We start from the raw sequence: 230,686 nt of genomic DNA, 5'->3' as shown, positions 1-230,686 counted from the left end.
AAATCGACACTGCTCCAGCTTCTATCTGGTATGCAAGTTCCAACTCAAGGCGCAGTACATTTAGATGGTCTCGATCTTTCATTAATTGATCCGTCTGATGTACGTCGTGATATGGGCTTACTTAACCAGAATGCGCATCTTTTCTACGGTACGATTCGTGAAAACCTCACTTTAGGCGCGCCGCTTGCAACGGATGAAGAGATTCTTCGAGCTTTAGTGGTGACTGGTGCATTACCTTTTGTTCAAGAGAAAAAAGAAGGGTTAGATCATCTGATTTTAGAAGGTGGTGTTGGTTTCTCTGGTGGTCAGAAACAAGCATTGTTACTGGCTCGTTTGTTGATTCGTCAACCTAACATTTTATTGTTAGACGAACCGACAGCCGCAATTGATGACGTGGCAGAGAAACAACTGATTGATCATTTAAAAGGTTGGCTAGCACATCGTACTTTGGTCGTTGCGACCCACCGCCGTGCTGTTTTAGAACTGGTGGATCGTATTATTGTCGTTAACGAAGGCAAAATCGTGATGGACGGTCCAAGAGATCAGGTACTCAATCAATCAACAGCCCAACAAAAACAAGTGAGCCAAGGGGGTAATTCATGAGCGAACCACAACAAGAACAACAACTCACCCGTTCAATGAATGTCTCTTATAGTGAGCCACCCTTACCACGTGCGAGCTTAGTAATCTGGATTGTGGGCATTGGCTTAGTTATTTTCTTTATCTGGGCTTGGGTATTTAAGCTTGAAGAAGTTTCTACCGGTACAGGTAAAGTCATTCCATCATCTAAAGAGCAGGTCATCCAGTCTTTAGAAGGCGGTATTTTAACCAAGCTGAATGTACAAGAAGGCGATATTGTTCAAAAAGGCGAAATTCTTGCGCAGCTCGATCCAACCCGTTTTGCCTCTAATGTTGGTGAATCAAGATCTTTACTGATCTCTGCTCAAGCGACAGCAGCGCGTTTGCGTGCGGAAGTAAATGGCACACCTTTGGTTTTTCCTGAAATTGTGATGAAAGAACCAAAGCTGGTACAAGAAGAAACAGCACTATATCGCTCACGACGTGCTGATCTTGAACAAACGCTTGCAGGTTTAAGACAGGCGTTACAACTGGTGCAACAAGAACTAGCAATGACAGAGCCGCTAGTTGCTAAAGGTGCAGCTAGTGAGGTTGAGGTTTTACGTTTACGTCGTGAAGCAAATGATTTGCAAAATAAAATGAATGATGCACAGAACCAGTACTATGTGAAAGCCCGTGAAGAGTTATCTAAAGCGAATACGGATAGCGAAACGCAACAACAAATCGTACTGGGTCGTAGTGACAGTTTAGATCGTGCAGTGTTCAGAGCACCGGTACGTGGTGTTGTAAAAGAAATTGCAGTAACTACCCATGGTGGAGTTATTCCACAAAATGGTAAATTGATGACCATTGTACCGATTGATGAGCAATTGCTGATTGAAGCGCGTATTTTGCCACGTGACATTGCCTTTATTCGTCCAGGACAAGAAGCACTGGTTAAAATCACGGCCTATGACTACTCAATTTATGGTGGTTTAAAAGGTAAGGTTACGGTTATTTCACCAGATACCATTCGTGATGAAGTGAAACAGGACCAATTCTATTATCGTGTTTATATCCGCACTGATTCCGATAAGCTTTACAATAAAGAAGGTAAAGCGTTTGGTATTACACCGGGTATGGTGGCAACAGTAGATATTCGTACTGGTCAAAAAACAGTACTCGATTACTTACTTAAACCATTTAATAAAGCCAAAGAAGCGTTACGAGAAAGATAATAAAAAAGCCCCGAGATTCGGGGCTTTTTTTATAGGTTTGATTCTATTAAATTCACGTTATAATTTGATTTTTATTGTGCTTTATCTTATTTATGGCTTTTACGATTGCATCACAGATTACATTTGAAGAAGAAATTAAAAAAAGTAGATTTCAGGCCATTGCTGCGCCAGTAGAAAATGAACAGCAGGTTAAAGAATTTTTAGAATACAACAAGGATATCTCGACCACTCATCAATGTTGGGCGTGGAAAATTGGGCATAACGTACGCTTTAACGATGATGGTGAACCGTCAGGAACGGCAGGCCGTCCAATCTTGGCGACCATTGAAGGGAATGACCTGACGAATATTATTGTGATGGTTAACCGTTGGTATGGTGGAATAAAACTGGGGACAGGCGGCCTTGTGAGAGCATACGGTGGCTGTGCTGGACAATGTTTATTATTGGCTGAACGTATTGAACTCATTGCAAAGAAGACAATTCACTTTTCGTGTCATTTTAATGAATGGGCCATATTTCAATATGAGCTGACTCAACAACAGATTGAATATCAGGAAACCTACACGGCAACAGGTGTAGATATTGAAGCGAGACTACAAATACATCAAATTGAACCGCTTGCCTTAAAACTCAGAGACGTAACACGTGGTCGTGAAGAATTAAAAATTGAAGAGGAATTAACAGATGACTGATTCCTTACTGAAATATCGTGAGCAACATAAGCACCGCTTAAACTATATGCCATGGTTATATTGGACGTTGAAACCTAAAAACCGTGCTTGGGCTGAAGAGTGGCAAAAAGAATATCAAGCTTATTTAATGGATATGGAAACCGTTGAGATTGGTGAAAATTGTTTTATTTCGCCGCTAGCACATATTTTTGCTGAACCAGGCCGCAAAATTATTATTGGGGATAATAGTTTTATTGCGGCTGATTGCACATTGCATGGACCACTCGAAATCGGCAATGAAGTCGCGATTAACCATCATTGTATTTTAGATGGTGGGCGAGCAGGCATAAAGTTGCATGACCAAGTCCGTATCGCCGCGTATTGCCATTTATATGCATTTGACCATGGGATGCAACTCGACCGTCCACTTTACCAACAGCCAGTTACGTCCAAAGGAATTGAAATTGAGCAAGACGTTTGGTTGGGGGCGCATGTGGGAATCAAAGACGGTATAAAAATCGGTAAACATGCTGTGGTCGGGATGAATAGTATGGTGACCAAAGATGTTGAGCCGTACCATATTGTCGGCGGAAATCCTGCAAAATTTATTCGTTTAAGAGAATAATGCAGTCTTAAGAATGTAATAAAATGTTTGATCTTTAAACAAAAAAGTTGGTTTTTATACATAAACCTTAACATACCAATTTTTATCTATGTTAAGTTAAAGCTAAGTTTTAATAATAATCTCCAAGGCAATAGACCTGAAGAAGAGAGGCTAACATGAACCGTGTTATTGCGTGTATTGACTCATCACCGTGTATTAATGCTATTGCTGATGCAGCAGCATGGGTTGCTAAAGCGACCGGACGGGAACTTGTATTATTACAAATTCTGGACTATTACCCAGCCAGTTACCATCTTGGTGAAATTAGTGGGGTAATCGGCTTTGAAAGCAATGCAATGCTGCTAAAAGAGTTAGCTGAGCTAGAGCAAAAACAAAGTGAACTCGCGTTAGACTATAGTAATAATTTACTCCGCCATATTTCTGATCTTATTCAAGAAAAACATGGAATTACCAGTTCAAAAATTCAAGAAAAAGGTGATTTTTTAGAACAAAGTTTTAATCTCTTACATGAAAATGACATCGTTATTTTAGGTCGAGTCGGGGAAAGAGCAGCCGAGAAACATAAACCAATCGGTAGCAATGTTGAAAACTTCATTCGTGGTGCGAATTGTACTGTGTTGACCATTGGCGAAAACTTTAAAGTACCAACACGATTTATCTTTGCTTATGAATATTCGCCAACTTGCCAAAAAATGATGCGCCGTATTGCCCAAAGTGACTTATTGCGAACACTGCAATGTCATTTGGTGTATGTAGGCGATCATCCAGAAATATTAAATGAACCAGAACATTATCTTAAACAAGCGGGGCTCGATGTAGTCACCGTTTACCGTTATGGCGATGTTGCACAAAATATTTTAGAGTACCAACAAGAACACGGTATTCAAATTATTGTGTTAGGGGCATTTAGTCATAGCAAAATTCACCAATTCTTCTTGGGAAGTATTGCGACAACCATATTCCGAAACGCGACTGTGCCATTACTTGTGGCTAAATGATGAGATTTGCATATAGTTATCCGCAAATCTTGTGGATAACTATATGGAAAAGCAACAGTAATAAAAGTAATTAATTGATTATAAATAATAAAATAAAAAAGATGATTTTTTAACCATTATTTCACAATTGCAATTGCGAAGCCATCATGACCTTTTGAGCCAACTGTTTGTAAGGCTGTACAAGACAATATTTGCGGATGGTTTTCTAAGGTTTTAAACATTTCACGGATGCCTTCAATACTCGGTTTTTTATTGTCAGGATCTAAAATATCACCTGCACGAATTACATTGTCGAGCACGATAATCGTACCTGATCTTGAGAATTTCAGACTCAATTCTAAATATTCAGGATAACCCTGTTTATCTGCATCAATGAAAATAAAATCAAAAGGCTCGATTGATTGAGGATCAATTGCAGAAAGGATATCTGCAGCACGGCCAGCTCGAAGATCAACTTTTACAGGAAGATTGGCATGATCGATATTTTTCTGTGCCATTTCGGCATGAGTAGCACGGCCTTCTATTGTGAGTAAATAACCATCTTCAGGTAAGGCACGGCCTAACCAGATGGTACTATATGCAGCAAAGGTTCCGATTTCTAAAACTCGTTTGCATTTATTCATTTGAATAAGCATCTGCAAGAACATACCTTGGTTAGGAGCTACTGCAAGATGATTTGAAAAGCCGTGTTCGTCGGTATTCTTTAATGCATATTCGAGTCGCGGGTCTTCAGGAATTAAATGTGAATCGATATATTGGTCAATGTCTGTCCACATCTGCTGCATAATCAAATTTACCTATATGTTGATCGGGCTATTTTAAACGTTTATGCCTAGAGTGCAAAAATCTTCGTTTCAAGAAATTTTGGTTGATTGGGAAATGAACAATAAAAAAAACTCCTTTCAGTTGAAAGGAGTTTTTTATTAGAAATTACACATTGAACTATTTCGGGTGAGGTCAGGTCCCCAAGTACGATAGCCTTGAGTATCAATATGAATTTGACCTGAACTATATAGACCAATACCCATATTTAAGCTTTGACCATGCTGAGCCCAGAACTGACAAAGTTTAAACTTGGTGTTTTCGATAAATGCATAATCTTGAGCTTGTGGGAACTCAGGACCAATACGGAAATCGATTGCCGAGTTAAATAAATGTTTAGATGAGCTTGCGCCGCCTGCACATTCATTTAAAGGTAAGTCTCGGTAAACCGAGGTCACTTCAAAGTCGGTAAGAACTTTTGCTGCAACTAAATATTTAAATACGCGTAGGGTAGATAAAGAATTTCCCCATAGCTCGCGATTAGGTACAGCATATTCTGAGCGGCCACATTTTTGCCAATCACGTGCCGAACGTAATAACTCAAAGCTTGGCACAATGCCTGCAACGTTATTTCGGGTTAAGAATTTTTCGTATTCACGAACACGTTGGTAATTTTCACCAGAACTTAACCAACTTCGATAAGATGCAGGCTCAACTTTAGGGGGAATTGGGCGCTCGATAATAACGCGCTCTTGTGGAATAAAGATTCGTTTACCACTTGGAGAGGTTTTGCCTGTTGTTGTGTGTTGGGGAGAGCTGACACAACCTACCATAACCGCTGGGATTATGCATAAGGGCACCAGACTCTGCAAAAACTTCCGCATAAGAAAAATTAAGCACTTATAAATATTGCGGGTATTTTAATGCAAAACAGTGCACAAATTACGAGGAATTTGCAATGAAATGTTTGAATAGGGTATAAAAAAAGATCAGCGGTTGCTGATCTTTTTTGAAATTACTTTTCAAGATATTGTAATTTATCAGGTTTGCCGTTCCATTCTTCACGGTCAGCTGGTTGATCGCCAATTTGAGTAATGTTAGGCCATTTTTGAGAAAGTTCAGCATTTAATTCAATAAATACCTCTTGGCCTTCAGGTAACTCATCTTCAGAGAAAATTGCATTTGCCGGGCACTCTGGTTCACATAATGCACAGTCAATACATTCATCCGGATTAATCACTAGGAAATTCGGACCTTCGTAAAAACAGTCTACAGGACAAACTTCTACGCAATCTTGGTATTTACATTTAATACAATTTTCAGTGACAACAAAGGTCATGGCGACAGCTACCTAAAAAATATGGTTTCATTTCGAATAGCTTATTTTAGGCAAAAAAGGGGTAAACAAACAATTGCTTTTATTGATATTCTTTATTCATGCATATGAAGATAAGTTAATACGTTGATAATCAAACATATCTTGTAAACCCAGCAGAGCGTAGTCTATAAAATTAAAATAATAATATATTTTATAAAACAATAACTTAAAAAATATTTTATTTAATTATTTAGATGTCATTTAAGTCAAGGCATCTATTTTAATAAATACCTTAACTTTTCATTTTTTGTTTTACAAATTTTGATTTACGGCTTTTTTGCTTAGAAAATCTTAAATTTTTAGAGCTAAAGCTTACATAGTAAATGAATATCTTCAGGTTCGAGCTGCCAAAGTTGTTGATCTGGAGCATTTAAGGGTTGCGCGCCATGCTTCATATAGAAGTCTACAGTGCGTCGACTTGGGGTTGCTGAAATATACAGTTGGTCTGCACCGAGTTGCTTGGCTGACTCTTTTGCGGCTTGCATAAGCTTAGCACCAATGCCTTGACCTTGTTGGTCAGCATCCACATAGAAATAATGGAGTAATTTAGCGTGAGGATAGTCTGTTATCACTTGGTTTGAGACTACGCTCACGCCAACGAGCTTTTCAGAGGCGTCAAATGCACCTACAAATATTGAACCTTGTGCATAGAGTTGTTTGAGTTTAGGTGGGTCATTTTCTAGATGATATGAGTCCCAATTTTGTACATCAAAAAAACAATCAACCAATTCTAACTGTTGCTGTTTTTGTATGTAGTTTTGAGTGATTAATTCACGGCGGCTAATCTGCTGCCAAATAAGATCAATTTCTGAACTTTGCAAAGATCTTAAGATCATATAAATATTATTCTCCGATATGAATAAGCAGACCTAAGCCTGCTTATTCGGAAGTGCTTTATTAAGATTTGAGTGCAGCTTTTAACTCGTAGAGTTGTTCAAGCGCCTGACGAGGCGATAAGTTATCGACTTCAATTTGCTTAAGCAAATCTAGAGCAGGGGATGAAACTTCGATCTCGACAACTTTCTCTATGATTTGTGAACCAGAGTTTGCATCTGGTGGAGCAAACAAATCATTTTGAAAACTGGTTTGTAGATGTTGTTGCTGCTGTTTTTCTAAAATGCGCAAACGTTTCTGCGCTTCTTTAATAACATTGGCAGGAATACCCGCTAATTTTGCGACCTGTAAACCATGACTTTGGCTTGCAGGGCCTTGCTGAACTTTATGTAATAAAATCAGATTGCCGTTCAGCTCTTGCGCCGTGACATGATAGTTATCAATTCCTGCTTCACTACCAAGTTCGGTCAATTCAAAATAATGAGTCGCGAATAAACATAAACATTTTACGCGCTTGGTTAAGTCGACCACACATGCCCATGCTAAAGATAAACCGTCATAAGTACTGGTTCCGCGGCCAACCTCATCCATTAACACCAACGACTGGTTGGTGGCATGATGCAAAATTTGCGAAGTTTCAGTCATCTCAACCATAAAGGTAGATTTACCTGTAGATAAATCATCGGCTGAACCAATACGGGTAAAAATGCGGTCAATTGGACCAAGTTTGACGGCTTTAGCCGGAACATAGCTACCGCAATAAGCAAGTAAACTGATTAATGCCGTTTGGCGCATGAAGGTTGATTTACCGCCCATATTTGGACCGGTAATAATTGCCATGCGGTGCTGAGCATCAAGGAAAGTATCATTTGGGGTAAATGGTGCTTTATTTAATGCTTCAACGACAGGATGACGACCAGCCTGAATTTTAATGCCCGTTTCCGGAGTAAATTCAGGGCGCGCCCAATTGTTTAAACGTGCTTGATGAGCAAAGTTTGCAATGACATCAATTTGAGCAATTGCTGAACTCATCATTTGTAGATGAGCGATATTTTCGCGAAGGTTTTCAAGCAAAGCTTCGAATAATGCTTTTTCACGTGACAGCGCACGTGACTCACTCGACAGGACTTTATCTTCAAAACTCTTTAGCTCAGGGGTAATGTAGCGTTCAGCATTCTTTAAAGTTTGACGACGGATATAGTCGGCTGGCGCTTGTTCTGCTTGAGCACGAGTCAGTTCAATGTAGTAACCACTTACACGGTTATAACCGATTTTAAGGGTATTAATGCCGGTACGTTCACGCTCTTTAATTTCTAGATCAATTAAGAATTGACCTGCATGATCACGAATTTGGCGTAATTCATCAAGCTCAGCATCATATCCTTCTGCAATTACATTGCCATCACGAAGTAATACCGGTGGGTTTTCAACAATAGCTGCCATTAAATGCTGATGAAGCGCTTTGAAGTCTCCAAGTTCTTCATCTAGTTGAACTAATAATTTAGATTTCTTCGCTTGAATGACTGGGGTTAACGCCGTTCTTAAAGCTGGAATTTGTGCACATGCATGACGAAGTTGCACTAAATCACGTGGTCGCGCACTGCCTAGCGCAACGCGGCTAAGCACACGTTCAATATCACCAATTTCTTTAAGCACTAAACGAACTGGGTTTTCGTGATATCCCTGAATGAGTTGCTCAATCGCATCTAAACGAGCATCAAGCAATGCAGTATCACGTACTGGTTGCATGAGTGTGCGGCTTAATAGACGGCCACCCATTGCAGTTTGGCAATCATTTACCAGTTGAAATAATGATGTTCCGTGTTCAAATAATGGCTCGATAATTTCTAAGTTGCGACGTGTAATTGGGTCGAGCGCAATAAAGTCGGTACTTTGTTCAAGTTGGATTGAACGAATATGCGGTAATGCAGTTTTTTGGGTTTCTTTTGCATAGTGAATAAGCGCAGCGGCAGCAGCTTTGGCTAAAGGTAATGGGTCTAAACCAAAACCTGAAAGGGTTGATACCGTAAACTGGTCACATAAGGTTTTTTGTGCATTATTTAGGTTGAAGTCTACATTTGGACGTTTAGTAACAGGGCAATCTAAATGCTTTTTAATTTGTTCGATAATATTGGTGTCGACCAAGTCTTCATCAATCAAGATTTCACTTGGCATTAAACGTGCAAGTTCAATAGGTAATTGTTCTGGCTTGTAATCTTGTTGTTGAACTTTAAAAATGCCCGCACTCAAGTCGAGTAAAGCAAAACCGATCTGGTTTTGATGAATGCACAATGAAACGAGATTAGATGATTGATAACTGCTGAGTAATGCATCATCAGTTAATGTACCCGGGGTCAGAATACGAACAACTTTACGTTCAACAGGGCCTTTGCCTGTTACTTCTCCAACTTGTTCGCAAATAGCTACCGTGCGCCCGGCTTTAACAAGACGCGCCAAATAACCTTCGGCTGAATGATAGGGAACACCCGCCATTGGAATAGGTCGGCCACTGGCTTTACCACGATGGGTTAATGTGATGCCTAAAAGCTTGGCTGCTAAATGAGCATCTTCAAAGAAGAGTTCATAAAAGTCACCCATACGGTAGAACAGCAACGCATGTTGATAGTCCGTTTTAACTTTGAGATATTGCTGCATCATAGGTGTGTGAGAAGATAAGTCAGCCATGATTTCAGCGCTATTCATGCGTATTAAACCCTTAAAAAATCAATAATATTTTACGTTTGGTCATCTAACCAATTTCAAGTCTTTTAAAAATGAATGTCATTCAAGAAAAGAACACAACTGGATGAACTTTGAGAATTGGCATCCATAGTATAAAGCGATTTGGAGTCACTCCAGATGTGTAATGGTAACAAATTTGAGTTATTGAAAAAAAGAGTAGTGAAACCCTGAAATATAAGACCAATAAGTTGACTTCAAATTGTGGCTTGAGTGGTCTGAGGTCAAGTTTTTTTAAAGATACTTAAGCAATATGGTTTGCGTAACTTCAAACAAATACTGAAATATGTCGAATCAGAGTATGAATTGCCTACGTCAGTCATTGTCTCGCGCAAAAGTATGCTGAATATAATAGAGGAGTCATTCATGGGTACGCGTTCAACCATTATGGATACCAATAGCTTTCGTCCAGAACATGCTGCTGAGCTGGATCATGCTACCCGAAAACTGACCGATAAAAGAAATAAAATTTTAGGTGAATCCTATCGCTTGTTTTATCGTAATCCCGTGCATCTGGTGAAAGGACAGGGGCAATATTTATGGGATGCAGCAGGTCATCAATATCTGGATGTTTACAACAATGTTGCCAGTATTGGTCATTGTCATCCTGCGGTGATTGAAGCGGTAAATGAGCAAATGAAAATGCTCAATACGCATACGCGTTATTTACATGAAAATATTTTGGATTATACCGAAGAACTTTTACAAACTACTCCCGATGAAATTGACCGTGCCATGTATATGTGTACAGGTTCGGAAGCGAATGATTTAGCGATTCGTATTGCCCGTGAATATAGCGGCGGTACAGGAATTATTGTGTCTCAAGAGTCGTATCATGGGACCAGTAGTTTAACATCAGGATGTTCTCCAGCACTGGGAACTGAACAACCTTTAGATGATACAACTCGCCTAGTTCCAGCACCTGATTATTATCGGATTCAAACTGATGATTTAGGTGAATGGTTCGCGCAGCAGATTCAACAGCAAATTGATGATATGAATGCAAAAGGCATCAAGTTTGCAGGTTTTTTGGCGGACTCAATATTTTCTTCTGACGGTGTCATGCCTAATCCTGTTGGGTTCTTACAAAAAGCGGTTGATGTCGTGCATGCCAATGGGGGAATCTTTATTGCTGATGAAGTACAACCGGGTTTCGCACGCACTGGCGATTCTTTCTGGGGCTTTGGTCGCCACAATGTTGTGCCTGATATCATTACCACAGGTAAGCCAATGGGTAACGGAGTTCCAGTGTCAGGGCTTTTAGCCAAGAGTGAAGTTCTTGCTGCTTTTAGCGATAAAATTCCATATTTTAATACTTTTGGTGGTAATCCTGTTTCTATGGCAGCGGCACAGGCTGTACTTAAAGTCATTCAGGAAGAAGAATTGCAAACCCATAGTAAATATGTGGGAGGGCTACTTCTAAAAGAACTCACTAAACTTATGGAAAAACATGAAGTGGTTGGCGACGTACGTGGCGCTGGTTTATTTATAGGGTTTGAACTGGTTAAAGACAGAACCACTAAAGAGCCGAATAAAGCATTAGCTTTGAACCTTATTGAAGAGCTCAGAAATACTCATCGAGTTTTAACCTCAGTTGCAGGTCCTTATGGCAACGTATTAAAACTGCGCCCACCTTTGGCTTTCCAAATAAAAGATATTGATTGGTTAGTCGGTGCTTTAGATCAAGCCTTAACAAAATTAAAGTAAGACCTTTTATAAAAAATACCCTTCAAGTTGGATGTTAAATCTAATTTGAAGGGTATTTTCTTGTCTAATTTGCTCAGCTATTAAAATGAAGGCCTTTATTCAAGACCTGTATTTGGAATGTTTTAGTGTCTTAATTGACGTGGTGTAACACCAAACCAGCGCTTAAATGCACGAGATAAAGCGCTTACTTCTGAATAACCTAATAAGAATGCCATTTCTGAAATTGGAATATTTTTCTGCTTAATATAATGTTCGGCCAACTCACAACGGACTTGATCGACTAAATGGGTAAAGGTCAGTCCTTCATTTTTTAAACGGCGGGTAAGGGTGCAACTCGTTAAACCAATATCATGAGCGATTTTTTCAAGGTTTGGTTCACCTTCACTGAGTTCAAGTTGGATGTGAGAGCGAACCTGATCTGCGAGACATTGACTTGGTGAAGCGCGATTGAGTAGGTGCAATGTATCTAGAATCACTGTTAATAAAATAGAATCGCGTCCCGGCATAGTATGCTGGACGTCTTTTTTTGAAATGATGATGGAGTTAAAAGGCTGATCAAAATAAACAGGTGCGTTAAATAATTTGCTGTGTTCTTGCCAGAATTCAGGTCGAGTATGCTCAAAGTGAATGGCGCGTGGTGAATAATGAGGACCCATCACTTCACGGATCACATTCATAAACATGCCCATAGTCAGTTCTGCATCTTGGCGACGAGTTAAAATCGCGCCGTGTTGAACTTGATAATCTATGCGCCAGCTATCTCCTAAATCGACCATTCGATTGAGGGTATCTTTCTGATGTAAATAAAAGTTATTGGTCATGTTCATGAGTGCAGACTCTAATGTGTTTGAACAAAGACCAATGTACCCAATAAGCCCTAAGGATTTCGGTTGAAACTGTTGACCATAATGCAGACCAAAATTATCACAACCTGAAACCAAGGCTGCCTGTTCTAACACCTTGCAATAATTGGGTAGTTGTAAGCTCAGAGTTGGGCTGATGAGAAGTTCAGGATTAATACCACTAATTCCTAAAACACGATCAACATCTGCACCTTTTTGATGAATAAACTCGCTTAATCCAGAGGCGGCTGCAGACAATACACCTTGATTACACATATTTGAATCGACAAGATGAGCTGGATTGAGATGTAACATGTCAAGTCTCATGATATTTATTCCTAACTATTATTATATTAAGCAAAAGCCATACCAGTTTTTGCTTACGTCCATGATTTTGTGTGGTTAAAAGTATTTGTAAAACAATTGTTTATGTGTTGGTGTTTTAAGTTTCAGGTTTGATTCTTTAAGAAGATATCTTTAGGTTGGGTAGCGAACTAAAAGAAGGCAGAAAATGCATTAGAGATAGGCAAAAAGGGCAGAACTAAAACAAGAAATTAGGCGGCTTCCCATGCATACAACATGTATTGTAGGCATGAGAAAATAAGTGAAATACTAATTTTTTGTAGTTTTTGCCGTTTGCGCACCATAACTTAAACTGGCCATTGAAGGTCTAAATTGACCTGTATTGGCATCGCGGCCCTGTAGTAAAAACTTAGTATTGGCTTGACCATAGCTCTGCACAGCCTGCTGAGAAAATTTTCCAATATCTGAACTTGGACTGCGCAATCGATTGATAATTAGTACCTTCTGAGTCATTGCAAAATCTTGCATCATATTTTGATCGCCCTCACTGTCACCTGCGATAAAAATTGGCCCGTAACCATATTTAGAGACTAAAAAACGCTGGATGGTTGCAGTTTTGCCTTTACCTTGAGTTTGCGCATAGCCATGACGAAACTCGGGTAAAATTCGATTTTGTGCATCTCGTTCCAACTCCATCGCGTAGGCATTTTTTTCATTAATGTTATAGCCGATCTCTGGATTGGAAATAATTTCCTTAATCACATCAATAAAAGATGCCGAGCAGACATAGACATCAATTCCATTATCCTGAAAGGCCTTAAATAGATTTTGCATTTCACGGTATGGTCTTAAACCATTTTCCCAAGTGGTTTTCACAACGCCTGCTTGGCCCGAAAGCGCAGCGGGAGAGGTCCATGTCACAGGTCCAATCGGTTGCTGCATTTGCCAAGCCACCGTTGCTTTTACCAAATTACGGACTTGTTGTTCGGTAAGCCCAGTAAATAAATAAGTGACCCAGGGATATGCAACTTCATGATCAAAGGTGTCTCCAATCGCTGCATATAGATATCTCATTTTAGTAATGAAATCGAGATAATGTGGATCTTGTTTAATTTGATCCAGACTTTGCTTACCTTTTAGACCGCTATAGTGGTGATAAAGCCATGTGTAGCTCGCAATAATATCTGGGGCAATTTTATCAATATTGACGGCTTGGCCTTGCTGGTTATTGTAGGTCGCTTCAAAATTTTGTGAGCTAATTCCTTTACGAATAATCTGATTAAGCTGCTCTGGCGTGACATTAAACGCTAAGTGTTCAAGCTGATAAATTAACGTTGCTTCTTCGATGTCTAAAAATACCGAAGTATTGTCAAAGTCAGTGACAATATATGGGCGTTTTTCAGGATTATAGTTAGGGCTATCTTTTCCATAAGTAGCAATTAATTGGTTAAGTTGGTCAAAGTTAAAAGTGTCCCATTGACCTTTTTGTATATATTCCTTTTTGGGAATAGCGACTGCGGGAGATGTACTTTGTATAGGGTTGTAATTACATGCGCTTAGAGCAAGCATACTTGCCAGACTACTGGTGAGTAATAGTGCTTTGGCAACTTTGCTCAGTTGATGGGTAGCTTGCATAAACCCTTCCTTTAAATTCTATAAAATTTAAAAACTAAAAATTGAAAATGAAGAAAAGCGATCTAAATCACTTTTCAAATTCCTACAGGCATTTGACCGTTTAGATATTTTTTACAAAGACGTACAGTTTCATTGGACCATTGGTCTCCAAGACTTTGAGCCATTTCTGTTTGTGCGTGAGAACCATTCCAAGCCATCATTTGAATGCGGCGTTGCATGATAAAAGTCGGGATCATTTCATATTCTTCAGACTGAATATGACCTACGCGCTCATAGCCCTTTAACCAGTAATCAACCCAATGAGGCGCATTTGCATAATGTTCATTGAAGCTAATCGCGGCGGCGAGATCATGCATAAACCAGCTCATGCCGCAGTCATCAAAATCGATCACACCAATACGTTCTTGTTGTAGTAATAGATTGGTTAAACGCAAATCGGCATGAATCAGGCCATAGCGTTCTTGGGTTTTACCAAAAAAATTTAAATCTTTCGAAATTTGTGCAATGGCTTCTTCAATCACGCCGTGATCTTGAGGTCTTAAATGAGGTGCATTTTTCCAGTTTCCCCAGTGTCCATCCGCACCGATCATGGTTTCATGATTCCACACAATACGTTGAAAGTTTTCAGGCGCTTGCCATGTCTTACTATGTACGTGCAACTTTGCGGTAATTTGCCCTAATTGCTCAAATGCAGTGGGGTCAACTTCAACAGTCGGCATATCGCCCTCAACCCAGTTGAAAAGGACTGCATAACGATAAATATCATTCGATAGTTTTAAAGTAATGACACGCTCACCTGATTGATCTGCAATCGCAACAGGAACTTGAATACCACTCGCATTTAAAGCATCTAACCATTCAAGCTCGCTTTGTATATCGAGTTTGCTGTGGTAGTTGGGGCGGTGAATTCGAAGTGCATATCGGATAGAGCCAGTTGAAATCTGAAAGGTTGCATTTTCAGACTGACACAGCAGTTTGACCTGTCCTTGATATTCCGAGGGATATTGCTTAATTGCTTGTTCTGCCAGTATTTGTAATTGAACTTGGCTTAAAAATTCATTTTGTTCTACAGACATAACCCAACTCCTCAATTTAATTTTTAAACACGTTCTGTGTTGAGATGCCGTCGATCTTATAAAAGAAAAAATGAATCAACTTGACTTCAAGTGGTCTGGGAGATGTTTTGCTGTCAAGTTTTATGAATATCTTTTGCGCAACTATTGGTGGTGTAAATTTAGTCGATAAGGCATACGACAATGAAAGAATCTGAATTAAGCGTAGATGTTGGTGCTTTACAACAGGACGCAGAGTATTTTGCAAAACGTCAGTTAAAAAAGGGGGCAGTAGGTTGGTTACTTTTAGTGGGGCTAGGTGTCTCTTACGTCATTTCGGGTGACTTTGCGGGTTGGAATTTTGGGCTGGCACAAGGCGGCTGGGGTGGGCTCTTTATTGCAACAGTCATCGTTGCGTTTATGTATCTCTGCATGAGCTTTGTAATGTCTGAGATGTCAACGATGTTGCCCACCGCTGGTGGTGGCTATAGTTTTGCCCGCGTTGCATTTGGTCCTTTTGGAGGCTACCTCACAGGGACTGCGATTTTAATTGAATATGCAATTGCACCTGCTGCCATTGCCGTATTTATCGGTTCATATTGCCAATCACTCTTTGGAGTTGGCGGCTGGGCTGTTTATTTAATTTGCTATTTAGTTTTTATGGGCATTCATCTGAAAGGTGCAGGTGAAGCACTTAAAATCATGTTTGGAATTACCGCCGTTGCTTGTATTGCACTGGTCGTATTTATCGTTGCGATGCTTCCACATTTTGACAGTGCCCGTTTGTTTGATATTCCAGTCAGCACTAATGCAGGTGCAAGTAGCTTTTTACCGTTTGGCTATATGGGAATATGGGCCGCAGTACCTTATGCCATCTGGTTTTTTCTTGCGGTTGAAGGGGTACCATTGGCTGCCGAAGAAGCAAAAGATCCAGTACGTTCGTTACCACGAGGTTTGATTGGTTCAATGTTAATATTGGCATCGTTTGCACTTTTAATTTTATTTTTGGGTGCAGGCGCTGCGGGTTCAAATGCTTTAAAAAATTCAGGGGCACCTTTGGTTGACGCACTCATTGCGGTATATGGTCAGCACACATGGTTGGCAAGCTTTGTTAACTTTGTAGGTCTTGCTGGACTTGTCGCAAGTTTCTTCTCAATTATTTATGCCTATTCGCGTCAGATTTTTGCATTGTCACGTGCGGGATATTTGCCAAAAAACTTATCGCTTACCAATGAAAATAAGGCGCCATATTGGGCCATTATCATTCCGGGCATTATTGGGTTTTTACTTTCTTTAACAGGTGAGGGTGATTTACTCATTTTAATGGCGGTATTTGGCGCAACAATTTCTTATGTGTTGATGATGCTTTCACATATCAAATTACGTTTGTCTCGCCCTGAATTACCTCGTCCTTATAAAACGCCTGGAGGAATATGGACATCTTGTATTGCCTTAGTTCTTGCTGCCGTTGCTGTAGTTGCAGGGTTAATGGTGAACCCAAAAGTTTGGTTATTGGCCGCGCTGATTTATGTCGGATTTATACTCTATTACTTGTTATATAGCCGTCACCATTTAGTGAAAGGCACACCTGAGCAAGAGTTCGCGATGATTGATGACTGAGTTTGATTGCGATAAAAATAAAGAGGCTTCGGCCTCTTTTTTAAGCTTTATACTTCTGTACAAAAGAATATAAAAACAGTAAGTAACACTTACTCAAGTATCATTTTAATCTGATCGATATTTATACAATATAGTTACCAGATCACAAGGATATGAACTCATGAAATTTCTAAAATTTCTAACTTTTAGCACCATTCTTACCTTATCCGCACATAGTTATGCGACAGTGGGCGGTGGACAAAAAATTGAAGTATTGGGCTATCAGCAAAAAGAGAAGAAACTTTATGTATTAAGACACTATGAAGATGGTCGAGGACGTCTACCACAACTATATTATTATCTATTAAATAGTAAATCACCTGATAAACTGATTGAAGTTAAATCTCTCTATATCAATCCAAAAACACATAAGATTGATTATGATCAAGATAGTAGAGCATTTGATAAAGCTCTAAATAAAATTAAAAAGAATTTAACCCCATTAGTCGTAAGTAATAGTAAGACCGTAAAAATTCAAACATTAAAAACTCATCAGAATCAAGTATCGTCTTGGTTTGATCCTTCAGGAAAGATCACGCAATATAAAACAGAATATGTTGTAAAATCGCCGTCTTTACAAAGTAAGACCCATGTTGCGGTTCATTACACCAAAGCAATAAAAATTTCCCAAAATTATAGTGTGCCTAAACACAATAAAAGGTTGGTTGTCGTTAAATATCTGGGGGTTCCAGAAGAAACTGGTTACGATATTGAAGACCCTGTTTTACTACTTCCTGTGAAAAAATAAGTTTAAGAGCAAATTATTTTCTGGGTTCAATGCGGCAGCAGTAGGGCATTACTATCTAGATGTTTACAACAATATTGCCGGCATTGGTCATTGTCATTTTGCGGTCATTGAAGCGCTAAATAAGCATAAGGAAATATTCACTTGTTACTTAGATTGATTCATTCAAGGTCGAGTTGGTCGTCATCTTTGGTGACTTTAATTTTTAACTTCTTATATTTCCGTTTATTGGGGTCAATTGCAGAATTTATAACTTCATCTGAAAAAGCTGAACATAACATTAATTTTGCGTATGCTCGGTAACCTATCAAAATTCTTCGTAGTGGATAGTCTGTTCTGGTGGAGTAATAGTCGATTCTGGAGTTCAGTTCTTGTAGCAGAGTCTGCTGTGACATTAGAAAAATTTCTGTAAGAGGTACATGCAGCATATAGTGATTTATCTACTGTAAGAAGAATTATTTTGAAAATGTTATAAATTTTAGTTAAATCAATATTCATATTACATATCAAAGTATTTTAGATATGCAAAATATATATTTATTCTCTTTAAATTTAAGGAGATATGCTGCAAACATAAATTTTTTGATGGTGTAATAAAGATAATAGTAACAACTCTTTTTAAAGCCACAGTGCACTATGTGTTATAGTCAATTTCGATTAATTATTGGCATTAAAATGGATATCTGTATTGGCGGTATACTTGATGGGAAAAAAAGAAAAGACGATCAAAATCATTTCAGGGTAGATAGTCATTATTCTGATCATGGATCAGAATATAATAAAGAGCATTTTCATCTACATGGGCAGCTTCATACATTTTGGATAAGTGAAGAGATTGATTTTTGTGATGCACAAAGAAGAGTTGAATTAATATTAAATAAAAGATTAGAACTTGTTTAAATTAAAAATAAATATATGTATTAGCGTTTTTTAGGTTCACTGTGGGAAATGAATAAAACGTTTTAATTAATATGATGTTAAACAAAAGCTCTATTTAATATAGAGCTTTTGAGCTATCAATTATTTTATTCCTTTTTTTCTTCATTATTATTTTCTTTAGGATTATTTTCTTCTTCAGGCGATTGTACAGGTTTTTCAGTTTTATCCTCATTAGGTTGCACATTGGAATCATTTTGGTTTTGTGTGGTTTTTTTTGAAAATTCTTTGAAATCAGACATTTTAAACTTCTTAATAATAGTAAGGAAGCTTTATGGTAGGCCTTTAATTCGCTTACATTGCGGTGATTATGAGAACTCTATGTAGAGATATGTGCCTGAAAGTGCTTAATTCTCGACATAATGTTTCTTTGAATCAAATAGACTGTTGATATATAAGTGGAAGAAAATTTTAATCAAATACAAGAGTTAACATATAACGGAATATCTATTGTTTTTAAAAGTTTTTTAATAATTATGTCTTACTTAAACATATTATTTAACACGCTTAATTGAAAATAATATTTTATTAAATTAAAGGGCAGGTCTATAAATATATTTATACAACATAAAAATACAGTTTTACATGCATACTCAGTCAAATTAACAAAAAAATGAGGGAAATATGGATGATGAAATGAAAAAATATTTTGATGTGGCTGAAAGTGTTTACAATAATATTCACTTTAAAAATCAGTACTCTAAGGATTTAATTGACTGTCTGAATAGACTGTTAATTGAAATTAAAAAAGAAGCAGCTATAAACAATTTACAATTAAAATATCCTGTTATTGATTTTGAAAGTTGTTTAAATAGGCCAATGAAAGAGCGTATTGTTAAAATTGATTTAAGCCTTCTCCCTAATTTTGATAATGAACATGAATTTATTCTTTGGTTGGCGGGTTTTGTAAAAAGTATTTCTGTATCTAGGAGTTATTGTTTTTAAATAACGGTTGAAAATAAATATTTTTTAAATGTGTTGTATAAATATTTATTTGGCGTATACTCAATTTAACTAGAAAAAAGACTTATTAGTAAATCCTCTTTTAGTATCGTAGTTTTATTCATAATCCTTCGTTTTTTAAGATCTTAAACTCAATTTGTTATTATTTTTTCAAAGTTTAATGAGTCATGAAATATGGCTTTATATTATTAAAAATCAAAGGATATATTATGTCTAATACAGCAATCGGTACAGTGAAATGGTTTAATGAAACTAAAGGTTTTGGTTTTATTCAACAAGATACAGGCCCAGACGTTTTTGCACATTTTAAAGAAATCAGTAGCTCTGGGTTTAAAACCTTATATGAAGGTCAACGTGTTAGTTTTAATATAGCTCAAGGGCAAAAAGGTCTTACAGCTACTAATATTATTGCCCAATAATATTTTAAAAATAAAAAAAGCATCTTAGGTGCTTTTTTTGTTTTTAGTATATTAATCATAAAGATAATTTTAAATAAATTAAAAATATAAATTATTGTAATGATAAACAACAATATCATATTCAGATACACTTGCGTTGTATCTATATAAAGGTAAAAGGACTATGTTAACTAAGTGCTAGATAATCATCTACACAACATTAAATAGGAGAGACTCTAATGTCTCAACAAAACCAAGTTAAAAGCGATCAAGACAAATCAAAAGAGCAACAACAGCAACAGCAAGATGGTAAAGAGTTTGAGCCTAAAAGCCCTGATCAGAATGCTGTAGAAAAAGTGGATCAAAATGATAAAAATGAGAAAAAATAATATTATAATAAATTTATTTTTTCTTAAATGATGGGTTGGTAGAAAGAATAATGATTCTTTTTGCCAATTTATAAAATTAAGAGGAATGTTTTTAATATGTCTTTTATTATAATAATTTTTATTTTGTTTGTTTTTGCTTATATTTTGTTTAAATTTTTTTCTAAAGTTAGTCTAGAACTTCCCGAAAGTACCCTAAAAATAGCTGGTAAAATATTTACAGAGAACAAAAACTTTTTTGAGCATGAAATAATTGTAACTTTATACCAAGAAGAACTGATAACTTTAGTCGGTAACCAAAATGGTGGTAGGACTAAGGTTTTTAAAAATGCTGTAATATGCCTAGAAAAAGAAACAGATAAAATTGCTGTCTATATAGATACTTTAAGAGTTGGATATCTTAATAAAATAAATGCCTCAAGTTTTGTTAATTTTTTAGAAATAAAAGGTTTCAGTGATAAGGATGCTTTTGAGGTTGATGCAGTTATAATAAGTGAAAAATCAAGCAAATGGAGTGTGAAGCTAGATATACCGTATGATATGAAAAAGTTTAGATTTGATAAGTATTAATTTTTAATGACCATTTAATAAATGTTGCTATAAGATATATTTTGGAACACTTTTTTAGTATTTAAAATAGAAAAAGAGATCATAATAATTATATCAATAATAAGAAGGACAAATGAAATGGAACTTAGAGCCGTAAAAATGCATAAAATGTTTAGAGATTTTCATGAAGAAAAGGAACGTGGCTATATAGGGGAATATGATGAAAAACATAACCTTGTAGCAATATATAATACGTTTAAAGAAAAAATGCAGAAAATAGAAGGAACTTATCAATGGGTTTTACCCTCATCGGGTGAGGTTTTTTTTGTTGAGGAAGATCCGCTATATAGTCGTTAGTGAATTTTGCCTCCTACTTTAAGCAGGGAAAGGCCTGTTTATAAATCCCAATTTAACAATAAGTTGCTAATTATTTATCCTTACTTTTTAATGATCTATTTTAAAACAAATGTCATTTTGTGTGCTTGACTGTAAGAGGGTTGGACACTATCCTTTGCGTGCTGGCCTACATTGCCAGTCGGTTTTGACGGACCGCTTCTCAGAGCATTAAAAGAGCTTTCTTTTAGTGTTTAGCCCCTCGTGCCCCCCTCTAAGGTGGAACGGGAGGGGGGACACCCTCGGGTGTGCTGGCCTCTGAGACCAGTCCGTCAACCCCTCTTTCGTTCTGCCACCATAATTTTAATGTTTCGGCAGAACTCCCAATAAAAAGGAGTTGGCTTTGCACATCCATTATTTCTTGGCTCTCAATGCCAAAAGCTATAACAACACAGCTTAAAAATTTAAAGCAGCTTGATCACCCTAAGGTTCTCAGGCTTTAAGTCATTACGGCTCAAAAAACTTATTTGAACAATAAAGCTTGAGATGTGCCAAGCACAGTCTTTACGGCTTTGCTGTGCCTTTTTTTCTCCCAGAAAGGGCACACGTTTTTTATCTCATTTATATACAACAAGAATTTTTATAACGGTAAAACTATGCCAAAGTTAGTTCTCTCAACACGCGCTATTCAAGTTATTAATACGTCGATTGATTTATTTCAGCATCACGGCTTTCATACGGTTGGGGTCGACAGAATTGTTAAAGAGTCAAAAATTACCAAAGCGACCTTTTATAACTTTTTTCATTCAAAAGAGCGGTTTATTGAAATTTGTCTGATCGTACAAAAAGAACGTTTAAAAGAAAAAGTGGTTTCAATTGTTGAATACGACCAAGGTTCAAACGTGAAGGAAAAACTTAAGAAACTTTATTTCTTACATACCGATTTAGAGGGACTGTACTATTTATTGTTTAAAGCCATGTTTGAAACAAAACTGACCCATCCAAAAGCCTATCAAACCGCGTTGAGATATAGAACGTGGCTCATTAATGAAATCTATAGTCAGCTTAGAGCATTCAAGAAAGATGCGACTTTTCAAGACGCTAAGCTATTTCTATATATGATTGAAGGCATAATTATTCAGCTTTTAAGTTCAGATGGGGCAGTCGATCGGGAAAAGGTGTTGGATTGTTTTCTCATCTCTATGATCAATCATCATTAGTTAACGAGCTCGCTTTTAAAAAGATCACCTCTTCGGACTCTTTCGGTCAATGTCGGCGCTTCTAGTTTCTTCGTTCCCATGCTTTATTTATCTCCATTCAAATGTTAATAAGATGAATACTAACCCCGAGGTGCGTACCTTATATGATCGGGAAATAAATATTATATTAAGGCTTATCTCTATTGGATCCAGAACTTTCGAGATTTTATTTACTCAGCTAATTTTGAATTTGGTTCCATCAATGTAAGTAATACTCTTTTTACATGACCAAACTCTTTTTTAGGGATGCAGCCATACAATTTACACAGGATGAAGAATGAATAATTTGAATTTTAAAACTCTAAAGAAGTATTGGCTGCGATTCGTGGGTATTGCTGTAATCGCGGGCTCCTTAGTATTGGCATTTGCTTGGGTTGCTGGTCTATTTGGACATCGCACCACAAGCAAAACTTTTTTGGGAGACTCATTAAATAACTTTGATCCCGGATATCGACGTGCACACGGTAAGGGTATTTGTTTTGATGGTACTTACCACAGTAATGGTGCGGCGGCGGCACTCTCTAAAGCCACTGTATTTGCCAAGTCTGATATACCAGCAATTGGTCGATTTTCTATTGGAAGTGGTAACCCGCATGCAGCAGATAATTCTACAGCAACAGTGAGTATGGCTTTATTACTTTCCGCAGCTGATCATTCACAATGGCGCATGAAATTAAACAACTTTCCCTATTTCCCTACGCGAAATGCTGAAGGTTTTTTAGCGCAGCAAAAAGCATTTAAACCAGTTCCAGCTACTGGCAAACCCGATCCAGCCCTTGTTGAGGCTTTCTTAAAAGAATATCCAGAAGCGCGTAAGTCTATTGAGCAAAAGGCGAAGATGCCATTAACCGGTAGTTTCAGTGGCGCAGAATTTTATGTCGTAAATGCTTTTATATTGCGGGCCGCCAATGGACAAGAACAGCCAGTCCGTTGGTCTATGCGTCCTCATTCAAAATTTATTAGTCTGACGAAAGAACAACGTGATCAAGCCGGCCATGATTTCTTATTTAAAGACATCAAAAAACGTTTAGCTGAAGGGCCGCTATATTGGGATTTAGTTTTGCAACTTGCCGAGCCGGGAGACCCAGTGAATGACCCGTCTCAACCTTGGCCAAAAGAACGCAAAGAAGTGATAGCAGGAACATTGGAAGTCAAAAATGTAACTGAACAGGTAAATGGTGTTTGCCGTGACATTAACTTTGACCCAACACTAGTTCCACCAGGAATTGAGTTATCAGATGATCCCGTACTCGCCGCACGAGCAGGCATCTATTCACAATCTTACAATGCTCGCTTACGTGAAATTGGATTTGGCAAAGCAACGGATGCCGTGGGCAAATAGGAGAGATCAGCCATGCAAAACAAATCTAACAATAATGCTCCACGTCATTTTAATTTGACTGCTCGAATACTACATTGGCTTATGGCGGTAGCGATTTTGGCCATGCTATTTATTGGTGTGGGAATGACAACCTCAATCACTTGGCGTCCGTGGTTAATCGATATCCATCGTCCTTTAGGAATCGCAATCTTATTATTGGTCATCTTAAGATTAATAAATCGACTCTATTTTCCAATTCCACCTTTGCCGCCGACTGTACCACGCTGGCAGGCGTTTATTGCCCACGCATCACATTGGCTGCTCTATCTTTTGATGTTTAGTTTGCCATTGCTCGGATGGGCTACGCTATCAGCAGGTAATTGGCCTGTAACTTTATTTCCGGGTTGGGATCTTCCACCTATAGCACCCACTAACTCTACACTTTACGCTTGGTTCCGTACTCTACACGGAATTTTGGCTTGGCTACTATTTGCTGTGGTTATTGGTCATCTGTCTGCTGCGTTGTTACATGCATGGATTTATCGCGATGGCGTATTCTCAAGTATGGCTTTAGGTTCTTCTAAACCATCAAGTAATGGATCTTCTGCTGAAAAGAAGAATGCTGATTGAGAGGAATTATTTAGCTCAGATCAGGCGGTTGAGAGGGAAAAGATTCTCGATTGTTTTTTTAATCATCTGCTTGAATCTAAAAATAATTTAAATAATAGAATGTATGGTTTGCTTGTTTTTTGTTAGATGAGCAGACCATAGACCCCGTGCAATAAGGTGAGTTCATTACTCAGCTAGAATCAAATCATCCGATCTAACTTTTTGTTTATATTATAAAAAAATAATATTTTGACTTTATTGGCATATTATTGCTATTTTATTTTACGTTAATCGTAAATTGATTACGTATTGCATAATTAAAATGAATTAATTTAAAGCATGTCATGGAGAAGGGAATACCATGAAAGAAGTTGCATTAAGTGATTTGATCAATCAGCAGAAAGTTGGAAGCTATCAAAAATTTATTCTGATCACCTGTTTATTACTCATGATTATGGATGGCTATGACATTCAGTCTATGGCTTACGCAGCCCCAATGATTATAGAAGAATGGGGCGTTCAAAAATCCATGCTAGGGATTGTGTTTAGCGCCAGCTTATTTGGTTTGTTTGTTGGATCATTTTTATTAAGTTCACTCTCTGATCGGTTTGGCCGCCGTCCCATCTTACTGATCTCAACCTTTATGTTCTCGGTATTGATGCTGGTGACGCCACATGTGGGCAATATTGAGCAATTGACTGCAATCCGCTTTGTTACAGGAATTTTTTTAGGAGGTATCATGCCAAATGTTATGGCTTATAGCTCCGAAATTGTTCCATTCAAATCTCGTATTTTCACCATGATGGTCATTTCTTGTGGCTATACGGTAGGGGCAATGTTAGGGGGCGGTATATCCGCCTTATTAGTTCCTTGGGGAGGCTGGCAGGCAATTTTCTATTTTGGTGGTATTGTTCCTTTAATTATTTTCTTTATCACATACTTTAAGTTACCAGAATCTTTATATTTTTTGAGTGAAGATAATAAAAATACTCCTAAAATTTTATTTTGGTTAAAGAAGTTCTATCCGGCCTTAACATTTAATTCAGAAATAAAAATTATTAATAACACTGAAGTTGAGGTTAAAAAGTCGCCGCTTGAGTTGTTTAAAAATCAGCGCGCGTTTTTTACCTATTCCATCTGGATCATTAGTATCTTAAATATGATCAGTCTATATTTTCTGGCGAACTGGCTCCCGACTTTGGCCAAAGAGTCAGGACTTTCATTAAATCAGGCATTGATGATCGGCTCCACTCTACAATTAGGCGGTACGATTGGTAGTGTGGTGATGGGCCTTAAAATCGATAAGACAGGATTTTATAAAGTATTAATTCCTGTTTTTTTGGTTGCAGTGATAAGTGTTGCTTTAATTGGCTATGCTGTTAGCCATATTGTTTTACTATTTATTATCATTTTTATTGCTGGCTTTGCCATTGTTGGTGGGCAACCTGCCATTAATGCACTGTCTGCCAGTTATTACCCAGTTTCACTTCGTACTACAGGAGTGGGCTGGAGTATCGGAATTGCCCGTTTGGGTTCGGTCATTGGGCCGTTATTTGGTGGGTATCTTTCTCAATTTCTGGTCATTACCCATTTATTTGTGATTGCTGCAATACCTTCGCTACTCGTCATTATTATGCTGATGATTCAAGCTAAGTACCGATCATAAAAACTATTACATCCATCATGCACATATTGACTGTAATTATGATCGGTAAGTAGATATAAGAAGTTGATTACTGCTACTTCATGAGCTATTTAACTCGATACCACGTTTGGTTTCGACCAATTGCAGAGATACCAATATATCCACGCGCGGTAAGTTTTTCGCCATCTGGGGATACTGTTAAGCTAAAGCGATAGGTTTTATCAGACTGTGGGTCGAGGATAGATCCCTTGTCATATTTATTTTGACCGACACTTTTTAAATTTTTGACGATGGTTAAACCAATCAAAGATTTATTTTTATAAGTACCTTCACACATCGTACATTTGTTGGCTTCACTTGGAACAAGTATTTTTTCGATGTTTGCAGAGAGGTTGCCATTTTTATCTTGGTTAAATCTTACCAGCGCCCTAGGCTGATTGGTTGCATCATCAATGGTTTTCCAAACACTGCCATGTAATTTGTCCGATGCAAATGAATGAACCGAATAAAGGCTGAATAAAATTAATAATAAATATTTTTTCATATCAATGGTTTCTCGAATTAAAAATAAATGGTTTCAAAGGCCAGAATTATTCATTTTAAATTTAACTTCACAATTTTCTTAGTATTGAATCTATAAGCTAAATAATATGCAAAGTTATAATCTATTTGTTTGGATATTATTTTGATCGGTTTTTTTATGCAATTGCGAGAATGGACAGAATGATTAAGCAAGGTTTAAAAGCAGATTATAAATTACTGATAATTTTTAGAAGTAGTAGGGTGATTAAACTGCATACAGTTTGATAAATAATGACAAAATTTACGCTTAGGAGAAATAAAAAACATCCACTACTTTTTAAATTAATTAGATTGCGTGTAACTCATCACAAATTATAAAAATAATATGCAAATCATGTGATTAGTATAGATTGACACTGTGCAATATTAAGTCTTATAACTAAACAATCCTGAAAGCTGTTTCTTTAATAGGAACAGAAAAAACACAATATAAAGATGAATAGACATTAGAACAAAAAGTTAAGGAGAGAAGAAATGAAAGTCATTAGACATGCTTTATTTTCTCTGATGGGAATGTTGACAATAAATAGTGCAGATGCTGGAAATGCATCTACATCATTGAGGGTCAGTTTAACCATTCTAGAAACTTGTGAAGTTTCCACACAAGGAAACTTAGATTTTGGTTCGGTTGAACGTGCTCAGCCAGTTCCTACTGCAAGAACGGATGTAACTGTGCAATGCAGCAAAAATACACCTTATCAATTGGCAGTAACTTCAGACAATAATTTTGAACTTAAATCTACTGCCAGCCCAGCATCTGTTGCATATGTACTGTATCAAGATGCGGGCCACACTCAAATTTGGGGAGGAGCGGCAGGTAAAGTACCTTCACGAATTGCGACTGGAATGAAAGAAAATATTCCTATTCATGGAGCGATCATATCAAGTACGAATGTTCAGGCAACCAAGTATGAAGATTGGGTTCGTGTGAATGTTATATATTAATTGTGAAAACAAAAATAATCATAAATATCAAAAACTAATTTATAAAAAATCATTTTTTAGGGCAGAATAGAATATTTTAAAAAGCTACACCAAACTATGGTGTAGCCAGTTGTTTTGATAGAACTAAGCACCACGCATTAATGCTGTTACTGCTTTTTCTAGAAATTGTAGGGTCACTGGTTTGAGCCAAGTACCGTCAGCAAGGCTTGGTTCACTTTGCATTGCTGTACGGATTTTTTCTTGAGTAGTTGGATTTTTGCCAGCATAGCCTTGTAGCATAGAGAGCCATTGTTGTGCCAAACGCTTTGCTCCATCACTATCTGGCGTAACCTCGGCATCAATCAATTTTTCAATATCAACCAATAATTGAGGCCATTTTTTCATCTCACGAATGTAATTTTCTTTTAGAAAAATAAACTCATCGTCAGATAAATAACGCGCAAAAATACTCAGCTTACTCTCAGAAAAAGCTTTAAGTAAAAACTCAACAACTTCTGGCGTTACGCCTAATTTTTCCTGAAATTCAGGTTCGGCTGAGTTTATGGCATTTAGTTTAACTAACCATTCTGGGTTAGCTCGCGTATTGTGCTCAAGAGTTTTCATCCACTTTCGAGCTAGGTCTTGAGCTGCTTCACTGTTAGATGGTTCACCAGCATTAAATAGTGCATTTGCTGCTTGAGTTAACTCTTGCCATTCTTGGTGGCTTTTAGTGCCTGCTTGTAAGAAAGTCAGTTTTTCAAGCTCTTCTTTTGTAAAGTATTTGTCAAACATCGCTATAAGCTCCAGTGTTTTTAGCCAATCCTCCAAACCAAGCTCTTCACCACTTATGATCTGAGATTTAAGTTTGCTGAGCTGATTTCGCAATTTCTTTTGCTCTGTCAGCCTTTGATCAATTGCTTGAATCTGCTGATCAATAATCGGTAAAAGCGCAAGATTGGGGTCTTCAAGAACCGTATGGATTTCGGCTAACGACATTCCCAGTCCTCGTAATGCTTGAATCTGATGCAAACGAGTAATGTCTTTGCGGGTGTATAGTCGATAACCAGCATCGGAACGGACCGAAGGCTGAAGTAAACCGATATCGTCATAGTGATGAAGAGCACGGACAGTAAGTCCTGTTTGCTTAGCCAATTCACCAACTTTTAACAGCATCTTTTTTAGCTCCTTCTTCCTTAGGCGTGTTTTATGCTAGGGGCTTACGTTACGTGAGGGTCAACTACTTTAAATCATAATTTTCATTATTTTTGCTTTAGTAAATATTCGAATTTATCTCTTTATTTCAATAATTACCTGAGTTTCATTGCGAGATCTTAAAAAAGGTCTTTTAAAGTGAGTTGGTTTAATAATTCCTAATGAGCTCGGCTATCCAGTCAGAAAACACCTGTACTGCGGGTGAAAGAAACCGCTGATGTGGATAAAGTAAAGTCACGGCAACAGGTGGTGGACACCAGTCTTGTAATACTGCGATTAGTCGTTTTTCTTTTAAGTGATCTATCACAAGTCTTTCTGCAAGTTGAGCGAGGCCATATCCTTCAAGGCACATTTTGATATAAAGCTCAGTTTCATTAACGGCAACAGTACCATTCATTTGTACGGTTTTTTTCTCTTCATTTCGTACAAAGCGCATTTCACCAGCGTGTCTTTTGCTCCCTGAAAAATAATGAATAGCTCGGTGATGTTCCAAATCATTGGGAGTTTGTGGAAATCCATTTTCTTTTAAATATGCAGCTGAAGCGCATGTGACCCAGCGGAACTCACCAAGAGAGCGGGCTACCAGCGTGGAGTTCTCTAAATTTCCCATGCGGATTACACAGTCCACACCTTCCTTAATCAGGTCTACTTGTCTATCGCTGACACCTATCATGAGATAAATATCAGGGTAACGCTGTTGAAACTCTTGCAGATTGGGCATGATGACCGAATGAGCAATGCCCGCAGGCATATCAACTCGTAATCGGCCCTGTGGCTGTTTGATGGCGTTAGTGAGGTTGGATTCGGTGTGTTCAATGAGGTCGATTATTTCTCGGCACTGGATGAGATATTCTGCTCCCTCTGGAGTCAGGCTAACCCGTCTCGTTGTCCTATTTAACAGGCGTACCTGTAAATACTTTTCAAGATTTTTAACTGTGCTGGTGACTGTTGAAGCGGGTAGTGAAAGTGCTTCTGCCGCGTGGATAAAGCTCCCAGCTTCTGCCACCCGAACAAAAATCTGCATTGCCTGAATACGATCCAATCTCATACCTTTGTCCCAATACTATACTCACACTCTTAGATTATTCGTTTTTACTGAATAATAAAAACAGTTTAACCAGCTTTTTCAGCATTATCACTTCAGATAGATTTTCAGCATACATTTGAGAAGTTGGAATAATGATGACTGATTACAACAGAAACATAGTGCAGCTGACTGAGTCTTCGCCAAATAGAACACTGATTCGCGGGGCGACGATCCTAAGCATGGATAGCGTAATTGGGAACATGGTTCGCGGAGATATTCTTATCGAGAACGGTACGATTATCGCCGTTGGTGAAAATTTAGAAGCCGAAGGTGCAGCTATTATTGATGCATCCAATATGATCGCGATGCCGGGTATGGTTGATACTCATCGACATTCATGGGAAGGACAATTACGACGGATTAATCCGAATGCCGAAAGCTTAGAAGACTATTGCAACGCGACGCATTATTCTTTTGCCAAGTATTATCGCCCAGCAGATATGTACATCGGTAATTTGCTTACAGCTCTAGGTTGTATAGATGCGGGTATCACAACATTGATTGATAACTCACACAATAGTCGCAGTGCGGCCCACTCTGATGCGGCTGTTGAAGCTTTACTAGATGCTGGTATTCGGGCTGTACACGCTTCTGGTGCACCAGTAACAGGAGATTGGGATAGAGCGAACTGGCCTAGTAATCTCGAACGTCTTCAAGAAAAATATTTTAAAAATAGTAAAAACGGTTTGGTATCATTAGCTGCCATGGCTCAGTTAGAACCCGAATTATGGGCTGAGGCACGCAGATTAGGGCTACCAATCATTACTGAATTTTTTGGTGGGGAAATGGCTGCTGCACTAGAGGGTCTGCATCAACAAGGTCTGTTAGGGCCAGATAATATCTTTAACCACTGTACCTCGCTGCCAGATGCTGGATGGAAAATTTTGCGCGAAGCTGGAGTGCGAGTAAACGTATGCCCACGATCAGATGCTCACTATGGTATCGAAGACGGTATGTTTGCCATGCAATCGGCTCTACGTCATGGCATTAGACCTGGTTTGAGTGTAGATAATGAAACGTCTTATAGTGGCGATATGTTTATGGAAATGCGCGTAGCATTTTACTTACAGCGTGTAATGGGCATGCACCAAAACAAATGTTGTGGTTCGGCACATTCGCCAGTGACCTTTCAGGCGCAAAACCTTCTCAAAGCTGCAACGGCTGATGGTGCTACTTGTGCAGGTCTGCAAGAAAAAATCGGCAGCCTGACACCCGGTAAACAAGCTGACCTGATATTAATTCGAACGGATGACATTAACCTTTATCCGTCTGGTAATGCATTTGGCACGGTTGTTCATGCAACTGAACGCAGCAATATCGATACGGTGATGATTGGTGGAAGAATCGTTAAACGTGACGGTAAAGTGTTGGGTGTGGACAGTGAGCAACTTCGTGCAGCGATTGATGAATCTCGCCAGCATCTTTTCGTTGCGGCTGGTTATACTCCAGATATTTTTGCCGAGACGTTTCTACCTCTTGAATAAGTTGTCTAAGAGGGAGCAAACACTATGTCTATAAATGTTATCTATTACCTTATGGCCTTTGCTGCAGGGCTGGGGATTACTCTACAGACCACATTGAATGGCCAACTGGCAAAAGGTATAGGCGGAGATTCTGTTGTAGCGGCATTATTCTCGTTTACTGCTGGTGCCATATGCCTTGGGATTTATTCTCTAATGCGGGGAGGAATAGCTCCTTCGCTGATCGCTATTCCAACCCAGCCGTGGTGGACCCTTTTAGGAGGGGTTCTAGGTTCATGTGCACTGCTGAGCTATGTCGTCCTTGCACCTAGAATCGGATTATCGGCTTTGCTAGGGCTGGCAATTGCTGGGCAAATTATCTCGTCATTGTTGATTGATCATTTTGGATTACTAGGGGCGGCCGAACGACCAGTTTCCATGTTTAAACTATGTGGAACAGTAGTCATGCTGATAGGTCTAGGGATTGCTCTTTTCGGTGACAGGGGATGAGTTTTGAAACTAGTATTTTTGGTATAAAAGAATCATCTAGGATTTCACATTAGTAAGTAGTTAGAGAAATTAAAAAATACTGTTTAGAGGTTTCTCTAAACAGTATTAATCTTTAAGTAATAGGTATAATAATTATGTTTATAAATTAAACATAATACTATTTTGATAAGTCTCTTAAATTTCTGTTATGGGTACTATAAAGAGTCTCCCAAGTTTTACCTTTATCATTCGATATTTTAACCAATGCATATTGGCCAGAATAAAGGATGTTAAGAAGTGCTCCTGAATTTAAAGTAACGATAGAACTAGGAGCCATTATTTCATGCATTTGCCAAGTCTTACCTGCATCTTCTGAAATTGCTAATTTGTCCCAATTAAATTGTGCACCTGATATATATAAGTCTCCCTGTCTTGAAACTTGGGCAGGGAAAACATTAACTTTAAAAGGGCTATTAACTTTTTGCCATGTTATACCATGATCATTAGAGTTAAATAGATTTGAAAATATACCTGCAAAACCACGCTTTGAAGTAATTACGCTAATTGATTTATCTGGGTTAACTATTAATTGAGAGATATTCTCATTATCTGGTACTTTATTTTCAGACCATTTTTTTGTTATATAATCATAATGGTTAATTTTTCCATACATATCCGCATAGCTAAATCCTTGCTCATCCTCCCATAACCAAAATCCACGTAATCCCCAAAAATTATCAACAATTTCTTTTTGTACAATTGGTTGCCAATCACCATTTTCTAAGCGATTACTTTTATAAACTGTAGCTTTATAACCTACTATATGAGATAGAAACCATCCGTTTTGATCATCACCCACGATAGAGGAAATTACGCCGATTGGTAAATTACCACTGTCAACTGGGGTAAGAACATCACTTCCTTTTAAGTGTTTATAAAGAGTATTCATTTCACCATAAGCTAGAAAATCAAAGTTATAATTTTCTTTTACAGTTATACAATCAAAAGCTAAGTTATCATTACTTTGAAAAATTTTAGTTTTTTTATTAGTATCGTGTGAGGGTAAGAAAAAAACTGAGCCAATTTTGCTTGATGCTATAATAGTATTATCTTTTAGCTCTTTAAAACACTGCATACCAAAGGGGAGTATCTTGCTTTCATCACCTATATTTTTTTCTAAAGTTGTAACTGGTTGTGTCCATCCATTCAAAATTTTATCTTTATAAATTGCTTCTAGATAACTATTCTTTAATTTATTAATTAAATCCTTATTTGAAGAATGTTTTTCAGATCTTGCTATGAAGTAGGCATCGTTAGCATGTGTTAAGTTAATACGTCCTAAATCAGTTGTGGTATTTTCTAGTACTTTAAAAGTACCCATCGGGTGAGGTTTATCTTTATCATTTAAATTAATAAATTGGATTTTACCTGAAAGAAAAGGATTTGGAGATGGTTGATAGTTGCTCAATTCAACAATGCGATATTCACCAGCTGGTAGTTGTCCACTATAAATAAATGTAGAGCGAGAGACATCTGAATTTATCATTTTAATTTCATAAATTTTATTATTTTTCTGTATTGCCGTTTTTTCTGTAAGGCTTTCTATTTTTAAAGAAGGATAAATTATTCCACTATTAAAACTAATACTGAGTACAATAGGATTTAGTTTTTCATCCGATTTTATAGTTTCCAGCACTCCTTTTGCTTGTTTATTCGTTATTTTCGGTTGTGGCGTCGTTGCACATGCCTGTAAAAGTGCGATCGCTATTAAGGTAACCCCTAATCTTAAATTAAATTTACTCATTTGTTGTGGATTCCATTTTTAGAAAGTATTTTAAAATGAAGTATTTACAGTGTCTATTTGATCGAGCGTGATATTACTATAATTGCTAGTATTGATGGAATATTTATAGATAATTTATGACTAATAAATTTTTAAATAAACTGATTCGTTGAGCTTAAAAGTTATAAAAACTATTTTGAGTTCTTGTGTGCATTAAAAATTCTGTTTCAAAGGGCTAAAGTCTGTTTTAAATAACGGGATTGACTTAAAGTGAGTTAAATCAAAGTATTTAAGAAAAGAATAAAACTAAAACTTAAATTTTATAGAGGCCACATTCAATTAAGATATATGGAATAAACATTTAACAAATCAAAAGCAATCGATACTCGCCATCTTTTTCAACAGGTGCTCGATGAACACAAGGTAAAACCTTTTGAGTTGGATGATCTACTGCTAAACGCCAAATATGTCCCGTACCTAAATTTAAAGGTTGAGCATCGGGTTTAGGCTGATAATGCAAATCAAAAAAATACTCTGCCAAAAAAGCTTCAAAGTCAGCATCAGAACCGTCATGTAATTCTTTGAGCTTTTCTCTAATTTCTGGAATTAAAACTTTTTGTTCAACCTCATCGTTGGGCACAATATCGCTAGCAGCGCCGTGATAGGTACATAAGAATGTATCGGTTTCAATGGGCGAGCGATCAACATGAAATGAATATACATCTGTTGAAATGAAATCTAGCTCTTCATCACGTTCATAGTTTTTAAGCAAATTAAGTACAGGTGATGCGCCAAAATCAGTTAACAGCTCGATATCTTCTAAAATAGTTTTTCTTGCCAGATTGCCTTTTTCTGAAAGTTGTAGCGCTAAAAGGTCTTCAACAGAAACTTCTGTAATATTTTCTTTTAACTGAAGTTTATTCACAATTTCTTTAAAGTCGCCCACCAAATTTCTATGCCAACAAATCGCATTTGTCTCTCCTTGAAAATGTGTATTTACAAGTTCAGAGAAACTAGACACTTTTCTAATTTGATTGCTGTCAGAAAATGCGTTCTTCATATGAGAATTAGATAAACCAGAAGCCGAGTCGCATAATATACACTGAGCTATCTGTAGTCGCTAAATAGTATTTCTCATTAAATAAGTTAATTGCTGTTCGCACTCAAACCTTGTGTAGCCTAGTAGAGACATGTATCGTTAGGGGATAATACTTTAAAATAATAAGGTGATTGAAAAACAAAATTATTCAATTAAACAACCGGACTGTGCCACCACAATTAAAACAACACCCACCTCAAGATGAGTCATATAAAAATAAATAAAACATTAGGTTTTATTGGTGAAAATTGACAGGGTATATCACTGTTCAAGCTTGGGGTTTATGAAGAAATATTTTACGGTTGATTTATTTATGATAGCTTCGTCTTACTTTAAAAAACGCAAAAAAAATTACCGTACCGTAAAGGATCAGCAGCTTACAATCGCCGCAAAAGCAAATATCTTCATTTGTATTATTTTTTGTTTGTTTTGGACCACATATTTTATATTTGCAAAAATGTGGTTAATTGTGGGTATGGATATCATTTTTACACTGATCTCTATATTTAGCCTTTTTCTCATTTATATAAACCGCATTTCAGCGGGTATTCTTTTATCTCAAGTCGTTCTGCTTGTTTTTCCAGTCATTTTTTGCTTATTTTTTGATGTCGCTACAAGTGACCGTCCGCAAGTGGCTCAATTGTTTTTACCCGCTGGGGCGATATTGGGATATTTGAATTACCGTAGAAATCCAAGCTTTTTACAAGCTGCTTTAATTCTTTTGTCGATCGGATGCTTTATATTTTTTAGTGGCAGCTCTTTTAATCTTGAGAGCGCCATACCTTTGCCGGAAGATATTCGTGATCATGGGGGATGGATTGCAACTTGTGTCGCTACGCTTATGATCTGTATTTCAATTTACACCATGCAATTAGAGATACAAACCGAAAGCACTATGGTGCAAGACTTACGCTTAGCGCTTATTAAAGAACAGTTTGAGCTTTTTTATCAACCGCAAATTAATGCTTCTGAAACGCTAATTGGCGCAGAAGCTTTATTAAGATGGCATCATCCTGTTTTAGGATATATTCCCACAAAAGATTTTATTCCAGCAGCCGAAACTTTTGGGTTAATGCCAGAGATTGGAGAATGGGTATTGGCTCAAGCCTGCAAAGTTCTACAAGAGTGGAGTAAAAAAGCCGAGACCAAAGATCTTACACTTTCAATTAATATTAGTGCTGATCACTTCATGCAACCAAACTTTGAGCAAACTGTGATTGGGCTGATTCAGCAATATCAGGTCAATCCATCTCGGCTCATATTAGAAATTACTGAAAATATTGCTTTAACGAATTGTGTAAGCATGATCGAAAAAATGAACTTTTTATCTAAACAAGGAGTTCAGCTTTCTCTTGATGATTTTGGTACAGGTTATTCATCTTTAAGCTATCTACAAAAAATGCCCATCAGACAAATCAAAATTGACCGTAGCTTTGTACAGGCAGCATTGGATGATAAACGCAGTAATAAATTAGTGACTGGTATTATTAAAATTGGACTAGATTTGAACCTCCGCGTGTTAGTAGAAGGCATCGAAACTGCTGAACAATTTGGTGTTTTTAAAAATAATGGATGCACTGAGTTTCAAGGATATTTGTGGGGATGTCCGATGCCTTTAAATGATTTCTTAAAACAGATAGCCCATTTCAAAATGAAAAATTAATTTCAATAAGGACTCATGAGAACCGTTATTGATAGCCAAAATTTAATTGGGCCACTCCAAAAATGTAATTAAACAATTTTGAAGAGTGGCCCAACTAAGTAATATATTTGAATAATAAAAAGATCTACATTCGAATATTACGGTAGATAGATTTTACTTTGTCGGGACTAACCGTCAGCATGTGAATTGCGCCGTGAATCATTCCTTCTAATAAATAAAAGTTCACCTGAATACCCATATCCCATAGTTTTTGAGCATATCTTTCACCATCGTCACGAACGGGATCATATTCACACACAAAAATGGTTGCATCAGGCAGTCCCTCTAAAGACTGCGCGATTAACGGACTTACAAGCTCATTCTGTTTTTCACTTTCATGCTGTACATATTGATCCCAGCAATAAACCATGGTGGATGAGTCCAAACCATAACCTTCGGCGTATTGGTGATAAGAATTACTACTCATCGTGGCATCTAAAGCGGGGTAGAAAAGAAGTTGATGGCTCACCTTAATTTCTGGGTGTTGTTTTGCCATTAAACATGTGGCAGCAGCTATATTGGCGCCCGCACTATCTCCGCCTACAGCCACGCGGTTTTGATCAACTCCAAACCGTGACGCGTTCTCATAGATATAACGGAATGCTGTAAAAAAATCATTTAGAGGAGTTGGAAACTTAAACTCTGGCGCCAAACGATAGTCCACAGAAAATACAACCAGTTGAGTGGTTTCTGCTAATAAACGACAAGCGCGGTTCCATGCATCTAAACTTCCGAGGCACCAACCTCCACCATGAGCAAAAACCAATGCGGGCCGTTGCTCAGCGTTTTCGAGTGAATAGGGAACATAAACACGCACTTCAATTTCCGCGCCATCTGAAACAGCAATATGAAAACTTTGTTGATAGTTTGCATCTTGCTCAATGCCTTGCTGATCAATAATGTCTTTATTTACTTGCTCCCTTAGCGCTTGTAACGAGTTTACTCCTTGTGCGGTAGGTCTGGATTTAAGCCAGCTTTTAATTTCAGCAAGTAGAGACATGGCTTTTTTCCTGCTGCAAAAATTCTAAAATGAGTGAGCTAAATATTTTTGGCTGTTCCTCCATAATGAAATGACCGCAGTCTTTGACAATCGCACTGGTTAAATCGGGTGAAACCTTTTTCATGGTTTCATAAGGTGCATTATCTGTGGCATGTTCAGCACCAATGGCTAAAACTGGCATGTCTAAATTTTTAGTTTCTCTGATTTTATTTTGGCGTATGGTCTCTGGAATAGAGCGGTAATAATTAAAACCAGCCGCTAACCGACCCGGAATTTTATAGGCTTCAATATAAGTTTCAGTTGCAACTTTATCTTTGTGCCACGACCATTTATCAAACATATAATTTAAATAAGTATCTTCACGGCCCGCGATTAAAGCTTCGGGTAAATCTAAGGTCTGGTTAAACATGAAGTGCCAAAGAAAAATATTTTCACTCGGCTCAACAAAAATAGGAGGTGCGGGCGCTAAACCGGGAATCACAGCCTCTGTGACCGCAAGTCGAGTCACTGATTCAGGAAAGTCAGATGCAAGCGCATAGGCAACCCACATACCAATGTCGTGACCAACAACCGAATAAGTTGGATATTCAAGTTGATTCATGAGCATTGATAAAATTTTGGCAATACGCCCCGTATCGTAACTGCCATCCAGTGGAGCTGAATTTCCTGTTCCGGGTAAATCAACCGCGATTGCTTGATAACCCTGTTTTGCCAGTTCAAGCATGACTTTGTGCCACGCGTACCATGTTTGTGGCCAGCCCGGAATTAGCAATATCGCTGGGCCTTCACCTAAGGTGACGTAGTGTAATTTTTTACTCTCGATGTGAATGTAATGATGATCGAATTCGTGATGTGAGTTTTCATTGAATACTTGAGTTTTCATGTTGAGTTCTCTTACTGTTCCTTAAATACCCAATAGCTGATTAATTTGAGTCTGATTCACAGGGGCAGCAGCAAAGTCATCAAACACTTTATCGGTAACATGAATAATGTTTTGCTTAATGAACTCGGCACCTTCGCGTGCACCATCGTCTTTATTTTTGAGGCAGCATTCCCACTCTAATGTTGCCCAGCCTTCATAGTCGTAATGCGCTAACTTGGAAAAAATCGCTTTAAAGTCAACTTGACCATCACCCGTAGAACGGAATCGAGCCGCTCGATTTCCCCAGCTTTGATAGCCGCTGTACATCCCTTGGCGGCCTGTTGGATTAAATTCGGCATCTTTAACATGAAACATGCGAATGAAATCTTTATAGATATCGATATATTCCACATAGTTCAGTTGCTGCAAAACAAAATGGCTTGGGTCAAAAAGAATATTGCAACGTGGGTGGTTGTGAGTTCGCTCTAAAAACATTTCAAATGTAATGCCGTCATGCAAATCTTCACCGGGGTGAATTTCATAGCAAAGGTTGACGTCTTGTTCATCACAAGCATTCAAAATAGGAAGCCAACGACGTGCTAATTCATCAAACGCCGTTTCTATAAGCCCTGACGGTCTTTGAGGAAATGGAAATACATAAGGCCACGCCAAAGAGCCTGAAAATGTCCCCATGTCTTTAAGACCTAAACGGGCAGATGCTTGAATTGAAGCGAGCATTTGTTGTTTTGCCCACTCGGTTCTAGCTGCTGAATTGCCATGCAAATGAGATGGGGCAAAGTTATCGCACATTGAGTCATAAGCAGGGTGCACAGCCATTAACTGCCCAAAAATATGAGTCGTTAACTCACTAATTTTTAAGCCATGATTGTTTAAAGTACCTAATATTTCATCGCAATAATCTTGGCTTTCTGCTGCCAAATTGACATCAAATAAACGCTTATCCCAAGCAGGAAGTTGTACCGCTTCAAAGCCTTGGTTTGCTACCCAAGCAGCAATATCTTCTAGACGGTTAAAAGGGAAAACATCATCGCTAAATTGAGCAAGATGAATACTAGGGCCTTTGATGGTTTTCATAATAAAACCTAATTAGTTGTCGATCGACAAACAATAGGCTGAATTTTGGATAAAAACAACTTTTTATTTTAAAATCAAAACAAAACGGGACTATTTTGAATAAATCTCATTGATTTATTTGTGAAAATATTTTTTTCGAATAATAATGAAAACACGTACTGAATTTGATGAAGGGTCATTATGGCTGGCAGACCAAGAGAGTTTGATCGAGAAGAAGCCCTCGTAAAAGCGAGAGATTTTTTCTGGCTTCACGGCTATGAAGGCACATCAATGTCAGATTTAGTTGAAGTTTTGGGGATTGCCTCTGCTCGAATTTATAAAGCATTTGGCTCAAAAGAGGCTTTGTTTAGAGAGGCTGTAAATCACTACGAAAAAAATGAAGGAAATTTCGCCTTAAATGCTTTAAAGCAAAAAAATATTAAAGATGCAATTAACCAATTATTTCAAGATGCGCTAGCACTTTACACGCAAGCCAACCATTCCTATGGCTGCATGGTTGTGTCGGCAGCGAGTGTGCTAGGCGAAGAAAATCAAGCTGTTTTAGACTGGATGAAAGCACAGCGTATTGCACGGGGCCAAAGTCTAGTCGAACGATTTGTTCAAGCAAAATCAGATGGTCAATTGGTCGCAGATGCAGACCCTAAAACTTTAGGGCAATATTACGCGCTGGTTCTGCATGGATTATCTGTTCAAGCAAGAGATGGATATTCGCAAGAAGAGCTTTCTCAAGTGATTAATTTTGCATTAAAAAATCTAGAGCAATATGTTGTGAGTGTTTAATAAGCTGGTGTTTACTTTAATGAAAATAAGTCATCATGAAATGCTTAAAACATAAAGTTTATTATTTTTGAAATTAAAACGAAGATTGTGTCTAGAACCATCTTTCTAGCACATCACTTTCTTGATTTTTCAAACATACGTTCAGACAAGAAATTAACAAATGCTCGAACTTTCGGAGAGGGATGTTTACTTGCTGGCCAGAGTACATTAAATACGCCAGTTCTATCTATAAACTCCGGTAATACTTGAACTAATTGATTAGTATTCAATAATTCTTTGATAGAAAAGTCAGGCAAGCAAGCAATTCCTCGACCTTTCAGCGCAAAACAAAGGCGTGTCTCAATATTATTACAAATCATCGATATTGGCAGTTGTAAGTCCGGTTCGTTTTCGGTTGTTTTTAAGGGCCATTTTTCAAGCTTGCCGCTATGAGAAAATCGATAATGTAAACAAGAGTGTTCTAATAAATCAGCAGGTACTATCGGGGTTCCACGTTGAAGTAAATAGGCAGGAGAGGCTACAAGTAATTGTCTAAAAGTCCCCAATTTCAAGGCTTTTAAGCGTGAATCTGTTGGAACACCTGTCCGAACAACAGCATCAAATCCTTCTTCAATCACATCGACCAAGCGGTCTGTAAAATCAAGATCTAATTCTATTTCTGGATATTCCTGCATAAAGTCACCCAGTACAGGTAATACCAGTGAACTCACTAAGGGCAAACTTACACGTAACCGTCCTTTGGGAGACTTGATCGCTTGCGATAATTCCATTTCTGCTGCTTCAATTTCAGCCAGTATGCGTCGACTACGCTCTAAAAATAATATTCCTTCAGCAGTCAGATTAATACTACGTGTATTACGATGAAAAAGTCGTACACCAATCTTTTCTTCAAGGCGAATCAAGCTTTTACCAACAGCAGAAGCAGAGATTCCTAATGAACGCCCCGCTGCCACAATACTTCCAGTCTCAGCGATTTTAACGAATACGGTAAATCCATTCAGGCTATCCATTCTTTTCTCCTTATTACGGAACAAAACTTCCGTATAACAAGGAACTATAACCGACTTTTTCTTTAATAGGAGTCTTCCTACTATATAAATCTCGAATATGAAAAGAAGTTTTTAATATGAATTCCAAAGCGTTTGAATCAAATACTACTGTTCCATCGACCACTTTAAACTTAGTTCAAAATGTTGTTCAAAAAGCTATAAATAATAACCAGTTGGTAGGTGCTGCGGTTATTGTGGCTCAACATGGGAAAGTGATACACCGCGAAGCATTAGGACTATCTGACCGAGAACAATCAAGATCCATGACAACGGATACAGTCTTCCGTTTAGCGTCAGTGAGTAAGGTTATTGTTTCAACAGCTGCTTTAGTCTTGATTGCCCAAAATAAACTGAACTTAGATGAGTTCATTCATCATCAATTGCCATATTTTCAGCCTAAATTAGAAAATGGAAAGTTTGTACCAATTACTCTACGCCAACTCCTCAGTCATACAGCAGGCTTGGGCTATCGGTTTCTTGAACCAGATAACAGTGGTGCATATTCACAGGCAGATGTATCTGATGGCATGGATTCATCCGATATGAGTTTAGAAGAAAACGTACGTCGAATTGCTACCGTACCTTTACTCTATGAACCAGGAAAAGGGTGGGGATATTCTTTGGCAACCGATGTATTAGGTGCATTAATTGAAAAAGCGTATGGCAAGCCTTTAGATCAAGCAGTTAAGGAATTAGTCACTGATCGATTGAAAATGAACAATACTGGTTTTGCTGTACAAGATAACCAACATGTAGCAACTGCTTATGTGAGTGATAGTCCTGAACCTCATGTTTTATTAGAAGAAGAGGTTGTTTCACCATTTGAAGGATGTGTTGGAATTAGTTTTAGTCCACGCCGTATTTTTAATTCGCAAGCATTTTTCTCAGGTGGCGCAGGAATGGCCGGAACCGTTGAGGATTTTTTTAGCTTATTAGAAGCTCTTCGTCAGGAAGACTCATTATTTTTACCCACTGAATTAATCGCTGAAATGACAAAAGATCAAACGGGTGGTTATGAGTTACCTAATGCACCGGGCTTTGGTTTTGGTCTCGGATTTTCAGTACTCAGAAATGCTCAGCAAGCACTATCACCAGAGTCAGAGGGAACATGGCGTTGGGGAGGAGCCTACGGTCATTCATGGTTTGTCGATAAAAAACATAATCTGAGTGTCATCGCATTTACAAACACACTTTATGAAGGCATGTCTGGAAAGTTTGTCACGGATCTACGCGATGCAGTTTATAAAGCGATAGGAGTAGTCGAATGAACAGCTCACGTTCAAATGATCGGTTGCCTATCGTTCCTTTACTCATCCTCGCTATGGGAGCGTTTGTTACGATCTTGACAGAAGCGTTACCTGCGGGATTATTACCTCAATTAGCTTTGGGTTTAAATATATCTGAACCCTTAGCAGGACAAACAATCACGATATATGCGATTGGGTCTTTATTAACAGCCATTCCATTAACGAATGCTACCCAAAGTGTTCGACGTAAGCCTCTGTTATTAATTGCTCTAGCTGGTTTTGCTCTCACAAATCTAATTACAACGCTATCTACCAGTTATTTTTTAACAATGGTTGCCCGATTTTTGGCAGGTGTTTCAGCAGGGTTACTTTGGGCTTTGCTCGCTGGTTATGCAACACGAATGGCACCAGAGCACTTAAAAGGGCGTGCGATAGCAATAGCAATGTTAGGAACACCATTGGCTTTGTCTCTAGGTGTGCCAGCGGGTACTTACCTTGGTCAATTGTTCGGTTGGCGAATGGCTTTTGGTGTTATGAGTATTTTTGCGATTATTTTAGTGGTGTGGGGAAGCCTCACACTACCTGACTTTGAGGGGCAGGCTACTGATAAACACATCTCTTTAAAACAGGTATTCATTTTACCCGGTGTCAGACCTATATTATTTACTGTTCTAAGCTTTGTGCTTGCTCATAATCTTCTATATACCTATATCGCTCCGTTTTTAACAATTGCTGATTTAGCTAAAAATACGGACATTATTTTACTGATATTCGGCTGTTTATCATTATTCAGCATCTTCATTACAGGTGTGTTGATTGACCAACATTCACGCCTATTAACACTCACTAGCATCATATTATTTGGCTTTTCCGCTCTTTTACTTGCGGTCATTGGTAATTATGCGGTTATCGTTTATGTGGCAATCGGAATTTGGGGGATCGCGTTTGGTGGCGCTGCGACATTGTTTCAAACTGCATTAGCGAAGACTACAACCAATATGGCTGATATTGCTCAATCGATGTTAGTGACTGTTTGGAATATCGCTATTGCTGGTGGGGGAATTATTGGTGGCTTCTTACTCAGTAATTTCGGGGTGAGTTCTTTCCCTCTAGTACTTTTAATATTGTTATTTATTACATTCATTGTAGTTTGGAGAGCTAAACAATATGGGTTTACCTAAAAACGACATATTCCATTATGAAAGCAGAACTCCGAATATAAGAACTCTGCCTTATATTGAGTTTTTAATTAATCAAACTTAGTAACGTCTGGTACTGACTCTAAATAATCAAAAAATTGCTGTATTTGTTCTTCTGTTACCCGTGCTGTAGAAATAGGCGGCAACTCATCTCTACCAAAGAATCCAACTTCGGGTGTTTCAATGCTTGGTGTTAGTTCACCATCAATAATTTCGCACCAGAAGAAAGCCTTATACACATGTAAAAACATTGGAGGATGGGAGTGCTTGGTTCTATCTGTTAAAGCCAATAATTTAATGGCTTTAACTCGAAAACCTGTCTCTTCCAGAACTTCTTTTTCAGCATTTTCCGACGCTGAGTAACCCACATCAGCCCATCCACCCGGAACAGACCATCGCCCATCTCCAATTTCTTTTGCTAATAATAATTTATTTTCTTTAAAAACAACTGCTCTGACATCTAGTTTTGGAGTGGCATAACCCACATCTTGAAGAACATTATTAATAAAATTTTCTGTTTTGATTTCCTTTAGTTCTAACAAATATTCAATATGTCCTAAGAGTTGTTCATAACGTTCTTTGTCATAAACATCTTTTGAATAATGCAAACCTGTTTGAGCAATACTAGTAATTTTATTTAAAGTTTCTAACCACTTAACCGATTCATTCATTGCAACGGATGCCTTCAAGCTTATATCTTTTAGCTATGGTAAGGCATACTCAGGCGAAGCACTATTAAACAGTTGTTAACTGAAATTTCAAGCTAAGTCTTTTGAGATTTTTTTACGATTAATAGTTCTAATAAAAATTTACTCTTCATATAAATTTGACTTAATCATGAGTGGTAAACCAAGTTCAGATAATAAACCTGTCCGTGAATTTGGAACATTTTTTCTCTCTAAATCGATAAGCTCAATAAATTCTTTATTAAATTGTTTTCTAGGATATTTTTCTAAAATTTCATTTCTAAAAGATAGGGGGAGTCTATATAGACCATCACTAATCACATCACAGGATGCACCTTGCTGTAATAGCGTAATTTCTGCTGGGTCAGAATGATCTATATAACCGTTCATATGTAAGCAGATAGCATCTCTAATAACTTCACTTTTCTTCTCATCAAAGCTATGTTCTTTAGCCTTTAGCTCAAATTGTTTAGCACTCTCATAGGTAAAACAGTTACAACCTTTACTATGAATATGTTGCTCAGTTAAGCCAATATCATGAAAAAGTGAGGCTATTAAAAGTGATTCATGGTCATATTGCTGATTTTGTATATTGCCTAAGGCAGCTCCCCAGAAATAGGTCCGCCATGAATGATTGTAGATAGATATATTTGCTTTAGCTTTTAGTTCATCAAGCGCGACTTTAACCATTTGAGTATCTGGTATTACGATCTGATTGATATCAAAATTATGGGAAGTTTTGAACCGAAAGTAATTTACTTTTATAGAGGCCATAATACTTGGCAGCATAATTTTTTGAATTAACTTAATTTTCTCTTTGAAATTGAGCTGACCATTTGTAGTTTGCATCCAGTGATATGAACCAATTCTTATAGTTTTCATTAGTAGATCTCATTTTAGAGTAATTACTCTAAAATATTATCATAGATGTTTTTTTGCAAGTTGGATCTTTTAAAATACCGATAGAACTTTGATTGATAAGCTTTTTATAAACCCCAATTTAACAATAAATTTTAATTATTTATCCTTACTTTTTAATGATCTATTTTAATACGATTGTCATTTCGTGTGCTTGACTGCAAAAGGGTTGGGCACTATTCTTTGCCTGCTGGCCTACATTGCCAGTCGGTTGTCGCAGACCGAATCAAACGAGCATTAAAAGTTTCATACTTTTAGTGTTGAGCCCTCGTGCCCCCTCTATGGCGGAACGGAGGGGGACACCTTCGGGTGTGCTGGCCTCGTTTGACCAGTCTGCGAACCCCTTTCGTTCTGCCACCATAATTCTAATGTTTTGGCAGAACTCCAAATAAAAAGGAGTTGGCTTTGCACATCCATTATTTCTTGGCAGCCTTTGCCAAAAGCTATAACGACACAACTTAAACTTTTAAAGCAGTTTGATCGCCGTAAGGTTTTCAGGCTTTAAATTATTTCGTCTAAAAACTTAATCAACAATAAAACTTGAGATGTGCCAAGCACAGTCTTTATGGGCTTTGCTATGCCTTTTTTCTCCCAAAAAACGGCAGCGGTTTTTATATCTCTTTTATATACAACAATAATTTTTTATAACGGTAAAACTATGCCACATTCAGATCTTCCATTTCGTGCTTTAAGCGTGCTTCACACTTCAAGATTTCTCTTTAATAAATACGGCTTTCATAACGTCGGAGTAGACCGAATTATCGAGTCGGCAAAAGTGCCCAAAGCTACTTTTTATAACTACTTTCATTCAAAAGAACGTCTCATTGAAATGAGCCTAACCTTTCAAAAAGATGGACTTAAACAAGAAGTAATTTCAATCATCCATGTTCAAAAAGAATTAACTCTAGTTGAAAAACTGCGCAAGATTTACTTTTTACATGCCGATTTAGAAGGGCTTTATCATTTGCCATTTAAAGCCATTTTTGAAATTGCGAAAACCCATCCAAAGGCATATCAGGTGGTAGTTGAATATCGAAACTGGTTCATTAATGAAATCTATAAACTGCTTCTAAAAACTAATGAAAATGCTTCAAAACAAGATGCACACATGTTTTTGTTTGTGATTGATGGGGCAATGGTTCAGCTTCTAGACCCCAATAAACCAGATGAAAGAAAGCGGTTGCTTGAATATTTTTTGTTGGGGTTTGGGTGAGGGAAATTGGTCCAAAGCATATTCATGCGGGGCGATCATCTAATAGTATAAATAGAGATTTTTTAATATTTATATTTGCTTTATTAGATAGATCATTATTAATATTTGGGCTGTTAATATAGATCTATGAATTATGGAATACTCTACACAAGATGCGTTAGATTGGTTAAATCAAGGTATTGAAGGCATTAGAAATTCATCTAAAGAAGATAAAGTTAGTGATTATGCTTTGGGTTATGATATTGGCTTTCTTTATGGCACATTACGCACGTTATTAGTGACAGGTCATATCACCCGTGAAGAATATAATAAACTACATGCAGAATTAACAGAAACTCGTCAGGCTAGACTAGATGGATCTGAATGATAAGTAAAAAAAGGAGTAATGATGAAATCAATAATGATTAAAGTCATTGATATAAAAAGTAAAGATACCTGCGATCTGCTTGCGTAGTTAAACCATGTTGTCACGAAATTTTAACTTGATATTTAACAAAGGTAATTTTAGAATCCGCCCAACAAATTTTTAGGAGCTTCATTGTGAGTACTTGTTCGAGTGACGATAGTCGATCGGTAATAGTCTAAGTATCCACTGAAGTCCTTACAGACCTCTTTTTGTGGATGCAAGAAGAGGTTTTTATTTTTATCTTTTCATTTCTATTATTAGCCCATGATTTAATCATGACGGGTTGCAGTACTCGCATATGCTCCATAACTTATGGGAGTGATGCCAGTGGTATTTACTTTAAAGAAACGCTCACTTATTTCAGGTTTCTGTTTATTGGCTTTATCTAACACTAGCCATAGTGGACGACCTATGGTTGTTGACGATGCAGCTCTTGTTTCACCAAAAACCTGTCAACTCGAAACATGGATGCAGCATAATCCTGACAACAAAGAATATTGGGCAATGCCTGCCTGTAATTTTGGTGGCAATTTTGAATTTGCTGTAGGGCTGGGAAGAGTAAACGATGATACTGAGCACGTCAGCTATGCAACCTTACAAGGTAAAATCTTATTAAAGCCTTTAGAAACCAATGATTGGGGAGTTGGTTTTTCTTTTGGCACTCAAATGAATACCAAAGATTCTTCAAAGAAAGATTGGACGGTCAATGTTCCATTAAGTATTTCTACTTTCGATGATAAATTTTTAATCCATGCCAACCTTGGCTGGTTACGCGAAAATACCACGCATAAAAACCAAACCACGTGGGGAATTGGAACCGAAACACAACTTACTCATCCATTAACGCTCACTGCCGAAGTATATGGTAATGACCGAAATGATGCCTTTTACCAAACAGGTTTTCGATACATGGTCTATAAAGACTTTGTGCAATTAAACGCAAGTTATGGCAATCAAATTTCTCATCAGGATAATGCTTTTTTCTCTGTCGGATTTGTATTCCTAACAAATGCATTTTTACCTTGATGATTTAGAAATCTCTTTATCTATCAAAAAATCTGACACATTCTAACTCTTGATATCAGATAAATACATTTATCCTAACTGAACTTGAGCACAACCTTTTGAAGTGCTCCTCTTTATGGTTAGATTTTTAGGTATTTAAAAAATGAATAAAATGCACGTAACTTTAGCGGTAATTATTGGCTTAATTGTTGGTGGTGTAATCGGTGCTCTAGGCTACTCTAAAACTGCTGCACGTTATGACGCGATGACCACAGCATGTGTCATGGTAAATCAAGCGGTTGAACATGGCATCTTGCAACCAGAACAAGTCAAAGAGCTTGGTGAGCTCACAGGCCAAAGCCTTACAAAAGATTATGAGTCAGTTGCCTCTAAATTTAAATTCTCTGAAAAGCAATTAGGCAATGCCTCTGAAGGATCTCATTGTAGTCAGTTTATTGTTGGTGTGAATGCCGCAAAATAATTTAAAGGAAGCCCACAGTGTGTGGGCTTTTTTTATACTGTATAACTATATCAATTGACTATGTAATGGCTCAGACATTATTTATGAATAAGCTCCAACATATTTTTAAATAGCACACTATCTTTGTCGGCAAGGGTATTTACAATGTCAAAATGATTATGTCCTTCATCTTTTATTAATGAAACGGCTAAATCTTTTTCTTTGCAAATAGAGTAGAAAAAATTGGTTTGATTATGGAAACCTTGTGTCTCTAGCTCTCCTACACTAAGTAGAAGTGGTGCGGCATTTTCTGGCAATGGTAAATTTTCATAAGGGCTGAGTTCAGTTGCTTGTTCTGGACTGAGTTTAAGCCATTCATTAATGTTGGTATCACACAAGGGTAATAAATTATAAAGCCCACTTAAGCCAAGGACCCCCTTAATCACATTTTTTGGCAAATTAAATTCTTCTTGCCAACGATCACTCCAAAGCATAGCAACTAAATGCCCTCCAGCAGAACTTCCACCTACAAATATTTGTTCAGGGTCTATACCATAAGTTTTAGCATTTTGGTAAATCCAGGCAATCGCTGTTCTTACTTCTCGCACAATTTCAAAAAGCGATGCGTGAGGGCAAAGGCTATATTCAATTGTGGACACGGCTATACCATGTGCGACAAAATTTTCAGCCATAGAGCAAGCGTCATCTTTACTTTGTGCACGCCAATAACCACCATGAATATAGATGAAAATCGGAGAAGGTTGTTTCTTTGCTGGAAAAATATCTAAGGTTTCTCTTCTAGCTAAGCCGTACTGTAGATTATACAACCCTGTAATCGCATCTTTGGATTTCTGTGCAAGTCGTGCATATTCCTTCATACAAGAATCAAAATCATCCACTGAATTTCTGGCGTTATATTGAATTTCTCTTTCTTGAAGATTTGAAAAGAATAGATCAGTCATGTAAACCTCGATAACAATTTATTTAATTAAAGGATAATAATTAATCAGTACTGACGACTTTAAATTTTTGCTTAGAAATATTTAGTTCGCGATACCATTTAAGTGCTAAACAACTAAAAGCAATAAAGGTAGGTATGGCTAAACTTAAGAAAATTGAACTCAAATCTAGATTCAAAGTAAAAATTAAAGAACCTAATAGTGATCCTAAAATTGCTCCAATACGGCTTATTCCATGCATCCAAGAAACACCAGAGCCTCTACAGTTCGCAGGATAAAAGAGAGTAGCTAACGGAAACAATGCTGTTTGGGCACCTGCTAATAGGCCCCCAATCATAAAAATCAGAATTGAAAATAGGGCAATGTTTGTATGGGTAAAGCTAAGAAGAATGAATAATAAGAAGGCTGAAAAATATGAAGAAGTAATCACTTTGGTTGGATTTAATCTATCCATAAATCTACACATGATTATGGCTCCAATCACGCCCCCAAATGGGAATAAAGTAGACATAAGACTTAATTGTTGTAGATCAAAACCAACAGTTTTTAAAATTGTTGGCATCCAGCTCGTAAAAAGATAAAACACTAATAAACTCATAAAAGAGCAAAGCCATAACATTAATGAACCAAATAAGTATTTGCTAAAAATATCTTTAAGTGGATTATTCTGTTCAACAACTTCCTTTTCAGCTATAGATAAGACAAGCTCTTTATCAATTTTTTTACCATGTATTTTTTCTAAAATTAAAAGTGCTTTATTCTTTTGGTTATTAATAATAAGGAATTGTGTGGATTCAGGTAGGGTAAAAATGAGTACAAGGGTAAGTAATGCAGGTATCAAACCAATAATAATGAGTAATTCAGACCAACTAAAAATTTTTAATAGATAAGCCGAAAGGAATCCTCCAGAAGATACTCCCATTAGAAATCCACAACCAGCTAAACCCGTGAGAAAAGCTCGATGCTTTTTAGGCATATATTCTGAAACGATTGTACTTACATTAGGCATCGTCGCACCTAACCCAAGTCCAGTGATAAATCTATAGATAATGAGTTCTGTTGTATTGGTCGAGTAAGCAGAGATTATTGTAAATATAGATAAGATTAGCATGCTGATAATCATAATTTTCTTTCGGCCGAACTTATCTGCAAAAATACCTGATATTAAGGCGCCAATACTCATACCGATTAAAGCCGCACCAAATACAGGAGCTAGTTCGGCCTTTGAAATTTGCCACTCATCCAACAAAGGTGGTGCTATAAAACCTATGATTCCAGTATCAAGTCCATCGCAGTAAAATACTAAGAAACCTAAAACAAAGACCACCCATTGGAGGGGAGCTAATTTTTCTCTATCTACGATAGTGTTCACATCTATTTTATTCATATGTATCCTTGAAATTGGTTTTAAAATTCTTGTGAAACAAAGAAGAATTGCCGTACTCAATAAGTTTTAAACATTCCTAACTGCTCGAGATTTATTCTTATTTTTATCTATGATGAAAAATATCCATTTCATCCGTATCTATATCCACTAATTCCAAATGCATACATTCTGCTTATCTAATTATGATTACACGGGTTGGATATCAGTGGCTGAATAAACGCTACAAGAACAACTGAACATATTATCTACAAACTGCTATAATCATGATCATCACACAATCTAACTTAAGCTTGCTCCAAGAGCAGGCTTTTTGTATGCGCAAATAAACCTGCTAGGAAATATGAAACGTTATCTAAAACAAACCCAAACCACCACTTCTAACTGGACCACAGAGCAAGATTGTTTCTTGATAGAAAATAATTCTCTCTCAATATATGAACTTATAGAACATTTACCTTTTTCCGAAGAGGAAATACGAGTACGTAGAGCTGTGTTAGGGCTAGTTCGACGAGATAAGCAAATGAAAACATATTAGTTTTACCAAATGGTAAAAATTAATATGAAAGTAAATATTTCAAAGTATCTCTATTCAAGCATTTATTTTGTGGATGAATTATCAAAACCATAATTTTTTTCGGTGTTTTTTTGGTGCAAATTACACAAAGCTTTAATTACTTACAAAGCGAGCCAATAAGATTACCTTTAATTACACGCGTTTAAGCATAATCAAATACATAAGACATTCATAGATCAGAACTTTATAACAATAGGACGGAGAGAGGTTAATGCCAAAGTATCTAGCTGTAGCCGAAAAGGTTTATAAAAATATAAAAAAAGATGGCTTATTCACTGATGACATTACTCAGAACCTTAACTGTTTAATTAGTCAGATCCGAAAAGCCATCAAGGGAACTGAGTTTAAGCTCAAGTTCAACTATATAGACTTTGAAGAAAACTTAACGAAGCCATTAAGTGAATGCAAAGTTAAAATTGATTTGAGTGTCATGCCAAAGTTTGCAAACGAAGGTGAATATCTTCTTTGGTTAGCTGGTCTTATTGAGCGAATCACAGAAGGGGGAAAGCCTAAATTGCCACCAATTTCGCACTTTTTACCACCAGGTTTTAAAATGTCGAAAGATTCGTTTCCTGTAACTGTTGCTCCTCCAAAAGAAGAGCATGCAGACATGATTATCAATTATTTTAAATCTGAGGATTTTATGAAAACCAATAAAACTCCTTCATAAAAGAATATAGAAGCGAACGTCCACCTTGCTTCTATATACTGCTGGTTTAAACTCAGCGACCGCCTTCTGGGGCGGTTTTTTTTTGACTAAATATAATTGATAACTCAATTTTTTCTTATGTTTAAACTCAGATCATAGACAAGATTAATTGTATGTAAATATGCATGATTTTTATGTTTTATAATAAATAACAATAATTTAAGTTTATATCGCAATAAAGGAAAAGATACATTTTTCACATAACCAATGTGCCAAGTAACGCAATTAAACATTTAGCTGTTCATAATCTTTAAAAAAAGAGAATGTGAATGATATGAATGAAAATGCAGAGCTTATAAAATACATTGACGTTGCTGAAAACGTCTATGAACGTGTCTATGAAAATAATCAAGTTTCCAATAATTTGATTGTTAACCTTAACCGCATCATGACGGAAATCAAAAAACAGGCTCAAGAAAAAGATCTGAAGTTAAAATATAAGTCGATTGACTTTGAATATTGCTTGAGTTTGCCTTTGGCAGATAGAGATATAAAAATTGACCTTAGTTTGATGCCTCACTTTGAACATCGTGATGAATGCATTTTATGGCTAACCAACTTTATTGGAAAAATTAGTGTGCCTAAAAAGATGACGAGACAAAAACTAAGTTTTCATTAAAGTTTTTAGATTTAAAGCGATATATGAGTCATTACTAAAAAACTAATCGTATCTATGCTTAAATAGTTATGCTTTATTCCAGATCGATATTTTATAATTAGAAAATGACAGAGCGCTTTAAAATGGAAACGTTTGCATTAACCTTTGCTATTTTAGCTTCCTTATCCACCTATGGTCTAGCCAACGACTCTACGGGTTACGTGGGTACGGGTGGGATTCAATATCTCAAAAACTCGCAGATTGCCATGCAAAGCGAAGATCTATTCATCAGTAAAAAACTGATTAAGGTCGACTATCTTTATAAAAACTTAAGTAATAAAGACGTAACGGAAACCATCTTATTTCCGTTACCGCGCATTGATAATTTTTTTGAGTCTGATTTTGCTCACACCGAACAGCTTTTAAAAAGTTTTAAAATTGTGGTGGATGGTAAAAATATAAAGCCGGAGATGCATGTCAGAACCTTTATTCAAAAAGATGAAAAATCTCCCCTGATTGATGCTACGGATGAGTTTAAACAGTGCGGTTTTAATGAAAAAGAGATGCTAAATCCGTGGACTCGTACTAACTATGATTATGAATATTATGTAGATAAGCTAAAACAATGTAATAAGCCGCAAATACAGAAAATTTTAGCCAAATTTAAAAAAGATGATGTGATTCCGTGGTCATCTCAAGTGATCTATAGTTGGAAGCAGACTTTTAAAGCCAATGGTTTGACTAATATTCATCATGAATACAAACCTTTGGTCGGTGGCTCAGTAGCTCTCTATCCAGATGAATATAACCAGCAATTTTGTATGGATAAACAATTTAAGCAGGGCTTAAAAAAAGCCAGTGCAGAAAATTCGCCGTTTAGTGCTTTGGGTTATATTTTGACGACGGGCGCAAATTGGGCAAAACCAATTGAAAACTTTAAGTTAACCATTGAGCGCGATAAAGACGAACTGGTTTCATTTTGTTGGGATGGGCCAGTTAAAAAAATTAGTCCAACTCAATTTCAAATGACCAAGACTAGGTTTGTACCCAAAAAGGACCTAGATATTATTTTTGTGAAAGTTCGATAATTTCATACAAGCTTCTGGTTTGAGCAAATTGCCTCAATAATATTGATTGTGTGTCATGAGCTAAACATGGCACACAATAAGAAAAAGATGCTCTATGTTGCTGTCAGTAGGATTCTGAGCGTAATGATTAATTAGAGCAGCTTCTTTTTAATCCAATAATCTAAACTGAAATAACGGCCGCCTCCAAGAACAAGCAGTGCGAGTAGCATGACTAAATACGTAACGGCAAACTCAATTCCATTATTTAAAATTACAAACGAACCGCTAGACGTGAGCCAGTCATAATTGCCGTAGGTTTGTAATATTTCAAGAGCTTTTTCTAACTTTTCAGCCGAGGCCAAGACCTGCATGTTTGCAAAGGGGGCATTTGGATCAGCAATCGCTTGCCATCCATTCGGTAGATGGACCGTAAATATAGCAACTAACATCGTAATAATGAGGGGAATACTAATTAAACGCGTTAGCAAACCAAATGTTAATAATATTGCACCTACTAGTTCAGTCGTTGTTGCAAGCAGGGCCATTACATACGGAAAGGGAAGTCCTAAACCTCCATCTGAGTTGCCAAACCATTCTACAATATCATTGAAGTGCATTAATTTATTTGTGCCGGCCATCCAAAATATAGGAACTAAATATAATCGAAGAGCCAGAGCTGCGATGCCGTCTGCATGTTGTAGAGTTTTACCCAGTTTTTGATAATATTGAGATAAGCCATAAATAAAATTCTTCATGATAATTTCACATCCGGTGCGATTGAATATTAATTAGTCGGATAAAGACTGTATTTCTTACATAAAAAAATTTTTTATTTACGGTGTAATAAAAAAGGATTTGGTCCGTCTAACTATACGTACAAATGTACAAACCGAGAATTTATCTTTAAAGGAATACTAAAATGAACAAACTCAACTCAATGACTTCAGTGGCGGCATTATTAGCACTTTCAGTTGCTGGCGCTACACAAGTGGCGGTAGCAGCAACCCATACAACAACCGAAGCACATGCAACCAAAGCAGCAGATGGAAAATGCGGTGAAGCAAAATGCGGTGCTAGCAAAATGAAAAACCACGAAAAGTCTGCCGAAGCAAAATGTGGTGCAGATAAAAAAGCAGCTGACGGAAAATGTGGAGCAACCAAAAAAGCAGCGGATGGCAAGTGCGGTGCAGATAAAAAAGTCGCTGACGGTAAGTGCGGCGCTAAGTAAACGATCTGATCATGGATGATGTCGACCTTCTGGTAAGTGTCGGCATCGTTTCCAAAAGGAGAAATCACCATGATGGATTTGTCAGGCGTAGGGCTGGGTTTAAGGCGTGATTTTATAGATTCGTTTTTAGATGCAAAAACATGTCCCGATTTTATCGAAGTTGCTCCTGAAAACTGGCTAGGTTTTGGTGGACGACACGCGAAATTACTCGCACAGTGTGTTGAAAAAGCCCCACTAATTTGTCACGGCTTGTCATTGTCTATTGGCGGTCCTCATCCACTCAATCTTGAATTTATCGAAAAAATAAAAAGCTTTTTAGAACAATATGATGTCTCGATTTATTCTGAACATTTAAGTTATACAAATGATGGCGGCTATTTATATGATTTGTTGCCAATCCCCATGACTGAAGCGGCTGTTCAATATGTCGCTGAACGTATTTTACGTGTTCAAGATATTTTAGGAAGACGATTAGTCATAGAGAATGTTTCTACTTATTTAATGCCCAATGCTGAAATGAGTGAAGCGGAATTTATCCGTGAAGTCCTTCAATATGCAGACTGTGATTTGCTTTTGGATGTAAATAATGTCTATGTCAACAGTATTAACCATGGCAGTGATGCATTTGGATTTATTCGGGACATGCCAAAAGAAAGAATCCGTTATTTACATATTGCTGGACATGAACAAGTTCAGAAAAATTTATTAATTGATACGCATGGCTCAGAAGTTTGTGATCGCGTATGGGAACTATTGAGATATACCTATCAAGTGTGTGGTGTGAAAGCAACTTTACTTGAACGCGACTTTAATATTCCATCATGGCAAGAGCTAGAAGAGGAGCTAGCCAAAATTAAAATAATTCAACAACAGGAGAGTGGCTATGAAGGAAAATAAAATATCCTTCCAAACCATGCAACAACAGTTTTGTGACTGGATTAGAGATCCTGATTTGGAATTACCTCAAGCTCTTCCTGCCGAACGAATGCATATTTATCGAGACTTACTTTTTAATAATGTCTGTTCATTTATTGATTTAGTTTATCCCGTGGCTCGTGCGATCTTGCCAGAGTTAAAGTGGCAACAATTACTCTCGGAATTTTTTCAAAAAGCCCAGTGTCGCTCACCTTTGTATAATGATATTTCTCTTGAGTTTAGAGAGTATTTGACAGATCAGCAGCACCCGATATTGCAAGAATATCCTTGGTTAGCTGAGTTGTTGCAGTTTGAATGGCTTGAGTTGTATTTAGACACTGTTGAAATTGAAAAAATAGCTTTGCAGGAAAACTGTGATTGGCAGTTAACCACAAAGGTATGGGTATTGGTTTATCAATATCCCGTTTATACGTGGACAACTTTAATGACTCCAGAACAGGTCGAGTCTATGCCTGGAGCAATTATGGTCTGGCGAGATGAACAAGACAAAGTATGTATTGAACAGCTTTCGCCTTTGTTTGCTATGGTAATTGAACAGTTGACTCAAAATGTAAAGTTAACTGACCAAGATATTCATACACTCATTCAATCTGTACTCACTGATTTATCTGAACATGATATTTATCTGCAGATTCAAGAACTAAAAGCACTTTTAACTCGAATGCGATTGATTCAAGTTCCCCATGATTTTAAAGAGGTATAAGGATGACTTCAGCCGTGGCATCAGATCATGAAGAAATAGGGGATCAGCTGCATAATCCAGCCTTTTTACAAAACTTAAGACAGCAAATGATAAAATTTGCCTTTTTACAGCTTTCTTCGCTTCCTCAAGCTGAAGATGTGGTGCAAGAGGCATTAACGAGTGCTTTCCAGCATTTAGATTCATTTAAAGGGCGGGCTGCATTCAAAACGTGGGTATTTGCCATTTTAAAAAATAAAATTATTGATGTGATTCGGCAAAAGTCACGCTTGGTCGCAATGACTGAATTATTTAAAGATGAGGAAAGTGAACTGAGTATTGATGCACTGTTTGATGCTTCTGGACATTGGCATAAATATGAAGCGCCTCAAGCATGGCAAAGCCCTGAAGAAATGATGGAGCAGGCAGATTTTTGGATGATTTTTGAAGCTTGTTTAAATCATTTACCTGCCAAATATGCTCAAGTTTTTATGATGAGAGAGGTGATAGAGCTGAGTTCTAATGAGATTTGTAGCAAGTTGGAATTGTCTATCTCAAACTTTAATGTGTTGATGTATCGGAGTCGTACCCGACTACGTGAATGTTTAGAAAATAAATGGTTATTGAAGGAGGATTGTTCATGCTGACATGTCGACAAGCCACTCAACTGTTGTCTGAAAAGCAAGATAGACCATTGTTATTACGTGAGCAAAGTGGTTTACAACTGCATTTATTGGCGTGCCGCTCATGCCGCCGTTATTCAAAACAGATCAAAACAATTAGTCAGCTTTCTAAAGCATTTAAAAATTTGGATGGCTAATTTTATTTAAAAATTTATTTATTGCTAGCCTAATCACGCTAACAACTCCCATACTATAAAAGTAAAGGAGTTTTTTAAGACAGGATGAAACGTGAATTTAAAGAATCTTGAAGCATTTTATTGGGTTGTGACTTTAAAGAGCTTCAATAAGGCCGCGACTAAATTACAAACCACACAGCCTGCGGTCTCTCAAAAAATCACATCTCTTGAAAATGAATTAGGCTTTAAAGTTTTAGATCGAAGTTATCGGCAGCTTAAACCAACACACAAAGGTTTAACTTTATTTAAGTACGCCGAAAAATTTATGCGACTAGAGACAGATCTGGTGGCTGAACTGACTGAAAACCAGCACCTGACTGGTACCATTCGTTTAGGCGTTTCCGAAACTATTGTTTATACATGGTTAGTTAAATATATCGAAAAGGTTCAGCAAGAGTTCCCCAAAATTTCAGTAGAAATTGTGGTAGACCTTACCCCTAACTTACAAGAAGGTGTTCGGACAGGTGACTTAGACATGGCTTTTTTACTGGGGCCAACTTTAGCTTTTGAGTGTATTGAACAAGCCTTGTGCGACTTTGAACTAAGTTTCTTGGCTTCACCGTCGTTTAAAGGTGGAGTTGCTCAAATGTCTTTTAAAACATTAATGTCGCATACCATTTTAACTTATCCAAAAATTACCTATCCCTATAAAGAATTGAAAGCACGAATGAAAGAGCAAGGGATTGATGAACCACTTTCAATTACCAGTTATTCATTGGCAACGCTGTTGCGTTTAGCCGAGCAGGGCTTGGGTATTGCTGTGGTGCCGACCTTAACAGCACTAAAAGAAATTACTGATGGGCGATTAGAAATATTAAATACGCCTATTCAGTTAAAGACGTTTCATTTCACCTCGATCTACATTCAAGGAAACGATGTTGCCTTAAAAGAGAAATTAACCGAAGTTGCGGTTAAGGTCTCTGAATGCGCTATGAAAAGACTCAATGAGCAAATTAAAAAATAAGCTATTTTTGTGTGTCTTTTATGCCTATTTTTTCTTATTTAAAAAAGCTGTTTTGTATGTAAAACCATAAAAGCAGCTTATTAACTTCAATAAGTAAAGCTTATCCTGATTTTTCAATAATTTATAAATTATTAAAAATCAATAACTTGAAATTTTCATTTTATGTAAAAAGTCTTATTGTCCGTAGGGATTAGCTATGTTTTTATTTTAGACACAAGATTTGATCACCGATTGTGTTGATTGGGGAACAGGGAATCTTTGTCATTTTAAAGGATTAAAGAATATCGTTTGGGACGAAAAATGGTGTTCTTGGTTCAACTTGAAAATAGCGTTGTTAAGCTCAAATGGATGAGGAACGCATTAATATGTCTTTACTGAAATCTTCTTTTTTATCAGATCGCCAATGGGCCATTGTGGCCTCGATCTTTATGATGGCGACCTCTGCAATGGGGCCCGGATTTTTAACCCAAACTGCTGTATTTACAGTCAAGTTAGGCGCGGCATTTGGCTTTGCCATTTTAGTTTCCATTCTGATTGATTATGTGGTTCAACAAAACATTTGGCGAGTGGTCACACTTACCCAAATGCGTGCATCAGACATTGCCAATAAAGCATTGCCGGGTAGTGGTTATTTACTGGCATTTCTGGTGATTTTGGGCGGGTTTTTCTTTAGTGTCGGTAACATTGCCGGTGCAGCTTTAGGTTTAAATGCGCTTTTTGGCCTAGACACAAAGTGGGGTGGTATTTTAAGTGGTGCTTTAGCCATTTTGATTTTTGCCTCAAGAAAAGCAACGCTTGCCATGGATAAAAGCATGATCGTGTTGGGATTACTTAAAATCCTCCTGATTATTATCGTTGCTGTCATTGTGATGCCTCCAGTTGGGCAAGCTGTACATCAAACCTTTGCTCCAGATCAGATCGACTTTGCCATTATTACCACCATTGTTGGCGGTACAGTTGGTGGCTATATCTGTTATGCGGGTGCACATCGTTTACTCGATAAAGGTGCTGTTGGCCCTGAAAATATTGATGAAGTTGCTAAAGCTGCGACCAAGGGCATTGTTGTGGTCGGCATCATGCGCTATGTGTTGTTCTTGGCTTTTTTAGGTGTGGTGGTGAGCGGTGCAACGATTGATTTAGCCAGCCATGACGCCAATCCAGCAGCTCAAGCATTCCAATATGCAGCGGGTACATTTGGTTTTAAATTATTCGGCTTAATTTTCTGGGCAGCAGGGATTAGTAGCACCATTGGCGCAGCATATACTTCGGTGTCATTCTTTACTGCGTTTAAAAAGAATTTAACACCAAAACAAACCAACTATACGACCATTACCTTTATCGCATTGGCTTTATTGCTTTATGTATTATTGGGTGCAACTCCGGCAGGCCTACTCATTTTCGTAGGTGGTTTTAACGGATTGGTGTTGCCAATTGGCCTTACAATTTTTGTGTATGTTGCCGCGTGCCGTAAAGATTTAATGGGTAATTATAACTATCCAAAATGGTTGCTTATTTTAGGTGGATTAACATGTCTGTTAACGTGGTGGATGGGCTACATGTCGTTTACGACTGTGTTTAACTATTTGACCAAGCTTTAAGCCAGACGTTGTTAAGTAATAAAGGAATAATGCCATGTTTGTAGATTTAAATAGTGATTTGGGTGAAAGCTTTGGCTCATGGAAAATGGGTAATGATGACCAGATTTTACCTGTCGTGACCAGTGCCAATATTGCTTGTGGCTTTCATGCTGGCGACCCACTCGGCATTTTAAAAACGGTTCGTAAAGCCGTTGAGCTTGGTGTGACTATTGGGGCCCATGTGTCTTACCCAGACCTTGTGGGCTTTGGCCGCCGTAATATGGATTTGTCACGTGACGAATTGATTGCCGATGTGCTTTACCAAATTTCTGCACTCGATGGTTTGGCGAAAGTAGCAGGCTCAAAAGTGCAATACGTTAAACCACATGGCGCGCTCTACAACACCATTGCCCATGACCAATCTCAAGCAGCAGCCGTGATTGATGCCATTAAAATGTATAACCCTGAACTGGTTTTAGTGGCTTTGGCTGGGTCGAACTTAGTCGAGCAAGCACGTGCGGCTGGTTTAAAAGTTGTATCAGAAGCATTTGCAGACCGTGCGTATAACAGTGATGGTTCATTAGTTTCTCGCCGTCTAGAAGGTGCGGTTTTACATGACTCGGCATTTGTTGCGAGCCGTGTGGTGTCTATGCTTAAAAATGGTGGAGTTGAGTCAATTGACGGCGTATTTACCCCAATTCAAGCCGACACCATTTGCTTACATGGTGATACCGATGGTGCGCTAGAGATGTCGGCTGCCATTAAAGCCGAGCTTTTAAAAAACAATATTGAAATTCGCCCATTTGTAAATAAAGCATAAGGATTAGCACCATGTATAAGGATATTAAAGTCGACCCAGCTCAGCTTGAAGCCGCATTAGATGCGCGTTTAAAAATCCGTGCAGGTTTTGATAAACCGACAGCAGGCATGGCCGCAGGTATGACGCAGGTCAACATGATTTCGGTGCCAAAAGAGTGGGCCTATGACTTTTTACTCTACGCACACCGTAATCCGCAAAGCTGCCCAGTGCTTGATGTGCTCGAAGAAGGCATCTATGCAACTAAGCTTGCAGCAGACTCAGACATTCGAACCGACTTTCCGCGTTATCGCATTTGGAAAGATGGCGAAATGGTCGATGAAGTGACCGATGCAAGAGAGATTTATAACGCTCGTCCTGATTTGGTGACTTTCTTAATTGGCTGTAGTTTTTCGTTTGAAACAGCTTTGCAAGAAGCGGGCATTGAAGTTCGTCATATTCATGACGACACCAATGTGCCGATGTATTTGAGCAATATCAAGTGTGAACCAGCAGGCCGTATTTCAGGAAATATGGTGGTTTCCATGCGACCAATTCCATCGCATCAAATTAGTGAAGCGGTAAAAATTACAGCACGTATGCCGAGTGTACATGGCGCGCCTGTACATATTGGTCACCCTGAAAGCTTAGGCATTAAGGATGTAAATAAGCCAGACTTTGGCGATGCTTCTCGTATTGAAGCGGGTGAAATTCCAGTGTTTTGGGCGTGTGGAGTAACGCCGCAAGCGGCGGTCATGAACTCGAAAATTCCTTTTGCGATTAGTCATGCGCCGGGTTACATGTTTATTACCGACATTCCTGACCGTGCTTGGATTGGCTAATTGGACTAAAGAAAAATTAAAAGGATAAACAAATGCGTTTTTTATCGGTAAACGCCGATTGTTTTCTAATTGAGCTTGCAAGCCTAGAAGAAACATTGGCGTTGTACAATAAATTGCAAAATACGCAATTGAATGGAATTAAAGACTTAGTCCCTGCTGCAAAAACAATTTTGGTTTTCTTTAATGAGATCGAAACCAACTTTAAAACGCTGGTTGCTTCAATTCAGAGCCTCAAAATTGATTCTGGATTTGAGCGTAGCGGCCAAGAAGTGCTTGTGCCGATTCGTTACGATGGTGAAGACCTTGCGCAGGTTGCCGAGTCGCAAGGTTTATCTGTTGCCGATGTGATTAGAAAACATCACCAAAGCGTATGGAATGTGGCTTTTATTGGTTTTGCACCGGGTTTTGCGTATATGAGCAGTCCCGATAAGCCTTTTACTGATATTCCGCGCTTAACGGTTCCGCGTAAAAAAATACCGTCAGGTTCTTTGGGCTTGGCTGGAAAATACTCTGGTATTTACCCAAAAGACAGTCCGGGCGGCTGGCAGCTGATTGGTACAACATCGGAAAAAATGTGGGATTTAGACCGTAAAAATCCTGCATTGCTGTTACCGGGCATGACCGTTCATTTTGAAGATGTCACGCATAGCCCAACCACTGTAAGTGTACCGAAGCAAATCACGCGTACAGTTGAGCCGAAACAATCTCTGCCACTATTTACGGTCACTGCGCCAAGTTTACAAATGCTTATTCAAGATGAAGGACGCTTAAATCAAACCAATATTGGTGTTGGGGTTGCAGGTGCAATGGATTTGTCTGCCATGCATAGTGCTAACCGTGTTGTCGGGAACCCAACCGATACACCTGTCATTGAAGTTTTAAATGGCGGTCTAAAAGCCAAAATGCAGCATGCGAGCGTTATTGCGGTGGCAGGTGCGATTTCAAACATTCGGGTGAAATTTGCCGATGGTCAAACCGCAGACTTTGCAAGCTATCAACCGATTGGTTTGGATGAAGGCGATGAATTTCAAATTCAGCCACCAACAGCAGGCTTAAGAAACTATTTGGCAGTTCGTGGTGGTATAGACGTTGAACCAGTACTGAATAGTGCTTCGTTTGACAGCTTGGCAGTGTTAGGGCCAGAGCCTTTAAAACTTGGAGATACCATTTATCAAGGGCAAGTAAAGGCAACCAATATTAGCGTAAATGAAGTTGGTAAAACCGATTTGCCACAAGCTGGCGAAGTCGTTGAGCTAGATATTGTGATGGGCCCACGTACCGATTGGTTCGAACAAGACAGTATTGAACTGCTATGTCAGCAAGAATGGCTGGTGACCAATGAAAGCAACCGAGTCGGGCTAAGACTTTCAGGTGCACAGTCTTTAACTCGCAAAATTACCCATGAACTGGAAAGTGAAGGCACATGTATTGGTGCTTTGCAGATTCCACCGAGTGGTCAGCCCGTTTTGTTTATGAATGATCACCCTTTAACGGGCGGATATCCGGTCATTGCCTCTGTAGCTAAACACCATTGGGATTTGGTGGCACAGATTCCGGCAGGTTGCCGCATCAAATTTAAAAAAATTGCCGAATTTACAGATTTTGAGAATGAAAGATGAATACAGAAAAATTATTGATTGCTAACCGTGGTGAAATTGCCGTTCGTATTATCCATGCTTGCCGTGATATGGGCATTTCATCGGTCGCATTATATGCAGATGACGATATTGGCAGCATGCATGTCGAACTTGCAGATGAAGCATGGGGTTTGGCTGGTGCGACTGCTAGCGAGACTTACCTAAATATTCCAGCCATTATCGAAGTTGCAAAGAAATCGAAAGCAACCATGGTCCATCCGGGTTATGGTTTTTTATCTGAACGTGCTGAATTTGCCCAAGCCGTGATTGATGCGGGCTTAAAATGGGTAGGGCCATCACCAAGTGCCATTGAAAAACTAGGCGATAAAATCGAAGCACGTAAAATTGCAGCTTCCGTTGGTGCGCCTTTGGTTCAGGGTACGCAAGATCCACTTAATAATGCAGATGAAGCTTTAGCGTTTGCCAAACAATATGGTTTACCGATTGCTATTAAAGCCGCATTTGGTGGCGGTGGCCGTGGCTTAAAAGTCGCGTGGAAACTCGAAGAAGTCAAAGAGCTTTATGAGTCGGCAGTACGTGAAGCAAAAGCTGCCTTTGGCCGTGGTGAGTGTTTTGTCGAGCAATATCTTGATAAACCGCGCCATGTAGAAGCGCAGGTGATAGCAGACCAACATGGAAACATTGTGGTGCTTGGCACACGTGATTGTTCGTTGCAACGCCGTAATCAAAAGTTAGTTGAAGAAGCGCCCGCGCCATTTATTAGCGATGAGATTTATCAGCAAATTTTAAGCTCGGCAAAAAATATTTGTCAGGCTGCAAACTATGTGGGTGCGGGAACAGTTGAATATTTACTGAGTCGTGACGGCAAGCTTTCATTTTTAGAAGTAAACACTCGTTTGCAAGTCGAGCACCCTGTGACTGAAGAAATCTCAAAAGTCGATTTGGTGGTTGAGCAAATTCGCGTGGCACAGGGTCATGAGCTTTCTATTCAAGAAACCCCGAAAGCACAAGGCCATGCTATTGAGTTTCGTATTAATGCCGAAGACCCAGCACGTGGTTTCATTCCAGCCTTTGGTGTGTTGAATTTATTTGAAGCACCGTTTGGTCATGGTGTACGCGTGGACACAGGTGTTCGCACTGGGTCATTAGTGTCTAGCCATTTTGACTCACTCATGGCAAAACTGATTGTGACCGGCCCAACTCGTGAAGTTGCAATTGCTCGCGCTAAACGTGCTTTAAAACAATTTAAAATTGAAGGTGTAGCTTCAGTTTTAGACTTTCACCGTGCGGTACTTAATGAACCTGACTTTACAGATGAATTTAATGTACATACGCGCTGGATTGAAAATGACTTCAAACAGGAATTAAAGCCAACTAAACGTGGCATTCCAAATCATCAAACGCCAATGCTGCTTAGCTACATTGAAATTGATGGCAAGTTACACCGGTTAGGTTTACCTGCGGGCATGTTTGCACAAGGCCCAGCAACCGCAGTTCAAGTGCAGACTGCCGAGCCAGAAGTGAGCGCTGAGCATTTACTTGCTCCAATTAATGGTGTGATTAGCACTTGGAAAGTCGAAAATGGTGAGCAAGTCACAGAAGGCCAAGTGGTTGCCATTATGGAAGCCATGAAAATGGAAGTGCAGGTACTGGCACATCGTAGTGGTGTTATTCAGATTGGCGCAGAGAAGGGCGCGACCTGCCATGCAGAAACTGTGATTGCGAGTATTAATTAAGTTTTGAATAAATGATTTGACTCACTTAAGCATTATTTTGATTGGGTCAAATCGAATGCTTATTTATTCACTCAGTTTGTTATTTTTCACAGTACTCGTTAACTATTTTCAGCTTGAAAATCAGCACTAATTGTGAGATATTTATCACAGTTTAGTGATGTGAAAATTAATCACTGTATTGAAAGCTCGCTTATGCGGGCTTTAATTTTTAGCCCAGTTTAAGCATTTCTCACTTAATGAGCTGGCAGCATAAAAACAATTTGAGAATTTGGCACTCACTCAAAGGCGAATTGAAGAAAGCGAATGAAAATTCTACCTTCATCTGAATATGATCAAATTCTAAAATACAGTGTCTATTGGCTCGTCATCTCGATCGTGATTGGAGTCGTAGCAGGGCTAGCTTCGACCTTAATTTTTGTCGCTTTTGATATTTCAAACAAAGTCCGAAGTCTGCATCACTGGCTGATCTACTTTTTACCTTTTGTGGGTTTTGGTATTGGCTATCTCATTAAAAAATATGGATCACCGATTGAGCGGGGAACTCATTTACTGATTGATGAAATTCACCAGCCGAAGTCGTTCATTCCAAAACGAATGAGCCCCATCATTTTTATCACCTCAATTTTAACGCAGTTGTTTGGTGGTTCGGCAGGGCGTGAGGCCCCAGCGGTTCAGCTTTCGGGTGCCTTAATTGACCACTTGAGCCATATATTAAAAATCTCGGAAGACAACCGAAAAATCTGTTTAATCGCCAGTATTGGTGCAGGCTTTGCAGGGGTGTTTGGCTTGCCTCTAGCGGGTGCAATCTATGGTTTAGAAATTACTGCTTTAGGTAATTTAAGATACTCAGCTATTTTTCCATGTTTTGTGTCGGCTCTGATTGCATCGGCTATCCCTGAGCTATTTGATATTGTTCATCCGCATATTTTTTATGTGATTAGTGAGTTTCCAGCCATTCATTTTGGCACGCTCATGAACTTAATTGTGGCAGGTCTGATCTTCGGTCTAGTCGCACGTTTCTTTATTGCAGCCATTCATTTTGCGAGTGACGTTTTTTATAAATACGTTCGGTATTTGCCATTAAGAACGATGGCGGGTGGTATTGTCATTATGCTACTTACGTTGTTCACTGCGCATCAGCAATACAACGGTTTGGGTACAGATAAAATCATTTCATCTTTTTATGTACCGATTGAGTTTTACGACTTTTTTAACAAGACTATTTTTACAGCCATCACTTTAGGTTCAGGCTTTAAAGGTGGTGAAATTACGCCACTCTTTTATGTAGGTGCGACATTAGGGAATGCTTTAGGGGCGGTTTTAAATCTTCCAATTTCATTGCTTGCAGGCTTAGGGTTGGTAAGTCTGTTTTCTGGAGCAAGTAAGGCACCGTTGACCTCTATTATTTTAGCTGTTGAGCTATTTGGAATGAATGTTGCCACTTATGCCATTATTACTTGTTTGTTGGCTGCGTTATTTTCTGGGAACTGTGGATTGTATCGCCGTAAAAAGTTGATGGATTAGGTGGGTTACTTAGTTCTTGCTTCGTTAACTCTAGTTAAAATTAATTTGAAGATTACAGCTGAAAATAATCTCAAAAAAGCTTAAAGTATTTTTAATATTAAGTAGAAAAATAAGGTTGAGTATATTTAGTTATATACAAGATTGATTATTTAAATAGCCTTAATAGTAACAAATAAAAGCTCAATATATTACACTGGGATAAATTCTTGGGTGGAGCTTATTTGTGCAGGCATTATTACTAATATTCGGATATTTTTTTGTTTGGTGTATTTATATTCTAGCTTTGTTATTGCCTTACTATGTTGCTTATTCAATTATAGAACCTCATAGTTTTATGGGGACAGTAGGTGTTTTTATTTTAGGCTCAGTTATTGCTCCTTTAATTGTTATGGCAGCTATAACAGTTCTAGGAACAATTGGTCTAAGTTTTGATGCGCTAAAGAATAAATTTTCAAAATCGAATTCCTATGAGAAAAATTTAAAAACTGTTTATACAGAACCTGAAAGAAGAAAAGGTAAATCACTTATTTATTTTTTAATTTTAATTATTTTTGTATGTGTAGGAATTATAATTTATTTATTGAATTCACCGAAAAGCTATGTTGAGCAACCAGCCTACAGTGAAACTGATAGCGTATATCAAGATGAGAATAAATTTAACAATCCTATAAATAATATTGATTATCAAACTGAGAGTAGTGCTTCCTATACGAAGGATATTGATATTTCATCTCAAGAAGAGCAACCTAAAGTATTAGAGGAGGAGTTAAATGAAAGTACTTCGACAAATCTTAGCTCACCTAATTTAACAACTTTAGGACCCTCACACTTAAAATTAGATATCCATTTCATTGATGAAAAAGGAATCTCTTTTAATATGGATTTTAAAAATGCTAATAGACCTGAATTAAATACTTCTGGAACTTGTACTTATACTAAAAATCACTTAGAAGGAGAAACTAGATACTCCAAGCTTATAGATAAGGAGTTGTCAATATATGCTTTATATGAGTGTGATAATGGAAGAACAATAGAGGTTTCTAAGTTTAATGAATTGGATCAAGATCACTTAATAATGACTTTAAGTTTAACGAATAATTCCAATAGAGTTTTTTATAGTGGTGAAATGGTTGAACCATAAAAATTTAATTTTATATAGTCAAAAAACTTTATAGAACATTTATCTAAAATTAATAGGATTAGGGTAAGTTGAATTTCAATGATGATTGACTTACCTATTTTTTTATTTCCTTCAACCGCTCTACTTTAATACGATTGTCATTTCCCACGCTTGACGCCAACAATAGCGAATACTATCCTTTGCCTGCTGGCCTACATTGCCAGTCGGTTTTAGCAGACCGTTTTCATCTAGAACATCAAAAAATTAATTTTTTGGTGGTGAACTCGTTCGTCCCCCTTCGTAGCGGTAGGACGGAGGAGGGACGCCTTCGGGCGTGCCAGTTCCTAGATGACTGGTCTGCTAACCCTTCTTCGTTCTGCCACCATAATCATTTAGCAGTGATCTGGTAGAACTTCTATTTCATCTAGGAGTCCGCTATGCGTACTAATTCTTCTCAATTTTTGGCCTTTCCCAAACTCTCTCTAGCCATACCGCTTAAACAGTCTATAAATCGGTTTAGACGACTCTAGGTTTTTACGCCTAAACATCGTTACGACTAAAACATAGCAACAATAAACCCGAGATAGGCGAGCACACCTTTATTGTGCGGCTTTTGCATGCCTGTTTTTAACACTCAATTTAAGAGTGACGGCATTTCTATCTCTTTTACATACAACAAAAAATTATTTTAAGCGGTATATATGAAAAATTTAGAATCTTCATTTAGAGCACTCAGAGTGCTGCACACAGCAAAAGATTTATTTACTCAAGATGGATTTAACACGGTGGGGGTTGACCGAATTATTGCTGAAGCCAAAATTCCCAAAGCTACTTTCTATAACATCTTTCATTCAAAAGCACGACTGATCGAGATGTGTCTAACTTTTCAAACGGATGCGCTCAAAGTAAAAGTTCTTTCAATTATCAATTCATACAGAGAACTTATGGTGTTCGATAAACTCAAGCAAATTTACTTTTTACATGCCAATTTAGAAGGCTTTTATCGTTTACCATTTAAAGCAATTTTTGAAATTGAAAAGTGTTATGCAACGGCTTATCGAGTGGTTGTTGATTATAGAAATTGGTTTATAAATGAGCTTTATAAGCTGCTTCTTACCGTCAAAACTACCGCTTCAATAAAAGACGCACACATGTTTCTATTTGCAATTGATGGGGCAATGGTTCAGCTATTAAGTGCCAATAGCGTAGATGAACGAGATAAATTATTAGATTACTTTTTATTTATGCTATCTGAGCATTCAACTTAAACCTTAAATACAAAAAGCCCGTGATTGGGCTTTTTCTTTTAGATGCGGCGATTAAAACTTAAGTTTTTTAAGCCCACGACTTACACCATTTTGTAGAGCGGCTTTAATGATAGGGCCAATAAATGGTACGCGACCTTTAAAGCTAATGGTGTAATCCAAACGACTACGATTATTTCCCAAGTCAGTAAATTTCATGACACCACGGTGGCCCTTAATTGGGCTAATGCCACTGGTAATCGCATATTCGATCAGTTCATTTTCTTTGTAGACTAAATTGGTTTCTACAAATGAAGGGGTCAATGGAATAGACATTTTGCGTGCAGAGCCAACACCATTACGAGCGTCTTTTCCGTTGCTAATACGAGTCACTTTAGCAGGAGCAAAAAGCTTACTTAGGTTTTCATGCTCACTTAAGGTTGCAAAGACCTTGTCTACGGGTGCATCAAATTCTTGTACGATGTTGATTTTTTGAGTTTTTAACATCTTATTCCCTCTAGAAATTATTTTGACATTGGTAATTGTCAGAATTTGGATGTTAGCACGCTTTAGGCAATCGGGGAATTCTTCTTCGTCGGAGTTATCGCATACTTAAAAAATTCACTTTGGTAAATCTACAATACTTTTTGACCTTTTCTTAATTTTTTAAAGAAAGGCTGAATCACAGACCAGTTGGTTGAAACCCAGCAAATAAAGGAACCAGCCGTCACCATTGCTGTTCCTTGCCAAAAGCTCATCGAAAGTTGAGTTTGTAAAACAAACATTGCCAAAATAGACGAAATAATTGGGGTGAAATAAGAGGCCACCACAAGCACGGTAATGTTTCCATGAATGATGCCAATATTCCAAGCAGCATAACCAAAACCCATGGCAGCAGATGCTACTAAAAGGGTCATGACTGTTGGAATATCCATTGATGGAATAGCGAATTGCCCCGACACAAGCAGCTTGAACCATAGCGTGAGCGCGACACCAACAAAGAAAATGGAAATTGGATTTTGCCCATTACTTAATTTTTTGGTGAGTACACAATAAAAAGCCCAAATGATGGCGCCTGCAAATGCCAAAATATAGCTCAGTGGGTTGCTATGAAAATTATCGACAAGACTATTTAAACTAAAATCACCGCTTCCAATTTGAATAAAAATAATGCCGAAAATTGAAAGCATTAGCCCTAAAATAATAAGGAAATTAAACTTTAATTCCTTAAAAATAACAAAAGCTAAAACCGTTAAACTCGGCCACAGATAGTTAACGATGCTGATTTCAATTGCTTGCCGTGCTGTCTGAGAATAAGCAATCGCAAATGAAAAGCATACCTCATAAGCAACGAATAGAATTGTGCCAAATATTAAGTATTTTTTAGAGATCTGCTTAAAATCTGGAACTTTGAAAATGGCAAGCAACAGTAGTGCACTTAAAGAATAAATAAACGTAACACCTAGCTCAGGCCCAATGGCGGCACTGACTTGTTTCATTAAGCCCACCAGAGATGCCCACATGAGAATGGCGCTTAAACCAATCAATGTTGCTAGATTTTTTGACATAAAATTCAGTAAATAACGGTTAAAAAATGGTAAAAGATGAAGCTATATGGATGGAAGGAATAAATTTTCAAGCTAAGGAATATAGGACAAATTATATAAAATATAAACAATTAAATTTATTGATTGGTTGAATCTGTTATGTTTATTTAGCATTCAATTGAGTAAAGAAATTTCGGATAAAACAACATTCTTACGAGGAAAATATGGAAGTCATTAAAATGGTTGGTGTTGTTGGAGCAGGTGTAATAGGTGCGAGTTGGACTGCCTTATTTTTATATAAAGGATTTAAAGTTAAGGTCTATGACCCATATCCTCTAGATGAAGCGGTCTTTAAAAATAGAATATCTGCAAATTTAAATGATTTATTGGCTTTAGATCAAAATGCTGAACACGCCCATTCTCAATCAGATGCGCTGCTTCATCTGGAAATTTTTAATCATTTAAAAGATGCTGTTTCAGATGTAGATTTTATTCAAGAAAATGCCCCTGAACGTCTCGATGTGAAACAACAGCTATATCAACACATCACAGCATATTGCCCCAAACACACCATTATTGCTTCAAGTTCATCGGGCTTAAAAGTGTCCGATTTTCAAAAAGAGGCGCAGCATCCTGAACGTATTTTATTAGGTCATCCTTTTAATCCACCTCATCTTTTACCTTTGGTCGAGATCGTTGGCGGTAATTTGACTGATCCTCAAATTTTAAAACAGGCTTCTGAGTTCTATAAACAACTGGGCAAAAATCCAATTGTTTTAAATAAAGAAGTAAAAGGGCATGTCGCAAACCGTTTGCAGGCTGCGCTATGGCGAGAAGCTTTTTCACTGGTTGAACAAGGCGTGTGCTCTGCTGAAGATGTCGATGTCGCGATTACCAGCGGGCCGGGTTTAAGATGGGCGCTCTTTGGCCCCTACATTAATATGCAGCTTGCCAACCAAAAGGGCTTTAAAGAAGCAATTCATCATTTAGGCCCACCAATGACAGAATGGTGGAATGATATGCACGCATTTCAACATTCAGACGAGACAACAGAGTTATTGGAAGCACAAACCAATCAGCTATTAACACAATATAAAGATATCGATTTATATCAAACCAGAGATAAAGGTCTGGTCGATATCTTAAAGCTCAGACAGCAACTCAAGTTAGATTGAGTCAAATCTTTAAGACGAAGCCAATTATTTTATTGCAGAGATGATTGGCTTTTTTATTGGGGTAAATAACAAAACATGTCTAGCAGAAATAATCCTACATTCATTAAATGTTACTGAAATTCCTATCGCGTTGCATTTGAACTATACGCCTTACGTGAAAAGTAAGAATCGTTGCAAACCGTAAAGAAAGCCTCCTCATAATCAAAGGACATGATAGAAAATAGAGGAATAACAATATGCGCGCTTTAACTTACCACGGTGCAGAAGACGTTCGAGTAGAAACAGTAGCAGACCCTATTATTCAAGAACCAGATGACATCATTTTACGCGTGACTGCCACAGCGATATGTGGCTCTGACTTACATTTATATCGAGGCAAAATCCCTAGAACCGAAGAAGGCGATATCTTTGGGCACGAATTTATGGGCGTGGTTGAAGAGGTCGGTCCAGCTGTCACCGCAGTCAAAAAGGGGGATCGTGTCATTGTTCCTTTTGTGATTGCCTGTGGTGAATGTTTCTTTTGCCAACTTGACCTAACTGCTGCTTGCGAAACAACTAATACAGGGCGCGGCGCAATTATTAATAAAAAGCAGATTCCACCAGGCGCAGCTTTGTTTGGTTATAGCCATCTTTACGGCGGTGTACCGGGCGGGCAAGCAGAATATGTGCGTGTGCCAAAAGCCAATAAAGGCCCTTTTAAAGTGCCAACCTCATTGTCAGATGAAAAAGTACTTTTCTTGACTGATATTTTACCGACTGCTTGGCAAGCCGTGACCAATGCCCAAGTGAAACGTGGCTCAACCGTTGCAATTTATGGTGCTGGTCCAGTCGGACTGTTAAGTGCTGCTTGTGCCAAGATGCTCGGTGCTGAAAAGATATTTATGGTCGATCACAATGACTATCGATTGAACTATGCAGCGGCAACATACGGTGCCATTCCAGTTAATTTTGATGAAGTCGATGCTGCCGAATTTATTATTCAACATACCGACAATTACCGTGGTGTCGATGCTGTGATTGATGCAATTGGTTTCGAGGCCAAAGGCAGTGTGATTGAAACAGTCCTGACCAATTTAAAGCTTGAAGGTTCAAGTGGTGCAGCGCTTCGTCAATGTATTGCGGCGGTTCGCCGTGGTGGTGTGGTCAGCGTACCGGGTGTATATGCAGGCCCAATTCATGGTTTTTTATTTGGCGATGCTTTTGATAAAGGACTAACTTTTAAAATGGGTCAAACCCATGTGCATCAATATTTACCGCAACTTTTAGAACTGATTGAGCGCGGCGAATTAACACCTGAAACGATTATTACCCACCGAATGAAATTAGAAGATGCCGCAGAGGGATACCGCATTTTTAATGAAAGAGAAGAGGACTGCCGTAAGGTCATTCTGCTTCCTTAATACGCTCTCTTATAATTTAGTCTTAAGCCTCTTAGTAAAAGGGGCTTTTTTATTTTCAAGATGCACAATTTTTAGTGCAGATTTTCATTTTTGAACTTAAACCGCACCCAAACAGCTCAAGTTTAGTATTACTTTTAACCAAAACCGTAATACTAAGCTGGCATGTCCTTTGCATAGTCATAACCAATCAAAAGTGATCTAGGGTTCCGATACTTACAGTATGTCTGGACCGAGAGTTCACGGTTCCTAGCGAACTACACGGAGGGATAAAAGCCCGGGAGGAAGTCTAAAACTATCCGACAGGAGTAGCTATGAACACTGCAAGTTATCATAACAATCAGGCGATTTGGACCGAACTTTTACCCGGAGGACACCACTGGTCGGGTCGAATTCAAAAAGGAACCATTCTTAGATTTACATCGCTTGGCGCTCAGGCAAATGTTTCTTTATTTTGTGTAAATGCTGCCGATGTGCTTGAACGTTTTAACATGCCTGACAGTTTAAAAGGGCAACACACCGCCTATTTAAAAGCATCCAATGTGCTCTATTCAGACCTTGGCCGTGTCATGGCTTCCATTGTTCATGATGACCATGGTTGGAACGATGCACTTTGTGGCCCAAGCCGACCTGAGCAAATTGAAAAGCAATTTGGTGCGCGCACATTTCAAGATGCCCGCAATGATATGTACCAAAACGGCTTGGACAGCTTACTCATTGAAATGTGTAAATACGGACTTGCCAGCCAAGACCTGAGCGCCGCCGTTAACCTATTTTCTAAAGTTGCACCAGATGAAAACGGCGCTTTGTCTTATGTCAGTTCTGACAATACCGATCAAAGCATTGAACTGCGCTTTGAAATGGACTGTTTGCTATTTTTATCTGCTGCACCGCATGGTTTAGACACCAGCCCAATCTATCAACCTGCTGATATTCAACTCAGTCTATTTAAAGCCAACTCTCTAACAGATAGCGATATTTGTCGCGATGCATGTTCGCAAAATCAGCGTGCCTTTCAAAACACAGCCCGCTACTACGCGCTTAGCAATATTTAAATCAGGAGAAGCATCATGACAGTTTTACAATCATTTGAAAAAGCAGTTTTAAATGAAGTTTGTCCTGCGGGTGAAGCGTGGATGTGCGAGGTTAAAAAGGGCCAATATTTTCGAATTATTGACCTTGAGGGAAACCAAGCGGTCGATACTTTATTTATGAGTGCCGAAAATCCAACTGAGCGTTATAGCGCAATGGACACTTTGGCCATCAACCAACAAATCTATTTAGAAAAGGGCACCAAGCTCTATAGCAACTTTGGCCGTCCAATTGCGGTTATTCATGATGATAACTGCGGGCGCCATGACACCATTGGCGGCGCCTGTTCATGTGAAAGTAATACAGTTCGCTATGCACATGAAACGTACCCTATGCATAGTTGCCGTAACAACTTTATGTATGCCTTGGCAAAACATCCGATTGCAAAAAAGCATGGTTTAAATGTCCGTCACATCGGCCCAAACATTAACTTTTTTATGAATGTGCCAGTAACGCCAGACGGTCAGCTTAAATTTGATGATGGAATTTCAGGACCGGGTAAATATGTCGAAGTTCGGGCAGAAATGGATTTAATTGTTTTAATTTCCAATTGCCCTCAGCTCAATAATCCATGTAATGCCTACAACCCAACCCAAATTCAACTGGTTGTCCGTGAAGCGGAAGGGGGGTAAGCATGTTTAAAAAAGTTCTAATTGCTAACCGCGGTGCAATTGCCTGTCGCGTAATTCGCACCCTTAAAAAACTCGGGATCGCTTCGGTTGCAGTTTACTCCGAAGCCGACCGTGATTCTTTACACGTGACTTTGGCCGATGAAGCTTTTCTGATTGGTCCTGCGCCCGCTCATCAAAGTTATTTAAATATTGAAAAAATCCTTGAGGTTGCTAAACAGTCGGGAGCAGAAGCCATTCACCCCGGTTATGGTTTTTTGTCTGAAAATGCCGAGTTTTGTGATTTATGTGAAAGCCAAGGTATTGCGTTTATTGGGCCAACTTCAAGCCAAATGCTCGATTTTGGTTTAAAACATACTGCACGTGAGCTGGCTATTAAAAGCAATGTACCTTTACTTCCGGGTAGCTCATTACTTTCCGATGAAGCCGAGGCCTTATTTGAGGCAGCTCGTATTGGTTATCCGGTCATGCTGAAAAGTACCGCGGGCGGTGGTGGTATTGGTATGCGTCTGGTTTGGAATGAAACCGAGTTAAAAGATGCCTATCAAACCGTGTCTTATTTGGCACAGGTCAATTTTAAAGATGCAGGTTTGTATTTAGAAAAATTTGTACAACATGCGCGTCACATCGAAGTGCAAATTTTTGGTGATGGGAAAGGCCAAGTTTTAGCGTTGGGTGAGCGAGATTGTTCGGTGCAACGCCGTAATCAAAAAGTGATTGAAGAAACACCTGCACCACACTTAAATGAACAGCAACGCGACTACCTTCAAAAGGTTGCGATTCAACTGATGCAATCGGTGAACTATCGCTCGGCAGGCACAGTTGAGTTTGTCATGGACACTGAAACCCAAGAGTTTTATTTCTTAGAGGTGAACACCCGTTTGCAAGTTGAGCACGGGGTGACCGAGCAAGTATTTGGTGTCGACTTAGTCGAATGGATGGTTACTTTGGCAAGTGGTGATTGGTCAGCACCGACTGAAAAGTTAGAGCCAACAGGACATTCCATTCAAGTTCGTCTTTATGCTGAAGACCCGATTAAACAATTCCAACCAAGTGCCGGCTTACTCACACACGTTAAATTTGACCCGCAAGCACGAGTCGAAACATGGGTTGAAACAGGTTCAACAGTGTCGTCTTTTTATGACCCAATGATTGCCAAGATCATTGTGACTGCTGCAACTCGAGACCAAGCTATACAGGCAATGAGTGCTAGTCTTGCCAACACACAAGTCGCAGGCATTGAAACCAATTTAGAATATTTACAAAACATTATTGCTTGTGATGTATTGGCGCTTGGAACTCAAACCACTCGTTTTTTAAATACCTTTGAATGGAAAACTCAAAAAATTGAGGTGTTGCAGGCTTGCATTCAAACTGCCATTCAAGACGTAACAGGTCGATTAGGTTATTGGGATGTCGGTGTTCCGCCATCAGGTGCCATCGATCCACTCAGTTTAACGGTGGCAAACCAGCTTCTAGCCAATGAACCAAATACCGCAGGGCTTGAATGTACCTTGCAAGGGCCGACCTTAAAGTTTCACTGCGATAGCCAAATTGTCATTACAGGCGGTGATATGCCTTCAAAACTTGATGGTGAACTTGTGCCGATGTGGCAAACCATCAATGTAAAAAAAGGCCAAGTTTTAAAATGTGGGCTTATCCGTTCAGGTTGCCGTAGCTATATAGGCGTGAAAGGTGGTTTTGATGTTCCTGAGTATTTAGGGTCACAGGCGACTTTCACTTTAGGGCAGTTTGGTGGACACGCAGGTCGTAATTTATTAATTGGCGATATGCTGCCAATTACTGAATATTCTACTCAATCGACTACAGCTTTAGCTCAAGCGCAAATTCCTAGCTTTACCCAAAACTGGGAAATTGCCGTCATGTATGGACCTCATGGCGCACCAGATTTTTTCACTAAGCAAGATATTGATACGTTCTTTGCCAATGAGTTTGAAATTCACTATAACTCAAGTCGTACAGGTATTCGTTTAATTGGTCCAAAACCTGAGTGGGCACGTGAAGACGGCGGTGAGGCAGGCTTACATCCATCCAATATTCACGATAATGCTTATGCGATTGGGGCAATTGATTTTACGGGCGATATGCCAATTATTTTGGGTCCGGATGGTCCGAGCTTAGGTGGCTTTGTTTGCCCTGCGGTAGTCATTCATTCCGAGCTTTGGAAAATCGGGCAGCTTAAAGCAGGCGAAAAAGTTAAATTTGTACCTGTGAGTTACGCGCAAGCAAAAGCACTCGATCAAAAATATCATCAAAGCTTAACTGCGGCTGATACAACTCAGATCGATTTTAACCCAGCCATTCAAGTAGAACCCGACACTTTAAAAGAAGCAGTTTTGGCAACTTTAGACGGTAAAGCTGACTTACCAAGCGTGACCTATCGACCAGCAGGAAATAGCTATTTGTTGGTGGAATATGGTGAGTTAGTACTCGATTTAAATTTACGCTTCCGTATTCATGCGCTCATGCAATGGGTCAAAGATCAAAACATTCAGGGTATTATCGACTTAACACCGGGTATTCGTTCACTACAAATTCATTTTGATTCAATTCAACTCGATCAACTTGAGCTTTTACAGAAACTTCAACAAGCAGAAGCCGAATTACCTGACATTCAAAATATACAGGTGCCTTCACGGACGGTCTATTTGCCTTTGGCTTGGGAAGATTCACAAACTCAGCTTGCCACCGAGCGCTACACACAAATTGTTCGTCCAGATGCGCCGTGGTGCCCTGATAACGTCGAGTTTATCCGCCGTATTAATGGGTTAGCTTCTAAGCAAGCGGTCAAAGATGTGGTCTATAGCGCAAACTATTTGGTGATGGGTTTAGGCGATGTGTATTTAGGTGCACCCGTTGCGACGCCGCTCGATCCACGCCAACGTTTAGTCACCACAAAATATAACCCTGCGCGAACTTGGACACCTGAAAATGCGGTCGGCATTGGCGGTGCGTATATGTGTGTGTACGGTATGGAAGGGCCGGGCGGCTATCAATTCGTTGGTCGTACCACTCAAATGTGGAGTCGTTATCGTAAAAATGCCGACTTCGAAGATGGCAAACCGTGGTTATTACGCTTTTTTGACCAAGTTAAGTTTTATGAAGTTTCTGAGGCTGAACTTCTGCAAATGCGTGAAGACTTTAAGGCAGGTCGTCTACAACTTCGTATTGAAGATGGTGTACTCAACTTAAAAGAATACAACGAGTTTTTAAAGACGCATCAAGACAGCATTCAAGCCTTTAAAGATACACAGCAAGCTAACTTTGAGGCTGAACGCCGCCGTTGGCACGAAGCAGGCCTGCAAGAATATATTTCTGAAAGCCTAGATGCGGTTGATGAAGGTGAAACTGTAGTTATTCCTGAAGGAGGCTGTACAGTCGAATCACACATGCCGGGGTCAATCTGGAAAATCGAATGTGCATCGGGTGATATTGTTGAAGAAGGTGCAACCCTTGCAGTGATTGAGGCAATGAAAATTGAAATTCCAATTATTGCGCCGGAACGTATGAAGGTAGAAACCATTACCATTGAAAAAGGTCAAACCGTAAAAACAGGACAAGTGCTATTTACCTTGGCACCAGTCGCTTAAACCTAAAAGAGAGCATCAATATCGATGCTCTCTTTAAACCTTATGCTTCGGTCAAATGCTTTAATACTTTATGACCATGTTCAACAGCTTCTAATTTAATTTTCGACTCTGGATTACCTGATAAAGGCGAAACGTCATAAAGCAAGTAAGTGGCGCTTAACTGCATTTGTGTATATTGAATTGAATATTGAACCGCTTTTAAAAAACTATCCGCTAAGTTTTCTCGGTCGTTCACCATATCGGCTTCTTTTTGCCCGACCGTCATACTAATAATGACTTTTTTATCTTTTAATTTGTCGCCTTGAGAGCCATAAGCAAACTGATAAGTAAAAACTTCATCAAACCATAATTTCAAAATTGCCGGCATATTAAACCAGAACATAGGATATTGCAGAATGATGGTGTCATGGCGTAGCAACGCCTCTTGTTCAGCACTTACATCAATTTTATAGTCTGGATAAAGCTGAAAAATATCTCGGACTTCAAGGTCCAGATAGGTTTTTATAAGTTCATTCACTATCGTTTTATTTGCAATTGATTGAGCGTAGTAGGGATGGGCCAAAATAAGTAAAGCCATAATAATGCCTTGTAGCTATAAAAATCATAGTCACTATAATTTTTATAGTATGGGTGTACAATAACTATCAAAGTTGATAGGTGGCGTTTAAAAATGGCAAATACTGAAAATAAATGTGAAATCACCATGAATGGAAAAACCTATCCATGTCATATCAGTATGGCTATGGATTTGGTGGGTGGAAAATGGAAAGGCGTTATTCTGTATTATCTAAAAGATGGGCCAAAACGTTTTAATGAAATCAATCAATTAATGCCAACGATCACAGAAATGACCTTAAGCCTTCAACTCAAGCAATTAGAGCAAAGTGGCTTAATATCTCGAACTGTTTATGGTGAAAAAGCACCGATTAAGGTGGTTTATGAAATGACCGAATTAGGCCAATCTTTTAAGCCTGTTTTAGAGTCTTTATCAGTATGGGCACATACGATGATTAATCAGTCATAAGATTAAAGACAAAATTAAATTATTGAATAGATTCGACTCTGTGAATGATATTTAATATGATACTTCAAGAACAAAAATGAAATTATTATGAAAAGAATTTTATTACTAATATTTATGTTTTTTTATTTACTTACTCCGACTTATGCTCAAGAAGTAAAATATAAAAATATTGTAGTTAATTTAAAAGATCACTGGGATATTAGCAAAGGTCAAAATGAAGAGCTAATTGCAATAAAACAAGCGAGTAAACAGGCAATTATAATTTCAATATATTATCCCAAAGGTATAGAAGAGGGTATGCAATATCTGGTTACTTCGCTACAAATTCCGAAACAAGGACTAGTAAAAATGAAAGGGGTAACATTGGTTAATGAGGATATTAATATTCCATTGAGTAGTGGTATGAATTATCAAGCTAATGTATTTACAACCAATTTTGATAAACGTTTTCTTATCAGTGCTTCATCAGGTACTAATGCTGGAGTTATCTTAGTGACATATGAAGGCGAAGGTAATAATACAAATAAAGCGATTAATGATTTTAAAATTTTAATAAATAATATAAAAATAGAGGCTCCTAAAGATGGATTCCTTTTTAATCAGAATGATTTATTGAAACATAACTAAGGATTAAAAGAAATAGCCCCATCCCTGTGCATGGGGCTTTTTTTTTGCCCAAAAATCACTCATAAATTTCTGTCAAGCCTATCAAAACCATGTTTAAAAACTGGCACATTTTCTGCATCTCATATCAGTAATACAAAAACTGAATTTGGTAATACCAAGCTAGAGGTGCGATATGAATGATGTAAAACCTGTGGTTCAACCAAAGCCAACTTTAAAAGCCTTTTTAGTCGAATTGCTCAGCGTACGTGCAGGCGTATATATCAAGCAAAACAATCAGCCGCCTAAAACAAAAGGATAAGACTGTGGCAAAACAAAAGTTGGCTCGAATCAGTATTACCGTACCTGAAACGACACTTAACGCACTCGATCAAAAAATTGTCGAGCAGAACTATGAAAGTCGCTCGCAAGCCATAGTCGACATGATTAATAAACACCTGATTGCAGAGCAAGCACAGGCCAATGAAGTCATGGTGGGCACCTTAACGCTACTTTATGACGCTAGCCAAATGACCTTGCGCAATCAATTGGTCGATTTACAGCAACAGTTTTTAGCACAGGTGATTAGTTCACTTCATATCCAGCTCGACCAACAAAAGATATTGCAAGTCATGTTAATGCAGGGCGCAAGTTCTGAACTCAGACATATTAGCCAGCAATTTATTGTGTTGAAAGGGGTGATTAAAGGGCATTTAGAACTGATGGATGCCGTCATGCCGCCTATACAGCAAAATGACTAAATGAGGAGTAGCGTGTTGAAAAATTTATGGACAATTCAAGACTGGAAAACAGCATATCAAAACGGGCAAATCCATCTTGCAGATCTGATTGGCTACGTTGCAGAAATTAAAAATGATGATAATGCATGGATTGAAATTGCATCGAACGAGCAGATTCAATCGCAAATTGATGTTTTAAAAGATCAGAATATTGCTGACTTACCTTTATATGGTGTGCCATTTGCAGTTAAAGACAACATTGATGTCGCTGGCTTTCACACGACTGCTGCCTGTAAAGAGATTCAATATTTAGCTAAGCAAGACGCTGCCGTAGTTGCCAAGCTAAAAAAAGCAGGGGCGATTGTGGTTGGAAAAACTAATCTCGATCAGTTTGCGACTGGACTGGTTGGCGTTCGCTCTCCATACGGTGCAGTAAAAAATAGTTTTAACCCTGAATATATTAGCGGTGGGTCAAGCTCGGGTTCGTCAGTGGTGGTTGCCAATGGTATTGTGCCTTTTAGTTTGGGGACAGACACGGCGGGGTCAGGGCGTGTACCTGCGGGCCATAACAATATTGTGGGCCTTAAACCTACAAAGGGCTGGTTTTCTACCACAGGTTTAATCCCTGCATGTCGGACCATTGATGTCATTTCTATTTTTGCGCTACATATTGATGATGCTTGGACAGTTGCCAGTTTAATGCAGGGCTACGATGAAACAGATGAATATTCGCGAGCGCATCCAGCCAATGTACCGACTCAATTTTCTAAAAGAAAAATTGCCATTCCAGCTCAGCTTGAGTTTTATGGCGATCTGGAATCTGAAAAAGCCTTTTTAGTGGCAGTCGAGCGCTTAAAAAAACTAGGCTATGACGTTGAGAGTATTGATTTCAGTGCGTTTAATGAGCTTGCTGCTGCACTGTATAACGATGCTTGGGTAGCGGAAAGAACAGTCGCCGTTGAACGCATGACAACACGTGAAAAGGCTCATCCAGTCATTGCTCAAATTATTGTGCAGGCAGATAAATTCAAGGCAACAGATGCACTTCAAGCCGAATATAACCGTGCCGTACTGGCTCGAAAAATTAATGTGGCATTACAACCTTTTGATGCCTTGATGGTTCCGACAGCGCCAACTATTTACACCATTGCCGAAGTTGAAGCCGACCCATTGACTAAAAATGCACACATGGGAGCCTATACCAACTTTGTCAATTTTGCCGATCTTTCTGCTTTGGCTTTACCAAATGTACTCCGTGCAGACAGCCTACCAAGCGGAGTAACCTTTATTGCACCAGCTTGGCACGATCAGGCACTCGCTAATTTTGCGCAGCTTTGGCAAGCAGAAACATCGTTGGGTTTAGGTAAATCAACTCAACATTATCAAAAAAGTCTAGAGATCCAATCAAATCATTCAGTACAGTTAGCTGTGGTGGGAGCGCACTTAACAGGCATGCCGCTTAATTTTCAGCTCACTAGCCGTAATGCCACTTTGCTTAAGAAAACACAGACTGCAGAGACCTATAAACTCTTTGCTTTAAAAAATACCACGCCACCAAAACCGGGATTGCAATTCGATGAAGCAGGGGCATCTATTGAAGTTGAAGTGTGGAATGTTCCCTTAGCAAATTTTGGAGCCATTGTAGCTGAAGTGCCTGCACCACTTGGTATTGGGAACCTCAAATTAAAAGATGGAACATGGGTCAAAGGCTTTATTTGTGAAGCGTATGCCATTCAAGATGCAACCGATATTAGCCATTTTGGAGGCTGGCGAGCCTATATACAGTCACTCAATCAAACCGCTCAAAGTGTTAGTAAAAATGTTGGGGAAGTTTCTATATGATTAAAAAAGCGTTGTTATCCGTATCTATTTTATCGGCAGTTGTATTGGGCGGGTGTGACAATACCGCTAAAGTGCCCGAGGCCAAACAAGACACTCAGGCATCCACAAATACAAAACCAATTACCATTGGCTATAGTGATTGGCCGGGCTGGGTGGCTTGGCAAGTGGCTATTGAAAAAGGCTGGTTAAAAGAAGCAGGCTTAAATGTAGAATTTAAATGGTTTGATTATTCGGCTTCTCTTTCGGCCTTTTCGGCAAATCAGCTCGACGCTGTGTTGGTCACCAATGGCGATAACTTGGTAACTGCTTCGGGTGGTACTCAAGGCATGATGATCATGGCAACAGATTATTCTGCGGGCAATGATGTCATTATTGCAAAAGAGGGCATTAATACCATTCAAGACTTAAAAGGAAAATCGATTGGTGTTGAAAAAGGCTTGGTTGACCATCTTTTATTGGCAACTGCTTTAACCGACCATAACATTAAAGCGAATGAGGTGAAGCTAGTAAATTCAGCAACGAACCAATTACCACAAGTGTTTAATAGCCCCGATATTTCCGCGATTGCTGTTTGGCAACCTGTTGCAGGTCAGGCATTAAAAGCAGTGGCAGGCTCTAAAATTATCTATACGTCTAAAGACAAGCCAGGTTTAATTTATGACACCTTAACAGTCAACATGAGTCATTTAACTGCTCATCAAGAGGAATGGAAAAAAGTCATTCAGGTGTGGGATAAAACAGTTAAATATATTAATGACCCTGCAACCCATGCCGATGCGGTTAAAATCATGGCAAACCGTTCAGGGGTTGACCCAAAACAATATGAGTTGATGGTTAGCGGTACGCATTTATTAGATATCAGTGCCAATAAAAAAGTATTTACTAAATCTCAAGGCTTTGACTCAATTTATGGCTCTAGCTATCACGTCAATAAATTTAATGTCGAAAACGGTATTTATAAAACTGAACAAAATGTAGATGGGCTGATTTATCCAACACTCATAGAACAACTCAAATAAGTTCCATAAATCAAAAAGCCCAAGTTGAACTTGGGCTTTTTAATGCCTGACTTATTTTTCTGTACTGACCTGAGTCATACGTGGAATTTTTGGTAAGTCTTGTAAAGCAGGGTCAAGCTCATCTTCTTCAGCGTGAACTAAATAATCTACCCGTGCCCGAAGTTGTTTGAACTCAGGTGTACTCATTAAATCGAGTGAGCGTGGGCGGGGTAAATTAACTTCAATAATTTCCTTAATTTCACCGGGGTTGGCTTTAAGTGCCACAATTCGATCTGCCAGTAAAATAGCCTCATCCATGTCGTGAGTGACAAAAATAATGGTGATATCAATGTTGTGCCATAAATCCATTAAGTGCTTTTGCATTTTTTGACGTGTGTGTGGGTCGAGTGCACCAAAAGGTTCATCCATGAGTAAAATTTTAGGTTGATTAACCAAAGCTCTAGCAATCGCAACACGCTGTTTCATACCGCCAGAAAGTTGGTGTGGATACTGATTTTCATATTTTTCTAAACCAATAATATTGATCCATTCGCGTGCTTGAGCTTCGGCTGTCATTTGGCTAGCACCGCGCATTTGCGGACCAAACATTACGTTTTCTTTTACAGTTTTCCAAGGGAAAAGGGTATATCCCTGAAATACCATGCCGCGTTCAGGGCATGGACCCGTAATGCATTCGCCGTCTACTAAAACTTCTCCACTATGGTATGGGTCTAAACCTGCAATAACACGGCTCAGTGTCGATTTGCCGCAGCCAGAAGGACCAATCACACAAATAAATTCTCTTTTATGAATTTTTAAATCCAGCTTATTTAAAACGGTGCGTTCAGTTTGACCATGTTTAAAAACTTGGCTCAGTTGTTTAGCTTCTAAAATCATAGGACGTTCATAAATTTTTTGAAAGTATTCATGTGCGTTAAATGTTGAATCGTTCATTATTTTGCTCCTACTTTCCATGTGAACATCCGCTCACCTAACTTCATTAATAGCCAGTCACAGACAAGACCAATCACACCAATAATCAAAATAGCTGCATAGACATTGTCAAAGTTTTGATAGCGTGCCTGTTGGGTAATAAACCAAGTAATACCCGAGGTCGTACCAATCAACTCTGAAACAATTAAATAGGTCCAAGCCCAGCCCAGTAACACACGTAAGTCACGGTAAATATTAGGTAAGGCCGCAGGAATCACCACGTGAAATAAACTTTTGAGCTTATTGGTACCAAGCGTATAGCCAGCTTCAATTAAGCTTCGATCTACCATTCGGGTGGTATTAGCAATAATTAGAATTTGCTGAAATAGCGTACCAATCACAATAATGGCAATTTTAGGTGCGTCATTAATCCCTAAAATTGCCACAGCAAGCGCACCAAATGCAGGTGCGGGTAAGTAACGGAAAAATTCGACAAAAGGCTCTGTTAACAGTGATATTCGTTTAGAAAAACCACACAAAATACCCAGTGGAATTCCAATCAATGAAGAGATAAAAAAAGCTGAAAAAACCAGTTTGATACTGTGCCATAAACTTTGATGAAACCACGGCGAATCAGGTTGTTCAGGTGGCGTAGTAAATGCAGTCACTAAAGCCTTAGCGACTTCATGGGGAGCGGGTAAATAAATTGGATTGACTAGAATACCTTGTGGTGGTGCAGAATCTCGATTGACTGCATTTTGTGCTTCGAGATAGAACACATTTTTATCAACGCGACTTCCTACTTGTAGGTAAGGAACACTGCCTGAACTTGTGATTTGTACTTGAGGATGCCAAACAAAAGGTAAATAACTGATTGCGCACCAAAGACATATTGGAATCACGAAAGAACAAATACTGAGAATCAGCTTGTTCTTTCGCGTAAATTCCTTTGCAACATAACCCATATCGAGAGCTCCCCATTTTTATCAGTATTACGATTTTCATAAAACGTAATATTGTTAAGCAAAATAGGTGCCATCTTTAAAGTGCTCTAGATGACTTAAGACGAGGGAATTAAAGTTTCATGTAAATACACCCAATAACATTTTTCGCCTTCTACTTTAATGCAGGCTGTAGAGGTACGTACTGTCTCGATTTCATCAGTTTGCTGATGTTCTTGATATTGCACCCAACAATAATTTTCAAATTCGTATAAAGCTGTACTCTTAATAATGGTGATTTTTAAAGAGGATTTCTTTCCAATATTTTGACTAAATAAGTTTTTAACTTCGGCTAAACCAATACTTTGACCTTGAACCGTAACCATCTTAAAATTTTGATCAAAGCTATCTAAAAGCGGGCTCAGACTTTGTTCTGCATTTTTTCCTGTAAATACGTTCTCTATTAAAACATGTAGGTCAATGACACTTTGAATGGCCTGATCCATTTGATTAGACATGATTTTTCTCCTTTAAAACCTTATCTTATCTTTTAGATAAACTAAAAAGTATGTAAGTTAAGGGAAGATAAGCTATTTTATATAAATAGACAATTCTGTCTGTTTTTTATAAAATATCGATGATTATGACTCAGTTTTTATAATAATGATGTCCCATAAAATATTTCAAATTTTAGATAGTTTAGGGTTGGTCGCACAGAACCGCGTTCTTCATGTGCAATTTTCCAACGCATCATTAAACAATCAAGTCTTCTTGCAACGCATCGAGGGCGAACATACGCTCAACCAAGGTAGCGTTGCTGAGTTACTGTGTCTATCGACCAACGCACATATTGCATTAAAACAATTTATTGGCTGTCAGGTTGCCGTCGATCAGGTCACAGATACAGGCCAGTTTTTTAGAACAACAGGTATTATTACCGAAGCGAGCCAAGGGCAAAGTGACGGCTCACTCACCATTTATAACTTAACCTTAAAAGACCCAACTGCACTCTGGCATAAACGCCGTAATAGCCGCGTGTTTATGAACAAAAGCGTGCGAGATATTAGCGAAATTCTATTTAAAGAATGGCAGGGTAAAAGCCCGTTATTTGCCGCAAGCTTAACACTCGACACATCTGGGTTAACCAAAGACTACGATGTGCGTCCATTTGTGATGCAGTCTAACGAAAGCGATTATGACTTTTTAACCCGTTTGTGGCGTAGTGAAGGTATTAATTGGTTAGTCGATGAATCACAGCTTTTAGTAGTGGATCCGAATGCGTCCATTCAGCCACAAGTACTGCGTTTAATTGATGATAACCAAAACTATCAGGCGCTTGAGCGCCGTAGCCTACGTTACCAACGCAGCAGTGCCACAGAACAGTTTGATACCATTACTCAAGTCAAGGCAGAGCGCCGCTTACAGCCAACTTCAGTTCATGTGCAACGCTGGCAAGCCGATGCCCTGCAACAAGAAGAAGGTAGCGGTAGCGTACAAGGTACCCAAAAGCACAGCGAACACTATGACAATGCCAGCCTAAACCTTGAAGATGCATGGTATGTTAGTCCCGCGTGGATGCAGGACTTAAACGGTGAAGACCAAGCCACAGCTTCAGGCAATAGTCAGATTGAACAGCTTAACCAGCACATCAATGCTTATCATCACCTAAGTTCGAAACAGTTTACCGTTTCAGGTAACGTCCGTGATGCACAGGTCGGTTACTGGTTTGAGCTGAATGACCATCCTGAACTCGATCAGCATGACAGTGCCGATAAAGAATTCTTAATCTTAAGCAAGCATTACTATAACCAGAATAATTTACCTAAAGAATTACAACAGCAACTTGAGCACTTATTACCAAAAGACAAGCTCAAGGCAGCCCAACTCGACAGCCAAAACCCTGAGCAGCGCCACTATGCTGAACTCAATATCGTTCGACGCAACATAAAAGCTGTACCTGAGTATAACCCGCTAGAACACCGACCAGCCGCTCACCCGCAGCGCGCTAGAGTGGTGGGGCTGGAAGGTGAAAGCATTCATGTCGACCAGTGGGGTCGTATTAAAGTCCGCTTCCTGTTTACCAGAACTGACGACCATAGCCATGATGGTGGAGCAGGAAGTAACGACAATGACACTGACTCCGCTTGGGTCGATGTGCTGACTCCGTGGGCAGGCGCAGGTTATGGCGCACGCTTCTTACCACGTGTTGGTGAAATCGTTGTGATCGATTTCTTTGACGGTAACATTGACCGCCCATTTGTAGTCGGACGTATTCATGAAGCTGAACGGCATCCAACGCAGTTCGACCAGAAAGGTCAACTACCTGACACTAAAAAGCTCAGCGGTATCCGCTCCGAAGAGGTCGACGGTAAGGGCTTTAACCAACTCCGTTTTGATGACACTACAGGCCAAATCAGTGCCCAGCTACAAAGTAGCCATGCCACAAGCCAATTAAACCTCGGTAACTTAAGCCATCCAAAAGACAAGGCTGAAAGTGAAGGCCGAGGTGAAGGTTTTGAGCTACGAACAGACCAGTGGGGGGCGGTAAGAGCTGGCAGTGGCTTACTCATTAGTACTCACAAGCAGGACCAAGCTCAAGGCGTACACCTTGATGCAAATGAGGCCAAGCAACAAATCGACGGTGGCCTTAACAATGCCAAGGCACTCAGTGAAGTTGCCAAAAATCAGCAAACTGATCCATTGGAAATGCTGGAGAACCTAAAAACGTTCATAGAGCAAATTGAAGAAAAAGATCAAGACAAAGCTGCTGCTTTTAAGCAAGCCTTGATGATATTAACTGCACCCAACAGTATTGCTCTAGTCAGTAACGAGGACATTCACCTCAGCGCAGATGGTCAGTTAAGTCAAACTGCTGGTGATAGCATTAACCTGTCTACTCAAAAAAACCTGATTGCACATGCCCAAAATAAAATTAGCCTTTTTGCAGCTCAAGAAGGTGCAAGACTTTATGCAGGCAAAGGTAAAGTCGAGATACAAGCACAAGGTGACGGAGCAGATTTAATTGCCCGTAAAGCTGTTCAGGTGATTTCAACAGAAGACAAAATTGAAATTAGTGCTTCTAAAGAAATCGTTATCACGGCGGGTGGATCTCAAATCAAGATTAATGGCTCGGGAATTTTTCCAGTTACGGGTGGTAAGTTTGAGGTAAAGGCTGGGCAGCATTTGTTTATGGGCGGTGCATCTGCAAATCTTAAATCTAGTTTGCCACCTCCACCAAAACGTGGGCAGGGTGTACTTGAGTTGTTTCATGAATATGCACATGGTGAGTTTGTTAAACAAGGCGGTTATACAGTGACTGATTCGTTAGGGAAACAGTTCAAAGGACAACTGGATGATAAAGGTTTTGTTCGTGTTTCAGGTTTAGCTACAGGTTCAGCCAAAATTGTATTTGAAGAAGATAAGCGTAATCCTTGGGATGAAGCGAGTGATTTTAAACGCCCTCCTATGTGGCCAAATGATAATGATATGAGTGCCCAAACTTTAATGGGTAAAGCAGAGAGTGTCTTGAAAGGTGCAGTGACAGAAGCTAAAAAAGCTTTAGGTCAAACATTCACAAATCCAAGTTTGATTATGAGAACAATCGATACTGCAAAGCAATTAAAAGAAAATGGTGCAAGTGCATTGTTGCCAATGGTGCAACAAGGTGTTGAATCACATTTAACGAGTCAATTGACCAATTTTTCTTCTAAGGTTTTAAGCCAAAGTTCGACAGGGCAAGGATGGATGCATGGAAAAACTAACCCCGTTGCTCCAGTTACCAGCGGATTAAATGTAAATCCATTAAGGGCTCAAGACTCGAAAAATACCGAGACCACTCCTAATCCTATGAATTTTAAGTTTAAATAAGAATTGAGAATTTATAAAAATGCCAACAGCACCAAAAACTATTTCTCAAGCGAAAGCAAAGCCAAGTGTGAGAACAAATACCGGACAAGTTGCGGTAGTACCTTTAAATAAATTGTATGCTGCTGATGTTAAAGCAGGTATGAATAAAATTGATTCATGGTTAAAAACGAATACCAAAGGTTATGTCGATTTAAATACGATTAAAAGTACTCTTGGCACACTGCCAGTCATTGGAAATGCAATTGCTTTAGTCGACGCAATTTATGATGTTATAGACATTAGTAAAAAGCCTAGCCCAGCTTTTACAGATTGGTTGAATTTGGGACTGGATGTTATTGGTATTATTCCAGCACCGCCAACCATGGCAACAATGCGAATGAGCCTAAGACCTACGTTGAATTTGGTTAGACAAAAGGCAAAAGGTACAATTTCTGATACGATTCTGGTCATTCTGAGCGATCATTTAAATGAAAGAATTGCTGGGGAATTAGACCAATTTGCGAAAAATGCCCAACCTCTTGTCAACCAGATGTTGCAAAATTGTGGAACAAAAATTACAGCTATCAGTAATGATTTTGCTAACGGAATTCAAAAAGTACTTAATGGAAAAGTATATAGCTCTGCTGGTAATTTAAAAAATGCCCAAAAACAATTAAACAAAGTTAACTTAAATAATTTACAACGCAACCCTAAAGCAACGATATCAAATGCTGTTGATGGGGTTGTAAATATTTGGAAAGCAGGCGTAAAAGAACAAATAAATACCGTTGCCAAAGGTGTATCTGCTGTTGTGCCTGCTAGTGCAACACAACCTATCCAGAATGCAATCACTTCCATTCGTGTTTTTGGTAGAAAAGCACCTACATATTTAATGACTTTGGCAGATCCAGCGAAAGCAATGAGTATCGCATGGCTACTCAATGTTTTGCTTAAAGCTGTACAGAGGTTCAAACTAAAGGGTACAAAGACTGCAAATATTAAACCCACACAAGTCACTGAAAAAAGAAGACAAAAACCAAACGGAGAGCTTGAAAAGACTAATGTTCAAGCAAAGTCAAAGAATAACCCCAATGAAACCGAATGTGCATTAAATTTAAGGGGTGGTAAAAGCAAACCCAAATCTACCTCTGGTACAAAAAGAAATATTACCTATGCTTTAGGTACAGAGTGTTTAACTCATCAAGATGCTTATGTATCATCAATTTTAAGCTTTGTATTAACTCGGAAATATGCATCTAATCTTTATCAACTAGAGCATGGTGAGTTTGGCGCAAGATGGATAACACCATTTACAACCCGGATTGTTCCTCAGAGTGAATATATTGAAGAGACAGAGGAACGCGCTGGATATTTAAAACACTTAAATGGTTTTGAATTTATTGGAGCAGATGGTCGTCCAGTTAAGTTACCAAACCTGAAAGTAGGTGAGAGTTTCCATAATAAAACTGAAGATTTTTACTATAGTGTAATTTCTGAAAAAGTTCAGATGATCTCTTATCAAAAAGAAGAGAAACATTTGTTTGAAAAATATCAGGATGGTTATCGACTTTCAGCCATAGAATACAAGAATGGACTTACTTTAGCGGTACGTTATGACCACCACTTCGAAGGTCGAAGTTTTATTTCAGATATTGTTATTAAAGAAAAACAAAAACAGTTGATTCATGTTGCATTTCAGGTAAATGCTTCTGGAAGAATTGAAGATGTATGGCTAGTTGAAAATGGTCAGCTTGCTCGACCACTTGCGAGTTATAACTACAATGAAAAAGGCGATTTGGTTGAAGCGATTACCGAAAATGGGGCGAGCTATCATTACCAATATGACCATCATCTTTTAACTCGTTATACCGATCTTACAGGTCGGGGTATGAACCTTGAGTATGATGGTATCGAACCAACGTCTAAGGCTTATCATGAATGGGCGGATGATGGCAGTTCAGATACAACTTTACAGTGGGACGAAAATATTCGTCTAACGTATGTGACAGATGCTTATGGAGCCGAGACTTGGTATTACTACGATATTGAAGGTTATACCTATCGTATTATTTATCCTGATGGGCTGGAAGAGTGGTTCTTCCGTGACGACTTTGGCCGTGTAACCAAGCATGTAGACACTGATGCAGCGGTGACTATTTATGATTATGATGAGCACGGCAATATTGTATCTATGACTCAACCAGACGGTTCCCTTCTACATTATGCTTATGATGAAAACCGTCAGCTTATAGGTATGGTGGATGCTGAAGAGGGGCGCTGGTTTAAAGAATATGATGTGGCTGGAAACATTACCAAAGAAACCGACCCACTGAAGCGTGAAACACAATATAGCTATAACGGTTTAGGTTTACTTACTTCAATTAAAGATCCTAAAGGTGGCACTAAAACCTTAAGTTATGACGACCAAGGCAATTTAATTAGTTATATCGATTGTTCTGGTAAAGAAACTAAATGGACGTATGACAAAAAAGGTCGAGTTGTTGCAATAGAAAATGCTTTAAAGCAAAAAGTTGAATATTTTTATAGTGATCTAACAATTGAGCAACGTGAACCAGTTATTAAAGGTTTACCTCTAAATGCTTTTGGGCAACTTGAAAAGATTAAACATGCTGATGGAACAGAAGAACACTTCATTCATGATGCTGAAGGGCGTTTACTGGCACATATAGATCCGAAACAGAATATCACTAGATATGAATATGATGCGGCAGGTTTAATTGCATCACGAACAGATGCGCTCAATCATAGACTTAAATATGAGTGGGATAAGCTTAATCGTCTCAAGCGCCTAATTAATGAAAATGGTGCCAGTTATCAGTTCTTCTATGATGTCGCAAGCCGACTCGTTAAAGAAATTGATTTTGATGGTAAAGAAACCATTTATAACTATGATGAAACAGACGGAAACCTTGTTAGTAGTGTTGAAGTCGCTTCTATGCATGGTCAAGATTTAAGAGATCGAATTGCGCCGAAAGATCGTATTCAAAAGTTTCTTTTCGATAGCATGGGGCGCTTAGAACAGCGTACAGCAGGCTATGGCTATGTTGAGCATGATTTAGAGCAACAATTAGTTGAAGAATTTGCTTACGATAGTAATGGCAATCTTATTCAGGCCAAAAATGCTGAAAGTAACCTACAGTGGTATTACGATGCTGTAGGCAATGTAATTCGTGAACATCATCAAGACTATAAAACCAAGAAAACTGGAGTCTGGAAACACAGTTATGATGAAATTAATGATCGAATAAAGACTGTGCGTCCAGATGGACAAAAGATTGACTGGTTAACTTATGGTTCAGGTCATGTTCATAGCTTGATCGTGAATGGTCAAGATGTTGTAAGTTTCGAGCGTGATGATTTACACCGTGAAATCGCCCGTCACTATGCCAACGGAATTACCCAAGAACAACATTACGATACGATGGGACGTTTAACCCAGCAAAATATTGTTAATGGTCATGAGTTCGGTTATCCGTCAAATGAACAAGTTAGCCAGAATCAGAACAATGCAATTCAAGAAACCCAGCAGTTGATTCAACGTTTATATCAGTACGATAAAACAGGTCAATTAACAGGAATTAATGATACGCGTAGGGGTAATATCAATTATAAATATGACCCCGTAGGGCGTTTGCTTGAGGCTAGTAGTAAGCTCGGTAAGGAAACGTTTAGTTTTGACCCTGCGAGTAACATTCTAGATTCATACCATAGTCAGAAAGTTCAAAGCCATTCACAAAAGCTAGACGAAACGAGTTATGGTTATAATCGTTTGGTTAATAATGTAGTTAAAGAATATTTAGACCAACAATACCAATATGATGTTTATGGACAACTTGTTTGCCAGAAATCAACCAAGGGTAATTTATATCTTGAGTGGGATGCGTGTGGACGACTAATTAAAAGTCGTAATGCTGAATATACGGCAGAGTACCGCTATGATGCATTGGGACGCCGTATCCAAAAGCGAAGTAAACATCATCATACTGGTGGTGAGCATAACATCATTTATGGATGGGATGGCAATACACTTGCTTATGAGTCGAATGACCAAATTACTAAGCATTATATATATGAGAAAGATTCATTTGTACCACTAATACAGGCGGTTTATGCAGAAGAAATAGAGCTTCATCAAACACCTGACTGGGCAGATAAGCCTTATAGTTTACAACGTGACCCATTATGGAAAGTAACCAAAACTGCAAAAGGCTTTAAAGATTTTTGGTTCTATCATTGTGATCATTTGGGTACACCACAAGAAATGACCGATCATACTGGTGCGGTCATTTGGAAAGCTGAATATAAGGCTTGGGGTGAGTGTAAAGCTGAAAAAGCTAAATCTAACTTCTTTGAAGACTCTGAGATCATCAGTAATAATATCCGTTTTCAAGGGCAATATTTCGACCAAGAAACAGGGCTTCATTACAACCGTTATCGTTATTATTCACCATATGTAGGGCGTTTTATTTCCAAAGACCCGATTGGATTATTGGGTGGAGATAATGTATATGCTTATGCACCAAATCCAGTGAGCTGGGTTGATCCTTTGGGGCTAAATCGTAACCCAATTTCATTCACTGATAGTCGTGGAACAAAATTACAAGTTACAGGATATACAGATTTAAGCCATTTAAGTGATAAACAATTGAAACAATTGTATCATGCAAATAATAATTCTGGTTTTGGTTTATCGGGTAAAGACAAACAAGGAAATACGATTGTATTACATCATTATAAGCAAAATGCAAAAGGTCCAATAGTTGCTATGCCTCAAAAGCATCATGACAAACCTCATACAAACCCTGGACAGCATCCTTGTGGTAAGAAAAAAGGTGGAGGATTAACGAGTCAGGAAAGAGATGATTTTAATAATTGGAGAAAAGAGTATTGGAAAGATTCAGCGCAAAGAGAGTTACAGAAGCGTAATTCATCAATATAGTTTAAGATTTTTTGAGAAATGAAAATGAAAATTGATTTGTTAAATAGATTGTCGGAGTTCTACAAAGATAACCCTGAAATGAAAGGAGTTCCATTAACTTTGAACGATATTAATCAGGTGGAAACTACTTTGCAGATAAAACTTCCTGATGACTATAAGTTATTTGTTAGTACATATGGTGGATCATATGCAGGTTTAGCTATATATGGTTTAAAAAATGCTGAGATGATGGGAGACGAAACTGTTATTGATTTGACCAATAGAGCAAGAAAGCTTTTAGATGAGTTGAAAGTTAATAATTATATTTTAAAATCAATAGTGATTTCGGATGATGGAGCTGGAAATCCTATTTTTATAAATGAGAAGGGGGAGGTATATATTTATTATGTGGATAATGATGAGTACGAGAAGTTAGGAGATTCTTTAGGAGAGGTAATAGAAGAAAAATTTCAAGAGTGGTAATTATTTAAATATACGAAAATAGTATGTATATTTAAATTTAAAAGACTAGAATTAACTTTATAAAGAATGAATGGTTATGTGTAATATATAATTAATTTAACTTCATATTTTAGTTGTTTGAAAGTCATCTATACTATAGGTGTAAATGGCTTTAATTTTTTAACTTTAAAATACTTGATAAGTTTAAAAATAAAGTAATAACTTCTTTTAAATAAATTTGGGGTGGTAAAATAAAATATAAATTTTAAAAGTATGTATGTTTTTGAAATGAATTCTATTTTACTATTAATAATTAAGTTGAGATATTTTTTATCTTAATTCTTAGTATTTCTGAGAAATTTAATAAAGGAAAAAGTGGAATTTTAATGAGAAATGATCTTTCAAAATTTAAAGAATTAATTGAGTCGTCAATTTTTTTGGAAAATATTGGTAAAGAAAATATTGATAAAGTTAATTTAAATTATACTTGTATTTCATATGATGAAATAAATGAAATTGCTAATTCAGATAAAACTATAAATTGTGATGCTGAAGTAATGAATAATTTCAGATCTCTAATTTATAATGATTTAGGTCAAAATGGTTTAAAGGAATATAATAAGTTTGTGGTAGAAAATAGAAATGAATTTTTTTTCAATAAAAGATGAAGTTTTTAGTATATTCTCAAGGAAAAGGCTATCTGAAGATGTAGCTTTGAGCTTCATGGAAATATATTTTAACTCAATTTTAGAGGATTATTTTAAAGAAAAATATTCAATTAATTTCTATTTCTTTCATGATTTATTAGAGTTTTTTAAAAAGGGTCATGTAGTTTGTGGTTATCAGTTTTTAACAGCTAAACATGGAAAGTTATATAGCATATTAAGTTATGCTGTTGATAATTTTTCATTAAAAAATTCTTTTGATAAAGATAAAATTTTAGTTTTTGTTTATTAAACAGTGTCTCCCTATATTGTATGGTTTTAGAATTCTGCAGATAGGGTGTTTATATGAAAATATTGATAAATAATTCAGGTATAATGTAGAATTTATACCCATATTGCTATACTTTTCCCAAGTTAAGTAGTAAAGCCTCTGGTTTTCTAAGGCAATCAATAAAAAATTAGGGTTTTAGGTATAAATATGTCCGTAATTGAAGTGCAAAAAAATATATGTAAAAAATTTAATTCTAAGTTTGTGAAACCTTTGGAAAATGAAATGGTTGCTGTAGCTTTAGATTCATTGGGAAAAATACCAATTACAGGAATACGTAATATACTTGAAGAAGGAGAAAATATCTCATGGTTTTTCTATTGTGGAGAATTTTCTGAAGATGATGATTTCTTTAAACCAATGCATATATCTCATTTAGAAAACTATCTTCCCGAAGTTATTCCTTATTTAGCATTAGAAGAAGGTTTTAGATTTGTAATAGATAAACAGGGCTACGAAGATGTGTGGAAAGAAGAATAGATACTAAATTTATATTTTTTAACTTATAAGATATTTAGTATAATAACTCATTTCTATAAAGACTCTTTAGGATGCTACTGTAAATAACTAAGTGATTCAAGAAATGAGTTATTAAAAAGATAACGTCTCTGTACAACAAATGAATATTTTAATTAAAATTCTAAAATAATTTTAAGAAATAAAATTAATATTAAAAATCAAACCTTAGATTGGTCAGATAGACTTTATAAAATACACCGAGACCCATTATGGAAAGTAACCAAAACTGCAAAAGGCTTTAAAGATTTTTGGTTCTATCATTGTGATCATTTAGGCACACCGCAAGAAATGACCGACCATACAGGTGCAATTATTTGGAAAGCTGAATATAAAGCTTGGGGTGAGTGTAAAGCAGAGAAAGCTAAGTCGAATTTCTTCGAAAATAGTGAAATTATTTCAAATAATATCCGTTTTCAAGGACAGTATTTTGATGAAGAGACAGGATTACATTACAATCGCTATCGTTATTATTCACCGTATGTAGGGCGTTTTATTTCCAAAGACCCGATTGGATTATTGGGTGGAGATAACGTATATGCATATACACCGAATCCAGTAAGTTGGGTTGATCCTTTGGGATTAGTAAAGAAAAAACCATCTAAATATGCTTTAAAAGATGGTCATAATGCTACTGCTCAAGAGATAGCAGATAGTAAAATTGGTGGAGGATCTCGAAGTGGGCAATCTAAAGTTCGACAAAAATTGTTAGATGAAGATAATTCTAATAATAATGGGGTTTATACTTGTTGGCGTTGTGGTCAAACTTCTACTAATCCAGATGATATGCATTTAGGTCACAAAAAAGTTCCAACTTCTAAAGGAGGTAATTTAAGTACAGGAAATACAGCATTAGAGGGTGCAGCGTGTAATTTAAGCGCAGGAAATAGTGGTTATGTTAAAGAAGGCATGTCTTGTAAAGAGAGGGGAAGTTGTGGAGCGCCATATGGAAGATAATTTTAAAACTTTAAGTATTTATGCAGGAAAAACTAGCTCTGGTAAAACTAGATTAGAGGAAGTCCTCGTAGAATGTATAGATGGGAACATCTATAAGCTACTATCTGCGCCAGGATTGGCTCTAAATTTAGCAAAAGGAGATACTTTTGAATTCATTAATAGTGATGAGCCCGTAAAAATTATATGTCGAGGAGGGAATTTTAATATCCATATTTATGAAGCAAATTTAACACTTGAAGATTATGAAGATTTTAAAAGTGAACTTTTAGACTATTTAGGAGGAACTATAGATGGTTTGAGTGGAAACAATATAGCTATTACTGTACCCTCTGCCCAAGGTATTCAAAAAATTAACAGTTTTTTTATTAATTTTAGCCAATTGTCAGGTAATAATTGGTCATTTACTAATATTTATAAAAACTATGAAGATTTTGAAGATGAAACATTATTAGATTGGTGGGATAAGAAGTGCTAATTTTTAGAATTTTTAAGAGCATCTCTATTTAGATAATCGTAAACTTATCAGGTCGATATTTTTGTAAGGGTAATATTTTGATCAATAGGTAAGTTTTTTATTATAAGTTGTATTAGATTTTCTATTTTCATAGTAGTGATATTCATCCTGATTTTTTAAAAATTAATGTTAATTTTAAATATATAGGAAAGTTATACTATTAATACCGTTAATATATAGAATTAACTAGCGAGCTGTAATGTCTTTCAAAACTAAACTTCATTTTTGGCTGGGATTAACTGAGATAAATGAACAAGAGTATTGGTGTTATTTTGATAATTCCGAAGGATTGCCAAAATTTTGTAAAGAAGTAGGTTTGGATTGGCTAGATCAGGACTTTATGGGATATCATTTTGATAAAGAAGTAGATGATTTAAAGTTTATCATTGAAGAAACTCCAGAGCCTGAACATTATGAAAAGATGCTAAAAGACTGTTTGGAAAAAGGCATTAATAAAGCTAATGCTATGTTTTATTATTGGGGGGTGATCCAATTAAAGTAAGTAAAGATAAAAAATATAATACGCTCACCTATATTGGTGAATATGAGTGGGATTAATTTACGTTGATTGAATTTATTGTTGATTATAATAAGTTCTACTTTTATTTGTTACCTACTTGTTAGTAAATTTTTAGCACAAGTCTAGTTACGTTGAATATTTAGTTAATAAAGAAATTCCCTCTTCTTTGAAGGGGAGGGATAAGAGATTGATTGTTAAATCGTAAATAAAAAATTAGATATAGGTAAAGAGACCAAGTGGCAATATGATGAGCGTGGTCGTGTAATAAGTATTGAAAATGCATTAAATCAAAAAGTTGAGTATTTTTATACTGAACTTACCTTAGAAAATCGAGAACCAATTATAAAAGGTTTACCTCTGAATGCTTTTGGTCAACTTGAAAAGATTAAACATGCTGATGGCACAGAAGAACACTTCATTCATGATGCTGAAGGGCGTTTACTGGCACATATAGATCCTAAACAGAACATCACTCGCTATGAATATGATGAGGCGGGTTTAATTCTGTCTCGTACAGATGCTTTAAACCACAAATTAAAATATAAATGGGATCGATTGGGGCGTCTAACCCGACTCATTAATGAAAATGGTGCAAGTTATGAATTTATTTATGATGTTGCGGGTCGATTAGTAAAAGAAATTGATTTTGATGGCAAAGAAACTGTTTATACGTACGATGAATATAATGGTCGTTTAACTAGTAGCATTGAAGTCGCTTCTGCCTATGGTCAAGATTTTAAAGATCGTGCTGCACCTAAAGACCGTATTCAGCAATTTATTTTTGATAGCATGGGACGTTTAGAACAACGTACAGCAGGATATGGTTATCAAGGGCAAGAGCTTGAAGAAAAGCAAATAGAAGAATTTTCTTATGATGGCCTAGGTCATTTAGTTCAAGCTAAAAATGCTGAAACCAACTTACAGTGGTTTTACGATGCAGCAGGCAATTTAATTAAAGAACATTATCAAGACGTTGTGACACAGAAAACTGCTGTATGAAAACATGTCTATGATGAATTAAATAATCGAACTACAACCATCCGACCTGATGGACAGAAAATAGATTGGCTGACTTATGGAAGTGGACATGTCTATGGCGTGGCTTTAAATGGTGAAGATGTTGTTAGCTTTGAACGTGATGATTTACATAGAGAGACATTACGCCACTATGCAAATGGCCTTAGCCAACAACAACGTTATGATGAAGTAGGCCGCTTAACTCAGCAATTAATGTTGAATGGGCATGACAAAGGTTATCAGGCCCAAACTAAAAATAATGCTATCCAGCATACCAATCAATTGATTGAACGCTTATATCACTACGATAAAACAGGTGAGTTAACGCTCATTAAGGATACTCGTCGTGGAACCATTCACTATAAATATGATCCTGTTGGGCGTTTATTAGAGGCAACCAGTAAGCTTGGGAAAGAGACTTTTAATTTTGACCCGGCAAGTAATATTCTAGATCGATATAACAGTACCAAAGAGCAATCCGCACAGCACATTTCTAGTGAAAAAGGTTATAGCTATAACCGCTTAGTCAATAACGTCGTACAAGAATATCTTGACCAACAATATCAATATGATGCTTTTGGACAGCTGATTCGACAAAAGTCATCACAAGGTGATTTAAATCTTGAGTGGGATGTATTGGGACGTCTTGTTCGTAGTCGAAACAATCAATATACGGCAGAATATCGCTATGATGCTTTAGGTCGACGTATTCAAAAAAGAAGTAAGCATCACCATACAGGTCAAGAGCAGAACACTATTTATGGGTGGGATAGTGATACTTTAGCGTATGAATCTAGTGCTGATTTAACAAAACACTATTTCTACGAAAAAGATAGTTTCGTGCCTTTGTTACAAGCGGTGTATCATCACCCGATTGAGCTACATCAAACCCAAGACTGGACAGAAAAAACATATAGCATTTATAAAGACCCTCTTTGGAATACAGTAAAACAAAGTCAAGGTTTTGATGATGTATGGTTCTATCACTGTGACCATTTAGGTACACCGCAAGAAATGAGTAACCTGACAGGCGCCATTGTTTGGATAGCTCAATATAAAGCTTGGGGTGAGTGTAAGGTAGAACAGGCTAAGTCAGATTTCTTTGAAAAGTCAGAAATTATTAGCAATAACATCCGTTTTCAAGGTCAGTATTTTGATGGCGAAACAGGGCTTCATTACAACCGTTATCGTTATTATTCGCCTTATGTTGGACGTTTTATTTCCAAAGATCCGATTGGTTTATTCGGTGGATTAAATGTTTATGCGTATGCACCGAATCCTAATAATTGGGTTGATCAGTTAGGTTTAACTTGTAGTAAATATAGAAGAGCAAGTTTAAGAGATATTAGGAAAAAACTAGGTATTCCAATGAGCCAGCAACCTATTAGGCAAAAAATGGTTCCTTTAACAGACAAAAATGGTAAAAGAATTCTTAATCAGAATAATATGCCAATAATGACTCGAGAGTTGACATATAATGTTAAAGGAAAAGAAATTGTAATTCAGGATCATTCAGCTGGACATGATTTTGGTGAAGCAGGTGGAAAAGGTAATCAACCGTCCCATCATAATGTTAGACCCGCTGAAAATACACGTACGGGTACGGTTGACGGAATGGATGATCATTTTTATTTTGATTGCAGGAATAGTAAATGATAGAAAGAATTAATTTGTTAAATCCAATGGCTTTAAGAAGTCATAATTTAGATTGTCAAAATATAGAAATTACTAAAGTTATAATTTCTAATAATGATCCGACTCTTGAAGTTAGATTTGTATTTAAGAGGGAAGATTTTTCATTATATATAGATATTAGTTTTATTGGAGTGGATGAGTTGTTAATTAAAAATATAAGTTTTTCAAATATTATTGAAAGTTATTTTATAGAAAAAAATATATTTTCAATAAAAACTAAATTGGATGGGCTTATTGAGTTTAAGTATGAATGGGGAAATATTGAGTCCATGAAAAATATTAAGGAAGGTGAGTTTTAGGTTAATGATTGATATTGTATTACTTGGTGATTTTTTGAATTTAATTTAAAAAAGCAGAGAATTTTTTGAACTCAGTAATAGATGCACAAAAGTGTAATTGTATGAAATTTAATTCTAAGTTTGTTCAACCTTCAAAGAATGAAATGGTTGCTGTAGCTTTGGATTCATTAGGAAAAATACCAATTACAGGTATACGTAATGTACTAGAGGAAGGGGAAAATATTTCATGGTTTTTTTATTGTGGAGAATTTTCTGAAGATGATGATTTCTTTAAACCAATACATATATCTCATTTAGAAAACTATCTTCCCGAAGTTATTCCTTATTTGGCGTTAGAAGAAGGGTTTAGATTTGTAATAGATAAACAGGGTTACGAAGATGTATGGAAGGAAGAATAGAGACTAAATTTATATTTTTTAACTCATAAAAATCTTTATTAGTTTTTTATGAAAATTCTATAAGATGAAATTGTAAGTAATCAAGTAATTTCAATATTTTATTTATATGCACAATTGAAAGTTCAGATATGGTAAATAGCTTTTATAGTAAATATGAAAGGACTTGAGGATGTCGATCAGTCTATTAGAGATAATTAAAAACAGCGATAATTCAAAGTTATTGGATTTGAGTTGTGATCAACATGAAATTATGTTGACTATAGCCCATGATTATTTTGATAAAATTATCCGTATCACTTTTCCTTTTCAAAACTTTTTTAGTAGTTTCTCGAGTAAAAGTGATGGTATATGTTTTTTATCTATTGAAAATATAAAAGATACACTAAATGTAAAAAATGGGGTTTATATTCCTTCTACAGATTTTGGTGATTTTATGTATGAAGTGAGAGAAGGTAATAGCAGTGGATATGGTTTGAGAGAAAGTAAATTTAAAACTTTTTTTAAAGTTATAGGAAGTTTTAAAGTAGTCATTCCTATTGAAAATTTTGAAAAAATCAAAATTGAATTTTTAAATAATTAGTAGAGGTGTTAATAGATTTATTGGAATACTAAAAAATTAATAATCGTTAAAAGTGAGTTAATAGAGTAAGTTGTTAATTCACTTTGTATCTTTATTACGTTTATTAGCTTCATCGTCTCTTGTATTCATATGGTTAAGTTTTTCTTTACAAAATAGACAGATGTTTCTGTATTTTATAAAATAATGCCAATCCTGACAAAGTTTTCATAAAAAAGATGTTATCTCATATACATAGAATTCTAGAAGATTTGGGTATCAGCTCGCAAAAACGCGTGCTTCATGTTCAGTTTTCTAATCCATCGTTGAATACTCAAGTCTTTTTACAAAGTATCGAAGGGCAGCATCAGTTAAATGAAGGACTGACTGCCGATTTATTTTGTCTTTCTACCAATGCCCATATTTCATTAAAACACTTTATTGGTTGTCAGGTTGCACTCGATCAAGTAACTGATCAAGGGCAATTATTTAGAACTACAGGAATTATTGCAGAAGCCAGTCAGGGGCAGAGTGATGGTTCATTAACATTGTATAAACTGAGATTACAAGATCCGACCGCACTATGGCATAAACGCCGAAATAGCCGTGTTTTTATGAATAAAAGTATACGGGACATTACTGAAATTCTATTTACAGAATGGCAGAACAAAAGCCCGTTGTTTACTTCTGGTTTAACATTGGATTTAAAAGGTCTAACCGAAGAATACGATGTTCGACCTTTTATCATGCAAAGTAATGAAACGGATTATGAATTTTTAACCCGACTTTGGCGTAGTGAAGGCATTAACTGGTTAATTGATGAAGCTCAGTTGTTTGCCACTCATAGCTCAGTTGAGATTCAACCGCAAAAGTTACGTTTAATTGATAATAATGAATCATATTTAGCATTAGACCGAAGAAATATCCGTTATCACCGTAGTAGCGCTGTTGAACAACAAGACAGTATGATAAGCCTTGTGCCAACTCGAAGCTTGCAATCTACCGCCGTGCATGTACAACGCTGGCAGGCTGATGCTTTAAGTCAAGAAGAAGGCATGGGCAGTGTTCAGTCAAAGCATAGTCATAGTGCTAATCAGGATAATGCAAGTTTAAGTCTAGAACATGCATGGCATGTCAGCCCTGCTTGGATGCAAGATTTAAAAGGTGAAGATCAAGCTACCGCATCGGGTCACCAGCAGCTAGAAAAACTCAACAATAATCTATCTGATTATTATGCGTCTCAATCAAAATATTTCCGTGCACAAACTACGGTACGTGATGCGCAAGTTGGCTATTGGTTTGAATTGAATGAACATCCAGAAATAGATACGCATAGTGGATCAGACAAAGAATTTCTGATTATTGGTAAAAGCTTCTATTTACAAAATAATTTGCCTAAAGATTTACAACAGCAAATCAATCAACTTTTTAGTCAAAGCCAATGGCAAAACAATCAATCAGGGCCAAATGACCAGACTGAGCGTCAGGGTAATGAGCTCATCTTATCGCGTAGAAATATAAAAACTGTTCCTGAGTATAACCCGTTTGAACATCGACCAGCCGCTTACCCGCAGCGCGCTAGAGTGGTTGGATTAGAGGGTGAAAGTATTCATGTTGACCAGTGGGGACGCATAAAAGTCCGCTTCCTGTTTACCCGAACAGATGACCACAGCCATGATGGTGGAGCAGGAAGTAATGACAATGACACTGACTCAGCTTGGGTTGATGTGCTGACTCCATGGGCAGGTGCAGGTTATGGTGCACGCTTCTTACCTCGCGTGGGTGAGATTGTTGTTATCGACTTCTTTGACGGCAACATTGACCGTCCATTTGTGGTGGGGCGTATTCACGAAGCTGAACGCCATCCAACCCAGTTCGACCAGAAAGGTCAGCTCCCCGACACTAAAAAACTTAGCGGCATCCGCTCAGAAGAAGTCGACGGTAAAGGCTTTAACCAGCTACGTTTTGATGACACTACAGGCCAGATCAGTGCCCAGCTCCAAAGTAGCCACGCGGCAAGCCAACTAAACTTGGGTAACTTAAGCCATCCAAAAGATAAGGCGGAGAGTGAAGGTCGTGGTGAAGGGTTTGAACTTAGAACAGATCAGTGGGGCGCGGTTCGAGCTGGTAGTGGCTTACTCGTTAGTACTCACAAGCAGGACCAAGCTCAAGGTGTACACCTTGATGCAAATGAGGCTAAACAGCAAATCGAAGGCGGTCTCAATAATGCTAAGTCACTTAGTGAAGTAGCTAAAAATCAGCAAACTGACCCGTTAGATATGCTTGAGAATATTCAGACTTTTTTAGAAGTTCTTAAACAAGAAGATCCTAAAAAAGCTGCTGAGTTTCAATCAGCAGTGATGCTGCTGGCATCTCCAAAAAGTATTGCTGTAAGTAGTAATGAAGATATACACCTCAGTGCAAATGGTCAGCTCACTCAAAGTGCTGGAGATAGCATTAATATTAGTACGCAAAAGAATATAGTGAGTCATGCGAGCCAAAAGATTAGTCTATTTGCCGCTCAGGAGGGGGCTCGACTTTTTGCTGGCAAGGGCAAAGTAGAAATTCAGGCTCAAGGTGATGGCTTAGATGTGATTGCTCGAAAAGGTGTACAGATTACTTCAACTGAAGATACGGTCTTTATTACTAGCCCAACTGAAATTAATCTGACAGCAAACGGATCTCAAGTTAAGCTGAATGGTTCGGGTATTTTCCCAGTCACGGGTGGTAAGCTTGAGGTGAAAGCCGGACAGCATTTGTTTATGGGAGGGGTTAAGGTGGCAACGCAAAGTCCTGAGTTGGCGATGTTACCTGACTACCATTTAACTTATATAGCGAAAGATTTGGATGGAAATCCTTTGAAAAATAAAAAGTATTTGATGATTTTACAAAATGGAGAAATGGTTAGTGGTGTAACGGATGGTCAGGGTAAAACTCAGAAAATCACAACCAAAGGACCTCAGAAAATCCAGATTAGCTTAGAAGATCATGTTCATGATGGTTTTGTAACTTTTGAAGAAGAATAAGTGATGAATAAGATTAAATTAAAACTATTTATTAACGTGTTGCCTGATAATGATGCGATTGCTTGTCATGGCATGCTTTATTCTGTAACGGAAAAGGGTAGAAGACCTGGTGAGGCAAATAAACTAGCTATAGCAATAGCGAGTACAAAAATTCCTAAGCCTCTTGTGCAGCCATTGGATATGAAATCCATATATAAGAAGAACACTCCGATTACTGGCCAAGCAATAGCGCAAAATATGGCAAAGTATAAAGATACACAAGAAAGTATAACCCTCGTTCATAACAGAGAAGACAGAACTGATATGAAGGGTTTTACCAAAGAAATGTATTTGCCAGTTGGAGAATATGATCTTTGGATTAAGCGAAATGATTCTGAATGGGAAAAGGCCATCAATATAAATGGTGCGTCAGGCATTCAGATAAAACAAGAAAATCAAGGAGTAACCACGATAGAGTATCAGATTAAGCAATATTACCGCTATAAAATAGAAGGTTTTAGAGGCTCTAAATTATCTGATAATATTTCATTTGAAACTTTCACTTTTGACAAAGAGGGTAGAGAAAAGAAAATTAGTTTACCGAATGTCAAAGTGAAAATCGTAGATAAAAATGGTTTTACACCACCTCTGTATTCACCAAAAGGTGAAGTTATATTTGTAAAGTTTAAGTTTATAAATATGGATGTCCAGCCAGATAAAAAAGATATACAACATTTCACCACAATTAGTAAAAATAATTATGTCACCGTTCAATTAAAATCTGTTGCTAAAACCACTAAGCAAAAAGAGAATACGACAGTAACATTACAGGGAAATGGAAAACCTCCTGTTATTTTAAATATGCATAGAGAGGAAATGATTGTTCTTTCGGCAGAGGACTATGCTGAGTTTGAAAAAGAAAGTTCGAAACTAGATAAATTATTTGGTAATTCTTTTGATGCTAAAAATAAATTAGCAGAGGCAATAAAATCTGGTAGCGTTTCTAGTGTTAAAAAAGCAGAAGATGAAATAAAAGAAGCAGAGAAGAAAATTGAAGAGGAGCTAAATAAAAACTTCAAAAAAGCGGCTGACTTGACAGAGGTTATTACTTTTGAGGCACGCCAAAAGAAAAATCCAAGTGGTAACACGCAAGAGTTTGATTTCAGACGTCGATATTTACGTACTGATAGATATATGCAATTACAACAAAAGAAAAAGAATAAAGAAAGTTTTAAGGTTACAGTCTTAGGATCTGAATTAAAGAAGCTTAAAGATATAAAGCAAGACTTTAAGAAAATTAATGAACAGGCTATTCACAATGAGTTTAAAAAAGTCAGTCTAGATTTAGCTAAATATTCCAAGCAAACTGGAACAAAGGTTTGGGACTTCTCTGCTTTTAGTGCAGGTTTTGTTGAACAAATTAAACTTTCAGATAGTTTAACGGTAGATATTCAATCTCAATGGTTAAGATGTGTTGGTGGCGCTGGTTTCTCATCAAGTGCGAGTTGGAAACCTGAAAGTGGAGAAGTGAATGCTAAGGCAAATGTGAATGCCCAAGGTAAGCTGGTTTTGTTTGAGGGGAAAGCAAAAACTACCTATGTTATTCCATGTGATAAAGGTTGGATGCTGAACTTTGAAGATATTGACTTAGGGGCATTCCGGTTTATTGTTGGCATGGAGCTCTATGGTTTTGCTGGTGCAAAAGTGGCCGCAGGAATTGGTTTAGAGATCAGCTACAGTAAAGATGGTCAACAACAATTAGCTGCCAATGGTAGGCGAAACCGAAATCCTTCACTCGCCAATAATATGAGAGAAAACCGTCCAAGATTTGTTCCAATGGATCGAGATGAAAGTATTATTCCTGGTAGTGGTGCAAGTTCTGAGGGGCAAATTGAGGCATTTGCTGGGGCTGAAGCAGGTATAAAACCATCGGGTGAATTTCAATGGCTTTCACCGGAAGCTAAAGATTTCAAGGCTTTGGCGAGTTTGGCATTGGATTTTGCTGCTAGTGCTGGATTGGGAGCGGGAGTTAATTTTAAACTATTTTATTGGGCACAAGAAAATCAATTCCGTTTTAGGGCCAAAGCAGCCTTATGTGTTGGTTTGGGGGCAAAAGGTGCATTAGATTTCGTTATTGATTTTAGTCAGGTGCTTGAAGTGTTGAAATGGGTGCACTACCAGCTTATACGCGCTCAATTCACAATATTAGGTTTTATTGCGGAAGATGCTTTTAGAAATTTAAGTCAATTGGCTGTAATTGCTCTGGGTAATGATTCTATAACTGCTAAAACTCTCAATGACATTGCTGAGGAGTTTGATAATTTTAATAGTAAGTATTCCGATGCGAAAAATTCAGTTGATTTAGCCAATAAAATTAAAAGACAACCGGAGTGGCTAAAACAAGCAACCCCTGAAGCCAAGGGAATGCTAATCTACCAAATGACTAGACACAATAAAGTTACTCATTTAGCCGACTACCCGACCTCTTTAACGTCTCCATATTTACCTAGCCATAAGCAAGCTGTTATTGCAATTTTTGAAACTATTGCAACAGAAAATGAATGGTTAAATGTTCTCCAAAGAATGTCTTTTGATGGTTCAAAATCAACTAATAGTATTAAAAAATTAGAAAAACAACTCTTGATTTTTTTACATGATGGCGTTTGGTCTCAGGTCTCAGATATTGTAAAAGAATATGCTTTTAATTCAGATACAGTTGGACGTGGAAGTGAATATGTAGAGCAATATGAAAAATTACGCTCAAAAGTTGTAAAAACAATTCCTTTACATGAAAAAGCACCAATGAATAATCCAAGAGAATTAAAAAAATTACGAGAAAAGATGGCGAGTGAACCAAGTATTGTTAATGCGGATGCTTTAGTTGCTTTAAATACGGAAGCTGTACCATCGCTTGAAGTCGATGGTACTGATGCAGAATTGTTTATTGCAGCAAATTATCAACAAAACTCTGATGGTTCATATATGGCTTAAAGTTATTTAATCGGTTGCTGGATATTGGCAACACAACGAACGGAATATAAGCGATATTTTGACTTACTTTCATCATTTGGAATAGGTAGGGCTTTACTTCTAGCTATATTAAAACCATCAGCCATCATTAAGTTATCGGCTCCCATTGCTACTGTACCTCGTAAAACCTTTTCAGTACCTGTTTTTGGTCCTATTGGGTTATTGCTAGGTGAGTGTTTGTAATAATCTTTATCGTACCAATCATTCATCCATTCATAATTATTAGTAACAAGATCATAAAAACCTAAAGGGTTTGGTGGTGTTTGACCTATAACCGGAATATTCGCGACAGTTTGTAAGTCATGTGAATGTCTGTAGTTATCATATTGATCTAATCCCCATAGGTTTTTCTTTGGTTCTACTTTACCTGTATTCGTTGCGAATAAAGTATATTGTCCTTTATTTCGGGCTACATATTCCCATTGCGCTTCAGTGGGTAAGTCCATCGGTGTACCTACTTGTTGCCCAAGCCACTGACAGTATTCTTTGGCTTGTTGCCAAGCCATACCAGTTGCTACTTCGTGAGCAATATTTGAACCATAACGTTTATTATCCGTACTCGCAACTTGTCCAGTAGCTTCAGTAAAAGTATTAAAGTCCTCTAAGGTGGTCTTATAAGCATTCATATTAAAACTGCTAAGGGAAACTTTATGAAGTGTTTTATTATCGGCCCCTGGAGAGAATGGTTGATTGCTAGGTTCTTCAGTATTACCTTTCGGATTTTTTACTGCCATGCTATCAGGTACAGTTTTTTCTAATTCAGGAGTTACTAGCCCAAAGTCACCCATTAGGTAGCTACCACCTTCGACAAAAATCATATTCTTTTTAGTTTTCTCAACCAATTTCTGAATTTTTTGCTCCAGTTCAGGTGAGGGCTTTGTTTGTTTTTGATTTGATTCAGTAGATTTGGCACAAGCACTTAAAGCAATGCTTGAAAATAAGATAACAGCTATATTCCGTTTCATCATTTTCTTGAAAATCATTAGGTTGTATATATTAAATGTATACTTTAAAGGAAATCAAATTTGCTATAAAGAAGCATTATGTTAATGCTTTCTTTTAAAAGACGTACATTGGCGTAAATTTCCTTCAAGTAGACAGGCTCTTAAGAATTTATATAGATTAAAAACTTTAGCTGGGTATAAGCTATACACATGTTACTCAAAGTTTTAATAAGAGTATCTAGTGTCTATAGGAACTTCTCTTTTAGCAAGTTGCCAAGTAAATTAAAACTTAAACAAAATATACTAAATAGACCGATTAGTCTTGACAATTTTGTTTTTATTTATTTTGAGTTTCCACTTTCATGAATTTGAAATGTATCTTTTACAATCATTTAATTTGTTTATCTTTTAAATCAACTAAAATCTTTTTAAGAAAATGTTTCGTAAAACTTAACTAAGTGATATTTATGATAATTTTTAGTTTAGTTTTAATTTTAATTTAATTTTTGAAATTCAATAACTTATTTTTAATTACAAAAAATAACAATATTATATTTTTATAAGAATAACTTTATTAAGCTATATTTTATAAGCATCTTAACTATTTACTTTTAGTTTAAGTTGATATGATTTTTATATAAAATATGTTTGTTTATATGATAAACTGTGCCTAAATTTTTTGAATATAAGGTTTTTAGACTGATTTTTTAATGTTTTAAGAATATTAACTTTTCGGTAAAGCCTTGAATAAATAAGAAAACAGAGGAATGAAAGTTGTGTTGAAACGAAGTATTTTGATACTTTTTTTGACTGGAAACATTATCGGTCTATCATATGCTCAAGCAGCAGAACTAGAGCCTGTAAAACTTAAAAAAAGTTGTATTAAGAAGAACCCTTTAGCTGAAGGCCAAAATGATCCTGAGCTATTGAATATTTTTAAACAAGTTTGTGATAGCGATAATACAACTCAAAAAAATGATTTATTAGCTAAAGCTGCTATGCGGTTTTATCAAACCAATCAACCAGTTAAAGCATTGAATTTAGCAAGTCAATTGCAAAGTCAAAATATACGCGGTTCATTAATAACAGATGTCTTGTTTTTATCTGGTGTGAGCATTGCAAATAACTCTTTACAGCAAATGCGTACTCAGGAACTGAGATATTTAAGCAATGATGTGACTTATCCTCCTGCAAAGCAGTTAATTGAAAATATTCATACTGCTATGCCTGCTCCGGACCCATCGAGTTTTAAGGCGAGTTCCGAAAGTAGCTCAGCTGATAATGAAAAAAGAAGTTATAAAAAACAGTACGCAACACGTAATAAAGTGAGTACTTCTAAATCGTCCAATAAACGAGTATCAAGCCTAACTAAGACGGCTACCGTAAAACCTAAAACTGCACCTGCAGCCACTGTTAATAAATCAAAAAGTTCGCCTTTTGACCCTTTAATTAAATAATCCGGAATAGAATCTTATGGCTAAGAGAGAGAGCGTACAAAAGAAGCTTCAGCGAATTCGACCTCCACGTGTTCAGCTTACATATGATGTCGAAATTGGTGATGCAAAAGAAGCGAAAGAACTACCATTCGTTGTGGGTGTGATGGGTGATTTTTCGGCTGCATCTGAGCTTGAGCGTACAAAATTAAAAGATAAAAAATTCATTAATGTTGATTTAGATAATATTGATGAAGTTATGGAGTCATTATCTCCAAGAGCTGCTTTCCAAGTAGACAATACCTTGACAGAAGAGGGTGGTAAGATCGCTGTTGATTTAACATTTAAGTCAATGGAAGATTTTCGTCCAGAAAATGTGGTTCAACAGATTGATCCATTAAAGAAACTTGTTGAAGCTCGTGAGCGTTTAACTGACTTAAGAAACAAAATTTCTAACAGTGAACGTTTAGAAGACTTACTTGATGAAGTTCTAAAAAATACAGATCAGATTCGTAAATTAAGTGCGGAGGCTGATCATGAATAATACTCAATCTGCAGTAATGCCACTTGTTGAAAATGAACAGATTAATCTCTTAGACTCGATTGTTGAAGAAAGTCGTATTGCCCGAAATGAAGAAGAACATTCGCGTGCAAAAAGCTTAATCGGTGAGCTTGCTAAAGAAGTAATGGCAGGCACAATTACAGTTTCTGAAAATATGACTTTATCAATTGATAAGCGTATTGCAGAAATTGATGCTCTGATTTCAAGTCAATTAAGTCAGATCATGCACAATGAGCAATTCCAAAAAATTGAGTCAACTTGGCGTGGTCTTTATTATTTCTGTCAAGAGACACCATCTAACCCTCTTATTAAAATTCGTATGTTGAATACGACTAAGAAAGAGTTGGTAAAAGATTTCCAAGGCGCTACAGATTTCGATCAAAGTACATTATTCAAAAAAATCTATGAGGAAGAATACGGATCTTTTGGTGGTGCACCATATTCAGCGCTCATTGGTGATTTTGAATTTGATCGTACGCCTTCTGACATGTATTTGCTTGAGCAAATTTCTCATGTTGCTGCAGCTGCTCATGCGCCATTTATTTCGGCAGCTAGCCCAAGCATTCTTGGTCTAGAGTCATTTACTGATATTGACCGTCCTAGAGATGTTTCAAAAATCTTTGAAACAGCTGAATATGTACAATGGCGTTCATTCCGTGACAGTGAAGATGCTCGTTATGTCGCTTTAACATTGCCACATGTGCTTGGACGTCTTCCTTATCACCCAAAGGAAGGAACAGCTACTGAAGGCTTCAACTTTGCAGAAGATGTTTCAGGCGCAAACCACAATGAATATTTGTGGATGAATGCTGCTTATGCTTTCGGTACTCGTTTAACAAATGCATTTGATATGCATGGTTGGTGTGCTGCAATTCGTGGTGTTGAGGGTGGTGGTCTAGTCGAAGGCTTGCCTGTACACACTTTTAAAACACAAGATGGTGAAGTTGTATTCAAATGCCCAACCGAAATTGCAATCACTGATCGCCGTGAAAAAGAATTAAGCGATTTAGGCTTTATTCCTTTAGTGCATTGTAAAAACACTGATTACGCTGCTTTCTTTGGCGCCCAATCAACTCAAAAACCTAAAAAATATGACAATGATACAGCAAATGCTAACTCTGCTTTATCGAGTCAAATTCAGTACATCATGGCCGTTTCACGCATTGCTCATTATTTAAAAGCAATGATGAGAGATAAAGTGGGTAGCTTTGCTTCTGCTGGAAATGTTGAAGCATTCTTAAATGAGTGGTTGTCACAGTATGTATTACTTGATGATGGTGCTTCTCAAGAAGCAAAAGCTCAATACCCTCTACGTGAAGCGTCTGTAAAAGTTGTAGAAGATCCTGCTCAACCAGGTCACTACAAATCTGTGGTTTTCTTGCGACCACACTTCCAGCTGGACGAGTTGTCAGTTTCTTTACGACTTGTCACTGAGTTACCTCAGTCCTCAAATTAATAAAGGTCAGCGAAAGAATAACTTTAAATTACAAATAGGAAAGTTCTAAATGAAAGATATATACGTTGAGTTTCGCGGTAAATACAAAGTTGATGGAGAGTCTCGTGACTCTGAGCACAAAGGCTGGTTAGAAGTTAACTCTTGGTCTCATAACATTCGTCAACCTAAATCTGCTACTTCAAGTAGTGTCGGTGGTCATACTGCTGAACGTGTTGAACATTCAGATATGGTTTTTGTTAAAGATCTAGATGCAACTAGCCCGAAATTATGGGAAGCATGTTCAGCTGGTTATACATTTGATGAAGTGCAAATCGACTTCTACCGTGCAAATGGTGATAAGCGCATCAAGTACTTACAAATTAAATTGAAGCATGTTCTAGTTTCTAGTGTAACTCCAACAGTTAATGAAGAAGGTGTTCCAACAGAAGCGTTTGGTTTGAAATACGCAGCTGTTGAATGGACTTACAATCAACAAGATATTAACGGTACTGCTAAAGGTGCTGTTACTAAGAAATGGTCACTTTCTAACAATACTGCTTCTTACGCAGCGTAATTGTTTAAGTGAATATTTGGTGGAGGCTGACTTAAAGTTAGCCTCTGCTGTCTTTAAGCATGCTTGTTGTGAACTCGAATGAATTTAGATCGGCTTTATCCATATGGATTTCGTTCAACTTTGTTTGACCGCTTAATTCCTGAAAGTGAAGATTATGCAAAAGGTCTTTCTATTCAGCAATTAAGAGAATCGGTAGCAAAAGATTTAGAAGACTTACTTAACAGTCGAGTCGCTAAATTGGATCATGTAGTTGATGATTACCCGCTAGTTAAAAAATCTATACTTCAGTTCGGTATTATTGATTTTGTGGGGCTTTCTACAGCCAATCCGCTAGATCGTGACAAGATTTGCCAATCTATTGAACAGTCAATTGCAGCTCATGAACCTCGGTTAAGACAAATACGGGTAGAGATGTTGTTGGATGGGCACAATATGGGGGCATTGTGTTTAAGCATTCAGGCGTATCTAAATATTCATCCACTGTATGAACCTGTCGTTTTTGATGCATTGTTGAAACCGACAACGCAGCAATATGTAATTTCAGCGAGAACCTAGGCATAGTGGGTGTGTTGTGATAGAAGAGCTTTTACCTTTTTACGAAAAACAACTACAGGAATTTGGTCAGCAATCTCGTGAATTTGCTCAAAAATATCCGAAAATTGCTCAGCGTTTATCTTTAAATCAAGAGCAGATTGATGATCCGCATATCGAACGTCTTATACAGGCATTTTCATTAATTTCTGCTCGTATTGATAAGAAACTAGCTGATAGTTATGACGTATTTACACGTTCTTTATTTGAGGTGATGTTCCCTCAATACTTACGTCATTTTCCGGCTTGTTCAGTAATAAGTTTTGAAGATATAAATAAAATAAAACAGCTTACAGAAGCACATATTGTTCCTGCTCACACAGTCTTGAAGTCACGTAGCTTTAAAGGGGTTCAGTGTGAGTTTAATACTACGCAAGAAGTCAAATTACTCCCTATAAATTTACAAGCGCTAGAGTTTAAAAGCACACCTAGTGCACACATGCATTTAAGTCAAAATGCGACTTTAACTTTTAAGTTTGAAGTTTTTAATCATGCTCATGTATGTTTAATAAATGAAAAACTACCTATTTATTTAGATGCGATTTCTAATTTTCCACTTCAAGTACTAGACAGTATTTTTAAGAAGGGAACAACTTTTGCCATTAAAATAGGGCAGAAAATTGTTGAACTGGATAAAAATCCATTTGAGTTAACAGGTTTTTCCGAGCAAGAAAGTCTATTGCCACTCGATCAGCATACTCATCATGCTTATCGTTTGCTGATGGAGTATTTTTGTTTTCCTGAAAAATTTAATTATCTAAAACTCGATTTAGGTTTTTTAAAGCGCTTATCTCTAGAAGATAGTAATTTTGAACTGCTTATACATTTTAAATTAAATTTAAATGATCAAGCTGTAGTGCGAAATTATTCTGAATTAAATGTCGCTAATTTTAAATTGTTTACTACACCAGTTATTAATTTATTTGAAAAATACGCTGAACCACAAAAAATTGTACATAAGCAATTAGAATATCCGCTGATTACAGATGCTCATCATCCTGAGTTTTATCAGGTGTATTCAATTACTGAAATGAATATGGTTCGTGAAAAAACGAGTCAAGAAGAAAGCTATGTTCCAGTGCTACCTTTTTTTGCCATGAGTCATTATCATGCTGACACCGCACGTTTTTTCTATTCTGTGAACTATCAAAAGCTACAGCCCAATTTTGTCGAAATGGGTTATTCAATTATTTCTAAAAATTTAAATCCTTCGTCAACACGTTCGGATTTTATTAGCACAAAACTATTATGCTCAAATCGTGACTTGCCGCATGAAGCATTAGGGCAATCTAATAATATATTAAACCTTAATGATAGTAGTCTGGCTCGCCGCGCTATTGTTTTAAAAAGACCTACAAAACCTTATCAATTTGGTCAAAGCCAGAGTGAGCAGTGGCGTGTTATTTCACACCTTTCATTAAATAGTTTAGCTTTAATGAAAGGTGATGCGGTATCTCATATTAAAGAATTACTTGCTTTATATAACTTACCTTTATCAAAAGAAAATTATCTAATTATTGAATCAATCAAACATCTGGAATTTTCACTTACTCACAAACTTGTAGATGGAAAGCCATTTCCAATGTTTGTAAGAGGAGTAAAGGCAGAGTTACAAATTGATTCATCCGTATTTAGAGGTCATAGCCTATACATTTTTAGTCAGTTATTAAGTCGTGTTTTTAATTTAAAGGTTCAAATTAATAGTTTTGTTGATTTGGTTGTTAAGGATTATTCATCTCAGCAGGAGTTATACCAATGCAGTCAGAACGTTGGTGGCAAGACTCTTCTGTAACAGCTGAGCTCTTTACAAAGCCAAAGTCTTTTGAGTTTATCCAAGCAACACGGCTATTAAGGCACGATTCAAGTCGTACAGTTAGTTCATCTTGGAGTGATCATTTTAAGTTTGAGACATCTTTTAATTTAAATTTTCCTGCTACAGAGATTGAAAATTTAGAATTAACGGACGAGCGGATTTATATCACGAATTTAATTGTTGGTCTTACTGGTATACAAGGTGCTTTACCTTATACGTATACGAATAAGATTAAGCAAGCTCCACGTCAGCAACGAGCTGAGACTAAAGAGTTTCTAAGCTTATTTAATCATAAGCTTACTGCTCAATATGTAGATTCTAGTATTACTTATAATCTACCGATTAGATATGAGATAGAACATAAAAATGACTATTTAGATATTTTGCATGCTTTGAATGGTTATGTGCGTTCGCAGCATCAACAAGCTGATCTTGATGAATATTTTGCAGAATTCTCTGGATTAATGCAGGGACAAAATAATACAGTTCATGCATTAAAAACGATGCTGTCGTGTATTTTTAAACATGAAATTACGATTAAAGAATTTGTACAAGAATCCTTTAAGTTAGCGAGTGATCAGTTAACAACTTTAGGTGGAAGTCAGCCGAGCCTACTTGGTGTTAATACTTTTTGTGGGGAAACCATTCAGCAAATTGATGGAAAAATTGAAATTCAAATTGGACCATTAAAACGTCAGCAATATCTCGGTTTCTTACCAAATCAAGAGTTAAGCCTAAAGCTAAAAAAGCTTGTAGAAACGTGGTGTAGTCCAACTTTATCAATAGATTTACGGCTTATCTTGGATGAATCAGAAATACAACCTATTTGTCTCACTCATAAGAATCAGAGTGGATTAGGGCAGGGTTCTTTTCTCCTATCACGACAACCAAAAGTACATAGTCATGAAACCTGCTATAGCCTTATTGGGGAGACAATATGATTAAAAAAATATTACTCTCGTTCATTGCTATTTTTTCAGTAGTTAGTGGAATTATTATTTTCTACTGGCGTGATGTTCAATATAATCCTGATAAGGGAGATTTTTTCCTTTATTTCTTAGTTTTACCAGCAATAATTACATTGGTGATTTTATCGCCATGGTTAATTTATAGCGCTTATACAACGTATAAAGACAAAAAAGAGCAAGCTATAAATCAAGATAAAGATGACGTTAACTCAAAACAAACAGCGGTAACTGATCAATCATTAGAACAGCTAGATTTCAATATTTATTCTGGTTTTGCTTTACATGCTTTTGGTGAGAATGAAAGCATTATTGAGCAGCTACAAAACTTTAAAAGTCCAGAGCTGGATGATCAACTATTAAATTCTTACGGATTACCTCTTTTATCTTACCGTATTAAAGATTTGGATGAAGAGAATCTTGAGGAAAGTGATTACTCATCGCCACGACAAGTTCGTATGATGTTATTAATAAGACAGCAACTCGAACAAAATATAGAAAATTTATATCTTCTAGCTGAGCATTTAAAGCGTTCAACGTTATTTTATGAGTCGCAACAAGCCCGTGAATATCATATGCATCCAGCATGGGTAGATCCCGAGTCTGAATATGACGATGTTGAAATGCCGATTGTAGAAGTTTATCGCTTAAATCGCTTAAATCTACACATCCTTCTTTCGGAGGATTTGTTACATATCTGGAATGATGACCACAGTAATGAATTAATTTTAGAGTTTTTTACTGAAATTGGTATTCCTGCTCAAAAAATCCATATTGAATATCATTTTTTTGGAGAGCAACTGGCTTACCAAGAGTTAATGCATTTATTAAAGGGTATTCATAAAAGAGAGCATGAGATGTTCTTTTTGGTCGTGGCTGATTCGGAAATTGATCAAGATCTAATTGATGAAAAATCTTGGATGATTAAAGATTATATTCCTGCTGAATTTGCAGCAAGCTGTTTGCTCGCAGATCCTTTAGTTAAAATTCAAGAATTAGAACCGACTAAAGCACTGAAAGTGGTAGTGGGTCAACAAGATACAGCGAAGCTTTTTAATAATTTTGAATTTAATGATTTACCTCAGCATGAAGGTGATGAGCCTTATGTACTGATATTGTCAGATCAAACCGATGTAAAAGTTTCGAAGAAATTGCAGCAACACTTTCTTCAAACGCCTGTAGAACCGCATCACTATATTTATGTGAAATCGTCATTAGGGCATACCCAACATTTAGCTGATATTTACGGCTTTATGCTGAGCATGCATTTCCCTGAACATATCATTCCTTTTGTCTTTGGAGAAAATACGGTGTCAGCACATACGTTTGTGCAGAGTATCACTGAAAACTCAGAAGATGATGCGATGGTGTTGAATAACTAATTTAAACTTTGGACTTAGAACGAGAATAGAATGCATACAATTTTAGGCTACTTGTGGCAGTACATCACGAATCCTAAAGCAATTATCGCCTTGTCATTGTTCGTGGCATTGATGTCTTCATATACTTCAATTCCTCGTCATATATTCTGGGCTTTAGCAACTGCCTATGCTTTGGGTCTTATTGTTTATGGTATCTATTGGCTTGTTCAACGAAGAAAGCATGCTGCTCAAGGTGAAGAGTTAGCTGAGGCGATCGAAAAAGATAACCAAGCTGAATATGGCAAAAATAAAGATAAAGAAGAGCTTCAGCTAGTTAGTCAACAAATGAAAGAATCAATTCAACTGATTCGTAAATCTAAGTTGGGTGATAAAAAAGGCAATGCTGCATTATATGAGCTTCCTTGGTATATGGTTATTGGTAACCCAGCCGCAGGTAAAAGTTCAGCTATTTATAACTCTGGTTTAAAGTTTCCTTTTGAAGAAACGCATCAGAAAATGGTATCAGCTGGCTTAAGTGGTACTCGAAATTGTGACTGGTTCTTCTCTACAGAAGGTATTTTGCTCGATACAGCGGGTCGTTATTCTGTTTATAGCGAAGATCATTCCGAGTGGTTAGGTTTCTTAAATATTTTAAAAAAGAACCGTTCTAAAGCACCAGTTAATGGTTTGATTCTAATTGTTAGTATTGCTGAGTTAATTAGTCAAAGTCCTGAAAACTCATTAAAGCTTGCTAAAAATTTACGTGCTCGTATTCAAGATCTAACTGAACGTTTAGAAGTGGTAGTACCTGTTTATTTAGTTTTTTCAAAAATGGATTTGATTGCAGGTTTTACTGAGTTTTTTGAATTTTATGAAGCTCAAGAATATAACCAAGCTTGGGGAGCAACGCTTCCATATGAGCAAAATTCTTCTCATAACGCAGTAGATTTGTTCGAAAAACATTACACTATTCTTTATGATGGTCTAAAAGGGGTAAGTTCGACTCATTTAAGTCGCCGTCATTCGCAAAATATCTCACCAAGTGTAATGACTTTCCCATTAGAATTTAAAACATTAAAACCAGCTTTAAAAAGCTTTATTGGTACACTTTTTGAAGATAACCCATATCAATTTCAACCTGTTTTCCGTGGGTTTTACTTCACCAGTGCTTTGCAGGAAGGTGTCATTGAAAGTCCAATGACTGAACAAATTGCACAAGAATTCCAGCTGACTCAAATTGCTCAAAATGATTTAAAAGACCACTCAAAAATTACTCCTAACCATGGCTATTTCTTAAATGGTCTATTTTCAGATGTTATTTTAAAAGATAAAGATCTTGTTAAGCAGCATGTAAATACGGGCAGAAAACGTCAACGTTATATTGCATTTATTGGTGCTTTAGCAGGTGTTTCAATAATTTTGGGTGTATGGGTTTGGTCTTATCGTAATAACCAGCAATTAATTGGTGAAGTTCAAGCAGATTTAAATAAAGTCGTTCAATTAGAAAGAGCCTCTGGTCAGCAACTATCTACCCAATTAGAAGCTTTGCTGATTCTTCAAAGACGTTTACAGCAGTTAGATGAGTTTGATGAAAATAGACCACTTAAGTTTAGTTTTGGTTTATATCAGGGCAATGAGCTTCGTGAAAAGTTAAAAGCTGAATATTTAAAAGGTGTTAAGCAGATTGTGTTAACACCAACACAGCAAAATATTGCTCAATATTTGCAACGTGTAAAAAATAATGAAGCAACATTAAAAGCAAACCACACGAATGTTGAAATCAAGCAAACTGCTCAATCTCAACAATATTTGGAACCTTCAGATACCAATCCTCAAGATGCTTATAATGCATTAAAAGCTTATTTAATGATGAGCAATCCGCAATATATGGATGCTAGTCATCTAAGCGATCAGGTTACGCGTTTCTGGCGTTCTTGGTTAGATGCAAATAAAGGCCAAATGCCACGTGCAGATATGATTCAGGAAGCTGAACAGATCTTGTCGTATGCAATGACTTTAGCAAATGATAAACAATTCCCAGTTTTAGAAGCGGATTCGCAAATTGTTGATCAAACTCGTCAAGTGCTGCTCTCTGTTGTTCGAGGGATGCCAGCGCGTGATCGTGTTTATAACGAAATAAAAATGCGTGCCGCAGTACGTTTCCCAGCGCTGACTGTAAGTCAGATTGTGGGTGAGGCAAATAAAAATATTGTATTGGGTAGTTATGCATTACCTGGCGTATTTACCCAAAAAGCTTGGAATGACTATGTAGAAAAAGCAATTGAGGAAGCTGCAGATAAGCCAACAGACAGTAAAGACTGGGTGTTAAATAGTCGTCAATCTGATGATTTAACTTTCTCAGGCAGTCCAGAGCAAATTAGAAAGCAGCTAACAGCGCTTTATAAGCAGGAATACATTGCTGAATGGAGAAAATTCTTAAGTGGTATTCATTATGCTAAAGCTGCCCAATTTGCTCAGCAAGTAAAAAATATTGATGTTTTAGGTGAACCACAAAATTCTCCAATTAGAACATTAATTGAAAGAGTTGCAGTCGAAACAAACTGGGATAATCCGGTTGTTCAAGCTGAGCTTGCAGCTCCACAAAAAGGATTTATTGCTTGGTTCAAACGTAAAGTTTTAAATCATGATGACAAGCAAGTTGCTAATCAAGTGGCAAACAATGCCCAAGGCGCTATTTCTCAAGAATACCAAATGTTCTACCAGTTGGTTCGCAAACGCGATGATCAACAAGGTAAATCATTGCTTGATGAATATATGACAAATTTAGCACTCGTTCGTAGTAAGTTTAATGAGCTTAAAAATGCGGGTGAAATTGGACCTAATGCAATGACATTAGTCAAGCAAACCCTTAATGAGCAAACGTCAGTATTTAACCAAACTCAAAAAATTGTAGATGAAAAAATGGCGGTTGGTTTCAATGAAATTGATCAGCGGTTACTGCAAAAATTAGTAGTTAGCCCACTTACGCAGGCTTTTGAGAGTTTAATTATACCTACACAAGACGAAATTAATAAATTATGGGTAATGCAAGCCTATCAACCATTTACAGCAAATCTTGCTAAGAAATATCCATTTAACTCATCAGCTTCTTTACAAGCAACAAGTAGTGAAATTGGTCAAATCTTGGGTGAAAATGGTAGTATTTCTCGCTTTGTAAAAGAAAGTCTTGATCCATTTGTGATTCGTCGTGGCTATACGTTAACGTCTAAAACTTGGAAAGATTTAGGCATTAGTTTAAATCCTCAATTCGTTATGAATTTCCAAAGATATGTTGCACCAGCCAATGGTATGGCAACTGGTGAGTTGAATGCTCAAGCGCAAGCTGCGCCAGCAACCAACCAATCGAACTTCCAGTTCTACCCAATTCCAAACCCGCAATTGCTTTCATATACCGTTGATATTGATGGTCAGCGTATGACTTATGAAAACGGTGTTCAGCAGTGGGTTAACTTCATTTGGCCAAACCAAGGCAGTATTCCAGGTGCTCGTATTACCGCTGTAGATTTACAAGGCCAAACACATACAATTTTTGATGAGCCAGGTGAGTACGGTATTAACCGTTTAATTGATAGTGCTCAACGTAAGGAACAAAATGGCGGATTTGAAATGCTTTGGCGTAGTAAAACTGATCCATCATTATTTGTAAAAATGAATTTCCGTCTAATTAGCAGTAATTCAGGCAGTATTGGTTCAAGCCGTGGTTATGCAGGTATGCAACTAGTTGATAAAGTCACTGCCGACAAAGCAGCTCGTGTGGTGTCTGCTCAGCAAGCGCCAGCTCAAGCTGCTCCAGCAAGAACTGAAAATCCTGTTTCAGCACTTGCTCAGCCTTCTGCGGGAGTTAAACCATGACATGGAAAATAACCTCTATGCGAAAGGAGGAGCAATAATGCAAACATTAAAAACAACTCCTTTGTATTACGGCAAAAGTCCTGCACGAGGCGACTTTTTAAAAACAAAAGGACAGAATGCTTTAATACAGTTGCTTGATCAGTGGATTACTGAAGCACTGGAATATGCAATGCAATCAGGCAGCTTTAAAGAAGCTTATAACACGTTACCTTCACTGGATTTCTTTATTGCGAATCCGAAAGAAAATATGTTTTTAGCGGCGAATCTACTCGCAAGTGAAGATAGTTCAGGCCGAGCTTTTCCAATGGTACTGAGCCATTTGTTAGAAATTGATTTACCGTATGATAATTTGTTGTATGCGCCCTATAGCTATAAACATGTACTCGTTGATTTATTTCAAAACAATCGTGCTTTAAAAGTAATTAAAGACTCCGATCTGTTACTTGGAAAATTAGGTCACTTACAAAATCAAATTCAGGTTTTAACTGAACGTGAATGTGTAGGTTTCTATGAAAATCATACGATGCACTCATTTGCACAGTTAATGAAGTTAAGTATTTATGAATTAGCTCAAAGTATGATTGGTTTGGGGTTATTGCTACAGCCAATTTTACAAAATGGAACCAGTAGGTTAAATAAAGTTTTAATTTTACCTATTAATAATCCTGCTTACAGTTATGAAATAGCAGCATTTTGGGTCAGTATTATTTGCCGTTTTTTAAAAGAACATAATACTGAGGTGCTGATAGGTTTGCTACATCGAGAGCAACCCGTATTATTCTTCGGTTTTCAAGGAGCTGATATTTTAGCCCTTAGCGATATTTTTACTCAGAATATGGATAGTAAACACTGGGTTTCTTTAATAGAAGCACAATGGATTGATACTTATTTGGAGCAGAATGCTGGTTTAGCTACGCTAGAACAATCATTATGCCAACGCCAATTAAGTTTAAATCAAGGTTTAAAACTATTTAGACAGACTTTTTTGGGTGAATAACAATGAATCAACGATATCAAAGTAAACTTTCACAGCTCATAAAAGGCTGTTTTATCTATGCAATCGCTAACTATGCTTTAGCTCAGCCGATTGTTGTAGAAGGAGTCGTTCCTAATGAGGCAAGTAAACAGGCCATCTTATTAAAAATGCAATCTGTTTATGGTGCTGATCAGGTTGTAGATAAAATACAAGTGAGACCCGTAGCTGCTCCAAATGGATGGAGTGATTCCGTAACTCGAGTGATTACTCCTGATCTTAAAAAGGTTTCACAAGGCAAGTTGAGTGTAAACGGTACACGTTTTGAGTTGAGTGGAAAAATGCTAAATCCAGCAGATATCCAGCCTACAATTCAATCTTTTCAAGGATTAGTGCAGCCACCGTACCAACTGTATTCACAGTTATCAGTCAATCAGGCTGAGCAGAAAATTATTGATGATGCACTTAAAAATCGAATTATTGAGTTTGAATCTGGTAGCGCAGTTTTAACTGATGCGGGTCAAAAAATTCTTGACGAGATGGCTATTGCTTTAAACAAAGTAGGTGGTAAAAAAGTCAAAATCGTAGGACATACAGATAGTTCTGGTGACGCGACTAAAAACTTAAAACTTAGCCAAGACCGCGCATTAGCAGTTAAAAACTATTTGATTAGTAAGAGTATTCCTGCCGACCATTTATCTACTGAAGGTTTAGGTTCATCTAAGCCAGTTGCAGATAATACTTCTCCGGAAGGAAGAAAGAAAAACCGTCGGATTGAGTTTACTGTTCTATAAATATAAGGAGAAGAACATGGCTAGCCCTTACATTACGATTGGATGCCCAACAACTGGTGGAGGGCAAGTCATTTCAGGAAACAGTACTTTTTTAATTGATGGAATTGCAATTGCCTGTGTAGGAGATAAGGCAACTTGTCCGTTACACAAAACGGTTTCTACGATTGTATCTGGTGACCCAAATATGCTTGTCATGGGAAAATCTGCAGCACGTGTAAATGATTCATTATCATGTGGCTGTAAATTATTGCCAAAACAGAGTTTAGTTAATCAAGGATAAGGGTAGAGATATTTTTATATAGATATAAATATCTACTAAAACATATTAACGCTTGAAATGATGAGTAGTTTGTCTGATAAAGCTGAATTTTGTTAATATACAGGCATTATGATTTTAAGCATTAAATTATTTAAAAATATTGAGAGTAATGATGAGTAATTTAAAAATTTTAATTACAAAACTTTCTACAGTTGCACGAACTGCTTTAGAAAAATCGGCTAATGCTTGTGTTATTCAACAAAATTACGAAATTGAAATTGAGCATTTATTTTTAGAATTACTTAATCAATCTTTAGAGAATGATTTAAAAATTTTATTAAAGAAATATAAAATTTCATCTGAAGCTTTAGCTGATGATTTAAAAGAAACAATTTCTCAATTACCAAAAGGTAATACTCGAACTCCTATTTTTGCTAAATCTATTGTCCGTTTGTTTGAACAAGCTTGGTTATTAGCTTCGGCTGAACAAAATCCAGTTATTCGTAGTGGTCATTTATTAGTTGCTTTATTAACTGCGCCTGATTTATATCAAATTGCCACTCGAGCTTCGAGTTTATTTGACCTTTTACCAATTGACTCAATGAAACATAAGTTTCTTGAAATTTGTGAGAAGAGTGTTGAACAACAAGATGAAACAAAGACATCTTCTGATCAAGCTGAACCTACAGACACAGCTGTAGCAAATACCAAAGTAGCTAAAACACCTGCACTTGACCAATATACGATTAATCTCACTGACAAAGCGAAAAAAGGCGGTATAGATCCAGTTATTGGTCGTGAATATGAAATTCGCTTAATGCTCGATATTTTAATGCGTAGACGCCAAAATAATCCGATCTTAACCGGAGAGCCAGGTGTTGGTAAAACAGCTGTAGTGGAGGGTTTGGCTTTAAAAATTGCTCAAGGTTTAGTACCAAATGCCTTAAAAAATGTACATTTACATGTGCTTGATATGGGACTTTTACAGGCAGGTGCAAGTGTTAAAGGCGAGTTTGAAAACCGTTTAAAACAGGTTATTCAAGAAGTTCAAGCTTCTACTCATCCTATTATTTTATTTATTGATGAAGCGCATACTTTAATTGGTGCAGGTGGGCAAGCAGGGCAAAATGATGCTGCAAATCTTTTAAAACCAGCACTTGCACGTGGTGAGTTGCGTACGATTGCTGCAACTACTTGGGCAGAATATAAACAATATTTTGAAAAAGATGCTGCGTTGAGCCGACGTTTTCAGGTAGTAAAAGTAGAAGAGCCAACCGAAGAAGTTGCAGTAGATATGTTGCGGGCGATGATTCCTGTCATGCAGCAGCATTTTAAATTGCAAATTGATGATGAGGCGATCGTTACTGCGGTTCATTCTTCACATCGATATATTAGTGGTCGCCAACTTCCCGATAAAGCAATTAGTGTGCTTGATACGGCTGCAGCACGTGTTGCTTTGACTCAAAATGCTCAACCTGTAAAGCTTGATCAATTAAAGGCCCAAGAGCATAACTTAAAGCTTGAACAGCAAATTTTAGAAAATGAACATCGTCAGATTCCAATTCATCATGAACGCTTGGAAGCTTTAAAAGCTAATTTAGAATCTCTGCAAAAAGAGATCCATGAAACCGAAGAGCAGTGGCAAAAAGAATTAGAACTTGTTCATAAAATTCAAGAGTTAGAAGCACAGAATCATGCTAATGAGTCTGAAGCTTTCGATCAGATTAATCTGCTGCGTAAAGATCTTGCCGATATTCAAGGCCAGCAACCATTAGTATTTGAAAGAGTAAACTCTCAAATTATTAATGAAATTATTTCTGACTGGACTGGTATTCCTGTTGGAAAAATGGTCAATGATGAAATTAAACAGATATTAACGCTTGAAGATAAATTGGGCGAGCGTGTAATGGGGCAAGATTATGCACTCACACAATTAGTTCAAGGGATTAAAACTTCAAAAGCAAAACTTGAAGATCCCAATAAGCCACAAGGTGTATTCCTTTTGGTGGGACCAAGTGGTGTCGGTAAAACTGAAACTGCATTAACTTTGGCAAATGAGTTATATGGTGGTGAGCAGCACTTAATCACAATTAATATGTCTGAATATCAAGAAGCCCATACTGTATCTTCGTTGAAAGGTGCACCTCCAGGATATGTCGGATATGGTCAAGGTGGAGTTTTAACAGAAGCGGTTCGCCGTAACCCATATAGCGTTGTGTTGCTTGATGAAATTGAAAAAGCTCATAGCGATGTTCAGGAACTGTTCTATCAAGTATTCGATAAAGGTACTTTAGAAGATGGTGAAGGACGAGTAATTGATTTTAAAAACACGACTATTTTGTTAACTTCAAATGCTGGTTCAAGTGCCATTATGCAGGCTTGCTTAAATAGACCTGTAGAAGAGTGGCCTACAGCTGAAGAGTTAATTGAGCACTTAAAACCAAGTTTATATAAACAATTTAAGCCTGCATTTTTAGGCCGAATGAGAGTTGTACCTTATTTCCCACTGCATGATGATCTACTTGTACGAATCATTAAGCATAAGTTAGGCAAAATCACAGCAAGAATTGAGAAACAATACGGTACACAAGTCCAGTATTCTGAAGATTTGGTAGAGCTCCTCTTAAGCCGTTGTACAGAAGTCGATAGTGGTGCGCGTAACGTTGATAATATTTTAAATTCTACAGTGTTACCTGCATTGGCTACAGAAATTTTGGTGGCTTTAGCAGAGCAAAAACTACCAAAAATTATCATGATTGATGCTAAAGATGACGAAATTCAATATGTACTAGACCCAGTTGTAAAAGCTGCTAAAAAAAGGACTAGTAAAAAATTGAAGTCAGAAGTTTAAAATTGAATAGAGCTAAAATTAGATGAATATTGATATTTCTGAACTACTCGAACCCATTAGTGATAGTTTACCTTGTGGTGATGACTTTTCGTTTTCAAATGAATTTCATGAAATAAAAAAAGCGAAAACACAAGATGATCTATTACTAGATCAAGGTGATTGGGTTGCTGAGCGCAAACAAGCCGATTGGGACTTTGTAGCAAAGAACACAAGTGTTTTGCTAAAAGATAAAACGAAAGATATTCGTCTATTAACTTGGCTCTTAGAGGCTTGGACTCATCTTTATGGTTTTGAAGGTATGGCTAAAGGTTTAACTTTAAGCCATACCATGCTGAATCAATACTGGCAGGAAATTCACCCTGTTATTGAAGATGATGACTTAGATCAACGCATTGGTTTATTACAGGGTTTAATTAATCAACTTCCGATGTTGTTAAAGAAAGTTTCTTTAACCAATACAGCTCCTTATTATAATTTGCTTGATTACGATAATTTTCTATATCATGAAAATGTTCGCCGTAAACAAACTGAAGAGTATGACAGCCAGTCGGGACCATCTGAATTAGAACAATTCGACCAAGCCATTTTTAATACTTCTAAAACTTTTCAATACTCTAATTATCAAGATTTTAGTTCAGTTTTAACCGAGTGGGATGTTTTAAAACAGACTCTTGATCATTTAATGGGATTAGATTCGCCGAGTTTTGCTGCTATTGATTCGGCATTTGAGACTATTCACAGCACATTGCGTAAGATTTATAAAGCAGAAGCTTTTGGTACTGGGCTTGCGCCAATCCAAGAACAGGCTACTGTTATCACGAGTACATCTATGGAAAATCAAGTGCCTGTACAAGTTGTTTCGGATCAGCCAGCTTTTCAGCCCCAAGCACAAACGCACTTGGCTAACCGTGAGCAAGCAATGAAAGTGCTGCAAGAGATCGCTGATTACTTCCAAGCAAATGAACCTCATAGCCCTGTGAGCTATATGCTTCAAAAAACGATTAAATGGAGTCAAATGCCATTACATGAATGGTTAGCGCAAGTCATCAAAGATGAGCATCCATTACAAATGGTTCAGGAAATGTTAGGTGTGCAGCCTAAAAATGAATATGAATAAAGATTGGTAAAGACATATGTTTAAAGCTGAAAAAGTCCTGTGGGGCGAAGGTTTATTTTTAAGACCTCAACATTTCCAAATTCAAGATACGTATCATGAACAACGCCTAAATCATACGGTTCGCGCAGTTGTACCTTTTTCGTATGGTATTCAAAAATTGAGTTTCGATGAGGCTCAGTTGAGTACGCATATCCTTGCTCTTGAGTCTGTAGAGATGATCTGGCAAGACGGTGAAATTTATCAGGCACCCGCATATGATCTATTGCCTGAACCAATTTTATTAGACGATCTTAATTTACGTGGTGAGATGCTAATCTATTTAGCATTGCCACTTTTACAAGCAAATAAGCAAAATCTAATTGATCAAAACCAAGCGCAAAAGGGTAGATATCAATCTCACCTTGTCGAAACGCATGATCTATTTACTAATGCTACTGAAGCAGATATTAGTTTGCTACGCCGACGTGCTGTTTTTAAATTATTAGATGTACATAGTAATCCAGACCACAATCTAGATGGTTTCTTATATCTGCCGATTGGAAAGATTAAGCGCCAAAGCTCCGGCGCTTTTGAAATTGATCGAAAGTTTATTCCGCCAATTTTGCATGTGGATGCCTCTGAATCACTCATTTCAAACTTAAAAAGAACACTCAATGTTATTAAGGCAAAAATTAAGACGATTCAAACCAATAACCGAGAAAATGAACAGAAGTTAATTGAATTCCGTTCAGGTGATATCGTTTCATTCTGGTTAGTAAATGCCTTAAACACAGCTCATGCTGGCCTGAATCATTTTGTGCAATATCCACAAATCCATCCAGAACGGTTGTTCTTCGAATTGTTACGTTTAGCAGGTTCTTTATTAACCTTCTCGACGGCGTATGATGTCGACCAGTTGCCTGCCTATAAACACCATAATTTACAAGAAAGTTTTTCGCAGTTAGACACGATTCTACGTGATTTACTCGATACGATTATTTCGAGCCGTTACATCAGTATTGCACTTAAAGAAATCCGCCCTTCATATTGGGTGGGAAGTCTTGAGACCGATAAGATTACGCGAGACACTCGACTTTATATTGCAGTATCAAGTAGCGCAATGCAGACACATGAGTTAATCCAGATTGTACCTTTACGATTCAAGATTGGTAGCACTTTAGATGTAGAGCAACGTGTAGTTGCAGCATTACCTGCAATTCCATTGCATCACTTGATTCAGGTTCCAACAGCGATCCCAGTACGTTCTGGTGTGAGCTATTTTGAAGTTGAACCCCATCATGAATTATACCAACGCATGTTAGATTCAGAGACGATTTGTATTTATGTTCCGGCTGGCTTCCAAGATATCAGTATTGAACTGATTGCGGTTATGAACGCTTAAGGGTAAAGGAGAGAAAAATGTCACAATCCACAGGTGCTCCTTCTTTATTTGACGATGGGCAAATTGGAACGGGTGGGAACAATAATAGCCAGTCTCAGGCAAAACTACAGGCAATCAATCTTATTGATTTATTGCATGATGGCTTTTATTTGGTGTTTTTGATTCGAAATCAGTACGTGCCAGCAGATGCCCAGCAGTTTCGTGAAAAAATCTTAAATTTACTCAATCAATTTGAGCAACAAGCTAAAAAGTTGCAATTTTCAGCTGATGATATTCATGATGCTAAATATGCATTTTGTGCTTTGATTGATGAAACTATCGTAACGCAACAGGACCCAAGCTATTTTAATTTGCAAAATGCTTGGTTAATTAGCCCATTGCAATTGAGCTTGTTTGGTTCTCAGTTAGCAGGTTATCGTTTCTTTGAAATATTGGAACAATTGCGAAGTCGTGGAAAAGAACGTCTAGCTGCTTTAGAAGTATTTCATTACTGCCTTTTGCTCGGTTTTCAGGGTAAGTACCGAATTGAATCTATTGAAAGTCTCAACCACCTAGTATCAAGAGTGGGTGATGAAATTGACTATTTAAAAGGGAAAAAAGTTGCGTTTTCGCCGTTCTCGGCAATTCCCGATCAAATACGAAATATTATTCATCGCGAAGTACCTTTCTTTTGGATTTTGATCTTTTTATTGATTTTTGCATTACTTACCTTTGCGGGTTTAAGATTTATGCTGAACAATCAAAATGATAAAGCATTATCTAACTATCAAAATGTGATTTCTGCTCCTCAAGAGCAAGCACATATTACAATTTATTTACCTTGATGATGGAACGAAATGGCTCAGGAAAAACCAACTTCTATTCGAGTTTTACAATCGAATAAAAAAAAGCCGAAATCACCAGTACTTTATATTGTGATTGGTGTGATTGCAGGGGTGTTTGTCAGCATCTCGCTATTCCTGTTCTTGTCTCAACCGAGTTCGCCAGAATCAGCAGAAATTGAGAGTAAATCAACGGAAGAGCAAATTTTAAATCAAGATGCTGTACATTCTTCAGATGAACAAAATCAGGTTGCTGTAAGTCAAGACAACGAAACGGACTCAATGAGTCGTGATGGCTTTGAACAACCAAAAGATAATGAGTTAAGCAATATTTTTAAACCTGTTCCACATAAAGCTGTTGCTACGAATGAACAACGAGTTTCACCATTTGATGAGCAGCTAACAGGTGAAAAGAAAGTTCAGATTGTGCCTCAGCTACAGACAGGTGCAGCTAAAGCGGCTCAACCCAAAATACAGCCAGCTCAGCAAAAACCTGTGAGTAAGCCACCGCAACAACAAGTGGCGCAGGCTAAACCCGTAGTTGAGAGTAAAGCTCCAGCCGAACCAGAACCTGAGGTTGAGCCACCTAAGGCATCGGTAGATATTAAAATTACACGAAGTCCTTTTGCCGTGAATTAATGAACTGATGATGATCTTTCTCATTTTCTTTTGCTTTACATGTTTGGCAATTGGTTTAGCGTTTTTAATGTCTTATGAACTCAGGAGTAGAAGCAAAGATTTTGTTTTGTCATTACTGCCCCAAGGGCGTAAACAGCTTAATCAGGTTAAACAATTTGCTCAAACCATGAATCAGGCAGCTGCTCCTGAAAAATTACAATCTCATTGGTATTTACAACAATGGTGGATTGTAATTGCAGGCTTTTTCTTGTTTGCCAGTATATTAGTTTTTGCTTTTACTCGTCCGATTAGTTCAACCCGAATTGAAGCTGAATATCTGAAAAAAACAGATCCTCAAATTTATGCACTTTTAAATGGTGAAATATTATCACCACCGCCAGAAGTAGATGAAAGCCTAATTGAAGCCGCAATTGTTGAGGCCACGCAGTTAGAGCAGCAATATTCGTCTCAAAATAGTGGCGCTATTAATTCTTCACCGATTGATAACGCCAGTTTCGATGGTCGAGCTATTTTGGATACAAATTTAGTTGATCGTAAATGGGACAAAATGAACCCACGATATAAACAGCGTTTACTCATGGTCTTTAAAATCATGAAAGAACAGTATGGTTATGAGTTAGTTCTATTAGAAGGTTATCGTAGCCCAGCACGTCAGAATATGTTGGCGGGCAATCCAAATACGACTAGAGCGAGAGGTTATCAAAGTTATCACCAATTTGGTTTAGCTGCTGATGTAGCATTTAAACGAAATGGGAAAGTGGTTATTTCTGAGCGAGATCCGTGGGCAATGCAAGGCTATCGGTTATATGGGCAAGTCGCCGAATCGGTTGGTTTGACTTGGGGTGGACGTTGGAAATCTATCCAAGATTATGGGCATACCGAGTTCCGTATGCCAGGCTTAAGAAAAACTCAAGAAATGGCAGAAAAACTGATTGCTGAAAGTTCGAATGATATAAGTTAAGAAATTAAGGATTTTCTATGACTTCTTCTTTGAAACAGCTCACTTTATTTAATCAAGGTTTAGGAAAAACCAGTCGATTTGCAAAAGGTATGGACGGAACTTTACAGGCGATTGAGCATTTAGGATATGTGCAGATTGATACCATATCGGTTGTAGAGCGAGCTCATCACCATATATTGTGGAGCCGAGTACCTGATTATGAGCTAAGTCATCTCAATAGTTTGGTTGGTGAGCGGCAGATCTTTGAATATTGGTATCATGCGGCGTCTTATCTTCCTATGAAAGATTATCGCTATACATTGCCTGCCATGATGTCTGTCAGAAATGGAGAAAGCCGTTATTTCAATAGAGGTGATCAACACCTTATGAATGAAATTTTGGCACGTGTTCGTGCTGAAGGAAAAATTCGTCTCCGTGATATTGATAAGAATAATAAAAAGAGTTTGGGAAACTGGTGGAATACCGGACCAGGCCGCCGTGCTTTTGAGCAGTTATATATGCAGGGTGACCTGATGATCTGTGAGCGTAACGGAATGGAAAAGGTCTTTGATTTGACCGAGCGCTGCTTGCCTGAAAATATTGATTTAAGTATGCCTACGCTTTATGAATATGCGCAGTATTTGTTTAATAATACGCTTCGAGCGCATGGTGCATTTACATGGAAACAATTAGTTCATCTAAAGAAAAATGATCTAAAACAAACTATGCGCATCATTCTGAAAGAGCATATTGATGCAGGGGTTGTATCAGCAATTAAACTTGAGAATGGTCAAACTTTATATGTTGATGTTGCTGCAATGGAACAAAAGGTTAGTACTGATTTCGGTTTAAAAATACTTTCACCTTTTGATAATTCTCTTATTCATCGTGACCGTTTAGCTTCTTTATTTGAATTTGATTACCGCATTGAATGCTATGTACCAGCGGCCAAACGTGTATATGGTTATTTTTGCTTGCCGATCCTATATCAAGATGAGTTAGTCGGCCGAGTAGATTGTAAAGCGCATCGTTCTATCAAAGAATTAGAAGTGATTAGTCTGCATTTAGAAAAAACAGTAAAAAATAAGGAGCTCTTCTTCTTCGAACTGGAACAAGAGCTCAAGAGTTTTGCTGCGTTTAATCAATGCTCAACTATTAATGACAAAGTGATTCAGCGTATTCGTACTAAAATTTAAACACCAAAAGACTCCAACTTTTGGTGTTTTCATCTTTTTAATTCAAAGGCATACGATATTCAATAATTCCTGGTTTTTGTGCAATCCAGTCATAAAGCTTTTGCGCTGTTAGATTGGTTTCTTGAGTATGCCAATATAAACGGTCACAGTTGTGTTCGATAGCTTGCTTCTGTACATATTCAATGAGTTGCTTACCAATGTGTTGTCCACGAACTTCAGGTGAAACATAAAGGTCTTCTAGATAACAGTAATTATTTTCTGCCCATGTTGAACGATGAATAACATAGTGCACAATTCCTAAAACCTGCTCACCTTGTTTAGCAACGGCACAGTACACAGGTTCATTTTCATCGAAGAAACGTTCCCATGTTACTTTTGTGACATGAAGGGGTAAATTCACTTGATAAAAATTTTGATAAGCAAGCCAATATTTTTCCCATTGTGAATAATCTTGCTGCTGAACAGGAACGATTTGAAGATCTTGATTTTGCATAATAATTACACTCTGTTTTAAAGTAATAAAAAATCGACAACTAGAGTGTAGTTTTGATAGTGGTATTTTTATAAGATACACTTTTGATATTTTTTACAGTACCAGTTTTGATATGGCAGCTCCGATTTCTGCATCTTTTCCACATTTAATTTTGCCAAAAGGCCAGATTAAAGATGGACTATATACGGCTTTGCGTGATGCCATTTTAGATGGAAGGTTAACTGCCGGAACAAAATTACCTTCAAGTCGTGCTTTGGCAGAGATGATGTCAATTTCAAGAAATTCTGTATTGGCGGCTCTTGAACGATTACTGGATGAGGGATATTTATTTACCAAACCAAGTTCGGGTACCTATGTTGCTGAGGTTGTGCCAGATCAGTTAATACACGTTCAAAAAAATTCAAAAGAAACGTCTAAAAATACTCATCGTTCCTTAAATATTAATCCGAATATTGAAGCTTTATTGGATTCATGGCGGAAGCAGTCATGGTTAAGTAAAAAGAAAAAGATGTTTCATGTAGGGGTAGGCTGTATTGATTTATTTCCTCATCAACTGTGGGGCAAGTTATTAACGCAAGCTTGGCGGCAGTCGTATTATCAGCTTGGTCAATTTTACGACCCACGTGGCTATCTACCTTTGCGTCAGGCAATTTGTGAATATGTTCGCTCCACTCGAGGCCTGAACTGCAACGAAGAGCAAATTATTATCGTAAACGGAACGCAGCAGGCTATTCATTTAACAGCCTATGCCTTGCTACAAGCAAATGATGAAGTGTGTTTGGATGAGCCGGGATATGATGCAGCTTTTAAGATTTTTCGAAGTTTTGGGGCTCAGATAAATTTGATCGAGAGTGATGAGGAGGGAATGCAAATCTCTGACATTACAAATCATTACTTCAAAAGCAAACTGGTCTATACAGCACCTTCACATCAGTTTCCTTTAGGGGGAACTTTAAGTTTAGCTCGCCGTTTTGCTTTATTAGATTGGGCAAACAAACAAGAAAAATGGATTTTTGAAGACGATTATAATAGTGAGTTTCGTTATGGCACGCACCCAATTCAAGCACTACAAGGTTTAGATCAGCAGCAAAGAGTCATTTATTCTGGAACTTTTACCAAAATGATGTTTCCAGAGTTTCGTTTAGGGTTCATGGTTGTACCTGAAGCATTGATTGAAACCTTTAGTGCAGCTAAATACTATACTGACGTGCGAAGTTCATATTTAGAGCAGGTCGCTTTAGCTTTATTCATTCAACAAGGCCATTATGCTCGACATGTACGTAAAGTTCGAAAAGCATGCTATGAGCGTCAACAAGTATTGATTAACGCTATTAATGAATACCTTTCAGATGTACTCGATGTTCAACCAACAGATTCAGGCATTCATCTTATATGTTGGTTAAAAGCATCATGGACTGAGCAGGAGTTTATTTCTCATTGCTCGGCATTGGATTTGGAGATTCAACCTCTATCAAGATATTGTCAACTTGAGTCGAAAAAAGCAGCAGTTCTGTTGGGCTATGCTGCACATCAACCTGAGGAAATGGTGGAAAATATTAAGAGACTAGCCATCAGTATCAAAAAGTAAAATAGCTAAACTTTTCAAAATTATATCTGGATTTTAGAGTGATTTTATTTTTAATGGGAAGGGAAAAATATTTATTCGATTTTAATATTTTGATGAAATTTTAAAAAATTTAAATTTAAAAGATTTATTAATCTTATTTTAAGCTAACTTCATTATTCTAAAAACATCAAAGCTCAGTACAGTACACCTTTTGGCCACATTCTCCAGATGTGGCCTTTTTTTATTAGGAATAAATATAGCTTAGAATGAATTAATTTTTTAAGGAGAATAAGATTTAATCTTCTTCCATGGCATTACTATAAAACTTAACGCCTAGTTTAATTCGATCTCGACCATTACTCATACGCCAGCGATTGGTGTCACGTAAAGAATATACACAGCCGCAATATTCCTGTTGGTAAAATTCCTCTCGCTTACTGATTTCAATCATTCGACTAGAGCCACCATTTTTTCGCCAGTTATAATCCCAATATTGAATATCTGGATAATTGGATGCTGCCCGAATTCCACAATCATTAATTTGAGCCATATTTTTCCAACGAGAAATTCCTAAGGAACTACTGATGAGACTAAAGCCATGTTCATGTGCATAAAGGGCAGTTCGCTCGAAACGCATATCGAAACACATGGTACAACGAATACCACGTTCAGGTTCATTTTCCATACCTTTAGCTCGAGCAAACCAATTATCCGTATCATAATCTGCATCGATAAATGGAATATTATGCTTTTCTGCAAAACGAATATTTTCTTCCTTACGGATGAGATATTCTTTTATCGGATGAATATTAGGATTATAAAAAAATATTGAAAATTTAATTCCAGAATCAATTAATGCTTCCATAACTTCTCCTGAACAAGGAGCACAGCAAGAATGAAGTAATAATTGGTCATGTCCAGATGGGAGCTCTAATTTTAAACGTTGAGTTGACATAATAAAAATTAAATTGTAATTCTAATAATTATATATTTTTATTTTGCATAATGTGAACTGAATTATTTTCAATTAAACATGAAGTTAATTTAATATCTTAAGATTTATTTATTACTTTATTTGTGGTTTAGTTGAATATAATGAAATAATTAGATTATTAAATATTAAAATTATTTATATCGGCGCTTTTAAATTTATTAACCGAAATACTATATAGTAATATAAAATATAGATAAATTTAATATTTTTTAAAATAATAATATTAAAAGATAGCTAGGTAAGTGATTGATGTTTCTAGATATAATTTGAAATTTTTACGTTTTTATTGTGATGTCTGTCACAAATAAACCTTATTTTTTCAATTAAAATATTTCTTTAGATTTGTAGCTTTAATAAATCTATACTATAAAATTCGATGTGTTTTTAAATTTAAGTGTGTGATTATTTGAGATATGAAAGATTGGCAATGTAAGTATTGTAATGGTTACATTATGGTTAATCATTCAAAGATCAGTGTAGGAGAAAAAGTTTACTTTTTGGTATATAAATTTGATGCAAAGAATGAACGGAAAAAATTATATAAAAAGGGAATTGTAGTTGCTCGCTACGATCATATACTTCACATTGAGTCACGTAAAAAAACTTATAAGATCGAACAAGCTAAGGTCTATCCATTAGGAGCACCAATGCCTTTTGTTTACAACATGTTTTGGATTTGCGGGTGTCCATGTACCCTACAAAATTAATTTCTTAAATTTAAATGTCGGCAGCTCATTTTATAAATTTAATTGAATTAGTAATCGTATCAAATTTATTTTCACAGCTTTTATAGAAAAGTTAAGAGCGATAAGCTCATAAAAGTGGCTTTTAGCAGTTAAGGTGTTTAGATTTTCATTTGACAAAACCAATAGGCTCTCTTATAAACCTCGAGTAAAGTTGAGGTTAATCATGATAAGTGAAAATAAAAAAGCTGACTCTAGTCGAGTTTTGACTGTGGGTGAAGTTGCAAAAAGGAGTGGAGTTCCTGTCTCGACCCTACATTTTTATGAGGCGAAGGGGCTGATAAAAAGTATAAGAACCAATGGTAATCAGCGCCGTTTTCCCTTAATCGTTTTAAGATATATTGCGATTATTAAAGTTGCTCAAAGAGTAGGAATTCCTTTAAATGAAATTAAAGAGGCTCTTAGCGCATATCCTATGGGGAGCAAATTAACAGCTAAACAGTGGAAAGAGTTATCAAGCCATTGGCGAAAAGATCTCGATGATCGTATTCAAAAATTAACGAGGTTACGGGATGAAATGGACTGGTGTATTGGTTGCGGTTGCTTATCATTAGAGCAATGTCCATTAAGAAATCCTGAAGATGTTTTAGGGCAAGACGGATCTGGAGCACGAATTTTGGAAAGGCCATGATCGCAATATTTTGATAATTATTTTTAGAAAGGAAAATCTTAAATTCCAATCAATTAAAGAAATGGTGAGTAGAACTCCCAAGTGAGTTTTTTATTGTAAACAAGACACATGAAACATGAATTTTTTTGATATCTTTAGTTTTTTTATTAAGAAGCAAAAATTTATGAAAAAAATTATCTTTCTTGGCTTAGCGCTTGTTTCGTTAACGGCTTGTTCATCTGTACAACATAAAGATTCAACTCCACCAAAAATTGGTTCACCAAACCCAGCTAGTCAATATTGTGTTGAACAAGGTGGGAAATTAGAAATTAGAAATGAAGCAAATGGTCAGGTTGGGTATTGTCATTTACCAAACGGCCAAGTCGTGGAAGAATGGAAATTATTCCGTGATAATCAAGCAAACTGTGTAGCAGAAGAAGCTCAAAAATTAGTGGGTCAATCTGGCCTTACTGATGATCAAATTAAACAAAAAACTAAATCAGAAATTGTGCGCAAAGTGGCTCCAGGTCAACCAATGACTATGGATTATCGTACAAACCGAGTTACAGTTACTATTGATCCTGCTTCTAAGAAAATTACTCAGGCAACCTGTGGTTAATATGTTTAATTAAAGTTTGCTAAATCAAATTTTAAAGAAAAGAGCCTGCTGAAAATGCAGGCTTTTTTACTTTAATTTTCGGAATAATGGATAACGGGATACTCTTTTTGTTGTGGCAGCTTCTGTAAAGCCTGATTAATTTTGATGAGAAAAATATCCACTTTGTCTTGGCTTGGATTGTTGGTGTTGTATGAAGCTCTTTCTTGATAGTTAATTCCGCATCCAATAATTTTCATATTTGCAGGGTTAAAGCTCCAGTCATTTTTATTTTTGATCGAGATATCTAAATCACTATCACATTCTTTCCAGAGTTTTAAAAATTGATTGGAATATACAGCTGGAGCTTCTTGTGCTCGGTAGGCTGTAAATCCTTGCATTTCGGGATTAGCAAACTGAAGGAGATGATTGGTAGGCATTCCTCCCCAAAGTATAGCCGTATCTTTCGGTAGCTTTATTCCTGTTATATGTTCTTCTTTAAGTGGTGCAGTTTGCTCATCTTTCTGTTTGGACTTTTGAGATTTATAAACCAGTTTTGTTCCAACAGGAACTGTTACACCTTTGATTTGAGTTATTTGTGTTGTATAGAAATAAGGCGAATCATCACGGCTACAGCCTGTCGGGTTATAACAACCAATACAACCACTTAATAATAAAACCGGGCAACTTAAAACACTTAATTTGAATACTCGATCCATTTTTCTTGTCTTTAATTATGTCTAGAAATTTAATATATCAGTATTTAAATCAATAATAAAAAAAGCCCCTAGCGGACTAGAGGCAGAAAAACATCAGATGCAAGAACAGGTGAATTATGCATCTGAGTTAAGTAGGTTGTATCAAACCATGTAAAGCACTTTACCAGCAAAAATGAATAAAAATAGGGAGGTGCGACTAATGGCTAATATTTGTAGTTTTTTATTTGTACAACTTCCTGTACTTGTTTTAAGGAAGGAGGCGCTAATACATTTATATTTGTTAATAAAAACTACAAAAGTTATGGCGGTGAAGAAAGTTATTTATAGTGATTGTTCAACCGTTGTCTTTTTGTGCTACTGCCGAAGAGTTATTCGTGATTTGTACTTGGCTTAATGATAATTTTAGAGCTATCCGAAAGGACACAATAATGACGAACATACGAATAATAATGAATCGAAGGTAGGACCACGTGTTTATTAGTGTATTTGATCTTTTTAAAATTGGCATCGGCCCATCTAGCTCCCATACAGTTGGACCCATGCGAGCGGCATACAGTTTTGTGGATGATTTATTGAAGCAAAACGATTTACAAGCAACAGCTAGAGTTCAGGTGAAGTTATACGGTTCGCTGTCGGCAACGGGTGTCGGTCATGCGACAGACAAGGCTGTTCTGTTAGGTTTAATGGGTTTTGACCCTGAACATATTGATACCCAAGTAAGTACAAGCTTGATTGAAGATGTTCTAGAAAATAACGCCATCCAGCTTCATCGGCAAAAGAGTATTGCTTTTGACTATAAGCATGATGTGCTTTTTTTAGATGACTCTTTGCCTTATCACCCCAATGCAATGGAACTGATTGCGTATAACGAGGCTCAAGAAATTTTATATGCAGAAACTTACTATTCGGTTGGTGGTGGCTTTATTGTTAGCCAAAGACAATTAGCACACACCCAAACTGAAACAAACGACGTTAAGGTTCCATATCCATTTCACAGTGCGGCTGAACTTTTAAGCTTATGTAGAACTCATCATTTATCAGTGAGCGAGTTAATGCTTGAAAATGAAAAAAGCTGGCGTAGTGAGGCTGAGATTCGTAGCAAGATTATGGAAATCTGGAAAGTGATGCAGCAGTGTATTCACAACGGATTAATTAATGAAGGCATATTACCAGGCGGATTAAACGTAAAACGTCGGGCTAAAAAAATTCACGATAAGTTATTAAATAAGAAAAACTCAAACCTGATTGTGATGACTTTCCATGCGATGGAATGGGTCAATTTATTTGCCTTAGCGGTAAATGAGGAAAATGCTGCTGGCGGTCGAGTAGTGACGGCACCCACAAATGGGGCAGCAGGAATTATTCCGGCAGTTTTATATTACTACGTGACTTTCTCTAAAGACTTTTCCGAAGATAAAGTGGTTCGTTTCTTTTTAAGTGCAGCAGCCGTTGGCATTTTATGTAAACTCAATGCTTCTATTTCTGGTGCAGAAGTAGGGTGTCAGGGCGAAGTCGGTTCGGCATGTGCGATGGCTTCGGCGGGTTTAGCCGAAATTTTAGGAGCATCACCTGAGCAAGTGGAACATGCGGCTGAAATTGGGCTTGAACATAATTTGGGTTTAACGTGTGACCCGATTGGTGGTTTGGTTCAGGTGCCTTGTATTGAACGAAATGCAATTGCAGCCGTAAAAGCCATTAATGCAGCCCAAATGGCACTTCATGATGACGATGAACACTTTGTCACGCTAGATAAAGTGATTCAAACCATGAAGGAAACAGGCAAAGATATGTCTGAGAAATATAAAGAGACTTCAAAAGGTGGTCTCGCTGTTAACGCAATTGAGTGCTAAAAAAAATGAGATGGGGACGAGGTGACCCCATCTCATTTTAAACATTAAGCCTCACGAGCAACTAAGGTTAAAATGTCGTAAGTTGCGACAAGTTCACCACGTTGGTTTTTGACTTTAATATCCCATACCACAACGCCATGCGCTGGCTGAGACGGGTCTTTTTGTGGTTTAGGGGTTTTCTGTTTACAGGTGAGTTCAACCTGAATCGAGTCACCAATTTTAACCGGTTCAACAAAGCGTAAGTTGTCCATACCGTAGTTGGCAATCACAGGGCCTTGTGCTGCATCGACAAATAGACCTGCTGCGGCAGATACAATGAAGTAACCATGTGCCACACGCTCACCAAAGAAAGACTCGGCCGCTGCGATTTTGTCGGTATGTGCATAGAAATAGTCACCGCTTAAACAAGCAAAATTGACAATATCTGCTTCGGTGACTGTACGACGCGCTGTTAATAAACGTTCACCAATCACTAACTCATCAAAAGACTTTTTAAATGGATGTACACGGTCTTCATTAACTTTTGAGCCAGCAGTCCATGAGTGGGTAATTTGTGTCAGACTATTCGGAGAGCCTTGAATTGCAGTGCGCTGCATATAATGTTTAACCGCGCGAATACCACCTAACTCTTCACCGCCACCTGCACGACCAGGGCCGCCGTGTACTAAATGTGGAAGTGGTGAACCATGACCTGTACTTTCTTTTGCTGACTCTGCATCGAGTACATGCACACGGCCATGCCAAGGCGCAATTTTTTGAATAATTTGTTCAATATTCTCATCATTATTTTTAACGACAGAAGCCACTAGGCTACCTTCACCACGTGAAACAAGATCAGCCAGTTCTTCAATGTTTTGATATGGCATGAGTGTACATACTGGACCGAAAGCTTCCGTGGTATGAACATTCGTTGCTTGTAAAGGTTGTTCGCACACCAATAAAGTTGGAGCGAAAAAAGCGCCTTTTTCAGGATGATCTGCATTAAATGTAAAACTATCGTTGCCACCAAAAACAATTTTTGCATCTTTGCTGAGTTCGGCAACCTTTTCTGCAACGTCATGTTTTTGTTTAATGCTCGCTAAAGCACCCATGGTGGTTTCTTCTTTTTGAGGGTCACCCACTACAACTTTAGCAAGTTTGGCAGTTAGTTTCTCTTGCACAGTCGCTAACAAGTTTTCAGGAACAAATGCACGACGAATTGCAGTACATTTTTGGCCTGCTTTGGTGGTCATTTCACGGAAGACTTCACGCACAAATAAATCGACAGTTTCTTCATTTGCCTCAGGGCTTAAAATTGCGCTGTTTACCGAGTCGGCTTCCATACTAAATGGAATCGAATATTTATTGAGGTGAGGGTGGTTACGTAGTTTTTGGCCTGTGTAAGCAGAACCTGTAAAGGTCACACAGTCTTGTGGGCCTAACTGTTCTAACAGATCATAAGTCTGACCGCAAATGAGTTGTAGCGAGCCTTTTGGTAAGACATGTGTTTCTTCAATGGTTTTTACAACCGCTTGAGTTAATTGGGCACCATCGGTTGCAGGTTTAACAATACATGGCACACCTGCAAGTAAAGTTGGTGCAATCTTTTCAAGCATTCCCCAAATTGGAAAGTTAAAAGCATTAATGTGAACTGCAACCCCTGCTTTAGGGCTTAAAATGTGCTTAGCACCGAAAGTGCCATTTTTAGAGAGTTGAATCCAGCTGTCTTCAGTAATAATTTTTTCGTCATTGAGTTCACGGCGAACCAGACTTGAATAGGCAAATAACGTCTGGATGCCACCTTCAATATCAATCCATGCATCTTTACGAGTTGCGCCTGTCGCATAAGCAAGTTTGTAGAACTCTTCTTTACGCTCAAGTAAATGTTGGGCAATTTGTTTTAACGCATTTGCACGTTGGTGAAATGTCCAGTTAGCCAGTTCTGAACCATTTTGTTTGGCATATTGAACAACACGTTTCATATCAATGCCATGACTACTTACAGCATAAATCGCTTCACCTGTAATAGCATGGTAAACAGGGCGTAGTTCTTCACCCGTCGAATGCCATGTTCCATAGACAGAAGAAGCAAGATGAGGCAGTTGATGCTCAGACTGCTGAAAATCTGTGTCAGTTGAGGTTCCTTCTAGGTGTGCTTGTTCAAGCATGACCAAACTCCTTTTTTATGTGATACATCAATTATAAAAACTGCAAAAATATGATTCATAATTTCAGATTAATTTGTCTAAAAGTCAACTTTATTTTGATTTATAAAAGTAAAAAGGTTTTTTACAATTGGTTTAAAATTAATAATTTCAATAACTTGATATGTTTTATTGTTGTGGATTTAATTTGATACTAAAAAAGTGATTGACTTTATTTTTAGTGTATCGAAAAATAGATTCAAGGGTGATACCTACAGGGAATGAAAGAATGGAAAACAATTACCAGAAATTTGAACAAAATATTGCCAATGAAATTACGATCGAGGCTAAGGATCAAATGCCCGATGCCTACCGCAAAACATTGATTCGTCAAATTGGACAACATGGCCATTCTGAAATTGTAGGTATGTTGCCTGAAGGAAACTGGATTACTCGTGCGCCGACTTTAAAACGTAAAGCGGTTTTGCTTGCGAAAGTACAAGATGAAGCGGGTCATGGTTTGTATTTGTATAGCGCGGCAGAAACTTTAGGTGCTGACCGTGATGACATGATGGAAAAATTAATTGATGGGAAAATGAAATACTCATCAATTTTTAACTATCCAACTTTGACTTGGGCAGATGTTGCTGCAATTGGTTGGCTTGTCGATGGGGCAGCTATTGTGAACCAAGTTGCGCTTTGCCGTACTTCATATGGGCCATATGCACGTGCAATGGTACGTATTTGTAAAGAAGAAAGTTTCCACCAACGCCAAGGTTTTGAAGCCATGATGGCTTTGGCAAACGGTACGCCAGAACAAAAACAGATGGCACAAGATGCGGTAAATCGCTATTGGTGGCCAGCACTGATGATGTTTGGTCCAAGTGATGAACATTCTCCAAACAGCGCACAAAGCATGGCGTGGAAAATCAAACGCTTTAGTAACGATGAATTACGTCAAAAGTTTGTTGATAACACCGTGCCACAAGTGTTGCAACTTGGCTTGGAAGTACCGGACCCAGATTTAAAGTTCAATGAAGAAACAGGCCACTATGAGTTTGGCGAGATTGACTGGCACGAATTTAATGAAGTAATTGCCGGACGTGGACCATGTAATCACGAGCGTATTGAAGCACGCCGTAAAGCATGGGAAAACGGCAAATGGGTTCGTGATGCAGCAGTGGTCTACGCGAAAAAACAGCAGTTTGAAGCGAACAAAGTTGCTTAACAAGATTTATGGAAAAATTTGAGGAAATCAAAATGGAAGATAAAAACAACTGGTCGCTCTACGAAGTATTTGTACGTAGTAAACAAGGCTTAAGCCACCGTCATGTAGGCAGCTTAAGAGCACCTGATGATGAAATCGCACTGCAACATGCTCGTGATGTTTATACACGCCGTAATGAAGGAATTAGCATTTGGGTGGTTCGTTCAGAACTGATTAAATCATCACAGCCAGATGAAAAAGCTGAATTTTTCGATCCTTCTTTAGACAAGGTTTATCGTCATCCGACTTTTTACCATATCCCAGACGGCATTGAGCACATGTAAGGGGAATGGCAAATGAATCATTCAGTTTTATCTAAATTCTTATTACATATTGGCGACAGCCAACTGGTTTTATCTCAGCGTTTGGCTGAATGGTGCGGGCATGCACCTGAGCTTGAAATTGATATTGCCTTAGCAAATATCGGTTTGGACTTGTTGGGTCAGGCAAGAAACTTTCTGACTTTGGCTGGTCAATATGATGAAGCTCAACGTGATGAAGATCAGCTTGCGTATTTCCGTACAGAACGTGAATTTTTAAACCTATTGTTGTGCGAACAACCCAATGGTGATTTTGCTCAAACGATTGTGCGCCAGTGGTTGATGGACCATTACCATCTTCATTTATTTAAGGCGTTAACCCAAAGCTCGCTTCCTGAAGTCAGTGCGCTTGCTGTGAAATCTTTAAAAGAAGTGAAGTATCACATTCGTTTTTCGACAAGCTGGATGGAGCGTTTAAGTTTAAGCACAGATGAAGCGCATCAACGTGTACAAGACGGATTAAATAATTTATGGCGCTTTACCGCTGAATTATTTGAACTGAGTGCAGACGAAAAAGCATTAGTTGCAGAAGGTGTGATTCCAGATTTTTCAAATGAAAAAGAACAATGGAACCAAACCATTGCAGATGAGCTTAAGCGTTTTGAATTGAATGTTGCTGTGAACGGTGCTTATCGCCGTGGTGCGAAACAAGGATTGCATACTGAGCATTTAGGTTATTTGTTAGCTGAAATGCAAAGTATTCAAAGAACTTATCCGGGCATGACCTGGTAAGACAAGGAGGTGAGCCATGCAAATGATTCGTCATTGCATCGACCAATGTTGGGATGTTCTACAAACGGTAAGTGATCCTGAAATTCCGGTTTTATCGGTTGTCGATTTAGGCATGATCCGCGGTGTAGAGCTTAATGATCAACAAGAAATTATTGTTCGTCTAACTCCGACATATAGCGGATGCCCAGCAACAGATATGCTCAAAGCACAAATTGTTGAGGCATTTACTGCAGAAGCTTTGACACCGGTCAAAGTGATGGTCGATTTATCAGAAGCATGGACCACAGACTGGATGTCTGAAGCGGGTAAAAAGAAACTGCAAGTTTATGGCATTGCACCACCTGAAGGGTTGGCGCATCAGTGTGGAACTCACGTTCATTTAAATGATGGCGTTGAGTGCCCACGTTGCAAAAGCCGACACACCCGACTGTTAACAGAGTTTAGTTCTACCGCCTGTAAAGCACTTTATAAATGTCAGGACTGTCTTGAGCCTTTTGATTACTTCAAATGTATTTAAGTCTTTAGATAAGGAAATCAGCCATGAGCCAATTTGTACCATTAAAAGTAAAAAGTATTACGCCTCAAACCGATCAGGCAATTTGTATTGCATTTGATGTTGTACCTGAACAACAAGAACAATTTCAATTTCAACCGGGGCAACATTTAACCATTCGCCATTTAACTGAAGCGGGTGAAATCCGTCGTTGTTATTCAATTTGTAGTTATGCAGGCAAAGAAGACATCAGCATTGCGGTTAAAAAAATTGATCAGGGTCAATTTTCAAACTGGGCAAATGACCATTTAAAAGTGGGCGATGTGCTTGAAGTGATGCCACCACAAGGTGTGTTTTTTCAAAAAGCAGCCAAGATGGGCGGACAAAACTATTTAGGCGTTGCTGCGGGGAGTGGTATTACCCCAATTTTATCCATTGTTAAACAAGTTTTGTTTGAACAACCTGAAGCTAAATTCACGTTGCTCTATGGCAATCGTTCATGGAAACAAACTATGTTTGCCGAGCAAATTATGGATTTGAAAGATCAGTTTAAAGAACGCTTTCAACTCATCAATATTTTTTCTCGTGAGTTCAACGATAGTGAACTCATGAACGGTCGTATTGATGCAGAAAAGCTTAAGCAACTTTTTGATTTTGAAGTGCTTGAAACAAATTTCGACCATGTGTTTGCCTGCGGCCCAGACGAAATGATGAATGCCGTAGAAAATACTTTACCGAACTTTGGTATTGCCAAAGAGCGCATTCACACCGAACGTTTCCATACAGGGCAAGCGCGTAAACGTAGTGTTGAAACGGATGCAAACCGTAAAGAAGAAAAAGTAAACATCATTTTAGATGGTCGTGAGCTGATTGTTTCTGTAGCTCAGGACGACGAAAGTATTCTTGATGCGGCTTTACGTGCTGGTGCTGATTTACCGTATGCATGTAAAGGTGGGGTGTGTGCGACCTGTCGCTGTAAGGTGCTTTCAGGCGAAGTCGACATGTTCCTTAACTATAGTCTTGAAGAAGATGAAGTTGAAAAGGGCTATGTGCTGAGCTGTCAGACCTTACCAAAAGGCTCAAATGTTCGCTTGAGTTTTGATGAATAGAGGCTGTCATGCAAGAGTTGATCAAAGCCAGTACAGCTGCTGACGGTGTTTTGTTATTAACCCTAAACCGTCCGGAAAAAAGAAATGCTTTAAACAATGCAACATTGCAGTGTTTGTGCGAGTTGCTCGAAGAAGCTGAATATAATGCTCAAGTCAAAGCAGTGGTTTTAACGGGTAACGCTCAGTGTTTTGCGGCTGGAGCAGATCTAAGTGAGTTGGCTGCAATGGACGCCGTGTCTTTGCAACTCGATATTCGCCCGAAGCTTTGGCAAAAAATTGATGCTTTTAGTAAACCGCTGATTAGTGCAGTGAATGGCTATGCCTTGGGCGCTGGGTTTGAGTTGGTTTTACATTCAGATATGGTGATTTGCGGTGAAAATGCCCGTTTTGCTTTACCTGAAATTGGCCTTGGTATGTTGCCGGGTGCAGGCGGAACGCAGCGTTTAGCGCGCTTGGTAGGGCAACAACTCACCATGCGCTGGGCTATGACAGGTGAGATGATTTCAGTAAAACAGGCAGAGCAACATGGCATTTGCAGTCAAGTGGTTCCGACCGAATTAACCGTTGAATATGCGGTTCAGCTTGCAGCCAAAATTGCGAAACAAGCGCCTTTAGCGATTCGTGTGATTAAACAATCAATTAAAAGTATTCATGAAACAACGTTAAGTCAGGGACTCAAGTTTGAACGTCAAAACTTTGTCTGGCTGGCGGCTACAAAAGATCGAAACGAAGGGATTAATGCTTTCTTTGAGAAAAGAAAGCCAGTGTTTAGAGGTGAGTGATGGACTATCAAAATATTATTGCTGAAGAAAAAAATGGTGTTGGCTACCTGACATTTAACCGCCCAAAAGCACTGAATAGCTTTAACGTTGATATGCACCGTGAAGTGGCTGAGGTTTTAAACCAGTGGACTAAAAATTCGGATGTTCGCTGTGTTGTGATTAGTGGTGAAGGCCGCGGCTTCTGTGCAGGGCAAGATTTAGGTGATCGTGTAGTAGACCCAAATGCTGAAGCTCCAGATTTAGGATATTCCATTGAAACTTACTATAACCCGCTCATTAAAACGATTGTAAATATGCCAAAGCCTGTCATTTGCGCGGTAAATGGTGTGGCAGCAGGTGCAGGGGCAAATATTGCACTGGCGTGTGACTTGGTGATTGCAGCTAAATCGGCAAACTTCGTACAAGCATTTTGTCGCTTAGGTTTAGTTCCAGACTCTGCGGGTACATGGTTTTTACCACGTGCTGTAGGTCATGCGCGTGCGATGGGTTTGACCTTGTTAGGTGACAAGCTACCGGCAGAAACCGCAAAAGAATGGGGCATGATTTGGGATGTTGTTGAGGACGCCGAGCTTAAAACAAAAGTGACTGAACTCGCTGAACGTTTAGCGAAACAACCTACTTTTGGTCTATCTCTTATTAAAAAAGCCATTCATCAATCAAGTAATAACACCTTTGATGAGCAAATGCTGTTAGAGCGAGATTTACAACGCATTGCTGGTCGTTCCGAAGATTATCGTGAAGGTGTACAAGCCTTTATGAATAAACGTGAACCAAATTTTAAAGGGCGCTAAGCATGACAGATTTAGATTTATCTCGTGCCCGAATTGCCGTGATTGGTTCTGGCACCATGGGCATCGGCATTGCCCAGTTAGCCATCGTTAATGGGCACTCGACCGTTTTATATGATCTGGACGCTCAAAAAGCGCAACAAGCCGCTCAAGGCTTAGAGCAGACGTTTAAAAAGCTGGTTGAAAAGAGCAAGCTCACACAACAGCAAGTTGATGAAGCCTTAGCGCGTTTAACGGTGGTCAATCAAGTTGAAGCACTGCGTGATGCTGACTTGGTTATTGAAGCAGTTGTTGAGAAAAAAGAAGTTAAACAGTCTTTATTTAAGCAACTTGCTGAAATTTGTAGTGCGCAAACCATTTTTGCAAGCAATACATCTTCAATTTCAGTAACTGCAATTGCGGCGGGCATTGCTCATCCTGAGCGCGTGGTAGGTTTACACTTTTTTAATCCTGCGCCAGTCATGAAACTGGTTGAAATTGTACAAGGCTTAAAGACACCAAACAGCTTATGTTTGGCTTTAAAAAACTTGATGTTGGGCTGGAAAAAAATTCCGGTACTCACCAAGTCGACTCCTGGATTTATTGTTAACCGAATTGCACGTCCATTTTATGCAGAGGGCTTTAGAGCACTGCAAGAACAAGTCACCAGCTACGACCAGCTAGACTATGCCTTAAAGCAATGCGGCGGTTTTGCGATGGGGCCGTGTGAACTAACCGACCTCATTGGGCAAGATGTTAACTTTTCGGTAACCCAAAGTGTTTACCAAGAGTTTTTTTACGAGCCACGCTACCGTCCAAGCCTGATTCAAAAAGAATTGGTCGATGCAGGTGCTTGGGGCCGTAAGTCAAAACAAGGCTTTTATAGCTATAACGAAAAAAATCAGTACGAGACATTTCAGCCTCAAGCTGTGGTTGCCAAGCCAATTGATGCACATATTCAGCTAAAAGGGACTTGGTCTCAGCTACCTGCTTTTTTAACGCGTTTAGGTTTAAAAAGCGGATCTGCGAGTGATGACAATATCCTTCAAATTGATGATATCGACTTACGTTTAAGCCAAGGTGAGTCAGCCAATATTCATTACCTGAGCCGTAAAGTGGTTTTAATGGATTGGCATCATGATTTTGAGCATGCGGAAGCTTTAGTACTCAGTCATAACGAACTTTGTGAAGCAAGTGATCTGGCTAAAGTTGAGGCTTACTTTGCACAGTTTGGCATGAGCGTGATGTGGATTAAAGACCATCCGGCACTGTTAACCTTACGCACCATCGCTTTACTCATTAATGAAGCGTGTGAAGCAAGTTTACATGGTGTTGCGAGTCTGGAAGATATTGATAATGCCATGAAATATGGAGTGAATTATCCTAAAGGCCCTTACCAGTGGTTGACACAAATGGGCGGTGCTTATGTGCTCCAAACCTTAAATAACTTATATGCACTGTATGGAGAGGAAAAATATCGCGCGAGTATCTATCTCAAGCAATATGTAGCAAAAACTCAAAACATTGCTACCCAATATTCACGTGATATGACTGAATTTGCATAATCAGGAGTCAACATGGAAGACGTTTTAATTTGCGATTTTATTCGTACCCCAATTGGACGATATGCAGGTGCCTTAAGTGCAGTACGTGCAGATGATTTAGCTGCATTGCCCATCAAATATTTAAAAGATAAACACCCGAACCTACCGTGGAATACGGTAGACGAAGTGTTTTTAGGATGTGCTAACCAAGCAGGTGAAGACAACCGTAACGTTGCACGTATGGCAACACTGTTAGCAGGCTTACCTGATACTGTACCAGCCATGACGGTCAATCGCTTGTGTGCTTCAGGTCTAGATGCAGTAGGGCTTGCGGCACGCTCAATTAAAGCTGGTGAAGCACAATTTGTGTTGGCAGGTGGTGTTGAGTCGATGAGCCGTGCGCCATTTGTACAAGCTAAACCAACTGAAGCATTTAGCCGTACACCTGAAATTTATGACACCACCATTGGCTGGCGCTTTGTAAATAAGCAACTTAAAGCACAATACGGTACCGACAGCATGCCCGAAACTGCTGAAAATGTAGCTGAAAAATACCAGATTAGTCGTGAAGACCAAGATGCGTTTGCATTGCGTAGCCAACAAAAAACGGCTGCTGCACAGCAAAACGGTTTCTTTAACGATGAGATTTTGCCTGTCGAGATTGTAGACCGTAAGAAAAACGTAGTTGTGGTGAACCGTGATGAACATCCGCGTGAAACGACACTTGAAGCACTCGCAAAACTAAAAGCGCCATTTAAAAAAGAAGGTGGTTCGGTGACTGCCGGAAATGCCTCTGGTGTAAATGATGGCGCCGCGTGTGTGTTAATTACCAACCGTGAATTTGCAGATACACATGGTTTAAAACCTTTAGCACGCGTGATAGGCATTGCAAGTGCAGGGGTTGAACCCAAATATATGGGTATAGGTCCTGTTCCGGCTGTGCAGAAAATTTTAAAGCAAACAGGTTTAACGCTAGATCAGATGGATGTGATTGAGCTGAATGAGGCATTCGCGGCCCAATCTTTGGCTTGTATGCGTGAACTTGGTTTAAAAGATGACGATGAGCGCGTTAACCCAAATGGTGGTGCGATTGCACTCGGACATCCGCTCGGTATGAGTGGTACACGTTTAGTGATTACCGCAACACGTGAGCTAAAAAAACGCGGTGGACGCTATGCACTTTGCACGATGTGTGTAGGTGTTGGACAAGGCGTCGCACTGATTTTGGAAAACTTAAATTAATTCAGACGGTTTTTAAAATTACATAATGAGGAGAGAGGCGATGGACAGCCTTACAATGGATAATGTTGAGCAATTAACACTTGCAGAGCTTAGAGAGCTGCAAACTAAACGGTTAAAACAAACCCTGACTTTTGTATATGAAAATAGTCCGGTCTATAAGAAAAAGTTCGATGAAGCGGGTGTACATCCTGATGACTTCGTAACTTTAGACGATCTGGCGAAGTTTCCATTTACCACTAAACAGGATTTAAGAGACAACTATCCGTTTGGGATGTTTGCCGTACCGCAAGAGCAAATTGTGCGTTTACATGCATCATCGGGTACAACGGGTAAACCGACTGTGGTGGGTTACACCCAAAAAGATATTAACACTTGGTCGGACATTGTTGCGCGTTGCTTACGCATGGCAGGTTTAACCGCGAAAGATATGGTTCAGGTGGCTTATGGCTATGGACTGTTTACTGGTGGTTTAGGCGCACATTATGGTGCAGAGCGCTTAGGTGCGACGGTTATTCCAATGTCTGGCGGGCAAACTGAAAAGCAGGTTCAGCTTATTCAAGACTTTAAACCGACTGCAATTATGGTTACGCCATCGTATTGCGTGAGTATTATTGAAAAGCTCGAGCAGCAATTTGGTACTGCACGTAATACGTCTTTAAAAGTCGGTATTTTTGGTGCCGAGCCGTGGACCAACGAACTGCGCCGTGAGATTGAAGAACGCCTCAATATTAAAGCACTCGATATTTATGGTTTGTCTGAGGTCATGGGGCCGGGCGTTGCCATGCAGTGCTTAGGTGAGGGCGAAGGGCTAACCATTTGGGAAGATCATTTCTATCCGGAAATTATTAACCCTGAAACGGGTGAAGTCTGTAAAGATGGCGAACTTGGCGAGTTAGTCTTTACAACCATTACCAAAGAAGGCTTACCGATTATTCGTTACCGTACCCGTGATTTGACCCGCTTACTACCGGGTGAAAATCTGGCTATGCGCAAAATGGATAAAATTGTGGGTCGTAGCGACGACATGCTGATTATTCGCGGTGTGAACGTTTTCCCGACTCAAATTGAAGAGCAAATTTTGCAAGTTCCGCATTTAGTTCCAAATTATGAAATTTTGGTGACTAAAAAAGGCCATATGGATACTTTGCATATTCGTACAGAGATGTGTCATAACTGTACTATACAGGCCAATCAACTTGCTCAGGAGTTGATGAAACGCATTAAAACCATGATTGGGATTAGCGTTACTGTAGAAGTTGTGACAGAAGAGACCTTACCTCGTTCGGAAGGTAAGGCAAAGCGGGTAATCGATATGCGTCAGATTGCTTAACATCAAGATCATTCAGGGTATAGAATCTATACCCTGAAACTAAACGCCAAGACATGAGTATGAGTGCAAAAATACAGCAAATAATTGATTCTGTTGTAAAGAATGAAACCTTAAGTGGAACTTCGCTTATTTCGACAATTTTTGGAGATTCAGTACTTCATCGGGGTGGAAACATTAGTCTTGCAAGCCTGATTCAGTTATTAGAGCTGTTTGGTTTTAATGACCGTGCTGTAAGAACCTCTGTTTTTCGTTTAGTTAAAAATGATTGGTTATGTTCAGACAAAATCGGCAGAACCAGTTTTTATCGCATTACCGATTCAAGCCGTTCGACTTATTTGCAAGCCGAGCAACGCATTTATAACGACCAGATGAAAGAGTGGGATCATTATTGGGATCTTATTCTGATGTCTAGCCTCGATACTGAAAATAAAGCGTTGCTAAAGAAAGAACTCGAATGGTTAGGGTTTGCCAATATTTCGACAAACTTAATGGCTTATCCGGGTTGTAACCGGATTGAACTGCAACGCTTGTTGGTTGACTTAAATATGAGTGAGCAAGTGGTGGTGTTTAAAGCCGAAACATTGCAGCTCTTTAATAATTCGGTCGATACCATTGGTCGTATGCTCAGAACCAACTGGCCAATTGATGAATTACGTCAAAGATATTTACAGTTCCTCGATATTTTTAGAGAAATTGGCGTGTTGCTGATGCAAGAAAACGAACAACTCGAACCTGTTCAGGCCTTTCAAATTCGAACTTTGCTGATTCATTATTATCGACGGATTTTATTGAAAGACCCTGCATTGCCGCTTGAGTTGTTGCCAACTGACTGGCCCGCGATTAGTGCACGAACGTTATCAATGAATATTTATAAAAAAGTATTTGAACCTGCCGATGAATACTTCTTGTCTGTTGCCGCAACAGCAGAAGGACCAATGCCAAATGCCACAGCGCACTATTGGCGCCGTTTCGGAGGTTTGGTTGCGACAAATGAGAGGTTAAATCATGCCTTGTTATAGTATTGACGGTGTTATTCCTGTGGTCAGCCCAGAGGCTTTTGTACACCCAACTGCTGTTTTAATTGGTGATGTAATTATTGAAGCGGGCGTATATGTAGGGCCATTTGCATCATTGCGTGCCGATTTTGGACGTATTCATATTAAGCAAAATGCCAATATACAAGATAGCTGCACCGTACATGGTTTTCCGCAAAGTGTGACTTTAGTTGAAGAAATGGGACACATTGGGCATGGCACAACTTTACATGGTTGCCGTATTGGAAAAAATGTTTTGGTCGGCATGAACACCGTAATTTTGGACTATGCCGAAATTGGTGAAAACACTATTATTGGTGCAAATAGTCTGGTTAAAACCAAAGACATTATTCCGGCAAATGTATTGGCAATGGGTAGTCCTGCCAAGGTAGCACGTGATTTATCAGAACAAGAAAAAAAGTGGAAAACTAGAGGCACGCAAGAATACATTGAGCTTGCACAGCGCTGCTTAAATTCAATGCAAGAAGTTCAGCCTTTAAGCTCAGAGTTGGGTGACCGCCTGACCTATAAGGACTTTAGTTCTTCAAACTATCAAATTAAACAAGATAGTGTTTAACGGCTTTTAATTAGTCGATTTCAATACACATAGATTTAACACTTAAGGAATACTCGCACGAGTAGGGAGACGTTTGTGCAAAAAATGGAAACTACTGCGGTTGATCAATTCGCCGAGTTATTGGGTGTGCAAGTGCTGCATCGCAGTTTTGATGAAGCGCGTTGCCAGCTTAATGTGAAAGACGAGCACATGAATGCATTGGGCGGCGTGCATGGTGGCGTGATATTTTCTTTAGCCGATATCGCTTTTGCGATGGCTTGTAATGCAGGGGATGCGCCATATACGGGCCTACAGGCGGATATTCGCTATATGAGTGGTGCAAAAGATAAGGTGTTATTTGCAACAGCAACTAAGGTTGGAAGTAGTAAAAAATTTGCGCATTATGAAGTTGTGATAACAGATGGTCTGAATAATAGAGTCGCTTTATTTACATCTACGTGTTATAGGCTTGCGCCGTGATATGCGATTGTTTGCTGGTTAGAGATTTAAAGATAACTAGCCAGTACAAAACCAACGTTCGAAGTTTCCATCTTTATCATAAATTTTGTGAGCTAATGCATAAGGGCACTGTATTAAGAAGTACCATCCTATATAATTATTTTCCTCATCCATTTTATTGATAGCATCACTGCCGATCCAGACTTGCTTTAACTGCTTAATTTGTTCTTCTGCTGATCCAGTTAGCAATTCTCCATCTCTAGATGGGTCTTCAAAGTTTAGATTATAAAATAGAGAAATATCACCAGTGTCTAACAAGCTTTTTAAAGCCATGAAGAATGCTGTATCTTGGTCATATTCGAGCATAACCGTTGGATAAATTTCTTTGAGAAAGTTACCCGATAAATAGAATAAATCATCTAAACCCTCCTTAAACTCATATTCATGAAAGGTTTTTAGAATTAATTCTAGTTGATTCATTAAAATTTATGCTCCGTGATTTTAAGAAAATATAAAACTAACATAGAAGCTTCTGCTAAATCCCTAAAAAAAGCTTATAACCACTATAATGATTTTAATTTACCCTCTTTATAGTTTTCTATAAATTTCATTATATTAAGTAGATTCTTTTTGCTTTATCTAACATTGACTAATAAAATAACAAAACTTGAAAATGCTAAAAGAAATTTTTAAATGCTTAATAAATTAAAGAAGTTAATAGGACTTGTCGGCTTAACATCACTTTCTACAGTAAGTTGCGCTCAACAAGATCAAGAAGCTGTCTGGCAAAATGTATACAACACTAGAACTCAATATTATGAAGAAAATATAGGTAAATTACCGGATGATATTCTAAAAATAGCTCACATGGCTGGTGTTTGGCCTGGTGGTGGTTTATATGTAATTCCAGCGGATAAAATTGGCAAAGATATTACTGTTTATTCTACCTTTGGACTTACAAACTCTGATATGCCAGCTCAAGCAACTGTTTCGGATGTAAAAGTTGAGAAAGATAATTTAGGGCGAGTTGTTTCAAGTTCAGCAAATATAAAATCAAAAACACAAATCGCGGCTCTCTCTGGTGCAGCAGGTTATGGATATGAATTAATATTAATGACTAAAGATAAAAATGCTGAATGGCCACTTTGGTTTTTACAATGGGCAGTACAAGCTGAATTGTTAAATGATGCAGGCTTTCTCAAAAGAGTTGAAAAGTATAATGGATTGACTGTAGAAGCCATATCAGTTGGAGAAAATGAGAATGACAAAATTAATGTCTTAATCACCAAAGCCCAAAAACCTCTACCTCTTGGTACACAACTTCCAAATGGGAAAATGGAGCTTCTAGTCGCAATAGTTATTACGGATGAAGAAATGAAATGGTCTATGAAAAATGGACGAAATGAATTAGCTAGTAAGCTCATGGAAGCAGGGGTTGGTCAACTCAGTGATCGAAATAGACCATCTGTCATAGGCCATTAATTTTTAGACTTAGCCACTTTATGTGAAATAACCATTATGCCCAAATAAAAGCAGCCTATTATCAGTATGCTGCTTTTATTTTATCTAGTTCCCTCGACTTAAATCATCTTTTTAACTTTATTGTGCTTATGTTTTATAGAACATTGAATTATATTTAATAGCTAAATTTAATTTACTTATATTTAATTATTTTTTTAATTTAAGGGTTCAGAGTGGCTTTTGTATCTGTAAAAGAAGTAGCTGATAAAGCGCAGCATTTTAGTGTCCACGAACAAATGATTATAGGGATTAATTATTGTTTAGGATTAAACGGACATGAACAAGACATTAATGAGGGGCGAGCATGGTTGTGGATAGCAGCTACATATTATCGGTCTTTTATTGCTCAGTATAATTGGGCTTTAACATGGACAAGTAAGCCTTGTTATAAAGTTGAAAAAGATATTTCTTTAGAAGAATTACAAATATTGGCAAATGAAAATAATTTGGCAGCGATTTACATGCTAGGTGTTCATTTTAGAGAACCTGATCCTATGTTAGCTATTGAATACTATCAAAAGGCAGCAAAAGAAAATTTTTATCCAGCAATAAATAATTTAGCTGATATATATGAAAACGGCTCTGGTGTTGAACAGAACATTAATAAAGCTGTTGAACTTTATAACATTGCTGCTGAACAAGGTATTGCCGCTGCTGAGTGGAGTTTAGGATTGCTTTATTTCAATGGAGATCTTGTGGATCAAAACATTCCATTAGCTCAATATTGGTTACAAAAAGCAGAAGCAAATGGATGGTTTCCAGCGCAGGATCTTTTGATTTCTATCGATGAAAATTATCAAAAAATTTAAGTTTATAAATTCAGTTTATTTTCTATTTGGGTATTTTGCCTAGTACCTGTTAAGTTGAAAGAAAAACTTATCAGGTACTCAACTTATAACCAAAGTGATTAAGGCATACATTAATTCCGTTAAGTGAATAGTCAGTACAACCTTTATGAATGCACTTGTTTTCTGAAAAGCCTTCATGAGCTAAAACAACTAAGAATTGCTTAATACTGTTTATTCGATTTTGGCTTAAGGTTTGGTTCACGTCTGAAAGTTTAATCCCAAAAATAGGTGCTGTTGGTGTATCTGGATAACATTCGAAATACCATGCTTGCTCACACTCAGAGCAGACATAATAAAACTCACTATAGTCAAATTTTGGATGAGTTTCTTCGCATGGAGCTTCTTCATTAATGTAGTGAGGAAACCTATTTTTCATTTCATAGTTATTGCTGAAAATATTTGAAAAGCTGTCAGGGCATACAAAAAATTCACCGACATTTTGACATTCACACATAGATTTTGTTCTTTAATGTTTATCTAATAGACTCAAATTGATTTAGAATCGTTAGGGGGTAAGAATATTTATTTTATATGCTAAAAAAGAATTTCTTTTGACGAGCACTAAGGCGTTCTATATCTAATCCAAGTGATGTTAAAAGCTTTGAAAAAATAATTATTTTCTTCGTATTTATTTCATATTCTAGTTCACTAATATTACAAGCATCAGGAAAAGCTGCACTATATCCATTTGAGATGTATTTTATATCTTGAATTACATCAGAAAAATCTTTTTTATTTTTGAGATTTTTATTTAGAGAATCATAGACTTCTAATTTACGATGAATTGTTTTAAAAACTACATCCGGCACATAGGCTTTAAATTTAGTACCACCAAATCTAAATTCCAGCCCTAAGAAATCAATAGGTTTATTTTTTACTATTTGAGTTTTTGATTTATCCTCCAAAGGAGGAATATTTAGTTTTATTTTTTCTAACTCTATAGTTACTTTTTCTAGATAATTTAAGGCTTGTTTGCGAGATGAACAAAAAATAATTAAGTCGTCTGCATATCTTACACATTTAATATTTTCTTTCTCAATAAAATTATCAAAATCATGAAGATAAAGTGATGCAAGAAATGATGACATGGGCATACCTTGTCTAATTCCTTTGCCTTTTTTTGATTTCAAAAGAGCATTTTCTTTTTCATTGTTTAAATTATCTTTTTGAAATCTTGTTTCGACCTTAATAATTCTTTCCAGTAAATAATTTATTTCAGGTATATCAAGCTTTTCTTTGACAGTTTTTATAGCTAATCGACGATCTAAATTATCAAAAAAAGATGAAATATCGGTTTTTAACACATATGGATTTTGGTTTCTCAAAATTAAAGCTTTAGTTCTTGCTTTTATTGCTCCAGCTTCTGAAATTTTAGCTGAGAAATCATGATTAGTAGCCAAAATATACTTACTTTCGTGATGTTCTTTAATATATTTTAAAATGAGTTTTTGTATGACTCGGTCTTTTATAGAGGGAATACAGATTAATCTTAATGACCCCTCTGACTTTTCTAGAAAGCTAGGATGTAGGGATGTAGGTGAATATGTTTTAGTAGCCAAGTCATTTAAAACCTCAGCTAAAATTTTTTCTTTTTTTAAATTGAATTCATTAAAAGATAGATCTTCTGGATAGTACTTAATAGTTAATAGGTTAGATGATTGTTTTCTAAATAATTTGTTGAAAGTTGCAATGAAATTCTCTTTCACGTAAGTTTCAAAATTCATTAACTCTTTCTCTGTATGCTTATAATGCAGCTACCCATACAGGTACGAAGTGATTCTACGCATCACACCATCACTGCTGTTCACTAATTTTTCGATGAACGTATATGATCCTGTCAAGGACCCTGCTGAAATCGGTGTGATGTGCTGTACTCGGGTCGCATCATTGAAGTTTTTGCGGTGTTTTGGCATAGCTTCAGATTCAACCTGAGTGCAGTTTTGCAAAAAACTTACAGCTGATTTATTATAGCATTTTACTAAGTCATTTGCCAAGCAGAAAATTGTAACAAAACATGACAGTAGTGTCTCGATGCTAAAAGGGCTAATTAATAGCACAATTATCATGATTAAAATCATTACTGCCAGAAATATGTTCTGAGAAACATCTCCACTATGCTGAATCTGCTGAGCCTTCATAGCCACGACCTCCGAATTTATGTTGGATTCCTCTTTAAGAATGGTAGCAAGAGGAATGAGTATTCTACGCATCACACCATCACTGCTGTTCACTAATAACTCGATGAACGTATATGATCCTGTCAAGGACCCTGCTGAAATCGGTGTGATGTGCTGTACTCGGGTCGCATCATTGAAGTTTTTGCCGTGTTTTGGCATCGCTTCAGATTCAACAAAAAAATTATAAACCATAATTAATCAAAGGCATAGATTTAATTGGAATTTTTGAAGCATATTAAATGTTAGTTAAAAATATTAAGAGGTTCTAAAAGTAATATAATGCGCCTATTAAGAAACCCTTTATAAATAAAAGAAGTTGATTATATATTGCTCTGCTGCCAAGTTATCAAAGCTATTTAGGAAAAGGGTTTTTCATTAATACTAAAATAAAATCGATTTAATCCTTTAGAATAAGCTTAATTTTTATCTCCCTCTAAAACCCCACTTAACAATAACCTACTCATTATTTAGTCTTACTTTTCTAATGATTTAATTTAAAACAAATGGCATTTTGCGTGCTTGACTGCAATAGGGTTGGGTACTATTCTTTGCCTGCTGGCCTACATTGCCAGTCGGTCGTCGCGGACCGCTGTAAGATCACATCAGATTTATTCCTTTCTGAGGGATAGTCTTATGTGTAGACTCCTCGTCTCCTCCCGTTGCGGTAGGACGGGAGAGGGACACCTTCGGGTGTGCTGGTTTATCTTACCCAGTCCGCGAACCCTTTCTCGTTCTGCCACCATAATTTTAATGTCTGGCAGAACTCCCAATAAAAAGGAGTTGGCTTTGCACATCCATTATTTCTTGGCTCTCAATGCCAAAAGCTATAACGACACAGCTTAAAAATTAAAGCAGCTTGAAAGCCCTAAGGTTTTCAGGCTTAAAGTCATTTTTACTTAAAACTTAGCAACAACAAATTTGAGATGTGCCAAGCACAGTCTTTACGGCTTTGCTGTGCCTTTTTTTCTCCCAAAAGGGGCACAGGCTTTTTATCTCATTTAGAAACAACAAGAATTTATAACGGTAAAACTATGCCAAAGTTAGTGCTTTCTTCCCGTGCCATACAAGTCATCAACAAGTCGATTGATTTATTTCACCATCGTAGCTTTCATACCGTTGGGGTAGATCGAATCGTAAAAGAATGCAAAATTACCAAAGCGACTTTTTATAACTTTTTTCACTCAAAAGAGCGGTTTATTGAAATCTGTTTGATCGTGCAGAAAGAACGATTAAAAGAAAAAGTGGTCTCAATTGTAGAGTATGCCCAAGGCACAAGCGCGACCGATAAACTCAAACAGCTTTATTTCTTACACACCGAGGTAGAGGGGATGTACTACCTCTTATTTAAAGCCATGTTCGAAACGAAACTGAGCTATCCAAAAGCCTATATAACCGCGGTGAGATATCGTACATGGCTGCTGAATGAAATCTATAGCCAGCTTATAAAACTAAAAACCGATGCAACTTTTCATGATGCCAAACTATTTTTATATATGATTGAAGGCGCAATTATTCAGCTTTTAAGTTCAGATGGGGCAATTGATCGGGAAAAGATGTTGGATTGTTTCCTTAATGCAAATAAGGCGGTCAATGCATTTGAATATAAGCAATAAACGTTGGCTTTGAATATTAAAAAAGCCTTGTTCCAGTGGGCAAGGTTTTATCTATTTTAAGCTTGTTTGTTCAGTTCAGGGGGTAAATGCTGCGCCAAATAATCAATTGCAAGACGGGTTTTTAGTGGCATAAAAGGCAGTGTAGGCCATACCAAATGAATTGGAAAAGCAATGCTCGACATGGTTTCTAACACTTGTACCAGCTTACCGTCCTGTAATTCATTTTGAATGAGCCAATCAGGTAGCCAAGCGATACCAGCTCCAGCAAGCGCTGCATTTTTAATGGCTTGTAAGTCATTTAAAAGAAGTTTTGCTTTAGGTTTTATAAATAAAGGTTCTGCATTTTCCTTTTGAAGTCGCCACTTTTGCATTTGACCAAAATGCGGATCGGCAATCGTGGCGTGCTGGTCTAAGTCTTCAATATTTTCTAATGGACCTGCTTCATTTAAATAGTCAGGTGAGGCACAAAGTAGCATTCGATGTTCACCAATCGGTTTGGCAACGAGCTGAGTGGTGTCAGGCAATGCCCCGATGCGGATGCATAAATCAAAACCTTCTTCGACCAAGTCTACATTTCGATCATTAAATGAAATTTCTAGCTGTAAGTCCGCATGCTGTTGAGCAAATTTAACCATGAGCGGGGTAGCAAAGAGTTGCCCGAACAGCACTGGAACAGACATTCGTAAACGGCCTGTTGCATTAATTTTCCCTTGGTCTAATAAAGCCGCTGCATTTTGTATTTCATTCACTGCTCGGCGGCTATGCTCATAAAACAAAGCACCTTCGTCAGTCATGCTGAGTGAACGTGTTGTTCTTTTAAATAAAGCAACACCAAGCTGTTCTTCAAGCCGAGCAATATTTTTACTTATGGCTGAGCGAGTTAAATGCAATTGCTCGGCAGCTTTTACAAAACTTCCAGCTTCAACCACAGTCACAAATATAGAAATTGCACTTAGCTCATGTTGCATGATTGTTGCCTAAATGGAACCAATATTAAGAAATAATATCACCACTGTTGAATTTGTTGTGGGGTTAATATGGCTTCATCAAAAACGTGGAGACGGTCATGGCTAAAATATTGGTATTAAAATCCAGCATTATGGGTGAGGGTTCACAAACCAATCGCCTAATTGATGTAATGCTTGAACATCGAAAAGACCAAGGTTTGCAAGATGACATCACCATACGCAATTTAGCTGAAATGAACCTACCTGTATTAGATTTAGAAATTTTTCAGGCGCTTCGTGGGGCTGAAAATGTAAATCAAGACATTCAACGAATCGTTGCTTTGTCTGATGAATTAATTGCTGAATTAAAAAGTGCTGATTTATTGGTGATAGGCGCACCCATGTATAACTTAAATGTCCCGACTCAACTCAAAAACTGGTTTGATTTAGTGGCACGCGCAAGACAAACATTCCGCTACACCGAAACTTATCCTCAAGGTTTGGTTGAAGGCGTAAAAGCTGTGGTGGTAAGTAGTCGGGGCGGTATTCATGTCGGCCAAGAAACTGAGGCAGTCACGCCTTATCTCAAAGCAGTGTTAGGGCTAATGGGCATTCATGACGTTGAATTTATCTATGCAGAAGGCTTAGACATGCAGGCCTATCGCAGCAATGCATTAGATCTGGCAAGCCAGCAAGTTAAAGAATTCGCCATTTAAAATTATGAGTTGAAACTCTTGTATCTCTAATTAATGACAAGAGTTTCTAAGTCTATTTAAATTACATTTCTGAGTTCATTTGCCGTGTTACGCAGCAATGGCAAAATTTGCTGAACCAAGTAATCGTCTTGTACTCGGTTAGTTTGAGACATGCAGTTAAGCGCTGCTATGGCTTGACCTTGTGCATTAAATACGGGCACAGCAATTGCAATTACGCCAAGCTCATGTTCCTCTTTAGAAAGACAATAATCCGATAACGAAATACCTTTAAGCACTTCAAAAAACTTTGACTCATCTACTATGGTAAAAGGCGTTAAGCGTTTTAAACCGTAATTTTTTACCCACGTATGTTGGGCTTCTTCTGGCAGTGCTGCCAGCAATACTTTACCTGTAGACGTGGCATGGGCAGGCAGTCGGTTTCCTAAGTGCATCCCATAAGGACTAACGCGCAAATTATCTTGCTGTGGTAAATAACTACGGGCAATTGGCACGACTTCGTTATCGTCTAACACCACAATCGAAAAAGTCAGAGATGTCTGCGCGCACAAAAGATTTAAAAATGACTGAGCAACTTTAGGCAGATGGGCAGAGCTTAAATAAGAACTCGAAAAGCGCAGCACGCGATGAGTGAGCCAAAAGTAATGTTCATCAGTTTCTAAATAGCCTAAGTATTTTAAAGTTTTAAGATAACGCCTTGCTGCTGTACGACTAATACCGGTTCGCTCAGCCACTTGAGTCACATTGAGCCGCTGGCGATCTGTTCCAAAAGCTTCCAGCAAAGCCAAGCCTTTTGCTAAGCCTGCAATGTAGTCTTCTTGACGAATTTTCTCATGCGAGTTCGGGTGCTCTAAAAAAGCATCGAGAGAAGGCATCCTTTCATTCCTGTTATTTTGGTTGTTTCTGTCCGCTATTCGGACAAACTAAATGATAAACGGTTATTTTCGTCTTGGATACATAGTGCACAAAACTTAAAGCCAGTAATTTAAAAGTCAGGATGAAACAAGGATGAAGTTATGGATATTTTAAAGACACAGGTCGCAATTATTGGTTCTGGACCAGCAGGTTTATTGCTTGGGCAACTTCTATATAAAGCTGGCATCGACCATATTATTGTTGAGCAACGTAGTGCTGAATATGTGGCTTCACGGATTCGTGCAGGAATTTTAGAGCAAGTTTCGGTCGACTTATTGAAACAAGCAGGCGTTGACCAAAACTTAAAAGACAAAGGATTACCGCATTCGGGCATTGAAATCTTAACCAATGGTGAATTGCATCGAGTTGATTTGGCAGCACTCACGGGTGGCAAACAAGTAACCGTATACGGTCAGACCGAAGTCACCAAAGATTTAATGACTGCGCGTGAAGCAGAGCAGCTCACTTCATTTTATGAAGCTCAAAATGTACAAGTGAAAGATTTCTACACTGCACCAAAAGTTGAGTTTGAGTACCAAGGTAAAGCCTTTCAAATTCAATGTGATTTTATAGCAGGGTGTGATGGCTACCATGGCGTCTGCCGTGCCAGCGTACCAGAAGATAAAATTAAAACCTTTGAAAAAGTTTATCCGTTTGGCTGGTTAGGGGTGTTGGCCGATGTTCCACCTGTAGCCGATGAACTCATTTACGTACAGTCAGAGCGTGGATTTGCTTTATGTAGTATGCGTTCAGAAACACGTAGCCGTTATTATTTACAAGTCCCTTTAACAGATCACGTCGAAGATTGGTCAGACGAAAAGTTCTGGGATGAGTTAAAAAACCGCCTAGACCCTGAAAGTCGTGAAAAGTTAGTCACAGGACCTTCTATTGAAAAAAGTATCGCTCCGTTACGCAGCTTTGTGACCGAGCCAATGCGTTTCGGAAAACTATTTTTAGCAGGTGATGCTGCGCATATTGTTCCACCGACAGGAGCAAAAGGCCTAAACCTAGCAGCATCTGATATTGCTTATTTATCAAGTGCGCTTGTTGAATATTATGTTGAAGGTTCCGAGCAAGGTATAAATGAATACTCTGAAAAATGTCTACAACGTGTATGGAAAGCTGAGCGTTTTTCTTGGTGGATGACTCATTTATTGCATCGTTTTGAAACTGAAAGTGAGTTTGATCATAAGATTAAACAAGCTGAGCTAAGTTATGTGCTTGGCTCGATCGCAGGTAAAACCACATTGGCCGAAAACTATGTTGGTTTGCCTTATGAGATTAAGCAAATTGATAGTTTTAAGCACGCAAGCTAAAGGCTAGATAAAAAATAAAAAGGGCATGCAAATGCTCTTTTTTATGTAAAAAACTGGATGGAATAAAATCGCTTAAAAGATGTAATTCGGCTAAAAGTAGCCCGATACTTTTCAAAATATAGGGCTACCTATCAATTCACCTAAAGTTTAGTTGGCGTTTGCCGCAACTTTATTATTGGTTAATATCACTTGTTGCTGAGATTGAAGGGGTTTAATCACTTGTGGATTAGAGTTACTCCAAGGGATATAGGCTTCTGTCAAAATATGGCCTGTAAGACTGGTTAAATCACTCGTTTTAACTTCTGCATTGCCTTGACGACCAAATAATACAACTTCATCACCTGCTTTGGCCTCTGGAATATCTGTTACATCAACCATAACAGTATTCATTGATACTCGACCTACCACTGGTGCTTTTTGTCCATTTATTAATACAAAAGCTTTATTACTAAAACTACGACGGTAGCCATCCGAATAACCTACAGGGAGGTTTGCGAGTCTAGAGTCACGTTTTAAAGTATAAGTTTGGTCATAACCTACAGTTGAATCTTTAAGGTAATTATTCACTGCAGCAATTTGTGTTTTAAATGCCATCATGCCTTTAAATTCAGGGTGATTAGGAAAATCACCATATATAATTGCACCTGCACGAACCATATCTAAATGTGATTCAGGAACATTTACAGTAGCAAATGAATTAGCTGTATGTAATGTTAATTCTTTACGATTAAGTTTGGCTTTTTTAATCAACCATGCGGTTTGTTCATTAAATTGCGCCAGACGCTCACGGACAAATTTTTCATCTTCTACGGCATAGTGGGTCATAATGCCGTCAATTTTAAGATGGGGAAGTTTGGTGATCGCAACAGCTTGTTCTTTACCTAGAGCCGTAGACATTTCAAGACCATTACGATCCATACCGCCTGAATTTAAAGCCAAGCTGTAATGAACAGTTGTATTGTTCGCTTCTGCCCATTTAGACATACGAGCAGCTTGGTCATAGTTACCTAAAAGCTCTTCAATATTTAAAGCTTGTGCGTTGATAATTTCACTATCTGTGGCGGTACGTAAACGTGTAATTTTGCCTTTATAGCCATGCTTGCGCACCATAGCCGCTTCAGCATTACTGGTAATGCCAATACAAGATACGTTTAACTTCATAACACTTGGCATAAGTAGGTCAATACTATGGCCGTATGCGTTAGCTTTCATGACTATACAAAGTTGTGTTTTGCCATTAAGTAACTGATTTGTCCTTTTAATATTATCTTCAAAAGCTTGAGTATCAATTTCTATCCATGCATTTGCTGTAGGTGCAGGGCTTACTTCATTTGTAACATGGGGAGTAAGTAAAGGCGCTGCATGAGCAAATTGCACCGAACCGAATAATATTAATGCACAGCTATAAGCGAGATGAGAAAATTTTGTTTTAAGTTTCATGAGTTTTTAATCTTTCCTAATTGAATATATTTTACCTTTCGGTATATTTTTATGATTAATTACAGCAATACAATTAATTTGTTTTGCGAAATCACATATTTTTTCGTAATAATATTTCCTCCTTAAAATATTATGAGAAGTATTAAGCGAGCCTAAAGACACCTTAATTTTATTAAGAAATATTGTCATGATTTAAATCATATTAATTAAATCTAAATATACATCCGTAAAAAAACAATAGAAAAATTTACTATATTTTCTAAGTGTTATTTTTTTAATCTATTTGTACCTGTTGTTTTTTATTTAATTCTATAAAAATTATGATTTTTTTAAAAATATAGATTTTTATTATGGTTGGAATTTAATCTATTATACTTTGTAGATGATATTTGTTATCATTTGATATTTGATGGGTTGTTAATTAAATATCTGTAAATTAAAATTTTTCTTAGGTTTTGAATATGCAAATTTATAAAAATAAAATAATTTTAGAGTGCTATGACACAATTGCTCAATTTTTAAGTAAAAGATTTATTTTTTAAAATTACTAATAAATTAATTTAATTTTTTTAAATAAAATATTTGTTAGCCAAAATAAATAATTACCTGACATTAGGTAGTAAAATTGAGATTTAAATTCTCATGAGACAACGCAACTAAAGGATTTAGTTTCCTTGTTTGAGCTAATTTTTTATCCACTGTTATGGCTAAATTAAGATCAAAATATTAAGGTATATTTAATTAAGTATTTAAATGTTTTAGTTTTAATAAAGATAATAAGTATATAATAACTTTAATGAAAAAATAGTTTTTTTATAGTTGTGAATATGATTGTAAGTTTTTATTTATTATTATATTTTAATTCTGAAAGATAGTAATGTAGATATCAGTTAATCGTAAACGATATCTAAGAATCAACTTTTAAGTGAATCCCTATATCTATTGGAAGATTAAATAATGAGCTTTTTGATAAGTCTGGTGGTTAGAATATAAAGCTTGGCTATGAAAATATTAATAAATAATTATTAATGAGTAGATGGATGGACACCCAAGAATTCTCTTATTTAAAATTGTTAAAGTTAACTCCTTTAATTAAGATGAACTCTAAGTAAGTTTCTCTAAATAATTATATTTTTAAGAAATACTTAATGGAAGAATAGGTGTGAATTATAATTTTTTAACCTTTATTATAACTGTGTTGATTATTAATCTATCACCAGGTCCTGCTATGATTTATGTAATGAATCAATCATCAAAATATGGAATAAAAGCAGGATTAAAGGCAGCAGCAGGGGTAGAGTTTGGTGTCTTCTTCTATGTTTTGTTAACGGCATTTGGGTTAATGGTTATCTTTCAAGAAACTCCTATGCTATACAAAATTATTCAATTTATGGGGGCTTTATATCTAATTTATTTAGCATATCTGTCGTGGCCCAAACGTAAATCAATACAAAGCCCAAATATTCTTTCTCAAAACTCTTCAGAATCAGCCCGCCATACATTTAGCAAAGGGATGTTGATTAATTTATCTAACCCAAAGATTGGCCTCTTTTTTGTTAGCTTGTTACCACAATTTGTACCTTCAGATTCTCACCCAGCTTGGCTGTATTTTCTCTTATATGGGCTAATTTTTAATTTTGGAGGTATTTGTGTGAATGTGACAGTTGGAGCAATGGCGCGAAAATTAAAAACTATTATACAAAGAGCATCATGGTTTAATTATGTTCCACCGCTTTTGTTCTTATCTATTGCTGTTTTAAGCATAGCGCAGGTGGGGGTGTGAGTTTGTATTGTTGGAATTTCTACTTTTCATCACGATCGTACTATTAACATGGTCTATTTTTTTATGAAAAAATGAATTGGAAAAAAGCGGGTAATAGGATGTATTTTGCTTAAAAGATCAGCATTAATAAAAGCTTTTGTCACATTTTTTCAGTATATTGCTATTAATTTCTTTATTTATAAATTCTAAGTTTGTATGGAACAGGACCAAGCTCGCATACCTAAATATATTCCTATCCGCGATGCAATTGCCCACGATATTGAATCGGGTGTATTAAAAGCCCACGCAAAACTCCCTTCAGAAAGGGTGCTTTCTGAACAATTCCAAACCACTCGTGTTGCTGCACGTGAGGCTTTGTTGGCTTTGGAAACTGATGGTTTGATTTATCGCTTAGATCGCCGTGGTTGGTATGTTCGTTCTCCTCGTATTATTTATCATCCGCAGTCGACTAAAAACTTTAATCAATTTGTGATTGAACAAGGCTATGAACCTTCTACAGAAGTGATTTCGAGTGAGCTGACTCAGGCCACTTCTTGGGATGCCAAGCATTTAAAAGTTGAAAAAGGGCATCCGATTTATTCGGTTTGGCGACGTCGTTGTATTAATGGTCGACCTGTTTTGGTTGAACATTTAAGGGTGAACGCCGAGCTTTTTCCTGAGTTTTTAACTCACGATCTCAAGCAATCCATTACTTTGCTGATGGCAAATCAATATAACTGCCATATCACCAGAGCTGACATTAACCTCTATCCAACGGCTTTATCTGAACAGCAGGCCAAAGCACTGCATGTCAATGTGGGCGCACTGGGTTTATATATTTGCCGTAGTAATAGAAATAAAGAAGGTGTGATTACTGATGTTGACCAAGAATATTGGCTTCACGATGTTTTAGATTTACATTTCGAAGCGCGAGCATAAAAATGCAATCTGGTTTAAACCAGATTAATTAAACTGTCATATAAACCTGTTGAAATACGATCATCAAATAATTGCATTCGATGGTTTGCAGATGAAAAAGTATGTTCAACAGACAATTAAACTCGGCACTGCATCAATTTTAGGTGTAGTAGTTACTATTCAAATGGGATGTTCATCAGCAACATCAAAACAATCAGAAGAAATTACAGTCTATACGGCAGTGGAAGCCGACCAACTTAAGCAATACCAAGAAGAATTACACAAAGCCTATCCAGAACTCAAAGTAAAATGGGTACGTGATTCAACTGGTGTAATCACCGCGAAACTTTTGGCAGAGCAGAAAAACCCACAAGCGGATGTGGTTTTTGGTGTGGCTTTAACCAGTTTGCTGGTCATGGAAAAAAAGGACATGCTTGAGCCTTTTAAACCTGAAGGTATTCAAAATTTAAAACCAGAATTTATAAGCCAAAAAACTGTACCGACTTGGACGGGTATGGATGCATGGGAATCTGCAATCTGTGTAAATAAAGTCGAATTAGAAAAGCGTAAGTTACCAATTCCAAAAACTTGGAAAGATTTAACCAACCCCATTTATAAAAACCTGATTGTGATGCCAAATCCGGCTTCGAGTGGCACAGGCTATTTAGATGTCACGGCTTGGATGCAAATTTGGGGCGAAAAGCAGGCATGGGACTATATGCAGGCTTTAGATAAAAACATTTCACAATATCCTCATTCGGGTTCAAAACCTTGCAAGATGGCAGCACAGGGCGAAATCCCAATTGGAATTTCCTTCGGTTATCCAGCCTTTAAATTAAAAGCAGAGGGTGCACCTTTAGAAGTGGTTTATCCAACTGAAGGTTTAGGTTGGGAAATGGAAGCCTCAGCAATTGTGAAAGGAACCAAGAAATTAAGTAGCGCACAAAAATTTATAAATTGGTCGGTAAGCAAACCGGCAAATGAAGCCTATGCCCATAACTTTTCAATGGTGGCCTATAAAGGCATTGAAAATACCACTATGGACTTCCCGAAAAATCTTTCTCAAATGCTTGTGAAAAATGATTTTTATTGGGCGGCCGAGCAGCGTGAACGTATTTTGGCTGAATGGTCAAAGCGTTTTGAAAAGTGATCTTTTGGATAAGGGTCTCATTATGCAAATTCCTTCGTCATTGCAATCATCGCTGCTAGGTCAAAACCAGAAGGGTGAGTTAGCAGGGCATTTACTGTCGTCATTAACGACCTATAAATATCCTGAACATGGTCCGTCGGTTTTAGAAGTGGTGGATATACAAAAAAAGTTCCAACACTTTCAGGCCCTAACGCATATTAATTTAGACCTGAAAGCTGGCGAGTTCGTGAGCTTTTTGGGACCTTCTGGATGCGGTAAAACCACATTGCTACGCATAATTGCGGGTCTAGAAAAACCTGATTATGGAAAGGTTATAAAAAAGGGCGCAGACATTACGTTGTTGAGTGCTGAAAAGCGTCACTGTGGAATTGTGTTTCAGAACTATGCGTTATTTCCAAACTTAAACGTTGAAGAAAATATTGCTTTCGGCTTAGATAAAAGAAAGTGGGATAAGGTACAGCGTAGCCAACGGGTTCAACAGTTATTGGAACTAATTGAACTACCCGATATTGCTAAAAAATATCCAAACCAATTGTCGGGCGGTCAGCAGCAACGTGTTGCGCTTGCTCGTGCAATTGCACCGAATCCAGATATTTTACTGCTGGATGAACCCTTGTCTGCACTCGATGCTCAGGTACGTCTAAACCTAAGACAAAAGATCCGTTCGATTCAATCGCAGCTTAATTTGCCAACCATTATGGTCACACATGATCAAGAAGAAGCATTAAGCATTTCTGACCGTGTGGTTGTCATGAATCATGGCGTCATTGAGCAAATTGATACGCCGCACAATATTTATTACAAGCCACAAACCCAATTCGTTGCCAAGTTTATTGGCACCATGAACTTTTTGGCAGCCACTTGTTCGGTAGTTAATCAGCTCGAGGTTTTAGGTTTTATTGCTCTAAATTTGGAACAGCAAAAACTTAAAGCTGGGGAAAATTACAGCATTGGTTTTAGACCCGAAGCAGTCGAGTTAGTTGATGATTTTGGTAGTGATAAAGAATCGTTGTATTTGCCAGTTAAAGTAATAAGCACTGAATTTTTAGGCGCAAAACGTCGTTTGTTTTGCACTATTCATATCGATGGAATTGAGCAGGCAAAACACCTTTTGCAAATTGAAATTGAAAATACCAAGTTCAAATCTTTGCAAGAACTCATGTTTATAAAAGTGCCTAATCAGCTCATTCATATCTTTGACGAACAAGGGTACGCACTATGTTAAATGAAGCTGCTTCAGCGGTTTTAAAAACACAGCCGCGTCGAAAAACTGAATATTCATTAAGATCAAATATTGCTTTAGCAAGCGTTGCAATCGCTTTGACTTTAGCAATTATTGCTCCTTTAATGATGCTGTTTGAAACCGCATTTTTTGATGAAAATCAAAATTTTGTTGGCCTTGAAAATTTTTATAATTATTTTGCAAGTCCAGCTTTACTCAGCTCTATATTTAACTCGGTGTGGGTTGCTTGTGCTGCTACTGTCATTACAGTATTTCTTGCCAGTATTTATGCTTTTGCACTCACCAATGTGAATATAAAAGGCAAAGGCTTCTTTAAACTGGTCGCTTTTTTACCCATTTTAGCGCCATCACTTTTGCCTTCTTTGGCATTGGTTTATTTGTTTGGTAAGCAAGGTGTGTTTAAACCTTTACTGGGCGATATACAAATTTATGGTCCAATCGGTATTTTAATCAGTTATTGCTTTTGGCTATTTCCAGCAATTTTGATGTTGATGATGGTGTCTTTTCGCAGTGTCGATCAGCGTTTAATTGAGGCATCTTTGTCGCTCGGCAAAAATATCTGGAAGACGCATTACCACGTCACACTACCTGCAATTCGCTATGGGCTTATTAGTGCAAGTCTGGTGGCTTTTATTTATGTACTGACCGATTTTGGGATTCCGAAAGTCATTGGCGGTTCATTTAACATGATGGCACTTGATGTCTATAAACAGATTATTGGTCAGCAAAATATGAGCATGGGTGCAGTGATTTCCATCTTATTGTTGTTACCAGCAGTTTTTGTATTCATTTTCGATCGTATTCAAACCAAACGCCATGCACGGTTTCAAGCTTTTCAGGCTAAACCTTATGTTTCAGCATCGAATAAAAAACTTGAAGTCGTTCTGGGCTTATTTTGTGGTTTAGTTTCAGGTGCGATTTTACTGATTATCTTTACGGCAGTGCTGGCTTCATTCATTCAGTCTTGGCCTTATGATTTGTCTTTGACCTTAGCACATTACAGTTTTGAATATGTCGATGGCGGCGGTTGGGCGGCGTACTTCAACTCGGTTCGCATGGCACTCTTTAGTACGGTTTTTGGAACAGCACTGATTTTTATGGTGGCACTATTAACCGAACGTTTTAAGACACATTCATTCATTAAAAACTATGTGCAAGCTTTGGTTTTATTACCTCTTGCCGTGCCAGGGTTGGTGCTAGGTATTGCTTATATTTTATTTTTTAACCAGCAAAGCAACCCTTTAAATGTGCTGTATGGAACCATGACCATTTTGGTGATTTCAACCATCGTGCATTATTACACCGTCCCACACCTGACTTTAACCAATGCCATTAAACAGATTCCGCTACAGCTCGATCAGGCAGCACAAACTCTAGGTACATCGAAGTGGAAAACCTTTTGGAAAGTTTATTTGCCCATGTGTTTTCCAGCGCTATGCGATGTATCGGTCTATGTTTTTGTGAATGCCATGACCACTGTGTCGGCTGCGATTTTCCTCTATTCACCAGACACCAGTTTAGCTGCGGTAGCTGTTTTAAATATGGATGATGCAGGAGACACGGTTGCTGCTGTTGCGATGAGTATTCTCATTTTGACGACCTCATGTGTTGTAAAACTCATTCATTGGTTATTTACCAGAAAAATTATGGCAAGAAGTCAGCAATGGCGCGAAAGCGCTCATTAAGTTTTAGCTAAACACAATTTTTATTTAACCGACTGAAATTGAATGCTTTGTTTAACAAGGCAAGGGTTTATTCATCCTAAATTTCGTAAATTGGAAGTCTTATGAATAACGCACAGTTTGATTTAATTATTGTCGGAGCAGGTATTTTAGGTTTGTCCGCTGCCATACAGGCACAAGAACAAGGCTTGAAAGTTTGTATCTTCGAGAAAAATGCCAAGCCTGTGGGCGCAACTCGCCGTAATTTCGGCATGGTTGGAACATCGACTTTAACCCATCCAGAGCAACAGTGGCGAAAGTACGCGCTTGAAACGCGTTCTTTTTATCAACGCATTCAGGCTGAAACTGATATTTCATTTGAGCAAAGACAAGGTGTGTATCTCGCCAATACGGCACTTGAATGGCAGGTTTTAAATGAGTTTGCCGAGCGTGCAAATAACTATCAAATTCCAGTTCATTTGCTAAAGCATGAGGAACTGGTCACCCAATTTTCCTATTTAAACCCCGAGCAGCAGTTTCAAGGCGGCTTGGTTTTTGAAGAAGACTATTCTGTCGAACCGCATGTGGTTGGGCAGCGACTATTGGCATATGCCGAAAGAAAAGGTGTAAAGATTTATACCAATGCTTGTGTCGTTCAAACCCAATATCAGCATGAAAGTTGTCAGGTTCGTTTGGCAAGTGGTGAGGCATATCGGGCAAATAAAGTTTTGATCTGCCACGGTGAAGTGATCGATGTTTTATATCCAGAGCTTTTACAAAGCTTGAATCTGAAACGTTGTGGTTTGCAAATGGCCCTGACTCAACGGTTTCACCAAAACTTAAATGCTTCTCTTTATTCGGGCTTATCCATTTCACGTTATCCAGCTTTTGAAACTTGCCCAAGTCATGCAGAGCTGGTTAAAGCATCACAACAGGGTTTCATTAAAGAATTCGGTATTCATATTCTGATTAAACAAAATGAATTTGGCGAACTGATCGTAGGCGATAGTCACGAATATTATTCGATTAATGAAGCGCCTCAGTTCGAGCAGCGTGAAGAGATTAATGAGTTTATTCAAGCTTACTGCCACGAAAAATTAGGCCTGACTTTACCTCCAATTCAAAAACGTTGGAATGGTTATTACCTGACCCATGAACATGAGTTGGCCTGTGTCACTGAAGCTGAAAAAAACATCTTTCTGGTAAGTGCAATTGCTGGTAAAGGCATGACCACGGGGGCTGGATTTATGAAAGAAATATTAGAACAAAATATTTATTAGTTTGTCATCTGGTTTAAACCAGATTGATGTATATTGAAATGAACGCGAAAGAAATGAGTAACATTATGAACATGCAACCCCAACTCGATATGGATTTAGAGAACAAATATTTGCTTCTTACTCCAGGACCATTATCAACATCGGCAACAGTACGCCGTGCCATGCAAAAAGATTGGTGTACTTGGGACCAAGAATACAACTCGCTGGTACAAGATATTCGTAATCGACTGGTAAAGTTGGCAACCAGCGAACCTGAAAAATATACGCCTGTGTTAATGCAAGGCAGTGGAAGTTTTGCTGTGGAGTCTGTGCTTGGTTCAGCTATTCCACGTGATGGCAAAATCTTGATTATCAATAACGGCGCATATGGTGCACGTATGGTGCAAATGGCGCGTTGCCTGAATATTGAAGTTGTAGAACTGAACTATTTAGAAACCCAAACACCAGATTTACAAGAGATTGAGCGTGTTTTAGAAGATAAAACTATTAGCCATGTTGCTTGTGTGCACTGCGAAACCACCACAGGTATTTTAAATCCGATTCAAGACATTGGCCGTTTAGTGAAAGCTGCTGGAAAAATCTGGATTGTAGATGCCATGAGTTCATTTGGTGGTGTGCCTATGGATATTGCTGAGCTTGGAATTGATTTTCTAATTTCAAGTGCAAATAAATGTATTCAAGGTGTTCCGGGCTTTGGCTTTATTTTGGCAAAGCGTGATTGCCTAGAAGCATGTAAAGGTTTAGCTCGTTCGGTCAGTCTCGATTTGTATGACCAGTGGAACACGATGGAGCAGCATAACGGTAAATGGCGTTTTACCTCGCCAACCCATGTAGTACGTGCATTTTATCAAGCATTGCTTGAGCTTGAGGCAGAAGGCGGTGTTGCTGCACGTTATCAACGTTATTTACAAAATCAACAAACCTTATCTAAAGGTATGCAACAACTTGGCTTTGAATTGGTGCTCGGTAAAGAGTGCCCACAATCGCCCATCATTACCACATTCCTTTACCCAACAGCCGAAACATTTAGCTTCCAGTCATTTTATGAAACGTTGAAAAAATCAGGTTATGTAATTTATCCGGGCAAAGTCACTGACCTTAACTGTTTCCGTATTGGCAATATTGGCGAAGTTTATATTCATGACATTGAAGGACTTCTTGCTGCGATTGCGAGCTACTGCGAAAGCCATCTCAATCAAGCTGTAACAGCATAACTTTTATTAAACCATTTGAATTAAAGGGAATACATCATGACAACCAACAATACACAAATTCAGGCTGTAGTTTTTGACTGGGCTGGCACAACAGTAGATTTTGGCTCACGTGCACCAATTTTGGCTTTTATGGCTTTATTTAAAGACAATAAAGTTGAAATTACGGTTGAAGAAGCGCGTGCGCCAATGGGTTTAGAAAAACGTGACCATATTGCAGCAGTTTTAAAAATGCCGCGTGTAGCAGCGGCATGGCAGAAAGTATATGGGAAACCTGCAACTGAAGCAGATATTGACCGTTTATATAAAGACTTTATTCCGTACCAGTTAAATTCTATTCCGAAATGTTCTGCTTTAATTCCGGGTGCATTAGAAACGTTTGAAAATATTAAAAAGCGTGGTGCAAAAATTGGTAGTAATACAGGATATGCATCCATGATGATTGGTCGTTTGGTTAAAGATGCTGCCGATCAGGGTTACCGTCCAGACTGTATTGTCACTGCCAGTGATGTGAAATATGGTCGTCCATATCCTGAAATGTTATGGAAAAACTTAATTCAACTCGATGTTTCTGACATCAAAACTGTTGTAAAAGTAGATGATACCGTGGTGGGGATTGACGAAGGTTTAAACGCAGGGTGCTGGACAGTAGGACTTGCGATTAGTGGTAATGAAGTCGGTTTAAGCTATGAAGAGTGGGGTGCATTATCGGCTGATGAACAGATTGTTCTAAAAGATAAGGCATACCAAAAAATGAATGCGTCGGGTGCTCACTATGTGATTGATAGTGTCGCTGACTTACCAAACGTACTAGATGATATTGAACGCCGTTTGGAGCAGGGTGAACGACCTTAAACAAATGTTTAGGTCTATATTTTTTTAAGCTTAGCTCCCTTGGGAGCTAAGCTTACCTAAAAAATTAAAATGAAGAGTAATAAACTCCACATATGGGGAAATAAAGAGTAACTTTGAAGAGTAAATTCCTTATTTCCTGCTAACCATCTAAAACACATGTTTAGATCGTTAGACCATCAATCCTATAGTCATATGACCTATAGGATTTTTTGTGATGGATCTTTTTATGACTTTTGAGGGTCGTATAATTTTTCTTTAATGAATAGAGCGGGTATCACACCACAAATTAGGTAGGCAGCACCCATCACGACAAAACCTAACCCAATAGACCCGCCAGAGGCTAAGAAACCAATCGTTGCAGGGGCTAAGGCAGCGCCTAAACGTCCGACGTTATAAGCACCGCCAATAGCTGTACCGCGGATTGCTGTTGCAAAGCTTTCGGTCATATAGGTGGCATTTACGCCATACGGGATGCCGTAGAGGAAACCAAAGGTCACCAGTAAATATAAAATGTTGCTTGGAGAGTTATAAAAAACAATTAAAGGTAGGAAAATAGCAGTGCCGATTGCACCAAAAGCATAGGTAAAACGACGTCCTAATTTATCGGCCATCATGCCCGCAAGAACTTTACCCAAAATCATCGCGGTATATGTACCTACCATATAGGCAGTCATTTCCTTAAATTTCATACCGAGTTCACTTTCAAGGTATGAAGGCATCCAGTTATTTACGCCATAGTAGCCAAACTGTAAAAAGCCTGCCGTTAGCGCCCATAGGATAAACATATTACGGTTTCGTTTATCTTGGAAAATAAGCTTAAATGCCGAGGTTTTTAGAGCATTTTGAGCCACAACAGGTTGTTGTAGTCGAGACTTTTGCCATGCTTCTGGTTCTGGTACAAGAATATGCATGAGGAAAGCAATAACAACAGGAATAATCGCAACATAAAACAGCATGCGCCAGCCATGATCAGGAATAATCCAGCCTGCAAGTAAGGTCGCAACAATATAGCCAACCGTCCAGCCAGCTTGTAGGGTACCCAGTACTGTGGTGCGGTAACGGGTTGGGACATATTCGGCCATGAGGGTATTACAGGCAATATAAAGTGAACCCAAACCCAGTGATGCAAAAAATCTTAAAATACCAAACTGAAGAAAGCTTTGGGTGAAACCTAAGCCACAGGTGAGGAGTGAGAAAATTAAAATAGAAATAACCACAATGCGCACGCGACCAAATTTATCGCACGCCCATCCCCCAAAAATTCCACCAACAGCCATGCCTGCCAATGTGAAACTGCCAAGCATACCTGCTTGTACTGAACTTAATCCAAAATCTGCCTTAATACTATTTAAGCTATAAGACAGTAGCATCAAATCTGCCCCATCTACCAACAGTGCTAGAAATGCAAAAATAAATGCTATTTTCCACGTATGAGGCTGTATACGGGAAAGACCTTCTTTGTAATTTGTAGCCATAATCCATTACCTACATTTGATAAAAAGCACTTCAAGTCGTTTTGAAGCGCTTAAAATTTGATTAAGACGCAGCGCGAATCATGTTTCGGGCAATAATCATTTGTTGAATTTGAGTGGTCCCTTCATAGAGACGGAACAAACGAACATCTCGATAAAAACGTTCAATGGCGTATTCACTGATGTAACCCGCGCCGCCGTGAATTTGTACGCAGCGATCAGCAACGCGGCCACACATTTCTGTTGCAAACATTTTTGCGCATGAGGCTTCAGTGCTAACGTTTTGTCCTGCATCGCGTAGGCGTGCAGCGTCTAAGACCATACATTTAGCGGCATAAATTTCAGCTTTTGAATCGGCAAGCATGGCTTGAATGAGCTGGAATTCGGCAATCGGTTGTCCAAATTGCTTGCGTTCGATGGCGTAATTTAAAGAGTCGTCTAGCATTCGTGTTGCTGCGCCGACACTCAAAGCCGCAATATGCAAACGGCCTTTATCGAGTACTTTCATGGCCGTTTTAAAACCAATACCTTCTACACCACCAATGAGCGCTGAAGCAGGAATGCGACAATTTTCAAAAATAACGTCACAGGTATGGGCACCTTTTTGTCCCATCTTTTTATCGCGTTTGCCAAGAGAAATGCCCGGAGTTTGGCTATCAACAATAAAAGCAGAAATGCCACCAGCGCCTTTAATATCAGTGTTTGTACGTGCCATGACTGTAAATACACCAGCGTGCGGAGCATTGGTAATAAAGCGTTTGGTGCCATTTAAAATATAAAAGTCACCATCTTTAATAGCGCTGGTTTTTAAAGAGGCCGCATCAGAACCTGCGTCCGGTTCGGTTAAGCAAAAAGAACTAATCACTTCACCACGTGCTAAACGCGGCAAGAAAAATGATTTTTGTGCTTCGGTCCCATCAATAATCAGGCCACTTGAACCAATACCATTATTGGTTCCAATCAGAGAGCGAAAAGCAGGAGAGGTACGACCTAACTCAAAAGCCACATAGACCTCTTCTTCCATTGTTAGTCCAAGACCTTCGTACTCTTCAGGAATGGTTAAACCGAATAAGCCCAGCGCTTTCATTTGCTCAACGATATCTTGAGGAATTTCATCCGTTTCAGCGACTTCATTCTCATGAGGAATTAATACACCTTCAACAAATTGTCGAATCATATCAACAAGTTGATTTAAGGTTTCCTGATCTCGAATCATAGTCTTGTCCTTTTACTACATGCAAAAAACATCAATGTGATGTTCGTAAAATCACCAATATTTGAAGCGATAGTAATCAAAGGATCAACGCAAAACAATATATTTTGAAAATTAATTTCGCAATGCGATACTTTGTTGTTGATTTATGTTTGGCTAATTTATTGATTTATTTGAGCTATATTTCCTTATAAAAAATCATTATTTTTAGTGGAAAATTAAAGTTTGATTTTTAAAAAGAGCTGTGTATATTAAAAATATATATCGCTATGCGAAATTTTAAATGGATAAGTTTTCCTATAGGAAATGAGTCACAAAATATAGTGGGATGAAGATGGGTGCTTTAAATGGAATTCGGGTGCTTGACTTAAGTCGGGTATTGGCTGGACCTTGGTGTGGGCAGATTCTTGCCGATTTAGGCGCAGAAGTAATCAAGATTGAACGACCGAAAGTCGGTGATGATACCCGTTCTTGGGGGCCACCTTGGATGAAAGATGACTCAGGCCAAGATACTCAAGAAGCTGCATATTATCAGTCTACCAACCGCAATAAACTATCTGTTGCTATCGACATTGCTAGCCCTGATGGTCAAGAATTGATTAAAGCTATCATTCAAGACACCGATGTCGTGATTGAAAACTACAAAGCGGGTTCTTTAAAAAAATACAGTTTGGATTACGAGTCTTTATCTGCGATTAACCCTAAACTGGTGTATTGCTCGATTACTGGTTTTGGTCAAACTGGCCCAAGAGCAGAAGAGCCCGGTTATGACTTTATTATTCAGGGCATGGGCGGACTCATGTCGGTCACAGGTGAGCGTGATGATTTGCCTGGTGGTGGACCACAAAAAGTAGGGGTCGCATTTTCCGATTTAGCCACTGGTCTTTACTCTACGATTGCCATACAGGCTGCTTTACTCAACCGTCATGTGACGGGTTTAGGCCAATACATTGATATGGCTTTGCTTGATGTTCAAATTGCCACAATGGCGAATCAGGGAATGAATTATTTATCATCAGGAAATATCCCTAAACGTTATGGCAATGCACACGCTAATATTGTGCCTTATCAAGTGTTCAAAGCTTCTGACCGTGATTTTATTATTGCATGTGGAAATGACACTCAGTTTATTCAACTCTGTCGTAGTATTGGGTTGCCCGATTTACCAAATGATGCGCGTTTTGCCAGAAATGCAGATCGAATCAAACACCGTGAGGAAATTATCGGAATTTTATCAAAACACTTTTTAACTAAAACAGCAGATGAATGGGTAGATGCAATTTATGCCGCTAAAGTTCCGGTAGGTGTGATTAATAACTTGGAACAAGCTTTTCAAGAGCCTCAAGTGGTTGCCCGTGAAATGCTGGTCGAGATGAATCATCCTCAACGTGAAAAACTGAAGGTAATTGGGTCACCAATCAAACTTTCTAGAACACCCGTTGAATACAAAACAGCACCGCCGCTGTTGGGTGAACATACGCAGGCCGTTTTGGAAAGAGTGGTTTCTTCAGAAAAACTCGCTGAGCTCAAAGAAAAAGGTGTAATTGGGTAGGTGGCTTAAAAGCGGAAGGTTAAAATTATATTTAAAATCAGAAAATAAAATATTTAATCTTTCGCTTTAATGAGTTAAATGAAGTTATCTTTTAGATGCAGACTCGGATGTTTGCTCTTTTGCTATTTATAGAAAAAATAGATTATAATTTTCGCAGTGCGAAACAAAATATGGATTGGTATGACAATGAACGATGCAGTTGATGCAGAACCGACAGAAAAATTATTAGCGCCTTTAAGGCATGAATTATTACATCCGATTGAAGACATGCAGGATGAAAATGATCGCCAATTTATTACTGCATTAGCACGTGGTTTAGAGCTATTACGTTGTTTTACACCGAAGCATCAGCATTTGGGCAACCAAGAGCTTGCTCAGATGACAGGTTTACCAAAACCAACCATTACTCGCCTTACACATACCTTGTCGCGTTTGGGTTATATCAAACAAGTACCTAACTCAAGCAAATTCCAGCTTTCAGTTGGTGTTCTTGCGTTTGGTTATTCCATGCTGTCTAACGTATCGATTCGCTCTATTGCTCATCCATATATGAAAAATTTGGCAGATTATGCTGGCGCTGCTGTAGCCATGGCAACACGCGATCGACTAAACATGATTTATCTTGATGTGGTGCAAGGCAAAGGCAATATGACCATGCGCCGTCAAGTTGGAACTTATTTACCGATTCATTTAAGTTCTATGGGGCGTGCATGTTTAGCTGCAATGCCTGAAGACGAAAGAGAATTTTTACTTGATGCCATCCGTAGCAAACACAAAGAAGACTGGATCAAAATTAACCGTGATCTAGACAAAGCTTTTAAAGACTACCAAGATTTTGGATACTGTTTTTCAATTGGCGAATGGCATAAAGATGTAAATTCGGTTGCAGTTCCACTGATTCATGAACAACATGGTTTGCTGGTATTTAACTGTGGCGGTCCAAGCTTTATTATGAACCGTGAAAAACTCGAAGAGGATATTGCACCGCGTCTTTTGCACATGGTGAATAATATTCGTACTGAGATTAGCTAAACCTATTTGATTTATTTATAAGAGCCAGCTTTGTTTTTCAAGGCTGGCTTTTTAGTGGGTGAGCTTTAGGCTGTTTGGCTGTGAAAGTTCGGTTTCCGTTTTTCTTTGAAAGCATTTAATGCTTCTTTAAACTCGGAACCTTGTAAACAACGCGAGAAAATAGTCGACTCATGATCAATACGATTGAGTAGATCATCAATTGGCATATCTCTTAGTAACTTTTTACTGAGCTGTAAGGCTTGGCTTGGTTTGTGAGCGAGTTTAACTGCTACTTCTTCAACCATTTGATCCAGCTTATCTACTTCAAATATTCCATTTACCAGCCCATAATTTTTTGCTTGGTCTGCCGAAAACTTTTCACCGAGTAAAATAATTTCCGAAGCTCGAGCAAAGCCCAATAATCTTGGCAAGATGTAACTTGAACCCGCTTCAGGTACAAGTCCCAAATTCACAAAGGGGAATTGGAAAATAGAGTTTTGGCTTGCATACACAAGGTCACAATGTAGAAGCATAGTGCTGCCAATACCAATTGCCACACCATTTACTTTAGCAATAATCGGTTTTGGAAACGTTGCCAAGCTTTTTAAGAAAACAATCGAAACGGGTGGTTCTGAAGTGGTGGTATCGCGTTTTTCAAATGCATTGACATCATTGCCGCTAGTAAATGCGGAGTTTTCACCAGCAAGCACAACGACATGAATATCTTGATTAGTTGCAGCCTCATCTAATGCCTGACTTAAAGCTGCATACATTTCATAATTAATTGCATTCTTTTTAGTGGGATTGCTCATAGTGAGCGTTAGTATATGTTTATCTAAACGCTGTTGAATTGTGCCTGTTTTAAGCTCGTTTTGAGTTTTGTTGTTCTGATCCATGATTCATTCCTTTAAATAACTTCTGTCTAAAAATTAAACTCATTAAAATAATGCTATCGAAAAATAATTCCGTTATCAATTATTTTGTTTTATATTGTGGTACATAATTTTGTATTGTGAAATTTTTAACTTAAATTACTTTAAATGCTGATAGGATTTATGAGTAAATAAGCATTTAGCTCTGCTAAAGAAATGAGAAGCTAGCTATAGAACAGTGAGTGGAAAGAATATGAAGACCAAAATTACAGAACTATTTGAAATCGAGCATCCAATTATTCAAGGTGGTATGCATTATGTTGGTTTTGCAGAGCTTGCTGCTGCGGTTTCTAACGCGGGTGGGTTAGGTATTATTACTGGCTTAACTCAGCGTACACCTGAAAATCTGGCAAAAGAAATTGCACGTTGCCGTGAAATGACTGATAAGCCTTTTGGGGTAAATTTAACCTTTTTGCCTACGGTGAATACCCCTGATTATCCGGGTTTTGTAGAAGCAATTATTAAAGGTGGAGTCAAGGTCGTAGAAACAGCAGGGCGTAATCCTGAACAAGTCATGCCGTATTTAAAAGCTGCTGGCATTAAAGTAATTCACAAATGTACTTCGGTTCGACATAGCTTAAAAGCTCAGCAAATTGGGTGCGATGCAGTTTCTGTAGATGGTTTCGAGTGTGGTGGTCACCCTGGTGAGGATGACGTGCCAAATATGATTTTATTGCCTTTAGCAGCCGATGCATTAGAAATTCCGTTTGTTGCTTCAGGTGGAATGGCAGACGGACGCTCACTCGCTGCGGCTTTAGCGATGGGAGCCGATGGAATTAACATGGGAACGCGTTTTATTGCGACTCAGGAAGCTCCCGTACATGCAAATGTGAAACAGGCGATTTTGAATGCAACCGAACGAGACACGCGTTTAATTATGCGTGCTTTGCGAAATACAGAACGTGTCATGAATAATGCTGCTGTAGAAAAAATCGTGGCAAAAGAAAAAGCGCTAGGCGATAACATTAAATTTGAAGATATTATTGAAGAAGTCGCTGGCGTCTATCCAAAAGTCATGATTAATGGCGATGTTAATGCGGGCGCATGGTCGTGTGGGTTGGTGGCAAGCTTGATTCATGATATTCCGACATGCGATGAATTGGTTAGCCGAATTGTCAAAGATGCAGAAGACATTATTCGTGGTCGGTTATTAGGGCTTTTATAACGAACCATTAGCCTACTTTATATAAGATCAGCACAAGCTTTAATTGTGCTGATTTTTTGCATCACGCACACAATAATAAAGACATAGCACGGCAAAAATTAAACCTAAAATACAGACACCTGTCCATCCGAAGTGTTTCCAAGCATAACTTCCTGCCGTTGTGCCTAAAGCGCCGCCAGCAAAGTAACCCGTCATATAAATCGCGTTAAAACGTGAGCGTAATTCTTGATTAAGTTTAAATACAATACTTTGGTTGGTGACATGCACAGCAGAAAGAGAAGCGTAGAGAATAAGTAAGGCAATAATATAAAAGGCGAAATGGTAGGGTAAAAGTGAAAAAAGAATCCAACTTATAATAAGCCCGAGGCCACAATAAATTGAAATTTTATGGATATAGCCTTGGTCAATAAATTTACCTGAGAAATTGGCAACGAACGTCCCTAATACCCCAACAAAACTGAAAAGGCCAATGGAAAAGTCGCTAAAAAAATAGGGCGCTGGAGCTAGAAGCAACGACATGGTGGTAAAGGTTAAACTCACACATGCAAATGTAAAACCACCAATATAAGTTCTGGTTCTTAACCGTCGATTTTGAATAAAAATCTGTGGTAAAGAACGAATAGTTTTTGCATAGTTTTCAGATTTAGTCGGTGGAAATAACCCAATATTACGATGCAAAATAATGGCAATGATGAGTAACAGAAAACCACTGACCAGATAAATAATATTCCATGCAAAAAGCGTAGACATCAGCCCTGAAAGGGATCGAGCGAGTAAAACCCCCATCATCAGTCCACTCAGTAAAAAACCGACGACACGGCCGCTTTGTTGAATTGGAACCAGACTTGCAGCAAGCGGTAACAACAGTTGGGCTGCACTAGAAAATAGACCAGTAATGATAGTGCCAAGCAGTAAAAGATAAATATTGTGCGAAAAACCGCTAATAATTAATCCACTTGAAGCCAATAACATAAAGATAAATAGCAGCTTGCGCTTTTCTAATATGTCGCCCAATGGCATTAAAAAGAGTAAACCACATGCGTAGGTGATTTGGGCTAGAGTTGGCACCCACGCTGTAGTTGTTTCAGTTAAATCTAGGCTTACACTAATTGAATGAATAAGTGGCTGACTAAAATAATTTCCACCTGTACAAATGCCTGCGGCAATCGCCATTAAAATAATGGTTGGGGTATAGAGTGCGTTTTTCATCATGCCTTAGTCATAATGAAAGTGGAACCTTAATCAACACAACCATGACTATTTTAAGCACGACTGTTAATGCGTTTCATTCAAAGCATCTTGAATGTTGTGCACCATGTGGATTAAACGTGGTCCAATTTCACCTTCAAGTTTTTCCGGATTTAAATGAAAACTTGGCGCACCACAGTTAAAAACATAAAGACCGTGTTTCGAGCTGACCAAAGGTACAGCCACCGAGTTCACTTCTTTATGCCACTCACCTAAAGACAAACAATATCCATAATCTTGGTAATCACGGAAAGCTCGTTCTAAAGAACGTTTTATGGCTGGCCAGTTTTCTGGATTTTTTTGTTTCAATGCATCAAGTAGAAAATTGCGCTCACGTTCAGGAGTCGCAGCCAAGCATGCTCGTCCCATAGAACTGCTATGCAGTGGTAAAGTCGAACCAATTGGACGGCGCATATTTAATGCAGTTTCAATTTGGACAACATCGATATACACCATATTTAAGCGGTCACGCGTTGCCATCGCTACAGGCGCTTGAACATACTGGCTCATCTCTTCCATATATTGATGAGCAATATTACGAATCGAGATGTTAGATAATGCTGCGTATCCTAAAGATAAGACACCAATATCTAGTGTGTATTTGGTCGAGTTAGGCAATTGTTTTAAATAACCTAATGACACAAGGGTATTGGTAATACGTGCAATGGTCGGTTTAGGTAAACCTGTCATTTTTGCTAATTCTTGATTGCCAAGCACCTGATTATTTGCAGAAAAGCATCTTAAAAGTTCTAAACCGCGCGCTAAAGAAGCAATAAATTGCGGGTTATTTTCTCGATGTATATGCGAAATAGGATCTAAACGTATCTCATCAAAATTTATTGGTTTTTCAGTTTCCGTGTTTTGAGACATTCGATCCTCAAATATAATTAAAGCAATAGTTTTGCCATTATATTTCGCTCTGCAAAATAAATCCATTCATCACTGCGCTGTTGTGATGAATGGATATCTGGTTCAATGGTTATGAAACGTTTTCAATCACCATTGCAAGACCTTGGCCTACACCAATACATAGGCTCACCACAGCATATTTCTTTTTACGGCGTATTAGCTCACGAGCTACTGTTAACGCAAGACGAGCGCCAGATGCACCAAGTGGATGACCAACTGCAATCGCACCACCGTTCGGGTTCACACGTGGGTCATTAAAATCAACATTCAAACCTTTTAAACAAGATAAAACCTGTGAGGCAAAGGCTTCATTAATTTCAATAATATCCATGTCATCTAAAGTAAGGCCAGCACGAGTAACTGCTTTTTTAATGGCTTCGATCGGGCCTGCACCCATAATACGTGGTTCAATACCCGCAGCTGCCGCTGATAAAATTTTTGCCATTGGTTTTAGGTCATATTTTTGACCTGCTGCTTCTGAACCAATTAACAGGGCTGCTGCACCGTCATTAATACCTGAAGCATTACCAGCTGTAACCACGCCACCTTCAAAGAGTGGTTTTAACTTTGTGAGTGCTTCAACAGTTGAACTTGGGCGAGGGTGTTCATCTTCTGAAACGAGTTTGGGCGGTAATTTTTTGCCTTGGAAAACCTCAATTGGAGTAATTTCATCGGCAAAGAAACCTTCTTCTTTGGCTTTTTGATATTTGGCTTGTGATTGAGCTGCAAATAAATCAGCTTGCTCACGGCTAATACCAAAGTCGGCTGCAACGTTATCGCCTGTTTCAGGCATTGAATGACCGCCGTACTGAGCAATAATTTTTTTATTTGGAAAGCGAGAGCCAATGGTGGTGTCATAAATTTTTGCATCACGGCTATAAGCACTTTCTGCTTTACCCATCACAAAGGGTGCACGTGACATACTTTCTACACCACCTGCGATATAGAGCTCGCCTTCACCACAAGTAATGGCACGTGCTGAGTCAATCACAGCGCCTAAACCACTAGCACATAGGCGGTTTACTGTCTGGCCCGGTACAGTAACAGGTAAACCAGCAAGTAATAATGCATTTCGTGCCACATTACGGCTATCTTCACCCGCTTGGTTGGTGTCGCCTAAAATCACATCTTCAATATCAGCACCCGGAACACCAGTTTTTTCTAATAGTTTTTGAATGACAGTTGCGGCTAAATCATCAGGGCGAATTGAGGCAAGTTCACCTGCATGGCGGCCAAATGGGCTACGCAAACCATCATAGATATATGCATTTAACATTGAGAAATTCCTTTTCAAGACTTGTGAGTAAAAGTAAGAGGTAAATGAAGTGCGACACGACGCTGTAACCACGGGCTAGGGCGGTAACGCGGGTCATGCGTAAGTGCTGTTATACGGTTCAGAATGAGTAAGATTTTTTCGCTACCGACTTGATTGCCCCACTCAATTGGTCCAAATGGATAGCCTAAGCCAAGACGTACCGCGGCATTAATGTCATCTACAGTGGCAACATTTTGCTGTGCAATATCGCAGCCTAAATTAATCACCATCGCTAAAACACGCTGAGCAACAAAGCCAATACTTTCAGCAATCATGCTCACCACATTTCCATCTAAATTGAAAATAGAGTGAGCTGCCTGACTGTATTCAGGTTTGGTAACAAGTGAAGGCATTAAGGTACGGTGCTTTGCAATGCCATAAAGCATGTCTATAGCAACAGCTTGTTCGGGGTTAACTCCTAAGCGGGTCGCCGCTTGGGTTGTGTCTTCGCCGTAACAAGCAAGTAAACATAAGCTATCTGTTTGTGGTTCAGAATTGGTGTCTAGGGCAATATTTTGCTGAGTTAAATAATCTTCGAGCTGTTTCTTATCGTCTGAAAAATCGGCAGCGATCCAAACTTTTGGATATTGTGCTAAACGCTCTACAAACTTTGCAGGTTGTTCACCTGTTTTTGAACCAGTTTCATAGTTATAAAAACCTTGATTGACCTTACGTCCAAGTTGCTTGGCATCAAGCATTTGCTTGGTGAGCGGGTTTGGTTTGTAGCGGGCTTCTTCATAGTATTGGTGATAAATCGACTCCATAACTGGATGAGAAACATCAAGACCTGTTAAATCAAGTAATTCAAAAGGACCCATTCTAAAACCAACGCCGTCACGTAAAATTCGGTCAATTTCACTGACGTCACAGACGTTCTCGTTTAAAATTTTGAGCGCTTCGGTGCCATAAGCTCGACCAGCGTGATTAATAATAAATCCAGGGGTGTCCTTCGCTACAACAGGGCGGTGACCAAATGCACGAGACAGATCGTTTAAAGCATCTATAATAAGTGGATCTGTTTTTAAACCACGAATGACTTCAACCACTTTCATGAGTGGAACTGGGTTAAAGAAGTGATAGCCCACAACACGCTCAGGCTTTTTACAGTTTGCAGCAATGGCTGTAATAGAAAGGGAAGAGGTGTTTGAGGCTAAAATAGTATTATCCGAAACAATGTCTTCAAGCTGTTGCATCAAGCTTTGTTTAATATCAAGGCGTTCAACAATTGCTTCTACAATCAGGTCACAATTTTTTAAATCTTCAAGTTGATGAGCAACAATTAAATGGTTATTTGCCGCTGCTGCTTGCTCAGATGTAATTTTATTTTTGTCGACTAACTTTTGAAATGTAGCAGCCAGTTTTTCTTTAGCCTGTTCTGCTGCACCTGCTTTGGCATCATATAAATAAGTGGTATGACCTGACTGTGCAGCAATTTGAGCAATACCACTGCCCATAATACCGACACCAATCACAGCCATGCTTTTAATATCATAAGTCATGTCGATCATCCTGATAATTAATCTATATTTGAAATTAAATGGAAAAATAGGGTTGAGTGATTTAGCTTAAGCATTGTTTATCACCATCAATGGGTAAGATTTGTCCTGAAATTGAGCGACCACTGTCTGATGCTAAAAATAGGCATAAATCTGCAATATGCTTTGGATTGACAAAATACTTGAGCGACTGATTTTTCAGTGCGTTTTGAGTCACTTCTTCAAGTGAAGTATGGGCTACATCGGCACGGGCCTGTAATACACGTTGAACTCGATCACCATCTACCGCACCCGGAAGAATAGCGTTAACTCGAATATTGTCTGTACCGAGTTCCATAGAAAGCGTTTTGGTAAAACCAATCAGTCCCCATTTTGACGTGGAGTAGGCCAATCGATATGGATAGCCTAAGCGGCCGGCAATAGACGACATATTTATAATCACGCCTGCCTGTGCTTGCTTTAAATAGGGAATGGCTAACTGGGTAATTAAAAAAGTGCTATTCAGGTTTAAATTAATCACCGTGTTCCAATCTTCAAAACTTAACTCATCTGCTGCAACGGTCGGACCTGAGATGCCTGTGTTATTGACTAAAATATCAATACTGCCAAGCTTTTGAATTGCTTGGCTAAACATCAGTTTAATTTGTTCATGATCAGCTAAATCACATGTGTAGATATGCAAATTTGGATAATCTTGTTGAAATTGTTCTAGGCTTTTAGCATTAATATCGCAAACAAAAACTTCATCTTGATTGTTTAAAAAGACTTCAGCAATACATCGTCCAATCCCTGAACCACCTGCACTAATCAATACTTTTCTGGCCATTTTCATTCCTTTGTTATTATGGTTTTAAATTATTTACCTTGATACGACGGCTTACGCTTTTCGATAAAAGCTTGAACGCCTTCATTTTTATCTTCGGTAGAAAACAACAACTGGAATGCTTTTCGTTCTAGCGTTAAGCCTACATTTAATGGAACATCTTCGCTCATTAAGGCAACTTCTTTAATTTGTTGCAGGGCAATAGGAGGCATTTTTGCGAGGCTTTGCGCCATTTGAATCGCAGTTGGAATAGTTTGGTCATCTTCGGTGACTTGCGAAACAAGACCGATGGTATAAGCTTCTTCGGCTTTGACCATGGCACCCGTCATAATCATGCGCATGGCATGGAATTTACCGACAGCACGAAATAAACGTTGTGTACCACCAGCACCCGGCATTAAACCGACTTTAATTTCTGGTTGACCAAAAGTCGCGCCTTTACCTGCAATAATAATGTCAGCATGCATTGCAAGTTCACAGCCACCACCTAATGCATAGCCATTTACAGCAGCAATCACAGGTTTAGGGCACTGAGCAATCGCATTCCAGTAACGTTCCGTATGGCGCAATAACATTTCAGTTGAAGTTGCGGTTGCCATTTCTTTTAGATCTGCGCCTGCGGCAAAGACTTCTTCACCACCTGTGAGCACAACCGCATTGATCTCATCGTTAAAACTTAATTCGGTAAAAGCTTGTGCTAGTTGTTTGCGAACCTCTGTATTCAGTGCATTTTTTGCTTCAGGTCGGTTTATTTTTACAATCGCTATTTTTTGAATAGAAAAGTCGACTTCTACGAAATTATTCCCTATTGATACACTCATTTTTGAATTCCTTGTTTCGCACATCAAAACTATATTCCTTTTATGATGCTTATTTTGGAATTTATTTCAAGTCTTATTTAGTCCATTAGAGCAATTATGATTTATTGAATAAGCTAAGTTATTGATATTGCGTAATGGTGATTTTTTAAATTTCGTTAAACGAAATTAATTTTCAAAAAAGCTTGAAATTTGTATTTTCGTTCTCGTACTATGAAACACATCCGCAGTAAACAAGATTTAAAACATGGTATCCAGACAAGCTGGAGATGGCTGATGGGTACGATGGAAATACATAAAAAGGGAGATCACAGATGATCCGTGATGAAGGGATGTTGGAGCAGTTACTTTCAACAATTCGAGATTTTGTAAAAAATGAATTGATCCCTCGTGAAAACGAAGTGGTAGAGAAAGACAAAATTCCGGATGACATTGTGCAGCAAATGCGTGAGCTTGGTTTGTTCGGCCTCACAATTCCCGAAGAATATGGTGGCTTAGGTATCACCATGGAAGAAGAAGTCAGAGTTGCATTTGAACTTGGACAAACTTCACCAGCTTTTCGTTCTTTAATTGGTACTAATAACGGTATTGGTTCAAGTGCAATTTTGATTGATGGCACAGAAGAGCAAAAGCAAAACTATTTACCTCGTTACGCAAGTGGCGAAATTATTGGTTCATTTTGTTTAACCGAGCCTGAATCTGGCTCTGACGCTGCCTCTTTAAAAACCAGCGCAGTTAAAGACGGTGATTTTTATGTGTTAAACGGCACCAAACGTTTTATTACCAATGCACCTCATGCTGCAACTTTTACCGTAATGGCTCGAACCAATTCTGAAATTAAAGGGTCTGGTGGTATTTCAGCTTTTTTAGTTGAGGCAAATACGCCTGGCATTACGTTGGGCAAAATTGACCAAAAAATGGGGCAAAAGGGTTCGCACACTTGTGATGTGATTTTTGAAAATTGCCGTGTGCCTGCTTCTGCATTGATTGGTGGCGTAGAAGGTGTTGGTTTTAAAACGGCCATGAAAGTGCTTGATAAAGGGCGTTTGCACATTGGTGCCTATAGCGTGGGTGTTGCCGAACGCATGTTAAACGACGCATTGCACTATGCGATTGAGCGTAAACAGTTTGGTCAACCTATTGCAAACTTCCAGTTGATTCAAGCCATGCTTGCCGACTCAAAAGCCGAGATTTATGCAGCTAAATGTATGGTCCTAGATGCGGCTCGCCGTCGTGACAATGGCGAAAACATTAGCACAGAAGCATCATGCGCCAAAATGTTTGCGACTGAAATGTGCGGACGCGTTGCTGACCGCTGTGTACAGATTCACGGTGGTGCAGGCTATATCAGTGAATATGCCATCGAGCGTTTTTATCGCGATGTGCGTTTGTTCCGTCTATATGAAGGAACTACGCAAGTTCAACAAATTATTATTGCTAAAAACATGATTAGGGAAGCTACAGCCTAATAAAAAATCAAATGCCATGAGGCATTGGATGCCTCATGTTCCTTCTGAGGATATGGACATGACAACAGAAACAGTTACCCAAAATACGGCTAGCAGTGAAGCTATCCAAACACCAAAAAAGATTTGGATTACCGCATTTATATTCGCTTTTTTAACATTGTTGTGTGATGGGGCAGACTTAGGTTTTTTGGCATTGAGCCTGACCAGTCTTAAAACAGAATTTCATTTGACGGGTGTACAAGCTGGAACACTAGGCAGCTTAACGCTTTTCGGTTCCGCTGTGGGTGGTCTGATTGGCGGCTGGGCGTGTGACCGTTTTGGGCGAGTTCGCATTATTGTATTCTTTATTGCTTATTCTTCAGTTTTAACTAGTGCGCTGGGTTTTACTGATTCTTATATGCAATTTGCAGTTTTAAGAACATTTGGAGCGATGGGCTTAGGCGCACTTTATATTGCCTGTAATATTTTAATGTCTGAAATGGTGCCAACCAAACATCGCTCGACCGTTTTGGCTACTCTCATGACTGGTTATACACTGGGTTCTTTACTCGCGACCTTATTAGCTGGACATATTATTCCTGAACATGGCTGGCGTTTCCTTTACTGGATTGCAATTGCGCCTGTGGTGTTGTCAGTTTTAATGCACTTTTGTGTACCTGAACCTGAGTCTTGGAAAAAAGCGCGTCAATTAAAAGCGTTAGAAGTTGCTCAAAGTAACCAACCTAAAAAACGTCAAAATCCATATTTTGAGATTTTAAAAGATAAAAAACATGGCACCATGTTTGTTCTCTGGATTATTAGTACGGGTGCATTGCAGTTTGGCTATTACGGCGTGAGTAACTGGTTACCTGCTTATTTAGAGTCTGATCTTGGCATCAAGTTTAAAGAAATGGCCATGTATATGGTCGGTACTTTCCTGATTATGATGTTTGCTAAAGTGATCGCAGGGATCGTTGCCGATAAATTAGGACGCCGCGCTGTATTTGCTTTCGGAACTATTGGTACAGCTTTATTTATTCCAGTGATTGTCTATTTAAATACACCAACCAATATTTTATGGATGATGCTGTTCTTCGGTTTCCTTTACGGTATTCCTTACGCCATTAATGCCACATATATGACAGAAAGCTTCCCGACTTCTATTCGAGGCTCGGCAGTGGGTGGTGCTTATAACATTGGCAAAGTACTTTCTATTTTCTCTCCATTAACAATTGGTTATCTATCGCAAAATGGTTCTATTGGCTTAGGGCTTTTGGTGATGGCTGCAGCTTATTTTATCTGCGGTGTAATCCCATTGTTATTTATTAAAGACCGACTATTTAACCCGCAAAAGGCAGAGTGACAGATCAATCTGTCACCTTAAATTAAGGATGAAAAGGGACAAGTGAGATGATAAATAAAATCACCAGTGACATTGAACCAATTTTAAAAGCTATTCCTGATGGAGCAACCATCATGACAGGCGGGTTTGGTGTGACTGGGCAACCTGCTGAATTAATTGAAGCCTTAATCGATTTAGGAAAAAAAGAACTCACCGTTGTAAATAACAATGCGGCTTCTGGTGATCGTGGCCTAACCAAGCTCATTATTGCTGGCTGTGTTAAAAAAATGATTTGTTCATTTCCGAAATCTGCTGGGTCAACCGTTTTTCAAGACTTATATAGAGCGGGAAAAATTGAGTTAGAACTAGTTCCACAAGGTAATTTGGCTTGTCGGATTCAGGCCGCAGGGGCTGGTTTAGGGGCTATTTTTACGCCGACTGGTTATGGTACCAAAGTTGCCGAGGGTAAAGAGACCCGAACCATTAACGGTAAAAATTATGTGCTTGAATATCCACTTGAAGCTGATTTTGCACTGATTTATGCCGATAAAGCCGACCGCTGGGGCAATTTAACTTACCGCAAAGCAGCCCGCAATTTTGGGCCGATCATGGCAAAAGCCGCCAAGACCACGATTGTTCAAGTGAATGATACCGTAGAGCTAGGAACGCTTGACCCAGAGTGCATTATTACACCAGGAATTTTTGTTCAGCACGTTGTAAAAGTAGGAGATATCTAATGTCAGTTCAAAAACGTTCTCGTGAAGATATTGCCAAGCTCATTGCCAATGACATTCCGGAAGGTTCCTATGTCAATTTAGGAATTGGCTTGCCGACCAACGTTGCTAAATTTTTGCCAAAAGACAAAGAAATCTTTTTACATTCGGAAAATGGGGTTTTGGCTTTTGGCCCACCACCACAACTGGGTGAGGAAGATGAAGACTTAGTAAATGCCGGAAAAGAACTTGTCACTTTATTAGATGGTGGATGTTTTATGCATCATGGTGACTCGTTTGACATAATGCGTGGCGGCCATCTGGACATTTGCGTAATTGGGGCATTCCAAGTTGCGGTAAATGGAGACTTAGCAAACTGGCATACAGGTAAAGCAGATGATGTACCCGCAGTTGGCGGTGCTATGGATTTGGCAGTCGGCGCAAAAACGATTTATGTCTATATGGAGCATGTCACTAAAAAAGGTGAGCCCAAAATTGTAAAGGAAATTACATATCCAATGACGGGTGAGCAGTGTGTAGATCGTATTTATACAGATTTATGCATTATTGAACTCAAAGACCAAAAAGCTTATGTCACGGAAATAGTCGAAGGCTTAACTTTTGATGAATTACAGGCTGTTACAGACTGTGAATTGATAGATGCACGTGTAGCCTAAATTACACACGGAAAAAACGCTTCTTTAAGGATTAAAAGATGAAAAAATTAATTTTAGCTGCAGCTTGCGCTGCGGCCTCAGGGACTATTTTTGCAAATTCTTCATATACCACAGAACAAAGAATTAATTTGCTAGAAACCGAGCTGCAAAAATTAAAAGCAGAACTTGCTGCTCAGAAACAAACTCAAAATAATTTACAGGTCAAACAGGTAAAGATTGAAGAGAACATCGAAAAAACTAAAGCCACTGTAACAGAGAAGCCTGTTGCTCCTTCGTGGGTGACTTGGACAGATAATGTGAAGGTTTACGGTATTGCCCGTGTTGATGCAGCGGTTGATTTTAAATCATCACCAGACTCAGGTGGTAGAACAACCAGCAGTCTGTACCGAACACCTTTTGAAAGTGAAAAACGTTCAAATCATGCACGTTCCGATGCCATGATTAATGCAAGCCGATTAGGTGTTTATTTTAATAGTCCTAATAAAGCAGTTACAGGAAATATTGAAGCCGATTTCTTTGATAGCTCTAACATGGGAACGGGGGATGGTAAATTCCGTATCCGTCATGCATTTTTTACCTATAAAGACTGGACCTTTGGTCAAACATGGTCACTCATGTCTAACATGGAAACCCGTACAGAAGCTGTCGATTACACCCAATTTGTGGGAACCTCTTATACGCGTACTCCTCAAATTCGTTATGACTGGAAAATTGATGCCAATAATGATTTAAAAGTAGCTTTGGAATATACAGGTTCGAGAGTCTCGGCATTTCCAACTTTAACTGGTCGTTATACCTTTAAACAAGGTCCTTTAACGGCCCTTGCTCAAGGCTTTATTAATGAAAAGTCTACAGATGTGGCAACTGCCACGGTGAAAAAAGTAAGTTGGGGTGCAGGAGGCGGCTTAAAATATCAACTCACGCCACAACAATCGGTACAAGCAAATTATCAATATATTGTCGGTGATCAAAAATTTATGCCATATACCACCCAAAGCGGGTTGGCAAATTCAGCAAGTTTAAATGCCGCGGGTGATTTCTCTTTAAACGAAGATAAAACAGATTTGGTTATGAATAAGTTGAATAGCATCAATATTGGCTATTCATATAAATTTAATGAGCAATGGCGTGCAAACTTATCGGCTTCAATGTTTGATTATGACGACGACACGGCTTATGCCAAACTCAACCCAGATGCCAACAAGCGTTTAACGGACTACGCAGCTAACGTCTTTTATTCACCAATTGAGCAAATGGATATTGGGATGGAATATCACCAAGGCAAACGAGAGGTGTTTGATGGCAGAACCGCTGATGTATCACGCGTAAACTTTGTATCGATGTATAAATTTTAAAATAGGGCGTAATTAAAAATGGAAAAAATAGTTGAGCCCAATGCAGAAAATATACTGTCAAAAAGCTTTATTTTTATCATGGCAATGACATGTGGCATTTGTGCGGGTTCAAACTATTATAACCAGCCCTTAATCTATTCAATTGCAGAAGCATTAAAAGTTAATGCTGATCAAGTCGCTTTAACCATTGTGATTAGCCAACTGTCATATGCAGTTGGCCTTTTTATATTGGTTCCCTTAGGCGACTTTTTTGAAAAGCGTAGTTATATTTGTTTGCTCATGTGCTGTACGGGGCTTGCACAAGTAGGATTATCCTTAAGTCAAACCTTGCCAGCTTTATATGGCTTTACCTTTTTAGCTACATTCTTTTCGATTGCGACTCAAGTTTTGGTTCCTTTCGCCGCAGGTTTAGCTAGTCCGAAAAAAAGCCCTCAAGTTGTAGGGACTCTCATGAGCGGTTTGTTTTTGGGAATATTATTAGCGCGCTCTATTGCAGGCTTACTTTCTACAGTTTGGTCTTGGCATGCGGTTTATTTAATTAGTGGAATTGTCATTTTGGTATTTGCTTGGGTGATGTGGGTGAAGTTGCCAGTTGCGCGTAAGTCTCATCAACTCAATATTCTACAGATTTATGGTTCACTATTTTCATTAGCTGTTCATCAGCCTCATTTACTACGCCGTGGTTTTGCGGGAGGAATTGGCTTTGGTATTTTGGCTCTTATTTTTACCACCATGACTTTTATTTTGGCGAATGAGCCTTATCACTTTAATGATTTCCAGATTGGTTTATTTGGAATTGTTGGGTTGGCTGGTGTATTTGCGACCCCATGGGCAGGTAAGAAAATTGCGGCAGGACTTGAAAATAAAATTGCAGTGATTTGTATGGGGTTATTAATAAGTGCATGGATACCACTATTTTTTGCCCAGCAGTCTCTGTTTGCCTATGCTGTTGGTGTGATCATGGCGTACTTTGGTTTGTCGGCATTTCATGTTTTGAACCAAAATCTGGTCTATCGAATTTCGGCTGAGGCGCGTTCCCGTATTAATTCAATTTATATGACTTTATATTTTGGTGGAGCCGCCTTAGGTTCTTTTATTGCAGTGTATGCTTGGAAACATTGGGGATGGGAAGCATGTGCTGCTTTAGGCTTAGCGATGGCAATATTAAGTTTTATAATTGATCGCTTAGATTTTTATGAAATGAGTAAGATTGTAAATCAAGAAAAAGCTCCATAAACAGGAGCTTAGATATTTTATTATTTGCGAATAATCATTAAGGTTGCCGAAGCAAAAGCATACACCTTGCCGTTTTCATCTACGATTTTACCTTGGGTACTAATAATATTACGGCCCGCATTAATCAACTCGGCTGTCGCATAGTAAGACGTATCAACTTGCATAGGACGAATCATTTTTACATTTAAATCAATAGTTCCATAACCAACACCATGTTCAAGTAGGGTATGAGCTGCGCTGCCTGTGGCAGTATCTAAAGCTGTGGCGCAAAAGCCGCCGTGTACACCGCCTTGTATATTTCTATGTTCTTTGCGAGGAGTAACTTTATAAGTTGCTTTACCTTCGGAAACTTCAACGAGTTCCATTGGTATGGTGTGAGCCATAGGTGATGGAGAAACTTCACCATTTTTTAAAGCGGTTAAAAATTCAAGACCTGTGTATTTCGGGCTTTCCATAAATCGTCCTTGCATGATTAAGCAATCTAATCACCATACTATAAATTGATTTTTTACGGAATAAAATTTTGCAATACAAAATATAAATTTATTCTACTTAAAACGAGACTAATAACTTTTTATCTTATATTTGTATTTAAAACATATATCTATATTTTATTCCTATGGCTAAGTTACGATAATTTTATTAAATTAGTGAAAATATATTTTGCTATAAGAAATTTTTTGATATTTTGATGAGATTGAAACAATAAAAGTCCATTTTAAGGAAAAACGATATCTGCCCATAACACAGGCAGAGAGGTGAAAGGAAAAAACTATGCCTTTATATAAAGCTCCATTACGCGATATGCAATTTGTGTTGCATGAAATGCTTCAAACAGAACAGAACTATCAAGGTTTAAGCAAATATCAGGAAAGCGTAAATCGAGAATTAATTGATCAATACTTAGAGGCAGCAGCAGATTTTTGTGAAAATGAGTTGGCGCCCATAAATCAAAATGGCGATCAGGAAGGCTGTCATTTAAATAAAGGCGTAGTCACAACCCCGAAAGGTTTTAAAGAAGCCTACCAAAAATATGCTGAGCTAGGTTTTACCTCGTTAACGGCCGATCCGGAATATGGTGGGCAAGGCTTACCGACATTGCTGCGGATTGCAATTTCTGAAATGTTATGTGGTTCTAATTGGGCGTGGGCAATGTATCCGGGCTTGTCTCATGGCGCGATGAGAACAATTGAGCATCATGGCACCGAGCAACAAAAAAAGCAGTATTTGACTAAACTCATTAGTGGGGCTTGGACCGGAACCATGTGTTTAACCGAATCCCATGCGGGTTCGGACCTTGGGTTAATTAGAACGAAAGCAGAACCAAATCCGGACGGTAGCTACTCCATTACAGGTGAAAAGATTTTTATCTCGGCGGGTGAGCATGATCTTTCTGAAAATATTATTCATATTGTTTTAGCCCGTTTGCCTCAGGCACCTGCAGGGACTAAAGGCATTTCTTTATTTATTGTGCCTAAATTTAATGTAGATGATGAAGGTAATTTAGAAGACCGTAATAAAGTCGTCTGTAGCGCGATTGAACATAAAATGGGGATTCATGGCAATGCCACCTGTGTACTTAATTTTGATGGCGCCAAAGGTTATTTGATTGGTCCGGAAAATCGCGGGCTTAATTGTATGTTTACCTTTATGAATACCGCACGTATTGGAACAGCTGTACAAGGGCTTGCTGCTTCTGAAATTTCATTTCAAGGTGCATTAAGTTATACCAAAGAGCGCCTTGCTATGCGTTCGTTATCCGGTCCTAAATATCCTGACAAAAATGCCGATCCAATTATTGTGCATCCCGCTGTACGTTCAATGTTAATGACACAAAAAGCTTTTTCCGAAGGTGGTCGTGCGCTGGCTTATTTTCTGGCTCAGCATGTCGATATTGTCGAAAGCTCAAACGATCAGGAACAGCAAAAACACTCCGACGAATTACTGGCTTTTTTAACGCCAATTGCTAAGGCCTTTTTAACAGAGTCGGGTAATGAGTCTGCAAAGCATGGCGTTCAAGTATTTGGCGGCCACGGCTTTATTGTTGAGCATGGTATGGAGCAAATTGTACGTGATGCACGTATCTCGACATTGTATGAAGGAACAACAGAGATTCAGTCTCTAGATCTGCTGGCACGTAAAGTCCTCAAGTCGGAAGGCAAACTTTTAAAGAACATGACTGATTTAATTGATCAGTTTATTAGCCAGCACCAATCCAATGAAGTGCTGAAACCTTATCTAGAAAAATTAGCTGAGCTTAAGCAGCAATGGCTGTCACTGACCAAATCGATTGCAGAGAAAGCCAAGCACAACCCTGAAGAAATAGGAGCCGCTTCAGTAGATTATCTTTATTTTTCCAGTTACGTTGTGTTCGCGTATTTGTGGGCTCGAATGGCACAAGTTGCCCATGAAAAATTAGAATCGGGTACACAAGAGGAAGATTTTTATAAAGCAAAATTAACGACAGCTAAGTTTTTCTATCAAAAGCTTTTGCATCGTACACAGAGCCATGCCGCTTCTATTGAGTCAGGAGCTGAATCTGTGATGGAGCTCGATCAAGATGCTTTTGCTTTTTAGTGAATGATAAGTTCTAGAATCACTGGGTGAAATCGACATGCGAAATTTTACCTAGTGATTAAATTTGTAATTTTAGACTCATCAGTTTTTGGTAGGAAAAACCAGTTGAGCCAATGAAATAGAGGGTTAACATAAGCATTAAAACGTGAATTTTCATCAAATATTGATGTTGGACAAGGACTACGGAAAGAAAATCATGAATGCTTATTATCAATTACTGAATAGAACAATTGGTCCTCAAGGTGAAGTTATTGCTCATTATTGCTCAACTGTTCATGCACAAGGAGCTTGGAATCCTCATGAACAGCACATGGCGCCTGCAAGTGGTGTAATCGCAGCAGAGTTAGAGCAATTTTCACCACGACATGATATGCGAATTGCTCGAATTAGTTTTGATATTTTTGGATTAATTGCATTTGGTGAGTTTACGATTAAGACGCATGTGATTCGTGCGGGTAAAACCATTGAACTGATTGAAGCTGAAATGCAAGCGCAAGGTAAAACCTGCATTGTGGCTAGAGCATGGCGCATGTGTACTCAAGATAGTTCCGATATTGCTGGGCTTGAAGATCAGCCAGTTCACCATCCAGATACTTTTACAGAATGGACGGGCATGAAAAGATGGCCGGGTGGCTTTATCCAGACACTCGTCACTAAAACGGATGATCAGCATCGCGCAGGCAAAGGGATTGTTTGGCTGAATAATGATAACGAAATGGTTGAAGGGCAGCCGACCACAGATTTTGCGCATTTAATTGGCATGGTAGATGCGGCAAACGGCATTGTGCCAAGACAAGAAGGAGAATTTACTTGGGGCTTTCCAAATCTTGATTTGCAAATTCATATGCACCGTTATCCGCAAGGTAAATGGCTAGGTCTGGAAACCGTTCAGCAATATGGTTCGGATGGTATTGGTTTAACCAGTGCGGTTTTACATGATGTGTATGGCCCATTTGGACGAAGCGAGCAGATTTTAACTTTACGTAAAATGACTAAGTAAATTTTTGAGCCAATAAAAAGTCATCCGTAAGGATGACTTTTTATTTTCAGATTTAAATTTTAAGCAATTTCTTAGCTACGTACTTTAATGAGTGTTGGAGTAAGGTCATCCCAACGTTGTTTTGCAGCGTCCATTGCTTTCATTTTGATATGACCATAACCACGAACTTCTGCTGGTAATTTTGCAATTTGTTCAGCAACTGCCAAGTTATGATTATCTGGCGCTTCAACAAGTGCTTCAACAAATGCGATGTAACGGTCACGCCAAGCTTGTTCGTGTTGACGTTCTTCTTGACGTGCAAATGGGTCAAGGAAAGTTTCACGAAGCCATTGTAAGCGAGCAAGCATCATCATTGGGAAGCGCATCCAGTAACCAAACGCACGTTTACGGACATTCTTCAGACCACCAAGTAACGCTGGCGGAGCAAGATGATACGTTAAACGTAAGTCTTTACCGAATTGGGTTTCAATCGATTCTTTGAAGCTTTTACCTGTTAAAAGACGTGCAACTTCATATTCATCTTTATACGCCATGACTCTATAAAGCTGAGTTGCAATCGTACCTGTTAACTCTTCAGGTAATTTTTTAGCAGCTAATTCTACAAGCGTACGGTATTTAGTTGCATAAGCTTCATTCCAATAGTCTGTCAGACGAGCAGAACGGTCTTCAACAAGTTCAGCCAAAGTTTGCGGAGTTTTGGTTTTTGGCATTGCCGCAACTAAGCGTGCAGCTAAAGTTGGGTCACTTGCAAGATGACAACCCACGCGGAAAGCTTCGATGTTCTTTTCAACAGCAGTACCATTTAAGCGAATTGCTTTTTCAATACTTTCACGTAATAGCGGAATGCGACCAGACTGCCATGCCATACCGAGTAATAACTGGTTGGTATAAATTGAATCACCTAGCAGTTGTGTTGCAATACGAGCTGCTGGCAAAGAAACCAGTTGACCTTGACGAACACGACCACGAAGACGATCAATTAAATCGCTAATCGGTGCATACCAGTCACGAGATTTAATAAACTCAGAAGTAGGAGTACTGTCTTCATTTACAATAACCAACGCATCATCTTTTAAGCGAGAGAGAGCAGCACTACCACCAGCAACTACCGCATCTGCACCGATGAGTAATTCACATTGGCCCGCTGGAATTTTGGTAGAAGAAATTTGCTCATCACTTGCTGCAAGTTGAACGTATGAATAAACTGTACCACCTTTTTGGGCAAGTCCAGCCATGTCCATCACACGTGTTGCTTTACCTTCTAGGTGAGCTGCCATACCAAGCAGTGCGCCAATAGTCACAACACCTGTACCACCAATACCACCGACCATAATACGACTTGGAACATCATATAACTGAGGAATAACTGGAGATGTTGGCCAGCCTGCACCAATACCTTCAAATTTAGCTGGACGTTTCATATCACGTGTATGAACAGTCACAAAACTTGGGCAGAACCCTTCGGCACAAGTGAAGTCTTTATTACAGCTACTTTGGTTAATCTGACGTTTAGTACCTAAAGCAGTCTCTACTGGCTCAATAGATAAGCAGTTTGATTTTTTCGAACAGTCGCCACAGCCTTCGCAAATATCGCTGTTAATGTACAAACGCTCAGCTGGGTCAGGGTAGGCATCACGTTTACGGCGACGGCGTTTTTCACTGGCACAGGTTTGTACATAAATTAAAGCGGTTACACCTGTAACTTCACGGAGCTCGCGTTGAACCGTATCGAGTTCATTACGGTGGCGAATTTCTACACCTGGTGCAATGCCGTCTTCTTCATTTAATAGTTTAACTTCATCAGTAACAATGACTTGTTTTTTAATGCCTTCGGCAGCAAGCTGACGAGTTAACTGCGCAACGCTCAAATGTCCATCTACATGCTGACCACCTGTCATAGCGACCGCATCGTTGTAGAGGATTTTGTAGGTAATATTAGTTTTTGCGGCAATAGACTGACGAATTGCTAAGTAACCTGAGTGGAAGTAAGTTCCGTCACCAAGGTTGGCAAAAATGTGTTTTTCATTGGTAAATGGTGATGCACCGACCCAACTTACACCTTCACCCCCCATTTGAGAGAACGTTTCGGTACCACGGTCAAGTGAAACGGCAATATAGTGACAACCAATACCGCCTAATGCACGGCTACCTTCAGGAACGACTGTTGAAGAGTTATGTGGGCAACCACTACAGAAATATGGTTTACGCTCAGCAAGATCAATAACACGTTTTGATTCTTGCTCTGCTTTTAGCAGTAAGTCGATTCTGCTTTGGATTTGTGTTTTTAAGCTTTCTGGAATATCGAGTTTTAAGAAGCGAGCAGCCAGCATTTTTGCAATAGGTTCAGGCTGATATTCATAGTGACCAATGAGCGGTGCTTCTTCAATAGAAGTACTCCATTCACCTTTGCCATCAGTTGCTTTACCAATCACATGTGGACGTTTGCCATCAGGCAGTGAGTACAGCTCATCTTTAATTTGTGTTTCAATAATTGGACGTTTTTCTTCAATAACGATCAGTTCTTGTAAACCTTCAGCAAACTCACGAACGCCTTGAGGTTCTAAAGGCCAAATCAGCCCAACCTGATAAACACGTAGACCAAGCTGCTGAGCAGTTTCATCTTCAATACCTAAAATGCGTAAAGCTTCAATCGTATCTAAATAACCTTTACCACTTGCAGCAATACCGATACGGGCATTTTCACAAGGCCATGTAACGGTGTTGATTTTGTTGGCGCGGGCATAGGCCAAAACAGCAGGTAAACGGTATTTGTAAAGTCGTTCTTCTTGTTGAATGCCGTGATCTGGCCAACGAATGTTAACGCCACCTTCTGGGAAGTTAACATCTTCTGGTATAACCGGAGTAACACGGTCTAGGTCGACATGAACAGAAGCGGAAGTTTCTACGATTTCACTGACGAGCTTCATTGAAGACCACAGGCCAGAAAAACGTGAAACTGCAATGGCGTGAACACCAAAGTCTAAAATTTGTTGAACGGATGTTGGGTAGAAAATTGGAATACCGCAACCAATCATGACATGTTCAGACTGGTGAGGGATTGTAGAAGATTTACATGAGTGGTCATCACCAAATAAAGCAACGACACCGCCACGTTCAGAGGTACCAGCTAAGTTAGCATGGCGGAGTACATCGCCTGAACGGTCAACACCCGGGCCTTTACCATACCACCATGAAGACACTCCATCATATTTGCCTTGGCCTGAAAGATTAACTTGTTGTGTACCCCAAATTGCGGTAGCAGCCAAGTCTTCGTTTACACCAGGTTGAAATACAACATTATGGGATTTAAGTAATCCTTGAACTTGCCAAAGGAAACTATCATAGTTACCAACAGGAGAACCGCGATAACCAGAAATAAAACCAGCAGTATGATAACCATTCATCGCGTCACGGCGAGTTTGGGCAAGAGGCAACCGAACAAGTGCCTGAATGCCGGTCATATATGCTGTACCGTTATCACTTACATATTTATCTTCAAGTGACACATCCTTTGTTGCAATAATATTTGGAGTGACTTTTGTAGCTATATTCATTTATATCTCCTTAGAATTTTTAGTAGCTCGGACTACTTTCTTTTTTCAACATCCAGTTGAATATTTGGAGCAAGTGACATACGAAATAAAAAAAGATCGGTTCCTCTTCTTAAAAAGAATTAGTGCCAATGTATGTACATTTAGTCATTGTGGTTGAACTAAACTGGTGCAACAATCCGTAATTTAGGAAAACATATTTACGTTATGCGCAAAAATCTCGATGGTGGACTATTGCATGCAATGCATGCATTCCTGAAAGTGATTGATAGCGGGAGTTTCACAGCAGCAGCTGAGCAGATGGATCTGACCACAGCACAGGTTTCACGTCTTATCAGCGAGCTAGAAACACGCTTAGGTACAAAATTAATACAACGCTCAACGCGCCAGCAGGCACTGACCGATATTGGTGCGACTTACGCTGAGCGGTGTCGACAAGTCATTTCAATGGTGGATGAAGCGGAGTCGGAAGTAACAGGAACAGCATCTAAACCGAAAGGACGTTTACGTGTATTAAGCATGGGAAGCTTTGGGCATCATTATGTTTTTCCAGTGATGGCCGAATTTTGTAAGCATTATCCTGAACTAACCGTGGAATATACGACCTCACAATACGTTCCAGACTTGTTGGCAAAAGGGGTCGATGTCAGTCTTTATCTGACTGAATCATTAACTGACTCTCGGTTTGTTGCACGCAGAATTGGGACCATTTTTTCTGTTTTATGTGCATCACCTGCATATTTAGAAAAACATGGTGTGCCGAAGTCCCCAGAAGACTTAAAAAACCATGCCTGTTTACGCTTAGTAAACCCATCTATTACACCAGATTGGCACTTGTTAAATGCAAAGGGTGAGTCTTACCAAATCGACATTGGCGGACAACTCATTGCAGATAATCCTGAGTTATTATTAGATGTGGTGCAACAGGATATGGGCATCGCATTATTGCCAATGTTTTCAGCTTTAGATGCGGTTCAAAATGGAAGATTATGTCATATCTTGCCTGAGTGGCGTTCGCCCGATATAGGGGTTTATACCTTGTTGCCTTCACGTCATTTCATTGATGCAAAAACACGTGCATGGTTAGATTGGGTGGAAGAATATATTTCCCCAAGAATTGAAATGGATGCATCTTATTTTTATAAATAATCAGATAAATTTTTAAGGACTACAATTGAAAAAGGATGAAGAATAATACGGATTTAGAACAAAAATAGGGTAGAGAATGCTTCTTTTGAAAGAGGCATTTAATACAGAGATAAATAATAGATTTTAAAAAAATTGCATGAGGAACTTAGTCCCAATTCCTGAACAGAATGAGATAAAAATGAGATAGGATGATCTGGTACTTCGCCTAATATTCAGCTTTATACCAGATGCTGAGCTATTTTAATTGATTACGATGCACACTTGGTTTGCCAATACGCATTTGCATAATTCGACAAGCTTTTTCGGTTTAATACGTTGCTAATATTTTGGCTGGCTTGCATCAGTTTCTCTAAGTCAATGCCAGTTTCAAAGCCCATGTGTGACAGCAAATAAAATAGATCTTCGGTCGATACATTGCCAGAAGCACCTTTGGCATAGGGGCAACCGCCAAGTCCTGCAAGGGATGAATCAAAAACACGAATGCCTTGCTGTAAAGACTGATAAATATTGGCAATTGCCATGCCGTAGGTATTGTGGAAATGCCCAGCTAAAACCTTGCTATCGAGTTCAGCAATGCATGCTTGCCAAACCTTTTGAACGCGATCTGGTGTTGCTGTGCCAATGGTTTCACCTAAAGATACTTCATAGCAGCCCATGTCATAGAGCCGTTTCACAACTTTCACCACTTGCTCAGGGGCAATTGCGCCTTCATAAGGACAATCGACAATACAAGAGACATAACCACGTACACGGATGTTATGTGCTTTTGCAGCACTCATGACATCACTAAATTTCTCAAAGCTTTCATCAATAGAGCAGTTAATATTTTTACGGGTAAAGCTCTCAGAAGCTGCGGTAAAAACCGCAACCTCTTTGCATCCTACCGCTTGAGCTGTCTCAAAACCTTTGATATTGGGGGTGAGCAGGCTAAATTGCACATCGGTTGTTTGGGGTAATTGCTTAAATAGCTCGTCACTTTGAGCCATTTGCGGTACCCATTTTGCTGAAACGCATGAACCGACTTCAATTGATTTTAGGCCTGCATTAATTAGGTCATTAATAAAGTTTAAGCGTTGTTCGACAGTTAAAGCCTGCTTTTCGTTTTGGAGGCCATCTCTGGGACCGACCTCCATGATTTTGACAAACTCACTCATGCAACTTCCTCCTGCGCAGGCTGAAATTCCACAAGTTCATCGCCAGCTTTGACCTGATCACCGACTTGGAAATAGGAGTCTACAATCAAGCCGTCTTTAGGGGCACGAATGGTGTATTCCATTTTCATTGCTTCAAGCGTCATTAAAATATCGTCTTTTTTAACGCTATGATTTGCGCTCACCAGTACTTGCGTGACCACACCTGGCATTGGTGCTTTTAGGTGACCTTCATCGGCTTGGCTATCTGCTTGATTAAAATCTTGGCGAATATAAGCAAACTTATAGCTTTGTCCATTTTGGAACAAGGTAATGCCTTGCTGACTTTGGTTAAAAGACAGCTTTTGCTGAGTCCCGTCAATTTGAACAGAGGCAGTATGTGCATCAATCAATTGACCTGAAATTGGGTAGCTTTGCCCATTATATTCTGCGGTGAAGCCATCTTCATTTGAGGCAAATTTGATTTGAATATTTTGGTTTAAATAATTCAGTTTAATGCTGTGTTGATAGGCAATATTTAAACGCCAAAGTGGCTGAGCCTGCCAAAGCTGTTTTTGGCTTGAGCTGTTGTTATTAAGTTTACTTAGAAACTCAATAAATGCTGCTGCTATCACCAGTTCCGGTTTAATTTCTTCAGGACTAAACAAGAAGTTTTGTTCACGTTGAATCAGGTTAGTATCAAGCTTGGCTTGTTTAAACGATTCGCTACGAACAATTTTTTCAAGAAAGGCAATGTTGTTGCCTAAACCATCGACATGGAATTGGCTTAAAGCATTTTGCATTTGAATAAGTGCAGCTTCACGGTTTTTACCCCATACAATCAATTTGGCAATCATAGGGTCGTAATACGTCGTGATTTCATCGCCTTCAACAATACCGCTGTCTACACGCACATATTGGTTTTGAGTTGGGTAATGCAAATAGTCAATTTTACCGATCGCAGGTAAAAAACCTTTTTCAGGTTCTTCGGCGTAAATACGTGCTTCGAGCGCATGCCCTTGAATGTGTAATTCGTTTTGTAGTTTAGGTAAAGGTTCGCCATAAGCCACACGAAGTTGCCATTCAACCAAGTCTTCACCTGTAATCATTTCAGTGACAGGGTGTTCGACTTGTAGGCGGGTATTCATTTCCATGAAATACGCCGTACCATCTTGTTCTACAATAAACTCAACCGTACCGGCACCAACATAATTTACGGCACGTGCAGCATCGATTGCAGCTTGGCGCATTGCATCGAGTTTCTCGCTTGGCATTTGTGGAGCAGGGGCTTCTTCTAGCACTTTTTGGTGACGGCGTTGTACAGAGCAGTCACGTTCAAATAAATGCACGTAGTTGCCATGTGTATCACCAAACACTTGAACTTCAATATGGCGCGGTTGAATCACATAACGCTCAATCAACACATCATCATTACCAAAACTCGATTTAGCTTCACGTTTACACGAAGCTAAGGCATGCAAAAAGTCTTCACTGCGTTCAACCAGACTCATGCCTTTACCGCCACCGCCGGCACTGGCTTTAATTAAAACAGGATAGCCAATTCGGTCTGCCTGTTGCTTTAAAAAATCAGCATCTTGGTTGGTTCCGTGATAACCCGGTGTTAAAGGAACGCCTGCTTTTTCCATTAAAGCTTTAGAGGTTGCTTTTAAGCCCATCGCTAAAATGGCATCCACTGGCGGTCCAATAAAGCAAATATTGTGTTGTTGGCAAGCGAGTGCAAACTGGTCATTTTCTGAAAGGAAGCCATAGCCAGGGTGAACCGCTTGGCTGCCTGTATCAATCGCTGCTTGAATAATACGGTCGGCCTGTAAATAACTTTGAGTTGCAGGGGACTGACCAATATAAACCGCTTCATCTGCAAGTTTGACATGTTGTGCATTTGCGTCTGCATCTGAGTAAACGGCAACCGTTCTAATACCTAATTTTTTAGCTGTACGAATTACGCGGCAGGCAATTTCGCCACGGTTCGCAATTAAAATCTTTTCAAACATGATGATCGTCCTTAATTGTTGTTATTCGAGTTAGAAACCCACGCAGGCTGTTGTTTATTTAAAAAGGCACTTAGACCTTCTTTTGCCTCACTGCCTTGACGAACTTGAGCAATATGATGTGCTGTCTGTTGCAGCAAGTCATTGCACATGGTCTGGTTGCTCACCATTTGAATAAGTTGTTTTGATGCCGCTTGAGCATGCGGGCCACCAAGTAATAGCGCATCAACAATTTCTTGAACTTTTTTATCTAAATCTTCGGCATCTGCAACTTCGTGTGCCAAACCAATTTGTTTGGCATCACGTGCTGAAATTCTCTCAGCAGTTAAGAAGTAACGAGAGGCTTGTCTTGCACCAATCGCACGAATTACATAGGGGCTAATGGTAGAAGGAGCAAGCCCTAAACGAACCTCAGATGTTGCAAACTTGGCATCAGTGCTGGCAATGCAAATATCACATGCCGACGCTAAACCCATGCCTCCACCAAAGGCAATACCATGCACGCGGGCAATGGTCGGTTGCTTAAGTGTTGCGAGTGCATCAAGCATTTGTGCAAGTTTTAACGCATCTGCTTCATTTTCTGTTGAAGATGCCTGACCCGCCTGTTTCATCCAGTTGAGGTCGGCACCTGCCGAAAAGCTTTTGCCGCGACCTGCTAAAACCACTACACGAACATCATCACGCGTATTAATTTGTTTAAAGCAGGCATGCAGTTCTTCAATGACTGTCGTATTAAAAGCATTGTGCAATTCAGGGCGGTTTAGCCAAACATAGGCAACCTGACCTTGTTGTTCGAGTTGTAAAAATTGATAGCTCATATACACCTCTTACATGCGGAACACGCCAAATTTGGTTGGCTGGATTGGAGCGTTCATGGCAGCTGCAAGACTTAACCCCAGTACCTGACGAGTTTGAGCTGGATCAATTACGCCGTCATCCCAAAGACGAGCAGAAGCATAATATGGATGGCCTTGGCGCTCGTATTGTTCACGAATCGGTTGCTTAAACTCATCTTCTTCTTGTGCTGACCACTCGGCACCTTTTTGCTCAATCTGATCACGTTTTAAAGTCGAGAGCACGCTAGCTGCTTGTTCGCCCCCCATTACTGAAATACGCGAGTTTGGCCAAGTCCATAAAAAGCGTGGTGAATAAGCACGTCCGCACATACCGTAGTTACCCGCACCAAACGAACCACCAATAATCAGGGTAAGTTTTGGTACATTTGCGGTTGCAACTGCCATTACTAATTTGGCGCCGTTTTTGGCAATCCCTTCATTTTCATACTGGCGACCAACCATAAAGCCCGTAATGTTTTGTAGAAATAACAATGGAATATTGCGCTGAGTACATAGCTCAATAAAGTGTGCACCTTTCTGTGCAGACTCTGAAAATAAAATCCCGTTATTAGCAATAATCCCGACTGGCATACCATAGAGTGAAGCGAAACCAGTAATCAGTGTTGAACCAAAACGTGCTTTAAACTCATCAAAACGTGAGCCATCTACAATACGGGCAATCACTTCACGTACATCAAAAGGTTTACGTGCATCACTTGGAACTACGCCATAGAGTTCTGCTGCATCAAATAAAGGTTCATCAACTTGTTTATTTAAGTCGTTTGGCTTTTTATTTAAGTTAGCGACAATGTTTCGTGCAATCGCAATTGCATGCTCATCATTTTCAGCTAAATGATCAGCCACACCTGAAAGACGTGTGTGGACATCACCGCCACCTAAATCTTCACTGCTCACCACTTCACCAGTCGCAGCTTTTACAAGAGGAGGGCCACCTAAGAAAATCGTACCTTGATTACGTACAATAATTGTTTCATCCGACATGGCCGGGACATAAGCACCACCTGCGGTACAGCTCCCCATCACTACAGCAATTTGGGCAATACCAAGGCTCGACATGCGTGCCTGATTGTAGAAAATACGCCCGAAGTGGTCGCGGTCTGGGAAAACCTCATCTTGCATTGGTAAATAAGCGCCGCCCGAATCTACCAAATAAATACAAGGTAAGTGATTTTGTTCAGCAATTTCTTGTGCGCGTAAATGCTTTTTAACCGTAAGGGGATAATACGTTCCACCTTTTACCGTTGCATCGTTGGCAACGATCATGCAAGTGATGCCATTGACCTGACCAATACCCGCAATCACACCCGCAGCAGGAACATCATCTTCATAAACGTTGTACGCTGCCAGTTGACCAATTTCTAAAAATGCCGTGCCGACATCAATCAGTTGATCAATACGTTCACGGGGTAAAAGTTTACCTCGAGCCAAATGTTTTTGACGGGCATTTTCACCACCACCTAAAGCAATACGCTGAGCAACTTGTTTTAGATCTGTGACCAATGTTTGCATGGCTTGCTGATTTGTTTTGAAGTCTTCACTTCGAACATTAATCTTGCTTTGTAATTGGTTCATAAGATACATCCTTATTTATAATTATTATTTGGTTTCATTGAAGAGTTCGCGGCCAATCAACATACGGCGAATTTCAGAAGTTCCCGCGCCAATTTCATAAAGTTTGGCATCGCGCCATAAACGGCCAGCAGGGAATTCATTGATATAGCCGTTGCCACCTAGACTCTGGATTGCTTCACCGGCCATCCATGTTGCTTTTTCAGCAGCATATAAAATGGCACTTGCAGCATCTTTGCGTAAACTGCGGTCATGATCAGCTTTGTCACAGGCAGCGCCAACAGCGTAGACGAGGGCTTTACATGCCAACCAAGTTGAATACATATCGGCAAGTTTGCCTTGCATAAGCTGGAATTCACCTAAAGCCTGACCAAATTGTTCACGTTGGTGCAAGTATGGGATTACCACATCTAAACAAGCATCCATAATGCCTAAAGGTCCGGCACTTAAAACTGCACGTTCATAGTCTAGGCCGCTCATCAGTACTTTTGTGCCGTTACCAACACCGCCGAGTACGTTTTCAGCAGGTACTTCTACATTGTCAAAAAACAGTGGGTAAGTGTTAGAGCCACGCATACCGAGTTTGTCTAAGTGGTTGCCGTGACTAAAGCCTTTCATGCCTTTTTCAATTAAAAAAGCAGTCATGCCTTTCGCGCCAGCTTGCGGATCAGTTTTAGCGTAAACCACGAGTACATCTGCATCACCGCCGTTGGTAATCCACATTTTTGAACCATTTAAAACAAAATGATCTCCTTTTTGCTCCGCGCGTAGTTTCATGCTGACAACATCAGAACCTGCATTTGGCTCAGACATCGCAAGGGCACCCACATATTCACCGGAAATCAATTTTGGTAAATATTTCTGCTTTTGCTGTTCATTACCGTTACGGTTAATTTGGTTGACACATAAATTAGAATGAGCACCGTAAGACAAACCAATGGCTGCCGAAGCACGGGAAATTTCTTGCATAGCAATAATATGAGCTAAATAACCCATATTGGCACCGCCATATTCTTCAGAAACCGTCATACCTAAAAGGCCCATATCTCCGAATTTTTTCCAGAGATGTGCAGGGAATTTATTGTCTTGATCAACTTGTTGGGCAATTGGTGCAATTTCCTTTGCACAAAATGCTGCCACTGAATCTTGAAGCGCAATTAAAGTTTCATCTAGACCGAAATTCAAGCTGCGTAGGTTCATGATATCTTCATCCTATTGGTTATATTTGTTGTCCATAAAATATTTTGTGGGTATTTGATAATTACCATACAATGATTTTTTAAAAAAGTGAATACTGATTCATAAAATGATTTACAATTCATTTTATTTGTTAGAGAATAAATTATGAGCTATAAACGATCATCTTTAATGCAAGAGCGGATGGAACAAAATCGTAAGTCGATTTTGAGTTCAGCCAGAAAGTTAATTTCAGAGGGAGGATTTAAAGACGCGCAAATACAAACAATTGCAGAGCAAGCGGGTGTATCTAGTGGACTGGTTTATCGCTACTTTGATAATAAAAGCCAAGTACTGATTGAAGTTTTGTCCGAGGCTATTAATACAGAACTATTGGTCATCGATTCGATTACCGAAAGTGACTTATCGGCAAAGCAGAAATTACACAAGGCTGTGGCAACCTTTGTAAAAAGGGCACTGAATAGTCCTCAGCTTGCATATTCACTCATGTTTGAACCTGTCGATTCAACGGTTGAACATGAGCGTTTTCGTGTGAAGCAATTGATTAAGCAAAGTATTAAAAAAATACTTGCGGATGGAAATGCAAGTGGTGAGTTTGTCTTGGATGATTTAAATACAGCAGCACTTTGTGTTGTCGGTGCCATGACCTATGTGGTGGTTGAACCCCTAGACCCAGCTCAAAATACAAAGTTTGATCATGTGCATAAAGACTATTTTTCAAAACAGATTGCTGACTTTTGTGTAGATGCTGTGCAGAGGAAATAGGGCATATAAAGGATAAAACAACACAAAGAAGGCGGTTTAGAAAAATAGTTGCAGTAACAACAATTAGATCAGGTAAGAAGAGAATTAGAAGAATCAAGGAGAATGATTCAATGCAACAAGAACGGTTAAGCTACGCCTCGGGACCAAGCACACAGCCCTTATTGGGTATGACCATTGGTGAACAATTTGATCAGGCTTGTCGGCAATATGCTGAAAAGGAAGCAATCGTCAGTTTCCACCAAAACAGACGATTAACCTATAAAGCTTTACAGGATGAAGTAAATGCTTTTGCTTGTAGCCTTTTAAAATTGGGATTAAAAAAAGGTGATCGATTAGCTATTTGGTCACCTAACTGTGTGGAATGGACGGTAACCCAATTTGCAGCTTTTAAAGCAGGGATTATTTTAGTCAATCTAAATACAGCTTATAAAAGCCATGAACTTGAATATGTGTTGAATAAAGTCTCATGCAAAGGATTGATTATTGCCTCTCAATTCAAAACGACTGATTACCAAGAACTACTCACAAAAATTGCCCCTGAGTTAACCACTTGTACTGACAAATTGCTCAGTTCAGCGCGACTACCACATTTAAAATTTGTCATTAAAATTGATGATCAGCACCATACGGGTATTCATCGCTTTAGTGATTTAGTTACTACACCAACTTCTGAACAGCTAGAACAATTAAAACTATTAACCAAGCAACTTCAATTTGATGAAACCATTAATATCCAATTTACCTCAGGCACAACAGGTAACCCTAAAGGAACCATGTTGACCCATCATAATATTTTAAATAACGGTTATTTCGTGGGGGAAGGCATTCGTTTAACTCCTCAAGATAAAGTCTGTATTTCTGTGCCATTGTTCCATTGTTTTGGCATGGTAATGGGGAATTTGGCGTGTGTTACACATGGGTCAACCATGGTATATCCATCAGCCGTATTTAATCCTTTAGAAACTTTAAAAGCGATTCATCAAGAACGTTGTACGGCAGCGTATGGCGTGCCCACCATGTTTATTGCCACCTTAGAGCATGAACAGTTTAGTGAGTTTGATCTGTCGAGCTTAAGAACAGGCATTATGGCAGGTAGTCCTTGTCCAAGAGAAATTATGCAGCGTGTTATAGACCGAATGCATATGTCTGAAATCACCATTTGTTATGGCATGACCGAAACCTCGCCAGTGAGTGTACAAAGCTCGGTAAATGATTCGATTGATAAGCGAGTAAGTACAGTTGGACATGTTCATCCGCATGTTGAAATTAAAATTGTCGATTTAGAAGGGCAGATTGTTCCGCAAGGAACTTTGGGTGAGCTATGCGTTCGCGGTTATTCAGTGATGGCTGGCTATTGGGGTGAAGAAGAAAAGACCCGTGAAGTGATTGATGCTGCTGGCTGGATGCATACAGGTGATATTGCCGAAATGGATCAAGACGGTTTCATTAAAATTAAAGGCCGTATTAAAGATGTGGTGATTCGTGGTGGGGAAAATCTCTTTCCAAAAGAAATTGAAGATTTCTTATACACTCATCCAGATGTAAGCGATGTCCAAGTCATTGGCTTGCCAGATGCCAGATATGGCGAAGAACTCTGTGCTTGTATTATTTTGCATGAACATCATCAAATTGATGAAGACAGCATTCGCCAATTCTGCAAAGAGCATATTTCTCATAATAAAGTGCCGCGCTATGTCCGATTCTTTAATGAGTTTCCAATGACAGCTTCAGGCAAAGCGCAAAAGTTTAAATTGCAGGAAATTATGCGAGCTGAACTAAACTTAACTGGAAATGTCTTTGATTAAAGAAGTCGAAAGTCAGGTCAAAGTGCAGCAAACTATAAGTTGAAAGGCAGCTTAAATAGAGGATAAACAAAATGGCAAAAGACTTTAATAGCCCAAAGGTAGTCGAAGGATATGACGAACATATTCGTAAATTAATTCCGGGTTATGAAGTGATCCATCAACAGGTGGATGCCATTTTGCAATCAGTGTTGCCGCCAAATGCTCATATTTTAATTGTGGGTTGTGGCACGGGGTATGAACTCGAATATTTACTTAAACGTCATCCAAACTGGAAATTTACAGCAGTTGATCCATCTTTGACTATGCTGCAAAAAGCTCAGGAACAGGTTGAACTTTTAGATAAATCTTCTCAAGTCACTTTTGTTCACGGTGAAACGTCAGCTTTACCTCTTGAGAATTGCTTTGATGCTGCACTTTCTATTCTCGTGGCTCATTTTATTGTAGATGACATAAAACCTGTTTTTTTTAAGGATATTTATGATCGCTTAAAAGAAAAAGCGATTTTGCTGACCTACGATTTAATGACGTGTGTAAATCCACAGCATCTTCAAGCTTTACGTTATTTATGTTTGGCACAAGGCTTAACAGAAGAACAATGTCAAAAAATGTTAGAGCGTATGGCGCAAGACTTTTTTAGCCTAACCACTGAAGGATATATAAAACTTTTAGAAAAAACTGGTTTTAAAAGTGTGCATCCTTATACGCAAATTTTGACGTATCAAGGGTTTATTGCAAAAAAATAATGGATTTGGGAAAGCGTTAATACGGATATAAAACCTGCATATTCTCAATGAGGAAGAGAATATAAAAACTGAAAAGAATTAGAAGATTTAGCTTTACTTAAAACAAATTAAAAGTGGTTTTCAGGCCGCTTTAGGGAGGTTTTGTCTAAAAAATATGATCGAAGGTTTTTCTTGTGAAAGAAAGACAAATTTTAAGCACCTATTTTAGATGGGTACATAACAAAAAGGATGTCGAGATCTTTAAGTCTAATTAAAGATCAAAAGGAAAATTTCATGATGAAAGTTTTAAATACAACGGTTCAAAAAAGCCTGTTGGCTGTTTCTGTGACCCTGTTTATGTCTTCCGCTTTGGCAGGTCAAACAGATCCTGAAATAGCACAACTTCGCAAAGAAGTAAAAGAATTACGGGCTATGCTACAAGCAAATATACAAGCTCAAAAATCTTTATCGCAACAAAGAGTGGAGCTAACAACTTCTGCAACGCCCCAAGCTGCTCAGCCTACAAAACAAGTGTTAACTAAGTCTGGCGCAGAATTTAACTTATACGGTTATATACGGGCAGATGCTTCTTATCAAATGAAGGGGGCTTCTACCATGTATAACAATATTAGCGGTGTTCCACTTGAAAACACGCCAGAAGAATCTGCACAAAAAGACCAGTTGCACAGTACGGTTAATGTGACACGTTTCGGGTTGAATTTTAAAACCCCAACAGCCGCGGGTGATGTGGGCGGAAAGTTAGAAATGGACTTCTTTGGGGCAGCCACTCGTGATCAGTTTAGAATACGCCATGCTTATTTAACTTTTGATAAATGGCTCATCGGTCAAACGTGGTCAACATTTATCGCACCCGAATATTATCCGGAAACGATTGATGCGGGCACATTTGTAGGCAGTGCATTATTAAGATCACCGCTAGTTCGCTATAGCGATAACTTAACGGCAAATACAAGCTTTGCAATATCGGTTGAAGATCCGAAATATACTGCGACCTCAGACCCAGATAATAAAATGCGTTTACCAGCGTTGGTAGGGCGCTTAAATCATAAATTTGCCAATGGCTCGATGTTGTCGGGACGTAGTTTTGTTGCCGAAAAGAGAACTAATCATGATGAGGAAGTCGCTTGGGGCGTAGGCTTGGGCGGTAAATACCAAATTACGCCCGATACATTACTCAAAGCCGATTATTACCATGTCAAAGGAGATGGGCGTTTCCTGCTATGGACTAACAGCGGCTATGCAATAGATGATCAAAACAATATGCATAGCAATGAATTTGACACCGTTTCTTTAGGCATTACTCATCAATTTACACCGCAAATTCGCTCGACTTTAGGCTACGGCTATATGAAAGCCAAAGATGATAACCGTTTTGCTGAATTACAACGTAATAGCACCACCCAAAATAAAGAGCTTTGGCAGGGCTGGGTGAATGCACTTTATAACCCATACAAACCAATTACCTTGGGCGTCGAATATGTGTATGGCGAACGAGAAACTTTTGATGGACGTAACGGGATTGATAACCGCTTCAATATGATGGCGAGTTATGACTTTTAATTTATTCAATAAAACCTTGAATAATTTGTTTTTTCTTTAAGGTGCAGTATGTCGTTTTAAAAAATTGAATATGAATTTATCTCACAAAGGAGGTGAGTAAATGACAACATCTAAATTAAATGTAAATGAAGTTATTGATCAGGCCAGATTTACCCCTTTTCACTGGAGTATTTTACTTTGGTGTTTATTAATTATTATTTTTGATGGTTACGATCTGGTGATTTATGGCGTGGTACTGCCTTTGCTAATGCAAGAGTGGTCGTTAACAGCTGTACAGGCGGGGATGTTAGCAAGTACGGCACTATGCGGAATGATGTTTGGGGCAATGTTTTTTGGAACATTGGCAGACAAAATAGGCCGTAAAAAGGTAATTTTAATCTGTGTGACTTTTTTTAGTGGTTTTACCTTTTTAGGTGCTTTTGCATCAAGCCCACTTGAGTTTGGGGTACTTCGGTTCTTGGCGGGACTAGGCATTGGTGGGGTTATGCCAAATTTAGTTGCACTTACATCAGAATATGCGCCTAAACGTATAAGAAGTACTTTGGTGGGGAGTATGTTTAGTGGTTATGCAATTGGGGGAATACTTTCAGCATTGATCGGTAGCTATTTGGTTGAAAGTCAGGGGTGGCAAATTATGTTTTTAATTGCCGGTATTCCATTATTTTTATTACCTGTCATTTGGAAGTTTTTACCTGAATCTTTAACTTTTTTAGTTAAAACAGGAAAAACTGAACAAGCACAGCGCATTATTCAAAAAATTTCGCCTGAACAAAACCTAACGATCAATACTCACTTAGTGCTTAATGAAGATAATGTTCCAACAGGCAGTTCTGTAAAGGGATTATTTCAACAAGGCCGTGCTTTCAATACACTCATGTTTTGGCTCGTGTTCTTTATGTGCTTGCTCATGGTGTATGCCTTAAGTAGCTGGTTACCAAAACTCATGCTGGCAGCAGGTTATTCACTCGGAAAGAGTATTTTGTTCTTGCTTGCTCTAAATGTTGGCGCAATGATCGGTTCAATCGGTGGCGGTATTTTGTCTGATAAATTCCATCTAAAACCTGTAATTATGGGAATGCTACTGGCAGGTGTTGTTGCTTTAGTCGGTTTAGGTTTTAAGTCACCAGCCTATGTTTTATATGGTTTGGTGACTGTGGCTGGAGCAGCAACGATTGGTACTTCAATTCTTCTTTATAGTTACGTTGCACAATATTATCCACTAAGTGTGCGTTCTACTGGAATTGGTTGTGCTTCTGGTGTAGGTCGAATTGGGGCTATTGTTGGACCTATCTTAACGGGCCTGTTATTGGGTTTAGAGTTACCACATAAAATGAATTTTGTGATGATCGCAATTCCTGCAATTTTAGCGCTTTTCGCCGTCATGGTTTTAAGACGATATGCAACTGAAAAACAGCCTATTACACCAAAACTTAATGTCGAGTTAGAGGGGAATTAATCCATATGGATACGGGTAGGAAACAAATTCCTATCCGTATCTGGACGTTTTATTGATTAACTAATTCGTTTAAATCAACCAGATTTGCCATTTGTTGATTCCCACGGTCATTCGGATGTAAATGATCTCCTGAATCATAAATTGGATTTAATCGGTCAGGATGCTTAGGGTCTTTTAAACCTTGCTCAAGATCAAGTACGCCGTCAAATGTATGGCTGGTTCTGATCCAGTGATTAATGCGCTGACGTAATTCATCTTTGTTAGGCTGATAATAGTTATCAAGAGGAGTATTTGGTAAAGCTCCCGAAAATGGTAATAAGGTTGCTCCAATCACTTGAATACCTTGGCGATGTGCTTCATCTACAACACGTTTATAACCTTGAGTGAGTGCTTCAAAACTCGGTATTTGTTGTTTAGGTGCAAAAGCAGTACCGGGCCATGAAATATCATTAATACCCACCAGAACAATTAATGTTTTCACACCTGAATATTGAAATACTTCTTTTTGTAAGCGTTCTAAAGCACTGTCACCCATACCGTCTGTAAGTAATCGATTCCCTGAAATTCCACTGTTAATGACTGCTATTTGATGTGGCGATAACCGTTTAGCTAAAAAGTCGGTCCATCTCGTATTTGCATCTAAAGTTGCAGTTGCACCGTCGGTAATTGAATCTCCAATGACTGCAACAACATGTGCTTTAAGCTTCGGTTTTACTTCTACAGCCGACAATAATAATCGTGCAGTTGTGGTTTTGGCACTGCTAGGCATATTTAAATTCGCAGTCTGGTTGCCCGTAATGAGCCAACTGGTTTGTTTCGCATCCCAATGAAAAGTTTTAAATGTAGTGGGCTTTTGAATAAAGGTATTTACCATTAACTGCGCATGATCTGGAACAGGGAGCTGAATTGGATCACTCATCAGTTGTTTGCCTGGTAAAATTTGTGCTTTAAGCTTTCCAGAGAAATAAACTGGATAAGCATTCTTTGATTTAAGACTTTGTCCTTTGACTAGCCCCACGGTAGTTTTATCAATATAGAGCGGTTGATCGCCATATTGATTGGTAAAAACGAGTCTAATAGCTTCACCACCTAAACTAATTTGACTAATTTGTTTAATGGTCTGATTAGATATTTGACCGGGAATATTGGTCGGGAAAACGAAATCTTTATTCCAGACTTTTTGTGGGCTGGCTGTCCAAGTGGTAACCCACTGGCTCTTTTGTACTTCTGCTTGCACTACAGTAGAAAATAAGACAAGAGAGAATAGGGCCGATTGATAAAGTTTCATCTCGTGAACTCTTTAAAACGAATTAAAGTTATCTTGAAACAAATTACTGGCTTGTTATAGCAACATAAGCGGAATAAGATTTGTGAATGAAATTCATAAATAGATTTTGTTATGTCATATTTTGATATTAATCGGTCTGGGGAGTTGGCAATTTTTATTCGAGTGGTCGAGTTAGGAAGCTTTTCAGCAGTCGCAAGAGCTTGTGACATGACGCCGTCTGCTGTGAGTAAGTTAATTTCACGCTTAGAAAAAAGACTTGGCGTCAGACTACTGAACCGTTCAACACGCCAGTTTCAGCTTACCAGTGAAGGATGCCAATTTTATGAGCAAGGCATTCAAATACTTAATAATCTGGATGAACTAGAACAATCTGTTACTGCAAATCACATGCCGCAAGGGCGTATTAGAATTCATACCAGTCTTTCATATTGGACACACTTTTTATTGCCTTGTATTTCTCTATTTAACGAGTGCTATCCACAAATTGAATTAGAAGCTCATTTGAGTGATGAAGTCATTAATTTAGTTGAGCAAAGAATTGATATCGCAATTCGCACAGGACCTTTGAAAAGCTCAAATTTGGTTGCTCGCTCACTCGGAAGCACTCAGAAACATTATGTATGTTCACCTACCTATATTGAAAAGAATGGTTATCCGCAGCATCCAGAAGAGTTATACGAACATCAGCTTTTAGACGTAAGTTACCAACGTCAAAATAAAACGTGGCTTTTTAAAAAAGACGATCAAGAAATCACACTTGCTCCCACTAAGGTTTTAAGAATAAATCATGGAGAAGCCATCTTGCAGTTAGCGCTCGCAGGTGCTGGTATTGCACAGCTTAACCAATTCCAAGTCAAAAAAGCTTTAGAACAAAAACAGTTGGTCAAAATCCTTGAAGACTGGAATATCAAGGCTTCAGAAGAATTTCATGCTGTTTGGATAGGACATGATAAATATGTCCCTAAGCGCGTAAGGGCTTTTTTAGATTTCTTGGTAGAGCATGCAAAAGTTAGTTAATTGAGTCTTTTCTTGCGCTTAACTGACATTGGTGCATAGTTTCATTCATAGTTTCCACAAAGTGCATATTCGCATTAATATTTTGTAAGCTTACTTTGGGTAAGTTCTCTACAAACTGCGGCGAATAATGTTTTTCTAAAGAGTTATAAATACAGTTGCATTGTGAAAGTGCACGACCTGCCCAAACACAATGTGTATTAAATTCATTTTTACTGATAGACCTGCAACCTAATAAACTTATAGAACTTATTAATAGGGTGCAGATTAAAACAATACGATATAAAAAAAACATCATTATTGCTCTTCATTGGTTGTTGTTATCGTTAAGTCATGTTTATAGAAATTTTCTAGTCTTTATCGAGCGTTAAATATGGAAATATTTACTCTGAAAAGGTAGGAAAGCAGAAACATAAAACTGTAGGATATTTTCTTGAAAATAGTTTCAGTTAAGTCGATAACGTGATGAAGAGTAGAAGAAAAAACACGATATAAAATAATAGTCATTAGAGACTCCTTGATGAAAGAAGTTGCGCCCAATCACTGCTATTAATTATGGTGGTGAAACGAAAGAGGGTTAGCAGACTGATACCTAAGAAACCAGCACACCCGAAGGTGTCCCACTCCCGTTCCTCCGTCAAAGGCACGAGGGGCTACACACCAAAAAACTTGTTTTTAGTGCGCTTAGGTAGACGGTCTGCTAAAACCGACTGACAAAATAGGTCAGCCGGAGCATCATAAGCTGAGCCTTAAAGCGGGTCAATTGCAAAAATAAAAGATTGGTTTATATAAACAAATATTAATATTTTTAAATTTTCATTAATAAAATAATGAGTTATTTAGAATTGAAAATATTGAATAATGGTTCAATAGAGGTTAAAAAATAATTTTTAATGTTTATATATCAAATATTTATTAATTGTTTATTTATATAGTGTTTGCAAGTAATGACTTATTTCAACATAAGTCAAAAAAGAGCGGGAAATTTTGATTTTATGAATATCATGTAATTAAATAAATAGCCGTTGCCAAATTTTAATTAAAATATCAATTGCAAGAAAAGTAATTTTTTAACATTTATATTATTTAGATTTTTACAAAAGCTTGCACAACCTACAAAACTTAAGAGAACCACAGCGGTAGGCCAACATAAGATAATGTTATTCATAAGCCTACATCTTAAGATTTATAAGGGTGACCTCAATGTTAAGAATTTTTTGTGCAGTGAGTATGGTAGTTGCAATCGCAATGGGTATGAGTGCATGCCAAGATCGAAATTCAACAGATGATGATGGAACACATGGCTCGAATGACCCAGCAACTACTCAACAAATGGAAAAAAACTCATAATTATTTCGCTTAAGGAAACTCACATTTATGTGGGTTTTCTTATCGTTATTTTCTATCATATATGTAACATAATAAAAAAAGCAATTATATAAAAATATAAAATTAATCAATAAATTAGTGTGTTATAGCCTTTATATTAATTTGTTGTTATTGAATTGTTTCCTCAGTAAATTATAGTTTCAAAAAATTAATAAAATAAACACAATAAATACTTATATTCATCCAAAATTCATTTTAGTGAAAACAATTTTTAAAGGTAAGGATATGCCCCAGTACTTAAAATTAGCTGAGAAAATCTATCAAAATGTTAAGGAAAAAAAAGGGTTTGTAGATGATCCTATGGAAGATCTTAACAATTTAATGATTGAGCTTAGACATGAGATTAAGGGGACAAAACTTAAACTTTTATACAATTATATTGATTTTGCTGAATTGCTGATTAAGCCTCTTCAGGAATCTAAAATTAAATTAGATTTAAGTATTATTCCGAAGAGTAAAAACACACAAGAATTTGTATTGTGGCTTGCAGGTTTTATTGAGCGTATTACCACAGGTGGCCAAGAAAAGTTACCGCCAATTCGCGATAAAGTTGCATTACCTGCATATGCTTATGAAGAAACATATCCTGCTAAAGAAACTCCCGTGAATAACGGGGAAGAAATTATTGAATATTTTAAGAAAAACCAAAACTGAAATTTTGTTTACGTACGGCTCAAGTCTATTGCTAGGCTTTTACGTTAAATAAATGGGAAAAACCAGTAACTTTAGTTAAGAGATAAGGTGGCGGTATGTTTGTATATTTTACTGATGGAACTTGCATTAATGATTCTGAAATTTATGCTGTGAAAGCCAAGCAAGAACAAAACAGATATGTAGTAGAAGTTACGATCAAGCCAACACATACTCTTTCTACAACGCCGGATGTACAATTTAAAAAAGAAATTTTTGATGATCCGAATCAAGCCAATCAATATCTTAGTAATAATTTTAATATGCCGCCGTTTTTCTAATATAAATACTTCAAATAATAAAAAAGCTTATTTCCCAGGGCCAATAGGAAATAAGCTATATGCTTTGGACCAATTAAGGATGTTACATGTCATCCCATGCATCTTTAATGGCTTGTTTTGCATGTTCCCATTTTAATCGGGACTCAGCTTTGAGCTCTTCCCATTTTTGTTGCAAGCTACCTTCCATCTCTTCAAACTGAGTTCCTTCTTTAGATTCTGAACGGGCACGGTGACCTAGTTCATAAGCTGCAGAAAAATCACGATCATAATCCAGATCTGGCGTAGTTAATTGAGCTTCTTGATAATAAGGTCGAGTAAGATAACTTTCCCGCCAGCGAGAGTCAGAATAATTATGGTCGCCAGCTACAAGTTGAGCATGGTCTGTATTTTGATCTGTCATCAGTTTTTCCTCTTCTCTTATTTAATTTTATGCTTATGTTAAATTTAGGAAGGTGAGGGCACCTTCCTAAATAAAATGAATGACCGCATCAAATGACATTTAATTCAACAACGGATTAGCGTTGCTGATTATTGTTATTTGAGTTTTGTTGGCCTGAATCTTTTTGATTAGAGCCTTGTTGTTGGCGGCGGTTGTCATTTTGCTGTTGTTGCTGATTGTTTTGTTGCTGTTGATCGTTTTGCTGTTGGTTGCCTTGTTGCTGCTGGTTGTTACGGTTGTCGTTTTGCTGTTGTTGTTGCTGCTGATTATTGCGTTGATTGCTTTGATTATTAGTAGTGCTCATCTTTAATTACCTCATATCATTTATGATGTGTGTTTTATCTGAGAGCTTCAGATAGGTTCATTAAAACATGAAAATTTTTAATGTGTAGCGTTGGGGTGTTACCCTATATTTAAATGTAAATTTAAAAATTAAATAAAACCTTGATTTCTATAAAATGTAATTTTAATGATTAAACATAATTAATATGAATATAGTTAAAATTACATTTGGGTACATAGAGGTTAAATAAAAGCTATGATCATTTCTAAATATGTATTTGTTATCTTTTATGAAGGAAAGCTATTTTTTATTATCTAATATTATAGATTCGATATCTTGACTAATGTAATAGAGCAGTTGTCTAAGTTTAAGATAGGGTAATCCTTTAAATATACGTCTGAAATTATAAAAATTATCTTTATAATAAATGGAATAAAAAAAGGTACCTACAGGTTTTTCTTGAGTTTCAGAACCTCCTTTTTTTAATAACCCGGTACAGGCAATATAAAGATCGGCATGTAAAAGTTCTTTACCTTTTTTGATCATTTCTACAGTGACTTGCATCGACTCAGGCGTATATTTTTCAATGAGTTCTGGTGAAATATGAAGTGTATTTTCTTTGACACGTAGGTCGTAGCTGACCAAGCTACCAATAAGAATATCACCTGAATAGGGACTCAAAGAAAAGCGATAAGCTAAATAACCTGCCGAAGCACTTTCAAAAAAAGCGATTTTAATTTTTTCTTGTGCTAGTAATTTACAACATGAGTTAAACATTTGTATTCTCCTTACAATTGTTTTTAATTTAGTTATAGGATTATTTTTAATTTCTTTTTGTTAAGTTTTTAGTCTTTATAATTTTAAAGGTAAGTTAATTGTAAATATAGTTTATTGTTTATATATTTTTTATAAAAACATATAGTTAAATTATTCTAAAGGTGAGAATGTAAGTTTGTGTTATTTTTTATGTTGTTGAAATATAAAGTTTTTAAAATTATGAGTTGTTTCTTAATAACGTAATATAACAAAGATAGGCTGGGATTATTGTTCAGTTAAAGTATGGTAATTTATATCTCACTAAAGGAGAATAGAAATGCCTGTTGTAGTGAAAAAAAGATTATTAGACTTATTACAAGATAATCAACAGAACTATTACGAATTATTTGTTTTTTTCCTTGATCCTGATATTTCTAGTTTTGAAAAAGAGAAGAAAGCAAGAGATTTTCTTAATGAAGAAATAGATAAAATAGATCAAAAGGAAATTGATTTTCCTGCAACTATAAATACAGTTAAAGAATGGTGTGAAAATGACAATAAACAAAATTGTGAGTTATTTCAGGCTTATCTAAACCGTAGACAAAGTGGGGGTGAGAGAGAGTATTTCCAGAATGTCGGACAGGCATTTGAATTTTTGATTAAGGTCTCTCCAACTAAAAAGGTCGACGGTGCATGGCTCTATAGCTCAGTTCACTACTGGAACGATCCGGTTTTTCATGACCTTATTATTACTTATCTAGAAGAGCTGGGACTTGGTGAGCCGAAAGCAAATCATGTCTGTATTTATGATGACTTATTACGTAGTCTGGGGCTTGATAGTTTTGATCTGCTTTTAGAGGATGAATACTATCATAATGCCGTGATTCAGCTGGCGCTTGGCTATGCTCCACCAGAGTTTATTCCCGAAATTGTCGGCTTCAATTTAGGTTATGAGCAACTACCACTGCATCTACTCATCAGTAATTATGAACTTGCTGAACTGGGTATTGATTCTAAATATTTTAATTTGCACATCACTATCGACAATATTGATAACGGACATGCAGATAAAGCAATTAAAGTTATAGAAAATATTTATGATAAATACAGAGATAAAGAGGCTTTCTTTAATAAATTAAAACGTGGTTTTGCTCTTAATAATCATGGTGTTTCTTCTTCAAAAATTATTAAAAATTTAAATCTTGAAGATTTAGTCCTTAAAATTTTAAAAAGAAAAGCGCTCGTGGGGCAGCTTATTCATAACGAAACTAGACAGTTTGGATGTAAAACCATTAACCAATGGTTATCAAACCCAGAAGACGTTAAAGGCTTGGTTACACATCTTATTGATCACAAATGGATTAAATTTAATACCGACCCTGAGCAGAGTGTGTTCTGGCGGATGATTAATGAAGAAAATGGAAAAATGTTTGGGGTATTTAACCCTGTAGAACGACAAATTATTCATGACTGGATTGCAGGTAGTGATCATTCTTCTAACTTCTTGGCTTATAGCAGGGAATTAAAGAATAGCCAGCGTATTCAAGATTATCTGTTTAGCTATATTTCTGATGGCGAACTTGATGCGCTCCAAGAGCGTATACGTCAGACACCTGATCTTGCCATAAAAATATGCAAGCTGACTCCGTTTTTGGCTCCAGATTCACACCATAAAAGCATTGGGCTTTGGAGCACACGTAAATATGTCGAGCTCCTTTTTCCATATTTAAGTTCCTTTAACAAAACTAACTCTTGAAGTTTTTAATTCACCCCACGTTTAACTTTAAAACATAGGTAATGAACATGACTGATAATGTTAAATCAACAAATAAAACAAGTGAAATGGCTGGTGCTGATGCTGCAAATAAAGCCAATACTACCCAAAAAACTGAACAATTAGACTCAGTCAGAGACGATGCAACCAATGAAGCATTAACCACAAATCAAGGGGTTAAAATTGCTGATAACCAGAATAGTTTAAGAGCAGGTATTCGCGGTTCGACACTATTAGAAGATTTTATTTTACGAGAAAAGATTACTCATTTTGACCATGAACGTATTCCTGAGCGTATTGTGCATGCACGTGGCGTGGGTGCTCATGGTTACTTTCAGGCTTATGAAGGAAATGAGCGCTTAACAAAAGCTGGTTTTTTGACTGACCCAACCATTCAAACTCCAATTTTTGTACGCTTCTCAACAGTGCAGGGCCCACGTGGTTCTGCTGATACGGTCCGTGATATTCGTGGTTTTGCCATTAAATTTTATACTCAAGAGGGTAATTTTGATTTAGTCGGCAACAATGCGCCTGTGTTTTTTGTGCAAGATGGGATTAAGTTTCCAGACTTTGTTCATGCAGTAAAACCTGAACCAGATACAGAAATACCAACAGGAGCAACTGCACACGATACTTTTTGGGATTTTGTGTCTTTAGTACCTGAGTCAGCACACGCGGTGATTTGGGCTATGTCAGACCGTGCAATTCCACGTAATTTACGCTCAATCCAAGGGTTTGGGGTTCATACATTCCGTCTCATTAATGCCGAAGGAAAATCACATTTTGTGAAATTCCACTGGACCCCTAAACAAGGTTTAAGCGCTTTAGTTTGGGATGAAGCTCAAAAGCTTGCTGGTAAAGATCCGGATTTCCACCGTCGCGATCTTTATGAAGCGATTGAGAATGGGGTTTATCCTGAATGGGAGCTCGGTGTACAAATTGTTGAAGAAGAAGACGAGATGAACTTTGACTTCGACTTATTGGACCCGACAAAAATTATTCCTGAAGAGTTGGTTCCAGTGACACCAATCGGCCGATTTGTTTTAAACAGAAATGTTGATAATTTCTTTGCAGAAACAGAGCAGGTGGCTTTCTGTCCGGGACATATTGTGCCGGGAATTGATTTTACAAATGACCCGCTTCTACAAGCACGACTATTTTCATACACCGATACCCAGTTAAGCCGTTTAGGTGGACCAAACTTCCATCAAATTCCGATCAATAAACCTGTGTGTCCATTCCATAATAATCAACGTGATGGTATTCACCAGCATACGATTCATAAAGGGCAGGCTTCATATCAACCAAACTCAATTGATAATGATTGGCCAGCCGAAACGCCACCTGCTGCTTCAAATGGTGGTTTTGAAAGCTATCCTGAACAGATTAGCGGACATAAACTCCGTCAAAGAAGTGAAACTTTTTCTGATCATTTTTCACAACCGCGCCTTTACTACAAGAGTCTTGCCCCTCATGAGCAAAAGCATGTGGTCGATGCCTATACTTTTGAGTTAAGTAAAGTGCAACGAAAACACATCCGTGAGCGCCAAGTTCAACAAATTTTGGCAAATATTGATCTCGACTTAGCACGACAAGTAGGCGCTAATTTAGGAATTGAAGTGCCTGATTTGACGCTAGATTATAAAAAAACTGCAGTTGAAAAATCGGCTAAATTATCTTTCTTAGCTTTCCCGCCCCAAGATATTCAAGGTCGAAAAGTTGCAGTACTCATCCATAATTTAGTCAAATCTGATGCATTAGAAGCTATGAAAAACTGGGCAATTAAAGAAGGGGTGACTCTTCATTTATTAGCGCCAAGCTTAGCTCCTGTAAAAGATCATCAAGACAATATTATTACGGCTGATGGCATGCAAATGGCTGAACCTTCAATTGCTTACGATGCGGTAATCATTCCTGATGGCGATAACTTAAACGCTGTCATGCAAGACGGAGTAACTCGCCATTATCTATTAGAAGCCTACAAGCATTTAAAACCAATTGCATTTTTAGGTAATAAATCTGATTTACTTGAACCGCTAGGTTTAGTTCCTGATGAAGGTACTCTAGTTGGAGATGAATTCCAGCCGATTGCTGAAAAGTTCAAAAATCTGATTATGGCTCATCGTGTTTGGTCACGAGAACAAATAGCTGCTCACATACCTGCTTAACAAACAAAAAAGCCCTGAAAGCTTTAACTTTCAGGGCTTTTTTATATCTTAGGGATTAACCATTTACGATTTGACCACCATTTACATGAATGACCTGACCTGTAATATAACTTGCATCATCAGAGGCAAGGAAAAGATAGGCGGGAGCAACTTCACTTGGTTGTCCCATTCTTCCCATTGGGGTGTCTTTACCAAACTCTTTAACGGTTTCTGCATCGAAACTGCTTGGAATTAAGGGTGTCCAGATGGGTCCTGGCGCAACACCATTTACCCGAATTCCTTTTTTCTGTTTCATTAAATTGTTCGATAAGCTACGCGTAAAAGTTGTAATCGCACCTTTGGTACTTGCATAATCAATGAGCTCATCATGGCCTTGATAGCTAGTAATACTGGTTGTATTAATAATACTGTCGCCTTCTTCCATATAAGGAATGGCTTCTTTAGTAAGATAAAACATTGGGAAAATATTAGTTTTAAATGTCTTTTCTAATTGCTCATTACTAATACTTTCAATTTCTTTTTGTTGATATTGCACACCAGCGTTATTCACTAAAATATTAATTTTGCCGTAATGTTGTAGAACTTTATCAATATCGAGTTTTGCAACATCTGGGTCAGAAATATCACCTTTTAATAAAAGGCAATGTTGTCCTTCTCTTTCAACGAGTTGTTTAGTGATTTCGGCATCTTGATCTTCTTCGAGATAAAGTATCGCAATATCAGCGCCCTCACGAGCAAACAATACTGCGACAGAACGACCTATACCGCTATCGCCACCACTAATAACGGCAACTTTATCTTTTAGCTTATCGCTACCTTTATGGGTACTTTTTATTATTTCAGGTTCAGGGTGCATTTTTTCCTGATCACCTGGTTGATGAGATTGAACTTGTGCGGGGGCAGATGTTGGATACTGGTTTGTTGAGTTTTCCATTTTAAATACCTCAGTTGTAATATCTAATTTTCATATAGTGAGCTGTTACCGCGTAAATGTGAGTAAAATGAATTTTTTAATAAGTTGTCTTTGTTATTTTATTTGTAAGGATGTAAAAAAATATTTTTATATTTAAGGATTAAATAATATCGATTACCTTGATTTTGTTTTTATCAATCATACTTTCAATAATAGATCTATTTCCTGTATCCTCTAACCAGTTTTCTATCGGTATATTATTAGATAAATCTAATATTTTTTTAATAATTTCTTTTGCTCCATCTATATTTTCTGAATTTTTATTATTTTTAATAGCTATATTATCTAGCAACAGTTTTATATCTTCATGTTTTATATTTTTTGATTTAATAATATATAAGTCTCTTTGGAAGGGATGACTTGCATGAGGTGGGTCTAATCTATAGCTCCATTCTTTGTCATAGTCCTGCCATGAGTTTTTGGACTTAATATGTCCTAGTAAAATTTCAGGGATAGAAATATGGATATATTGTAGAGCTGACTGTTGATTTTTTAATTGCATAGTTAAGTTACTCAAACCATCTTATTAAAAATAGTTTTAAATATTCATATTAATCTCTCAAGTAAATTAATTCTGAAAATGTAATGATATATGTTATTGTTTTTTAATTAAAATAATTGTTTGCTTGTTATTTTCTCAATAGATCTGATGTTGTGTTAGTTTACTGTTTTGTACATTTTGAAATTTTTTGTTATCAGTTAAAATATTTTAACTGTGTTTGTAAAAATATATTGTAGTGTGCCCTTAGGTAATAATGAGTATATCCAATATTTAAAGAGTAAAATTATTAATAATTAAAATTTTTAAAATATTTTAAAAATAATATGTTTATAAGAAATTTCATTTTTTGATTGATATACATTTAAAAGGATTGATACATCACTTGGGTGGGAAAATATTATAGATATTCTATTGTTATTAAATCCGTTAACTAAAAGCGGTAGTGACTATAATTAAATATAGGAAGATATAACTATGGCTAATACTAGATATGAAGATGATGATAACAATAGAACAGGTACTTCAAATCGTGGATTTGCAAGTATGGATCCTGAAAGAGTACGAGAAATAGCCAGCAAAGGTGGGCGAGCTGCTCACGCGAGTGGTAATGCACATGAGTTTACCTCTGAAGAAGCTCGTGAAGCTGGCCGAGCAGCCCATGCAAGTGGTAACGCTCATGAATTTACGTCTGAAGAAGCGCGTGAAGCGGGTGCATTAAGCCATAAAAATGATGGCCGTAATGGTCGTGGCCGCGGTCGTGATGATGACGACGATGATGACGATCGCGGTAGCCGCTCAGGTGGTCGAGGCCGAAGCCGTTACGACGACGATGATGATGACGATGATCGCGGTGGTCGTTCAAGCGGACGAGGCCGTGGCCGCAGCCGTGATGACGACGATGATGATGACGATCGCGGTGGCCGTTCAGGTGGACGAGGCCGTGGCCGCAGCCGTGATGACGATGATGATGACGATCGCGGTGGCCGTTCAGGTGGACGAGGTCGTGGTCGCAGCCGTGATGATGACGATGATGATGACGATCGCGGTGGTCGTTCAGGTGGCCGAGGCCGAGGTCGCAGTCGTGATGACGATGATGATGACGATCGCGGAGGCCGTTCAGGTGGTCGAGGCCGTGGCCGCAGCCGTGATGACGATGATGATGACGATCGTGGCCGCTCAGGTGGACGAGGTCGTGGTCGCAGCCGCGATGACGATGATGATGACGATCGTGGTGGTCGTTCAGGCGGACGAGGCCGAGGTCGTAGCCGTGATGACGATGATGATGACGATCGTGGCCGTTCAGGCGGACGAGGTCGTGGCCGTAGCCGTGATGACGATGATGATGATGACGATCGCGGAGGCCGTTCAGGTGGACGAGGTCGTGGCCGTAGCCGTGATGACGATGATGATGACGATCGTGGCCGCTCAGGTGGACGAGGTCGTGGTCGCAGCCGCGATGACGATGATGATGACGATCGTGGTGGTCGTTCAGGCGGACGAGGCCGAGGTCGTAGCCGTGATGACGATGATGATGAC

General features: G+C 38.2%; 211 protein-coding genes, 2 pseudogenes and 1 riboswitch (1 of these 214 cut by a window edge). Of the genes and pseudogenes, 147 read left to right on the top strand and 66 right to left on the bottom strand.

Features of this window, described 5'->3' with window-relative positions:
* The 5 genes from AW165_RS11750 to AW165_RS11730 form a co-directional block, all read left to right on the top strand.
* Positions 1–603, top strand: partial view of a type I secretion system permease/ATPase gene (locus AW165_RS11750; protein ID WP_032003909.1) — the final stretch only. Its footprint begins 1,539 nt before the window's first position; only the last 603 of its 2,142 coding nucleotides appear in the window; the start codon falls outside the window, past its left edge; the stop codon is at positions 601–603.
* On the top strand, positions 600–1,796 hold the full coding sequence (locus AW165_RS11745; RefSeq protein WP_032042581.1) for an HlyD family efflux transporter periplasmic adaptor subunit: 1,197 nt from the start codon (positions 600–602) through the stop codon (positions 1,794–1,796). The genes AW165_RS11750 and AW165_RS11745 overlap by 4 nt, the downstream gene beginning before the upstream one ends.
* A 92-nt stretch (positions 1,797–1,888) precedes the next feature.
* Positions 1,889–2,488 carry an IMPACT family protein gene (locus AW165_RS11740; protein ID WP_032038417.1) on the top strand — a complete coding sequence of 200 codons (600 nt, stop codon included), beginning with the start codon at positions 1,889–1,891 and terminating at the stop codon, positions 2,486–2,488.
* Positions 2,481–3,092: a DapH/DapD/GlmU-related protein gene (locus tag AW165_RS11735; RefSeq protein WP_060465937.1), complete on the top strand. Its 612-nt coding sequence runs from the start codon at positions 2,481–2,483 to the stop codon at positions 3,090–3,092. Before AW165_RS11740 ends, AW165_RS11735 begins: the two co-directional genes overlap by 8 nt.
* Positions 3,093–3,247: 155 nt before the next feature.
* Complete coding sequence (locus AW165_RS11730) at positions 3,248–4,090, top strand: universal stress protein (protein WP_002115820.1); 843 nt, start codon at positions 3,248–3,250, stop codon at positions 4,088–4,090.
* 116 nt (positions 4,091–4,206) lie between these two features.
* On the opposite strand, the gene AW165_RS11725 is transcribed toward AW165_RS11730, so the two are convergent.
* The 5 genes from AW165_RS11725 to mutS form a co-directional block, all read right to left on the bottom strand.
* Positions 4,207–4,875, bottom strand: coding sequence for an O-methyltransferase (locus AW165_RS11725; RefSeq protein ID WP_060465936.1), 669 nt, complete (start codon positions 4,873–4,875; stop codon positions 4,207–4,209).
* Positions 4,876–5,013: 138 nt separating this feature from the next.
* The gene (locus tag AW165_RS11720; protein ID WP_005802595.1) at positions 5,014–5,736 is read right to left on the bottom strand and encodes a D-Ala-D-Ala carboxypeptidase family metallohydrolase; all 723 of its coding nucleotides are present in this window, start codon (positions 5,734–5,736) and stop codon (positions 5,014–5,016) included.
* 131 nt (positions 5,737–5,867) lie between these two features.
* Entirely contained in the window at positions 5,868–6,191 is a 324-nt protein-coding gene (gene fdxA, locus AW165_RS11715) for a ferredoxin FdxA (RefSeq protein ID WP_002051033.1), read from the bottom strand.
* Positions 6,192–6,535: 344 nt separating this feature from the next.
* Positions 6,536–7,066 (bottom strand): GNAT family N-acetyltransferase, encoded by a 531-nt coding sequence (locus tag AW165_RS11710; RefSeq protein WP_060465935.1) that lies wholly within the window; start codon positions 7,064–7,066, stop codon positions 6,536–6,538.
* Positions 7,067–7,127: 61 nt separating this feature from the next.
* Complete coding sequence (gene mutS / locus AW165_RS11705; protein ID WP_002115830.1) at positions 7,128–9,767, bottom strand: DNA mismatch repair protein MutS; 2,640 nt, start codon at positions 9,765–9,767, stop codon at positions 7,128–7,130.
* 402 nt (positions 9,768–10,169) lie between these two features.
* On the opposite strand from mutS, the gene AW165_RS11700 reads away from it, so the two are divergent.
* Positions 10,170–11,510, top strand: a complete 1,341-nt coding sequence (locus AW165_RS11700) for an aspartate aminotransferase family protein (protein ID WP_060465934.1) — start codon at positions 10,170–10,172, stop codon at positions 11,508–11,510.
* A gap of 122 nt (positions 11,511–11,632) precedes the next feature.
* Here AW165_RS11700 and AW165_RS11695 read toward each other — a convergent pair whose 3' ends face one another.
* The 3 genes from AW165_RS11695 to AW165_RS11685 all read right to left on the bottom strand — a co-directional run bounded on the left by AW165_RS11695 (position 11,633) and on the right by AW165_RS11685 (position 15,366).
* Positions 11,633–12,667, bottom strand: a complete 1,035-nt coding sequence (locus AW165_RS11695; protein WP_031944595.1) for an AraC family transcriptional regulator — start codon at positions 12,665–12,667, stop codon at positions 11,633–11,635.
* Positions 12,668–12,964: 297 nt separating this feature from the next.
* Positions 12,965–14,290, bottom strand: coding sequence for a phosphoserine phosphatase (locus tag AW165_RS11690; protein ID WP_060465933.1), 1,326 nt, complete (start codon positions 14,288–14,290; stop codon positions 12,965–12,967).
* A gap of 74 nt (positions 14,291–14,364) precedes the next feature.
* Positions 14,365–15,366 carry a phosphotransferase enzyme family protein gene (locus tag AW165_RS11685; RefSeq protein ID WP_060465932.1) on the bottom strand — a complete coding sequence of 334 codons (1,002 nt, stop codon included), beginning with the start codon at positions 15,364–15,366 and terminating at the stop codon, positions 14,365–14,367.
* A gap of 180 nt (positions 15,367–15,546) precedes the next feature.
* Between AW165_RS11685 and eat the strand changes: the two genes are divergently transcribed.
* Positions 15,547–16,962 (top strand): ethanolamine permease, encoded by a 1,416-nt coding sequence (gene eat / locus AW165_RS11680; protein WP_060465931.1) that lies wholly within the window; start codon positions 15,547–15,549, stop codon positions 16,960–16,962.
* 160 nt (positions 16,963–17,122) lie between these two features.
* On the top strand, positions 17,123–17,749 hold the full coding sequence (locus tag AW165_RS11675) for a hypothetical protein (RefSeq protein ID WP_032063999.1): 627 nt from the start codon (positions 17,123–17,125) through the stop codon (positions 17,747–17,749).
* 158 nt (positions 17,750–17,907) lie between these two features.
* On the opposite strand, the gene AW165_RS19955 is transcribed toward AW165_RS11675, so the two are convergent.
* The 3 genes from AW165_RS19955 to AW165_RS19265 all read right to left on the bottom strand — a co-directional run bounded on the left by AW165_RS19955 (position 17,908) and on the right by AW165_RS19265 (position 18,924).
* Entirely contained in the window at positions 17,908–18,141 is a 234-nt protein-coding gene (locus AW165_RS19955; protein ID WP_024436173.1) for a hypothetical protein, read from the bottom strand.
* A gap of 341 nt (positions 18,142–18,482) precedes the next feature.
* Positions 18,483–18,599 (bottom strand): hypothetical protein, encoded by a 117-nt coding sequence (locus tag AW165_RS19650; protein WP_155859639.1) that lies wholly within the window; start codon positions 18,597–18,599, stop codon positions 18,483–18,485.
* A gap of 172 nt (positions 18,600–18,771) precedes the next feature.
* Complete coding sequence (locus tag AW165_RS19265) at positions 18,772–18,924, bottom strand: hypothetical protein (RefSeq protein ID WP_081404189.1); 153 nt, start codon at positions 18,922–18,924, stop codon at positions 18,772–18,774.
* A 382-nt stretch (positions 18,925–19,306) separates the two neighbouring features.
* Here AW165_RS19265 and AW165_RS11660 point away from each other — a divergent pair, with 382 nt between their 5' ends.
* The 9 genes from AW165_RS11660 (at position 19,307) to AW165_RS11625 (ending at position 26,166) form a co-directional block, all read left to right on the top strand.
* The gene (locus AW165_RS11660; protein WP_060465930.1) at positions 19,307–19,627 is read left to right on the top strand and encodes a hypothetical protein; all 321 of its coding nucleotides are present in this window, start codon (positions 19,307–19,309) and stop codon (positions 19,625–19,627) included.
* Between the two features lie 227 nt (positions 19,628–19,854).
* On the top strand, positions 19,855–20,064 hold the full coding sequence (locus AW165_RS11655; RefSeq protein ID WP_014206275.1) for a cold-shock protein: 210 nt from the start codon (positions 19,855–19,857) through the stop codon (positions 20,062–20,064).
* Between the two features lie 218 nt (positions 20,065–20,282).
* Entirely contained in the window at positions 20,283–20,432 is a 150-nt protein-coding gene (locus tag AW165_RS19260) for a hypothetical protein (RefSeq protein WP_081410639.1), read from the top strand.
* Between the two features lie 96 nt (positions 20,433–20,528).
* Complete coding sequence (locus tag AW165_RS11650) at positions 20,529–20,999, top strand: hypothetical protein (protein ID WP_060465929.1); 471 nt, start codon at positions 20,529–20,531, stop codon at positions 20,997–20,999.
* Between the two features lie 147 nt (positions 21,000–21,146).
* Positions 21,147–21,335, top strand: coding sequence for a hypothetical protein (locus AW165_RS11645; protein WP_014206277.1), 189 nt, complete (start codon positions 21,147–21,149; stop codon positions 21,333–21,335).
* Between the two features lie 632 nt (positions 21,336–21,967).
* Positions 21,968–22,531, top strand: a complete 564-nt coding sequence (locus tag AW165_RS11640) for a TetR/AcrR family transcriptional regulator (RefSeq protein ID WP_060465928.1) — start codon at positions 21,968–21,970, stop codon at positions 22,529–22,531.
* Positions 22,532–22,847: 316 nt separating this feature from the next.
* Complete coding sequence (locus AW165_RS11635; protein WP_005070134.1) at positions 22,848–23,912, top strand: catalase family peroxidase; 1,065 nt, start codon at positions 22,848–22,850, stop codon at positions 23,910–23,912.
* A 12-nt stretch (positions 23,913–23,924) separates the two neighbouring features.
* Complete coding sequence (locus tag AW165_RS11630) at positions 23,925–24,521, top strand: cytochrome b (protein ID WP_060465927.1); 597 nt, start codon at positions 23,925–23,927, stop codon at positions 24,519–24,521.
* Between the two features lie 340 nt (positions 24,522–24,861).
* A complete protein-coding gene (locus AW165_RS11625; RefSeq protein WP_060465926.1) occupies positions 24,862–26,166 on the top strand; it encodes an MFS transporter in 1,305 nt (434 codons plus the stop codon).
* Between the two features lie 85 nt (positions 26,167–26,251).
* Here the strand turns inward: AW165_RS11625 and AW165_RS11620 are convergent, their stop codons facing one another.
* A complete protein-coding gene (locus AW165_RS11620) occupies positions 26,252–26,689 on the bottom strand; it encodes a DUF2147 domain-containing protein (protein WP_060465925.1) in 438 nt (145 codons plus the stop codon).
* Positions 26,690–27,201: 512 nt separating this feature from the next.
* Here AW165_RS11620 and AW165_RS11615 point away from each other — a divergent pair.
* Positions 27,202–27,672 carry a spore coat U domain-containing protein gene (locus AW165_RS11615; RefSeq protein ID WP_060465924.1) on the top strand — a complete coding sequence of 157 codons (471 nt, stop codon included), beginning with the start codon at positions 27,202–27,204 and terminating at the stop codon, positions 27,670–27,672.
* A 123-nt stretch (positions 27,673–27,795) separates the two neighbouring features.
* On the opposite strand, the gene AW165_RS11610 is transcribed toward AW165_RS11615, so the two are convergent.
* Together AW165_RS11610 and AW165_RS11605 are read right to left on the bottom strand one after the other, a co-directional pair.
* Complete coding sequence (locus AW165_RS11610; protein ID WP_060465923.1) at positions 27,796–28,824, bottom strand: MerR family transcriptional regulator; 1,029 nt, start codon at positions 28,822–28,824, stop codon at positions 27,796–27,798.
* A 187-nt stretch (positions 28,825–29,011) separates the two neighbouring features.
* The gene (locus AW165_RS11605) at positions 29,012–29,911 is read right to left on the bottom strand and encodes a LysR family transcriptional regulator (protein ID WP_060465922.1); all 900 of its coding nucleotides are present in this window, start codon (positions 29,909–29,911) and stop codon (positions 29,012–29,014) included.
* A gap of 134 nt (positions 29,912–30,045) precedes the next feature.
* Here AW165_RS11605 and AW165_RS11600 point away from each other — a divergent pair, with 134 nt between their 5' ends.
* Positions 30,046–31,434 carry an amidohydrolase family protein gene (locus AW165_RS11600; protein WP_060465976.1) on the top strand — a complete coding sequence of 463 codons (1,389 nt, stop codon included), beginning with the start codon at positions 30,046–30,048 and terminating at the stop codon, positions 31,432–31,434.
* A gap of 24 nt (positions 31,435–31,458) precedes the next feature.
* Positions 31,459–31,920, top strand: a complete 462-nt coding sequence (locus AW165_RS11595) for a DMT family transporter (protein WP_228138756.1) — start codon at positions 31,459–31,461, stop codon at positions 31,918–31,920.
* Between the two features lie 157 nt (positions 31,921–32,077).
* On the opposite strand, the gene AW165_RS11590 is transcribed toward AW165_RS11595, so the two are convergent.
* Positions 32,078–33,703, bottom strand: a complete 1,626-nt coding sequence (locus AW165_RS11590) for a WD40/YVTN/BNR-like repeat-containing protein (RefSeq protein ID WP_005132453.1) — start codon at positions 33,701–33,703, stop codon at positions 32,078–32,080.
* Positions 33,704–34,043: 340 nt separating this feature from the next.
* On the bottom strand, positions 34,044–34,742 hold the full coding sequence (locus tag AW165_RS11585; RefSeq protein WP_060465921.1) for a DUF1826 domain-containing protein: 699 nt from the start codon (positions 34,740–34,742) through the stop codon (positions 34,044–34,046).
* A 322-nt stretch (positions 34,743–35,064) separates the two neighbouring features.
* Here AW165_RS11585 and AW165_RS11580 point away from each other — a divergent pair, with 322 nt between their 5' ends.
* A complete protein-coding gene (locus AW165_RS11580; RefSeq protein WP_060465920.1) occupies positions 35,065–36,444 on the top strand; it encodes a putative bifunctional diguanylate cyclase/phosphodiesterase in 1,380 nt (459 codons plus the stop codon).
* Positions 36,445–36,568: 124 nt separating this feature from the next.
* Here the strand turns inward: AW165_RS11580 and AW165_RS11575 are convergent, their stop codons facing one another.
* The 3 genes from AW165_RS11575 to AW165_RS11565 are packed head-to-tail and all read right to left on the bottom strand — an operon-like array spanning position 36,569 to position 39,440.
* The gene (locus tag AW165_RS11575) at positions 36,569–37,483 is read right to left on the bottom strand and encodes an alpha/beta hydrolase (protein ID WP_060465919.1); all 915 of its coding nucleotides are present in this window, start codon (positions 37,481–37,483) and stop codon (positions 36,569–36,571) included.
* Entirely contained in the window at positions 37,467–38,366 is a 900-nt protein-coding gene (locus AW165_RS11570) for an alpha/beta fold hydrolase (RefSeq protein WP_060465918.1), read from the bottom strand. Before AW165_RS11570 ends, AW165_RS11575 begins: the two co-directional genes overlap by 17 nt.
* Before the next feature lie 21 nt (positions 38,367–38,387).
* Entirely contained in the window at positions 38,388–39,440 is a 1,053-nt protein-coding gene (locus tag AW165_RS11565; protein ID WP_003650955.1) for a sugar phosphate isomerase/epimerase family protein, read from the bottom strand.
* Between the two features lie 180 nt (positions 39,441–39,620).
* Here AW165_RS11565 and AW165_RS11560 point away from each other — a divergent pair, with 180 nt between their 5' ends.
* Positions 39,621–40,220, top strand: coding sequence for a TetR/AcrR family transcriptional regulator (locus tag AW165_RS11560; protein WP_060465917.1), 600 nt, complete (start codon positions 39,621–39,623; stop codon positions 40,218–40,220).
* Between the two features lie 113 nt (positions 40,221–40,333).
* Here the strand turns inward: AW165_RS11560 and AW165_RS11555 are convergent, their stop codons facing one another.
* The gene (locus AW165_RS11555) at positions 40,334–41,230 is read right to left on the bottom strand and encodes a LysR family transcriptional regulator (protein ID WP_060465916.1); all 897 of its coding nucleotides are present in this window, start codon (positions 41,228–41,230) and stop codon (positions 40,334–40,336) included.
* 116 nt (positions 41,231–41,346) lie between these two features.
* Between AW165_RS11555 and AW165_RS11550 the strand changes: the two genes are divergently transcribed.
* Both AW165_RS11550 and AW165_RS11545 read left to right on the top strand, forming a co-directional pair.
* On the top strand, positions 41,347–42,537 hold the full coding sequence (locus tag AW165_RS11550; RefSeq protein ID WP_060465915.1) for a serine hydrolase domain-containing protein: 1,191 nt from the start codon (positions 41,347–41,349) through the stop codon (positions 42,535–42,537).
* A complete protein-coding gene (locus AW165_RS11545) occupies positions 42,534–43,697 on the top strand; it encodes an MFS transporter (RefSeq protein WP_060465914.1) in 1,164 nt (387 codons plus the stop codon). Before AW165_RS11550 ends, AW165_RS11545 begins: the two co-directional genes overlap by 4 nt.
* A gap of 68 nt (positions 43,698–43,765) precedes the next feature.
* Here the strand turns inward: AW165_RS11545 and AW165_RS11540 are convergent, their stop codons facing one another.
* Both AW165_RS11540 and AW165_RS11535 read right to left on the bottom strand, forming a co-directional pair.
* Positions 43,766–44,386: an NUDIX hydrolase gene (locus AW165_RS11540; RefSeq protein WP_060465913.1), complete on the bottom strand. Its 621-nt coding sequence runs from the start codon at positions 44,384–44,386 to the stop codon at positions 43,766–43,768.
* A gap of 138 nt (positions 44,387–44,524) precedes the next feature.
* A complete protein-coding gene (locus AW165_RS11535) occupies positions 44,525–45,283 on the bottom strand; it encodes an HD domain-containing protein (protein WP_060465912.1) in 759 nt (252 codons plus the stop codon).
* Between the two features lie 694 nt (positions 45,284–45,977).
* Between AW165_RS11535 and AW165_RS11530 the strand changes: the two genes are divergently transcribed.
* The 4 genes from AW165_RS11530 (at position 45,978) to AW165_RS11515 (ending at position 48,424) form a co-directional block, all read left to right on the top strand.
* Positions 45,978–46,532, top strand: coding sequence for a TetR/AcrR family transcriptional regulator (locus AW165_RS11530; protein ID WP_060465974.1), 555 nt, complete (start codon positions 45,978–45,980; stop codon positions 46,530–46,532).
* 133 nt (positions 46,533–46,665) lie between these two features.
* Positions 46,666–46,899: a hypothetical protein gene (locus AW165_RS11525; RefSeq protein WP_060465911.1), complete on the top strand. Its 234-nt coding sequence runs from the start codon at positions 46,666–46,668 to the stop codon at positions 46,897–46,899.
* A gap of 360 nt (positions 46,900–47,259) precedes the next feature.
* Complete coding sequence (locus AW165_RS11520; protein WP_060465910.1) at positions 47,260–47,964, top strand: hypothetical protein; 705 nt, start codon at positions 47,260–47,262, stop codon at positions 47,962–47,964.
* A gap of 142 nt (positions 47,965–48,106) precedes the next feature.
* Positions 48,107–48,424, top strand: coding sequence for a hypothetical protein (locus AW165_RS11515; protein WP_060465909.1), 318 nt, complete (start codon positions 48,107–48,109; stop codon positions 48,422–48,424).
* 77 nt (positions 48,425–48,501) lie between these two features.
* On the opposite strand, the gene AW165_RS11510 is transcribed toward AW165_RS11515, so the two are convergent.
* Both AW165_RS11510 and AW165_RS11505 read right to left on the bottom strand, forming a co-directional pair.
* Entirely contained in the window at positions 48,502–49,365 is an 864-nt protein-coding gene (locus AW165_RS11510; RefSeq protein ID WP_060465908.1) for an alpha/beta hydrolase, read from the bottom strand.
* A 40-nt stretch (positions 49,366–49,405) separates the two neighbouring features.
* Positions 49,406–50,749: an MFS transporter gene (locus AW165_RS11505; RefSeq protein WP_060465907.1), complete on the bottom strand. Its 1,344-nt coding sequence runs from the start codon at positions 50,747–50,749 to the stop codon at positions 49,406–49,408.
* Positions 50,750–51,089: 340 nt separating this feature from the next.
* Between AW165_RS11505 and AW165_RS19250 the strand changes: the two genes are divergently transcribed.
* From AW165_RS19250 to AW165_RS11490, 4 genes are all read left to right on the top strand, one after another.
* The gene (locus AW165_RS19250) at positions 51,090–51,284 is read left to right on the top strand and encodes a hypothetical protein (protein ID WP_061875854.1); all 195 of its coding nucleotides are present in this window, start codon (positions 51,090–51,092) and stop codon (positions 51,282–51,284) included.
* 250 nt (positions 51,285–51,534) lie between these two features.
* Complete coding sequence (locus AW165_RS11500; RefSeq protein ID WP_032063571.1) at positions 51,535–51,993, top strand: hypothetical protein; 459 nt, start codon at positions 51,535–51,537, stop codon at positions 51,991–51,993.
* Positions 51,994–52,306: 313 nt separating this feature from the next.
* Positions 52,307–52,651, top strand: coding sequence for a hypothetical protein (locus tag AW165_RS11495; RefSeq protein WP_060465906.1), 345 nt, complete (start codon positions 52,307–52,309; stop codon positions 52,649–52,651).
* Positions 52,652–52,773: 122 nt separating this feature from the next.
* Positions 52,774–53,718, top strand: a complete 945-nt coding sequence (locus AW165_RS11490) for a DUF4424 family protein (RefSeq protein WP_060465905.1) — start codon at positions 52,774–52,776, stop codon at positions 53,716–53,718.
* Positions 53,719–53,849: 131 nt separating this feature from the next.
* Here the strand turns inward: AW165_RS11490 and AW165_RS11485 are convergent, their stop codons facing one another.
* Entirely contained in the window at positions 53,850–54,452 is a 603-nt protein-coding gene (locus tag AW165_RS11485; RefSeq protein ID WP_060465904.1) for a DoxX family protein, read from the bottom strand.
* Between the two features lie 164 nt (positions 54,453–54,616).
* Between AW165_RS11485 and AW165_RS11480 the strand changes: the two genes are divergently transcribed.
* The 14 genes from AW165_RS11480 to AW165_RS11415 all read left to right on the top strand — a co-directional run bounded on the left by AW165_RS11480 (position 54,617) and on the right by AW165_RS11415 (position 68,824).
* Positions 54,617–54,925: a hypothetical protein gene (locus AW165_RS11480; RefSeq protein WP_004642275.1), complete on the top strand. Its 309-nt coding sequence runs from the start codon at positions 54,617–54,619 to the stop codon at positions 54,923–54,925.
* 69 nt (positions 54,926–54,994) lie between these two features.
* Entirely contained in the window at positions 54,995–55,822 is an 828-nt protein-coding gene (locus tag AW165_RS11475) for a DUF692 domain-containing protein (RefSeq protein ID WP_060465903.1), read from the top strand.
* Complete coding sequence (locus AW165_RS11470; protein ID WP_060465902.1) at positions 55,809–56,564, top strand: DNA-binding domain-containing protein; 756 nt, start codon at positions 55,809–55,811, stop codon at positions 56,562–56,564. The genes AW165_RS11475 and AW165_RS11470 overlap by 14 nt, the downstream gene beginning before the upstream one ends.
* A 2-nt stretch (positions 56,565–56,566) precedes the next feature.
* Positions 56,567–57,187, top strand: coding sequence for an RNA polymerase factor sigma-70 (locus tag AW165_RS11465; RefSeq protein ID WP_060465901.1), 621 nt, complete (start codon positions 56,567–56,569; stop codon positions 57,185–57,187).
* Positions 57,181–57,360, top strand: coding sequence for a zf-HC2 domain-containing protein (locus AW165_RS11460; RefSeq protein WP_017400102.1), 180 nt, complete (start codon positions 57,181–57,183; stop codon positions 57,358–57,360). Before AW165_RS11465 ends, AW165_RS11460 begins: the two co-directional genes overlap by 7 nt.
* Positions 57,361–57,451: 91 nt before the next feature.
* The gene (gene mumR, locus AW165_RS11455) at positions 57,452–58,363 is read left to right on the top strand and encodes a LysR family transcriptional regulator MumR (RefSeq protein ID WP_060465900.1); all 912 of its coding nucleotides are present in this window, start codon (positions 57,452–57,454) and stop codon (positions 58,361–58,363) included.
* A gap of 344 nt (positions 58,364–58,707) precedes the next feature.
* On the top strand, positions 58,708–59,961 hold the full coding sequence (locus AW165_RS11450; protein ID WP_014206320.1) for an NRAMP family divalent metal transporter: 1,254 nt from the start codon (positions 58,708–58,710) through the stop codon (positions 59,959–59,961).
* Positions 59,962–59,995: 34 nt separating this feature from the next.
* Positions 59,996–60,760 (top strand): LamB/YcsF family protein, encoded by a 765-nt coding sequence (locus tag AW165_RS11445; protein WP_060465899.1) that lies wholly within the window; start codon positions 59,996–59,998, stop codon positions 60,758–60,760.
* 2 nt (positions 60,761–60,762) lie between these two features.
* Positions 60,763–61,578 (top strand): putative hydro-lyase, encoded by an 816-nt coding sequence (locus tag AW165_RS11440; RefSeq protein ID WP_171254250.1) that lies wholly within the window; start codon positions 60,763–60,765, stop codon positions 61,576–61,578.
* Positions 61,579–61,610: 32 nt separating this feature from the next.
* Positions 61,611–63,197 carry an urea amidolyase family protein gene (locus tag AW165_RS11435; protein WP_060465897.1) on the top strand — a complete coding sequence of 529 codons (1,587 nt, stop codon included), beginning with the start codon at positions 61,611–61,613 and terminating at the stop codon, positions 63,195–63,197.
* A complete protein-coding gene (locus tag AW165_RS11430) occupies positions 63,194–64,912 on the top strand; it encodes an acetyl/propionyl/methylcrotonyl-CoA carboxylase subunit alpha (protein WP_060465896.1) in 1,719 nt (572 codons plus the stop codon). The genes AW165_RS11435 and AW165_RS11430 overlap by 4 nt, the downstream gene beginning before the upstream one ends.
* A 303-nt stretch (positions 64,913–65,215) precedes the next feature.
* Positions 65,216–66,436 carry a chloride channel protein gene (locus tag AW165_RS11425; RefSeq protein ID WP_032038307.1) on the top strand — a complete coding sequence of 407 codons (1,221 nt, stop codon included), beginning with the start codon at positions 65,216–65,218 and terminating at the stop codon, positions 66,434–66,436.
* Between the two features lie 223 nt (positions 66,437–66,659).
* A complete protein-coding gene (locus AW165_RS11420; RefSeq protein ID WP_045899617.1) occupies positions 66,660–67,577 on the top strand; it encodes a hypothetical protein in 918 nt (305 codons plus the stop codon).
* A 680-nt stretch (positions 67,578–68,257) separates the two neighbouring features.
* Positions 68,258–68,824 (top strand): TetR/AcrR family transcriptional regulator, encoded by a 567-nt coding sequence (locus AW165_RS11415; RefSeq protein WP_060465895.1) that lies wholly within the window; start codon positions 68,258–68,260, stop codon positions 68,822–68,824.
* Positions 68,825–68,875: 51 nt separating this feature from the next.
* Here the strand turns inward: AW165_RS11415 and AW165_RS11410 are convergent, their stop codons facing one another.
* Positions 68,876–69,307, bottom strand: a complete 432-nt coding sequence (locus AW165_RS11410) for an SRPBCC family protein (protein ID WP_017481476.1) — start codon at positions 69,305–69,307, stop codon at positions 68,876–68,878.
* Between the two features lie 128 nt (positions 69,308–69,435).
* Complete coding sequence (yddG, locus tag AW165_RS11405; RefSeq protein ID WP_060465894.1) at positions 69,436–70,368, bottom strand: aromatic amino acid DMT transporter YddG; 933 nt, start codon at positions 70,366–70,368, stop codon at positions 69,436–69,438.
* 203 nt (positions 70,369–70,571) lie between these two features.
* On the opposite strand from yddG, the gene AW165_RS11400 reads away from it, so the two are divergent.
* From AW165_RS11400 to uca, 5 genes are all read left to right on the top strand, one after another.
* The gene (locus AW165_RS11400; RefSeq protein ID WP_060465893.1) at positions 70,572–71,522 is read left to right on the top strand and encodes a 3-hydroxyacyl-CoA dehydrogenase NAD-binding domain-containing protein; all 951 of its coding nucleotides are present in this window, start codon (positions 70,572–70,574) and stop codon (positions 71,520–71,522) included.
* A 236-nt stretch (positions 71,523–71,758) separates the two neighbouring features.
* Positions 71,759–72,922: a zinc-dependent alcohol dehydrogenase gene (locus tag AW165_RS11395; protein ID WP_014206331.1), complete on the top strand. Its 1,164-nt coding sequence runs from the start codon at positions 71,759–71,761 to the stop codon at positions 72,920–72,922.
* A 187-nt stretch (positions 72,923–73,109) separates the two neighbouring features.
* Positions 73,110–73,205: riboswitch (guanidine-I (ykkC/yxkD leader) on the top strand.
* A gap of 28 nt (positions 73,206–73,233) precedes the next feature.
* Entirely contained in the window at positions 73,234–73,974 is a 741-nt protein-coding gene (locus AW165_RS11390) for an urea amidolyase associated protein UAAP1 (protein WP_060465892.1), read from the top strand.
* Positions 73,975–73,989: 15 nt separating this feature from the next.
* Positions 73,990–74,643: an urea amidolyase associated protein UAAP2 gene (locus AW165_RS11385; RefSeq protein ID WP_060465891.1), complete on the top strand. Its 654-nt coding sequence runs from the start codon at positions 73,990–73,992 to the stop codon at positions 74,641–74,643.
* 2 nt (positions 74,644–74,645) lie between these two features.
* On the top strand, positions 74,646–78,251 hold the full coding sequence (uca, locus tag AW165_RS11380) for an urea carboxylase (RefSeq protein ID WP_060465890.1): 3,606 nt from the start codon (positions 74,646–74,648) through the stop codon (positions 78,249–78,251).
* Between the two features lie 40 nt (positions 78,252–78,291).
* On the opposite strand, the gene AW165_RS11375 is transcribed toward uca, so the two are convergent.
* Positions 78,292–78,828 (bottom strand): NAD(P)H-dependent oxidoreductase, encoded by a 537-nt coding sequence (locus tag AW165_RS11375; RefSeq protein ID WP_060465889.1) that lies wholly within the window; start codon positions 78,826–78,828, stop codon positions 78,292–78,294.
* A gap of 93 nt (positions 78,829–78,921) precedes the next feature.
* Between AW165_RS11375 and AW165_RS11370 the strand changes: the two genes are divergently transcribed.
* From AW165_RS11370 to AW165_RS11350, 6 genes are all read left to right on the top strand, one after another.
* Entirely contained in the window at positions 78,922–79,275 is a 354-nt protein-coding gene (locus AW165_RS11370; protein ID WP_000024061.1) for a winged helix-turn-helix transcriptional regulator, read from the top strand.
* 87 nt (positions 79,276–79,362) lie between these two features.
* Positions 79,363–79,902, top strand: coding sequence for a hypothetical protein (locus AW165_RS11365; RefSeq protein WP_060465888.1), 540 nt, complete (start codon positions 79,363–79,365; stop codon positions 79,900–79,902).
* A 172-nt stretch (positions 79,903–80,074) separates the two neighbouring features.
* A complete protein-coding gene (locus AW165_RS19240) occupies positions 80,075–80,200 on the top strand; it encodes a hypothetical protein (protein ID WP_001000625.1) in 126 nt (41 codons plus the stop codon).
* A 4-nt stretch (positions 80,201–80,204) separates the two neighbouring features.
* Positions 80,205–80,639, top strand: coding sequence for a CopG family ribbon-helix-helix protein (locus tag AW165_RS11360; RefSeq protein ID WP_060465887.1), 435 nt, complete (start codon positions 80,205–80,207; stop codon positions 80,637–80,639).
* Between the two features lie 12 nt (positions 80,640–80,651).
* Positions 80,652–82,460 carry an allophanate hydrolase gene (gene atzF, locus AW165_RS11355; RefSeq protein WP_060465886.1) on the top strand — a complete coding sequence of 603 codons (1,809 nt, stop codon included), beginning with the start codon at positions 80,652–80,654 and terminating at the stop codon, positions 82,458–82,460.
* A complete protein-coding gene (locus tag AW165_RS11350) occupies positions 82,457–83,479 on the top strand; it encodes an ABC transporter substrate-binding protein (RefSeq protein ID WP_060465885.1) in 1,023 nt (340 codons plus the stop codon). The genes atzF and AW165_RS11350 overlap by 4 nt, the downstream gene beginning before the upstream one ends.
* A gap of 51 nt (positions 83,480–83,530) precedes the next feature.
* Here AW165_RS11350 and AW165_RS11345 read toward each other — a convergent pair whose 3' ends face one another.
* From AW165_RS11345 to AW165_RS11335, 3 genes are all read right to left on the bottom strand, one after another.
* Complete coding sequence (locus AW165_RS11345; protein WP_060465884.1) at positions 83,531–84,412, bottom strand: ABC transporter ATP-binding protein; 882 nt, start codon at positions 84,410–84,412, stop codon at positions 83,531–83,533.
* Positions 84,412–85,356, bottom strand: a complete 945-nt coding sequence (locus AW165_RS11340) for an ABC transporter permease (protein WP_017481490.1) — start codon at positions 85,354–85,356, stop codon at positions 84,412–84,414. Before AW165_RS11340 ends, AW165_RS11345 begins: the two co-directional genes overlap by 1 nt.
* 95 nt (positions 85,357–85,451) lie before the next feature.
* Complete coding sequence (locus tag AW165_RS11335) at positions 85,452–85,850, bottom strand: hypothetical protein (RefSeq protein ID WP_060465883.1); 399 nt, start codon at positions 85,848–85,850, stop codon at positions 85,452–85,454.
* Between the two features lie 145 nt (positions 85,851–85,995).
* Here AW165_RS11335 and AW165_RS11330 point away from each other — a divergent pair, with 145 nt between their 5' ends.
* From AW165_RS11330 to AW165_RS11265, 16 genes and pseudogenes are all read left to right on the top strand, one after another.
* Positions 85,996–89,199 (top strand): DUF2345 domain-containing protein, encoded by a 3,204-nt coding sequence (locus AW165_RS11330; protein WP_228138755.1) that lies wholly within the window; start codon positions 85,996–85,998, stop codon positions 89,197–89,199.
* A gap of 19 nt (positions 89,200–89,218) precedes the next feature.
* Positions 89,219–94,138: an RHS repeat-associated core domain-containing protein gene (locus tag AW165_RS11325; protein WP_081410635.1), complete on the top strand. Its 4,920-nt coding sequence runs from the start codon at positions 89,219–89,221 to the stop codon at positions 94,136–94,138.
* A gap of 24 nt (positions 94,139–94,162) precedes the next feature.
* Entirely contained in the window at positions 94,163–94,600 is a 438-nt protein-coding gene (locus tag AW165_RS11320) for an SMI1/KNR4 family protein (RefSeq protein WP_060465882.1), read from the top strand.
* Between the two features lie 365 nt (positions 94,601–94,965).
* On the top strand, positions 94,966–95,247 hold the full coding sequence (locus AW165_RS20145) for a hypothetical protein (protein WP_228138754.1): 282 nt from the start codon (positions 94,966–94,968) through the stop codon (positions 95,245–95,247).
* Positions 95,222–95,536 carry a hypothetical protein gene (locus AW165_RS20140; RefSeq protein ID WP_228138753.1) on the top strand — a complete coding sequence of 105 codons (315 nt, stop codon included), beginning with the start codon at positions 95,222–95,224 and terminating at the stop codon, positions 95,534–95,536. Before AW165_RS20145 ends, AW165_RS20140 begins: the two co-directional genes overlap by 26 nt.
* A gap of 186 nt (positions 95,537–95,722) precedes the next feature.
* A complete protein-coding gene (locus AW165_RS11310; protein WP_033850388.1) occupies positions 95,723–96,052 on the top strand; it encodes a hypothetical protein in 330 nt (109 codons plus the stop codon).
* A 195-nt stretch (positions 96,053–96,247) separates the two neighbouring features.
* Positions 96,248–96,682 (top strand): annotated as a pseudogene (locus AW165_RS20135) (RHS repeat domain-containing protein); the annotation flags it as partial.
* A 352-nt stretch (positions 96,683–97,034) separates the two neighbouring features.
* Positions 97,035–97,520 (top strand): DUF4265 domain-containing protein, encoded by a 486-nt coding sequence (locus AW165_RS11300; protein ID WP_022574786.1) that lies wholly within the window; start codon positions 97,035–97,037, stop codon positions 97,518–97,520.
* A 238-nt stretch (positions 97,521–97,758) separates the two neighbouring features.
* The gene (locus tag AW165_RS11295; protein WP_228138752.1) at positions 97,759–98,061 is read left to right on the top strand and encodes an immunity 22 family protein; all 303 of its coding nucleotides are present in this window, start codon (positions 97,759–97,761) and stop codon (positions 98,059–98,061) included.
* A 240-nt stretch (positions 98,062–98,301) separates the two neighbouring features.
* Positions 98,302–100,422 (top strand): annotated as a pseudogene (locus tag AW165_RS11290) (RHS repeat-associated core domain-containing protein); the annotation flags it as partial.
* A 42-nt stretch (positions 100,423–100,464) separates the two neighbouring features.
* Entirely contained in the window at positions 100,465–100,752 is a 288-nt protein-coding gene (locus AW165_RS19640) for an HNH/endonuclease VII fold putative polymorphic toxin (RefSeq protein ID WP_155859640.1), read from the top strand.
* A complete protein-coding gene (locus AW165_RS11285; RefSeq protein ID WP_060465880.1) occupies positions 100,749–101,090 on the top strand; it encodes a hypothetical protein in 342 nt (113 codons plus the stop codon). Before AW165_RS19640 ends, AW165_RS11285 begins: the two co-directional genes overlap by 4 nt.
* Positions 101,091–101,191: 101 nt before the next feature.
* The gene (locus AW165_RS11280; protein ID WP_060465879.1) at positions 101,192–101,488 is read left to right on the top strand and encodes a hypothetical protein; all 297 of its coding nucleotides are present in this window, start codon (positions 101,192–101,194) and stop codon (positions 101,486–101,488) included.
* A gap of 169 nt (positions 101,489–101,657) precedes the next feature.
* Complete coding sequence (locus AW165_RS11275) at positions 101,658–102,068, top strand: hypothetical protein (protein WP_214288313.1); 411 nt, start codon at positions 101,658–101,660, stop codon at positions 102,066–102,068.
* Positions 102,069–102,283: 215 nt separating this feature from the next.
* On the top strand, positions 102,284–105,070 hold the full coding sequence (locus AW165_RS11270; protein WP_060465878.1) for a DUF2345 domain-containing protein: 2,787 nt from the start codon (positions 102,284–102,286) through the stop codon (positions 105,068–105,070).
* 3 nt (positions 105,071–105,073) lie between these two features.
* A complete protein-coding gene (locus tag AW165_RS11265) occupies positions 105,074–108,040 on the top strand; it encodes an ATPase (protein WP_228138751.1) in 2,967 nt (988 codons plus the stop codon).
* 2 nt (positions 108,041–108,042) lie between these two features.
* Here the strand turns inward: AW165_RS11265 and AW165_RS11260 are convergent, their stop codons facing one another.
* Positions 108,043–109,047, bottom strand: coding sequence for a formylglycine-generating enzyme family protein (locus AW165_RS11260; RefSeq protein ID WP_031947927.1), 1,005 nt, complete (start codon positions 109,045–109,047; stop codon positions 108,043–108,045).
* A 743-nt stretch (positions 109,048–109,790) separates the two neighbouring features.
* Between AW165_RS11260 and AW165_RS11255 the strand changes: the two genes are divergently transcribed.
* From AW165_RS11255 to AW165_RS11165, 19 genes are all read left to right on the top strand, one after another.
* Positions 109,791–110,480 carry a hypothetical protein gene (locus AW165_RS11255; protein WP_060465876.1) on the top strand — a complete coding sequence of 230 codons (690 nt, stop codon included), beginning with the start codon at positions 109,791–109,793 and terminating at the stop codon, positions 110,478–110,480.
* Positions 110,481–110,496: 16 nt separating this feature from the next.
* The gene (tssB, locus tag AW165_RS11250) at positions 110,497–111,000 is read left to right on the top strand and encodes a type VI secretion system contractile sheath small subunit (protein WP_060465875.1); all 504 of its coding nucleotides are present in this window, start codon (positions 110,497–110,499) and stop codon (positions 110,998–111,000) included.
* Positions 110,993–112,474 carry a type VI secretion system contractile sheath large subunit gene (tssC, locus tag AW165_RS11245; protein ID WP_033850377.1) on the top strand — a complete coding sequence of 494 codons (1,482 nt, stop codon included), beginning with the start codon at positions 110,993–110,995 and terminating at the stop codon, positions 112,472–112,474. The genes tssB and tssC overlap by 8 nt, the downstream gene beginning before the upstream one ends.
* Before the next feature lie 49 nt (positions 112,475–112,523).
* Positions 112,524–113,027 carry an Hcp family type VI secretion system effector gene (locus AW165_RS11240; protein ID WP_000653195.1) on the top strand — a complete coding sequence of 168 codons (504 nt, stop codon included), beginning with the start codon at positions 112,524–112,526 and terminating at the stop codon, positions 113,025–113,027.
* 78 nt (positions 113,028–113,105) lie between these two features.
* Positions 113,106–113,582 carry a type VI secretion system baseplate subunit TssE gene (tssE, locus tag AW165_RS11235; protein ID WP_002048404.1) on the top strand — a complete coding sequence of 159 codons (477 nt, stop codon included), beginning with the start codon at positions 113,106–113,108 and terminating at the stop codon, positions 113,580–113,582.
* 16 nt (positions 113,583–113,598) lie between these two features.
* Positions 113,599–115,410 (top strand): type VI secretion system baseplate subunit TssF, encoded by a 1,812-nt coding sequence (tssF, locus tag AW165_RS11230; RefSeq protein WP_060465874.1) that lies wholly within the window; start codon positions 113,599–113,601, stop codon positions 115,408–115,410.
* Positions 115,374–116,372 (top strand): type VI secretion system baseplate subunit TssG, encoded by a 999-nt coding sequence (gene tssG, locus AW165_RS11225; RefSeq protein ID WP_060465873.1) that lies wholly within the window; start codon positions 115,374–115,376, stop codon positions 116,370–116,372. Before tssF ends, tssG begins: the two co-directional genes overlap by 37 nt.
* Positions 116,369–117,778 (top strand): hypothetical protein, encoded by a 1,410-nt coding sequence (locus tag AW165_RS11220; RefSeq protein WP_060465872.1) that lies wholly within the window; start codon positions 116,369–116,371, stop codon positions 117,776–117,778. Before tssG ends, AW165_RS11220 begins: the two co-directional genes overlap by 4 nt.
* Before the next feature lie 30 nt (positions 117,779–117,808).
* Entirely contained in the window at positions 117,809–121,630 is a 3,822-nt protein-coding gene (gene tssM / locus AW165_RS11215) for a type VI secretion system membrane subunit TssM (protein ID WP_060465871.1), read from the top strand.
* Positions 121,631–121,667: 37 nt separating this feature from the next.
* Positions 121,668–122,627 carry a type VI secretion system-associated protein TagF gene (gene tagF, locus AW165_RS11210; protein ID WP_060465870.1) on the top strand — a complete coding sequence of 320 codons (960 nt, stop codon included), beginning with the start codon at positions 121,668–121,670 and terminating at the stop codon, positions 122,625–122,627.
* Positions 122,628–122,629: 2 nt separating this feature from the next.
* Positions 122,630–123,397, top strand: a complete 768-nt coding sequence (locus AW165_RS11205; protein ID WP_060465869.1) for an OmpA family protein — start codon at positions 122,630–122,632, stop codon at positions 123,395–123,397.
* Positions 123,398–123,413: 16 nt separating this feature from the next.
* Positions 123,414–123,677, top strand: a complete 264-nt coding sequence (locus tag AW165_RS11200; RefSeq protein WP_004793184.1) for a PAAR domain-containing protein — start codon at positions 123,414–123,416, stop codon at positions 123,675–123,677.
* 148 nt (positions 123,678–123,825) lie between these two features.
* Positions 123,826–126,507: a type VI secretion system ATPase TssH gene (tssH, locus tag AW165_RS11195; RefSeq protein WP_081410634.1), complete on the top strand. Its 2,682-nt coding sequence runs from the start codon at positions 123,826–123,828 to the stop codon at positions 126,505–126,507.
* Between the two features lie 22 nt (positions 126,508–126,529).
* Positions 126,530–127,624 (top strand): type VI secretion system protein TssA, encoded by a 1,095-nt coding sequence (gene tssA / locus AW165_RS11190; RefSeq protein WP_060465868.1) that lies wholly within the window; start codon positions 126,530–126,532, stop codon positions 127,622–127,624.
* A gap of 16 nt (positions 127,625–127,640) precedes the next feature.
* Complete coding sequence (gene tssK / locus AW165_RS11185; protein ID WP_005076735.1) at positions 127,641–129,005, top strand: type VI secretion system baseplate subunit TssK; 1,365 nt, start codon at positions 127,641–127,643, stop codon at positions 129,003–129,005.
* Between the two features lie 17 nt (positions 129,006–129,022).
* Positions 129,023–129,829: a type IVB secretion system protein IcmH/DotU gene (gene icmH / locus AW165_RS11180; protein ID WP_002114531.1), complete on the top strand. Its 807-nt coding sequence runs from the start codon at positions 129,023–129,025 to the stop codon at positions 129,827–129,829.
* Between the two features lie 12 nt (positions 129,830–129,841).
* Positions 129,842–130,465 carry a hypothetical protein gene (locus AW165_RS11175; RefSeq protein ID WP_060465867.1) on the top strand — a complete coding sequence of 208 codons (624 nt, stop codon included), beginning with the start codon at positions 129,842–129,844 and terminating at the stop codon, positions 130,463–130,465.
* A gap of 7 nt (positions 130,466–130,472) precedes the next feature.
* A complete protein-coding gene (locus AW165_RS11170) occupies positions 130,473–131,426 on the top strand; it encodes a M15 family metallopeptidase (protein ID WP_060465866.1) in 954 nt (317 codons plus the stop codon).
* 17 nt (positions 131,427–131,443) lie between these two features.
* Positions 131,444–132,601 (top strand): winged helix-turn-helix domain-containing protein, encoded by a 1,158-nt coding sequence (locus AW165_RS11165; protein WP_060465865.1) that lies wholly within the window; start codon positions 131,444–131,446, stop codon positions 132,599–132,601.
* A gap of 37 nt (positions 132,602–132,638) precedes the next feature.
* Here the strand turns inward: AW165_RS11165 and AW165_RS11160 are convergent, their stop codons facing one another.
* Positions 132,639–133,094, bottom strand: coding sequence for a GNAT family N-acetyltransferase (locus tag AW165_RS11160; protein ID WP_060465864.1), 456 nt, complete (start codon positions 133,092–133,094; stop codon positions 132,639–132,641).
* 112 nt (positions 133,095–133,206) lie between these two features.
* Between AW165_RS11160 and AW165_RS11155 the strand changes: the two genes are divergently transcribed.
* Entirely contained in the window at positions 133,207–134,682 is a 1,476-nt protein-coding gene (locus AW165_RS11155; RefSeq protein WP_060465863.1) for a PLP-dependent aminotransferase family protein, read from the top strand.
* A 274-nt stretch (positions 134,683–134,956) separates the two neighbouring features.
* Here the strand turns inward: AW165_RS11155 and AW165_RS11150 are convergent, their stop codons facing one another.
* A complete protein-coding gene (locus AW165_RS11150) occupies positions 134,957–135,616 on the bottom strand; it encodes an epoxyqueuosine reductase QueH (RefSeq protein WP_060465862.1) in 660 nt (219 codons plus the stop codon).
* 452 nt (positions 135,617–136,068) lie between these two features.
* On the opposite strand from AW165_RS11150, the gene AW165_RS11145 reads away from it, so the two are divergent.
* From AW165_RS11145 to AW165_RS11135, 3 genes are all read left to right on the top strand, one after another.
* Positions 136,069–136,362, top strand: a complete 294-nt coding sequence (locus AW165_RS11145; RefSeq protein ID WP_060465861.1) for a hypothetical protein — start codon at positions 136,069–136,071, stop codon at positions 136,360–136,362.
* A gap of 202 nt (positions 136,363–136,564) precedes the next feature.
* Entirely contained in the window at positions 136,565–137,029 is a 465-nt protein-coding gene (gene soxR / locus AW165_RS11140; RefSeq protein WP_060465860.1) for a redox-sensitive transcriptional activator SoxR, read from the top strand.
* 163 nt (positions 137,030–137,192) lie between these two features.
* Positions 137,193–137,627, top strand: a complete 435-nt coding sequence (locus AW165_RS11135) for an I78 family peptidase inhibitor (RefSeq protein WP_031947948.1) — start codon at positions 137,193–137,195, stop codon at positions 137,625–137,627.
* 71 nt (positions 137,628–137,698) lie between these two features.
* Here the strand turns inward: AW165_RS11135 and AW165_RS11130 are convergent, their stop codons facing one another.
* On the bottom strand, positions 137,699–138,322 hold the full coding sequence (locus AW165_RS11130; protein ID WP_060465859.1) for a hypothetical protein: 624 nt from the start codon (positions 138,320–138,322) through the stop codon (positions 137,699–137,701).
* Positions 138,323–138,792: 470 nt separating this feature from the next.
* Between AW165_RS11130 and AW165_RS11125 the strand changes: the two genes are divergently transcribed.
* Positions 138,793–140,172 carry an L-serine ammonia-lyase gene (locus tag AW165_RS11125; RefSeq protein WP_060465858.1) on the top strand — a complete coding sequence of 460 codons (1,380 nt, stop codon included), beginning with the start codon at positions 138,793–138,795 and terminating at the stop codon, positions 140,170–140,172.
* Positions 140,173–140,216: 44 nt separating this feature from the next.
* Here the strand turns inward: AW165_RS11125 and paaZ are convergent, their stop codons facing one another.
* Positions 140,217–142,319: a phenylacetic acid degradation bifunctional protein PaaZ gene (gene paaZ, locus AW165_RS11120; protein WP_060465857.1), complete on the bottom strand. Its 2,103-nt coding sequence runs from the start codon at positions 142,317–142,319 to the stop codon at positions 140,217–140,219.
* Positions 142,320–142,584: 265 nt separating this feature from the next.
* Between paaZ and paaA the strand changes: the two genes are divergently transcribed.
* From paaA to AW165_RS11055, 13 genes are all read left to right on the top strand, one after another.
* Positions 142,585–143,523: a 1,2-phenylacetyl-CoA epoxidase subunit PaaA gene (gene paaA / locus AW165_RS11115; RefSeq protein ID WP_039765472.1), complete on the top strand. Its 939-nt coding sequence runs from the start codon at positions 142,585–142,587 to the stop codon at positions 143,521–143,523.
* 32 nt (positions 143,524–143,555) lie between these two features.
* Complete coding sequence (gene paaB / locus AW165_RS11110) at positions 143,556–143,846, top strand: 1,2-phenylacetyl-CoA epoxidase subunit PaaB (RefSeq protein WP_000389648.1); 291 nt, start codon at positions 143,556–143,558, stop codon at positions 143,844–143,846.
* A gap of 12 nt (positions 143,847–143,858) precedes the next feature.
* Positions 143,859–144,614, top strand: coding sequence for a 1,2-phenylacetyl-CoA epoxidase subunit PaaC (gene paaC, locus AW165_RS11105; protein ID WP_060465856.1), 756 nt, complete (start codon positions 143,859–143,861; stop codon positions 144,612–144,614).
* A 16-nt stretch (positions 144,615–144,630) separates the two neighbouring features.
* Positions 144,631–145,131: a 1,2-phenylacetyl-CoA epoxidase subunit PaaD gene (gene paaD, locus AW165_RS11100; RefSeq protein WP_005070011.1), complete on the top strand. Its 501-nt coding sequence runs from the start codon at positions 144,631–144,633 to the stop codon at positions 145,129–145,131.
* Between the two features lie 23 nt (positions 145,132–145,154).
* A complete protein-coding gene (gene paaE / locus AW165_RS11095; RefSeq protein WP_060465855.1) occupies positions 145,155–146,216 on the top strand; it encodes a 1,2-phenylacetyl-CoA epoxidase subunit PaaE in 1,062 nt (353 codons plus the stop codon).
* Between the two features lie 8 nt (positions 146,217–146,224).
* Complete coding sequence (locus tag AW165_RS11090) at positions 146,225–146,998, top strand: enoyl-CoA hydratase-related protein (protein WP_060465854.1); 774 nt, start codon at positions 146,225–146,227, stop codon at positions 146,996–146,998.
* A complete protein-coding gene (paaG, locus tag AW165_RS11085; protein ID WP_060465853.1) occupies positions 146,998–147,789 on the top strand; it encodes a 2-(1,2-epoxy-1,2-dihydrophenyl)acetyl-CoA isomerase PaaG in 792 nt (263 codons plus the stop codon). The genes AW165_RS11090 and paaG overlap by 1 nt, the downstream gene beginning before the upstream one ends.
* Before the next feature lie 2 nt (positions 147,790–147,791).
* Positions 147,792–149,330 carry a 3-hydroxyacyl-CoA dehydrogenase gene (locus AW165_RS11080; protein WP_060465852.1) on the top strand — a complete coding sequence of 513 codons (1,539 nt, stop codon included), beginning with the start codon at positions 147,792–147,794 and terminating at the stop codon, positions 149,328–149,330.
* Positions 149,331–149,342: 12 nt separating this feature from the next.
* The gene (gene pcaF / locus AW165_RS11075; protein ID WP_000390396.1) at positions 149,343–150,551 is read left to right on the top strand and encodes a 3-oxoadipyl-CoA thiolase; all 1,209 of its coding nucleotides are present in this window, start codon (positions 149,343–149,345) and stop codon (positions 150,549–150,551) included.
* Between the two features lie 40 nt (positions 150,552–150,591).
* Positions 150,592–151,881, top strand: a complete 1,290-nt coding sequence (paaK, locus tag AW165_RS11070; RefSeq protein ID WP_060465851.1) for a phenylacetate--CoA ligase PaaK — start codon at positions 150,592–150,594, stop codon at positions 151,879–151,881.
* A gap of 53 nt (positions 151,882–151,934) precedes the next feature.
* Complete coding sequence (gene paaX, locus AW165_RS11065) at positions 151,935–152,900, top strand: phenylacetic acid degradation operon negative regulatory protein PaaX (protein WP_000062822.1); 966 nt, start codon at positions 151,935–151,937, stop codon at positions 152,898–152,900.
* Positions 152,887–153,492, top strand: a complete 606-nt coding sequence (locus tag AW165_RS11060) for a DapH/DapD/GlmU-related protein (protein ID WP_060465850.1) — start codon at positions 152,887–152,889, stop codon at positions 153,490–153,492. The genes paaX and AW165_RS11060 overlap by 14 nt, the downstream gene beginning before the upstream one ends.
* A 75-nt stretch (positions 153,493–153,567) precedes the next feature.
* Entirely contained in the window at positions 153,568–153,951 is a 384-nt protein-coding gene (locus AW165_RS11055; RefSeq protein ID WP_004709473.1) for a PaaI family thioesterase, read from the top strand.
* 36 nt (positions 153,952–153,987) lie between these two features.
* Here the strand turns inward: AW165_RS11055 and AW165_RS11050 are convergent, their stop codons facing one another.
* The gene (locus AW165_RS11050; protein ID WP_060465849.1) at positions 153,988–154,410 is read right to left on the bottom strand and encodes a hypothetical protein; all 423 of its coding nucleotides are present in this window, start codon (positions 154,408–154,410) and stop codon (positions 153,988–153,990) included.
* A 213-nt stretch (positions 154,411–154,623) separates the two neighbouring features.
* Between AW165_RS11050 and AW165_RS11045 the strand changes: the two genes are divergently transcribed.
* Entirely contained in the window at positions 154,624–155,412 is a 789-nt protein-coding gene (locus tag AW165_RS11045; RefSeq protein WP_060465848.1) for a suppressor of fused domain protein, read from the top strand.
* A 212-nt stretch (positions 155,413–155,624) separates the two neighbouring features.
* Positions 155,625–156,260 (top strand): tetratricopeptide repeat protein, encoded by a 636-nt coding sequence (locus AW165_RS11040; protein ID WP_046812386.1) that lies wholly within the window; start codon positions 155,625–155,627, stop codon positions 156,258–156,260.
* Between the two features lie 70 nt (positions 156,261–156,330).
* Here the strand turns inward: AW165_RS11040 and AW165_RS11035 are convergent, their stop codons facing one another.
* From AW165_RS11035 to AW165_RS11025, 3 genes are all read right to left on the bottom strand, one after another.
* Positions 156,331–156,753 carry a hypothetical protein gene (locus AW165_RS11035; RefSeq protein WP_060465847.1) on the bottom strand — a complete coding sequence of 141 codons (423 nt, stop codon included), beginning with the start codon at positions 156,751–156,753 and terminating at the stop codon, positions 156,331–156,333.
* A gap of 73 nt (positions 156,754–156,826) precedes the next feature.
* A complete protein-coding gene (locus AW165_RS11030; protein ID WP_060465846.1) occupies positions 156,827–158,023 on the bottom strand; it encodes a reverse transcriptase/maturase family protein in 1,197 nt (398 codons plus the stop codon).
* 30 nt (positions 158,024–158,053) lie between these two features.
* A complete protein-coding gene (locus tag AW165_RS11025; protein ID WP_060465845.1) occupies positions 158,054–158,668 on the bottom strand; it encodes a hypothetical protein in 615 nt (204 codons plus the stop codon).
* Between the two features lie 839 nt (positions 158,669–159,507).
* On the opposite strand from AW165_RS11025, the gene AW165_RS11020 reads away from it, so the two are divergent.
* Complete coding sequence (locus AW165_RS11020; RefSeq protein ID WP_081410633.1) at positions 159,508–160,089, top strand: TetR/AcrR family transcriptional regulator; 582 nt, start codon at positions 159,508–159,510, stop codon at positions 160,087–160,089.
* Between the two features lie 56 nt (positions 160,090–160,145).
* Here the strand turns inward: AW165_RS11020 and AW165_RS11015 are convergent, their stop codons facing one another.
* Complete coding sequence (locus AW165_RS11015; RefSeq protein ID WP_060465843.1) at positions 160,146–161,057, bottom strand: LysR family transcriptional regulator; 912 nt, start codon at positions 161,055–161,057, stop codon at positions 160,146–160,148.
* A 98-nt stretch (positions 161,058–161,155) separates the two neighbouring features.
* On the opposite strand from AW165_RS11015, the gene AW165_RS11010 reads away from it, so the two are divergent.
* Positions 161,156–161,752, top strand: a complete 597-nt coding sequence (locus tag AW165_RS11010; RefSeq protein WP_004841620.1) for an NAD(P)H-dependent oxidoreductase — start codon at positions 161,156–161,158, stop codon at positions 161,750–161,752.
* A 56-nt stretch (positions 161,753–161,808) separates the two neighbouring features.
* Here AW165_RS11010 and pobR read toward each other — a convergent pair whose 3' ends face one another.
* A complete protein-coding gene (gene pobR, locus AW165_RS11005) occupies positions 161,809–162,624 on the bottom strand; it encodes an IclR family transcriptional regulator PobR (protein WP_060465842.1) in 816 nt (271 codons plus the stop codon).
* A 141-nt stretch (positions 162,625–162,765) separates the two neighbouring features.
* On the opposite strand from pobR, the gene pobA reads away from it, so the two are divergent.
* Complete coding sequence (pobA, locus tag AW165_RS11000; protein WP_002114537.1) at positions 162,766–163,980, top strand: 4-hydroxybenzoate 3-monooxygenase; 1,215 nt, start codon at positions 162,766–162,768, stop codon at positions 163,978–163,980.
* Between the two features lie 147 nt (positions 163,981–164,127).
* On the opposite strand, the gene alr is transcribed toward pobA, so the two are convergent.
* Entirely contained in the window at positions 164,128–165,420 is a 1,293-nt protein-coding gene (alr, locus tag AW165_RS10995; protein ID WP_060465841.1) for an alanine racemase, read from the bottom strand.
* A 1,162-nt stretch (positions 165,421–166,582) separates the two neighbouring features.
* Here alr and AW165_RS10990 point away from each other — a divergent pair.
* The 8 genes from AW165_RS10990 to phnX all read left to right on the top strand — a co-directional run bounded on the left by AW165_RS10990 (position 166,583) and on the right by phnX (position 175,500).
* On the top strand, positions 166,583–167,203 hold the full coding sequence (locus AW165_RS10990) for a LysE family translocator (RefSeq protein ID WP_060465840.1): 621 nt from the start codon (positions 166,583–166,585) through the stop codon (positions 167,201–167,203).
* Between the two features lie 195 nt (positions 167,204–167,398).
* A complete protein-coding gene (locus AW165_RS10985; protein WP_060465839.1) occupies positions 167,399–168,121 on the top strand; it encodes a UTRA domain-containing protein in 723 nt (240 codons plus the stop codon).
* Positions 168,122–168,212: 91 nt separating this feature from the next.
* A complete protein-coding gene (locus AW165_RS10980) occupies positions 168,213–169,250 on the top strand; it encodes a putative 2-aminoethylphosphonate ABC transporter substrate-binding protein (protein WP_060465838.1) in 1,038 nt (345 codons plus the stop codon).
* A gap of 22 nt (positions 169,251–169,272) precedes the next feature.
* Entirely contained in the window at positions 169,273–170,475 is a 1,203-nt protein-coding gene (locus AW165_RS10975; protein WP_060465837.1) for an ABC transporter ATP-binding protein, read from the top strand.
* On the top strand, positions 170,469–172,178 hold the full coding sequence (locus AW165_RS10970; RefSeq protein ID WP_060465836.1) for a putative 2-aminoethylphosphonate ABC transporter permease subunit: 1,710 nt from the start codon (positions 170,469–170,471) through the stop codon (positions 172,176–172,178). The genes AW165_RS10975 and AW165_RS10970 overlap by 7 nt, the downstream gene beginning before the upstream one ends.
* Positions 172,179–172,279: 101 nt before the next feature.
* Entirely contained in the window at positions 172,280–173,434 is a 1,155-nt protein-coding gene (locus AW165_RS10965; RefSeq protein ID WP_060465835.1) for a TIGR03364 family FAD-dependent oxidoreductase, read from the top strand.
* A gap of 26 nt (positions 173,435–173,460) precedes the next feature.
* Positions 173,461–174,648, top strand: coding sequence for a 2-aminoethylphosphonate--pyruvate transaminase (gene phnW / locus AW165_RS10960; protein ID WP_060465834.1), 1,188 nt, complete (start codon positions 173,461–173,463; stop codon positions 174,646–174,648).
* A 36-nt stretch (positions 174,649–174,684) separates the two neighbouring features.
* Positions 174,685–175,500 (top strand): phosphonoacetaldehyde hydrolase, encoded by an 816-nt coding sequence (gene phnX / locus AW165_RS10955; RefSeq protein WP_057069267.1) that lies wholly within the window; start codon positions 174,685–174,687, stop codon positions 175,498–175,500.
* Between the two features lie 224 nt (positions 175,501–175,724).
* Here the strand turns inward: phnX and AW165_RS10950 are convergent, their stop codons facing one another.
* Together AW165_RS10950 and AW165_RS10945 are read right to left on the bottom strand one after the other, a co-directional pair.
* Complete coding sequence (locus AW165_RS10950; RefSeq protein ID WP_017385555.1) at positions 175,725–176,975, bottom strand: MFS transporter; 1,251 nt, start codon at positions 176,973–176,975, stop codon at positions 175,725–175,727.
* Positions 176,976–177,036: 61 nt separating this feature from the next.
* Complete coding sequence (locus tag AW165_RS10945) at positions 177,037–178,188, bottom strand: acyl-CoA dehydrogenase family protein (protein WP_060465833.1); 1,152 nt, start codon at positions 178,186–178,188, stop codon at positions 177,037–177,039.
* 331 nt (positions 178,189–178,519) lie between these two features.
* On the opposite strand from AW165_RS10945, the gene AW165_RS10940 reads away from it, so the two are divergent.
* A complete protein-coding gene (locus AW165_RS10940) occupies positions 178,520–179,737 on the top strand; it encodes a CaiB/BaiF CoA transferase family protein (protein ID WP_060465832.1) in 1,218 nt (405 codons plus the stop codon).
* 186 nt (positions 179,738–179,923) lie between these two features.
* On the top strand, positions 179,924–180,769 hold the full coding sequence (locus tag AW165_RS10935) for an IclR family transcriptional regulator (protein ID WP_013198245.1): 846 nt from the start codon (positions 179,924–179,926) through the stop codon (positions 180,767–180,769).
* 65 nt (positions 180,770–180,834) lie between these two features.
* Here the strand turns inward: AW165_RS10935 and AW165_RS10930 are convergent, their stop codons facing one another.
* A complete protein-coding gene (locus AW165_RS10930) occupies positions 180,835–181,644 on the bottom strand; it encodes an enoyl-CoA hydratase (protein WP_060465831.1) in 810 nt (269 codons plus the stop codon).
* Positions 181,645–181,873: 229 nt separating this feature from the next.
* Here AW165_RS10930 and AW165_RS10925 point away from each other — a divergent pair, with 229 nt between their 5' ends.
* Positions 181,874–182,845: an NAD(P)H-dependent flavin oxidoreductase gene (locus tag AW165_RS10925; RefSeq protein WP_060465830.1), complete on the top strand. Its 972-nt coding sequence runs from the start codon at positions 181,874–181,876 to the stop codon at positions 182,843–182,845.
* Positions 182,846–182,884: 39 nt separating this feature from the next.
* Here the strand turns inward: AW165_RS10925 and AW165_RS10920 are convergent, their stop codons facing one another.
* The 6 genes from AW165_RS10920 to AW165_RS10895 form a co-directional block, all read right to left on the bottom strand.
* Positions 182,885–184,057, bottom strand: a complete 1,173-nt coding sequence (locus AW165_RS10920) for an MFS transporter (protein ID WP_060465829.1) — start codon at positions 184,055–184,057, stop codon at positions 182,885–182,887.
* Positions 184,058–184,120: 63 nt separating this feature from the next.
* Entirely contained in the window at positions 184,121–184,963 is an 843-nt protein-coding gene (locus tag AW165_RS10915; RefSeq protein ID WP_000081482.1) for an IclR family transcriptional regulator, read from the bottom strand.
* A 109-nt stretch (positions 184,964–185,072) separates the two neighbouring features.
* Complete coding sequence (locus AW165_RS10910) at positions 185,073–186,278, bottom strand: 3-oxoadipyl-CoA thiolase (protein ID WP_060465828.1); 1,206 nt, start codon at positions 186,276–186,278, stop codon at positions 185,073–185,075.
* Positions 186,279–186,292: 14 nt separating this feature from the next.
* Positions 186,293–187,816, bottom strand: a complete 1,524-nt coding sequence (locus AW165_RS10905) for a 3-hydroxyacyl-CoA dehydrogenase (protein WP_060465827.1) — start codon at positions 187,814–187,816, stop codon at positions 186,293–186,295.
* 61 nt (positions 187,817–187,877) lie between these two features.
* Entirely contained in the window at positions 187,878–188,639 is a 762-nt protein-coding gene (locus AW165_RS10900; RefSeq protein ID WP_060465826.1) for an SDR family oxidoreductase, read from the bottom strand.
* 29 nt (positions 188,640–188,668) lie between these two features.
* Positions 188,669–189,457 (bottom strand): enoyl-CoA hydratase, encoded by a 789-nt coding sequence (locus AW165_RS10895; RefSeq protein WP_000116544.1) that lies wholly within the window; start codon positions 189,455–189,457, stop codon positions 188,669–188,671.
* 311 nt (positions 189,458–189,768) lie between these two features.
* Between AW165_RS10895 and AW165_RS10890 the strand changes: the two genes are divergently transcribed.
* The 6 genes from AW165_RS10890 to AW165_RS10865 are packed head-to-tail and all read left to right on the top strand — an operon-like array spanning position 189,769 to position 196,225.
* Positions 189,769–190,923, top strand: a complete 1,155-nt coding sequence (locus tag AW165_RS10890; protein WP_060465825.1) for an acyl-CoA dehydrogenase family protein — start codon at positions 189,769–189,771, stop codon at positions 190,921–190,923.
* A gap of 58 nt (positions 190,924–190,981) precedes the next feature.
* Positions 190,982–192,265 (top strand): MFS transporter, encoded by a 1,284-nt coding sequence (locus tag AW165_RS10885; RefSeq protein WP_199983926.1) that lies wholly within the window; start codon positions 190,982–190,984, stop codon positions 192,263–192,265.
* A 47-nt stretch (positions 192,266–192,312) separates the two neighbouring features.
* Positions 192,313–192,981, top strand: a complete 669-nt coding sequence (locus AW165_RS10880; protein WP_000608704.1) for a 3-oxoacid CoA-transferase subunit A — start codon at positions 192,313–192,315, stop codon at positions 192,979–192,981.
* Positions 192,981–193,634: a 3-oxoacid CoA-transferase subunit B gene (locus tag AW165_RS10875; RefSeq protein ID WP_060465824.1), complete on the top strand. Its 654-nt coding sequence runs from the start codon at positions 192,981–192,983 to the stop codon at positions 193,632–193,634. Before AW165_RS10880 ends, AW165_RS10875 begins: the two co-directional genes overlap by 1 nt.
* 38 nt (positions 193,635–193,672) lie before the next feature.
* Positions 193,673–194,989, top strand: coding sequence for an outer membrane trimeric porin-like protein DcaP (gene dcaP, locus AW165_RS10870; protein WP_060465823.1), 1,317 nt, complete (start codon positions 193,673–193,675; stop codon positions 194,987–194,989).
* Between the two features lie 18 nt (positions 194,990–195,007).
* Complete coding sequence (locus tag AW165_RS10865) at positions 195,008–196,225, top strand: MFS transporter (RefSeq protein WP_060465822.1); 1,218 nt, start codon at positions 195,008–195,010, stop codon at positions 196,223–196,225.
* A gap of 20 nt (positions 196,226–196,245) precedes the next feature.
* Here AW165_RS10865 and AW165_RS10860 read toward each other — a convergent pair whose 3' ends face one another.
* Positions 196,246–196,695: a PaaI family thioesterase gene (locus AW165_RS10860; protein WP_001984007.1), complete on the bottom strand. Its 450-nt coding sequence runs from the start codon at positions 196,693–196,695 to the stop codon at positions 196,246–196,248.
* A 304-nt stretch (positions 196,696–196,999) separates the two neighbouring features.
* Here AW165_RS10860 and AW165_RS10855 point away from each other — a divergent pair, with 304 nt between their 5' ends.
* Together AW165_RS10855 and AW165_RS10850 are read left to right on the top strand one after the other, a co-directional pair.
* Positions 197,000–198,802, top strand: a complete 1,803-nt coding sequence (locus AW165_RS10855) for an acyl-CoA dehydrogenase C-terminal domain-containing protein (protein ID WP_060465821.1) — start codon at positions 197,000–197,002, stop codon at positions 198,800–198,802.
* A gap of 196 nt (positions 198,803–198,998) precedes the next feature.
* Positions 198,999–199,802, top strand: coding sequence for a thioesterase family protein (locus AW165_RS10850; protein WP_060465820.1), 804 nt, complete (start codon positions 198,999–199,001; stop codon positions 199,800–199,802).
* Positions 199,803–199,873: 71 nt separating this feature from the next.
* Here AW165_RS10850 and AW165_RS10845 read toward each other — a convergent pair whose 3' ends face one another.
* The gene (locus tag AW165_RS10845) at positions 199,874–203,356 is read right to left on the bottom strand and encodes an indolepyruvate ferredoxin oxidoreductase family protein (protein WP_060465819.1); all 3,483 of its coding nucleotides are present in this window, start codon (positions 203,354–203,356) and stop codon (positions 199,874–199,876) included.
* Between the two features lie 204 nt (positions 203,357–203,560).
* Between AW165_RS10845 and AW165_RS10840 the strand changes: the two genes are divergently transcribed.
* A complete protein-coding gene (locus AW165_RS10840) occupies positions 203,561–204,502 on the top strand; it encodes a LysR family transcriptional regulator (protein ID WP_060465818.1) in 942 nt (313 codons plus the stop codon).
* A 248-nt stretch (positions 204,503–204,750) separates the two neighbouring features.
* Here AW165_RS10840 and AW165_RS10835 read toward each other — a convergent pair whose 3' ends face one another.
* The 5 genes from AW165_RS10835 to AW165_RS10815 are packed head-to-tail and all read right to left on the bottom strand — an operon-like array spanning position 204,751 to position 211,267.
* On the bottom strand, positions 204,751–205,656 hold the full coding sequence (locus AW165_RS10835; protein WP_017385573.1) for a hydroxymethylglutaryl-CoA lyase: 906 nt from the start codon (positions 205,654–205,656) through the stop codon (positions 204,751–204,753).
* Positions 205,653–207,644, bottom strand: a complete 1,992-nt coding sequence (locus tag AW165_RS10830) for an acetyl/propionyl/methylcrotonyl-CoA carboxylase subunit alpha (protein ID WP_060465817.1) — start codon at positions 207,642–207,644, stop codon at positions 205,653–205,655. The genes AW165_RS10835 and AW165_RS10830 overlap by 4 nt, the downstream gene beginning before the upstream one ends.
* 11 nt (positions 207,645–207,655) lie before the next feature.
* On the bottom strand, positions 207,656–208,459 hold the full coding sequence (locus tag AW165_RS10825) for an enoyl-CoA hydratase/isomerase family protein (protein ID WP_060465816.1): 804 nt from the start codon (positions 208,457–208,459) through the stop codon (positions 207,656–207,658).
* A 9-nt stretch (positions 208,460–208,468) separates the two neighbouring features.
* Positions 208,469–210,070, bottom strand: coding sequence for a carboxyl transferase domain-containing protein (locus tag AW165_RS10820; RefSeq protein WP_060465815.1), 1,602 nt, complete (start codon positions 210,068–210,070; stop codon positions 208,469–208,471).
* A 24-nt stretch (positions 210,071–210,094) separates the two neighbouring features.
* Positions 210,095–211,267 carry an isovaleryl-CoA dehydrogenase gene (locus tag AW165_RS10815; protein ID WP_005076583.1) on the bottom strand — a complete coding sequence of 391 codons (1,173 nt, stop codon included), beginning with the start codon at positions 211,265–211,267 and terminating at the stop codon, positions 210,095–210,097.
* Between the two features lie 144 nt (positions 211,268–211,411).
* Between AW165_RS10815 and AW165_RS10810 the strand changes: the two genes are divergently transcribed.
* The 5 genes from AW165_RS10810 (at position 211,412) to AW165_RS10790 (ending at position 217,593) form a co-directional block, all read left to right on the top strand.
* Complete coding sequence (locus tag AW165_RS10810) at positions 211,412–212,029, top strand: TetR/AcrR family transcriptional regulator (protein ID WP_060465814.1); 618 nt, start codon at positions 211,412–211,414, stop codon at positions 212,027–212,029.
* Positions 212,030–212,139: 110 nt separating this feature from the next.
* Positions 212,140–213,834, top strand: a complete 1,695-nt coding sequence (locus AW165_RS10805; RefSeq protein ID WP_060465813.1) for an AMP-binding protein — start codon at positions 212,140–212,142, stop codon at positions 213,832–213,834.
* Positions 213,835–213,905: 71 nt separating this feature from the next.
* Positions 213,906–214,577, top strand: a complete 672-nt coding sequence (locus AW165_RS10800) for a class I SAM-dependent methyltransferase (protein WP_060465812.1) — start codon at positions 213,906–213,908, stop codon at positions 214,575–214,577.
* Positions 214,578–214,853: 276 nt separating this feature from the next.
* The gene (locus tag AW165_RS10795; protein WP_081410642.1) at positions 214,854–216,137 is read left to right on the top strand and encodes a DcaP family trimeric outer membrane transporter; all 1,284 of its coding nucleotides are present in this window, start codon (positions 214,854–214,856) and stop codon (positions 216,135–216,137) included.
* Between the two features lie 100 nt (positions 216,138–216,237).
* Positions 216,238–217,593 carry an MFS transporter gene (locus AW165_RS10790; protein WP_060465810.1) on the top strand — a complete coding sequence of 452 codons (1,356 nt, stop codon included), beginning with the start codon at positions 216,238–216,240 and terminating at the stop codon, positions 217,591–217,593.
* A gap of 49 nt (positions 217,594–217,642) precedes the next feature.
* On the opposite strand, the gene AW165_RS10785 is transcribed toward AW165_RS10790, so the two are convergent.
* Positions 217,643–218,881, bottom strand: coding sequence for an SGNH/GDSL hydrolase family protein (locus AW165_RS10785; protein ID WP_060465809.1), 1,239 nt, complete (start codon positions 218,879–218,881; stop codon positions 217,643–217,645).
* A 111-nt stretch (positions 218,882–218,992) separates the two neighbouring features.
* Here AW165_RS10785 and AW165_RS10780 point away from each other — a divergent pair, with 111 nt between their 5' ends.
* A complete protein-coding gene (locus AW165_RS10780; RefSeq protein WP_060465808.1) occupies positions 218,993–219,898 on the top strand; it encodes a LysR family transcriptional regulator in 906 nt (301 codons plus the stop codon).
* On the opposite strand, the gene AW165_RS20125 is transcribed toward AW165_RS10780, so the two are convergent.
* On the bottom strand, positions 219,891–220,193 hold the full coding sequence (locus AW165_RS20125) for a hypothetical protein (RefSeq protein ID WP_016806122.1): 303 nt from the start codon (positions 220,191–220,193) through the stop codon (positions 219,891–219,893). The genes AW165_RS10780 and AW165_RS20125 overlap by 8 nt on opposite strands.
* A 905-nt stretch (positions 220,194–221,098) precedes the next feature.
* On the opposite strand from AW165_RS20125, the gene AW165_RS19745 reads away from it, so the two are divergent.
* From AW165_RS19745 to AW165_RS10765, 3 genes are all read left to right on the top strand, one after another.
* Entirely contained in the window at positions 221,099–221,245 is a 147-nt protein-coding gene (locus AW165_RS19745) for a hypothetical protein (protein ID WP_005069891.1), read from the top strand.
* A gap of 264 nt (positions 221,246–221,509) precedes the next feature.
* On the top strand, positions 221,510–221,938 hold the full coding sequence (locus AW165_RS10770; RefSeq protein WP_032003399.1) for a hypothetical protein: 429 nt from the start codon (positions 221,510–221,512) through the stop codon (positions 221,936–221,938).
* Positions 221,939–222,033: 95 nt separating this feature from the next.
* Complete coding sequence (locus AW165_RS10765; protein WP_060465807.1) at positions 222,034–222,255, top strand: hypothetical protein; 222 nt, start codon at positions 222,034–222,036, stop codon at positions 222,253–222,255.
* An 82-nt stretch (positions 222,256–222,337) separates the two neighbouring features.
* Here the strand turns inward: AW165_RS10765 and surA1 are convergent, their stop codons facing one another.
* The 3 genes from surA1 to AW165_RS10750 all read right to left on the bottom strand — a co-directional run bounded on the left by surA1 (position 222,338) and on the right by AW165_RS10750 (position 223,754).
* Positions 222,338–222,655, bottom strand: coding sequence for a surface antigen protein 1 (gene surA1 / locus AW165_RS10760; RefSeq protein WP_002114287.1), 318 nt, complete (start codon positions 222,653–222,655; stop codon positions 222,338–222,340).
* A 115-nt stretch (positions 222,656–222,770) separates the two neighbouring features.
* Complete coding sequence (locus tag AW165_RS10755; RefSeq protein WP_002114279.1) at positions 222,771–222,998, bottom strand: hypothetical protein; 228 nt, start codon at positions 222,996–222,998, stop codon at positions 222,771–222,773.
* 279 nt (positions 222,999–223,277) lie between these two features.
* Positions 223,278–223,754 carry a CinA family protein gene (locus AW165_RS10750; RefSeq protein ID WP_060465806.1) on the bottom strand — a complete coding sequence of 159 codons (477 nt, stop codon included), beginning with the start codon at positions 223,752–223,754 and terminating at the stop codon, positions 223,278–223,280.
* A 316-nt stretch (positions 223,755–224,070) separates the two neighbouring features.
* Here AW165_RS10750 and AW165_RS10745 point away from each other — a divergent pair, with 316 nt between their 5' ends.
* Complete coding sequence (locus AW165_RS10745) at positions 224,071–225,489, top strand: iron-containing redox enzyme family protein (protein WP_060465805.1); 1,419 nt, start codon at positions 224,071–224,073, stop codon at positions 225,487–225,489.
* Between the two features lie 41 nt (positions 225,490–225,530).
* On the top strand, positions 225,531–227,675 hold the full coding sequence (gene katE, locus AW165_RS10740; RefSeq protein ID WP_081410631.1) for a catalase HPII: 2,145 nt from the start codon (positions 225,531–225,533) through the stop codon (positions 227,673–227,675).
* Positions 227,676–227,730: 55 nt separating this feature from the next.
* On the opposite strand, the gene AW165_RS10735 is transcribed toward katE, so the two are convergent.
* Together AW165_RS10735 and AW165_RS10730 are read right to left on the bottom strand one after the other, a co-directional pair.
* Entirely contained in the window at positions 227,731–228,609 is an 879-nt protein-coding gene (locus AW165_RS10735; protein ID WP_000432004.1) for an SDR family oxidoreductase, read from the bottom strand.
* 139 nt (positions 228,610–228,748) lie between these two features.
* On the bottom strand, positions 228,749–229,150 hold the full coding sequence (locus AW165_RS10730) for a DUF6367 family protein (protein ID WP_060465803.1): 402 nt from the start codon (positions 229,148–229,150) through the stop codon (positions 228,749–228,751).
* 474 nt (positions 229,151–229,624) lie between these two features.
* Between AW165_RS10730 and AW165_RS20235 the strand changes: the two genes are divergently transcribed.
* On the top strand, positions 229,625–230,686 hold a 1,062-nt coding region (locus tag AW165_RS20235), incomplete at its 3' end, for a KGG domain-containing protein (protein WP_060465802.1).

It is taken from the genome of Acinetobacter sp. LMB-5, from assembly GCF_001541635.1.
Taxonomy (GTDB): Bacteria; Pseudomonadota; Gammaproteobacteria; order Pseudomonadales; family Moraxellaceae; genus Acinetobacter; species Acinetobacter pittii.
The sequence above is the reverse complement of the archived record's forward strand: the minus strand, read 5'-3'. Positions and strand labels throughout refer to the sequence as shown.

Excerpts from the sequence above, each read along its gene's own strand:
- AW165_RS11530 (WP_060465974.1), top strand. The coding sequence starts at position 45,978 with ATGCCACATTCAGATCTTCCATTTCGTGCTTTAAGCGTGCTTCACACT.
- AW165_RS11330 (WP_228138755.1), top strand. The coding sequence starts at position 85,996 with ATGATGTCCCATAAAATATTTCAAATTTTAGATAGTTTAGGGTTGGTC.
- AW165_RS19265 (WP_081404189.1), bottom strand. The coding sequence starts at position 18,924 with ATGTCTGATTTCAAAGAATTTTCAAAAAAAACCACACAAAACCAAAAT.
- AW165_RS20145 (WP_228138754.1), top strand. The coding sequence starts at position 94,966 with ATGAGAAATGATCTTTCAAAATTTAAAGAATTAATTGAGTCGTCAATT.
- AW165_RS11730 (WP_002115820.1), top strand. The coding sequence starts at position 3,248 with ATGAACCGTGTTATTGCGTGTATTGACTCATCACCGTGTATTAATGCT.
- surA1 (WP_002114287.1), bottom strand. The coding sequence starts at position 222,655 with ATGACAGATCAAAATACAGACCATGCTCAACTTGTAGCTGGCGACCAT.
- AW165_RS11175 (WP_060465867.1), top strand. The coding sequence starts at position 129,842 with ATGGCTCAGGAAAAACCAACTTCTATTCGAGTTTTACAATCGAATAAA.
- AW165_RS10900 (WP_060465826.1), bottom strand. The coding sequence starts at position 188,639 with ATGGCCAGAAAAGTATTGATTAGTGCAGGTGGTTCAGGGATTGGACGA.
- AW165_RS11470 (WP_060465902.1), top strand. The coding sequence starts at position 55,809 with ATGAAGGAAAATAAAATATCCTTCCAAACCATGCAACAACAGTTTTGT.
- alr (WP_060465841.1), bottom strand. The coding sequence starts at position 165,420 with ATGAAACTTAAAACAAAATTTTCTCATCTCGCTTATAGCTGTGCATTA.
- AW165_RS11480 (WP_004642275.1), top strand. The coding sequence starts at position 54,617 with ATGAACAAACTCAACTCAATGACTTCAGTGGCGGCATTATTAGCACTT.
- phnX (WP_057069267.1), top strand. The coding sequence starts at position 174,685 with ATGACAACCAACAATACACAAATTCAGGCTGTAGTTTTTGACTGGGCT.
- tssE (WP_002048404.1), top strand. The coding sequence starts at position 113,106 with ATGAATTTAGATCGGCTTTATCCATATGGATTTCGTTCAACTTTGTTT.
- AW165_RS10850 (WP_060465820.1), top strand. The coding sequence starts at position 198,999 with ATGAATGCTTATTATCAATTACTGAATAGAACAATTGGTCCTCAAGGT.
- AW165_RS11605 (WP_060465922.1), bottom strand. The coding sequence starts at position 29,911 with ATGAGATTGGATCGTATTCAGGCAATGCAGATTTTTGTTCGGGTGGCA.
- AW165_RS10985 (WP_060465839.1), top strand. The coding sequence starts at position 167,399 with ATGGAACAGGACCAAGCTCGCATACCTAAATATATTCCTATCCGCGAT.
- AW165_RS10950 (WP_017385555.1), bottom strand. The coding sequence starts at position 176,975 with ATGGCTACAAATTACAAAGAAGGTCTTTCCCGTATACAGCCTCATACG.
- AW165_RS11740 (WP_032038417.1), top strand. The coding sequence starts at position 1,889 with ATGGCTTTTACGATTGCATCACAGATTACATTTGAAGAAGAAATTAAA.
- AW165_RS11025 (WP_060465845.1), bottom strand. The coding sequence starts at position 158,668 with ATGGTTTATAATTTTTTTGTTGAATCTGAAGCGATGCCAAAACACGGC.
- AW165_RS11660 (WP_060465930.1), top strand. The coding sequence starts at position 19,307 with ATGGATGATGAAATGAAAAAATATTTTGATGTGGCTGAAAGTGTTTAC.
- AW165_RS10825 (WP_060465816.1), bottom strand. The coding sequence starts at position 208,459 with ATGAGCTATCAATTTTTACAACTCGAACAACAAGGTCAGGTTGCCTAT.
- AW165_RS11260 (WP_031947927.1), bottom strand. The coding sequence starts at position 109,047 with ATGATGAAACGGAATATAGCTGTTATCTTATTTTCAAGCATTGCTTTA.
- pobR (WP_060465842.1), bottom strand. The coding sequence starts at position 162,624 with ATGCCTTCTCTCGATGCTTTTTTAGAGCACCCGAACTCGCATGAGAAA.
- AW165_RS10755 (WP_002114279.1), bottom strand. The coding sequence starts at position 222,998 with ATGAGCACTACTAATAATCAAAGCAATCAACGCAATAATCAGCAGCAA.
- AW165_RS11080 (WP_060465852.1), top strand. The coding sequence starts at position 147,792 with ATGACAGATTTAGATTTATCTCGTGCCCGAATTGCCGTGATTGGTTCT.
- tssC (WP_033850377.1), top strand. The coding sequence starts at position 110,993 with ATGAATAATACTCAATCTGCAGTAATGCCACTTGTTGAAAATGAACAG.
- AW165_RS11130 (WP_060465859.1), bottom strand. The coding sequence starts at position 138,322 with ATGGATCGAGTATTCAAATTAAGTGTTTTAAGTTGCCCGGTTTTATTA.
- AW165_RS10910 (WP_060465828.1), bottom strand. The coding sequence starts at position 186,278 with ATGTTAAATGCATATATCTATGATGGTTTGCGTAGCCCATTTGGCCGC.
- AW165_RS11540 (WP_060465913.1), bottom strand. The coding sequence starts at position 44,386 with ATGAATGAATCGGTTAAGTGGTTAGAAACTTTAAATAAAATTACTAGT.
- AW165_RS11300 (WP_022574786.1), top strand. The coding sequence starts at position 97,035 with ATGGAAGATAATTTTAAAACTTTAAGTATTTATGCAGGAAAAACTAGC.
- AW165_RS11585 (WP_060465921.1), bottom strand. The coding sequence starts at position 34,742 with ATGAAGAACGCATTTTCTGACAGCAATCAAATTAGAAAAGTGTCTAGT.
- AW165_RS10935 (WP_013198245.1), top strand. The coding sequence starts at position 179,924 with ATGAACGATGCAGTTGATGCAGAACCGACAGAAAAATTATTAGCGCCT.
- paaD (WP_005070011.1), top strand. The coding sequence starts at position 144,631 with ATGCAAATGATTCGTCATTGCATCGACCAATGTTGGGATGTTCTACAA.
- AW165_RS10980 (WP_060465838.1), top strand. The coding sequence starts at position 168,213 with ATGAAAAAGTATGTTCAACAGACAATTAAACTCGGCACTGCATCAATT.
- AW165_RS11370 (WP_000024061.1), top strand. The coding sequence starts at position 78,922 with ATGGCAAATACTGAAAATAAATGTGAAATCACCATGAATGGAAAAACC.
- AW165_RS11450 (WP_014206320.1), top strand. The coding sequence starts at position 58,708 with ATGGATGAGGAACGCATTAATATGTCTTTACTGAAATCTTCTTTTTTA.
- AW165_RS11650 (WP_060465929.1), top strand. The coding sequence starts at position 20,529 with ATGTCTTTTATTATAATAATTTTTATTTTGTTTGTTTTTGCTTATATT.
- AW165_RS11430 (WP_060465896.1), top strand. The coding sequence starts at position 63,194 with ATGAATACAGAAAAATTATTGATTGCTAACCGTGGTGAAATTGCCGTT.
- AW165_RS10735 (WP_000432004.1), bottom strand. The coding sequence starts at position 228,609 with ATGGAAAACTCAACAAACCAGTATCCAACATCTGCCCCCGCACAAGTT.
- AW165_RS11240 (WP_000653195.1), top strand. The coding sequence starts at position 112,524 with ATGAAAGATATATACGTTGAGTTTCGCGGTAAATACAAAGTTGATGGA.
- AW165_RS11090 (WP_060465854.1), top strand. The coding sequence starts at position 146,225 with ATGCAAGAGTTGATCAAAGCCAGTACAGCTGCTGACGGTGTTTTGTTA.
- paaZ (WP_060465857.1), bottom strand. The coding sequence starts at position 142,319 with ATGCTTGAACAAGCACACCTAGAAGGAACCTCAACTGACACAGATTTT.
- AW165_RS11045 (WP_060465848.1), top strand. The coding sequence starts at position 154,624 with ATGCTTAATAAATTAAAGAAGTTAATAGGACTTGTCGGCTTAACATCA.
- AW165_RS10890 (WP_060465825.1), top strand. The coding sequence starts at position 189,769 with ATGATCCGTGATGAAGGGATGTTGGAGCAGTTACTTTCAACAATTCGA.
- AW165_RS11545 (WP_060465914.1), top strand. The coding sequence starts at position 42,534 with ATGAACAGCTCACGTTCAAATGATCGGTTGCCTATCGTTCCTTTACTC.
- AW165_RS11590 (WP_005132453.1), bottom strand. The coding sequence starts at position 33,703 with ATGAGTAAATTTAATTTAAGATTAGGGGTTACCTTAATAGCGATCGCA.
- AW165_RS11490 (WP_060465905.1), top strand. The coding sequence starts at position 52,774 with ATGGAAACGTTTGCATTAACCTTTGCTATTTTAGCTTCCTTATCCACC.
- AW165_RS10875 (WP_060465824.1), top strand. The coding sequence starts at position 192,981 with ATGTCAGTTCAAAAACGTTCTCGTGAAGATATTGCCAAGCTCATTGCC.
- AW165_RS11505 (WP_060465907.1), bottom strand. The coding sequence starts at position 50,749 with ATGAATAAAATAGATGTGAACACTATCGTAGATAGAGAAAAATTAGCT.
- AW165_RS11135 (WP_031947948.1), top strand. The coding sequence starts at position 137,193 with ATGAAAAAAATTATCTTTCTTGGCTTAGCGCTTGTTTCGTTAACGGCT.
- AW165_RS11345 (WP_060465884.1), bottom strand. The coding sequence starts at position 84,412 with ATGAACGATTCAACATTTAACGCACATGAATACTTTCAAAAAATTTAT.
- AW165_RS11160 (WP_060465864.1), bottom strand. The coding sequence starts at position 133,094 with ATGCAAAATCAAGATCTTCAAATCGTTCCTGTTCAGCAGCAAGATTAT.
- AW165_RS11415 (WP_060465895.1), top strand. The coding sequence starts at position 68,258 with ATGAAAAATTTAGAATCTTCATTTAGAGCACTCAGAGTGCTGCACACA.
- AW165_RS10770 (WP_032003399.1), top strand. The coding sequence starts at position 221,510 with ATGCCCCAGTACTTAAAATTAGCTGAGAAAATCTATCAAAATGTTAAG.
- AW165_RS11275 (WP_214288313.1), top strand. The coding sequence starts at position 101,658 with ATGTCGATCAGTCTATTAGAGATAATTAAAAACAGCGATAATTCAAAG.
- AW165_RS11350 (WP_060465885.1), top strand. The coding sequence starts at position 82,457 with ATGATTAAAAAAGCGTTGTTATCCGTATCTATTTTATCGGCAGTTGTA.
- AW165_RS11010 (WP_004841620.1), top strand. The coding sequence starts at position 161,156 with ATGGCTAAAATATTGGTATTAAAATCCAGCATTATGGGTGAGGGTTCA.
- AW165_RS11150 (WP_060465862.1), bottom strand. The coding sequence starts at position 135,616 with ATGTCAACTCAACGTTTAAAATTAGAGCTCCCATCTGGACATGACCAA.
- AW165_RS10790 (WP_060465810.1), top strand. The coding sequence starts at position 216,238 with ATGACAACATCTAAATTAAATGTAAATGAAGTTATTGATCAGGCCAGA.
- AW165_RS11630 (WP_060465927.1), top strand. The coding sequence starts at position 23,925 with ATGCAAAACAAATCTAACAATAATGCTCCACGTCATTTTAATTTGACT.
- AW165_RS11515 (WP_060465909.1), top strand. The coding sequence starts at position 48,107 with ATGAATAAAATGCACGTAACTTTAGCGGTAATTATTGGCTTAATTGTT.
- yddG (WP_060465894.1), bottom strand. The coding sequence starts at position 70,368 with ATGTCAAAAAATCTAGCAACATTGATTGGTTTAAGCGCCATTCTCATG.
- AW165_RS11435 (WP_060465897.1), top strand. The coding sequence starts at position 61,611 with ATGCGTTTTTTATCGGTAAACGCCGATTGTTTTCTAATTGAGCTTGCA.
- AW165_RS11155 (WP_060465863.1), top strand. The coding sequence starts at position 133,207 with ATGGCAGCTCCGATTTCTGCATCTTTTCCACATTTAATTTTGCCAAAA.
- AW165_RS11410 (WP_017481476.1), bottom strand. The coding sequence starts at position 69,307 with ATGTTAAAAACTCAAAAAATCAACATCGTACAAGAATTTGATGCACCC.
- paaC (WP_060465856.1), top strand. The coding sequence starts at position 143,859 with ATGAATCATTCAGTTTTATCTAAATTCTTATTACATATTGGCGACAGC.
- AW165_RS11695 (WP_031944595.1), bottom strand. The coding sequence starts at position 12,667 with ATGTTACATCTCAATCCAGCTCATCTTGTCGATTCAAATATGTGTAAT.
- AW165_RS10730 (WP_060465803.1), bottom strand. The coding sequence starts at position 229,150 with ATGCAATTAAAAAATCAACAGTCAGCTCTACAATATATCCATATTTCT.
- AW165_RS20125 (WP_016806122.1), bottom strand. The coding sequence starts at position 220,193 with ATGATGTTTTTTTTATATCGTATTGTTTTAATCTGCACCCTATTAATA.
- AW165_RS19745 (WP_005069891.1), top strand. The coding sequence starts at position 221,099 with ATGTTAAGAATTTTTTGTGCAGTGAGTATGGTAGTTGCAATCGCAATG.
- AW165_RS11170 (WP_060465866.1), top strand. The coding sequence starts at position 130,473 with ATGATGATCTTTCTCATTTTCTTTTGCTTTACATGTTTGGCAATTGGT.
- AW165_RS11340 (WP_017481490.1), bottom strand. The coding sequence starts at position 85,356 with ATGGGTTATGTTGCAAAGGAATTTACGCGAAAGAACAAGCTGATTCTC.
- AW165_RS11535 (WP_060465912.1), bottom strand. The coding sequence starts at position 45,283 with ATGAAAACTATAAGAATTGGTTCATATCACTGGATGCAAACTACAAAT.
- AW165_RS11495 (WP_060465906.1), top strand. The coding sequence starts at position 52,307 with ATGAATGAAAATGCAGAGCTTATAAAATACATTGACGTTGCTGAAAAC.
- AW165_RS10750 (WP_060465806.1), bottom strand. The coding sequence starts at position 223,754 with ATGTTTAACTCATGTTGTAAATTACTAGCACAAGAAAAAATTAAAATC.
- tssB (WP_060465875.1), top strand. The coding sequence starts at position 110,497 with ATGGCTAAGAGAGAGAGCGTACAAAAGAAGCTTCAGCGAATTCGACCT.
- AW165_RS10895 (WP_000116544.1), bottom strand. The coding sequence starts at position 189,457 with ATGAGTGTATCAATAGGGAATAATTTCGTAGAAGTCGACTTTTCTATT.
- AW165_RS10915 (WP_000081482.1), bottom strand. The coding sequence starts at position 184,963 with ATGTCTCAAAACACGGAAACTGAAAAACCAATAAATTTTGATGAGATA.
- AW165_RS11320 (WP_060465882.1), top strand. The coding sequence starts at position 94,163 with ATGAAAATTGATTTGTTAAATAGATTGTCGGAGTTCTACAAAGATAAC.
- tssM (WP_060465871.1), top strand. The coding sequence starts at position 117,809 with ATGCATACAATTTTAGGCTACTTGTGGCAGTACATCACGAATCCTAAA.
- AW165_RS11500 (WP_032063571.1), top strand. The coding sequence starts at position 51,535 with ATGCCAAAGTATCTAGCTGTAGCCGAAAAGGTTTATAAAAATATAAAA.
- AW165_RS10845 (WP_060465819.1), bottom strand. The coding sequence starts at position 203,356 with ATGAATATAGCTACAAAAGTCACTCCAAATATTATTGCAACAAAGGAT.
- icmH (WP_002114531.1), top strand. The coding sequence starts at position 129,023 with ATGTCACAATCCACAGGTGCTCCTTCTTTATTTGACGATGGGCAAATT.
- AW165_RS10840 (WP_060465818.1), top strand. The coding sequence starts at position 203,561 with ATGCGCAAAAATCTCGATGGTGGACTATTGCATGCAATGCATGCATTC.
- pcaF (WP_000390396.1), top strand. The coding sequence starts at position 149,343 with ATGGAAGACGTTTTAATTTGCGATTTTATTCGTACCCCAATTGGACGA.
- AW165_RS10830 (WP_060465817.1), bottom strand. The coding sequence starts at position 207,644 with ATGTTTGAAAAGATTTTAATTGCGAACCGTGGCGAAATTGCCTGCCGC.
- katE (WP_081410631.1), top strand. The coding sequence starts at position 225,531 with ATGAACATGACTGATAATGTTAAATCAACAAATAAAACAAGTGAAATG.
- AW165_RS11375 (WP_060465889.1), bottom strand. The coding sequence starts at position 78,828 with ATGGCTTTACTTATTTTGGCCCATCCCTACTACGCTCAATCAATTGCA.
- AW165_RS11205 (WP_060465869.1), top strand. The coding sequence starts at position 122,630 with ATGAATCAACGATATCAAAGTAAACTTTCACAGCTCATAAAAGGCTGT.
- AW165_RS11390 (WP_060465892.1), top strand. The coding sequence starts at position 73,234 with ATGAACACTGCAAGTTATCATAACAATCAGGCGATTTGGACCGAACTT.
- AW165_RS10810 (WP_060465814.1), top strand. The coding sequence starts at position 211,412 with ATGAGCTATAAACGATCATCTTTAATGCAAGAGCGGATGGAACAAAAT.
- AW165_RS10785 (WP_060465809.1), bottom strand. The coding sequence starts at position 218,881 with ATGAAACTTTATCAATCGGCCCTATTCTCTCTTGTCTTATTTTCTACT.
- AW165_RS19640 (WP_155859640.1), top strand. The coding sequence starts at position 100,465 with ATGAGCCAGCAACCTATTAGGCAAAAAATGGTTCCTTTAACAGACAAA.
- AW165_RS10945 (WP_060465833.1), bottom strand. The coding sequence starts at position 178,188 with ATGATTCGAGATCAGGAAACCTTAAATCAACTTGTTGATATGATTCGA.
- AW165_RS11295 (WP_228138752.1), top strand. The coding sequence starts at position 97,759 with ATGTCTTTCAAAACTAAACTTCATTTTTGGCTGGGATTAACTGAGATA.
- AW165_RS10820 (WP_060465815.1), bottom strand. The coding sequence starts at position 210,070 with ATGAACCAATTACAAAGCAAGATTAATGTTCGAAGTGAAGACTTCAAA.
- AW165_RS11030 (WP_060465846.1), bottom strand. The coding sequence starts at position 158,023 with ATGAATTTTGAAACTTACGTGAAAGAGAATTTCATTGCAACTTTCAAC.
- AW165_RS11720 (WP_005802595.1), bottom strand. The coding sequence starts at position 5,736 with ATGCGGAAGTTTTTGCAGAGTCTGGTGCCCTTATGCATAATCCCAGCG.
- tssH (WP_081410634.1), top strand. The coding sequence starts at position 123,826 with ATGATGAGTAATTTAAAAATTTTAATTACAAAACTTTCTACAGTTGCA.
- AW165_RS11640 (WP_060465928.1), top strand. The coding sequence starts at position 21,968 with ATGCCAAAGTTAGTTCTCTCAACACGCGCTATTCAAGTTATTAATACG.
- AW165_RS19250 (WP_061875854.1), top strand. The coding sequence starts at position 51,090 with ATGAAACGTTATCTAAAACAAACCCAAACCACCACTTCTAACTGGACC.
- AW165_RS11700 (WP_060465934.1), top strand. The coding sequence starts at position 10,170 with ATGGGTACGCGTTCAACCATTATGGATACCAATAGCTTTCGTCCAGAA.
- AW165_RS11580 (WP_060465920.1), top strand. The coding sequence starts at position 35,065 with ATGAAGAAATATTTTACGGTTGATTTATTTATGATAGCTTCGTCTTAC.
- soxR (WP_060465860.1), top strand. The coding sequence starts at position 136,565 with ATGATAAGTGAAAATAAAAAAGCTGACTCTAGTCGAGTTTTGACTGTG.
- phnW (WP_060465834.1), top strand. The coding sequence starts at position 173,461 with ATGTATATTGAAATGAACGCGAAAGAAATGAGTAACATTATGAACATG.
- AW165_RS19260 (WP_081410639.1), top strand. The coding sequence starts at position 20,283 with ATGTCTCAACAAAACCAAGTTAAAAGCGATCAAGACAAATCAAAAGAG.
- AW165_RS11610 (WP_060465923.1), bottom strand. The coding sequence starts at position 28,824 with ATGCTGTTAAAAGTTGGTGAATTGGCTAAGCAAACAGGACTTACTGTC.
- AW165_RS11165 (WP_060465865.1), top strand. The coding sequence starts at position 131,444 with ATGACTTCTTCTTTGAAACAGCTCACTTTATTTAATCAAGGTTTAGGA.
- AW165_RS11280 (WP_060465879.1), top strand. The coding sequence starts at position 101,192 with ATGAAATTTAATTCTAAGTTTGTTCAACCTTCAAAGAATGAAATGGTT.
- AW165_RS10880 (WP_000608704.1), top strand. The coding sequence starts at position 192,313 with ATGATAAATAAAATCACCAGTGACATTGAACCAATTTTAAAAGCTATT.
- AW165_RS10925 (WP_060465830.1), top strand. The coding sequence starts at position 181,874 with ATGAAGACCAAAATTACAGAACTATTTGAAATCGAGCATCCAATTATT.
- AW165_RS10765 (WP_060465807.1), top strand. The coding sequence starts at position 222,034 with ATGTTTGTATATTTTACTGATGGAACTTGCATTAATGATTCTGAAATT.
- AW165_RS10970 (WP_060465836.1), top strand. The coding sequence starts at position 170,469 with ATGTTAAATGAAGCTGCTTCAGCGGTTTTAAAAACACAGCCGCGTCGA.
- AW165_RS11035 (WP_060465847.1), bottom strand. The coding sequence starts at position 156,753 with ATGTGTGAATGTCAAAATGTCGGTGAATTTTTTGTATGCCCTGACAGC.
- AW165_RS11270 (WP_060465878.1), top strand. The coding sequence starts at position 102,284 with ATGTTATCTCATATACATAGAATTCTAGAAGATTTGGGTATCAGCTCG.
- tagF (WP_060465870.1), top strand. The coding sequence starts at position 121,668 with ATGCAAACATTAAAAACAACTCCTTTGTATTACGGCAAAAGTCCTGCA.
- AW165_RS11400 (WP_060465893.1), top strand. The coding sequence starts at position 70,572 with ATGGAAGTCATTAAAATGGTTGGTGTTGTTGGAGCAGGTGTAATAGGT.
- AW165_RS11265 (WP_228138751.1), top strand. The coding sequence starts at position 105,074 with ATGAATAAGATTAAATTAAAACTATTTATTAACGTGTTGCCTGATAAT.
- AW165_RS10965 (WP_060465835.1), top strand. The coding sequence starts at position 172,280 with ATGAATAACGCACAGTTTGATTTAATTATTGTCGGAGCAGGTATTTTA.
- AW165_RS10885 (WP_199983926.1), top strand. The coding sequence starts at position 190,982 with ATGACAACAGAAACAGTTACCCAAAATACGGCTAGCAGTGAAGCTATC.
- AW165_RS11690 (WP_060465933.1), bottom strand. The coding sequence starts at position 14,290 with ATGCAAGCTACCCATCAACTGAGCAAAGTTGCCAAAGCACTATTACTC.
- AW165_RS10795 (WP_081410642.1), top strand. The coding sequence starts at position 214,854 with ATGAAAGTTTTAAATACAACGGTTCAAAAAAGCCTGTTGGCTGTTTCT.
- AW165_RS11635 (WP_005070134.1), top strand. The coding sequence starts at position 22,848 with ATGAATAATTTGAATTTTAAAACTCTAAAGAAGTATTGGCTGCGATTC.
- fdxA (WP_002051033.1), bottom strand. The coding sequence starts at position 6,191 with ATGACCTTTGTTGTCACTGAAAATTGTATTAAATGTAAATACCAAGAT.
- AW165_RS10800 (WP_060465812.1), top strand. The coding sequence starts at position 213,906 with ATGGCAAAAGACTTTAATAGCCCAAAGGTAGTCGAAGGATATGACGAA.
- AW165_RS10855 (WP_060465821.1), top strand. The coding sequence starts at position 197,000 with ATGCCTTTATATAAAGCTCCATTACGCGATATGCAATTTGTGTTGCAT.
- AW165_RS11465 (WP_060465901.1), top strand. The coding sequence starts at position 56,567 with ATGACTTCAGCCGTGGCATCAGATCATGAAGAAATAGGGGATCAGCTG.
- tssG (WP_060465873.1), top strand. The coding sequence starts at position 115,374 with ATGCAGTCAGAACGTTGGTGGCAAGACTCTTCTGTAACAGCTGAGCTC.
- AW165_RS11285 (WP_060465880.1), top strand. The coding sequence starts at position 100,749 with ATGATAGAAAGAATTAATTTGTTAAATCCAATGGCTTTAAGAAGTCAT.
- eat (WP_060465931.1), top strand. The coding sequence starts at position 15,547 with ATGAAAGAATCTGAATTAAGCGTAGATGTTGGTGCTTTACAACAGGAC.
- AW165_RS10860 (WP_001984007.1), bottom strand. The coding sequence starts at position 196,695 with ATGCAAGGACGATTTATGGAAAGCCCGAAATACACAGGTCTTGAATTT.
- AW165_RS11310 (WP_033850388.1), top strand. The coding sequence starts at position 95,723 with ATGTCCGTAATTGAAGTGCAAAAAAATATATGTAAAAAATTTAATTCT.
- AW165_RS11625 (WP_060465926.1), top strand. The coding sequence starts at position 24,862 with ATGAAAGAAGTTGCATTAAGTGATTTGATCAATCAGCAGAAAGTTGGA.
- AW165_RS11675 (WP_032063999.1), top strand. The coding sequence starts at position 17,123 with ATGAAATTTCTAAAATTTCTAACTTTTAGCACCATTCTTACCTTATCC.
- mutS (WP_002115830.1), bottom strand. The coding sequence starts at position 9,767 with ATGAATAGCGCTGAAATCATGGCTGACTTATCTTCTCACACACCTATG.
- AW165_RS11745 (WP_032042581.1), top strand. The coding sequence starts at position 600 with ATGAGCGAACCACAACAAGAACAACAACTCACCCGTTCAATGAATGTC.
- AW165_RS11200 (WP_004793184.1), top strand. The coding sequence starts at position 123,414 with ATGGCTAGCCCTTACATTACGATTGGATGCCCAACAACTGGTGGAGGG.
- paaE (WP_060465855.1), top strand. The coding sequence starts at position 145,155 with ATGAGCCAATTTGTACCATTAAAAGTAAAAAGTATTACGCCTCAAACC.
- AW165_RS19955 (WP_024436173.1), bottom strand. The coding sequence starts at position 18,141 with ATGTCACAGCAGACTCTGCTACAAGAACTGAACTCCAGAATCGACTAT.
- AW165_RS11020 (WP_081410633.1), top strand. The coding sequence starts at position 159,508 with ATGCCAAAGTTAGTGCTTTCTTCCCGTGCCATACAAGTCATCAACAAG.
- tssK (WP_005076735.1), top strand. The coding sequence starts at position 127,641 with ATGTTTAAAGCTGAAAAAGTCCTGTGGGGCGAAGGTTTATTTTTAAGA.
- dcaP (WP_060465823.1), top strand. The coding sequence starts at position 193,673 with ATGAAAAAATTAATTTTAGCTGCAGCTTGCGCTGCGGCCTCAGGGACT.
- AW165_RS11595 (WP_228138756.1), top strand. The coding sequence starts at position 31,459 with ATGTCTATAAATGTTATCTATTACCTTATGGCCTTTGCTGCAGGGCTG.
- AW165_RS11220 (WP_060465872.1), top strand. The coding sequence starts at position 116,369 with ATGATTAAAAAAATATTACTCTCGTTCATTGCTATTTTTTCAGTAGTT.
- AW165_RS10920 (WP_060465829.1), bottom strand. The coding sequence starts at position 184,057 with ATGATGAAAAACGCACTCTATACCCCAACCATTATTTTAATGGCGATT.
- AW165_RS11615 (WP_060465924.1), top strand. The coding sequence starts at position 27,202 with ATGAAAGTCATTAGACATGCTTTATTTTCTCTGATGGGAATGTTGACA.
- AW165_RS10815 (WP_005076583.1), bottom strand. The coding sequence starts at position 211,267 with ATGAACCTACGCAGCTTGAATTTCGGTCTAGATGAAACTTTAATTGCG.
- paaX (WP_000062822.1), top strand. The coding sequence starts at position 151,935 with ATGAGTATGAGTGCAAAAATACAGCAAATAATTGATTCTGTTGTAAAG.
- AW165_RS11485 (WP_060465904.1), bottom strand. The coding sequence starts at position 54,452 with ATGAAGAATTTTATTTATGGCTTATCTCAATATTATCAAAAACTGGGT.
- AW165_RS11510 (WP_060465908.1), bottom strand. The coding sequence starts at position 49,365 with ATGACTGATCTATTCTTTTCAAATCTTCAAGAAAGAGAAATTCAATAT.
- AW165_RS20140 (WP_228138753.1), top strand. The coding sequence starts at position 95,222 with ATGAATTTTTTTTCAATAAAAGATGAAGTTTTTAGTATATTCTCAAGG.
- AW165_RS10905 (WP_060465827.1), bottom strand. The coding sequence starts at position 187,816 with ATGACTTATGATATTAAAAGCATGGCTGTGATTGGTGTCGGTATTATG.
- AW165_RS10940 (WP_060465832.1), top strand. The coding sequence starts at position 178,520 with ATGGGTGCTTTAAATGGAATTCGGGTGCTTGACTTAAGTCGGGTATTG.
- AW165_RS11735 (WP_060465937.1), top strand. The coding sequence starts at position 2,481 with ATGACTGATTCCTTACTGAAATATCGTGAGCAACATAAGCACCGCTTA.
- AW165_RS11460 (WP_017400102.1), top strand. The coding sequence starts at position 57,181 with ATGCTGACATGTCGACAAGCCACTCAACTGTTGTCTGAAAAGCAAGAT.
- AW165_RS11325 (WP_081410635.1), top strand. The coding sequence starts at position 89,219 with ATGCCAACAGCACCAAAAACTATTTCTCAAGCGAAAGCAAAGCCAAGT.
- AW165_RS11685 (WP_060465932.1), bottom strand. The coding sequence starts at position 15,366 with ATGTCTGTAGAACAAAATGAATTTTTAAGCCAAGTTCAATTACAAATA.
- pobA (WP_002114537.1), top strand. The coding sequence starts at position 162,766 with ATGGATATTTTAAAGACACAGGTCGCAATTATTGGTTCTGGACCAGCA.
- AW165_RS11550 (WP_060465915.1), top strand. The coding sequence starts at position 41,347 with ATGAATTCCAAAGCGTTTGAATCAAATACTACTGTTCCATCGACCACT.
- AW165_RS10865 (WP_060465822.1), top strand. The coding sequence starts at position 195,008 with ATGGAAAAAATAGTTGAGCCCAATGCAGAAAATATACTGTCAAAAAGC.
- AW165_RS11710 (WP_060465935.1), bottom strand. The coding sequence starts at position 7,066 with ATGATCTTAAGATCTTTGCAAAGTTCAGAAATTGATCTTATTTGGCAG.
- AW165_RS11645 (WP_014206277.1), top strand. The coding sequence starts at position 21,147 with ATGTTTAGAGATTTTCATGAAGAAAAGGAACGTGGCTATATAGGGGAA.
- AW165_RS10930 (WP_060465831.1), bottom strand. The coding sequence starts at position 181,644 with ATGGATCAGAACAACAAAACTCAAAACGAGCTTAAAACAGGCACAATT.
- paaA (WP_039765472.1), top strand. The coding sequence starts at position 142,585 with ATGGAAAACAATTACCAGAAATTTGAACAAAATATTGCCAATGAAATT.
- AW165_RS11570 (WP_060465918.1), bottom strand. The coding sequence starts at position 38,366 with ATGAAAACTCAAGTATTCAATGAAAACTCACATCACGAATTCGATCAT.
- AW165_RS11520 (WP_060465910.1), top strand. The coding sequence starts at position 47,260 with ATGCCAGTGGTATTTACTTTAAAGAAACGCTCACTTATTTCAGGTTTC.
- AW165_RS10805 (WP_060465813.1), top strand. The coding sequence starts at position 212,140 with ATGCAACAAGAACGGTTAAGCTACGCCTCGGGACCAAGCACACAGCCC.
- AW165_RS19240 (WP_001000625.1), top strand. The coding sequence starts at position 80,075 with ATGAATGATGTAAAACCTGTGGTTCAACCAAAGCCAACTTTAAAAGCC.
- AW165_RS11560 (WP_060465917.1), top strand. The coding sequence starts at position 39,621 with ATGGCTGGCAGACCAAGAGAGTTTGATCGAGAAGAAGCCCTCGTAAAA.
- paaG (WP_060465853.1), top strand. The coding sequence starts at position 146,998 with ATGGACTATCAAAATATTATTGCTGAAGAAAAAAATGGTGTTGGCTAC.
- AW165_RS10975 (WP_060465837.1), top strand. The coding sequence starts at position 169,273 with ATGCAAATTCCTTCGTCATTGCAATCATCGCTGCTAGGTCAAAACCAG.
- AW165_RS11050 (WP_060465849.1), bottom strand. The coding sequence starts at position 154,410 with ATGAATCAACTAGAATTAATTCTAAAAACCTTTCATGAATATGAGTTT.
- AW165_RS11365 (WP_060465888.1), top strand. The coding sequence starts at position 79,363 with ATGAAAAGAATTTTATTACTAATATTTATGTTTTTTTATTTACTTACT.
- AW165_RS10780 (WP_060465808.1), top strand. The coding sequence starts at position 218,993 with ATGTCATATTTTGATATTAATCGGTCTGGGGAGTTGGCAATTTTTATT.
- AW165_RS11475 (WP_060465903.1), top strand. The coding sequence starts at position 54,995 with ATGATGGATTTGTCAGGCGTAGGGCTGGGTTTAAGGCGTGATTTTATA.
- AW165_RS10835 (WP_017385573.1), bottom strand. The coding sequence starts at position 205,656 with ATGAGTGAGTTTGTCAAAATCATGGAGGTCGGTCCCAGAGATGGCCTC.
- tssA (WP_060465868.1), top strand. The coding sequence starts at position 126,530 with ATGAATATTGATATTTCTGAACTACTCGAACCCATTAGTGATAGTTTA.
- paaK (WP_060465851.1), top strand. The coding sequence starts at position 150,592 with ATGGACAGCCTTACAATGGATAATGTTGAGCAATTAACACTTGCAGAG.
- AW165_RS11395 (WP_014206331.1), top strand. The coding sequence starts at position 71,759 with ATGCGCGCTTTAACTTACCACGGTGCAGAAGACGTTCGAGTAGAAACA.
- AW165_RS11655 (WP_014206275.1), top strand. The coding sequence starts at position 19,855 with ATGTCTAATACAGCAATCGGTACAGTGAAATGGTTTAATGAAACTAAA.
- AW165_RS11145 (WP_060465861.1), top strand. The coding sequence starts at position 136,069 with ATGAAAGATTGGCAATGTAAGTATTGTAATGGTTACATTATGGTTAAT.
- AW165_RS11620 (WP_060465925.1), bottom strand. The coding sequence starts at position 26,689 with ATGAAAAAATATTTATTATTAATTTTATTCAGCCTTTATTCGGTTCAT.
- AW165_RS10745 (WP_060465805.1), top strand. The coding sequence starts at position 224,071 with ATGCCTGTTGTAGTGAAAAAAAGATTATTAGACTTATTACAAGATAAT.
- AW165_RS11425 (WP_032038307.1), top strand. The coding sequence starts at position 65,216 with ATGAAAATTCTACCTTCATCTGAATATGATCAAATTCTAAAATACAGT.
- AW165_RS11600 (WP_060465976.1), top strand. The coding sequence starts at position 30,046 with ATGACTGATTACAACAGAAACATAGTGCAGCTGACTGAGTCTTCGCCA.
- AW165_RS11015 (WP_060465843.1), bottom strand. The coding sequence starts at position 161,057 with ATGCAACATGAGCTAAGTGCAATTTCTATATTTGTGACTGTGGTTGAA.
- AW165_RS11335 (WP_060465883.1), bottom strand. The coding sequence starts at position 85,850 with ATGTCTAATCAAATGGATCAGGCCATTCAAAGTGTCATTGACCTACAT.
- AW165_RS11575 (WP_060465919.1), bottom strand. The coding sequence starts at position 37,483 with ATGTCTCTACTTGCTGAAATTAAAAGCTGGCTTAAATCCAGACCTACC.
- uca (WP_060465890.1), top strand. The coding sequence starts at position 74,646 with ATGTTTAAAAAAGTTCTAATTGCTAACCGCGGTGCAATTGCCTGTCGC.
- AW165_RS11255 (WP_060465876.1), top strand. The coding sequence starts at position 109,791 with ATGAAAGTTGTGTTGAAACGAAGTATTTTGATACTTTTTTTGACTGGA.
- AW165_RS11060 (WP_060465850.1), top strand. The coding sequence starts at position 152,887 with ATGCCTTGTTATAGTATTGACGGTGTTATTCCTGTGGTCAGCCCAGAG.
- AW165_RS11445 (WP_060465899.1), top strand. The coding sequence starts at position 59,996 with ATGTTTGTAGATTTAAATAGTGATTTGGGTGAAAGCTTTGGCTCATGG.
- paaB (WP_000389648.1), top strand. The coding sequence starts at position 143,556 with ATGGAAGATAAAAACAACTGGTCGCTCTACGAAGTATTTGTACGTAGT.
- AW165_RS11725 (WP_060465936.1), bottom strand. The coding sequence starts at position 4,875 with ATGCAGCAGATGTGGACAGACATTGACCAATATATCGATTCACATTTA.
- AW165_RS11555 (WP_060465916.1), bottom strand. The coding sequence starts at position 41,230 with ATGGATAGCCTGAATGGATTTACCGTATTCGTTAAAATCGCTGAGACT.
- AW165_RS11385 (WP_060465891.1), top strand. The coding sequence starts at position 73,990 with ATGACAGTTTTACAATCATTTGAAAAAGCAGTTTTAAATGAAGTTTGT.
- AW165_RS11525 (WP_060465911.1), top strand. The coding sequence starts at position 46,666 with ATGGAATACTCTACACAAGATGCGTTAGATTGGTTAAATCAAGGTATT.
- AW165_RS11565 (WP_003650955.1), bottom strand. The coding sequence starts at position 39,440 with ATGAAAACCATCAAAGGCCCTAGTATTCATCTTGCTCAATTTAGCGAT.